Genomic DNA, 230,686 nt, shown 5'->3' with positions numbered 1-230,686 from the left:
AACCCATCACGGATGACTGCCTGCTTAAGCACAAAAGAGATAATGTCATCTTTTGACTCAACAGGAAGGAGTGTGAACATTTTTGCTACACCATCTCGTATGGAAATTCGTTGTCCTAAAATATCATCTTTAATAGATGTCCATTCTGGTGGAGCAAACTCTTTCATGATTGCCATAATGTTATCCTGATTGGTAATAGTTCCATCGAAGTCACAAAAAACTACAAGATTACTCATATTATCACCTCCATAATTCAAGTGCTGTGTTTAATTCACTCTGGGTTTTAGCTGCTTCTTCTAATGGAATACCTTCCAAAACAGCCGATACTGCCTGTCTAAAAGCCAAACCTCCTCCGGTTGCACCGGCCGGATGACCGTGTACTCCACCCCCGGCATTAATGATGCTGTCGATTCCATAGTCATTCATTAACAGTGGTACTAGACCAGGGTGAATGCCTGCAGAAGGCACCGGAAAGCTTTGTTTTACTTCACTAGGCTTTGTTAGTTCTTTCCCTAAAGAAAGAGCTACAGATTTTTCAAGTGCAACACTGCCATAAGGAGAAGGGAATAATGAAAAATCTGCTCCTGCATAGCGGGTAAGTTTACCAAGAACAAGTGCCGTGGAAACTCCATAAAATCCTGAGGACGTGAATGCTCCGCTATAAGCCGGATGAGCCATGAGTGGTAATTGAATCTCTTCGTCCTCTGCTAACTCCTGAAGAACGTCTAAACCGTATGCATGAACATTAAATAAGAGTGCATCTGCTCCAAGTTCCCGTGCTTTTTTGGCCTTGTCCTTTAGTTTGAATGTACGTCCCGACAAATTTACTGCGTATAGAGTACGATGACCAGTTTCTTCATAGACTTGTCTTAATACCTCTCGACCAGTAGTGATACGTGTTTCAAAAGAAGTGAGTGGATTGTCAAATAGGATTTCGTCATCTTTTACAAGGTCAACTCCACCAAGTGCTTGTTGCTTCAGTTGTTGCGCTAGGTACTCGATATCTCTTCCAATGACACCTTTGAAGATACTCATGATGAGTGGACGTTCATAAACTCCCAATCTTTCTCGGATACCTTGAATGCCGAAGCGAGGGCCAGGGAAATGGGATAATATATTTGTGTCAAATTCTAAATCCAATAATTTTACTTCTCCATCCAGAGATAGTTTGCCGAAAACGGTAGTTAAAATTGCTGGTATATCTGCTGAAAAATTTGCGGCAGGATAGAATACTTTAATTTCTCCTTTAATTCTTTCCGGATGAATGGGGTGAAGAATATTTTCAAATTCAGTAACCGATCGTACAGTTCCTTTATGTTTTTTTAGCTGTTCCTGTTCTAAAAAAGCTAAATTGGTCCAAGAACCAATAGTCAATCCAAGAGCAATATCATCCGCTTTTTTTTCAAAAGAACCAGACTTTCCGTATAGTTGATAGTGCGCAGTAATTCCACTCATTTTTTCACTCCTAATATTAGAAAAGCGTAAGTGTCTAGGCGCTAGAGCTAGACAGATAATATAAAAAACCTCTTCAAATAAGAAGAGGTTAATAGCTTAACAACTTCTTATCTCTCAGCCATTTGACTGCAAGAATTAGCACCGTGTTCATAATTGAATCGGTTGCCGGGTATCATAGGGCTTGTCCCTCCACCTGCTCTAAATAAGAAAAAATATTCAGTTTGTATTTAATAAATTATATTGATTATTCCATGCATTAAAAATTCTGTCAACAAGAAATTGAAAAATTATCATTATTCAAAATTGTATTGACATAGCTTTTTCTAATATGCTAGGATTCTAAACAAACATCATAGTTGTACCGCACTCTTATCAAGAGCAGGCAGAGGGATAATGGCCCGATGACGCCCAGCAACCGACCGTAATACCGTTGTGAGACGGGGCGCTTTATGCGCCGGAATGTAAAATTCCGTAAGGCACGGTGCTAATTCCATCAGAAAGTTTACTTTCTGAGAGATAAGAGGTTCAGAATCTCTTATTCTAAGCCTCTTTCTTTTGGAAAGAGGTTTTTTATTTTGTAAATGAGAGGACGATCATAATGGCGGTAGTAGCAATGAAAGAATATGAATCATTAACTAAAGAAACGGTAATTTCACTGGTGATAGAGTTATCATTATTTTCTAGCGAAGCTCCATTAGTTTGCGAAGAGATTGGTGATGGAAATCTAAATTATGTATTCCGTGTAACAGATGGATCCGGTGAGAAAGGCATTATTATTAAACAGGCCTTACCCTATGCAAAGGTCATCGGGGAGAGCTGGCCACTTACTTTGAAAAGGGCAAAGATCGAAGCTAGTGCATTACAAAAACATGGAGAATACGCAGTTGGATTAGTCCCAAAAGTCTATGCAACTGATGAAAGCTTAGCAATCACAATCATGGAAGATCTGTCTCATCTTGAAATAGTTCGTGAGGGCTTGATAAAAGGAAAGTCCTATCCTAAATTATCAACCGATATTGGCGAATATCTAGCCTTAACACTTTTCAATACTTCTGACTTTGTACTCCACCCCTTTGAAAAAAAGTCACTTGTTGTAGAATTTTCTAACCCCGAGCTATGTAAGATCACAGAAGACTTAATCTTTACAGATCCTTTTTTTGATCATGAAACAAATGACTTTGAACCAGCATTACAAGCAGAAGTGGAAGCTATTTGGAATAACAACTTGTTGAAATTGGAAGTAGCCAAGCTAAAAAGAAGTTTTTTGACGGAAGCCGAAGCTTTGTTACATGGGGATCTTCATACCGGAAGTATATTTGCGAGTGAAGCGGAAACGAAAGTAATTGACCCGGAATTTGCATTTTACGGCCCAATTGGATTTGATATTGGCTTATTTTTGGGGAACTTAATAGTTCAATCCTTTACGCGTCAAGATGACCAACGGGATGCTATACATACCCATATACAGAATACATGGAACACATTTTGCGCTAAATTTTCAGAGTGTTGGAAAAAAGGAGAGTCCGATTTATATAAAAGTATAGAAGGCTATGAGGCATTTGTGCTAGAAAAAATATTCCATGATTCCGTAGGGTTTGCAGGCTGTGAGCTAATTCGTAGAACGATTGGACTAGCACATGTGAAAGACTTAGATAGTATTGAAAACCATGAGCAACGAATTTTAACCAAAAAACAAACGCTTAAAGCTGGAGAAAGACTAATAGTGAGTCGTCATGAAATAAACTCAATAGATGCTGTAATTGAGCTGTTAGGAGAAATTCAATAATGAATGTTCCATTATCGATTAAGTGGGAAGGTAAGCGGTTAATAATTCTAGATCAACAGAAACTTCCCCATGAAATTATCTATATAACACTAGAAAATATGAAAGAAGTTCACGATGCAATTATTACTCTGAAAGTTCGTGGAGCTCCAGCCATTGGAATTACGGCAGCGTATGGATTAGCTATTGAGGCGCAGAGTTATCAAACAAATTCAATGATAGATTTTCTAGAATACTTAAAAAGAGATGCAGCATACTTGGGTGAATCTCGACCTACTGCTGTCAACTTGGTTTGGGCACTTGACCGTTTGATGAAAGCAGCGAGTCCAATAGATAGTGTTTCGGATGCAAAGCAGATTCTAATTGAAGAAGCAAAAATAATTCACAAGGAAGATGAGGAGTCCTGTCAAAGTATCGGCGAGTTTGCACTCTCTCTACTTGAAGATAAAACGAAGGTAATGACGATTTGTAATGCTGGTTCTATAGCCACCGCTAAGTATGGTACTGCTTTAGCTCCTTTTCATCTAGGGAAGGAACGTGGAAAAGAATTTGAAGTGTTTGCATGTGAAACTCGACCTGTCTTTCAGGGCGCCCGTCTAACAGCATGGGAACTGCAACAATCAGGTGTCGATGTGACGCTCATAACAGATAGTATGGCTGCACATACGATAGGCGCAAAGGGAATTGAAGCAATTATCGTTGGAGCAGATCGGATAGCAAAAAATGGAGACACAGCAAACAAAATAGGAACCCTAAACTTAGCAATTCTTGCATCTGTATTTGGAATTCCATTTTATGTGGCTGCACCGTCCTCTACATTCGATTTGTCCATAAATAATGGAGAAGAAATTCCAATAGAGGAAAGGAAAGTAGAGGAAATTATTAATATTAACGGCAAAGCTATTACCCCATTAAACACAAAAGTATTTAACCCTGCTTTTGATGTGACACCAGCTAAATATATCACTGCCATAATTACAGAAATAGGTATTATTTATCCAAACTATCTTAAAAATATTTCAACTCAAATAGTCGATTCAATTGAAAAGGAGAAGGATTATGAAAACAAATAAGTACTGGTTAATATTTACGATTTTAGTAATAGCGGTTTTACTCGCTGCATGTCAGCCAAAAGCTGAAGGAGAAACAACTAAGTCATCTAGCTCTAACGGTGATGCCAAGGCTAAAGAAAATCCGTTAGCCGGCAAGAAAGTTGCATTAGTTATGCAACAAAATTTAGGGACATTTTCAGCTCAATATATTGAAGGGGTAAAGGAGCAAGTAGAGAATTTTGGTGGAACAGTAACGGTGTTTACTTCTGAAGGAGATTTATCTAAAATGGCGTCCAATTTGGATGCCGCTGTGAATCAAGGAGTTGACGGTATTTTAATAGATCATGGCACAAAAGAATCACTGAACCAAGGAGTTGAGAATGCGGTTGCAAAGGGAATTCCGGTTGTCGCATTTGATGCGGGAGTAGAAGTTGAGGGAGTAACCTCTTTAGAACAAGGCGATGAAAAAATGGCTCAAATGACGCTAGAAAAACTAGCGGAAGATTCAAATGGGAAAGCCAATATCGTGAAAATATGGGTAGCGGGTTTTGCTCCAATGGAAAGACGACAAGTAGCATATGAGGATTTTCTAGGAGAGAATCCAGGGATAAAAGAAATTGCCACATTCGGTGCAGCAACGCAAAATACAGCTTTAGATACCCAGTCACAAATGGAAGCGGTATTAAAGCAGTATCCCAACAAAGGTGAAATCACCGCTGTTTGGGCTGCTTGGGACGAGTTTGCCAAAGGTGCAGTTCGGGCGATAGAGCAAGCGGGACGTACAGATATTAAGGTATATAGTATCGATATGAGTGATGAAGATTTACAGATGATTCAAAATGAGAATAGTCCCTGGGTTGCCTCGGCAGCAGTGGATCCTAAGGATATCGGCCGTATTCAAGTTCGTTATTTATATCAAAAAATAAGCGGAGGCAATGTAGAAGAAAAAGTAGTATTAGAACCAGTTTTTGTAGAAGCATCTAAATTGCCGAAAGAAACTGTAACAACTAATGAACTCAGTGATCATATTGAAGGTTGGGGAGCAAGTGATCAAGGTTACACAGATGAATTAAAAGGATTAGAGGAAAACAGATAACTTAAAAGAATTTAAGCTGTCCTGTTTAATGGGACAGCTTTTTTCAGAAAGGAGCAATCGATGCTGAATCCTTTTCTTTCCATGAAGGCTATAGATAAATCATTTGGAAATGTAAATGCTCTGAAAAATGCTGAATTTGAACTTAAAAAAGGCGAGGTTCACGCTTTACTTGGGGTAAATGGCGCAGGGAAAAGCACGCTTATGAAAGTACTCTCTGGTGTGTATGAGCAAGATGTGGGAGAAATTTTGTTAGAAGGAGAAAGAATACGTATACGTTCGCCTAAAGTCGCAAAGGATTTTGGAATTTATTGTGTATATCAAGAGGTAGATACTGCCATCGTTGCGGAACTCTCGGTTGCAGAGAATATATTGCTGGATAAGATTGTTGCTGGTTCTAATATGTTCATCTCCAAAAAGAAACTGAATAGGGAAGCACGGAATGCCCTGAAGCAGTTACAGGTAGTCAATATTTCAGTAGAAATACCTGCATTTATGCTCTCTCTAGCAGAAAAACAGTTGGTATTGATAGCGCGAGCACTTGTAAGTTCTGCAAAGGTTATTATCTTCGATGAACCGACGGCACCTCTATCCCTAAATGAATCTACCAAGTTATTTTCAGTCATTAAAAAGCTAAAAGCGACAGGAGTAGGGTGCATATTCATATCACATCGACTACCAGAAGTATTTGAGATTTGCGATCGGATGACCGTTATGGCAGAAGGTACGTTAGTTGGGACCTATAATACTTCTGAGACTAACCAAGAAGAGATTGTTGAAGCTATGCTAGGAACTTCTTATAGCAAAGATTTTCCTGCTCGTAAACATGTATTAGGAAATACATTACTTCGTGTTAAAAATATATCAAGAGGAGAAAAGGTAAGGGATATTTCTTTTCAAGTGTCTGAAGGAGAAATTGTTGGGATTGTCGGTCTTGTAGGGGCGGGGAAAACAGAGTTAGCTAAAACGTTATTCGGATATTCTCCATATACAGAAGGAAGTATGGAAATCCTAGGAAACACCTTAAAAATAAAGCATCCCAAAGACGCGATAAAAGCCGGTCTAGTTCTTATTCCAGAAGAAAGACGAAAAGAAGGGCTATTTGTTCAAGAATCATTACGAACCAATGCGTCTTTTCCTAATTTACAAAATTTTTCTCGTCTCTTATTTATGGATAAAAAGAAAGAAAAGTCCTTTGCAAAAGAGATTATTAAACGATTACAAATTAAAACAAGTAGTACTGAGACACCACTTTTGTATTTGAGCGGAGGAAATCAGCAAAAGGTTGCTATCGGCAAATGGACTTCGCTTGATTCCTCTCTTTATTTGTTCGACGAGCCAACAAAAGGCGTCGATATTGGTGCAAAAACTGATATTTATAGAATGATTCGTGAGTTTGCTGAAAAAGGGAAGGGTTGTCTTTACTTTTCAAGTGAGATTCATGAAGTTCTAGGAATTTCTGATCGCATTTTAGTTATGTATGATGGTCATATCGTGAAGGAACTATCACGGAAAGAAGCGACCCAGGAAAGGATTTTGCTTTATGCAAGCGGCGGTAAAGAGGAATAAGTTGCAAGAACGAGGTACAAATTTTTTGTTTAAGTTTGGAGCTATTGCGTTACTTATTTGTATTATTATTTATTTTAGTTCAATAAGCGATGCCTTTTTTACATATACAAATTTCACAGATATTCTGCGATCTATTTCAATCGTTACCCTATTAGCATTGGGAGTGACCTTCACACTTGTAGTAGGAGGTTTTGATTTAAGTGTAGGTTCAACTATGTCGCTATCTACAGTTGTGACAGCCTCTCTGATGGTTTGGTACGAGATGCCTCTATGGCTTGTATTGATTGTACCTATTGTAGTTGGAGTATTAGTGGGTTTGTTGAATAGTTTCCTTATTGTAATTATAGGTATACCTGATTTGCTAGCAACATTAAGTACGATGTATATCGTTGCGGGCTTCCATCGAACTTATACAGAAGGTTATTCTATTTACAATAATATGCCCCTTACTTCGGGTGGAACTGCTCCAGGGCAATTCTCAGAGGCATTTCTTTGGATTGGTCAAGGTAGATTACTTGGTTTACCTGTACCTGTTTGGATTATGTTAATACTCGTTGTAGTAGCTTATATTGTTCTCAATCATACACGGTGGGGTCGTATTTTATATATGACAGGTGGTAATGAGGAAGCGGCAATATTGTCAGGAGTGAACACACGCAAAGTGAAGTTCATTGCGTACATTATTTCTGGTATTTTTGCTTCATTGGCTGGAGTGTTATTTACTGCAAGGGTCGGGTCGGGTCAAATTGATGCTGGTACCCCACTTTTAATGGAGGCGGTTGCTGCAGTTTTCGTGGGCTATTCTGTATTAGGAATTGGGAAGCCTAATGCGTTAGGCACTTTTTTTGGAGCAGCGGTAATTGGCATCCTACTTAACGGGCTAACAATTTTGAATTTGCCTTACTATGCATTTGATATTATTAAAGGAACAGTATTAGTTTTGGCGCTAGCAGCAACTTACGTTTATGCGAAGAAACGTTTTTCACGGGCTTAGCAAGAAGAAGATCTTCCTAACCAAATAAAGTTTTTTCAAAAAAATTAAAATAAAATGGAATCATCGTTGAAATTTAAGATAATCTACTTCATTATGAAAGGTAGAGAATCTCTAATGTTCTGACTAAGAGATAATACACTAGATGAAGGAAGTAGTTTATGTCCGAGGATAATATTACACGTTTATATGTCAACGATAAAGAAATTATATTAATCGGTACAGCACATGTATCAAGACAGAGTGCGGAACAGGTAAAGGAAGTTATCGATAGAGAACAACCAGATTCTGTTTGTATTGAATTGGATGAGCAAAGATACCAATCTATTATAGATAATAATAAGTGGAGGCAGACGGATATCTTTAAGGTTATTAAGGATAAGAAAGCTACTCTATTATTAATGAACTTGGCGATTTCATCATTCCAAAATCGGATGGCTAAACAGTTTGATATTAAACCTGGCCAAGAAATGATACAAGGTATTGCAAGTGCAAATGAGAACGGGGCTGAGATAGTATTAGCGGACCGTAATATTCAAACTACTTTTTCACGTATATGGCATAATCTTGGTTGGACTGGAAAATCTCAATTACTTACTTCGGTTTTCTTTAGTATTTTCAGTAAGGATACAATATCGGAAGAAGAAATGGAGAATATGAAATCAAAGGATACGTTAAATGCTGTACTAGCTGAGTTTACGGAAACCTTTCCAAAGTTAAAAACACCTTTAATCGATGAGCGTGATCAGTACTTGGCTCAAAAAATTAAGGAAGCACCAGGCAAGAAAATTATAGCCGTTTTAGGGGCTGCACATGTCCCAGGTATTACAAAGGAAATTCATAAGGAGCAAGATTTAGCAAAGCTTTCGGCTATTCCGCCTAAGTCAATTGTTCCTAAAATAATCGGTTGGGCTATTCCAATTCTAATTGTGGCGCTAATAGTGATTACATTCTTTACAAATCCTTCTGCTGGTTTTGACCAAGCACTCAGTTGGATTCTATGGACGGGTTCTATGGCTGCAGTAGGAGCAGCGGTAGCATTAGGACACCCATTGGCAATTCTAGCTGCATTTGTCACAGCACCAGTTACAGCGCTTCATCCTATCTTAGCGTCAGGCTGGTTTTCTGGGCTTGCCCAAGCGTATATCAAACGTCCAACAATTGCCGATTTTGAAAAGTTATCAGAAGATGTCTTTACGATCAAAGGGTTTTGGAGAAACAAAGTTACGAGGGTATTACTTGTTGTTGTATTAACTAACTTATTTGGATCGCTTGGAACCTTTATAGGTGGGGCAGATGTTATACGAGTATTTTTCAAAAATTTCTAAGTAGCTTATCCCTTGTGAAGCAAAGTGCTGAACAGGGGATTTTTTAAGATTCTAAGCTATTAGAACATAAAAGGAGTGTAAAATTTGGAGTGTAATAATTGCCAAGTAAATGAGTTGAAAATTGAGTTCAAGGTAGAAGGAGATTCAAACATTCCCCTACTAGCTGGTGTATTAGAGCATTTGAAACGCCGGGACATTTTAGTAGATGCAAAAGGGAATACGTTTATTGTTAAAGAATCAGATGTGAGAGATTTTATAGACTTCAGCCACGATCATATGGACGCCTCTCAAATTACATACAGAATTTCAAAACAGCCATGGGAGCCTATGGAAAAAATAGATGAAGTATTAGACGTTAAATGGATTGATGAAGTTATCAAAAAACAACTTATGATTTGTCATTATCAACCAATCGTAGATATAGAGGAGCAAGTATTTGCTTATGAATTACTAGCTAGATTTCCAAAGGAAGATGGTTCTATGATTTATCCAAATGAAATATTTTCCGCTGCTAAGATAAGAGGAAGACTATATTCTTTAGATCGAGCATGTCGAATGACCGCAGTAAAACATGCAACAAGTCTTAAAGGAAAGAAAGCATTTATTAACTTTATACCTACCTCAATTTATTCACCTGAATTTTGTTTGAAATCTACGACTGCATTAGCAGAAGAATTAGGTATAGATCCAGTTCAACTAGTATTTGAAGTGGTAGAAACGGAAAAAGTAGAAGACATAGAGCATTTAAAAAAAATTCTTGCATTTTATAAAGAAAAAGGTTTTGAATATGCACTAGATGATGTAGGAGAAGGATATAGTACGATGGAAATGCTGGCAGATATAAAACCAAATTATATGAAGTTAGATATGAAATATGTGCAAGGAATTTCCAATGATCTAAATAAACAAGCAGTTGCACAAAAGTTCTTAGAAAAGGCAGTAGAAGTGGGATCGATTCCTCTAGCAGAAGGTATAGAGGAGAGAGAAGATTTTGAATGGCTGAAAGAAACGGGCTATAAGTTATTTCAAGGTTATTATTTTGGAAAACCCGTTGCAGCTCCTATTTAAATACAACTTGATAAAATCAAAAAAACCAACTATTCGAAAGAATAGTTGGTTTTTTCTATAGACACTTATGCTTTCTTTTTAGTGTCCGTATCTTTGTCATCTAACTTAAACTCTTGTGTTACATCATCCACGATGTCTTTTGTGGAATTTTTAAATTCTTTTAATGTTTGACCGACTGCTTTACCTAATTGAGGCAATTTTGATGGTCCGAAGACGATTAAAGCAATTATTAAAATGATGATTAATCCTGGTACTCCAATGTTTGGCATGGAAGTTCCTCCTCTATTATGATGATGTACAAATTTTCAATGGCTAGTGTGTCTCAAACTATTTGTCTAAAATTTGATCCTCAAGCGCTTGTCTCGCAAGTTGTTTTTTATAAGACCAGCTGGAAACAAGGATACTAACTTCAAATAGCAGCAGCAATGGAATAACAATGATGAAATCTGAGATGAAGTCTGGTGGAGTAATGGAAACTCCTACAACAACTAGTACAAAATAAGATATCTTTCTCATTTTTCTCAGTCGATCTGGAGTTATTATACCCAATTTGGTTAAAAAAAGTATAATAACCGGTAATTCAAATACTATGCCTACGGGAATCACTAAGTTAAACATAAAAGTGAAATATTGTTTCATTCCGTATGTCTCTAAAGCACCAATGGAATCATTAATATTCGACATGAAATTCAGCATTAAAGGGAAAAGAATGTAATAACTGAAACTAATCCCGAGTAAAAAAAGAAGGAATGACACAGGGATAAAATAGCCTGTCCCTTTTGCCTCGTTCTCATTTAAGCCTGGTCTTACGAATAACCATATCTGATGTAATGCAATTGGTAGAGTAATTAAGATGGCTAGTATTAGTGCGCATTTTACGTAGATCATTAAGCCATCTGTATAACCGAAGACATTCCACTCCACATTCATAGCAGTTGGTTGCTGTTTTAAAAACGTAAGCGTTTTTGGAGCTAACCAAAACCCTAAGGCAAGTGAGAGGATAAATGTCGATGTAACAATGATAAGTCTTTTTCTAAGTTCTGTTAAATGTTCAACAAGCGTCAGTTGTTGTTCTTGGTTCATTTCTGATACCACCCCATTTTCTCAAATAAAGTGAAGCTTGTTAATATACTACTCGCAGCACCTGTCTGCAATCCATTATACCCAGTAAGTGTTCTTTTGTACCATCCCACATTATACTCTTTCAGATCAAATTGTAAATAAAAGACCACTTATTGTCACTAATAAAACAAGTATTAAGAAATTAATTACCTTTTTTCAAAAACTAGTTAGTTAGAATCAGATTGCTAATGAAAGGAGAATATAAATAACTGAAGTACAATAGAGAAGAATTAATGTTGTTAAACCAAATGCTCTTTGCAAATGGTGGCCAATTTTGGACTGTTCCTCCATTATATACTTTTCACTGGTTGGCATTGTTAGGTTCTGGAGTTGGTTTAAGTATTATTGTTTTATGTTTGTCAGAGACAAAGTATATTCACTTCATCATAGCATAACTAATCCTCCATCTTGTCTACTGTTGTATATAACAACAAGGTGGAGGATTAGTTAAATATATTCATTAATCATTACGAGGCTACTTTTTTAAATGTAGCCTCGTTTTTGTGATTACACTGTTATCCCATATGTAAATAGAAAAAAGTATGAGTAGCTATACTCATAACTTCTTTTCTATGTTTTTTAGTAAGTCAATTATTTGTTTTGCAGAGGTACCATCCCCATAAGGATTGGGAATTTTCGCTATTTCTGCGTGTTCACTTGGAGATTCAAGTAGCTTTCTTGTTGTGGCTAGAATTTTTTCCTTGTCTGTCCCAACTAATTGTAAGGTTCCGGCTTCGATACCCTCTATTCGTTCTGTACTTTCTCTAACTACTAGCACTGGAACATTAAGTGCAGGTGCTTCTTCTTGTATGCCTCCGGAATCTGTAATTACAAGGTGGGAAAGCTTCATAAGATGAGAAAAGCATTCATAGTCTAAGGGCTCAATCAGGTGTATACGGGAGTTTATATTATTTGTTAACAAATGATCTTGGACCTGTTTTTTGACATTCGGATTTGGGTGAACTGGGAAAATGATATCAATATCCTCAAATTCCACTAATAGCTGTTTGAAGGCCAGGTAGATTCCCTCGAGTTTTATGAAATTTTCGCGTCGATGGGTCGTAACTAAAATAATACGTCTCTTGTTATCTATTATTTTTTGTATATTTGATGGGAAGATATATGGTCTACTTGAAACATCTAGAAGTGCGTCTATAACGGGGTTACCTACTACAAAAATACTGTTCTCTGGAATTCCCTCTTGTAAAAGGTTTGTTTTACTCTTTTCCGTAGGGGCAAAATGATAGCTACTAAGACTCGTTACAAGTTTTCGGTACATTTCTTCTGGGAAAGGAGAATACATATTAAATGTACGCAATCCTGCCTCAACATGGCCAACAGGAATGCGATGTAAGAATGCTGTATAGGCACCTGTAAAAGTAGTTACAGTATCACCAAGTACCAACACTAAATCAGGGCTTTCCTTTTCATATACTTCTCCAATTTTTTTGATCATTTCAGCTGTTATTTCTTCCAGTGTTTGATTTGGTTTCATAAGGTTTAGTTGGTAATGCGGTCTAATTGAGAATAATGATAATACTTGATCGAGTATTTCACGATGTTGTCCTGTATTTACTAAGATGCAATCCATTTCTTTCGAGCTCACCAGTTCCTGTATAATTGGAGCAAATTTTATCCCCTCTGGTCGAGTACCAAAAATAATTAATACCTTCACCGTTGAGTCATCTCTTTTCCTGTAGGAACAAGCATGATTTTCGTTATTGTTCCGTCAATTACTTCAAAATTTGCCTCGTACACATTCCCCCAGCGAAGTAATGATTCTTGAGCAATCATACGGAATTGGTTATTTAATATTTCTTTTTCTTTTATAGTTATATTGGTACTATGTCTGCGTTGATGATATAAGTTTTTGTCAACCCAGTGAAGTTCGAAGTCCTCAGCAATACGAAGGAACATTGCAAAATCATCTGCTAACAAAGGCTCTCCTTGGATTGTTGTTATCCACCCATTCAATTCTTTAAGTGTGGAAGAACGATACAATCTTGGACAATGCGTTTGAAATTTTTCCAACACTTCATATTTGTCCTTATAAGAAATCCCTTTATAAATTGGTCCTTCAAGTAATCCGCCGTTCTCTTCAAACCAAACTTGTCTATTTGCATAGACTAAACCTACATTCGGTGGAAGTGAGAGCATTTCACCTACCATAATCTCTAACGAAGATGGATCAAGCCAATCATCGCCATCTAGCTCTAGTACATATTCACCAAGAACATATTGTAATCCGATATTGAGAGCTTCCGCCTTGGTTCTTTTACTAATGTGAATAGGGATGATTCGAGAATCGTGAATAGAGTATATTTCACTTAGAGTCGGATCGGTAGAACCAACGTCTATAGCAACAACCTGGAAGCTTGAAAAGGTTTGATTTAGTACACTTTGTATACAATTTTTTATATAATTCCCATGGTTACAGGCCGTAATAATAACAGTAACTTTCGGGATATCACCGTTTTTTCTTCTATGGTCTATACTTGCAGACATACTTTGGAGAAATAGCTCCTCAGAGGCTGTTATTGTTGTTAATGAATATTTCCCGTTTAAACGATAATCCATAAGAGGTTCTGACAAAAATAGAAATTCACCAAGAGGCATTAATCTTATCCAAAACTCATAGTCAGAAACTAGTCCATATTTAGGATCATAACCATCGGCTTGTTCATATGCTTCTCTAGTGAAAAGAAAGGATGCACCAATAAAACAAGTTAACATTATTTCTTCTTTTGGTCGTTTCATCATTTCAGTAAGTGCAGGATACCAAGTATTATTTATATCTCGAGATACTCGTTTTTCATCGATAGGATGATAAAGTGAGTATACTAAAACTGTATCGGGAGTAGCATTCTTCATCGTCGCTACTAACTTTTCAAGAAAGTTTGGCCATTGTATATTATCACTAGATATCCAAGTAAGTAGGGCACAATCTAATAGTCTTTCAAAGCCCTCATTTAAGGAGTGTGCGATCCCTTTATTGAAGATGCGGTGAATGATAGTGTATTTACACGTTAGAAGCTTCGATGCTTCATATACTGCTTTTACTGTTTGGGCGTTTGCGCCATCGATAACAATTACTAACTCAAAGTTGCGGTATTTTTGGTTTTCGATAGCCTGTACACATTCAAACAAGTACTCTCTTTCTTGGTTGTATACAGGAAGCACAACGCCTACTTTATCGTTAGATTTTGAGCTATTTGAACCTTTCTTTCGTACTCTTAAGTGGCGATCTTTATTAGGTAGCCACTTGTACCATTTGCTATTTTCTGCGTTCATTTCTACCTTCCTTTACAGTTTTCAGCTACAAATATATATATTAAAGTGGCTGTCTTGTATACTATGAAAGGGCTGAGAATAGAAAGCGGCTAATATCCTAATAAATATATATAAAGATTTTTCGGTATAAGTAACGATATTGTAGAGAATGATTAAGGTGGAGGTGGTATATATTAAAACTATAGTAGCTTTTCTAGTCATTCTTATTTCTATCTTGCTATATTTTAATCTACAAATAGAGAAACCTATTCATTTTAATGAAGAGTTCCACGGGAAACAATTTTCGACATTTTATATGGAATATGAGGAAGAAAAAATAGAAATCGGGATGGTTGGTGATGTATTACTCCATTTACCTCTTTACAATTATACAAACTTTGCTCCTTCCTTTTCTCCTGTACAGCAGGAATTAGAATCCATAGATTTGTTAATAGCAAATCAAGAATCCTTACCGGCCGGAAGAACATTTGGAGTATCTGGATACCCAAACTTTTCTAGTCCGCCTCATATTATAGGTGATTTAAAAGATATTGGTGTAGACGTGTTATCGATAGCTAATAATCATTCACTTGACCAAGGCGAAGAGGGACTCTTAGAAGCAATTCAACAGATGGAAAAGGTTGAAATGCCATATATCGGTGCTTTTAAATCAGAAGTAGACCAACAGACAGATCGGATATTCAAAGTGGAAAATATATCATTTGGACTTCTAAATTATACCTACGGAACTAATAGTCATGAAACTCCAGTTGGTAAGGACTATTTAGTGAACCGAATAGAGGAAACTCGAATTATAAAAGAAATAAAGGAATTAAAAGCAAAGGTAGACTTTGTTGTAGTTAGCATCCATTGGGGAGCGGAGTACAATTTAGAGGCAAATGATACACAGAAAAGGCTAGCCAGGACTATTTCAGACGCCGGTGCAAATATTATATTCGGTCACCATCCCCACGTTATCCAACCATATGAACAAATTTTGTCGGAAAATGGTCATCAAACACATGTGTTTTATTCATTAGGAAACTTTTTTTCTGGTCAAAAAGACGAGTATACTAATATTGGTGGAATTGCTAAGATAGAAGTTTTAAAGAAAAATGTGAATGGTAAACAAATTATGACTTTAGAAAATCCTAGCTTTATATCTACGGCTGTTTTAAAAGGTGAGCCCTATACGGTTAACTTTTTAAAAGATGTTGAAAGTGAAATAGGAAAAACAAATGCATGGGTGCAGCAGCATGTATTTGGAGGAGAGTGAGTTAGGGGGGGACGTGTGAAAGAACAAGATCATGACAGATTACTACGTATTAAGACAGAAGGTGTAAGAGAATGGCAGCACCAATCGTCTCATTATAATCGATATGAAGCGACCCCATATTCCGCATTGGAGATTCTTTTTGACGAATATGACGAGTGGAAGTCAACAGATCGCTTTGTAGATTTTGGATGTGGCAAGGGGAGGTTCCCATTTTACGTTTATCACCATTTGCATGCTTCAGCGGTTGGGGTAGAAATGAATGGCCAACTCTATCAGGAGGCAATGGAGAACTTAGCTAAATATATGGAGCGTGCTAAAAGTTCAAGAGCTTCGATTCAGTTTGAACATATATTTGCAGAAGGGTATGACATAGAAAAGGAAGATAATCGATTTTACTTTTTTAATCCGTTTTCTTTGCAAATTTTTCAAAAAGTTATAGATAATATCCTACGTTCAGTTGAAGACCATGCCCGCTCTGTGGATGTCATTCTCTACTATCCAACCTCAGAATATAGTCACTTTCTCGAAATTCAAACAGTATTCGAATTATGGAGGGAGATTCGCCTTCCTGGTTTGTATGAAGAAAATAATAATGAACGGTTTTTAGTTTTCCGATTAGATTAAAATAAAACACTCCGCTTATAGTGGAGTGTTTTTGTATCTTCAAACCATTGTTTCAGTTTCTCGTTATCTGCTAGTATGCCCCATACTGTTTCTACCTATCTTCGAACTGTTTTTTTGTATCGTGCAGTATAATTCCTATTTTCTTTTTGTAGTTATCATGAATTATTCCTTCTTAAGATTATAGGCAATGCATAGCTGCTTCCGCCTCATGCCAGTAGACAGGATATCCTTTTCCTTTAGCGCAGAAAATAGATGTAGATGTATACTCAGGGTCTGCTTCTTTGTTATAACCAAGTGTATCAATTATCTCCTCAGTATTATGACAGCGATCGTAACCTCCATAAACTAAGCTAAGAGTTCCCTTGCCATGGGTAAAAGAAGCGAATGTCGTACTGTAATTCATAAAGGTCGCTACGGGTACTCTTCCTTTTATGAAAACATTATCTCCACTATTTTCTGGAGGTTCAAAGGTTCCTGCTGCTTGTTGGATATCTGAGAGTATTCGACCGATTAAGTCCATATTTACTTTAATTGTAAAATCATAAAATGGCTCTAAAAGTATATTTTCCGCTTTTTCCAGTCCTTGCCTAAGTGCACGGTAGGTTGCTTCTCGAAAGTCTCCACCGTGTGTATGTTCATTATGTCCGCGTCCTGTGAGTAAAGTAATTTTCACATCAGTTAAGGTGGAGCCTGTTAGTAAACCGTGATGATCTCTTTCGAAAAGGTGATGCTTCACTAAGTTTTGATTGCCTGTTGATAGATCATTCGCATGACATATATTTGCAAAGGTAATTCCACTATTTCTTGCAGCAGACTCGATTAGTAAATGCACTTCTGCATAGTGTCTTAAAGGTTCAAAATGACCATATCCATGCACGGAGTTACCAATAGTTTCTTTGTATAGAATTTTAGGCTCTCCAAAAGATACGTGGAAACCAAAACGCTCCAAAACAATTTGTTCGAGTACTTCTAGTTGAATAACGCCCATTACATGGACGTGTATTTCTTGAAAGTACTCATCCCAAAAAATACGTAAAGAAGGGTCTTCTGCATCTAATAATTTAAAGCAACGTAATACTTCCTTTACATGTACAGAAGCATCAAAGAGTACTTTAGATTTTAACGTTGGAATCATATCAAATTTAGTTTTCTGGGCGAATACACCGAGCCCATCCCCAATGGAGGCATTTGTTAAGCCAGTAACAGCTACTAGTTCACCTGCTATAGCCTGATCTGTAGTTTTAAATTTATTGCCGCTATATTGGCGGATTTGCGTTATTTTTTCAGTTTGTTCATTGTAAGTCACACTGTCGCGTACTTTCAATGTCCCATTCACTAACTTCAAATAGGTAACACGATTCCCACTTTCATCGTGTCTTATCTTATACACCTGTGCTGCAAATACATCGTCTGATTTATAGGAAGTAGTGGTTAACGAATCTAGTTTTTCTAGAAATTCGACAATACCTATATCTTTCAATGCTGAACCACTAGCACAAGGAAAGATTTTGTTTTCTTTCACCATTTGTTTAAGCGTTTGTGTCCATAAGTCTTTATCGAATCCACTGTCCATATAAGTTTCTAAGAGAACTTCATCTCGCTCTGCAAGAAATTCAATTAGCTCTTCGTCAAAAGATGTCGTTATATCACACACATTTTCTGATAAGGTGGAGCGAATTTCAGCAAGAACGCTTGTTGGATCCGTGCCTTCATAATCGGTTTTATTAATAAAGAAAAAGGTAGGGACATGGTGTTTTCGCAGTAATTGCCAAACAGTTTCCGTATGTCCTTCAATGCCGTCTACAGCACTAATAATAATGATGGCATAGTCCATCACTTGGATAGCACGTTCCATTTCTGGAGAAAAATCGACGTGTCCCGGAGTATCGATAATATAGTAGGTAGAATTGTTGTAGGTAAAGATTCCTTGATCGGCAAATATAGTAATTCCTCTATTTTTCTCTATAGTATGACTATCAAGAAACGAGTCTTGGTGGTCCACTCGTCCTCTATGTCTAATGGTATTTGTATGGTAAAGCAGTTGCTCTGAAAAAGTAGTTTTTCCAGCATCTACATGTGCAAGAATTCCAATAGTTTTGTGCATGTACTCACCTCTGAACTTAATTATAGCAAATTAGGGCGAAAACACCTGTATCAGTGCTATACTAGATAGACTAACAACGTAGAAAGAAGGTACAATTCATGCAATATTCGAAATCGAAAATGGAAGAACTAGTGAAATATAGCCCAGAGTTAAGCAAACGTTTAAAAGAGGTTATGAAGGAGCATGATTTAGAGAAAAGCTTTGCTTTAAAAGCTCTTTATCACTCTGAAGTAAAAGACGGCGGTAAATTTCAAAGAGACTATCAAGACCTATAAAAAAGTGAACCGATTCAAAATCGGTTCGCTTTTTTTTTATTTAATCTTCTTTCATTCCTGAAATCTCACCTTTAATTTGTTTATATGCTTTTTGTAAATTGAGTACATATTTAGTTTTGTCTTGTTCGTGTATTTCTGAGATAGTATCAATTTCTTTTCCAAAGGCTTCAAATATCAAATCCAGTGAAATGGATGAGCTTCCAATATTATTAGTCATTAATACATTTTTAAATCTATTTATATAATCTTCTTTCGTGCCGATAGTCATTTCAACATTCCTTTCTTCAACATAAAAAAGCATCCTCTTTTAAAAGAAGATGCTAGTTGGATATGATTGGTTGTTGTCGAGACGTTTGAAACGTAACAAAATACACACCGAAAAGAGTCAATATCTCCAGTGTTTTCATTGCGCTTTTTCGTACGACAGCAATTTCAAGCATTTGCTTGTTCATAGCTGCACTTAACACCCCCTATCCGCGTAGGTTTTTGGTGTGTACTTGAAATAGGCAGGTCTCCTGGCTCATGTTCATCGCTTTTCTATCCTTCCCATAATGACATACAGTGGATATAGTAGAATTGCTCCCATTTACAGTTGCGGGACAGCGTCGGTTTTTCACCGACTTCCCTTTTAAGTTCATTTACTTTTGTAAACGAACACCTAAGTCTACACATTATTCAATTGTTCTTTTACTATAACATAAAAAATTTAATATTCAGTTGATAGAAAGTTAAAACCGAGCTTTATTGTAAATCTATAAATCTATTTGCTTTTTATAGTTTATAATTAATGTAATATTCAAACAATTGTTAGTCTATAATAAAATAAATAGATTTTCTATAGGGGGGAAGAATTGTGGAAGAGCTTGTGAGCAAGGTACAAAAACTCGTAGAACAGTCAAAAGGCACTTGGGGAATCGTCTTAGAGGACTTAAATTCAGGGGAGAAATGGGAACATAATGAACAGGAGCTTTTTTATGCGGCAAGTGTCATTAAGGTACCAATCATGGCCTCAGTTTATAGAGCAGTGGACCGAGGAGACTTGTCTTTAATGGACTTAATCATCCTCAATGAAAAAGAGTATGTGGGAGGTTCTGGTGTATTGCAACATTTTACTCCAGGATTATCTCTTCCCCTTCAAGACATCATAATGCTGATGATTATTCAAAGTGATAATACGGCAACTAATCTACTAATCGACCTTGTAGGAGTTGACGATATCCAAAATTCTATGAAGGAAGCAGGAATGATATATAGTACTTTTTATAACAAGCTCATGTTGAGTAAGTCTAATCCCAAAGGTGCTAATCGGATAGCAGCAGTGGATATAGCTATACTTTTACATAAGATGGCTATGGGAGATTTAGTGAGTGGTAAAGCAAGCCGTCAAATGGTAGAAGTGATGAAGAAACAACAGGTACGTGATTGTTTACCTGAAAGGTTACCGTCTCCATACTCTAATTTTGATTATGGGATGACGCCATGGGAGTTAGCCAATAAGACTGGATGGATTCCTGGAACACGTCACGACGCTGGAATCTTTTACGTAGGGAACCGAAAGTTAATTGCAACGGTTTTATCAAAGGATGAAGATGATTTACTTTCGAAACGTATTCTTGCTCAAATTGGAGAAGAAATATACAAATACTTACGGTAAATTGGTTAAAGACGACATGGATATACAACGCATGTCGTCCGTAACTATTTCAGATTAGGAAACTTCAGTAATCGAGTTAAGTTTGATTTAGGCTACGAACCAAGGCCCTGCCTGCTTCTCTTCCTGTAAAGATACACCCACCTAAAAATGTCCCTTCTAAAGAGCGATACCCATGAACTCCTCCTCCACCAAAGCCAGTTACTTCACCGGCTGCATAAAGCCCAGGGACGGCAAGTCCTTTATCATTTAGTACACGGCCGTCGAGATCAGTTTGCAATCCACCAAGTGTTTTCCTAGTCACAATATTTAACCGAACAGCAATTAAAGGACCGTTTTTAGGATCTAATAATTTATGGGGAGATGCTACACGTATTAATTTATCACCTATATAGTTTCGAGCTCCTCGAAGAGCCGTTATTTGAAGATCTTTTGTAAATTTATTATCCATTTCACGGTCTCTAGCTAGTAGTTGGTTCTCAATATGTTCTAAGTTTAAGAGATTATCGCCAGTAATTTTATTCATCCCATCTACTAGGTCGGATAAATTGTTAGATACTATGAAATCTTCTCCATTTTCCATGAAGGCCTTCACTGGAGCAGTGGGTCCTGGTAAAATTCGCTTCAAAACCTGTTTGATACTTTTCCCCGTTAAATCTGGATTTTGCTCAGATCCTGAAAGGGCAAATTCTTTTTCAATAATTTTCTCGGTAAGTATAAACCAAGAGTAGTCATACCCAGTTCTTTGGATAGCCTCTAGCGTTCCTAAAGTATCAAAACCAGGGAAGTTTGGAGCAGAGAATCGTTGTCCTGTGGCATCTAACCAGATCGAGGATGGGCCTGGCAATATACGTATTCCATGAAGTGGCCAGATTGGATTCCAGTTTTTAATACCTTCTGTATAATGCCACATGCGATCCTTATTTACTAAGCGACCACCAGCTTTCTCTGTAATGGCAAGCATTCGTCCATCCACGTGTTCTGGCACTCCAGAAATCATACGTTTGGGAGGTTCCCCAAGCCGTGAAGGCCAGTTTTCTCTTACCAGTTCGTGGTTAGCGCCAATTCCACCACTCGTTACCATTACGTATTTAGCTACATATTGAAAATGGCCAACCACATCTCTTGGGCTTGGTTCTCCACGACCAGCAGAACTAGGAGTCAATAATGAACCACTCACACCAATGACCTTTCCGTTGTCCATGACCAGTTCGTCTACTTGGTGTCGAGGTTTATATTCTACATTTCCTTTGGACATGGCAGCTCGAACACGAGTTTCAAAAGGTTTCACAATACCAGGTCCGGTACCCCATACGATATGAAACCTTGGTACTGAATTTCCATGTCCATCTGCAAGATAGCCTCCTCGTTCCGCCCAACCTACTACGGGGAAGAATCGAACACCTTGTGCGTGAAGCCAATCACGTTTTTCCTCGGTTGCAAACCGAACATAAGCTTCCGCCCATTTCAACGCCCAGTAATCTTGATCCTCTTCCCGATCGAACCCAGCTGTTCCAAGCCAATCCTGCCATGCGAGTTCATATGAGTCCTGAATACCTAATCTTTTTTGTTCTGGGGAATCTACTAAAAATAATCCTCCAAATGACCACCAGGCTTGACCTCCAAATGATGCTTCAGGCTCTTGATCCAGTAGTAAAACTTTCTTTCCTGCATCCGCAAGTTCAGCGGTAGCAACAAGCCCTGCTAGTCCAGCACCGACTACTATGACATCCCATTCCATCCATATCCCTCATTTTCCAATAATTCTGAAACTTATTTTTATTATATTCTATAAAATTATGAATTACTATTCACTGTTGTAAAAATGATTTGAACGGTGACACATGATATAATAGAGGCACTATTGGAGGGAATATATTGATGAACAACAGCCGACAACCGGCATTTATATATACATATGCTTATAACGAGGCCGAACGCTCTCTGTGTCATTTAGAGATGCGCTCTTTTTTTGACAAAGACACCGAAACAAAAATTTTAAAGAGTTTCATAAAAATTGATCCTAGTAGAAGTCCTTTTATGAAAGGAAGACTAGAGGTTTTAGCTGAAGGGGACAAAGTGGAGGAAATTATCTCCCAAGCACCCAATTTTGGTTCAGAAAAAGAAACGAATAAAGTAATATTTTTAAAGATAAATGACCGCCAAGGAAAAGATAAGGTGGAGAATGCGGAGAGGCTTCGTATTGAAAGAGCCATTGGAAGTGATATGCAAGGTAACTTTGATCTACAAAATCCGGATCAGTTATTCGCTGTAGTGCCATTTGAAGGTCGTTGGTATTTCGGGTTATACACGAAAAGCGAACCTATTTGGTTTAATCATATGAAGAAACCGCGAGAGTATTCTACTGCACTAAGCACAAGAGTTGCCAGAGCAGTAGCGAATATTGCAGTTCCACATCCGAAAGGTATTCAAGCTATTGATCCTTGCTGCGGTATTGGTACAGTACTAGTAGAAGCATTATCCATGGGGATTGATATTGTAGGAAGAGATATTAACCCGCTTGTATGTGAAGGTTCTAGGGAAAATATAGCATACTTTGGACTGACTGGAGATGTTCGAAAGAGTGCAATTGAAGACATCGAAGAGATGTATGATGTCGCAATAATAGATTTACCTTATAATTTATATACAAATGCATCTTGGGAAGACCAGTTTACTATTTTAAAACACGCTCGTAGAATTGCCAAAAAAGTAGTTATCGTTACAATTGAGTCTATGGATGATCGACTAAATACTGTAGGTTTGCATATCACAGACCGGTGTATAACGAAAAAACAACAATTTACACGTGAAATAGTCGTTTGTCAGTAGATTAACTAAAAAAGGGGATGGAAGGATGAAGGATTTATCCATAGTTGCCTTATTAAATGTAATTGGTGAACTATTTTCAGATGAAGTGTCTATTGCTGTTACTGATACAGAAAAATATATTTATTATCGCCCTAGTAAACGTATCGATTTAAAGATTCTTCCTGGAGATTTGTTAAAGGAGGAAACTTTAGCTTATAAAGCATTGCAAAGTGGTCAGAAGGTATCGGAATTTATCAATCGTGAGGTTTTTGGTGTCCCATATCATGGAATGGCCGTTCCTTTCTTACATAAAGGGGAACTAGAAGGTTGTGTGCTAGCTATTTACCCGGCATTTACAGAGGGGAAATCTGTCATAACTATCAAAACACAAGACGGTTGGATTCCAACTCCTTTTTCCGATGTAATTTACTTGGAGGCAAAAGATCGTAAAACTCATATTGTAACTACATCTTTCAAAGGAAATCATACTAATTCACTTCAAGAATTTGAGTATAAATTGCCAAGAGAAATGTTCATACGTTGTCATCGTTCTTTTATCGTTAATGTACATCAAATTAAAGAGATTTTTCCGGATACACATTCAACTTTTGTACTAGCTATGGCAAATGGAGAAAAAATTTCTGTTAGTCAATCTTATGCAAGTTATTTCCGGAAATTGTTGGGATTTTAATAGAAAGCGCTTGAATAAGGGGTAATTACTCTGACATTCAAGCGTTTTTTTTATTAATTCCTATAAAAAGCGCTTAAATATCACTGTCTAGGGAAATTTGTTCTGTTCTGGTATGAGTATATTCTGTTTAGGACAAATAAAATGTGTCTTCGACAAGTTTCAACAAAATTGTGACAAAAGGGGGTAAAATAATTTAAATGCACTTTTTGAGGGGGATACTTTATGTTTAACAATTTGGATCGTGTTAAAGATATTAGTTTACATAATTTAGTAGTAGGAGCAGAAGAAGCTGCTTCATGGATTCAACATGGGATGACATTAGGGTTAAGTGGATTTACACGTGCGGGAGATGCGAAAGCGGTTCCATTTGCACTAGTAGAGAGAGCGGCCAATGAATCATTTAAAGTGAATATATTTACAGGTGCTTCTTTAGGATCTGATATTGATAAATTACTATCCGAAGCAGGAATTGTGCATAAACGCTTACCTTTTCAAGCGGATGCAACGATGCGCAAACATATTAATACAGGAGATCATTTGTTTGTGGATCAGCACTTATCTCACACAGCGGAGTTAATACGTTCGGGTGTATTGCCAATTATTGACTTTGCAATTGTGGAAGCGGTTTCAATTACTGCAGATGGAATGATTATTCCAACCACATCTGTAGGTAACTCTACAACTTTTGTCTCGCAAGCAAAAAATATAATTATAGAAATTAATGTAGCACAATCGGAAATGTTAGAAGGCCTTCATGATATATACGAACCTGCAGATCCAGGAAGTAGATTACCAATTCCTTTATCAAAAGTAGAGGATCGTATTGGTCAAATAGGAATTCCTTTTGATGCATCTAAAGTAAGAGGAATCGTGTTTACTAACAATTTGGATTCACCATCTCCTATTGTCCCACCCGATGAAGAAACAGAGGAAATGGCCCAGCATTTAATCGGTTTTTTGCGTCAAGAAGTGAGCAATGGTAGATTAACTAATAAGTTAGCTCCAATTCAAGCGGGTATAGGTTCTGTTGCCAATGCTGTGCTTGGAGGCATGATTAACTCGGAATTTGAAGATCTACAAGTATATTCGGAAGTTCTTCAAGACTCCGTATTTGAGTTAATCGATGCTGGCAAAGTTAATTTTGCTTCTGCATGTTCAATAACACTTTCACAAGAAATGATGGATAAAGTGTATGGTAACTTGGAAGAATATCGAGATAAATTAGTGTTACGACCACAAGAAATTACAAACCATCCGGAAATCATTCGTCGTTTAGGGCTTATTTCTATTAATACTGCTTTAGAGTTTGATATTTACGGAAATGTTAACTCTACACATGTATCTGGTACTAGAATGATGAATGGAATTGGTGGTTCAGGCGATTTCGCTCGTAACTCTAGAATAGCTATTTTTGTAACTAAATCTATTGCCAAAGGCGGTAACATATCCAGTATTGTACCTTTCGTGGCTCATGTCGATCACACTGAACATGATGTAGATGTAGTCGTAACAGAGCAGGGCTATGCAGATCTTCGGGGTTTAGCTCCAAGAGAACGTGCAGAGTTAATCATTAATAACTGTGTACATCCGATGTACAAAAGACAGTTACAAGATTACTATGAAGAAGCATTAACTAGAGGCGGTCAAACTCCGCATGTCCTAGAAAAAGCATTTTCATTCCACACAGAACTGGCGAAAAATGGAACGATGCTCAGTAAAGAAAAAGCTTTAATATAGAAAAAAGCCGACTCATTTGAGTCGGCTTTTTCTTCAGCTACAGCATAAAGCTTGTAGTAGGTGAACTTGTTGGAGGCTTACAGTCTAATGAATATCTTTCTTTTTAAAGCGGCCTCCTCGAACTTCAGCAATATTACCAACAGCTAAAAAGGCATGGCTGTCTATTTCTTCCACAATGGATTTTAGTTTTGCTTCCTCTAATCGAGTGATTACGGTGAAAATGACTTTTTTATTATCCCCAGTATATGCTCCTTCACCGTGTAAATAAGTTAATCCACGACCCAACCGGTCCATAATCGCATCACCAATATCTTCTATATTTTCACTAATGATATAGACGGATTTTGACTCATCTAATCCTTGAATCACAATATCAATCGTTTTAAAAGCAATAAAATATGCTAAAAACGAATACATAGCCTGTTCCCAAGTAAAAACAAAACCAGCAATTGCAAAGATGGCAAGATTTATAATCATGATGATTTCTCCAACTGAAAATGGAGTAGCCTTGTTAAATAAAATAGCAAGTATTTCGGAACCGTCAAGGGAGCCACCATAACGAATAACTAGCCCAACACCTGTTCCTAGAACGATACCTCCAAATACAGTAGCAAGTAGTAAATCAGGTGTAATAGCATCAATATTATGGAGGAAAGAAGTACAAATCGATAGAATGGTTATGCCAAATAATGTGGATAAAGCAAAGGTTTTTCCTATTTGTTTATATCCGAGGAAAAAGAATGGGATGTTCAGGATGAATATAAAAATACCTAAACGAACTCCAGTTAGGTGGGAAATAATGATGGATACCCCTACAACACCACCGTCTAATATTTGGTTAGGGACTAAAAATAGTTCTAATCCAATAGACATTAAGATAGCACCTATTGCTATCATTAATAAGCGAACAAATACGACTTTCTTAGGGGTACTTCGGTGGGGAGTTTTGACAGGTTTGATTTCAAATGTTAAATCACTCAACGTTAATCTCCTCTTTCCTGAAAGTAATCATATATTTATTTTATAGAAAAAACCTATAGATAGGAAGGAAGAATTACTGACCTTACTAAAAGAAGTGAGAATAGTAATATTGAAAGTTCTATTTCTAAATGGGACATTATAGTCAATTGTAATATTTAATGAAACCGTTATTATTGTAATATTCCATATAGTCTGTCAAAATGATGGTAAGACTATTTTTTTATTTTAATAGTTTTGAAAGCGCATACATAGATTGCGTCTTACATAATATATGGAATGTGCTAAATAGATATGAAGGGGAGGAAATAGAAAATGGTTTATGCATTTCCGAATACAGAAGGCTCGAAGGTATCGTTTAAGGACAAGTATGAAAACTATATTAATGGCGAGTGGACACCCCCGGTTAAAGGACAATACTTTGAAAATGTTACACCAATTACAGGTAAAGTATTTACACAAGTTGCCCGCTCTACTTCAGAAGATATTGAGTTAGCATTGGATGCAGCACATGGTGCTAAAGATGCGTGGGGCTCCACTTCAGTTGCGGAAAGAGCAAATATCTTAAATAAAATTGCGAATAGAATAGAAGAAAACCTTGAATTGCTAGCAGTAGCTGAAACTTGGGATAATGGGAAAGCAGTTAGAGAAACGTTGAATGCGGATATCCCACTAGCTATTGACCATTTTCGCTATTTTGCTGGTGCCATTCGTGCACAAGAGGGTGGTTTAAGTCAAATTGATAATGATACCGTTGCTTATCATTTCCATGAACCATTAGGAGTGGTAGGACAAATTATTCCTTGGAATTTTCCTATTCTAATGGCTGTATGGAAGCTAGCTCCAGCACTTGCTGCCGGGAACTGTGTGGTCTTGAAACCAGCAGAACAAACACCAGCATCTATCCTAGTGTTGATGGAACTAATTGGAGATCTTTTGCCTCCTGGAGTAGTAAATATTGTCAATGGGTTTGGATTAGAAGCTGGAAAGCCTTTAGCATCAAGTCCACGAATTAGTAAGATTGCATTTACTGGGGAAACTACGACTGGACGTTTAATTATGCAATATGCATCGCAAAATTTAATACCAGTAACGTTAGAGCTTGGTGGGAAATCACCAAACATATTCTTCGAAGATATTATGGACGAAGATGATGCATTTTTGGATAAAGCGGTAGAAGGGTTTGTTATGTTCGCCTTGAACCAAGGAGAGGTATGTACTTGTCCTTCACGTGTTCTAATACAAGAATCTATTTATGATAAATTCATTGAACGCGTCATAGCGCGCGTGGAAGCTATCAAAATAGGAAATCCACTAGATCCATCTGTCATGATGGGAGCACAAGCTTCAACAGAACAAATGGAGAAAATCCTTTCTTACTTAGATATTGGAAAGCAAGAAGGAGCAGAATGTTTAATCGGTGGAGAACAAAACAAATTAGACGGAGAACTAGCAGAAGGCTACTATATAAAACCGACAGTCTTCAAAGGAAATAATAAAATGCGTATATTCCAAGAAGAGATTTTTGGACCTGTTGTTTCGGTAACGACATTTAAAACAAAAGAAGAGGCACTAGAAATAGCTAATGATACATTATACGGTTTAGGGTCTGGTATTTGGACACGTGATATGAACACTGCATATCGTTTTGGACGTAAAATTCAAGCAGGTCGTGTATGGACAAATTGTTATCATCAGTATCCTGCACATGCAGCATTTGGTGGATACAAAATGTCTGGTATTGGTAGAGAAAATCATCTAATGATGCTTAATCACTATCAACAAACGAAAAACCTTCTTGTAAGTTATAGTGAAAACAAGCAAGGCTTCTTCTGATGCTGTAGAAAGGGTGAGTGTAGATGGTTGAACGCGTAATTGCTACTGACGCTGCACTAGAACTCATTGATCTATTGAAAGGTAAGCATGGACCTTTGATGTTTCATCAATCTGGTGGTTGTTGTGATGGTTCTTCTCCTATGTGTTATCCGGAAGGTGATCTAATCATAGGTGACCAAGATGTAATTCTTGGAAAAATAGGGGATGTTTCATTTTATATGCACAAAAGTCAGTTTGACTATTGGAAGCATACGCAGCTAATCATAGATGTAGTGGTAGGTCGTGGTGGAATGTTCTCCTTGGAAGGTGTAGAGGGAAAACGATTTTTAACAAGATCTCGAGCATTTACACAAGAAGAAAACAACCAATTACAAGTATGAATGAAGCGAAGTAAAGAGTTTATAACTCTCTACTTCGCTATTTTCGGTTATACTAAAAGTAATTTTATGATGAAAGAGGGTTCTTACTTTGGTTCAAGAATTATTAAGAAAGCATTCGTCTGTCAGAAAGTATAAAGATTATACATTAACAAAAGAGGAAGTATCCGAACTTGTGGAGACTGCTCAGCATGCTGCTAGTTCACATTTCGTGCAAGCATATAGTGTTATCTGGGTAAGTGATGAACAGAAAAAAGCAGAACTAGGTAGATTATCTAAAAATCCCATGCAATTTGAAACTGCTGGAGCGGCATTATTATTATGTGCTGATTTTCATCGTTTACAGGTGGCAGGTAAATTACAGCAAACAGATATTGTTATAGATACAACTGAGAATGTGTTAGTAGGAGCAGTTGATGTTACTCTTTTTGCGCAAAATTTAGTCATTGCAGCAGAAGCAAAAGGTTTTGGTATTTGTTATATAGGAGGAGTACGTAACGAACCAACAGCAATTAGTCAATTGTTTGAATTGCCAACGGGAGTATTCCCTCTATTTGCTATAACTCTTGGTATTCCAGATCAGCAAAATGAGGTCAAACCTCGTTTGCCAGTAACTGCAGTATTACATGAAAATAACTATAATAGTGCAAAATATGAAGTGTTATTACCTGAGTATGATCAAACAATGGAAGACTATTATAAAAGTCGTGGCTCCAATCAGAAAACAGCAAATTGGACTAAGTCGATGGCTGAATTCCTGGAGACTCCTAGAAGACCTCACATGGCAGAATTTTTGGCGAGTAAAGGATTTACTCTCAAGTGAAAAAAGAGTGGACAATAGAGCAAGTTAAAGGTTATATGGAGCCTAAACGAAATGATGAAATTGCACTACCCATGGCCAAGTATATGAAAAATCATTTCCCCTTTCTTGGGATTAAAACACCAGAACGTCGACTGCTTTTTAAAGCGATGACTAATGAAATGGAACTTCCATCGTATGAAGATATGGAAAAGGAAGTATGGGCCTTGTTCCAGTTAGAAGAACGAGAATATCATTACATAGCAATTGAATTATTATCCAATTATAAAAAACAGTTAGCTGTAAATGATCTACTGTTTTGTCAAAAACTCATTGAGATGAAGTCTTGGTGGGATAGTGTAGATTCTATCGCTCCTAAAATAGTAGGGGATATTGTCCTGGCAAACAGAATGGAAGGAGAAGCCGTGATGGTCGAGTGGGCCAAGTCCTCGAATAGGTGGACGAATAGAGCATCTATTTTACATCAGTTAAAATACAAGGACAAAACAAATGAAGAGTTATTATTTGCGACCATTCAACGTCATGCAGAATCAAAAGATTTCTTTCTTCAAAAATCCATTGGCTGGGTATTGAGGGAATATGCTAAAACATCCCCTCAAGTAGTGCAAGAATTTGTTGGAAGTCATACACTTGCTCCCTTAAGTAAGAGAGAAGCGTTAAAACATTTTAAATGATAAACAAAAAGAGGTTGTCCCTAAAAATCAGTGAACACTGACTTAGAGACAACCTCTTAGTTTGTGAAAAAGTTTTCTGTGTAGTAAGGAGTCGATTTTTTATCAAAAGCGGTGCCGACACCAAGATTTTCATAATGAACACTTAAAATGTTTTTCCGATGTCCCAATGAATTCATCAATCCCTCATGAGCAAAAATACTACTAGTTTGTCCATATGCTAGATTTTCTCCAGCATAAGAGAAACTCAGTCCATCTTCCTCCAATCTATTAAATGGAGATTTTCCCTCTAGATTTTCATGACTAAAATAGTTATGAATTGCCATATCCTCACTATGTTTTCGAGCGGTGTTGCTCACACTCTCATCGTAAGATAGAACAGAAAGGCCATGAACTACTCGAGCAGCATTCGTAAGATCAAAAAGCTGAAATTCAAATCCTTTTTTCAGTTCGTTCGATGGTACCCCAAAAGTAGATTTATGATTTTTTTCTACAGATTTTTCGACTACTTGAATGGCTGTTATTGTATTGTCTTCATGGAGATCATAGAAAAAAGTTACATAGTTATTATCAATTAAGAACAAATCATATTCACCTGCATCAGGTAGGAGGTAGATGATATTCCCTTTTTTCAGTTTCTTAATAGGCTCATCCAATTGTGAGAGTACTTCTTCCCTAGTACTATTCATTTGTAGACCTAGAAAAGAAGATTCAGAAGGCTGATTGGTAAACATGGCATTTACCCGGTTGTTACTATCATAGGAAACCATCATAAAATTTTGATAGTTTTCATGATAGGTATGCCATACTAAACTATATTCATTTAGACTAACTCGTTTAGCATTACCATGAATTTTCTCAATCTCACTTTTTTTCATCCCTATTTTTATTTCGTCTAACTCAATTCCAGTACCTGGTAAAGTTTTTTGATCTGATGCTGCAATATGAAAGGCTGGTTCATCTTTTGCCTGCATCCAGTATGCTTTTACTTCATCCAAATATTGTTCTACTTCCAGTGAATCAATCCAGTCGTCCACGGGGTTTAGGAATGCCAGATCAACGTATTCTACTGTGTACTCTTCCCATAAAGGTCTAGTAAAGAATAGCGCTATAACAAAAAGTAGTAACCAGCCTATTTTTCTCATGTTAAACCTCCAAACTACTTGCTAATTTCCCCGCATACAATTCTTCCACCAGAATTTCCGGAAGGATCCGTTTTATAATCATCCGCATTTTCATGAATAACAAGGGCACTTCCATCCGCATCTAATAATGAGTTACTTTTTCCTGCAGTCAAAACAACCGCCGGAGATACAGTTTCTAACTCTACTGTACCATCTTCTCCAACTTCAATGTTTGGTAAGTCTCCTAAATGATAGCCTTTTGCATTTTCAAACCCGTGCTCTTTTCCAGTTGGATTAAAGTGAGCACCCGCGGATTCAAAAGTAGGTTTTTCGCAGCTTGCCTTTTCATGGAAATGAATTGCTTTAATGCCAGGAGTAAGACCCTCTGCTTTTAATAATATATGCACTCCTTTGGAATGCTCGGACAAAGTGGCTTTCCCTACTTCTTTACCTTCTGTATTCAATAATGAAACCTGCACTGCATCTTTTAGGTCAGCGTCTGCAGAAGGGAAATTACACCCTCCTAGTGCCGTGACTGCTATTAATAATGGAATTACGATTTGCTTTCTCATGTATTGTCCTCCTTGAAATACTTTAATGGTTCCAGTATTACCAAAATAAGGGCTTTTATATACATAGATTAAAAACTAACTAATAAAGGGTACACCCTCTATGCTATACAGGACGTTGTACTTTTTTTACTCTTACAATAAACAGAACCAGTGCAATAATGAGAGAAATAATAGAGAAGAGATATAAATTTTGATAACCAAGTCGAGTGGCGATAAGTCCTAAAATGTAAGAACCTATAGCTAGACCAGTATCAAAAAGCGTGAAAAATGTTGCCGTAGCGTATCCACTACGTTCATGCTTCGTGGACTGAATTGCAAGTGTTTGAAAACTCGGAACTACAGCACCATAACCTAGGCCGATAAATGCACCAGAGAGTAAGAAAAGGAATGGGGAGTTCATAAAAGCAAGTAAGGCAAGTCCGATCATGAACGAGACAAGCCCTGGAATAACAATATATTTTGGTCCCTTTTCATCGAAGATTCGACCTGTAAATGGTCGTGTCGCTAACATCACGATAGCAAAGACAGCAAAAAAGCTACTAGTTAAGTGAAGTACACCTTTTTCTTGGGAGTAAATAGATAGGTAAGAAAGTACACTAGCATAAGAAAAAGCAACTAAACTGGCTATTAAAGCAACAGGTAATGCCTTTTTTTCAAAAAGATCATTCCACGTTAACTTCGATCTAGGGGAAGTAGCTTCCACTTTTTTACCCTCAGGTATTAGTAATGCTGCGATGGAGCCAATTAGAAGCAAAATCGTTAAAGATAAAAACATAACATCATAGGAGAAAGATTGTATAAGGGTCAAAGCTATTAACGGCCCGATTACAACTGCTAAATTCGTAGACATCGTAAAATAGCCTAGTCCAGCACCACGTCTAGAAATAGGAATATTATCTGCAGCCATCGAACCACTAGCGGTAGTAGCAATACTAAAGAAAATACCTTGTACAAATCGTAGTGCTAACAAGCCTTCAAAAGGTTCAATAAAATAATAAAGGCCTGTACATACTAAGTATAGGAACAGAGTAAGCCATAATACCTTGCGCTTTCCAATTAGGTCTAATATTTTCCCAGAAAAAGGACGAGTAACAATTGCAGAAACTAAAAAGATAGTCATTAATAGACCTGCATCCTCGTCTGAGCGCGATAATACATCTGTAGCGTAAAGTGGAAGTGCCGATACAAGTCCATAAAAAATTATAAAAATAGAAAAGTTTGTAGTAAACAAACTTATAAATGCTTTCGTCCATATAGGCTCTTTAGTTTTTAACATAATAATCCTCCTGTATATCTCGTATTTATGGTCTGACCAAAGGGAGTCCAGTAATCCTACATTGGCGTCCATACCATCATAAGAGTTCAGAGATATACTAACCCATCAAAGCACGAAGTAGAACCTAGAAGATGCCACATGTGGCTTCGTCTAGGTCAATCGCTTCCTTCTAACTTTAATTTATCTCTTTATTTTACCTTTTGTAGCAGTTCAAACAATAGAAGTTCTTCTTCTTTGGACAAGCCATTGAGAACTCGTTCCTCAAATTCCTTCATCGCTTCGTTGATAACTGGAAACTGTTGTAGCGCATGTTCAGACAGTTTTACAATTTTTTCTCGTCTATCTTTACCAGAAGAGATTTCAATCCAACCAAGCTCAGCTAACCTATTAACCGTTCTTGTAATAGTGGGTGCTTCTACGTTTAAGTATTTCCAAATCTGTGTCAATGTCATTTCATTATGCTTTTGGATACAGTAAAGAACTGACCACTGCGAAGCGAATAAATTAAATTCTTTTAAAGTATGATTAACTTCCTGTTTTAAAAAACGATATTTTTGAAAAAGCTCGTGAATAAGTGGATTCATTGAGTGAAACTCTCCTTTTATGTAAATCCAAATTACTTAGCTAACTAAATATATGTTACGGCGAAAAATAATATTTGTAAAGAGTACATAGTTATGCTATTTAAGTGAAATAAAAAAACCGAGCAATATGCTCGGTACATTTACTAGGTTAAAAACATTGAAAAGAGGAAATTCTCTCCAAATCGGTTCCGTAGTAAGTCCACATGAATCCGTTCCATCTAAATCCTGATACAGATCTTCTGCCGACAAACGTAGGATAAAGCCAAAAAGAATTGCCGTTATTCAGCCATACATACGTATTGCGGAATAGACAACCTCGGATGGAACCAGGATCTACAGCAAATACCCCGACACTTTGTCTTTGTGGAACAAAAGAAGGTGGTGGGCTAGTCGGAGCTCCTTGTTGACCACCGCCTTGTTGACCCCCTGGTGGTCTCCCTGGTGGAAAGCTAGGAGGGAATGATGGCCCTTGTTGTTGACCAAACGGAGGGAAGATGTTCCCAGGAAATTGTTGATTTCCAAATGGTGGCATCATACTTCCAGGAAACTGTGGATTTCTAAATTGTTGTCCTTCAATAGGTGGAAATCCTTGGGGACCGCCTGGACCTTGTGGAAAAGGAAATTGATTGTTCATTGCTTAATCCTCCTTTCATAGAGTAATCAACTTAGTATATGTCAGGAGGACATTTGTGGAACGGTGCTTAATGGATATATGATTTAGCTATTTCGATTAATTGTTCACTTGTTATTATTTTATCTCCACCACCTTGAGCCATGTTCTCGTTGCCCCCGCCTTTGCCATGGATAAAAGGCAAAATATGTGTAATGAGGTCTTTCATACTTTGAACTACATTACTTCCTTTCGCAACGACAATTTGTAGCTTGTCATCATTGTGAGAGACTAAAATACACATAGATTGTGGGGTGTCTTGGATGACTAATTTAGCTAGTTTTTGAAGCTCTTGCATCGATCTATTTTCGAGTATACAAGTAATCGTAGTTCCATCTGAGTTTTCTCTTAACTCTCTTGCTTTATATGTTAAAAGAGAATTGGATAGATCTTTTATTTCCTTTTCTAATGCGGAATTTTGTGCTAAAAGATTTTTGGCAGCATTAATAATTTTGTCTTCGGGAGTGCTTAATGTACTAACTAAATTTACAAGTACCTGGTGTTTTCTATGTAAATGTGTAAGAATTCTTTCCCCACATATGAACTCCACTCGTACAAGTTTCTTTTGTTTTTCTGTCTGAAGAATTTTAATAGCTCTTACTTGCCCAGTAGAGGATGGATGCGTTCCCCCGCATGCATTGTAATCGTAGTCAGGAATGATGACGAGTCGAATATTTTCTTTTACTGATGTTGCTTTTCGTAAATGGAAGTTTGATAATTCCTCTTCGGTTATCCACTTTGTTTCAATAGGATGATTTTCTAGAATTACTTGATTTGCACGTAGCTCTACTTCTATTAACTGTGCTTCTGTTACTTCGGCTGCATTTAAGTCAATCGTCACTGTATCTTTTCCTAAATGGAAGCTAACCGTTTGGAATCCAAATAATTGTTCAAAGGCTGCCGATAGGATATGTTGACCAGCATGTTGTTGCATATGATCAAAACGTCTCTTCCAGTCAAGCTGTCCCTTTACCTCCAAAGTATTTTCAGGTAAAGGATTATTAATGAAATGTCTAATTTCACCATCAACTATTTCTACATTTGTCACTTCAACGTCGTTTAACAGCCCAAGATCATGCGGCTGACCACCACCGGTAGGGTAAAAGGCAGTCTTGGAAAGAACAACATAATCTTGCTGCTGTTCAATTACTTTTGCATGAAAGGATTGGATGTTGGGATTTTCATAATAGAGTTTATTAGTCATTTAAATGGCTCCTTTGGATTGGAAAGTTTTGAGCATGCTTTTAAAGCAAAATGCTTATAACAAATATACAAGAATTATAAACAAGTTGGAGTGCTAATGTTAACCATATGTAAGGTAAGAATAAATCTACCTTTGCAATAGTAATTACAGACGTAGTTTAATATACTGAATTTAAAGAAAAAATAAATTGAATGAGGTTTTCATGATGAATGCATTAGCTAAAAAGTATTGGGATACGTATTTTGTTGGAAAAGAAAAGCCGCTTTCAGTCACTGCATGGCAGTTTGGTGGTATTCCAGATGAATTGGCTCAGCTAGTAAAGGATGGAGTAAAATCTGCTACCTGCTCATTGCATTTACATTATGAGTTAGAGAATGAGCCACTTCCTATGGTAAATGATTATAGTATTGTACTTAATAGTAAGGATGAACCAGTTTGTATAATTCGGACATCGGACGTGAAAATAATGCCGATGAAAGAGGTACCTTTGGATTTTGCTTATGCAGAAGGAGAAGGGGATCTTAGCTATGAACATTGGCATAAGGTACATATCGAATTTTTCACAAACGAGTTAAAAGAATTAGATAGGGAGTTTTCAGAAGAGATGTTACTAGTTTGCGAGCGTTTTGAACTTATAGACGTTAAGTAATGGAGGAGAGACTATGTTTAAGACAGTAACGCTATATACAAATCAATTAAAACAATTACGAGGCTTCTATGGGAATGTTTTAGAGCTTCCTATAGAACAATCTACAGACGAATATTTCCAACTATCAATTGGAACTTCGACGCTCATTTTTCGACATTCCGATTTACAGACTTCCTATCATTTTGCCATTAATATACCAGGTAACCAATTCACCCTTGCAAAACATTGGGCAAAAGAGAGAGTGTTGCTAAATAGAGAAGCATCTGTAGATGAAATCCATTATGCTCGGTTTGAAGCAGATGCTTTTTACTTTGAAGATCCAACGGGTAATGTGATTGAGTTAATAGCAAGGAGAAACGTAGACAAATGGAGTGATTTCAGCATCGAGTCATTTTTAAATCTAAGTGAGGTAAGTATTACTACTCCCTTTGTAGTGGAAACAGGAGAAAAGCTGCAAAGTATTGGTATTCCTATTTCCGGGCATGTCCAAATTGAACCGGATGAATTAAACTTTCTAGGAAAAAAAGATACGTTTATTTTATTAGTTCCTCCACAGAGAAAATGGTATTTTTCTAAAAATATGAGTAAAACTTCTCCATTAGAAATAGTTCTGGAGACTGGAAAAGAAGTTCTAGTTAATAGAGAAGGAAAAATAACGATTCAATAAAAGAGAGCGACTAATTATCCACAGTGGAATAATTGTCGCTTTTCTTTTGGAAAGTTATTAACATGTGGGTAACTCTTTGGAAATTTGTGTACTGTGGATACACTGTGAATAACTTAAGAATTAGCCTTCAAAGCGTACATTAATGTGGAGTATGACTGCATATCTGCAAAGTTAATACCTAGTGAAACTGCCGTTTGAGCAAGTTCAGGTCGAATTCCAGAGAAAATAGCATGCACACCAATAAGTTTTAGTGCAGAATGCAGCTGATACAATTGTTGGGCAACCATCGTGTCTAATACTGGTACTGCCGATAAATCTATAAAAAGGGTACTAAGCTTTTTAGCAGAACTCTGTTCCAAGGTGGTTTCTAAAATAATGGATGCACGTTCGGTATCAATATTTCCTACTAAAGGTAAAACTCCTATCCCTTCTTTAATAGGAATAACAGGACTACTTAACTCTGTAATCAGAGCTTGTTGGGTAGCGAGAAGATTTGCTGTATATATATGATGATACTTTGCAAAGTTTTCAATGATGTGGTCAAATGCAGTATTCATCAAATTAGACCATTCCGCAACCTGTTTACCAGTTACAGGAGTTGTAGACTGTTGGATAAATTTTTGAACGAAAGCCCAATAGGCAATCCGGACATTACGAAAACTTCGGATGCTTTCATACAAAGGGAATTTTTCTTTTGCTCTCTTTTCTGCGACTACTGCAGAACGGGTGTTGATATATTCAAGATATTCAAATTGATCACGGATATAGACAGAAGAGATAGCTTCTATTAAAGCTCCATTTTCATCTCTCAAGTATGTATTGTTTTGTGGTAGGGAGTAGCTTGGATTATCTTTTGACTGTTGAGTTAACCATGCATCTGTTATTTCCGATTTATTGGTCATGATAAAATCAAATAATTCTTTGTTTAGATGACTCATTTCATCTATCTCCTTCAATCTTTCTAATATTAATATTATTGTAAGGGTACTGAACAAATTATTCCACTTAGGTGGAACAAAAAATTATAAATATCGTAATTTGAAATTACTGGAAAGGAAAGATGAAACAGAGATGATATGGTATAAAAAATCTAAAGAAGAAGTGTTCCAGGAACTTCATGTTAAAAACGACAAAGGGATCACGGAGCTAGAAGCACAAAAACGATTGCAGCAATACGGCCACAATCGATTAGCTACTAATCGCAAGAAAACTTGGGTAGAGAGAATATTTTCACAGATTAACAATGTTCTAATCTATGTTTTGATAGTTGCTGCTGTCGTTTCTGCTTTTGTTGGCGAAATTGCAGATGCACTTATTATAGGACTGGTCGTAATAATTAATGCTGTTGTGGGAGTTATTCAAGAATCCAAAGCAGAGGATGCACTGGAAGCACTAAAAAATATGGCTACCCCAAAAGCGATTGTGCAAAGAGATGGAGAAATGAAAGAAATAGACTCAGCAGAGGTTGTGCCTGGAGATATTGTGGTGGTAGGGGCAGGTTCTTATATCCCATGTGATATTCGTCTAATAGAGTCTGCTAATTTGAAGGTAGAAGAAGCAACACTCACGGGAGAGTCAGTTCCTGTTGATAAAGATGCATTTGCTCTGTTAGAAAAGGACGAACAGGATATTCCACTTGGAGATCAGCTAAACATGCTATTTATGTCTACGCTTGTAACAGTCGGACGAGGAACAGGAATAGCTGTAGCTACAGGGATGGATACTGAAATTGGTAAAATAGCCGGTATGTTAAATACTACTGTAGATGAGCAAACACCATTACAAAAAAGCCTGGCACAAGTAGGGAAATACCTAGGTATAGGGGCTTTAATTATTTCACTGGTCATGTTTCTAATAGGAATTTTACAGGGGCGAGATTTTCTAGAAATGTTCATGATTGCTGTAAGTTTGGCGGTTGCTGCTATTCCTGAAGGAATGCCTGCCATTGTATCTATTGTTCTTGCAATCGGTGTACAGAGGATGATTAAACAACATGTCATTATTAGAAAATTACCAGCTGTCGAAGCATTGGGTTCAGTAAATGTTATTTGCTCCGACAAAACAGGAACACTCACCCAGAACAAAATGACAGTAACGAAATTCTATGCCGACGGTCAAATACATGCCCTAAAAGATTTTCAGTTAGAAAACGATATACAAAATCTATTGATGAAAATCTTTGTATTATGTAATGATGCTACATATACAAAAGATGCAGAAACTGGTGATCCCACTGAAATAGCATTAGTGGCAGCAGCAGTTCAAAATAATCTAGATAAAGATTTACTAGAAAAAGAGTACCCACGTATTCATGAAATTCCATTCGACTCGAACCGGAAGTTAATGACTACAGTGCATATACATGAAAATGAATATTACCGCATGACAAAGGGTGCAATAGATAGATTATTAAATCATTGTAATCAAATAATGACTGAAGAAGGTGTCATGCCCTTAACCGAGAAAATAAAGGCAGAAATTATCTCTGCTTCACATACCATGTCACAGTCTGCACTTCGTGTATTAGCTGCGGCCTACCAAGTGGAGGGACATAAAGGACTAGTAGGGTCTGAAGAGGATTTAATATTTGTAGGTTTTGTGGGAATGATGGACCCACCCAGATTAGAAGTGAAGGAATCTATTGAAGTGTGTAAAAAAGCTGGTATTCGAACAGTGATGATAACTGGAGACCATAGAGATACTGCTTTTGCCATTGCTCGTGAGTTAGGTATTGCCAAGCAAGAATCAGAAGTAATGGAAGGTATTGAGCTGGATAGCATAACAGACGAAGAAATAAAGACTGCATGTAATAAAACAAACGTTTTTGCAAGAGTATCACCTGAACATAAGGTGAAAATTGTGCAAGCGTTAAAGTCTGCCGGTCATACTGTTTCAATGACAGGAGATGGTGTGAATGATGCGCCGTCCCTTAAAGAAGCAGACATTGGAGTTGCAATGGGAATAACAGGAACTGATGTAGCAAAAGGTGCGTCAGATATGATATTGACCGATGATAACTTTGCCTCTATCGTGAAAGCGGTAGAGGAAGGTAGAAATATATATAAAAATATAAAAAAATCGGTTATCTTTTTAATTTCCTGTAATTTAGGTGAAATTATTGCGCTGTTTTTTGCTATTGTGGCTGGATGGCCAACCCCACTCCGTTCCATTCATATTCTTTGGGTGAACTTAGTGACAGACACATTCCCAGCATTGGCACTTGGTGTAGATCCAGAGGAACCAGGTGTCATGAAGGAAAAACCGAGGAGACAAAAAGAGGGACTTTTTCATGGAATGCTACCATTTTTAATATTGAACGGATTGTTAATCGGTATAATTACCCTTGTAGCTTTTATGATTGGTTTAAATGGCGTAACATCGGGTGTTCCCGAGAATGTATTAATGCATGCACAGACAATGGCATTTATTACACTTAGTTTTTCACAGTTAATCCATTCGCTGAACTTTAGATCTATGAACCAATCTGTATTTAAAGTAGGTATATTCAAAAATAAGTTCTTGTTAGCTTCTATTCTAGTTGGCGTAATTATTCAAGTCCTGATAGTTTCGGTTGGACCATTAGCTAAATTGTTTAGCGTTCAATCATTGGGTTCGATGGATTGGCTAATTGTCATTGCACTTAGCTTGCTGCCATTAATCATTAATGAGTTGGTTAAATTGTTTAAAAAGTAGAGGGGGGAAAATAATTGCAAAAGACAATAGGGCTTGTAGTCGGAATCGCTTTAGTACTATTAATAGGAGTATTTTATGTACTTAGTAATAATCAGAAACAAGTCGAAAAGGAAGATGTGAAACAACTGTCTGTAGAAACTCATAATTTCAATAAAGTACTTGCATATGAAAATGATTATATGGGCAATAACTCTAACATTACAAATCTATTTAATAAACTTCCACTTTCTAATTATAAGTACACGGTAGAGTTGGAGCCAGATACATTCACAGCCGCTATAAATTACAACACGAGTAGCGACGAAAAAGCAGTTATATATAATACAACAGCTGCTTTTGTATTGATAAAAAATTTAGAAGTAATAGATATGCGTTTTTCAGACCGATCCTATGTGATTACCAGAGAGAATGTGGAGCAATGGTTTGGAGATGATTTTGAGAGTTTAATAGATCCGAGCATATTTAAAGATAAAGTTCAAAACGCTCTAATGGAAAGTACAACAACCAATTGGATTGATCAATATACAAAGTAGGGGTGTTTTATTATGGGAATTCTAACAGAACAATTAAAAAAGAGACAAACAGAAAACCAATTTTCAGGATCTATTGTTGTAAAACAAGGTGATTTGTTACAGCTTCAAGAAAGTTTTGGCTATGCAAATCGTACAGATGCAGTACTAAATGAGAAGCATACACGTTTTGGGATTGCTTCGGGTTGTAAATTATTTACTGCAGTTGCGATTGCTCAGCTTGTAGAAGCTGGAAAACTAAGATTTGATAGCCTTTTAAAAGAAATCTTAGATACTTCTTTTCCACATTTTCATGAAGGCATAACAGTCCATCATCTTTTAACGCATACTTCGGGTATTCCAGACTATTTTGATGAGGAAATAATGGATGACTTTGAAGAGTTATGGATAAGTACTCCGATGTATCATATCCGCCGTTTGCATGATTTTTTACCCTTTTTTCAAAGCGAGAAGCAAAGATTTATACCCGGTGAAAAGTTCTATTATAATAATGCGGGATATATAGTACTTGGTTTAATAGTAGAAAAATTGACTGGAATGCTTTTCATAGACTATGTTCAACGAAATATTATGGACAAAGTAGGGATGTGCAATTCGGGTTATTTTGCCTTAGATGCATTACCTACTAAAACAGCGATTGGTTATATAGATCACGAAGACGGCACATGGAAAACGAATATGTATTCTATTCCGATACAAGGAGGATCAGATGGTGGAGGATTTGTCACTGCTGATGATATGGTGTTATTTTGGGAAGCACTAATACAAGATAAATTATTGAATGATAAGGCAATATTAATGACCCCACATATTCAAGAGGAATCTAATAGTTATTATGGGTATGGTATTTGGATAGAAAAAAAAGAAAATCAAATCTATAAGTATCATGTAATGGGATATGATCCAGGAGTGAGTTTTCACTCGGCTTATTACCCACATAATAACGTTATTATAGCTATATGCTCCAACAAATCTAAAGGAGCATATGCAATGATGCTAGAATTAGAAAAATCGTTCTAAAATAATATTGGATTTACTTCTTTTTTCGACTTTGTTGTTTTTTAAAAAGTTTATAAGCCAAGTAAAGCATGCTAATTCCCAAGACAAAAGACAATATAGAATACAGCACTTCATTTATATTTCTACCGAATATTAATAGTAAAAGATATAAAGGAACTAAAATATAAATAAATTTTTCTGGATTTAGACGCATTTTTTCACTCCTAAACTTGGTAGTTGCTAAGCATTATTATATCAATAATAATGAAAATGGATTATTATCTAGAAAAAATGATAAACTATAAGTACGGAGGTGGACTTTTTGAAAATAACATCCTACGAAGTTGATAAGTTAAACGATCCAACAGGAATTATAACAGGCGATCGTTATGAATTCTTACTTGGATTAGAAGTACCTGAAGACGATGAACTTTTTGATGAAAATAATTCATTAGACTTACGTGTTATTCTAGTCGTAGAAGAAACAGAAGCGCGTATTGTACAATACCATTTCTTAAATCGAAGTAACGGTAAAGTATTAGATTTTGGTTTAGAAGACGAAGAAGAAGCAGTCGTTCTTGCTTTTTGTAAAGAACATTATAACAGTAAATAAAAACCGAGAAGCGAATTAAATCGCTTCTTGGTTTTTATTTTTAGCCTGTTTTCTCAAAGTTTGTTGTTTAAACTGGTAGGAAAAACCAATCGTAAATGGTGATATTTTTATTTAAGAAAGGAGAGGTACACTTGAAGAAAAACAACTACAAATCATGATCACAATAGTTGGAAGTCTAGCTATACTAACGATTGGCGGTTTAGTGTTTAATCAAATTCATAAAAATTATCAAGCAAATGAACTTATTATAGAAAAGTGTTTTAGAACTTTGATAAAGTAGAAGCAGTAATGGTGGAGAAGGACGGCTTTTGGGCTACAGTTACTTGTGAAAAAAATAGCATTTTTAGACCTTGGTCTTCTATATGTACTCCTTATTATGTCAACCAACATTCAATTCGATTTATGACATGCTGAATACTTTTCCCTCGACTTAACCCCCATTATTTCTAAGTTCTAATAGTAGAGTCCAGAAATGACTACACGAAAACAACTTACTATTAAATAGACTGGAATAAATATTCTCATTCCTTTGCTCCACGTTAACAGAGTATGTAACTAATTCTTAATCAGAATCACCTGTTTAAATAGAATTCTACTAATAATAGTTGTATGAGTTTAATTCTTATCGAAATTGAGGTAAACTGATGGAGAAGATTTACTATAAAAGGTGGCTGTTTGATGGAGATTACAAATTTATTGAAGCATATACCTGTTTTAGAAACTAAAAATGCTGGACCAATAAAAGTAACAGGACTTGCTTATAATTCACGCAAAGTGGAAAAAGGACAAGTATTTGTATGTATAAAAGGATTCAAAGTAGATGGACATCAATTTGCAGGACAAGCTGTTGAGAATGGTGCCGTTGCTCTAGTAGTAGAGGACTTTATCGATGGAATTGAGTTACCGCAATATAAAGTGGAAAATGGGCGTGTGGCTCTAGCTACTCTTGCAGATGCTTTCTATAATCACCCGACACGGAAGTTGAAGACTATAGGGATTACAGCGACTAATGGGAAGACTTCTACTTCGTTTATGACGAATGCCATATTAGAAAACCATGGCTTTAAAACAGGGCTAATGGGGACAGTTGTAGTAAAAATTGGGGACTATGCCGAGCCTTCTGAATTAACAACGCCAGAATCTCTTGATTTACAACGTTTTTATGCACAAATGGTGGAGGAGAATGTCAGTCATGCAACAATGGAAGTTTCCTCTTCTGCATTGGAATTAAATCGTGTAGGCTGTGTAGACTTTGATATTGTTACATTGAATAATATTAGTCGTGAGCATATCGACTTGCATTCTTCGTTTGAAAACTATTTTCATCATAAGTCTAGTCTCATTCGAAATGCTGGTGCTGATAAAGTAGCTATTTTAAACTTGGATGATTCTTATTCTGCTTCACTTATGAACAAAACGAAAGCAAAAGTTATTACCATTGGTGTTGAAGATCAATCTGCAGATGTTATCTGTACCAATTTAGACCTATCAACAGGAAGAGCCAAATTCACGGTGGAAATTCAACAAGATCTAGTAACGCAGGATCTTGTAATACCTCAGCAAAAATTTACAATTGAACTTTCAACTCCAGGTTTTCACTCTGTATATAATTCAATGGTCAGTATTGTGATTGCACTATTATGTGAAGTGCCAGTAGCTACTATCCAAAAAAGTTTGGCAGAGTTTGTAGGCGTAGAGCGTCGTTTTGAAATTATTTTTGAAGATGATTTTAAAATTATTGATGACCACTTTGCAAACAGTGGAAACATTGACATCACGCTTGGAACTTTAGAAAAAATGGACTTTGAACGTATTAAGCTTGTTTATGCTATTCGTGGAGATCGTGGAGTGACAGTGAATAGAGAGAATGCAGAGACTATTGCTAAATGGGCACCTAAACTTGGTATACATGAAGTGATTGCGACATTAAGTCGTTCCCATGTGACTCAAAAGGATGTAGTTTCGGAGAGTGAGCTTGAAGTATTCCTCGAAGTTATGGAAGAAGCGGGTATCAAAGTACAACTTTACGCAGAGTTGCCTGAAGCTATTAAACATGGTCTTTACGATGTTACGGATGGGGACTTACTGTTATTAGCAGGTTGCCAAGGAATGGATTATGGAGCAAAACTTGCACTTGAACAACTAGAAGTCATTCGTCCGAATGTCGATAAAAAGAAATTATTCCAACCGCTCGAAAAACGTGTAGCGGGAAACACATAATATGAAAAAAGCAGTTCCATTTTGTTTGCAGTGACCTAAAAAAATGAGACAAATAAAAACACCTTTCGTTGAAAAGCGGGTATACATTACCTAACTTATCAATACGGAGGTGTTTTTTCTATGGGAACAAGAATCAGTTATCCAGTGGAAGTAAAAATGAAGGCCATTGAAATGCGATTGGCTGGGGTGCCGGTAAAAGAAGTAATGGAAGAGTTAAACATTCGGAACAAAACACAATTGGAAACATGGTTGCGGTGGCATCGAAATGGAGAAACCCACCGTCTCCATCAACCAGTCGGTAAACAATATACCTTCGGTAAAGGACCGGAATATGGTAGTGAAACTGCCAAACTACAAGCAGAGAATCGTTTTTTGAAACAGCAGATTGAAGTTTTAAAAAAGTACAAGGAATTGGAAAGGAAGTGGCGCCAGCAGTAGTAATTCAATTAGTGGAAGGCTTAAAGGATATCATGCCAGTTGGTGAAATCTGTCGCCACCTTGGTGTAGGTCGCTCGTCTTACTATCGATGGAGAAAGCAGGCGGGTCAACTCACACAAAAGGAGATTCGAGATCTGCAGATCGGAGACATGTGCAAAAAACATAAGTTCCGATATGGTTATCGAAAGATAACTGCTTTGTATCCAGGTATTGGGGAAAAAACCGTGCAGCGTATTATGCAAAAATATGGATGGCAATGTAAGGTCAAAGTCAAGAGACGTAAGAAAACTGGTCAACCTGCCTATATCGCTGATAACTTATTGGCTCGTGACTTCACGGCAACTAAGCCACTGGAAAGGCTTGTAACAGATATCACCTACTTGCCTTTTGGTCAGACGATGTTGTATCTTTCCAGTATTAAAGATCTCTTTAACGGTGAAATTATCGCCTATACGATTGGCTTGAATCAAGATACAACCCTTGTATTAGATACACTTCACCAGTTACCCGAAGTACCAAAAGGATGTATTCTGCATAGCGACCAAGGATCCGTTTATACGTCGTATGCTTATCAAAAAGCAGTCAAAGGAAAAGGAATTACCATGAGCATGTCCCGCAAAGGCACGCCAGCTGATAATTCCCCCATCGAAACGTTCCATTCCACGCTAAAGTCTGAAACGTTTTACCTTGAAGATATTTACCACACGACTAATGCGCGTGTGATAAATATAGTCAAAGAATACATTATTTATTATAACAATATCCGTATTCAAACGAAACTAAACAGCCAATCACCGGTTCAATACCGTCAATTGGCTGCATAATTAGGTGTTTTATTCTTGTCTCATAAAAGGTAGTCAGTGCCGTTGGAGCTGCTTTTTTCATGAGTATAAATTTATCATTCTATATGCCATGTTAACCCTCTGCTGCTGCACTATTACCGTTTTGGTGAATAGTTAAGCGTCTGAAAGAGCTCTGTTTTTTCAGTAGGTGTTAGTTCTCTCCATTCTCCTATAGGAAGACCTTCAATAGATATGTTCATGATTCGTATTCGTTGTAATCTTTTCACTGAAAACCCTAATGCGGAACACATTCTACGAATTTGACGATTTAAGCCTTGGGTCAAGATAATGTTAAAGGTTTTTGGTCCAATTTTCTTTACTTTACATGGCAATGTTGTTGTTCCTAGAATATTTACACCGGCAGCCATTTTTTCTATAAATGTGTCGGTGATTTTTTCATTGACTGTCACAATATACTCTTTATCGTGGCTGTTTTCTGCACGAAGAATTTCATTTACAATATCACCGTCATTTGTCAGAAGTATTAAACCGTCGGAATCTTTATCTAATCGCCCAATATGGAAAATACGAAGTGGATGATTAACGAAGTCGACAATATTACCTTTTATATGAGTTTCTGTAGTGCTAGTAATACCTACAGGTTTATTTAATACTAGATAAACGAGTGGTTGCTCCACAACAATTTGTTTGCCATCAACTCGAACATCATCGCCCGCTTCAACCTTACTACCGAGTTCTGCAGTTTTTCCGTTAATCACTACTCTTCCATCAGTAATCCACTTGTCGGCACCGCGTCTAGAAGTAATCCCTGCCTCACTTAGAAATTTATTAATTCGCATTATAGACACCTACTTTTCTTGATGCATTAATTATAACAAAAGTTGAAACTAAATTAGAGTAATAGCGTAAATTAGAAAAGGAGTGATTGGTATGACAGTTGAACAAAGATTAGAGCAAACATTTAATGCACTGAAAAAAACATTAGGTTGGTCTGTAGATAAACGTATAACTTTGTCACTTGCAGGGTATTATGTAACTTTAGAAAAAGAATTTGATGAAAATAGATATAAAGAAGTGTCTAGTCATTTGAAAAAAAGAGCTGGAATCTTTTCTGCTTTACGCTCACATTTACATCCTCTTTTTGTAGCAACTCTAGATGTATCAGGAGCAGATCCGGAACAAGCAGTAAATCTGTATATGGAAAAAGCAGATGCTTTAAAACAGTTTGGTATTAAAATGAATAGCTATACTTATTTAGCTGCACTTATGATGTCAGATCAAAAAGAGCAGTGGCCATTTGAATTGAAGATGGCACAAAAGTTAATGGATGATATGAAGACGTATCATCGTTTTTTAACCTCTACAGATGACTACCCTTATGCAATGTTTCTAGGGAAGATGGAAGGTGATACTGCAGTTCGAGCGGAAACGATGAATCGCTATTATAAAGAACTAAAGCAACATAAATTTTACACAGGGAATGAACTACAATGGATGTCACAGGTTCTCACGTACTCTAACCCTGAATATGAAGAAAATATGGTGAATAGGGCAGTTATTATCCGCAATGGTTTGAAAAGCGTCAAAATAAAAACATCCGCAGCACAATATCCGATTATTGGATTTATGGCAGCTTTAAAATTAGATGAAGAACAACTGAACGAGGTTGTTACAACCTATGAATCCATTGCAAGTACGAAATTATTTTCATGGTACAAAGACTCGGCTCTTCCCATTGCTTTCGGATTATCTTTAAGATCCTCTAAAGAAGCTTATGCAAGTGCCGCAATTTCCATGGCAACTTCTCTAGAGCTTATTTTACAAGCACAGCAAGCAATTATGATTTCGACTATGGCAGCAACAAGCGCTGCAGCAGCAAATTCTGGCTCAAATTGATGAACATGCTATACTAAACATATACTATTTAGATTAGAGGAGTTAGGAATAATGAACACGAATCCAATGAGTCAATCAAGAACTATTCAAACACATTTAATATTGCCACCAGATACAAATCACCACGAAACAATTTTTGGAGGAAGAGTACTTGCTTTTATCGACGAAATTGCAGCGATATGTTCTATGAAACATGCACAAGGGGCTGTAGTGACAGCTTCTATAGATTCTGTTGACTTCCTTTCATCTGCTAAAGTAGGGGATGTATTAGAGCTAGAAGCAGTTGTTTCTTCTACAGGTCGTTCTTCCATGGAAGTTTATGTTCAAGTAACGTCCATGAACCTACTTACAGGGGAAGAAAAACTAACAACAGAGTCTTACGTAACAATGGTTGCGGTTGACGACAATGGGAAACCTGTACCTGTTAAGGGCATACATCCAGAAACAGAAGAGGAAAAACGTCTATTTGAAACGGGACCTGCTAGACGCGCTCATCGTAAGCAACGCCTAGAAATGAAATACTAAAAGAGTAGGAAGTGGCTCAAGTGCTAAAAGAAATTGATGACCTTTACAAATATTTGATGGTTATATTGCTTGTCATATATTTGATCAATTCAATTTATCTTCAAGAAGTTACTATCACTTTCACAGCAATTATACTCGTAATCCTCTTGGAATTTAGTAAGCATCGGCATCATATTAAACAACTAACTTATTCGCAACTATCTATTATCGGTATCGTATTACTAGCAGGTATTGCAAGTATCATTTATCTGTTAGTAACGATACAAATATTCTTAGAGCCCATAGGTCTTCCGGAAAAAATGGAGAGTGCTCTGTTCTTTGTATGTATAGTAATTGGGATATATATTTTATGGTATTTTATCGGTAAGCTATTTGGAAGAGCGTTGGAAAAACAATGAAAAACTGTAAGTGCATTGCTTAAAGCAGTGTGTTTACAGTTTTTTTGTTCGGTATTTTGATGGAACTATTTTGATAATTCTTCGTAAAGACTATTAGAGGTGAGAAACTTGAAACATATTTATGAAAAATCTGCTCAATATACAAAATTCGCATCAATAAGCTTAGTAGGAATATACATAGTTTTGCTTATAGTTTTCAAAGATGTTATGTGGCAAGACTTTGAAACTCATTTTGCTGTTGGCTTTACATTACTTGTTTTATATAGCTCTTCTTTTTTGTTTCAACATGCTGCAGAAAAATTGCCTAAAGAGAAAAAAGTGGATAGCAATTATTACTCAGCTAGTTTTCCGATTCAGGAACTTAATTTCCAACGAGACGTTTCGTTAATTCCTCAGACTTATTTAGTCTCCGGTACAGGCGAACGGTTATATAAAATAAGTCCTACTGAAGAACAGCCCTTTCGAAGGAAACTATCCACATTTAGTATTTTCAAAATGGGAATGTTCTTCCCAGTCACTTATCAATTATTAACAATGGATGAGAAGGTAGTGTCTACGTTCACCATTTACAATAAGCTTAGATTTATGAAAATAAAGGTGCTAGATCATAGTCGTCTACACATAACTACTATTGTTATGCCACTAATTTCTTTAAAAAATAGAGCTATAATATTTGATGCAAATAACGAAAAACTACTTCAAATGGAAGCGAAAAGTGTATATGGAGACATTGACGTTGATGATTTAGGTGGTCAAAGATTAGCAACATATCGGTTTGGAATTTTTCCATATGCTACGCATCCTGCATTTGAAGTCCAAGCAATGAATGTCCATGTCTCTCTTGCGCATAATTTAACGCACACAGAAAAACTAACTTTTACTGCATTGTTTTACTATTGGACAGCCAATCAATAAAAACGAGCAAATTCATCTAGAATTTACTCGTTTTTTTAAAAGAAAATAGATGCTCTATACTCAATATGTGCCCAGGAAGTATATAAAAATGTAACGTGAACAATGAGTTAGGGTGACTTAAAAGAATGAATAATACTGCTGATTTCCGTTTCAGGTGGCCGCTTTCCGCGGGCATTGCCTTAGCCTCCTCGTTACGCTGCGAGGTCTTCACCTAACGCTTTTTCCGCTGGAGTCGCCAAAATGTGTAGTACTTAACTTTAAGATATTGCAGCCTTTCGCTTAGATGATATGAGTCGCCCAAGCTAATATAGTGATAAAATTGTCTGTTGAATTAGGGATACTACTCTGTAATACTTTTCTCTAAACTTACTTACCTAGTTCTAAGAGTTGCAGAAGGGCGACGGGCAGATAAAGCCATAAGATTACTGAAAAAAAGTGATATTGGTTGTGACCAAATCACAACCAATATCACTAAAAATTCAATCGGTAATCATATAGCAAGACATTTGTCCAAAGTCCCTCGAAAACGAAAGAAACAGTTTTGACCTTCAAGGGATGGGCGCCTTTATACCTGGATTCTCTTATATTAATCTTTAAACAGATTAAACCACCCTTTGTATTTGAACCAACTAAGCATAGAGAAAGCGATGAGGACCATAGCACCTAGTACTACGAAATAACTATATTTCCACTCAAGTTCAGGCATGTTTGCAAAGTTCATACCATATACTCCAACAATGAACGTTAAGGGTATAAAAACAGTTGATACAATCGTTAAGATCATCATGATACGGTTCATCCTACTAGAGTTTATCGACATATGACTATCACGTATATCAGCTGTCAGCTCTCGATTAGATTCAATCATTTCCGTCAGTCTTATTAAATGATCATAAATATCTGCAAAGTAGGTGTGTTCCGTTTGCTGTAAATTCATTCGTTCTGAATTTAATATTCTATAAAGTAAATCTCGCATAGGAATAACTGTACGTCTTAAACGTAACAAATCTCCTCGTAGATCAAACACTGAATCCATAGAAAAATGGCGCATATCATAAGATAACTTGTCCTCTACAGCATTTAAATAGCCTTCAATTTTATAGACAATCGGAAAATAGGCATCCACTACTTTATCGATGATATTATAAGTTGCATGGATAGCACCTCTATCCCAGCCCTGTGAATTTTGTCTAATACGCTCCCGTGCTTGCTCCATTTCATGCATCGGATGGAAATGAAATGACACTACATAGTCTTGACCAACAAATATGTCTAACTCTTCCGCTTCTAAGGTTTCCTCATTGAAAGAATGTAAAACAAAGAAGTTATAACCATCATAATAGTCCACTTTAGGACGCTGTAGCCTTTGTAAGCAATCCTCAATTGCCAGTGGATGAAAACGAAAGAAAGAACTAAGCAAATGTTCTTCTTCTTTAGTTGGCTCGGCAATGTCAATCCAGTACCATTCAAACTTTCTCCGTTTTATATCTTCTATAGGAAAGTCATTTACTATTTCATGATCGGTCGTTATGCCAATCGTATGGATCATACATACCCCTCTTTTCATCACTATCTCTTTTCATATTATCTCATAGTCTTCATATTATTAATGTACCTAAAAAACAGAGGAAATGAAAAGAAAATTATGATGCTTCCACCATTAAAAAAAGTATATTCTAAATAAAAAGAAAATAATGGTTGACTTAGGTAATTTCTATTTGTATACTAGGTATTAATCAAATAAAACAAATTTCTTATCAAGAGAGGTGGAGGGACTTGGCCCTATGATACCTCAGCAACAGGCAAAAATTTGTACTGTGCTAATTCCAGAAGCGTTATGCTTGAAGATAAGAAGAGACTAATTCACCGATGACGTGTAAACCTCTTCTTGTTTCTAAGAAGGGGTTTTATTTGATTTTAACTATAAAAAATAGGGGGAGAAATCAATATGTCATCGGAATTACTAAAAGCATTCAACACATTGAAGGAAAAGCAGTGGGTAGATTTAACACACACATTTGGAGCTAATTCACCACATTTCGCCGCTTTTAAAGCAGCTGAAATCGACACATTGTTTAATCATGATGATGGATTCTTTGCACAAAGCTTTCAATTTGCAGGACAGTACGGCACACATATAGATGCACCTATACATTTTGTAAGGGATACGCGTTACTTAGAAGAACTCGAATTGAAAGAATTGGTATTACCATTAGTCGTCATTGATCAGTCAAAGGAAGCGGCTGAAGATAATGATTTTACTTTATCGGTGGATGACATTTTCACATTTGAAAAAGCTCACGGAAAAATCGAAGAAGGCTCATTTGTCGCTCTTAGAACCGATTGGAGTAAACGTTGGCCAGACGAAAAGGAATTTAACAATAAGGATGCAGCGGGTAATAATCACGCGCCGGGTTGGGGATTAGAAGCTTTAAAGTTTTTATTTCAAGAACGAAAGATTAAAGCTATAGGACACGAAACATTCGACACGGATTCAAGTGCGGACTATCTAAAAAACGGCGGATTACACGGAGAATATTATGTGCTTGAACAAGACACTTACCAAATAGAATTATTGACGAACTTAGATAAGCTCCCTGCAACAGGAGCCATTATTTTCAATATCGTCCCGAAGCCAGAAAAAGCCTCTGGATTCCCAGTTCGATCATTTGCAATCTTACCATAAAAGGAGCGAGATAAATGGACAGTTCAAACAGCTATTCAAGCACCATTTCGAGAGGGCCATGTAGGAAGTTTGTTAAGACCAGAAAGTTTACTGGCGGGCTTTAGACTTCTTTGAACACAGAAGCAACTCAATATGTTCTACTTGAGCAGTTGAGTATTAGTCCGCATTGCAGATTTGCTTCTACACATCATGGTAATAAGCTGACAGAAGAACAGCGTTATAAAAAGTTAAAATACATTGTTGATATTTCTAGAGAAGTTTGGAGATAATCCGTGTAAGATCTCGACTACTTTCCATACTCATTTGTAGAATACTGTAGCTGAGTAAAAATATAACTTTCTTTTTCGGATCTCATTTGATAATGAGAAAGAAAGTAAAGGTTTAAACATAAATGAAATGCCAAGGGAATAAACCCTTGGCATTTCATTTGTTTTCATTATTTTCTTTCTGCTTTTAAAGCCTTAAACAGTGAAATAATCATAAGCAACATTATGAATGAAAATGGTAAGGCGGCAATAATAATTGTATTTTGTAATGCCGCTAATCCATTAACGGATAACAAAATAATAGCGATTACGGATAATGTGATTCCCCAAGCGAGCTTCACTCTGTTCGGTGGAGTCAGTGACCCGTTGGTCGACTGCATACCAAGAACGAAAGTGGCCGAATCTGCCGAAGTAATGAAAAAGGAAGCAATTAATAACACCGCAAAAACAGAAATACCTGTAGAGAAAGGCATCACATGGAACATTTCAAAAATAGTCAATTCAGTAGATGCTTGTGCTAAATCAGCAATGCCTCTCTTCTGAAAGTCAATGGCTGTTGTACCAAAAGCTGAAAACCAAAATGTTCCCAGTAAAGTAGGTGCTACAAGAACACCTGTAACAAACTCCCGTATTGTGCGACCTTTAGATACTCGAGCAATGAACATACTAACGAATGGTGCCCATGAGATCCACCAAGCCCAATAGAAGATAGTCCAATTGTCTAGCCACTCTCGATTATGACCATTCAATGGGGATGTACGAAAACTCATTTGTACAATATTCCCTAAATAACCTCCGAAAGAATCTGTAAACATATCTAAAATCAGTAAAGTAGGTCCCATAATAATGATAAAACCAAGTAAAGCAAGAGCTAATAGTAAATTCATATTGGACAAATATTTTATCCCTTTACTTAATCCTGACCAAGCAGATGCTACAAAGAGGACGGTGACAATCGCTATAATGATAATTTGAGACGTAATGCCAATTTTGAAGCCAAATAAGTAATTTAAGCCGGCATTAATTTGAACAGCACCGAATCCAAGAGAAGTAGCAACGCCAAATGCTGTGGCAAAGACAGCGAGCACATCTACGAGAGTACCCCATGGGCCTTCCATTCTTTTGCCGAAAATTGGTTTCAAAGTGGAAGAGATTAAGCCTGGTTCCCCCTTACGGAATTGGAAGAATGCAAGAGATAATGCAACAACTCCATACATAGCCCAAACATGGAATCCCCAATGGAAGTAGGTTTGACGAAGGGATTCTTTAAAAGCTGCACTCGTACCTGGTTCAGCTGTAGCAGGATCGATGGCAAAATGGGACAAGGGTTCAGCTGCCCCATAAAAGACAAGCCCAATTCCCATACCAGCAGAAAATAACATAGAAATCCAAGTAATAGTTGAAAATTGTGGACGATCTGAATCTTTTCCCAGTCGGATTTTTCCATAGGGACTAAAGATGAAGAAGATGCTTAATATTAACATTAGCGTCATAAGTAACATATAGTACCAACCAAATGATGAAGCAACGAAAGTTTTAATAGTACTAGTAATAGCTTCAAAACTTTCCGGGGCTAAAGCACCGTATCCAACAGCTAAAACTATTAAACCAATCGTTATATAAAATACCTTTGATAATTTTTTCATGTTTTCCCTCTCTCGCGTTTTTAGCTTAAACGCTTAACTATACTAATAAAATATTATAGAATCAACCAAAATACTTATATTTATTCCTTATAGTATTTCCATTTTAGCTGAGATTGAAACTTCTTCTTTCGCAATAAAGCCTATCAAGCTGTTTTTATTTTTACTTAATGGGGATGTTTGTCTAGTTAGTTTCTTCTCCTCTTGCATTTACTAATAGTAGTGCAAGAAGGAGGTGAATTAACAATGAATCAACATCGACAACCCTGTTCCTGTAATTCCTGTCACCAAACGCAGTGGCACCAACCAGCTGCGCAACCAGTTGTTTGTCCCCCGCAATACCGAGTACGCGATTCGTTCTTACCAAGAATGCAACCAGTTATCCATCCAATAGTAAATGTGAATAGAGAGCATATTGTAAACGTCCCTCAGCACTTTTACACAGTTACTAACCAAAATGTAATGGCACCCGGCAGCCAACAGGCATTTCCTATGCAACAACAAGGACAGTTCCAACAACAACCTTTTGGTCAACCATATGGACAACAGTTTGGGCAACAACAATCAGGACAACAACAGTTTTTCCCAGGTCAGAATAGATAATTCATCTATATTCTAGTTTTCGTATGTTTTTTAGAAAACAGGAGCAAATGCCTTTAGTAAAAGTGCATTTGCTTTTTTTAATTAGAATTATAAAAAATCATGGTATTAATATCTATGTATTTAGATGTATTGTAATATTCAGTATATTTTGATAAAGTTTATAATTATTTCGGTTTCTAAAAGAAAGAGAAAAGTAGAAAGATATGGGGGAATAATATGAAGCTATTTTTATCGGTCGATATGGAAGGAATAACAGGTTTGCCAGATTACACGTTTGTAGAGTCCAACAAGCATAATTACGAACGGGCGAGACGTATAATGACTCAAGAAGCAAATGCCATTGTGGAAGGTGCTTTATCAAAAGGTATAAAAGAAGTACTAGTCAATGACAGTCACTCTAAAATGAATAATCTCCTGGTAGAAGAATTACATCCAGATGCTTCCTTAATCACAGGGGATTTTAAGCCTTATTCAATGGTGCATGCACTAGATGAAACGTATTTAGGAGCTGTTTTTGCAGGTTATCATTCACGGGCTGGACAACCCGGTGTAATGAGTCACTCGATGATATTTGGGGTTCGTAATATGTACATAAATGAAGTAGTAGTTGGAGAACTTGGATTAAATGCATTTGTAGCAGGATATTATGGTGTGCCAGTTATTATGGTGGCAGGAGATGACGGTGCGTGTAGTGAAGCGGAGGACCTTCTACCTGGCGTAGTGACTGCAGTGGTGAAGGAGTCTATTTCTCGTTCAGCTGTTAAGACGTTACATCCTTTAAAATCACAGGCCTTGCTTAGAGAGAAAGTAGTGGAGGCTATAGAAAAACGAGATCAAATTAAGCCTCTAACTCCTCCCGAAAAACCAGTATTAAGAATTGAATTTGTAAACTATGGTCAAGCGGAGTGGGCAGCTTTAATGCCAGGTTGTGAAATTATAAAAGGTACTACAGTGGTGGAGTTTAAAGCGAAAGATATTTTAGAAGCATATCGAGCAATGCTTGTTATGGTGGAATTAGCGTTACAAGCTAAATTCTGTTAAGGGGGCTTTTGAATGGGAAAATATATTGTTAAGCGTTTTATCATGATGATTGCGACAATTCTCATCATTGCTACATTAACCTTCGTATTGATGCACTTAATACCCGGTTCTCCATTTGAGGGAGAGCGGACGACTAATCCTACCATTCAAGCAAACTTAGAAAAATTTTATAAACTAGACGAACCCCTTCATATTCAATATTTAAGTTATTTAAAATCCATTGTCACATTTGACTTTGGGCCCTCTATTAAAAAGCCGAATGAATCCGTAAATGAATTGTTAGCGCGGGGATTCCCGATTTCCTTTGAACTTGGGATGGCTACTATTTTAGTAGCTTTGCTTTCAGGGATCATACTGGGTACGATTGCTGCACTTCGACATAATGGCCTGGTAGACTACTTCGCCATGACATTTGCAGTAGTTGGTATATCTGTACCTAACTTCGTACTTGCAACATTACTTATTCAACAACTTGCTGTGACCTGGGACTTGCTACCGGCAGCAACCTGGTCTAGTCCGTTACATATGATATTGCCTATAATAGCCCTTGCAACGGGACCCACCGCTATTATTGCTCGCTTAACTAGATCTAGTATGTTAGAGGTGCTTACACAAGATTATATTAAAATGGCCCGTGCTAAAGGATTATCTCCCGTACGGATAATTGTTCGCCATGCATTAAGAAATGCACTTATGCCAGTTGTAACAATTTTAGGGACGATGCTTGCTGGAATACTAACAGGTACTTTTGTAATCGAGCGTATTTTTGCCATTCCAGGTATGGGGAAATATTTCGTGGAGAGTATTAATAATCGAGATTACCCCGTAATCATGGGTACAACTGTGTTTTATAGCGCATTTCTAGTGTTCATGCTATTCATTGTAGATATTGTCTACGGATTACTGGACCCACGTATAAAATTACATCGAAAAGAAGGGGATGCCTAATGACAAATTCACAAGAAGTAGTGTCCCCACAGCATGTAAAAGATGAGTGGTTTCAACCTCTACCAAAGAAGCATGGAGGAGCAGAAACGGTTGTAAGACCCTCATTATCCTACTGGAAAGATGCTTGGCGTCGATTACGAAAAAATAAATTGGCAATGGGTGGATTAATTTTTCTCATTTTATTGATGCTTTTCGCTATATTTGGTCCTATCTTTTCTCCATATTCGGTTACCGCTACTGATTACCCTAACCAAAACCAACCTCCATCCGCTGCTCATTGGTTTGGTACCGACGAAGCAGGAAGAGATGTGTTTACAAGAACCTGGTATGGCGCCCGTATTTCTATATTTGTAGGAGTAATGGCTGCGCTTATCGATTTCTTTATTGGCATTATTTACGGTGGTATTAGTGGTTATAAAGGTGGACGTACGGATTCCATTATGATGCGAATAGTAGAAGTACTTTATGGATTACCCCATTTGTTAGTTGTTATTTTGTTAATGGTTATCATGGGGGCAAGTTTAACGACAATCATAGTAGCTCTTACTGTTACAGGATGGGTAGGAATGGCGCGTATTGTTCGAGGACAGGTACTACAAATAAAAAACTATGAGTTTGTAACAGCCTCCAAATCGTTTGGTGCTAAGAGCTCTAGAATTATCCGGAAAAATTTATTGCCGAATACAATGGGTCCTATTATAGTTCAAATGACTCTTACAGTTCCAAGTGCAATCTTTGCGGAAGCTTTTCTAAGTTTTTTAGGCTTAGGGATAGCAGCTCCATTTGCAAGTTGGGGTGTTATGGCAAATGATGCACTTCCTGTTATATTATCTGGTCATTGGTGGCGCTTATTCTTCCCAGCATTGTTTATTTCTTTAACGATGTTCGCCTTTAATGTGCTAGGGGACGGACTTCAGGATGCGCTAGATCCGAAGCTTAGGAGGTAGATTGGATGAATGAACAACAGTTAGATATTGCGAAGGAACACGTAAAACAGCGAGTTAATGAAGTAGATAAATCACTTCCAGTAGGTACCTCTGAAACGCAAAGGAATAGAAAGAAAACAAAGAAGGTAAGGTCAGATGTAAAAGTACTTCAGGTAAATAATCTCCAAGTTTCTTTTCGAACGTATGGTGGAGAGGTAGAAGCTGTTAGGGGGGTTAGTTTCGATCTTCATCAAGGGGAGACACTGGCTATAGTAGGGGAATCAGGATGTGGAAAAAGTGTTACTTCTAATGCCATTATGGGGTTAATACCGGAGCCTGCCGGGATTATTAAGAATGGTAGTGTTCTTTTTAAAGGGAAAGAGTTGACGGGGATGTCGAAGCCACAACTGCGGAAAATTCAAGGGGTAGACATATCGATGATTTTCCAAGATCCTATGACAGCACTAAACCCAACGCTCACGATTGGGGAGCAATTAACAGAAGGGCTTCGAACGCATAAAAAAGTAAGTAAACAAGAGGCGAAACAAAAAGCGATAGAAATGTTGGAACTGGTGGGAATTCCCAATCCTAAAGAGCGCTTAAAGCAATTTCCTCATCAATTTTCAGGAGGAATGCGACAAAGAATTGTGATTGCTATTGCGCTCATATGTGAGCCGGAGCTCCTAATTGCGGATGAACCAACTACCGCACTAGATGTAACGATCCAAGCACAAATATTAGAACTCTTTGAAGAGATTCAACAGAAAACGAATATTTCCATTATATTAATTACTCATGACCTAGGAGTCGTTGCGAAAATAGCTGATCGAATTGCCGTAATGTATGCCGGAAAAGTAGTAGAAATTGGGGATAAACGTGCAATATTTTACACACCGGAGCATCCATATACAAAAGGGCTTTTAAATTCAGTTCCTCGTCTGGACTTGGTTGAGGAAGAATTACAACCAATTGAAGGGACGCCACCAGATTTATTTTCACCACCTAAAGGATGTCCTTTCACGGCAAGATGTCCGTATGCAATGGAAGTATGTGATCATGTTTATCCTTTTACGACAACGATATCTGAATCACATGCGGTTGATTGTTGGCTTCAGGACGAACGTGCAAAAGTATTACAAGAGTTATCTTAAAATAGGATGAGCGCGCTTAAGTGCATTCACATATATATTACAAAGGGGGAACTAAGATGAAGAAATGGTTAATGTTATTTGTAGTAGCATTATTTGTCCTTGTGTTAAGTGCTTGTACAGCCACGAAAGATGCGGGTGAAAAAAAGGAAACTAATACAGGAAACGAAGGAGAAGAGAAGGAAACTGCAGTAGAAACTGAAACAGAAAAAATACTCAAATTAAATAATGGAAATGAACCAACATCATTTGATCCATCTGTAGGATTTGATGCGGTTTCTTGGAATGCATTGAATAATCTAATGGAAGGACTTGTACGGCTATCAAAGGACCATGTAGCAGAACCTGCAACAGCTGAAAAAATTGATGTTACAGAAGATGGTCTAACCTATACATTTACAATTCGCGACGATGCGAAATGGTCTAATGGTGAGCCTGTATTAGCAAGTGATTTCGTTTATGGTTGGTTGCATATGTTAAATCCGGAAACAGCTTCCCCAGCAGCATTTTTAGCGTATTTCATTGATGGAGCAGAAGCCTATAATAGTGGGGAGGGCGCAGCTGAGGACGTTGCTATTAAAGCGGTAGAGGAAAAAGTATTTGAAGTGAAATTAAATGCTCCAACAGAAGCATTCTTAAACATCATTACTAACCCAAGTTTCTTCCCAGTAAATGAAAAAGTGGCTACTGAGAATGCAACCTGGTATACAGAAGCAGATACATTCGTAGGAAATGGCCCGTTCAAGTTAACAGCATGGGTGCATGATGTAAGCTTTACATTTGCAAAAAATGAAAATTATTGGGATGCCGATACTGTAAAGCTGGATAAAGTGGAATGGGCTATGGTTGATGATTCCAATACCGAATACCAAATGTATGAAACAGAGGAATTAGATGTATCTGGTGTACCAGCAGAATTGGCAGATCAGTTATTGGATTCTCCTGAATTGAAAAATGAAGATCAAGCAGGGTTATATTTCTACCGTTTCAACGTATCACAAGAACCTTTTACAAATAAAAAAATCCGTCAAGCTTTTGGTTTAGCGGTTGATCAACAAGAAATCGTAGAGTTTGTAACGAAAAATGGCGAAAAACCAGCAGAGGGCTTTGTTCCTTATGGATTTGTAGGGCCTGATGGTAAGGAGTTCAGAGAAACAGCTGGTAAACTGGTAGGCTTTGATGCAGAAAAAGCAAAATCACTTTTAGCTGAAGGTATGAAAGAAGAGGGTTACACAGAGTTACCTGAAGTAACGTTAACTTATTCTACAAGTGATACTCATAAGAAAATAGCGGAAGCACTGCAAAGTAAATTTAAAGAAGTTTTAGGAGTAGATGTAGTATTACAAAATGTAGAAGCAAGTGTGTTTGCGACTGAGCAAAAAGAGTTTAAATACCAATTGTCTCGCTCTTCCTTCTTATTTGACTATGCAGATCCAGTGAATGCTTTAGAAAGCTTCATCACAGGTTCCTCTATGAATCGTACTACTTGGTCAGATGCAAAATTTGATAAACTAATCGCTGATATAAAAAATGAAACAGACGAAGCAAAACGTTGGGAAATGCTTATTCAAGCAGACGCGTTATTAATGGACGAAATGCCAATTTTCCCAGTACATTATTACAACCAAGTAACACTTGAAAAACCAACAATCTCAGGAATCGTAAGACATCCAGTTGGATATATGGACTTAAAGTGGGCTGACAAAGAATAGTTGCCAGAAAAGCCCTAGCAACCATGAGAAAGCTGCGGTGCCTCATTTGGTACCGCCCTTTTCTTTCCTATTAGATATGTTAAAATTTGCAGTGAGTTGGTTTATTAAGGCTTCATTATAAAGGAGAAATTACATATGAAAATCCGTCCAAAACGATTGCAAAAAGGAGATACTATCGGTATTATTGCTCCTTCAAGTCCACCGAATCTAGAGAACTTAAAGGGCTCTTTTGCTTTTTTAGAGGAGCTTGGCTTATCTTATCAATTAGGAAAAAGTCTAGAAAATGTACATGGCTACTTAGCTGGCACTGATGAGGAACGTTTAGAAGATTTACATGAGATGTTCGCTAACCCAAATATTGCAGGCATTATTTGTGCGGGTGGAGGCTATGGTTCTGCACGTTACACAGATCAAATCGATTTTCAATTGATGCATGAGAATCCAAAGGTTTTTTGGGGTTACTCTGATATAACTTTTCTACATACAGGTATGAATCTATATTCGGATATCGTCACCTTCCATGGACCAATGTTAGCTTCAGATGTGGGAAAAGATACGTTCTCCGAGCTATCCCGAAAAATGTTTCAGCAGTTGTTTAATCCAATGGAGCTATTTTATACTGAAGCAATCTCTCCATTGACACAAGTTTCTCCAGGTATCGTAAGAGGGGAACTTACAGGAGGAAATTTATCATTACTTGCTAATGGTGTAGGTACAAAATATGAGGTAGATACAAAAGGAAAACTTCTCCTGATAGAAGATGTAGGGGAAGAGCCTTACAAAGTAGATGGTATGCTAAACCAACTACGCCAAGCTGGTATTTTAGATGCGGCAGCTGGGTTTGTCATTGGGGATTTTAGTGTTGCAGAACCTAAAAAAAGGCCGGTTACTTTGTCTTTAGACGAAGTGTTTGATCACTACATTGGAAAATTAGGTAAGCCTGCAGTGAAAGGATTTAAAATAGGACATTGCGAGCCTCATTTTGCCGTCCCACTTGGAATGGAAGCAGAATTGGATGCGAATAACTTATCTCTAACTATATTACCTGGAGTTGAATAAGGAGGAGACGAGATTGTATATAAAATCAATTGAAACCTTTGATGTGGCAGTCCCTCTAACTAAACCATTTAAAACTGCTCTACGAACTGTGACGACGGCTTACTCAGTGTATGTAACTATTACGACGAGTGATGGCATAGTAGGTCATGGAGAGGCTCCACCGACACATGTAATTACAGGCGAGTCGATGGACAGTATTCGATACGCTATTAACGAGATAATTGCACCTCAATTGATTGGTATGAACATTTTACAAAGTGAGCAGATATTCCAGAAACTAAACACAACCTTAGTCAGAAATACAAGTGCTAAAGCGGCATTAGACATGGCCATATATGACATACTTGCTAAGCATGCAGGTCTTCCTTTATATCAATTTCTTGGAGGTTATCGGAAAAGACTAGAAACCGATTTTACAGTTAGTGTGAATGACCCTAGCGAGATGGCAGATGATGCAGAACAGTATATAAAGGATGGATTTAAAGTTCTAAAGGTCAAGGTAGGTACTGGTGAGATAAAAGATGATATCCAACGCATTCGTGCTATTCGAGATCGTGTGGGAATGACGCCAAAGTTAAGGCTCGATGCTAACCAGGGATGGAATGCTAAAGAGGCCGTAAAAGCAATTAGCTTAATGGAGGATACAGGACTATCAATTGAATTTGTAGAACAGCCAGTTCCTGCTTGGGATCTCGAAGGGCTAAAGTATGTTACCGATCACACATATACTCCAATTATGGCGGATGAAAGTGTTTTTTCTGTGCAGGATGCTAAACAAGTTCTAAAAATGCGAGCTGCTGATTTGATAAATATAAAACTGATGAAATCGGGTGGTATTTATCACGCCCAAAAAATAAATACACTTGCAGAGGCAAGTGGGGTGAAATGTATGGTAGGCAGCATGATTGAAACGAAATTGGGAATCACAGCGGCTGCTCATTTTGCAGCTAGCCAGCCGAATATTCGATATTTTGACTTTGACGCACCGTTAATGCTAAAAAAAGATTTAATAGTCGGTGGCGTTATCTATGATAAGAGTGATATGACCTTCTCCAACGAACCAGGATTAGGGATTGTTCATGTGAATTTGGATTAGGAGGCAAAAAGATGCCAGTTGAAAAGAAAGAATGGGTTTGTGCTGTAAAGGTGGGAACTATTTGGACTGAACCAAACTCTGCCAGGGAGATAGATATTCCCGCGATCTCAAATCCTGTGTTATTGGTGGAATGGCTTGAGGCACTACCGTATAAAGAAAGGTTAGCTTTATGTGATGAAAATCGTGTGCAAACGCAGCTACTTTACGGAGAACCAGTGCTTGTGGAGGAGATAGTAGGGGAATGGGCAAAAGTTGTTGCCATTTGGCAGCCCTCTAAAAAAGATAGTCGTGGTTATCCAGGTTGGATCCCGCTTTCGCAAATACAACCTACAAAGCAAGTGGATGCCAAGGGTTCCGCCAGAGTTTCTTCTGCAAAAGTACAGCTCTGGGATTTACAACATAATCCGCTACTCGTTTTAGCCTTTAATACTATTCTACCGATAATCTCAGAGGATGAAGTATTTTATACCGTTCTTACGCCACACGGCAAAGCGTTATTATCGAAAGTACATGCCCAATTTGCATCTTCAGTGGATCAGATTCCGAAGAGGTCTGCAGAGGAAGCGGTGGCTTTAGGGGAAAATTATTTAGATTTACCATATCTATGGGGGGGCATGTCTCCATATGGCTATGATTGTTCGGGTTTTTCGTACAATATGTTGAAGGCTTGTGGTTATATAATTCCTCGAGATGCAAGTGACCAGGCTAAATCGGGAGAAGAAATTTCTATACAAGACCCTTTGCTTTGGAAAAAAGGGGATTTACTATTTTTTGCGAATGATGAAGGGACGGGAACGGTAAGGCATGTTGGGTTCTATTATGGGAATGGCCAACTATTGCATTCGCATTCAACGGGGAAAACAGTAGAAATTTTAAGGCTAGCAGGATCTGTGTTAGAAAAGGAGATTTGTGCAGTTAGAAGATATGCCGTTTAGGGGGGATTTAAATGACGGAAAAAGTTCTATTGTCTGTTCAAGATTTGAAGCGCCATTTTGACATTGGACATGGGGAGACGTTGAAGGCTGTTGATGGGATAAGTTTTGATATCGTCAAAGGGGAGACATTTGGTCTAGTGGGTGAATCTGGTTGTGGTAAATCCACAGCAGGCCGAACTATTTTAGGATTGTACAATAGAACAGAGGGAAAAGTTCTGTTTGAAAATGAAAATGTGCATGAGATGACTGACAAAGAAAGAAGAGGTTACTTGAAAAAGATGCAAATGATCTTTCAGGATCCGTATGCATCTTTAAATCCACGTTCCACTGTGTTTGAAATTATTGCTGAACCGATGGAAATACATAAACTATACAAAAAGGAAGAGTTAAAGTCTAGAGTGTATGAATTACTAGAGGATGTGGGCTTGAACAGAGACCACGCTAATCGATATCCTCATGAATTTTCAGGAGGTCAGCGTCAACGTATTGGCATAGCTCGAGCGCTTGCATTAGATCCTGAGTTTATCATTGCGGATGAGCCTATTTCAGCTTTGGATGTGTCAGTTCAAGCTCAAGTAGTGAAGCTGCTCCAACGACTACAAAAGGAAAAAAATCTAACCTATTTGTTTATCGCACATGATTTATCGATGGTCAAGTACATCTCTGACCGAATAGGGGTTATGTACCTAGGGCATATGGTAGAAATGACCACTAGTAGCCAGTTGTATGAAAATCCACTACACCCGTATACACAGGCTTTGTTATCTGCGATTCCCATTCCAGATCCTGACATAGAGGAGTCACGAGAACGTATTCTTTTGCATGGAGAGCTTCCGAGCCCGATTAATCCACCTTCAGGTTGTGTGTTCCGTACGAGATGTGCACATGCTATGTCCATTTGTACGGAAAAAAAGCCAGCCTGGAAGGAACAGGAACCAGGTCATTTTGTAGGATGTCATCTTTATAATTAATAATGATACCCATATTACAAATATGTATCTTGCATAATTTATATTGACAAAATGCTAATACTTGTAGTATTCTGAAAATAACGAAAAGAAAGGAGTGAGGCATCATGGCAAATGAATATACGTATCCACGAATCTGTAAGTTTATGATGTCCCACTCCGTATGTCTCTAACCAGATATATGCTTCTTTACTAATGACCGGGGAACCATGGCTGCAGATTCGTGCAGTCATGGTTTTTTTATTGTTTAGCTTATAGCTCTATTAATGTGGCTTGGGCATTATTCATACGGAAATTAGGGGGAAATTGAATTGAATTTAATCGAACAATATGGTTGGAATAATAATTGGGAAGAAAAAATGACAGGTAGTGGAACTGCAGGTCGCGTACTACTGGAACATAAAAATTTATATAGAGTTATGACCAATGAAGGAGAGCTACTATGCTCACTTTCTGGGAAATTTAAATTTGGGAATGATAGAGAAGCATTTCCGGCAGTTGGAGACTGGGTAGTGCTCGATCGGATGCCTGGTGAGGAAAAGGGGATAATCCATGAAGTACTTCCTCGCAGTTCACAGTTTTCTAGGAAAATGGCTGGATTGACGACGGAAATTCAACTAATTGCGGTAAACGTTGATTTTGTATTTCTAGTGATGTCGCTTAATCATGACTTCAATGTTCGTAGATTAGAGAGATATCTATTGGCAGCATGGGATTCAGGGGCGACCCCCATCGTGGTATTAACGAAAAAAGATGCTTGTGAAGACCTAGAATATTATATGAAAGAAGTAGAGGCTATTGCATTTGGTGTGGATATATTTGCAGTGAGTAGTGTGACCGGCGAAGGTATTGATCGATTAGGAAGTCTATTAGCCTCTCATAAAACAGGTGCACTTTTAGGTTCTTCCGGAGTTGGGAAATCATCCTTGATAAACGCCTTGTCAGGTGTAGAAGTAATGACTGTCAATCATATAAGAGAAGATGATAGTAAAGGGCGCCATACAACCACTCATAGAGAGTTGACGCTGTTACCTGAAGGTGGCTTACTAATTGATACACCTGGTATGAGAGAGTTTCAACTTTGGGATACAAGTGATGGGGTGAGTGCTAGTTTTCAGGATATCGAAGACCTAGCATTAGATTGCCGTTTCCGTGATTGTCAGCATGTAAAAGAGCCTGGTTGTGCAATTCGGGAGGCTATTGACAATGGTACTCTTAAACAAGAACGATACAAGAGTTATGTAAAACTGATGCGAGAGCTTGCGCATATCGACCGCAAAAGCGATGCTGCAGCCAAAAAAGCAGAAACGAATAAATGGAAGCAAGTTACGAAGTCTCAACGAAATAATTATAAAAAGAAAATTTAATTTAGCTGTAGCTATAGAAGGTTCAATTAGTCATTCAAGAAAGATAAAAAAGATTTATTGAATAGGAATAGTCATAATAATATATCCTAAACTACAAACAATGGTTTGTAGTTTTTTCTTGTTTTTAAGTGCAAATCGTATCAATTGCACATACAAAAAATTCTCGTTATAATATAGTCAAAGTTAGTCAAAGTCAGTTTGTGAGAAGAGGTGAGAAGATGAAAAATATATCTGACATAATTGAAGGGTATTTGAAGGCTATTATAGAAGAAGGAAGTAAGGAACAAATCGAAATTAAGCGAAGTGAAATCGCGGAGAAGTTTCAGTGTGTTCCATCTCAAATAAATTATGTAATCAATACACGATTTACCCAAGATCGCGGATACTTAGTAGAAAGTAAACGAGGTGGAGGGGGATATATTCGAATCCTCCGCGTTCGAGCTCATACAAAAGCTGATCTAATAGAGCATATTATACAAACACTAGAAAATGGGGCTTCAGAATCGGTCACGGAAGATATCGTTTTTCGATTGATCGATGAAGATGTTATTACTAAACGTGAAGCAAAACTCATTTTAGCAGCTTTAAATAGAACGACTCTGGTGATTCCGTTACCTGCCAGAGATGAACTAAGGTCTCGTATTTTATGCGCCATGTTATTAACGTTAAAATATGAAAAAAGTGAAAAATGAACGGGGTGTGTTAAAGGTGATTTGTGAAAATTGTAAGCAAAGACCGGCGAAAGTAACGGTTACCCAAGTGCATAATGGTGAACATCTTGAAAGACATTATTGTGAAGTCTGTGCAAATAGCCTCCACCCGTTTTACGTTGAGTACAAACAAGATCCATTATCTTTACATCAACTATTATCGAACTGGTTTAGTCAAACAGAACAACAACCAATGCAACAAAAACAACAAAAAAATATAATTGTATGCGATGAATGTGGTTGGTCGATCCAGCGTTTTTTAGATGAAGGAAAATTTGGTTGTGCGAATTGTTATAACAGTTTTCGCCCTCAGTTACCGAATGTATTTAAGCGACTTCATAATGGAAACACGAAGCATACCGGGAAGGCTCCAGGTGCACTAGGAGAGAAGATTGCTTTAAAGAAACGTATAGAAGCAATTCGCTCTCAAATGAAAGATGCTATTGCCACGGAAAGTTTTGAGGAAGCCGCAAAGTTGAGAGATGAAGCCAGAGATTTGGAAAGTCAACTTTCAACAGGAGGAGGTGACCAAACGAATGTCAATTGAACACTTTTTAGATAACTCCATTTCTAGTTGGATGGCTGGTGTTGGACAGCATTCAGATATCGTGATGAGTACAAGAATACGCTTAGCTAGAAATCTGAATGGCTACCGTTTTCCTTTAGCATTTACAGAAGACGAGGCGCATAAAATTGACCAATCTGTATCTGCCACTTTGTTAGATGCAAGTGACGAATTAGATATGCAATTTTCTTCCATTCATATAAAGGATGTATCGGAACTAAGTCGCCAAGTGTTAGTAGAGAAACATTTAATCAGTCCAAAGCTCGCTAACTCGCCTATGACTGGCTCCGTTCTATTATCAAATGATGAATCGGTTAGTGTAATGGTCAATGAAGAGGATCATATTCGTATACAATGTCTTTTTCCAGGGCTTCAAATTCAAGAAGCCTATGCACAAGCAGATGTGCTAGATCGTGTATTAGATAAAGAATTACCATATGCGTTTGACGAGCAGTTTGGTTATTTGACAAGTTGTCCTACAAATACAGGTACTGGCTTGCGTGCATCTGTCATGATGCATTTACCGGCATTAACGATGACCAAACAAATGAACAGAATTGTTACGATCATTTCAAGACTTGGAATGGTTGTTAGAGGAATTTACGGAGAAGGTAGTGAAGCGCTCGGTAATGTATATCAAGTGTCCAACCAAACCACACTTGGTAAGTCAGAAGAAGACATACTTGCTGATCTTCAGAGTATTACCGAACAAATTATTCAAAAAGAAAGAGAAGCACGAGATGCACTTCTAAAGCATTCGGCCAATACACTAGAAGACCGACTATATCGATCTCTAGGAACTTTATCATTTGCCCGTATCATGGCAACGGATGAAGCAGCGAGATGCCTATCGGATGTACGATTAGGAATAGATATGGGACTCATAGAAGATGTTGATGTATCTATCTTGAATGAATGTATGGTGTTTATGCAACCAGGATTTCTACAAAAATATGCAGGAACTTCATTGAATACTTCTGAGCGGGATATGTTTCGCGCGAAGCTGTTAAGGGAAAGATTGCAAAAAGAAGAAAAACAGAAAACAAAGGGAGAGGAATCTGAATGATGTTTAATCGTTTTACACAAAGATCTCAAAAAGTATTACAACTAGCTCAAGAAGAGGCTATACGCTTGAAGCATGAATCTATTGGAACAGAACATATATTACTTGGTCTTATCCGAGAAGGTAGTGGAATTGCTGCAAAAGCATTAGAGGCAATAGAAGTAGATTTAAAAGTAATTGAAGCAGGGATTGAGGAACTAGTAGGAGCAGGCAAAGAAGAAGTTGGCCCAATTGTTAACTACACTCCTCGTGCTAAAAAAGTGATTGAGCTTTCCGTAGATGAATCTCGAAAACTTGGGCATTCATACATTGGAACAGAACACCTATTGCTTGCATTAATCCGTGAAGGAGAAGGCGTAGCTGCTCGTGTACTAAATAATGCAGGAGTAAGTTTAAACAAAGCTCGTCAACAAGTACTTCAATTATTAGGTAGTACAGAGCAAGCGCACGGCAATGGTAACAATGGAACAGCTCCAGCTAGTACACCGACACTAGATGGTCTAGCTCGTGACTTAACACAAATTGCAAGAGAAGGTACATTAGATCCTGTAATTGGTCGTAGTAAAGAAATTACAAGAGTAATTGAAATCTTGGCTCGTCGTACAAAAAACAATCCAGTTCTAATTGGAGAACCAGGTGTTGGTAAAACGGCTATTGCTGAAGGGCTTGCACAGCAAATCGTCCAAAATGAAGTGCCAGAAATCCTACGCGATAAACGTGTAATGACACTAGATATGGGTACAGTTGTTGCTGGCACAAAATATCGTGGGGAATTTGAAGATCGTTTGAAAAAAGTGATGGATGAAATTCGCCAAGCAGGTAATGTTATCCTATTCATTGATGAACTTCATACATTAATTGGTGCTGGAGGAGCAGAGGGTGCTATTGATGCTTCGAATATTTTGAAGCCTGCTCTTGCTCGTGGAGAAATTCAATGTATTGGTGCAACAACATTGGATGAGTATAGAAAATATATCGAAAAAGATGCCGCGCTTGAACGTCGTTTCCAACCAATTCAAGTAGATGAGCCTTCAGTAGATGAAGCGATTCAAATTATTTACGGTTTACGTGATCGTTATGAAGCTCATCATCGTGTGAAGATTACGGATGCAGCGGTTGAAGCAGCCGTGAAAATGTCTGATCGTTATATTTCTGATCGTTTCTTGCCAGATAAAGCAATTGACTTAATAGATGAAGCGGGTTCTAAGGTACGCTTACGTTCATATACAACACCTCCTAATCTAAAAGAATTAGAAGCTAAACTAGAAGCGATCCGATCTGAAAAAAATGCATCAGTTCAAAGTCAGGAATTCGAAAAAGCTGCATCATTCCGTGATAAAGAGCAGAAGCTCAAAGATGAACTAGAGAAAATGAAAAACAATTGGAAAGAAAAACAAGGAAAAGAAGAATCTGAAGTAACAGTAGAAGATATCGCAGCAGTCGTTTCTATGTGGACTGGGGTACCAGTGTCTAGATTAGCACAAACGGAATCTGAAAAATTATTAAAACTAGAAGATAAATTGCATGAAAGAGTAATTGGTCAAAGTGAAGCAGTGGATGCAATTTCAAGAGCTATTCGTCGTGCTCGCGCGGGATTGAAGGATCCGAAACGTCCTATTGGTTCGTTTATCTTCTTGGGACCTACTGGTGTAGGTAAAACGGAGCTTGCTCGCGCTTTAGCAGAAGTGATGTTCGGAGACGAAGATGCAATGATTCGAGTAGATATGTCTGAGTACATGGAAAAACATTCAACTTCTCGTCTAGTTGGATCTCCTCCAGGATATGTAGGTTTTGACGATGGTGGGCAATTGACAGAAAAAGTACGTCGTAAACCATACTCTGTTATCCTGTTAGATGAAATTGAAAAAGCACATCCAGATGTCTTTAATATTCTTCTTCAAGTGTTAGAGGATGGACGATTAACAGACTCTAAAGGTCGCACAGTAGATTTCCGTAATACAGTAGTAATCATGACATCAAACGTTGGTGCGGATGCACTTAGATTCAATAAATACGTTGGATTTAACTTAACAGAAGGTGGCAAAACGGATTATAAAGATATGAAAGGCAAAATGCTAGAAGAATTGAAAAAAGCATTCCGTCCAGAATTCTTAAACCGTTTAGATGAAATGATTGTGTTCCATTCGCTTGAAAAAGAGCATTTAAAACAAATTGTTTCACTTATGACAGAGCAATTATCTAAACGTTTGAAAGAACAAGGTATTGAATTAGAAATTACAGAAGCAGCACAAGACAAAATTACAACTGAAGGATATGAACCAGAATACGGTGCACGTCCTCTACGCCGTGCAATTCAAAAACATGTAGAAGATCGTCTATCCGAAGAACTTCTTAAAGGAGAAGTATTAGACGGGCAACATGTAATATTTGATGTAGAAGACAATGAATTTGTGGTTCGCAGCACTAAATCGTTAGTTACAGAAGGTTAATATAGCGGGCATTCCGAAAAATATTTCCGGAATGCCCTTTTTAACTTTTAGCTCTGGAAGCAGCAGTTCGATCGCTGCAGACTGCTCAATAAAGACAGAGGTAGGCATTATTGCAATTCTTTCAGAGGCGCTTGTGCTTTTCATAGTAGGAGGTATTATGGCTAAAAAGAAAACGAAGTTTATGTGTAATTCATGTGGATATGAGTCCGCAAAATGGATGGGAAGATGTCCTGGATGCGGTGAATGGAACACAATGGTAGAAGAAACGGAAATAGTATCCAAAGGCCCGAAACGCTCTTTTCAGCATTCAGATGGCACAGCACAGAAGGCGACCCCAATAATCTCAGTAGTAACAGCTGATGAACCACGAGTGACAACTGACTTTGCTGAACTGAATCGTGTGCTGGGCGGTGGTATTGTCCCTGGGTCGTTAATATTAATAGGTGGAGATCCGGGTATTGGTAAGTCGACCCTTCTTTTGCAGGTATCTGCATTACTTGCGAATAAAGGGGAAAGAGTACTGTATATTTCGGGAGAGGAATCCATCCGTCAGACGAAGCTTCGGGCAGAACGGTTAGGGGTAACATCAGCAGAGCTTTATATCTATGCTGAAACCAACTTGGAGTTAATCAATGAAACTATTGAGAGTGTAGAGCCAAAATTTGTTATTGTCGATTCTATTCAAACTGTTCATCATCCCGATGTAACAAGTGCACCGGGAAGTGTATCACAAGTTCGAGAGTGTACAGCAGAGCTAATGAGGATTGCCAAAACTAAAAATGTAGCAATCTTTTTAGTGGGACATGTAACAAAAGAGGGACAAATTGCAGGACCTCGTATATTGGAACATATGGTAGATACCGTTTTGTACTTTGAAGGAGAACGTCACCATACGTATCGTATTTTAAGATCTCAGAAGAACAGATTTGGCTCTACGAATGAAATCGCCATTTTTGAAATGGTCCAATCCGGATTAAAAGAAGTACTTAATCCTTCTGAATTATTTCTGCAGGAGCGGTCTCATGGAGCAGCTGGATCTGCAATTGTTGCCTCGATGGAAGGTACCAGACCTATTTTAGTAGAAATTCAAGCATTAGTGACTCAATCTAGTTTTAATTATCCGAAACGTATGGCTACTGGTATTGATCAAAACCGTGTTTCCTTACTAATGGCAGTACTGGAAAAACGAATGGGATTACTACTCCAAACGCAAGATGCTTATATAAAAGTGGCGGGAGGAGTAAAATTAGATGAACCTGCGATCGATTTAGCCGTCCTAGTAAGTATCGTCTCAAGTTTCCGAGATACAGGGGTTACGCCAACGGACTGCTTTATCGGAGAGATTGGTTTAACTGGAGAAGTGAGAAGGGTGTCTAGAATTGAACAGCGTGTTCAAGAGGCTGCAAAGCTTGGCTTTAAAAGAGCGATTGTACCGGCCTCAAACCTCGGAGGATGGGATTACCCTCCAGGCATTCAAATTATAGGAATCGAAACAGTTAACGAAGCGATGAAAGAAGCATTTTCATAATAATAAGGCATTCTATATGTCTAGCTCTGGTGTCCAGCCGATCGAGTCGTTTCAAAATGCCGGATAAAGGCAAAAGAAGCCTTTATCCAGCATTCTTCCATTATTTTTGGGAATAGAGTGGGCAACTGCACTTGTCTGATTAGACTTATTGGGAAAGATGCAAGTATAATGAAATTAATGGAGGTGGCATGCTTGTTAAAATGGATTATCCAAATTGCTTTTGTTTTAATTGGTGGAACATTGGGGTTACTATTCTTACCGCACTTATATGAGCTTTTTAATTTATCTAACAACCCTTGGATTCACAATCCGTATGTATCTGTTTTAGTAGGAGCAATTTTGTTGTACGTGGCTGCATTGTTTATGACCGACTACTTGATTAATTTTATCAAATGGATGGAAGAACGGTTATTAAAAGCGCCAATTGGAGATTTGTTATTCGGAACGCTCGGTCTAGTTATTGGTTTAATTGTAGCCTTTTTCCTAGGTTCTGCCCTTAATAATATTGCTATACCAGGAATTGGATCAGTAGTACCCGTGCTGTTATCGATTGTGTTAGGTTACTTAGGTTTCCAAGTCGGTTTTAAAAAGCGCGATGAACTTCTTCAAGTCTTCACTCCTTCTAAGCAAAGTACTAGCAAGAAGAAAACTATGGACGACGATACCCAAGAATTGAGTTTAGGAACTTATAAGTTGCTAGATACTAGTGTTATTATTGACGGTCGCATTGCAGATATATCGGTAACTGGATTTATCGAAGGTGTTCTAGTCGTTCCTCAATTTGTTTTGACGGAGTTACAGCATATTGCGGATTCTTCGGATACGCTTAAACGAACTAGAGGTCGTCGTGGTTTAGATGTATTAAAAAAACTTCAAACAGAACGATCTTCTGCTGTATTAATCGTGGAAGAGGATTTTGAAGATATACAAGAGGTAGATTTGAAATTAGTTCGTCTAGCTAAAAAGATGAATGGAATTGTTGTAACGAATGATTTCAATTTAAATAAGGTTTGTGACCTGCATCAAGTACGAGTTTTAAATATTAATGACTTGGCAAATGCAGTGAAACCTGTTGTTATTCCCGGGGAAATAATGCATGTTGTCGTTATTAAAGATGGAAAAGAACACAATCAGGGCGTCGCATACCTAGATGATGGAACGATGATTGTTGTAGAAGGCGGTAAAGCATACATTGGACAGGCTATAAATGTAGAAGTGACAAGTGTGCTTCAAACGTCGGCTGGTCGAATGATATTTGCAAAACCACAAGACTCGAAATAACGAAGAAGGGTTGTTTCCTTTGCAAAAGGAATACGCCCTTTTTCTATGTAACGGAGGTCCAATAATATGAAATATACTGTTTTATTGCCAGCTGCGGGTAGTGGGAAGCGAATGGGTGCTGGTCAAAATAAATTGTTTTTAGAGCTACGCAATATTCCTATTTTGATACATACTTTACACGTTTTTGAAAAAGATCTTAATTGTGAGCGAATAGTATTAGCCGTAAAGAAAGAGGAAAAGACTTTTATTGAACAGCTTCTAAAAGAGCATTGTATTACAAAGGTTTCCGACATCGCAGAAGGTGGAGAAGAGCGCCAGCATAGTGTATACGCTGCATTAAAAGTTAGCTCATCTAAAGGAATCATCCTTGTTCATGATGCGGCAAGACCATTTATTCATCAGCAAGTGATACAACAATTAGTGGAAAAGGCAAACACGTCTGGAGCAGCAGTTGCAGCTGTTCGGGCAAAAGATACGATGAAAAAAGTAGAAAATGGTATAATTCAAGAAACGGTAGATCGAGAGAGCTTATGGATTATTCAAACGCCTCAAGCTTTTCGGTATACAATATTAGAAAAAGCGGAAAGATTAGCTGAGAAGGATAATTTTCTTGGGACGGATGAAGCAATGCTCGTAGAAAGATTAGGAGAGCGTGTTCATATTGTTGAAAGTACCTATGATAATGTCAAGATGACAACGAGTGAAGATCTTCTATACGGAGAAGCAATATTAAATAAGCGAGAGCAGGAGGAATATTAATATGATGAGAATTGGACAAGGATTCGATGTACATGAATTTGCGGATAATCGTCCGTTAATAATAGGAGGAATTGATATTCCTTATGAGCGAGGACTAATTGGTCACTCAGATGCAGACGTATTACTACATACAATTACTGATGCTGCTTTAGGTGCAATAGGAGAAGGAGATATCGGCAAACATTTTCCGGATACAGATCCAGACTTTAAAGACGCAGATTCAGCCAAGCTACTAGAACATATTTGGAAACTAGTAGACGCTCGTGGATATAAGTTAGGAAATATCGATTGTACAATAATTGCACAAAAGCCAAAAATGGCACCACATATCGAAACAATTCGTGCGCGTGTAGCGGAGTTGCTTCAAGCAGATGTTTCTCAAGTAAATGTGAAAGCTACAACAACCGAGAAACTTGGGTTTACAGGACGTGAAGAAGGAATAGCATCGATGGCAACAATATTACTTCTGAAAAAGGACTAACTTTAATAAACGTATAACCAGTGGTAGAATGGATTAAGTTAAAGCCATTGCTAGTTGCCTTATATTAAATAAGTGCAACTGCACCAAGGCTAATTTGATGGAAAGAAAACTAGGAGGATACACTTATGACACAAGAAGTTCGCGTACGTTACGCACCCAGTCCAACAGGATTTTTACATATAGGAGGAGCGCGTACAGCATTATTTAACTATCTATATGCACGTCACCATAACGGGAAATTCATCGTTCGTATAGAAGACACGGATATTGAGCGTAATGTAGAGGGTGGCGAGTTATCTCAACTTGAAAACTTAAAATGGTTAGGAATCGAATATGACGAATCCATAGATATTGGTGGACCTTATGCACCTTACCGCCAAATGGAGCGTTTAGATATATATAAAAAGCATGCAGAAGAAATGTTAGAAAAAGGCCATGCGTATAAATGTTTCTGTTCATCAGAGGAACTAGAAGCAGAACGTGAAATGCAAAAAGAAAAAAGTATTGCAGCTCCAATGTACAATGGTAAATGCCGTCATTTATCAGCAGAAGAAGTGCAAGCAAAAGAAGAAGCAGGACAAGCGTACACGATTCGTATGCGTGTACCGGGAAATGTAACTTATACCTTTGAAGATTTAGTTCGTGGAGAGGTTACTTTTGAATCTAAAGATGTTGGTGACTGGGTATTAGTGAAAGCGAACGGAATTCCAACTTATAACTATGCTGTAGTATTAGATGATCACTTTATGGAAATCTCTCATGTATTCCGCGGGGAAGAACATTTATCGAACACACCAAAACAATTGATGGTTTTTGATGCGTTCGGATGGGCATATCCTAAGTATGGTCATATGACGTTAATCATCAATGAAAACCGTAAAAAGCTTTCAAAACGTGACGAGTCAATCATCCAATTTGTTACACAGTACAAAGATCTAGGGTATTTACCAGAAGCAATGTTTAACTTCTTTGCCCTATTGGGATGGTCTCCTGAAGGGGAGGATGAAATCTTCACTAAAGAAGAATTCATTAAAAACTTTGATGTATCACGTCTTTCTAAATCACCATCAATGTTCGACAAACAAAAACTTACTTGGATGAACAACCAATATATTAAACAGTTGCCATTAGAAAAAGTAGTTGAGTTAGCATTGCCGCATTTACAAAAAGCAGAATTGCTACCAACTGAATTATCAGAAGAAAAACTTACGTGGGCAACAAAACTTATTGCACTTTACCATGATCAAATGAGTTTTGGAGCGGAGATTGTTGAATTATCATCACTATTCTTTGATCACGACATTGCATATACTGAAGAAGCGACGGAAGTATTGGCCGGAGAACAGGTTCCTGAAGTAATGGCTGCATTTAAAGTACAGCTAGAGGGCTTAGAGACATTTGAACCAGCGGAGATTAAAGCTGCTATTAAAGCGGTACAAAAGGAAACTGGACATAAAGGGAAAAATCTTTTCATGCCAATTCGTGTAGTAACAACTGGTCAAATGCACGGTCCTGAACTAGCTGATGCAATCAGTCTAATTGGTAAAGAAATAGTAATCGCTCGTGTTGCCAAATTTGCAAAACAATAAGATTGACTTTCCTCTACCAAGGTGTGAAAATGGTGTTACAAATTCGAAAGCAAAATGAATAGCAAGCGAAGACGAGGAGAAGTAAGTAACGCACGTTCTTTAGAGAGGACCATCACCGGCTGAAAGTGGTCTGAGCTTATGAGTTACTGAAATGCACCTTAGAGCGTCATGCCGAATTTTTAAGTAGGCTGAACGTATCATCTGCGTTAAAGATGCTAAGTGGGAAAATTTTTTCTGTTTTCCAATCAGAGTGGAACCACGCTATTGCGTCTCTGTCTATATTTATAGACAGGGACTTTTTTTATGGAGTAAATGAAAGGAGGTAATCATGTGTTCAAACGAATGAAAGAAGATATTGCGGTAGTATTTGAACAGGATCCAGCAGCGCATAGCAAGTTAGAAGTTATTTTAACTTATGCAGGTCTACATGCAATTTGGAGTCACCGAGTTGCACATGCCTTATTTAAAAAGAAATTCTTTTTCTTGGCACGTGCCATATCACAAATTAGTAGATTTTTTACAGGAATCGAAATTCACCCTGGAGCGACAATTGGGCGACGCTTTTTTATAGATCACGGCTCGGGAGTGGTCATTGGAGAAACCTGTGAAATTGGAGATGATTGCACGATCTACCAAGGTGTCACACTAGGTGGTACCGGAAAAGAAAAGGGAAAGAGACATCCTACTCTTCATAATAATGTGCTAGTCGCTACTGGAGCAAAAGTATTAGGATCTATTATCATTGGTGAAAATAGTAAAGTCGGGGCAGGTTCTGTTGTATTAAAAGATGTACCTACTAACTCTACTGTTGTTGGGATCCCGGGTGTAGTCGTAATTCAAGATGGTATAAAAGTGAAGCGAAATTTAGATCATCAGGACCTACCAGATCCATTTACGGACCATTGTAAACAAATGGAAAACAAAATAGAGAAGCTCCAAAAAGAAATTGACCAATTGACGAAAGAGAAGAGGGAAAATAGTCATGACAATCCAAATTTTTAATACGTTAAAACGTGAAAAAGAACCGTTTATACCGCTTGAAGAAGGCAAAGTTAAGATGTATGTATGTGGACCAACTGTTTACAATTATATTCATATTGGGAATGCGCGACCTGTAATCGTCTATGATACGGTAAGGAAGTATTTACAATACCGTGGATATGAAGTGACATATGTTTCAAACTTCACAGATGTAGATGATAAAATTATTAAAGCGGCCAATGAACTGGGAGAAGAAGTCTCAGAGCTCACGGAACGTTTTATCGACGCTTATTTTGCGGATGTTGAGGCACTGGGCTGTAATCGAGCAGATTCACATCCACGAGTTACAGATCATATGGATCAAATTATTGAATTTATTAAAGTATTAGAGGAAAAAGACTATGCATATGAATCGCATGGAGATGTCTATTATCGTACGAGAAAATTTGATGGATACGGTAAACTTTCTCATCAATCGGTAGACGATTTAAAAGTCGGAGCTAGAATTGAAACGGGTGTCAAAAAAGAGGATGCACTAGATTTCGCACTTTGGAAAGCAGCAAAACCAGGAGAAATCTATTGGGAAAGTCCTTGGGGGAAAGGTCGTCCAGGATGGCATATAGAATGCTCTGTCATGGCCCGAGAAATACTGGGAGATACGATTGATATTCATGCGGGCGGGCAAGACTTAACTTTTCCACATCATGAAAATGAAATTGCACAGTCCGAGGCGAGAACCGGTAAGACATTTGCGAGATTTTGGATGCATAATGGGTATATAAATATAGACAATGAAAAAATGTCGAAATCACTCGGCAACTTTGTATTGGTAAATGATATTCGTCAACAAATAGATCCACAAGTATTACGTCTTTTCATGCTGAGTGTTCACTATCGAAATCCCATTAATTATTCAAAAGAATTAGTGGAGCAAGCGGAGGCAGGTTTGGATCGTATACGGACTGCTTATGATAACTTAGTTCACAGATTAAGTACCACTGCAAATTTAGGGGATCATGATGACATTTGGTTACAAAAAATTGCAGATGTAAAAGTACAGTTTGAAACAGCTATGGATGATGACTTTAATACAGCGAATGGTATTGCGGCTATTTTCGAATTGTCGAAACTTGCGAATACGTATTTACTAGAAAAACAAACATCTGAAATTGTATTAAAACAATTTATCTTAGTTATGGATGATTTGAATGCTGTTCTGGGATTAACGTTTGCGAAAGAAAAGGAAGTACTGGATGAAGAAATTGATGCATTGATTGAAGAACGCAATCAAGCTAGGAAAGACCGTAACTTTGCTCGTGCCGATGAAATTAGAGATCAATTAAAAGAGTTAAATATTATTTTGGAAGATACTGCACAGGGTATCCGATGGAAAAGAGGATAAACTGGTGGAAAATTTAAAACCATCCGATGTAAAACAACTAAATTCCTTAGCACTTGCCTATATGGGTGATGCTGTTTTCGAACAAGTCGTTCGAGAACACCTCATCCTTTCTGGACGAGTCAGACCGAATATCTTGCACAAAGAAGCTACTAGATATGTGTCAGCTAAAGCGCAAGCAACGTTAGTAAGAGAAATGATGGAAAAGGACTTTTTATCGGAAGATGAACAAGCTGTCCTACGAAGAGGTCGTAATGCAAAGTCTGGTTCAGTTCCTAAAAATACAGATGTTATTACTTATCATCACAGTACAGCGTTTGAAGCAGTAATCGGTAGTCTATACTTGAGTGGACAAACAGAACGTTTGCAAGAAGTACTGGATTTCTCTATTAACTTTATAGATGAACAGAAAGGGGCGAAAAAATAAATGACAGAGATAAACGATCAAAGTGAACAAACTGGAGAACTTATTGCAGGGAAAAATCCTGTAGTAGAAGCACTACGAGCAGGTAGAGATATGAACAAAGTTTGGCTTGCAGAAGGCATTCAAAAAAGTGGGGTAACAGAAATTATTCAATTAGCAAGAGATGCTGGAATAATTGTACAGTTCGTTCCTAAAAAAAAGCTGGATAACTTAACAGATGCAAATCACCAGGGAATAGTTGCTTCAGTTGCCGCATACCGTTATGCGGAATTAGATGATTTGTTTGACCTAGCAGCTAGCAAACAAGAGGATCCTCTTTTTATTATTTTAGATGAAATTGAAGATCCTCATAATCTTGGTTCTATCATGCGGACGGCAGATGCTGTTGGAGCCCACGGAATTATTATTCCGAAAAGAAGAGCGGTTGGACTTACAGCGGTAGTTGCAAAAGCGTCTACAGGAGCTATTGAGCATATTCCAGTTTACCGAGCGGTTAATTTGGCACAAACGGTAGATGAACTAAAAGAGCGTGGGGTTTGGATTGCGGGCACTGATGCGGCAAAGTCTACTGATTATCGAAATATGGATGCGACCCTACCCTTGGCACTCATTATTGGTAGTGAAGGTAAAGGTATGAGTCGACTGTTAAAAGAAAAGTGCGATTTTCTTTACTATTTGCCAATGGTCGGTCATGTGACGAGTCTTAATGCTTCGGTAGCGACCTCTGTGTTGTTATATGAAATATGGCGCGTCAGAAATCCCTTAAAAGGCTAACAAGATGCAAATTTTACTTGTCGATGGATATAATATCATCGGCGCATGGAGCGAGTTAAGAAAGTTAAAAGAAGTGAAATTACTAGAAGCTAGAGACCGCTTGATTGAGCTAATGGCAGAATACAAAGCATATACAGGTACCCGAGTCATTGTAGTTTTCGACGCACACTTGGTGCCTGGTATTGAAAATAAAAAGAAGCAATATAACGTAGAAGTTATTTATACGAGAAAAAACGAAATTGCAGATGAGCGTATTGAAAAGTTAACGAAAGAATTGAGTGGTAGAAGAGTCCAGATTTACGTAGCTACATCTGATCTGACTGAGCAAAGGGTCATATTTGGCCAAGGGGCCCTTAGAAAGTCAGCTAGAGAATTAGAAATTGAGATGTTGTCGATTTCCTCCAAAATAACAAAAAAAGTGAAAACTATTCAGGATGACAAACCCGCTTCTAATATCCCATTAACAGCAGAAGTTGCGGAAATTTTCGAAAAATGGCGAAGAGGAATGAAATGATTCATTGACGCTATAAATTTCCTTCCTGTATACTTGGAATAATATTCTTGTTAGCTGAGGTGACTTCATTGGAAAAGACAGAGCAGAATCTACAATTAGATAGTTTACTAGATGAAGAGCTTGTAGAGATGGTACATCAAGGAAACACTGAAGCGCTAGACTTTTTAATAACAAAATATCGTTCCTTCGTCCGCATGAAGGGAAGGTCATACTTTTTAATAGGGGCTGATAAAGAAGATATCCTCCAGGAAGGTATGATTGGGTTGTATAAGGCAATCCGAGATTTTAAAGAGGAGAAACTTGCTTCTTTTCGGGCATTTGCCGAACTATGTATCACCCGACAAATAATAACTGCTATTAAGACAGCCACTCGACAAAAACATATTCCGCTAAATTCTTATGTATCATTGGATAAGCCTATTTATGATGAGGAATCTGATCGAACATTGATGGATATGATTGCTGGTTCAGTTGTAGATGATCCGGAGGAATTAATCATTAATCGAGAAGACTTCGATTATATGGAAGGCAAGATGGCAGAAATACTTAGTGAATTAGAACAACAAGTACTTACTTTATACTTGGACGGTCAATCTTATCAAGAAATTTCTGAAGAATTGAATCGTCATGTTAAGTCGATTGACAATGCATTACAACGAGTGAAGCGTAAACTAGAACGTTATATGGAGATTGATAGTAATTACGCTTAATTGGTATTTTGTTGACATGGTATGTGTAAGATGATAATCTTGAAAAAGACTTATATGCTTAAAAAAGGTGATAATATGGCAAAAAAGACTGTCTTAAGCTGTGTCCAATGTGGCAATCGTAATTATACGATTCCTTTATCTAAAGAAAATGTAATCCGAGTTGAACGGAAAAAGTATTGTGCACATTGCAATGCGCATACGCTTCACAAACAAACGTTATGAATAGAAAATAAGATAGATTTTTTGTGTGGGGGTTTAGCTAAATGGCTAATGTTGGTGGGTTTTTCAAAAATGTAATGAGTGAAATGAGAAAAGTAAGTTGGCCTAAACGTAAAGAGCTTTCTAAATACACTGTTATTGTGCTTGCTACTGTAGTAGCGGCGGCTGTATTTTTTGCTGTGGTAGACTTAGGTATCTCTGAATTGTTCCGTTGGTATTTAGCGTTATAATAACTAGTATGTAAATATTTGAAAATAGCCCGTCTACTAAACGAACGGGTTTTTTCATTTGTCTTGAGAAAAGGAGGGGACGGACGATCAGTCCTGACACTATGGAAAAAAATTGGTATGTGGTTCATACGTACTCTGGTTATGAAAACAAAGTAAAAGCGAACTTAGAAAAACGAGTAGAAACAATGGGTATGTCGGATAAGATATTCCGAGTATATATCCCGGAACAAGAAGAAACAGACTTTAAAGATGGTAAAAAGCGTGTAGTTGTAAGAAAAACTTTTCCTGGATATGTTTTTGTAGAACTTATAATGACAGATGATGCTTGGTATGTAGTTAGAAATACGCCGGGTGTAACTGGGTTCCTTGGTTCATCAGGTGGCGGAACAAAACCAACACCTTTAGCTCCTGAAGAAGTTCAATCTATGTTGAAACAAATGGGTGACGCTGATCGCGTAGTAGAAGTAGACTTCACGGTTGGAGAATTGGTAGAAGTATTAGAAGGACCGTTTGCGCACTTCCAAGGCAAGGTAGAAGTGATTGATCTAGATAAAGGCAAAGTAACTGTGTCTGTAGACATGTTTGGTCGCGAAACTAATATGGAACTAGACTTCGAACAAGTTATTAAAATATAATTTCCGTTTCCACTTGCTAAAGGTGGAAAAGAATGATATCATTTCAAAGGTCAGACTGAAAATAAGTCTGTATTAATTTTTCTAATGTTATCAGCGCAGAGCTGAGAGACAGATATTTGAGTGGGAGGGGCAACCCAATTACCACATCACGGACTTAAGGAGGTGTGTCTCGTGGCTAAAAAAGTGATTAAAGTTGTTAAATTACAAATTCCTGCTGGTAAAGCAAATCCAGCACCGCCGGTTGGTCCAGCATTGGGTCAAGCAGGTGTTAACATCATGGGATTCTGTAAGGAGTTCAACGCACGTACTGCTGATCAAGCAGGTCTAATCATTCCGGTTGAAATTTCTGTATTTGAAGATCGTTCATTTACTTTCATTACAAAAACTCCGCCGGCAGCAGTGTTACTTAAAGTAGCAGCAGGTATTCAATCTGGATCAGGTGAACCAAACCGCGTAAAAGTGGCGACAGTGAAACGTGAAAAAGTTCGCGAAATTGCAGAACAAAAAATGCCAGATTTAAACGCAGCATCTGTTGAAGCAGCTATGTTAATGGTTGAAGGTACTGCACGTAGCATGGGTATTACGATCGAAGACTAATACTTGATGTGCATTTTGATATGACGCATTGTTTTTTGGGAGGTTGTAGTTGTTCATAAAGGATAACTACAACCTTTACACGTGGGAGGTTTATTCCGCTAAAACCACTATCAAGGAGGACATTTATAATGGCTAACAAAGGTAAAAAATTACAAGAAGCAGTTAAATTAGTAGAAGCTTCAAAATTATATTCAGCTAAAGAAGCTGTTGAGCTTGCGAAAAAAACAAGCACAGTTAACTTTGATGCAACTGTAGAAGTTGCTTTTCGTTTAGGAATCGATACTCGTAAAAATGACCAACAAATCCGTGGAGCAGTAGTACTTCCAAACGGAACTGGTAAAACTCAACGTGTATTAGTATTCGCTAAAGGCGAAAAGCTTAAAGAAGCAGAAGCTGCTGGAGCAGACTATGTAGGCGATACTGAGTATATTAACAAAATCCAACAAGGATGGTTTGACTTCGATGTAATCGTTGCTACACCTGACATGATGGGTGAAGTTGGTAAAATCGGTCGTGTACTTGGACCAAAAGGTTTAATGCCAAACCCTAAAACTGGTACAGTTACATTTGATGTAACTAAAGCTATCGAAGAGATTAAAGCTGGTAAAGTAGAATACCGTGCTGACAAAGCAGGGATTATTCACGCTCCTATCGGTAAAGTTTCTTTTGAAGACGATAAATTAGTAGAAAACTTCTTAGCTGTATTTGAAGTAGTTCAAAAAGCTAAGCCAGCAGCATCTAAAGGTGTTTATATGAAGTCTGTGAATATCACGACTACTATGGGACCAGCTGTAAAAGTTGACGCTCAATCAATCAAATAATAGTTGACGTTCAAAAGATTATCTGTTAAGATGACTTTTGTTGTTAAATATACGTTTGTACCGAAGACAGTAGGGGCGATAGATCGCTTAATTGCCTACCGAGGACAAGTAAATTCAGATTCTTTTTAGATGATGACTTTCTGCCTCTGTGTCTATTCGTAGAACAGAGGCTTTTCTTTTGTCGGTATAAATGGCCAATTCTTATAGGAGGTGCCAAGATGAACAAAGCAATCGAAACGAAAAAAGTAAAAGTTCAAGAAATTGCAGAGAAGTTTAAAGCTGCTGCTTCCGTAGTAGTTGTTGACTATCGCGGTTTGAACGTGTCACAAGTAACAGAATTACGTAAACAACTTCGTGAAGCAGGTGTGGAATTCAAAGTTTACAAAAACTCACTTACACGCCGTGCAACTGAAATTGCTGGAGTTGATGGGATTAACGGAAGTCTTGTTGGTCCAAACGCAGTAGCATTTTCTAACGATGACGTAATTGCACCAGCTAAAATCATTAATGATTTTGCTAAAAAGAATGAACAACTTGAAATTAAAGTTGGGATTATCGAAGGAACTGTAGCATCTGCTGAAGATGTGAAAGCATTAGCGGAACTTCCATCACGCGAAGGACTACTTTCTATGCTTCTTTCAGTACTTCAAGCTCCAATGCGCAACTTTGCGCTTGCAACAAAAGCTGTTGCAGAACAAAAAGAAGAACAAGGCGCATAATTTATTACGCGGCTTAATAACTACAAAAGGGCTTATAGCCTAAAATTACCTATAATAGGAGGAAAATAAAATGAATAACGAACAAATCTTAGAAGCTATCAAATCAATGACAGTTCTTGAATTAAACGACTTAGTAAAAGCAATTGAAGAAGAATTCGGTGTTACTGCTGCTGCTCCAATGGCAATGGCTGCTGGTGGCGGAGCTGCTGCTGCTGAAGAAAAAACTGAGTTTGATGTACTTCTTACATCTGCTGGAGATCAAAAAATTAAAGTAATCAAAGTGGTTCGTGAAATCACTGGTTTAGGATTAAAAGAAGCTAAAGAATTAGTTGACAATGCTCCTAAAGCACTTAAAGAAGGCGTTTCTAAAGACGAAGCAGAAGCTTTCAAAGCACAACTTGAAGAAGTTGGCGCAGGCGTAGAAGTTAAGTAATTTTTGTACAGTTCGAAGAAAAAAGCTCGTCTGCAAACGACGGGCTTTTCTTCGTATGTATTATGGAGGGTGATTTGGTGTCTGATCATTATTACTCTAGGAAACCTCAAACGGAAAGCAAACCACGCCATTGGAATTTCACATTGCTTGGGCATAATTTTCGATTTGAAACAGATGCAGGTGTATTTAGTAAGAGCGAAGTAGATTTTGGCTCCCGTGTATTAATCGATGCTTTTGAAGCTCCAGATCTAGAAGGTCCAATTTTAGATATAGGTTGTGGATATGGCCCGATAGGTCTTTCTATTGCAAAAGCAAATGAGAGAAGAACAGTTCATTTGGTAGATGTTAACACACGTGCAATCCAACTTGCAGAAAAAAATGCTGCTGCTAACGGGATACAAAATGTACGAATCTATGAAAGTGATGGATTGTCAGCGGTTGACACTGCGAACTTTGCGGCTATTATAACTAATCCACCGATTCGCGCTGGGAAAGAAACTATTTTTCGTTTCTATAATGAATCTTATGAAAAGTTAGTTTCAAAGGGAGAATTGTGGATTGTGATTCAAAAGAAACAAGGGGCACCATCAACTTTTAGTTATTTAGAAGAGATTTTTGGTCAAGTAGACCTTGTTGATAAGGCTAGAGGTTATTGGATTATCAAAGCTACAAAGATTGACTTGACAAAATCGCTATGATATTATAAGAAAATGCAAAATTATTATTTTGAGGACGTATGCCCTTTTGGCCCTTTTGAATGAGAAGTCATACAAATGGGTATACTGGCCGAGAAAAAGTTTGGTTAATCGAAAATGAGCTCTTGTTAAGAACTCGTTTTCTTTTTGTCTTTCGATATCATACACCAAAATGTTCATATCGAAAAGACCTAATATCGCTTTAATTGAGGGGTGAATGAGTTGACAGGTCAACTAGTTCAATACGGACAACACCGCCAGCGCAGAAGTTTTGCGCGTATTAGTGAGGTGCTAGAACTTCCGAATCTAATTGAAATTCAGACGGCATCTTATGAATGGTTCCTTGAGGAAGGTTTACGTGAAATGTTTAAGGATATTTCACCAATCGAGGACTTTACAGGCAATCTATCACTTGAATTTGTCGACTATAGTTTAAATGAACCGAAGTATTCGGTCGACGAATCCAAAGAACGTGACGCAACATACGCAGCACCACTTCGCGTAAAAGTACGTCTCCACAACAAAGAAACGGACGAAGTGAAGGAACAAGATGTCTTTATGGGTGATTTCCCACTAATGACTGAAACTGGAACTTTCGTTATTAACGGAGCTGAGCGCGTAATCGTATCTCAGTTAGTCCGCTCACCAAGTGTTTACTTCCATGATAAAACAGACAAAAATGGTAAAAAAGGTTTTGGATCAACAGTAATACCTAACCGTGGTGCTTGGTTAGAATACGAAATTGATGCAAAAGATGTAGTATACGTTCGTATTGATCGTACACGTAAATTACCAGTTACTGTTTTACTTCGCGCTTTAGGCTTTGGAACAGATCAAGAGATTATCGATTTAATTGGTGACAACGAATATTTACGTAACACGCTAGAAAAAGATAATACAGAAACGCCTGAAAAAGCGTTATTGGAAATCTATGAGCGTCTACGTCCTGGTGAACCACCAACTGTGGAAAGTGCAAAGAGCTTATTATACTCTCGCTTCTTTGACCCAAAACGCTATGATTTAGCGAACGTTGGTCGTTACAAAATGAATAAAAAATTGCATATTAAAAATCGTTTGTTTAACCAAACAATAGCGGAAACGCTAGTGGATCCGGAAACAGGAGAGATTTTAGTAGAAGCGGGTACATTAATTGATCGTCGTGTACTAGATCGCCTAATTCCTCATCTTGAAAATGGTATTGGCTTTAAAACATTATCTCAAGTAGGTGGTGTCTTAGAGGATGATATTACAATCCAATCGATTAAAATTTATGCACCGAATGATGAAGAACAAAAAGAAGTTAACGTAATAAGTAACGCTTATGTAGAAACAGAAGTGAAAAATATTACGCCAGCTGACATTGTTTCATCAATTGGTTACTTCTTTAACCTGTTATTTAACGTTGGGAACACGGATGATATTGATCATCTAGGTAACCGTCGTTTACGTTCTGTAGGTGAGTTACTACAAAATCAGTTCCGTATTGGTCTTTCACGTATGGAACGTGTAGTACGTGAGCGTATGTCTATTAACGACACACAATCTATCGTCCCACAACAACTAATCAATATACGTCCAGTTATTGCATCTATTAAAGAATTCTTTGGTAGCTCGCAATTATCTCAGTTTATGGATCAAACAAACCCACTAGCTGAGTTGACACATAAACGTCGTCTATCGGCGCTTGGACCCGGTGGTTTAACACGTGAGCGTGCAGGATTTGAAGTACGTGACGTACATTACTCTCACTATGGTCGTATGTGTCCAATTGAAACGCCTGAGGGACCAAACATTGGACTTATAAACTCACTTTCCAGTTTTGCGAAAGTAAATAAATTTGGATTTATAGAAACACCATATCGCCGTGTTGATCCTGAGACCGGCTTAGTTACATCACGAATTGACTATTTAACTGCGGATGAAGAGGATAACTATGTGGTAGCACAAGCGAACTCTCCATTATCTGAAGAAGGAGCATTCCTTAAAGAAGAAGTAGTAGGTCGTTTCCGTGGAGATAACACCGTATTTAGAAAAGAACAAATTGACTACATGGACGTTTCGCCGAAACAAGTTGTTTCTGCTGCGACAGCATGTATTCCGTTCTTGGAAAACGATGACTCCAACCGTGCTCTTATGGGAGCGAACATGCAGCGTCAAGCTGTTCCATTATTAAACCCAGAAGCTCCATTTGTTGGAACTGGTATGGAACATGTAAACGCTCGTGACTCAGGTGCTGCAGTTATTGCAAAATTCGATGGTATTGTTGAACACGTAGAAGCAAAAGAAATTCGTGTTAGACGTATCGAAGAAGTGGATGGCAAAGAAGTTAAAGGTGATTTAACATCTTATAAAGTTCATAAATTTGAGCGTTCAAATCACGGGACATCTATAAACCAACGTCCAATTGTAAAAATTGGTGATCGTGTTAAACCTCTGGATATTCTTGCAGATGGTCCTTCTATGGAACAAGGAGAGCTTGCTTTAGGACGTAATGTTCTAGTAGCTTTCATGACGTGGGATGGATACAACTATGAAGATGCCGTAATTATGAGTGAACGTCTAGTGAAAGATGATGTATATACTTCAGTGCATATTGAAGAGTATGAATCAGAATCACGTGATACAAAGCTTGGGCCAGAAGAAATTACGAGAGATATTCCAAATGTCGGTGAAGACGCATTGCGTAACTTGGACGACCGTGGAATTATCCGTATTGGTGCAGAAGTTCGTGACGGAGACATTCTTGTTGGGAAAGTAACGCCTAAAGGTGTTACAGAACTAACAGCTGAAGAACGTTTACTACACGCAATTTTTGGTGAAAAGGCTCGTGAAGTTAGAGATACATCCCTACGTGTTCCACATGGTGCTGGCGGGATTGTATTAGATGTAAAAGTATTTAATCGTGAAGATGGCGATGAGTTATCTCCAGGTGTTAACCAATTAGTTCGTGCTTATATCGTTCAAAAACGTAAAATTTCCGTTGGGGATAAAATGGCCGGACGTCATGGTAACAAAGGTGTTATCTCGCGTATTCTTCCTGAAGAAGATATGCCATTCCTTCCAGACGGCACACCAGTAGATATCATGTTAAATCCACTTGGGGTACCTTCTCGTATGAACATCGGGCAAGTACTAGAACTCCATTTAGGTATGGCTTCTAAATTACTTGGCGTTCATATGGCATCACCAGTATTTGATGGTGCTAACGAAGAAGACGTTTGGAACACAATGGAAGAAGCTGGACTTAATCGTGACGGTAAAACTATCCTGTATGACGGGCGCTCGGGTGAACCATTTGATAACCGCGTATCTGTTGGGGTTATGTATATGATTAAACTTGCCCACATGGTAGATGATAAGTTACATGCACGTTCTACTGGACCTTATTCACTTGTTACGCAACAACCTCTAGGAGGAAAAGCGCAATTTGGTGGACAACGTTTCGGTGAAATGGAAGTATGGGCACTAGAAGCTTATGGTGCCGCTTATACGTTACAAGAAATTTTAACAGTTAAATCCGATGACGTTGTTGGACGTGTGAAAACATATGAAGCAATCGTTAAAGGGGAGAGTGTACCAGAACCAGGAGTTCCTGAATCATTCAAAGTATTGATAAAAGAGCTACAAAGTCTAGGTATGGATGTTAAAATGCTTACAATTGACGAAGAAGAAATTGAGCTTCGCGATTTAGATGAAGATGATGACATTCCAGCAGCTGATGCACTTGGTATACTACCGATTGCAACAGAAGAGGAACCAGTTAGTACAGTAGAATAAAAAAGCGTAATTGCGCATAGATAGCATAATAAAAACCGGACAGGTGATGCCTGTCCGTGTTTCCGTATAAAATTGCATAATGCAGAGCTACTTGGAAAAGTCTTTTAAAAGACACAAGACTAAAGGGAGGTAGGCTCCTTGATAGACGTTAATAATTTTGAGTATATGAAAATTGGTTTAGCTTCACCTGATAAAATCCGTTCATGGTCTTATGGAGAAGTAAAAAAACCTGAAACAATTAACTATCGTACATTAAAACCTGAAAAAGACGGTTTGTTCTGTGAACGTATTTTTGGTCCTACAAAAGACTGGGAATGTCATTGCGGAAAATATAAACGCGTTCGTTATAAAGGTGTTGTATGTGATCGTTGTGGAGTAGAAGTAACACGTTCAAAAGTACGTCGTGAGCGTATGGGTCACATCGAACTAGCTGCTCCTGTGTCACATATTTGGTATTTCAAAGGGATTCCAAGTCGTATGGGTCTACTTTTGGATATGTCTCCAAGATCACTAGAAGAAGTAATTTACTTTGCTTCTTACGTAGTAATAGAACCAGCAGACACGCCTCTTGAAAAGAAACAATTGCTTTCAGAAAAAGAGTACCGTGCATATCGCGATAAGTTTGGTACTAAATTCCAAGCTGCAATGGGTGCTGAAGCTATCAAGCGTTTACTTACTGAAATTGATTTAGAAAGTGAAACAGAGCATTTAAAAGAAGAGTTGAAAACAGCTCAAGGTCAACGTCGTACACGTGCGATTAAACGTTTAGAAGTTGTAGAATCTTTCCGTAACTCAGGAAACAAACCTGACTGGATGATTTTAGATGTTCTACCAGTAATTCCTCCAGAATTACGTCCGATGGTTCAATTAGATGGTGGACGCTTTGCTACATCAGATTTAAATGATTTATATCGTCGTGTTATTAACCGTAATAACCGTTTAAAACGTCTATTAGATCTTGGCGCTCCTAATATTATTGTTCAAAATGAGAAGCGTATGTTACAAGAAGCTGTAGATGCATTGATTGATAATGGTCGTCGTGGCCGTCCGGTAACTGGACCAGGTAACCGTCCATTAAAATCACTTTCACATATGTTAAAAGGGAAGCAAGGTCGTTTCCGTCAAAATCTACTAGGTAAACGTGTTGACTACTCTGGTCGTTCGGTTATCGTAGTAGGACCAAACTTGAAAATGTATCAATGTGGACTTCCAAAAGAAATGGCGATTGAATTATTCAAACCATTTGTGATGAAAGAACTTGTTGAACGTGGTTTAGCCCACAACATTAAGAGTGCAAAACGTAAAATTGAACGTATGCATGCTGAAGTATGGGATGTATTAGAAGATGTTATTAGAGAGCATCCGGTGCTACTTAACCGTGCCCCTACTCTTCACCGTCTTGGTATTCAAGCTTTTGAACCAACATTAGTAGAAGGACGCGCAATTCGCCTTCATCCTCTAGTATGTACAGCATATAATGCTGACTTTGATGGTGACCAAATGGCTGTTCACGTACCTTTATCTGCTGAAGCGCAAGCTGAAGCTCGTTTACTAATGCTAGCAGCACAAAACATTTTGAACCCGAAAGATGGTAAACCAGTTGTTACACCATCTCAAGATATGGTTTTAGGAAACTATTACTTAACACTTGAGCGTAAAGGTGCAATGGGCCAAGGTACAACGTTCTACGGGCCAGAAGAAGTGCTTATTGCTTATAATACTGGTCATGTGCATTTGCATACACGTATTGCAATATCAGCAGCATCTGTAAAAAATCAAACATTTACAGAAGAACAAAACAAGATGCTATTGTTAACGACTGTAGGTAAAGTAATTTTCAATGAAATACTTCCAGCAACGTTCCCATACATTAATGAACCGACAGATTTCAATCTACAAATTGAAACTCCGGAGAAATATTTTGTTCCAACAATTACAGATGTTAAAAAGCATATCGAGTCTATGGAACTTGTAGAGCCATTCAAGAAGAAAATTCTTGGAAATATCATCGCAGAAGTATTTAAACGTTTCCATATTACAGAAACGTCGAAAATGCTTGATCGCATGAAAGCCCTAGGATTTAAATACTCTACTAAAGCTGGTATTACAATTGGTATTTCTGATATCGTAGTACTTCCAGACAAAGGTGAAATTCTTGAAGAAGCACAAAGTAAAGTAGATAAAGTTATCAAGCAATTCCGTCGTGGTCTAATCACGGAAGAAGAGCGTTATGCAAGTGTTATTGGACATTGGAGTAAAGCAAAAGAAGTTATTCAAGATAGACTGATGAAAACACTAGATCATATGAACCCAATCTACATGATGAGTGACTCAGGTGCCCGTGGTAATGCATCTAACTTTACTCAACTTGCAGGTATGCGTGGACTTATGGCCAATCCGGCCGGTCGTATTATTGAACTTCCGATCAAGTCATCATTCCGTGAAGGTTTAACAGTACTTGAATACTTCATCTCTACACATGGTGCTCGTAAAGGTCTTGCCGATACAGCTCTTAAAACTGCCGATTCAGGTTACTTAACTCGTCGTCTAGTAGACGTTGCACAAGATGTTATTGTACGTGAAGAAGATTGTGGAACGGACCGTGGATTATTAATTGGTTCACTTATGGAAGGTACGGAAGTTATTGAAGAGTTTGGCGAACGTATTGTCGGTCGTCATACGAAGAAAACAATTTTCCATCCAACTACAAATGAACTGATCCTAGAAAAAGACGGGTTAATTACACAAGACGTCGCTCGTGTTATTGAAGAAGCAGGTATTAATGAGTTAACAATTCGCTCAGCATTTACTTGTAATACAAAACATGGTGTTTGTAAAAAATGTTACGGCTTAAACTTAGCTACAGGTGACACAGTTGAAGTAGGAGAAGCAGTTGGTATTATAGCAGCTCAATCAATTGGTGAACCAGGTACTCAGTTAACAATGCGTACATTCCATACAGGTGGGGTTGCAGGAGACGATATTACTCAAGGTCTTCCGCGTATCCAAGAAATTTTTGAAGCACGTAATCCTAAAGGGCAAGCTGTTATATCTGAAATCTCAGGAACTGTTACTGAAATTGATGAAATTAGAGAAGGCCAAAAAGAAATTACAATACAAGGGAATGTAGAAACTCGTAAATATTTGGCACCATACAATGCTCGTTTAAAAGTACAACTAAACGATACAATGCATCGTGGTCAAGTTTTAACAGAAGGTTCTATAGATCCTAAAGAATTGTTGAGAGTTAAAGATGTTTCAACTGTTCAAGAGTACTTATTAAAAGAAGTACAAAAAGTTTACCGTATGCAAGGGGTAGAAATCGGGGATAAACACATCGAAGTTATGGTACGCCAAATGCTTCGTAAAGTACGTGTGATTGAAGCTGGGGAAACAGACCTACTTCCAGGATCACTACTAGATATCCATCAATTTGCTGAAGCGAACAAAGAAGCAGTTTTACAAGGTAAAATCCCTGCAACTTGTCGTCCAGTTATCCTTGGTATTACTAAAGCTTCACTTGAAACAGAATCATTCTTATCTGCAGCATCGTTCCAAGAAACGACTCGTGTCTTAACAGACGCAGCGATTAAAGGGAAACGTGATGAATTATTAGGCTTGAAAGAAAACGTAATTATCGGTAAACTAGTTCCAGCTGGTACAGGTATGCAACGTTATCGCCAAATTAAAATCACGGACAACGAAGCAGATTCTGGAAAAGAGTTAGTTAACGCAGAGTAAAACAATTGAATGTTAGGGAGAAGAAGTTTTATTTCTCCCTAATATTTTATAATTACTGTTGACACATTTTTCAATGAGTGATAATATATTTAAGGTTGATAGTTATTTGACTTGTACCCTTTGGAGGATATGCAAATGTCTTATGAAAAAGTGAAACAAGCGAAAGAAACAATCATAGGTACAAAGCAAGCAGTAAAAGCAATGAAAAAAGGGCTTGTCAAAGAAGTTTATATTGCACTAGATATAGAAGAGAGAATCATTGAACTAGCACGAACAACAGCACAAGAAAACAATGTTTCAATTAACTATGTTGAGTCTAAAGTAGATCTTGGTAAGGCTTGTGGACTGCGCTTAGCGGCGTCAGTAGTAGCTATTACTGTGTAACAGTTTTTGTGTAAATCACAAAGACTTTGTTTTTACCCAAAAAATGAACCACCTGGATGTGTGGTATTAACAAGAACAAATGAAGGGAGGAATAATCGATGCCTACAATTAACCAATTAGTACGTAAGCCTCGTCAATCCAAAATCACGAAATCAAAGTCGCCTGCACTAGGGAAAGGTTATAACAGCTTCAAAAAGGCTGGTACTAACTTAAACTCTCCACAAAAACGTGGGGTTTGTACTCGTGTTGGTACTATGACGCCGAAAAAACCTAACTCAGCACTTCGTAAATATGCGCGTGTACGTTTAACTAATACGTTAGAGGTTACTGCTTATATTCCAGGAGAAGGACACAACCTACAAGAACATAGTGTTGTACTTATCCGCGGAGGAAAAGTAAAAGATTTACCAGGAGTACGTTACCATATCGTACGTGGTGCTCTTGATACAGCTGGTGTTACTGGTCGTATGCAAAGTCGTTCACTTTATGGCGCTAAACGCCCTAAAGCAGCAAAAAAATAATATAATTAATAATTTGACATTCGTCGAAAGGAGGAAAACACATGCCTCGTAAAGGTCCTGTTTCCAAACGTGACGTGTTACCAGATCCAATTTACAATTCAAAACTAGTAACTCGTTTAATCAATAAATTGATGGTTGATGGTAAAAGAGGTACTTCTCAAAAAATTCTATACGGAGCGTTTGAACTTGTAAAAGAACGTTCTGGTAAAGATCCATTAGAAGTATTTGAAGCTGCCCTAAACAATGTAATGCCAGTTCTAGAAGTTCGTGCTCGCCGTGTTGGTGGTGCTAACTATCAAGTACCAGTTGAAGTACGTCCTGATCGTCGTTCAACACTAGGTCTTCGTTACTTAGTAAACTATTCACGTCTTCGTGGAGAAAAAACGATGGAAGAACGTTTAGCTAACGAAATTCTTGATGCATCTAACAATACTGGTTCATCAGTTAAAAAACGTGAAGATATACACAAAATGGCTGAAGCTAACAAAGCATTCGCTCACTACCGTTGGTAGAATCTTTTTTAATATTATTATAAAACTATACTCTAATCCGACTATGGAAGGAGAAATACAATATGGCTAGAGAGTTCTCCTTAGAAAAAACACGTAATATCGGTATCATGGCTCACATCGATGCTGGTAAAACTACTACTACGGAGCGTATTCTATACTACACTGGTAAAATCCACAAAATCGGGGAAACTCATGAAGGTGCATCACAGATGGACTGGATGGAGCAAGAACAAGAACGTGGAATTACGATTACTTCTGCTGCAACAACAGCTGCTTGGGATAATCACCGTGTAAATATCATCGATACACCTGGACACGTAGACTTCACTGTTGAAGTTGAACGTTCACTTCGTGTACTTGATGGTGCGGTTACAGTACTAGATGCTCAATCTGGTGTTGAACCACAAACTGAAACAGTATGGCGTCAAGCTACAACTTATGGCGTACCACGTATTGTTTTCATCAACAAAATGGATAAAATGGGTGCGGACTTCCTTTATTCTGTAGGAACGCTTCATGATCGTTTACAAGCTAACGCTCATCCAATTCAATTACCTATCGGTGCAGAAGATGAATTCAACGGAATTATTGACTTAATTACGATGACAGCAACTATGTATCCTAATGACTTAGGAACTGATATGGAAGAAATAGAAATTCCAGAAGAGTACAAAGCTCAAGCGCAAGAATACCGTGAAAAACTAGTTGAAGCGGTTTCTGAACTTGACGAAGACTTAATGGATAAATATTTAAATGGTGAAGAAATCACGAACGAAGAATTAGTTAACGGTATTCGTAAAGGTACCCTAAACGTAGAGTTCTATCCAGTAGTGTGTGGTACTGCATTCAAAAACAAAGGTGTTCGTAAAGTTCTAGACGCAGTTGTTGCATACCTTCCATCACCACTTGATATTGCTGCTATGGTTGGTACAGACCCAGATAGCGAAGATGAAATTTTACGTCATTCGGATGACTCAGAACCTTTCTCTGCATTAGCATTTAAAGTTATGACGGATCCTTATGTTGGTAAACTAACATTCTTCCGTGTATATTCTGGTACGTTACAAGCCGGATCATATGTTCAAAACTCAACAAAAGGTAAGCGTGAGCGTGTAGGACGTATTCTACAAATGCATGCGAACTCTCGTTCAGAGATTTCAGAAGTACATGCTGGAGATATCGCTGCAGCAGTAGGTCTAAAAGATACTACTACTGGAGATACACTTTGTGATGAAAAAGCTTTAGTAATTCTAGAGTCTATGGTATTCCCAGAGCCAGTTATTTCGTTATCAGTTGAGCCAAAATCTAAAGCTGACCAAGATAAAATGGGTGCTGCTCTTGTTAAATTAGCAGAAGAAGATCCTACATTCCGCGTTCATACAGACCAAGAAACTGGTCAAGTTATTATCGCTGGTATGGGTGAACTTCACCTTGATATCTTAGTTGACCGTATGCGTCGTGAATTTAAAGTAGAAGCTAACGTAGGTGCTCCTCAAGTATCTTACCGTGAGACTTTCCGCTCTTCAGCAAAAGTTGAAGGTAAATTCGTACGTCAATCAGGTGGACGTGGTCAATTCGGACACGTTTGGATCGAATTCTCTCCAAACGAAGAAGGAAAAGGCTTTGAGTTTGAAAATGCTGTTGTCGGTGGGGTAGTTCCACGTGAATACATTCCAGCTGTTGAGGCAGGTCTTCGTGACTCACTTAACAATGGTGTACTTGCTGGATATCCATTAATCGATATTAAAGCAAAATTATACGACGGATCATATCATGACGTTGACTCCAATGAGATGGCCTTCAAAGTTGCTGCTTCTATGGCATTGAAAAATGCTGTATCTAAAGTAAACCCAGTAATTCTTGAGCCTATCATGAAAGTTGAAGTTGTTATTCCTGAAGAATATTTAGGAGACATCATGGGTGATATCACTTCTCGTCGTGGACGCGTTGAAGGTATGGACGCTCGCGGAAATGCACAAGTAGTGCGTTCAATGGTTCCGCTTGCTGAAATGTTCGGATATGCAACGTCTTTACGTTCTAATACGCAAGGACGCGGAGTCTTCTCAATGACATTCGATCACTATGAAGATGTTCCGAAATCAATTTCTGAAGAAATTATCAAAAAAAATAAAGGTGAATAATTGAATTATCACCAAATTTAAAGTATAACTAATTTGTAGTCTATGAAAGTTAAGGGGCGTTTAGTCCCTTACTTTTATAATAAAAAATCATACAATTACTGAGGAGGACTTCTCTAATGGCTAAAGAAAAATTTGACCGCTCCAAAACACATGCTAACGTTGGTACTATCGGACACGTTGACCATGGTAAAACAACTCTAACTGCTGCTATCGCAACAGTTCTTTCTAAAAAAATGGGTGGAACAGCTAAGTCTTACGCTGATATCGATAATGCACCTGAAGAAAAAGAACGCGGTATCACTATCAATACTTCACATGTTGAGTATGAAACTGAAACTCGTCACTACGCACACGTTGACTGCCCAGGACATGCTGACTATGTTAAAAACATGATCACAGGTGCAGCACAAATGGATGGTGGGATCTTAGTAGTATCTGCTGCTGATGGCCCAATGCCACAAACTCGTGAGCACATTCTTTTATCTAAACAAGTAGGTGTTCCATACCTAGTTGTATTCATGAACAAATGTGATATGGTAGACGACGAAGAATTACTAGAATTAGTTGAAATGGAAGTTCGTGATCTTCTTTCTGAATACGATTTCCCAGGCGACGACATTCCAGTAATCAAAGGTTCTGCTCTTAAAGCTCTTGAAGGCGAAGCAGAATGGGAAGAAAAAATCGTTGAATTAATGGACGCTGTAGATAGCTATATCCCAACACCAGAACGTCAAACTGACAAACCATTCATGATGCCAGTTGAGGATGTATTCTCAATCACTGGTCGTGGTACAGTTGCAACAGGACGTGTTGAACGTGGACAAGTTAAAATCGGTGACGTTGTAGACATTATCGGTATTACAGAAGAAGCTAAATCAACTACTGTAACTGGTGTTGAAATGTTCCGTAAACTTCTTGACTATGCAGAAGCTGGAGACAACATCGGAGCTCTTCTTCGTGGGGTAGCTCGTGAAGATATCCAACGTGGTCAAGTTTTAGCTAAACCAGGTACAATTACTCCACACACAGACTTCAAAGCTGAAGTTTATGTTCTTTCTAAAGAAGAGGGTGGACGTCATACTCCATTCTTCTCAAACTACCGTCCTCAGTTCTACTTCCGTACAACTGATGTAACTGGTGTTTGTAACTTACCAGAAGGCGTAGAAATGGTTATGCCTGGAGACAACATCGAAATGACAGTATCTCTAATTTCACCAATCGCTATCGAAGAAGGTACTAAATTCTCTATCCGTGAGGGTGGACGTACTGTAGGCGCTGGTGTAGTTGCTACTATCACTAAGTAATCTATAATTCTTTTATAAAAACCATCTCGTGACGACGAGATGGTTTTTTTTATGCCTAAAATTGTGTACACTGAGTAAAGGGGTGTATAAAATGCAAAAAATTTTGTTAATAGAAGATGATATTTCTATATTCAGTTTGATAAAAGATCATTTTCTTCATTGGTCATTTGAAGTAATCGGTCCAATTAATTTCCAGCAAATACTTCCTACTTTTTTAGAAGAGAAACCACAGTTGGTTATTATAGATATTCAACTTCCAGCATATGATGGTTTTCATTGGTGCCGAGAAATTCGTCGACACTCGAAAGTTCCTATTATCTTTCTTTCATCTAGAGATCATCCAATGGACATGATTATGGCAATGCAAATGGGTGCAGATGATTTTGTACAAAAACCTTTTAATATGGAAGTGTTGTTGGCGAAAATCCAAGCAATACTTCGAAGAACTTATGATTATGGGGATGAGCAATTAGATATTGTCCATTGGAATGATGCTATCATTGATTATTCTAGAAGCGCTATTTCCAGAGAAGATCAAGAGGTTGAACTTACTAAAAATGAGTTGTTTATCCTAAGAGTGTTAGTTCAGTCTTTAGATAAAATTGTTTCAAGAGATGAGCTTATGAGAAGATTATGGGATGACGAAAAGTTTGTGAATGACAATACACTTTCTGTAAACGTTAATAGATTGCGCTTAAAACTAGAGCAAATTGGGTTGGAAGAAGTCATCGTGACCAAAAAGGGATTAGGTTATATAGCAATAACAAAGGAGGGGCTATGAGGCTGTTTCTATTATATATAAAAGAACGATTTTCTTGGATTTTATTTTTTAGTTTTCTACAGCTATGGTTAAATATTCTCCTTACATTAGACGTGAACTTTACTAATACTTCTATTCTATATATGAATAGTACTAATCTACTTTTATTTTTAGTATTCTTTTTATGGAGGTATTTTAGGGAAACAAAGTTTATTAAAAATGTATTAAAGGTCAATCGGGGTGATTCGACGTTCGATCAGCTTATAGCTAGACTACCTGACGGACAATCCCTTTTTGATAAGATGATGATGGATGAGATACAAGAGATTATTCAATCAGGAAAACATGAGCTCAATGGTTCCCATATACTTTTTCTAGAAGAAAAGGACCAGACCCTTTCTTGGATACATGAGATGAAAACACCGCTTACGAGTATGAAGCTAATGATAGATAATGTAGAAGATTCGATCCTTAAGAAACAACTAGAAGTAGAATGGCTTAGAATGCATATGTTATTAGACCAACAACTTCATAAAACACGACTACCATTTATTGAGAAAGATAACGTTATAGAAAAAGTAAATCTGCAAAAAGTTATATTCCGGGAAATTAAAGAATTGAAGCCGTGGTGTATGCAACGGAATATTGGATTTGAAACAGAAGGGTTAGATAAAACAACACTTACTGATCACAAGTGGCTAGCATTTATTGTAAGACAGATCGTATCAAATGCTGTGAAATATAGCAAAGAGCACAAAGAAATTCATATAAGTACTACAATAGACAATTTGGGTCATCTAGTCCTTTCTATAAAAGACGAAGGGGTAGGAATATCGCAAGCGGATTTGCCTAGAATTTTTGAAAAGTCCTTTACCGGTAGGGTTGGAAGAGAAAGTGCCGCCTCAACTGGAATGGGGCTATACTTAGCTAAGAATTCCGCGGAAAAACTGGGTATTAATATAAACGTTACTTCGGAGATAGGTGTTGGTTCTACCTTTTCCTTACAATTCCCCATACAAAATGAGATGCAAGAAATACTAGGTAGGTGACGAAAATGTCATCTACTTTCTTTGTTTGTCACCTAAAACGAACGATTAATCTTGAAATAATGGGTAAAATGAAGTTAATAAAAGGTAGGAGGTAGACCATGGTTATTTTACGAGGTCGAAAGATTAAAAAAGTATTTGGTAAAAAATCCAATACTCAGGAAGTATTAAAGGATATTGACATAGAAGTACGAGAAGGGGAATTTGTTGGGATTATGGGACCTTCGGGCTCAGGGAAAACAACCCTATTAAATGTCTTAGCTTCAATTGATAAAGTTACATCTGGAATAATTGAGATTAACAATAATAATCTTCAAAAAATGAAAGAACAGAAGCTTTCCAAATTCAGAAGAGAACAGCTTGGTTTTATCTTTCAGGATTATAATTTGTTGGATACGCTAACAGTTAAAGAAAATATTTATCTTCCATTATCTGTAGGTAAGACCTCTAAGAGCGAGGGGGAGGACAAGATAAATGAGATTACAGTTCTTTTAGGAATTGAAGATATATTAAACAAATATCCTAATGAGATATCTGGTGGACAAAAGCAAAGAACATCAGCGGCAAGGGCACTAGTCGGTAATCCTTCTATTGTATTTGCAGATGAGCCAACTGGAGCTCTAGATTCCAAATCTGCTACTGCATTGTTAAGTAATTTGGAAAAAATCAACAAAGAAAAGAAAGTCACGATTATGATGGTAACACATGACTCTGTAGCGGCAAGCTTTTGCTCACGTGTTCTATTTTTAAAGGACGGACAGATATATTCTGAGTTGTATAAGGGTGACAAGGATCGCAAACAATTTTTCCAAGAGATCATGAATACCCAAGGTGTATTGAGTGGTGATGGCTATGACGCTTAATCAATTGGTTTTAAGAAGTATGAGGAAAAATATAAAGAGTTATTATCTCTATGTTTTTGCTTTAGTATTCAGTGTTTCATTATATTATTCTTTTGTCACTTTACAGTACAATCCAGCAATCGTTAATGAAATCGGTACTGGTAGATCTTCAGCTGCATTAAAAGCAGCTTCCTATTTATTATTATTTATCGTAACTTTCTTTGTACTCTATGCTAATAAGCTCTTCATGAATAGACGGAGCAAGGAAATTGGTTTATACCAGCTAGTCGGCATGTCCAAAAGCTTAGTGGCTAGACTAATAGCAATTGAGAATATTATTCTTTGGTTCAGTGCTATTGTCATTGGTGTATTAGTAGGTTTACTTACCTCAAGAATATTTGTAATGATACTATTAAAAATAGTAGAAAAGGATGTATTTGTAGAGCTCTCATTTTCTATGGAAGCGTTAATGGTTACTGTAGTTGTTTTCTCGGTACTTTTATTGATAGTAATTTTGCAAACCGCAATAAGAATTAAAAGAGTAACTCTACTAGCTCTAATTACAACAACCGCAGTCGCAGATGAAAGGGTCAAAAAGTTTAATGCCTTTCAGATGTTTTTAGGATTTGTAGGGTTGATTTCTATAGGGTATGGCTACTATCTATCGACGACACTATTAGACTTGGATAACTTACCTTCTGCCAATATACTGTTATTCAAAATGGTATCTATACTTGCTTTAACGGTTGGTGGAACCTATTTTGTATTTCGATTTTCGGTAGCGTTAATCCTAAACCTTATAAGAAAAAGTAAAAAAGGTTTGCTATCTATTCAAGATGTATTATCGTTATCAACAATCATGCATCGAATGAAAGCCAATGCGATGTCTCTGACTACTATTACAGTATTGTCCGCGACTACGCTAGCAATATTAACATTAACCTACATCTCCTACTATTCAACGGACTCAGTGGCGAATCAAGCAGTACCTTATGATTTTATAATGTATGAGGATACTGGTTTTGAAATGGTTGGAGAATTTGATAAAGAAGGAATTCAATATACTAGGTATGATATTGACATACTAGCGGTTCCATCAGATGTCCGTACTTTATTGATCAAGAAAGCTGCGTTAGATAAAACTTTATCCACCGAGTTAGGTGTACAAGTTGTTAGCCTAAAGGCAATTCAAAAAAAGCTTCCTAATCTTCAATTACAAGAAGAGGAAGGTTATATAATAGGTTACGATAGTTTGAGCGCAGAAAACATAAGAATAGAAGGACAAAAACCTATACAGTTTAATACTTCTACAGGTAAAGATGAAATATTTATTAAGGAAGTTATAGAGGATCGACTAATACCTGATTATCACTATTTTGGTTTTTTTACAGTCGTAGTGTCAGACACATATTTTCAAAAGCTACTTAACGATCCTCTTACTAAGAACCAAAAAATAGTTGGTATGGATTTGAAGGAAGAAAATCAATTAATAAAGGCGCAAGAAGTATTTGAAGCAAATAAAGTGTCAGTGGAAATGCCAATTCCAGGTAATGATCGAGCAACAAACACAGTCAGTGTACAATCACAGGAAGATTATCGCATAAATATGTTAGATTCACTTGGAATGACCATTTTTATAAGTGGATTTTTAGGCTTAGCGTTTTTAATAGCTACAGGTAGTATTCTGTACTTTAAACAAATGTCTGAGGCGGATGAAGAAAAAGGAACCTATAAAATTTTACGCAAAATGGGCTTTACTACTAATGAGATTATGAGAGGGATCCGACGTAAGCAGTTGTTTAACTTCGGTTTTCCATTAATAATAGGCTTAGCACATAGTTATTTTGCAGTAAAATCGGGTTGGATTTTATTTGGCACCGAGTTGGTTGCTCCCTTATTAATCACAATGGGTATATATATTGTTCTTTACTCCATCTTTGCGATTCTTTCAGCAGGTTATTATCGAAAGGTAGTAGAAGCAGCCTTATAATACAAAAGCTTGATTTCCATTTGGAGGTCAGGCTTTTGTTTTTGCATAGAGTTTTTCATAGATATTGAATGAGTAATATTTTATTAGTACAGGTTTGTGCTCAGGAGATAGACTTGTTCATTCCGACAAGGTTAGTTTTAAAAGTGATTTAGATTATTATATAATCTATTGACATTTTCATTAAAAAAATATAAACTTCTACCTATTAGTAATCTAGTGCGTGAAAGTGAGTGGTGAAGTTGAATGCTGTCTTAATAGCGGTAATAGTCATGTTAGTATTGAGTTTACTTCGTATCAACGTAGTATTCTCCTTAATTATAGGGGCCCTTGTAGGAGGCCTTACAGCCGGTTTATCCGTTGCGGAAACCATTGATGCATTTACAGGTGGGTTAGGAGCTGGGGCGACCATAGCACTTAGCTATGCGTTACTAGGAGGCTTTGCCATCGCTATCTCCAAGACTGGTATACCTGAGTTATTAGTGTTAGCCATCTTGAAGTTAGTAAAGAGTAAAGGAGACTCCAATAAAGTAGGGCTAGTGAAAGCTTTAGTATTCTTGTTGTTACTTATGATGGCTGTATTCTCGCAGAACTTAATTCCGATTCATATTGCCTTCATCCCATTACTGGTACCACCCATCTTAAAAGTGTTAAATATGTTGCAAGTGGATCGAAGATTGATAGCTTGTATTTTAGCTTTCGGTTTAATTACTCCGTATATGTTTTTGCCATACGGGTTTGGTGCAATTTATCAAGACATCGTTGCTACACAGATGGGGTTATCAGGATTAGAAATAGCTTTAAGCGATATTCCTAAGGCGATGGCAGTTCCAGCTCTAGGAATGGTATTTGGACTTGTAATGGCATTTGTCTTGTTTCGGAAACCCAGAAGTTATAAGCAGCAAGAAGTAGAAGTGAATGATCTAGAAGTAGATGTAAAGAAAAGTAGTATAGTTTTTACTATTATTTCTTTGGTTGCGGCTTTGACAGTTCAAGTTGAAACCGATTCTATGATTGCCGGAGCACTTGCTGGTATCGTTGTCCTTTATGTCAGTGGTGCATTAAAAAGGAAAGAAGCGGATGTACTTCTCACTGAAGGCATGCGTATGATGGCCTTTGTAGGATTCGTTATGATCACAGCAAATGGATTTGCAGCGGTTATTAATGCTACGGGGCATGTAGAAAGTCTTGTAGAAGCATCTTCGGGATTATTACAGGGTAATGTGAGTATAGCAGTGCTGATTATGTTAATAGTAGGTTTGGTTGTAACGATGGGGATCGGTTCATCATTTGCTACTATCCCTATAATAGCTGCCATCTTTGTACCGCTTGCAATGGAACTTGGATTAAGTCCATTAGCAACAATTGCATTAATAGGCACAGCAGGTGCTTTAGGTGATGCCGGGTCACCTGCTTCTGACTCAACGCTTGGCCCAACTGCAGGATTGAATGTAGATGGACAACATAACCATATATGGGATACTTGTGTTCCCACGTTTGTTGCTTATAATATTCCGCTCGTGCTTTTCGGATGGATTGCAGTTGTGTTTGTTCTATAGTAATAACTAGAAAGGGATATCTCTATAGAAGAGATATCCCTTTCTAGTTATAGTAACTTTAAAGAGCTTGCAGAAGAGTATGCGTGTTGCGTATATATTATTATTGTTATCAGTTGCTATTTTCACTAGAATTTTATATACTAGAAAACGGCTTAGAAAAACATAAGTATTATAGAAAAGTAATGCGGTTATAACTTTAAAAATAATTTCGTAAAAAACACTTGCGAAATATTTTTTTAATGTGTATAATGTTGAATGTTGGTCTTTGACTGCGATGAAGCGAGAGGTTACCGACACACCCGGCCGCTTTGCCATGGCGAGTGTACGGAAAATTTTCGTGGAGAATGTCTAGAAAATAGGCGAAAAGGAGGGAAAGTAATGGCAAAACAAAAAATTCGTATCCGTTTAAAAGCGTATGATCATAGAATTCTGGATCAATCTGCTGAGAAAATTGTGGAAACTGCTAAACGTTCAGGTGCAAGTGTATCGGGTCCGATTCCACTTCCGACTGAAAGATCTGTTTATACGATTCTTCGTGCTGTTCATAAGTATAAAGATTCTCGTGAGCAATTCGAAATGCGTACGCATAAACGTCTTATCGATATCGTTAACCCAACACCACAAACTGTTGATGCGTTAATGAAGCTTGATTTACCATCTGGCGTTGATATTGAAATCAAACTTTAATGGTAAAAAATAAAAAACACAAATTATTATAGGAGGTGTGACGGATGACCAAAGGAATCTTAGGTAGAAAAATCGGTATGACGCAAGTATTTGCTGAGAACGGTGACTTAATCCCTGTAACTGTTATTGAAGCTACTCCAAACGTAGTACTTCAAAAGAAAACAGTTGAAACAGACGGTTACGAAGCTATTCAGTTAGGTTTTGAAGACAAGCGCGAAAAGCTTTCTAACAAACCTGCGAAAGGGCACGTAGCTAAAGCAAGCACTGCTCCTAAGCGCTTCATCCGCGAATTCAGCGGATTGGATACAGCTAATTACGAAGTTGGTCAAGAAGTCAAGGTAGAAAGTTTTACAGAAGGCGATGTAATTGATGTAACAGGTACTACTAAAGGTAAAGGTTTCCAAGGTGTTATTAAACGCCACGGACAATCTCGTGGACCAATGGCCCATGGATCTCGTTACCACCGTCGTCCAGGTTCAATGGGGCCAGTTGCTCCGAACCGTGTATTCAAACAAAAGAAATTACCTGGTCAAATGGGTGGACATACAGTAACAATCCAAAACTTAGAAATCGTAAGAGTGGATGCTGAACGTAACCTATTATTAGTAAAAGGTAATGTTCCTGGTTCTCGTAAATCATTAGTAGTAGTTAAAGCTGCTATTAAATCGAAATAATTCTCTAAAGAAAGGAGGAAACAGGAATGGCAAAAGTATCATTATTCAATCAAGCAGGAACTTCAGTTGGCGAAATCGAATTGAACGATAAAATTTTCGGTATCGAACCAAATGAATCTGTCTTATTTGACGCTATCATTTCTCAACGCGCTTCACTTCGTCAAGGTAATCACAAAGTGAAAAACCGTTCTGAAGTTGCTGGTGGTGGACGTAAACCATGGAAACAAAAAGGAACTGGACGTGCTCGCCAAGGTTCTATCCGCTCTCCACAATGGCGTGGTGGTGGTGTTGTTTTCGGACCAACTCCACGTAGTTACAGCTTCAAATTACCTAGAAAAGTACGTCGTTTAGCACTTCTTTCAGCGCTTTCAACAAAAGCTCGTGAAGAAAGCATCGTAGTACTTGAAGGTTTAGCATTTGATGCACCAAAAACAAAAGACTTCGTGAAAGTGTTATCTAACCTTTCAATCGATAAAAAAGCGTTATTCGTAACTGCTGATTTAGATGAAACAGTAGCATTAGCTGCTCGTAACATCCCTGGAATCACAGTAGTGTCTGCAACAGGCATTAACGTTTTAGATTTAATCGGTCATAACAAAGTTGTAATGACTAAAGCAGCAGTAGAAAAAGTAGAGGAGGTGCTTGGATAATGGAAGCACGTGATATTATTAAACGTCCGGTCATTACCGAGCGTTCTTCTGAAGTAATGGCAGATAAAAAGTACACTTTCGAAGTGGACACTCGTGCCAATAAAACTCAAGTTAAATACGCAATTGAAGAAATTTTCGGAGTAGATGTTGAGAAAGTTAACATCATGAACTACAAAGGAAAATACAAACGCGTAGGTAAATTTGGTGGGTATACGAACAAGCGTCGTAAAGCTATTGTTACGTTAACTCTAGAAAGCAAAGAAATCGAGTTATTCGAAATCTAATCCTTATAAAAAGGAATTAATAATCAAGAAGGAGGGAATAACATGGCGATTAGAAAGTATAAACCAACGACAAACGGACGTCGTAACATGACTTCATTAGATTACGCTGAAATCACAACTGACAAGCCAGAGAAATCTCTACTTGCTCCTGTGAAACGTAAAGGCGGCCGTAACAATCAAGGTAAAATTACTGTTCGTCATCATGGTGGTGGACATAAGCGTCAATACCGTATCATTGATTTCAAACGAAATAAAGATGGTATACCAGGACGCGTTGCTACTATTGAATATGATCCAAACCGTACTGCGAATATCGCATTAATTAATTATGCGGATGGGGAAAAACGTTACATCCTAGCTCCTAAAGGCTTAGAAGTGGGAATGACAATCGTGTCAGGACCAGAAGCTGATATCAAAGCAGGAAACGCTCTTCCATTACAAAACATCCCAATGGGTACTACTATCCATAACATTGAAATGAAACCTGGTAAAGGTGGTCAGTTAGTTCGTTCTGCTGGTACATCTGCTCAATTACTTGGTAAAGAAGGTAAGTACGTAATCGTACGTTTACAATCTGGTGAAGTTCGTTTAATCCTAGGTGTTTGCCGTGCAACTATCGGTGAAGTAGGAAACGAACAACACGAACTTGTGAACATTGGTAAAGCTGGTCGTAATCGTTGGTTAGGTAAACGCCCAACTGTACGTGGATCAGTAATGAACCCGAACGATCACCCACATGGTGGTGGTGAAGGTAAAACTCCAATCGGTCGTAAGTCACCAATGTCTCCATGGGGTAAACCAACTCTTGGATACAAAACTCGTAACAAGAAAAACAAATCCGACAAACTTATCATTCGTCGTCGTAAAAAATAAAGTGGTCTTACTACGGTTCGCAGATAGAACCGTGGTGTCATCACGGAGGGAGGTTTCAGCATGGGTCGTAGCTTGAAAAAAGGACCTTTCGCAGACGATCATCTAATTAAGAAGGTCGATGCACAAAAGGACTCTGAGAAAAAACAAGTGATTAAGACTTGGTCTCGCCGTTCTACAATTTTCCCTACTTTTATCGGGTTAACAATCGCTGTATATGACGGACGCAAACATGTTCCTGTATACGTAACTGAAGATATGGTAGGTCATAAACTTGGCGAGTTTGCACCAACACGCGCTATAGGTAGTCATGGTTCTGATGATAAGAAAACAAGACGCTAATTTGAGAGGAGGTCATTAAAATGTCACAAGCAAAAGCTATTGCTAAAACAGTGCGCATTGCCCCTCGTAAAGTAAGATTAGTCGTTGATTTAATCAGAGGTAAGCAAATCGGTGAAGCAGTTGCAATTTTAAAACTTACTCCAAAAGCAGCATCGCCTGTAGTTGAAAAGGTATTAAAATCCGCAGTTGCCAACGCTGAGCACAATTATGATTTAGATGTAAATAACCTAGTTGTTTCTGAAGTCTTTGTTGATGAAGGTCCAACATTAAAACGTTTCCGCCCACGTGCTATGGGACGTGCAAGTGCTATTAACAAACGTACTAGCCACATCACAATCGTGGTATCAGAGAAGAAGGAGGGATAATTCGTGGGTCAAAAAGTACATCCTATAGGATTACGAGTAGGCATCATTCGTGACTGGGAGTCAAAATGGTACGCTGGTAAAGACTATGCAACTCTACTACACGAAGACTTGAAAATCCGTAAGTACATCGAAACTCGTTTGAAAGAAGCTTCTGTTTCTACTGTAGAAATCGAACGCGCTGCAAAACGTGTTAATGTTTCAATTCACACAGCTAAACCAGGTATGGTAATCGGTAAAGGTGGTACGGAAGTGGAAGCACTTCGCAAGCACTTGAACGATTTAACTGGTAAACGTGTACACATAAATATTGTTGAAATAAAACGAGCTGACTTAGATGCTAAATTAGTAGCAGAAAGTATTGCACGCCAACTAGAAGGGCGCGTATCTTTCCGTCGTGCTCAAAAACAAGCAATTCAACGCACAATGCGTTCTGGCGCTAAAGGTATTAAAACTCAAGTATCTGGACGCTTAGGCGGCGCTGACATTGCTCGTGCTGAACATTACAGCGAAGGAACTGTACCACTTCATACATTACGTGCTGACATTGATTATGCACATGCTGAAGCTGACACAACTTATGGTAAGCTTGGCGTTAAAGTATGGATCTATCGTGGTGAAGTCCTTCCAGTTAAGAAGAACTCTGAGGAAGGAGGCAAATAATATGTTAATGCCTAAACGCGTTAAATATCGTCGTGAACACCGTGGGAAAATGCGTGGTGAAGCAAAAGGCGGCAAAGAAATAGCATTTGGTGAGTTTGGTTTACAAGCAACTGAAGCAAGCTGGATCACAAGTCGTCAAATTGAAGCAGCCCGTATTGCAATGACACGTTACATGAAACGTGGCGGTAAAGTATGGATTAAAATATTCCCTCACAAACCTTATACGAAAAAGCCTCTTGAGGTACGTATGGGTTCAGGTAAAGGTGCTCCTGAAGGATGGGTAGCAGTTGTAAAACCTGGAAAAATTATGTTTGAAATAGCTGGCGTTTCTGAAGAAGTTGCTCGTGAAGCATTGCGATTAGCATCACATAAGCTTCCGATTAAATGTAAAATAATCAAACGTCAAGAAATTGGTGGTGAATCTAATGAAAGCTAATGACATCCGTGACCTTACTACTGCAGAAATAGAACAAAAGGTAAAATCACTGAAAGAAGAGCTTTTCAACCTACGCTTCCAATTGGCGACTGGTCAATTAGAAAACACAGCTCGCATTCGCGAAGTTCGTAAAGCGATCGCGCGTATGAAAACTGTGGTTCGTGAAAGAGAAATCAGTGCAAACAACTGATAAAGGAGGTTTTCTGGCATGACTGAGCGTAATCAACGCAAAGTATACACTGGCCGTGTGGTATCAGATAAAATGGATAAAACAATTTCTGTTTTAATTGAAACTCATAAAAAACACAAGTTATACGGTAAACGTGTTAAGTATTCTAAGAAATTTAAAGCTCATGATGAGCAGAACGAAGCCCAAATCGGAGATATCGTCCGTATCATGGAAACTCGTCCGCTATCAGCTACTAAACGTTTCCGCCTATTGGAAGTTGTAGAAAAAGCGGTTATTATCTAATAATAAGTTCGGAACTAATATATTCCGAAGGGAGGTTACCTAAGTGATCCAACAAGAAACTCGTATGAAAGTTGCTGACAACTCAGGTGCACGCGAAGTTTTAACTATTAAAGTACTTGGTGGTACTGGACGTAAGACTGCTAATATCGGCGATATCGTCGTATGTACAGTTAAGAAAGCAACACCAGGTGGCGTTGTCAAGAAGGGTGACGTCGTTAAAGCTGTAATCGTTCGCACTAAAAGCGGCGTACGCCGTAAAGACGGAACTTATATCAAATTTGATGAAAATGCTTGCGTTATTATCAAAGATGATAAAGGCCCGCGTGGAACTCGTATCTTCGGACCAGTTGCTCGTGAATTACGCGACAGCAACTTTATGAAAATCGTTTCATTAGCTCCAGAAGTTCTTTAATTTACATGAAAGTGCCAATCAAGGAGGTGCGACAAGAATGCATGTTAAAAAAGGCGACAAAGTAATGGTAATCTCAGGTAAAGACAAAGGTAAAACAGGTGTTGTTCTTACTGCTTTTCCTAAGAAAGACCGTGTGTTAGTTGAAGGTGTAAACATCATCAAAAAACATATGAAGCCAAACCAAGCTAATCCGCAAGGAGGAATTGTAAGCCACGAGGCTGCAATCCACGTATCGAATGTTATGTTAATTGACCCTAAAACCGGCGAGCCGACTCGCGTAGGTTCTAAAGTGGAAGATGGCAAAAAAGTTCGTGTTGCGAAAAAATCCGGTGAAATTATTAAATAAGTAAAGAGAAGGGAGGTACACACATGAACCGCCTAAAAGAAAAGTATCTTAAGGAAGTTTCTCCTGCTCTAATGAGCAAATTTGAATATAAATCAGTAATGCAAGTACCTAAAGTTGATAAAATTGTTATCAATATGGGTGTTGGTGATGCTGTTTCTAATACAAAAGCGCTTGACGCAGCTGTTGAGGAATTACAAATTATTTCAGGACAAAAACCTGTAGTTACGAAAGCTAAAAAATCGATCGCTACATTCCGTCTACGTGAAGGTATGCCAATCGGTACAAAAGTCACTCTACGTGGAGAACGTATGTATGACTTCTTGGATAAATTAATCGCTATTTCTCTTCCGCGTGTACGTGACTTCCGTGGTGTTTCTAAAAAAGCATTCGACGGTCGCGGTAACTACACTCTAGGAATCAAAGAGCAATTGATCTTCCCTGAAATCGATTATGATAAAGTTTCGAAAGTACGCGGTATGGACATCGTAATTGTAACAACTGCGAATTCTGACGAAGAAGCTCGCGAGTTATTAACACAATTCGGTATGCCATTCCAAAAGTAAATTAAGGGAGGCGAAAACGTGGCTAAAAAATCAATGATCGTTAAACAACAACGTACGCCAAAGTTCCAAGTGCAAGCATACACACGCTGTGAGCGTTGTGGACGTCCGCACTCTGTATATCGTAAATTCAAGCTTTGCCGTATTTGTTTCCGTGAACTTGCATACAAGGGACAAATTCCTGGCGTTAAAAAAGCAAGCTGGTAATCCCCTATAACTGGGAAGGAGGTAAATGTAATGACAATGTCAGATCCAATTGCAGATATGCTTACACGCATTCGTAATGCTAACATGGTTCGTCACGAGAAATTAGAAGTTCCTGCTTCAAACCTGAAAAAGGAAATCGCGGAGATTTTAAAACGCGAAGGTTTCATCCGTGATGTTGAATATGTAGAAGATAGCAAACAAGGTATCATCCGTATCTTCTTAAAATATGGTCAAAATGACGAGCGCGTTATTACTGGTTTGAAACGTATTTCAAAACCTGGTCTACGCGTTTACGCTAAAACAAACGAAGTACCTAAAGTATTGAACGGTTTAGGAATCGCTTTAGTTTCTACTTCAAATGGTTTATTAACAGATAAAGAAGCTCGCGCTAAACAAGTTGGCGGAGAAATCGTAGCTTACGTTTGGTAATAATCAACAAACGAATGGAGGTGCAACAAAATGTCTCGAGTAGGTAAAAAACCAATAGAGGTTCCTGCAGAAGTTACTGTAACAGTTAGCGCTGAAAACACAGTAGTTGTAAAAGGACCAAAAGGTGAATTAACAAAATCTTTTAACCAAGATATTAAAATTGAGCAAGAAGGTACTGTAATAACTTTAGTACGCCCTTCGGATTCAAAAGAGCACCGTACAATTCATGGTACAACTCGCGCTTTGCTAGCTAACATGATCACGGGTGTTTCTCAAGGATTTGAACGTGCACTTGAATTAGTTGGGGTAGGTTATCGTGCACAATTACAAGGAACTAAACTTGTACTTAATGTAGGGTACTCACATCCAGTTGAGTTCACTCCTGAAGACGGACTAGTAGTTGAAGTTCCTGCAAATACAAAAATTATCATTCGCGGTATTGATAAAGAACGTGTTGGTGCTTTAGCATCTAACATTCGTCAAGTTCGTCCACCAGAGCCGTATAAAGGTAAAGGTATTCGTTATGAAGGCGAAGTTGTACGCCGTAAAGAAGGTAAAACAGGTAAATAATGCTTTTCGCATTAGAAAGGAGTGACCACTGTGATTACGAAACAAGACAAAAATCAAGTTCGTAAGAGACGTCATGTACGTGTTCGTACAAAAATCACGGGTACTACTGAACGTCCTCGTTTAAATGTATTCCGTTCTAATAAACATTTATACGCACAACTGATTGATGATACTCAAGGTGTTACAATCGCAAGTGCATCCACTATGGATAAAGATTTCAATGGAACAGCTGGAAATGTAGAAGCTGCTAAATTGATCGGTGAAACAATCGCAAAACGCGCTACAGAAAAAAACATCAAATCTGTTGTATTTGACCGTGGCGGTTACTTATATCATGGACGTGTTAAAGCGTTAGCTGAAGCTGCACGTGAAAACGGCTTAGAATTTTAAGAAGAAGGAGGGACATATTTCATGCGTGGTATTGACCCAAACAAACTTGAACTTGAAGAACGCGTAGTAACGATCAACCGTGTTGCTAAAGTTGTAAAAGGTGGACGTCGTTTCCGTTTTACTGCATTAGTAGTTGTCGGTGACAAAGATGGACATGTAGGATTTGGTACTGGTAAAGCACAAGAAGTTCCAGATGCTATCCGTAAAGCTGTTGAAGACGCGAAGAAAAACTTAATAGAAGTACCAAGAGTTAAAGGGACTACTCCTCATTTAGTTGTAGGACATTTTGGTGCCGGTTCTATTCTAGTTAAACCTGCAGCGCCTGGTACAGGAGTTATTGCTGGTGGACCAGTTCGTGCAGTACTTGAATTAGCTGGTATTACAGATATTCTTTCTAAATCACTTGGTTCTAATACACCAATTAACATGGTACGTGCTACAGTACAAGGTTTAACTCAGTTAAAACGTGCTGAAGACGTTGCTAAATTGCGTGGTAAATCAGTAGAAGAACTGTTAGGATAAGGGGGGGAAATTACAATGGCAACTAAACTAGAAATTACCCTGACTAGAAGCTTGATTGGTACTAAACCAACTCAACGCAAAACAGTAGAAGCTCTTGGATTACGTAAAATGCATCAAACAGTTGAGCATCAAGACAATGTCGCTATTCGTGGCATGGTTAAAAAAGTAGCTCATCTAGTAACAACTAAAGAAATATAAGTTTTATTTTAAGAATAAGGAGGTGCCACCATATGAAACTTCATGAGTTAAAGCCATCAGAAGGTTCTCGTTCTTCGCGCAAGCGTATCGGACGTGGAATCGGGTCTGGAACTGGTAAAACATCAGGTAAAGGTCATAAAGGTCAAAACGCTCGTTCAGGCGGAGGCGTTCGTCCAGGATTTGAGGGCGGTCAAAACCCGTTATTCCGTCGTTTACCAAAACGTGGATTTACGAACATTAATCGTAAAGAATTCGCAATTGTGAACCTTGACACATTAAATCGTTTCGAAGACGGCACAGAAGTTACACCTGCTCTATTAATAGAAACAGGTGTTGTGAGCAGTGAGAAATCTGGTATCAAGATTCTAGGTAATGGAACTCTTGGTAAAAAGTTAACTGTAAGAGCTCATAAATTCTCTGCATCAGCAAAAGAAGCAATTGAGAACGCTGGCGGATCAACAGAGGTGGTTTAATGTTTCAGACAATCTCCAACTTTATGCGTGTTAGAGATATAAGAAATAAAATCATTTTTACTTTATTGATGTTAATCGTCTTCCGTATTGGGACATTTGTTCCAGTACCTTACGTTGATGCTGATGTATTAAAACAAACAGACCAAATGGGTTTGATTGGTTTCCTTAATACATTCGGTGGCGGAGCCCTTGCTAACTTTTCTATTTTAGCAATGGGTATCATGCCTTACATCACTGCATCCATCATAGTACAATTACTACAAATGGATGTTGTTCCGAAGTTTACTGAGTGGGCAAAACAAGGGGAAGTCGGAAGACGGAAACTTGCACAATTCACTCGATACTTCACAATTGTGTTAGCTTTTGTTCAAGCAATTGCTATGTCTTACGGTTTTAACCGTATGTATAGTGGTTCTTTAATAAAAGATGACGGTATATTGACATACTTAGTTATTGCACTTGTTTTGACAGCCGGAACTGCATTTTTAATGTGGTTAGGAGAGCAAATTACCGCTAAAGGTGTTGGTAATGGTATATCTATTATTATCTTCGCTGGTATTGCTGCTGCCATTCCAAACGCAGTTAACCAAGTGTATGCGCAACAAATTGAAGGTGCAGGAGATGCACTGTTTATCAATATAGTAATCATCATTTTACTTTTATTGGCGATTATCGCAGTAACAGTTGGAGTAATTTACGTTCAACAAGCGTTGCGTAAAATTCCAATTCAATATGCGAAACGTGTTTCTGGTGCTGCTCAAACAGGCGGTCAACAGACTCACTTACCTTTAAAAGTTAATGCTGCGGGAGTAATTCCGGTAATCTTTGCATCAGCGTTTCTTATGGCGCCTCAGTCAATCGTTTTATTCTTCGGTCAGAATAACACTACCGATGCTATTACGAGAGCATTAGATTATACACAACCTATTGGTATGACAATTTATATTGCTTTGATCATTGCTTTTACTTACTTCTATGCGTTCATTCAAGTGAACCCAGAAAATGTAGCAGACAATTTGAAAAAGCAAGGTGCGTATATTCCTGGAATTCGTCCAGGGATCAATACACAAAACTATTTAACTAGCGTCTTGTATCGTTTAACATTTGTTGGAGCTATATTCTTAGCTATTATTTCAATCATGCCGATGCTATTTGTGAAGTATGCGGATTTACCGCAATCAGCACAAATTGGCGGAACAAGTTTGTTAATCGTAGTTGGGGTTGCACTCGAAACGATGAAACAGCTAGAATCCCAACTAGTTAAACGTCATTATAAAGGCTTTATGAAATAAGGTGGGTTTTTAGGGACGTTAATGTTCCTAAAAATCAACTATATAGTCCTGGGGGGCATTTTCGTATGAATATCGTTTTAATGGGTTTACCTGGTGCCGGAAAAGGTACTCAGGCAGATAAAATTGTTGAGAAGTACGCAATCCCTCATATTTCTACAGGCGATATGTTTCGTGCAGCTATTAAAGATGGTACGGAACTAGGTTTAAAAGCAAAATCGTTTATGGATCAAGGTGCCTTGGTACCTGATGAAGTAACGATTGGTATTGTCCGCGAAAGATTAAGTAAACCAGACTGTGAAAAAGGATTCCTACTTGATGGATTTCCTCGTACAGTTCCACAAGCAGATGCACTAGATGCTTTGCTTTCGGATATCGATAAATCTATTGAGCATGTGCTTAATATTCAAGTAGAACAAGAAGAATTAATCAAACGTCTAACAGGTCGCCGCATTTGTAAAGAATGTGGAACTGCTTATCATTTAGTCTTTAATCCACCTGCTAAAGATGGGGTATGTGACAAAGATGGTGGAGAGCTTTATCAACGTGCTGATGATAATCCGGAAACGGTAACTAACCGTCTGGAAGTAAATATGAAGCAAACACAACCTTTGCTTGATTTTTATGAAGACAAAGGTGTTTTATCTAATATAGATGGACAGCAGGATATTAAACTAGTATTCGCTGATCTTGATGCTCTGTTACAGGGCAACCGCATATAATTGCCCGGTGCCTGTCGCAGACGACTGAATACCCGGGTAGTATGCAAAGAACGAAAATGTTTTTTTCGAGAGCTGCAAAAGCATATTGCGCCCGGTATACGTTCGGAGGAAAAGGAATGCATCAAAAGCGCGGACTCCCTTGTCCACGTGCATTTAAAATACTTACGATGTATAATGGGTTTCGTGGAAGCATCTGTGTAACGAACGGGTACTATGGAACTCATCCAACACATTCGTACGAACATGTTGACATGAGGGAGACGGTCTACTCCGTGGATTGCTATAAGCGAAACCTTACGAGTGTCTTTCGAACATCTCTCATGATTTCCAAACATATGCTTGAACGAATAGTTTCGTTCCTATTGAGGCTATACTAACAGCAAATTACGTTTGAGCATTGATGAGAACCTGATTTGTATATAGAAGGGAGACAGGGTTGATGGCGAAAGATGATGTAATTGAAGTCGAAGGAACAGTTGTTGAGACTTTGCCAAACGCGATGTTTAAGGTAGAATTAGAAAACGGTCATACGATTCTTGCGCATGTATCGGGTAAAATTCGTATGCATTTCATCCGTATTTTACCTGGAGATAAAGTCACAATTGAACTTTCTCCTTACGATTTAACTCGCGGTCGTATTACGTACCGTTTTAAATAATAATCTTTTGCACTCCGGACTACTAAGGAGGTTAGGTTAGATGAAAGTGAGACCATCTGTGAAACCGATCTGCGAAAAATGTAAGGTAATTCGCCGACGCGGTAAAGTAATGGTAATCTGTGAAAATCCTAAACACAAACAAAGACAAGGATAATAAGAAGGAGGTGCACGACACATATGGCACGTATTGCTGGTGTTGACATTCCACGCGACAAACGCGTTGTTATTGCATTAACATACATTTTCGGTATTGGTAAAACGACTTCTCAAAAAGTATTAGCGGGAGCTGGTATTTCTGAAGAAACACGTGTACGTGATCTTACAGAAGACGAACTAAACAAAATCCGTGAACAAATCGGTGTATATAAAGTAGAAGGTGACCTTCGTCGCGAAGTATCACTAAACATTAAACGATTGATGGAAATCGGTTCATTCCGTGGTATCCGTCATCGTAGAGGCTTACCAGTACGCGGACAAAATACGAAGAACAATGCACGTACTCGTAAAGGTCCACGTAAAACAGTAGCTAACAAGAAAAAATAATCGGTAAAGGAGGTTTCTTCTTAACATGGCACGTAAACAACAAACACGTAAGCGTCGTGTGAAAAAGAATATCGAATCCGGTATTGCTCACATTCGCTCAACATTTAACAACACAATTGTGACTATCACAGACATGCAAGGAAATGCACTTTCTTGGTCAAGTGCTGGAGCTCTTGGATTTAGAGGTTCTCGTAAATCTACTCCATTCGCTGCACAAATGGCTGCAGAAGCTGCTGCAAAGACTTCAATGGAACATGGTATTAAAACTTTAGAAGTAACAGTTAAAGGACCAGGAGCTGGTCGTGAAGCGGCAATTCGCGCACTTCAAGCTGCAGGTCTAGAAGTTACAGCAATTAAAGACGTAACACCAGTACCACATAATGGTTGCCGTCCACCAAAACGTCGTCGCGTTTAATAGGTGATACTCAACTTGTTTGAGAACATCATTTATTGTACAGACTGAGGTTGTATTAACAGCAATCAGTTAACGATCGAATTCATGATGGAAAGAACCTATACATTCGATGTTTTGAGGGAGGGTAAATTGGAATGATCGAAATCGAAAAACCAAAGATTGAAAGTGTAGAAATCAGCGAAAATACCAAGTTTGGTAAATTTGTTGTAGAACCGCTTGAACGTGGCTATGGAAATACTTTGGGAAATTCTTTACGACGCATCCTTCTGTCGTCTTTACCAGGAGCTGCAGTTACTTCTATTCAAATTGATGGCGTTTTACACGAGTTTTCAACTATTGAAGGCGTAGTGGAAGATGTAGCATCTATTATTATGAATGTGAAAAAGCTAGCTTTAAAAATCTACTCTGACGAGGAAAAAGTCATTGAGATTGATGTTAAAGGTGAGGGAATGATTACTGCCGCTGACATTACACATGACAGTGACGTAGAAATTTTAAACCCGGAACTCTATATTGCTACAATCAGCAAAAATGGTCATTTCCGTATGCGTATGTACGCAGGTCGAGGCCGTGGCTACACTCCTGCTGTTCAAAACAAACGTGAGGATCTTCCTATCGGCGTAATCCCGATCGACTCTATTTATACTCCAGTTTCACGCGTGAATTTCCAAGTGGAAAATACTCGTGTTGGGCAAATGTCCAACTTCGATAAGCTTACACTTGATGTGTGGACAGATGGCAGCACAGGTCCTAAAGAGGCGATTTCTCTTGGAGCGAAAATTTTAACAGAGCACTTAAATATTTTTGTAGGGATGACAGACGAGGCACAAACTGCTGAAATCATGGTCGAAAAAGAAGAAGATCAAAAAGAAAAAGTTTTAGAGATGACTATTGAAGAACTTGATCTTTCTGTTCGTTCTTATAATTGCTTAAAACGCGCTGGTATTAATACAGTACTTGAGCTTGCAAGCAAGTCAGAAGACGATATGATGAAAGTAAGAAACCTTGGACGTAAATCTTTAGAAGAAGTAAGAGCGAAGTTAGATGAGCTTGGTTTAGGATTACGTAAAGAAGACTAAACGGGTTTTGATATAGCAAGACTTGAATTATTCACCAAAGGAGGGAAACATCCATGGGTTACAGAAAACTTGGACGTACAAGTTCTCAACGTAAAGCGATGTTACGTGACTTAACAACGGACCTAATTATTAATGAGCGTATTCAAACTACTGAAGCACGTGCAAAAGAATTACGTTCTGTTGTTGAAAAAATGATCACTTTAGGTAAACGCGGAGATTTACACGCTCGTCGTCAAGCTGCGGCTTACATTCGTCGTGAGGTCGTTACTTCTACTGATGAAGAAGGAAACGAATCAACAATCTATGCTTTACAAAAATTGTTTGATGATGTAGCACCACGCTATGCTGATCGTCAAGGCGGTTACACTCGTATTATGAAAGCTGGACCTCGTCGCGGAGACGGAGCACCAGTAGTAGTAATTGAGTTAGTTTAATTTAATTTTCAGACGTTTATTCGTCTGCCAAATTGAAGAGGGTATTTGGTGGGTTTCTACCGCCCTCTTTTTTTCAAACAGATTTATACGACAATATAAAAGCAGAGTGTTACGATGAGCGGGCTTATGAAATTCTTTGAATTTTAAGAAGTGGCGTCTCGTCTAGCTCTACGCACCTCATTTTCTGGTTGGTCTTGAGCAACCAATCAAGAAATAAGTTATAGAAGAGCGCATTTCTCAAAATGAGGTGCGCGCTTTTTTAATTTATCGTAAAATGTTGTAAACTATTAGCACAGCTGAGTTGAGCAGAGGAGGTAAAGGATGAAACGCGAAATTATTTCTTTACAGGAAGTTACTTTTACATATGCAGAGGAAGATATCGGTATACGCCCAGCTATACAGAATGTCTCTTATACTATTAATGAAGGTGAATGGGTGGCGATTGTTGGCCATAATGGTTCTGGCAAATCGACATTAGCACGATTAATGAATGGTCTTCTATTTCCTCAGACGGGAACAGTACGGATATTTGGAGAACCATTAAACGAACATAATTTATGGGACACACGCTCTAAAATGGGAATGGTATTTCAAAATCCAGATAACCAGTTTGTTGGAGCAACAGTTCAAGATGATGTTGCATTTGCGTTAGAAAATAACGGCATCCCCTTTGAGGAAATGGTGGAACGAGTACATGCTTCATTAGCAAAAGTGAAAATGAGTGACTTTATGAATAGTGAGCCGCACCATCTCTCTGGTGGACAGAAGCAAAGAGTTGCCATTGCGGGAGCTATCGCGCTTCAACCAAGTATTTTGCTGTTAGACGAGGCAACTTCTATGTTAGATCCTCAGGGGAGAGAAGAGGTACTTCAGACAGTGCACGAGTTAAGGAAAGAAACAGATCTAACAGTAATCTCTATCACACACGATTTAGAAGAAGCACTTCTCGCTGATCGTGTAATTGTTATGAACCAGGGAGAGAAATACGCAACAGGTTCACCACATGAGGTATTTGAAAGAGGGCAGGAGCTAATCGATTTAGGATTGGATCTTCCTTTTGCAATGAATATGTCTAGGCTACTGCGAGCGCAAGGTGTGCAACTTGTAGCAGACCATATGTCAGAAGAAGAGTTGGTGAATGATTTATGGACATCTCACTTCAACAAGTAAGTTATGCGTATGCCAAAGATACACCATTTGAAAAAAGAGCTTTATACGATGTAGATTTACTTATTCCCTCAGGTTCTTATCAAGCTATCATTGGTCATACAGGCTCAGGGAAGTCTACAGTGCTACAGCATTTAAATGCTTTGCTGAAGCCTACAGAAGGTGTTATTCGTATCGGTGGCACGGAAGTTGTGGCAGGTAAAAAGAACAAAAAACTAAGAGAAATTAGACAAAAGGTAGGGATAGTCTTTCAATTTCCCGAGCATCAATTATTTGATGAAACAGTTTTAAAGGATATTATGTTTGGACCTATGAACTTTGGGGTGCCAGAAGAGGAAGCAAGACAACGTGCTATTGAATTAGTGAGGTTACTTGGGTTGCCTGAAGAGGTAATGGAAAAGTCACCCTTTGACCTCTCTGGTGGGCAAATGCGAAGAGTTGCTATTGCGGGAGTCCTTGCGATGAATCCGGAAGTATTAGTATTAGATGAACCGACAGCTGGGCTTGATCCAAGAGGTCGGAAAGAAATTATGGACCTGTTTTATAAACTCCATATAGAAAAAGGCTTAACGACTATTCTTGTAACGCATAGCATGGAAGATGCGGCAAGATATGCAGATCGAATTGCAATTATGCATAATGGTCGATGTGTGCTGCAAGGAATACCAAAAGAGATATTCTCTGATGAGGATCGTTTAATGGATTATCGTTTAGAATTACCTCAATCTATTAAGTTTCAAAAGAAACTAGAAGAGATGATGAACAAAAAACTGCCAAGTCTTTGTTTAACGGAAGAGGCCTTAGCAGAGGAACTTGCACGCCTGTTGAAAAAGGAGCGTGAAATCTAATGCTAGAGAAAATGATATTTGGTCGCTATATTCCGGGAGATTCTTTTATACACCGTTTAGACGCTCGTGCAAAGTTAATATTTGTATTTTTCTTTATTATGGTTGTCTTCATTGCAAATAACTGGATTACCTACGGGATCTTATTGGTGTTTACTTTTCTTATCATTAAACTATCGAAAATTAGACTATATTTTTTGATTAATGGGTTAAAACCGGTCGTTTTTTTAATTATATTTACGTTTTTATTGCATTTGTTTTTCACTCGAGAAGGTCCAATTATATTGGATTGGAAGTTTATCAAAATTTATGAGGAAGGCTTGAAGCAAGGGATATTCATCTCAATTCGCTTTACCGTACTCGTTATTTTAACATCAATTCTCACATTAACTACTACACCTATTTCGATAACAGATGCATTAGAAATCTTGTTGAATCCATTAAAAAAATGGAAATTACCTGTACATGAATTGGCACTTATGATGTCTATTTCGTTAAGATTTATCCCAACTTTAATGGATGAGACGGATAAGATTATGAAAGCACAAATGGCTAGAGGATCTGATATGACAACGGGGAATATGAAGGAAAGAATGAATGCGATTGTACCACTTCTTATCCCGTTGTTTGTTAGTGCTTTTAAGCGAGCAGAAGACTTAGCAACAGCGATGGAAGTAAGAGGGTATAGAGGGGGAGAAGGTCGCACGAGATACCGGAAGCTAGAATGGGCACTCAGAGACACGCTAACCCTCCTTACGCTCGTCGTACTAGCTGTAATACTGGTTTACTTTAGAAACTGATGAGGAGGGGGTAGGATGAGACTTCGAGCGATTATTAGTTATGATGGAAGTCAGTTTTCTGGTTATCAAATTCAACCAGGGAAACGGACTGTTCAATTAGAAATAGAGCGTGTCTTAGAAACGATTCATAAAGGCACAGTTGTGAAAATAGTTGCGAGTGGAAGAACAGATGCTGGTGTTCATGCAACAGGACAAGTTATTCACTTTGATAGTCCACTAACATTTCCGGTAGATCGTTGGAGCACTGCTTTGAATGTTCAACTTCCTAGAGATATTCGTATTTTGTCGATTGAGCAAGTATCGGATGATTTTCATGCCAGATACCATGCTGTTGGAAAAACGTATCGTTATATTTGGTCACTTAGTGAAATACATAGTCCTTTTGAGCGTGATTTTTCCGTCCATGCAGATCGTTACAAACCAGATATTGCATTGATGCAGGAAGCAGCTCAACATTTACTGGGAACCCATGATTTTTCAAGTTTTTGTGCAGCGAAGACGAATGTAAATGACTTTGTGAGAACTATTTACTCTATTAACTTTGAAGTGAAAAAAGAAACTCAACAACTTCAAATGGTCATTAGTGGAAGTGGGTTTTTATATAATATGGTGCGTATAATTGCGGGTACATTATGGGAAGTTGGCATTCAAAAAAAAAGTGTGGAGAGTATTTCCAAGATCCTCTCATCGTGTGACAGAAAGGAAGCAGGGAAAACCGCGCCAGCACACGGTTTATACCTTGAAAAAGTAGCGTATGGTGGATGAAACAACATCACCAGGTGTTTTACGAAAAACGCTTGACTAATTGTTGTTTCCGGGGTATGATGATGTATGGTATTTCTTAACCCCACAATATAAGCCCCGAAACTTATTGGTATGAGGATATAGAAAATTTTAGATCGATTATGATTGAATTAGGAGGACAAAATACATGCGTACAACATTCATGGCTAAGGGTCACGAAGTAGAACGTAAATGGTTAGTAGTAGACGCTGAAGGCCAAACACTTGGTCGTCTAGCTTCAGAAGTTGCAGCTATTTTACGTGGAAAAAACAAACCAACATTCACACCGAATGTTGACACAGGTGATCATGTGATCATTCTTAATGCAGAAAAAATTCATTTAACTGGGAACAAGCTAAATGACAAAATTTACTACCGTCACACTCAATTCTCTGGTGGACTTAAACAACGTACAGCTTTAGAAATGCGTACTAAGTACCCAACAAAAATGCTTGAGCTAGCTATTAAAGGAATGCTTCCTAAAAACTCTTTAGGTCGTCAAACGTTCAGCAAGCTTCATGTATACACTGGAGCAGAACACCCACATGCAGCACAAAAACCAGAAGCATACGAGCTTCGCGGATAATAATTAAGAGGAGGACATTCACTTGGCACAAGTTCAATATATCGGCACTGGTCGCCGTAAAAGTTCAGTAGCACGTGTACGTTTAGTACCGGGCGAAGGAAATATCGTTATCAACAAACGTGACGTAGAAGACTACGTACCATACGAAACTTTACGTGAAATTATTAAACAACCATTAGTAACTACTCAAACTTTAGGTAGCTACGATGTACACGTAAACGTTAACGGTGGTGGATTCACAGGACAAGCAGGAGCAATCCGTCATGGTATTGCACGTGCACTACTTACAGTAGATCCTGATTTCCGTCCAGCATTGAAATCAGCAGGATTCTTAACACGTGATCCACGTATGAAAGAACGTAAAAAACCAGGACTTAAAGGCGCTCGTCGTGCACCTCAGTTCTCAAAACGTTAATATTATATTATCAGTTCAAAGCACTTCTCGAGTTTTCTCGGGGAGTGCTTTTTTTTATTAGTCTTTAGGGAAAATAGACGATTGTCCAATTGTTTAAAAAGTGATTGTGTGTATATTTTGAGAGGTGTATATTTAAAAACAATAATACCTATAAAGGAGAGGAGTATATGGAGTTTACCTCACAAAGATTAATTTTTCGTCTATATGAGCAAGGGGACATGGACTTTTTATATTCGATGTTAAGCGATTCCCAGATGATGAAGTATATAGGGAATGGCAATACGCGGAATAGAGAAGAATCACATGCCTTTTTAGAAAGAATTCAGAGTCACTACAAGAAGAATGGAGAGTATGGCTTAAAGCTGCTAATTCGTAAAAAAGATGGAGTTCCAGTGGGACATGCGGGAATAATACCACAACAAATTGATGGAGAAGATGAACTAGAAATTGGCTATTGGATCGCTAAAGAATTTTGGGGAAATGGTTACGCAATAGAAGCAGCAAGTGCCCTACTTAACAGAGGAGTTGAACAGTTAGGTTTAACGCGTCTAATCTCTCTTATTCAGAAGGAAAACACCAGGTCTATCCGTATAGCCAACAAAAATGGAATGCATTTAGAGAAAGAAGTAATCTTAAAGGGTAAAGAAGTTAGTGTGTATACATATCAAAAAAAGTAATGATATAGAAAGAAAAAGAGGAAATGTATGAGAAGCAAATTTAATATTGTCACGAGCACAATTCTTGTTAGTATTTTTATTGCTCGTTTTGGAACGTTTTTAGTGTTGCCTTATTTAACGCTTTTTCTGCTCGACGAATTCCACTACTCGGGCATGCAAATTGGAACGATTATATCAACTTTGGCTCTATCCAATTTGGTAATGAGTTTTTTTGTAGGACCATATATTGATAAGTATCCGAAAAACAAAGTCATTATTATTGGGCTCATTGGATATTTAATCTGTTATTTTTATTTCCCTTTTATCGAGCATTATTCAGGGTTTATCGCATTTGCTGCTTTGCTTGGAGTAAGTCAAGCAGTGGTGGAGCCTACTTATCGAGTATTACTGAGTTTATATACAGAGCCGGAAAATCGACGGTTAATATTTAATATCCGTTACTTTTTGATTAATATATCTGCGGCAATTGCACCGCTTACTTCTGTATACTTTCAACAGTATGGAATGGCGAACTTATTTTTTATTGTAGGTTTTATTTTCTTACTTAATATATTGATCTTCATCATTATATTTAAAAGGTACCCGTTGAAACTGAATCCGATCAGCACAACGAACCCGTCAATATTTCATTCGTTTCATGTCTTTAAAAAGGATACTAGTTTTTTAATTTTTGTGTTGGCATTGATATTTATTAGCTTTGGATATAGTCAGTTTGACTCCACTTTTAGTCAATACTTAGGGAAGTCCTTTCACCATGAACTAGCGATACAATATTTTGCTTGGCTCATAACTACAAATGCTATTACTGTATTAGTCATTCAGTACTTCGTTTACAAGCTTGGAGAATTGATAAGCACCACTACTTCCTTAATGATTGGAAGTGGGTTATTGTCTATGGGATTATTTTTCTTTGGGCAAAGTGATTCAATTATATGGTTGATAGCCGCGATGGTTATTTTTACTGCTGGCGAAGTATTAGTATTTACCATGGTCGATATCCATTTGGATGGAATGTGTGAGGATCAGGAGAAGGGGACTTACTTCGCTCTTTCCGGTGTAAAGTCTGTCGGTCGAATAGTGGGTCCGAGCCTAGGTGGAGTACTGTTAGATACGATGAGCAGCGGTGCTTTAGTCTTTTTCATCATTTCAGTAGTTACTTTACTGGCAATCCCATCGTTCTATTATAGTTCAAAAATACGTGGACAATTCTAATCATACTATTTGTCCTTTGTACGTATAATGAGTGAAAAAGGAGCGATGAACCTGAAAAAATGGCTAATTATCTTGGTTTTGTTTTTGATATCCCTTCTTGCAGTTGTGTATGGAACAAAAGCGAGTGATATTGGTTTCTTCTTGCCTGAACCTATGAGTGGAGTAAGAATTGTCATTGATCCAGGGCATGGGGGAATTGATGGTGGGGCTAGTAACGGGGATACAGTTGAGCGAGATATAACACTCGCTATGTCATTGAAGCTAGAGAAAAAGTTAAAGTCACAGGGTGCAACAGTAATTATGACGCGCAGCAAAGAAGGTGATGCTATAGCTGAGCACAAGCCGGATGAAGATTTTCCGACTACGAGAGCTAGAAAGGTTGCCGACCTTTTGTTACGTGAAGAAATTATGAATAACTCAGAGGCGGACATAGTCATAAGTTTGCACGTGAACGCAGTTCCAGAGGAAAGATGGAGAGGTGCACAAGTCTTTTATCATGCGGAAGGGCACGCGGGTGGCGAATTATTAGCTAAATCTATCCAAGGTTCTATTAGAGAAAAGATTGGAAACACAGAACGAGAAGCACTAGCGATTAAGCAGGTATATATTTTGAAGAAAGCAAATGCACCAGCAGTATTAGTAGAGACTGGTTTTTTAAGTAATAACGAAGAGCGGGAATTACTAAAATCTGAAAAGTATCAAAAGCAAATGGTGGAAGCTATATCTGAAGGTGTAGTTCAATTTGTTGAGGATAATATTTACTAAGACAAAGTAGCGTATTGTAGACACTCTATTATGGTATACTATGAGGCGAATAGTTAAACTTAAGGGGAGTGTCTACAGATGATTAATGAGCAACAAGTTCGTACATTGCTAGGAGCATTAAACGACCCGTTTTTACATAGAACATTAGAAGAAACAAACGGGATATCCGAAGTGTCAATTAAAGAAGAAAAAAATCATGTAAGTGTAAAGTTAGCTATAGCTAAAATAAATTCTGCTGAACAAATGCAACTACAAGGAAAAGTTGTGGAAGTTTTAAAAGAAGCTGGAGCAGCAACAGTAGGTATTCGTTTTGAGGAATTACCTAAAGAGGTACTGGAACAATTCCGAGGGAAAACAAAAGAAAGTGATAATGAAAACATTCTTTCTCCAAACAGCAAAGTTAAAATTATTTCTATAGCTTCTGGTAAAGGTGGCGTAGGTAAATCTACCGTATCCGTTAACTTAGCTGTGGCACTTGCTCGATTAGGTAAAAAAGTAGGGCTTGTAGACGCGGATATTTATGGATTCAGTGTACCAGATATGATGGGCGTAAAAGATATCCCGCAAATCATTGAAGATCGGATCATTCCGGTAGAACGCAAAGGCGTTAAAGTAATCTCTATGGGCTTCTTTGTAGAGAATAATACACCAGTAGTATGGAGAGGGCCTATGCTTGGAAAAGTACTGGACCAGTTCTTCAAAGATGTTGAATGGGGAGAGTTAGACTTTCTTCTACTAGACTTACCACCAGGTACTGGAGATGTGGCTTTAGATATTCACCAAATGCTACCTACATCAAAAGAGATCGTCGTAACTACACCACATCCGACAGCTGCATTCGTTGCTGCTAGAGCAGGGGCAATGGCTCTTCAAACAGACCATGAAATTCTCGGTGTAATAGAGAATATGTCATGGTATGAGTCTAAATCTACAGGGGAAAAAGAATTTGTGTTTGGTAAAGGTGGAGGTCCAAAGCTTGCCGATGAGCTTCGTACTGAATTACTTGGGCAACTACCTTTAGGTCAACCGGACTGGAACGACATTGATTTTGCTCCATCCGTTTATGATGAAACACATAATACAGGGAAAATCTATCTGGAAATTGCACAAAAAGTTATTGAAAAAGCATAAAAAAGAGGCCGTTTCCTTAGTGGAGCGGCCTTATTTTTCTTCTTCTTTTTTCTTATCTTCTTCAGAGGACCCTGATTCTCCTCCTCCTCCTTCAGCTCCGCCTTTTTCAGATTTACCTCCAGCTTCCTCGACTAGTTTTTGCCATTTAGCCTGTAGCAATGGGCTTTGAATAGTCTCTTCCACTACTTTTTGTATTTCTTTTCTCATATCGCTGGATTCCATTACTTTTCCTAATTCTTTTTTCATCTCTGCTGAACCAAAAAAGCTTTCTAAGTCCTTTAAATAAGTAGGGTCCTTCATTAAGGCTTTCATCAATTCCTCTTGTTGCTTAACCATACTCTTAGCCATTGTTTCTGAAAATTTGGGGTCCGAATAAACTTCCTTCCAAAAGTCCTCTGCTTCTTTTGAAAGCATCGTTTCTTCCACCGAAGTTTTCACTTGTTCGCTGTCCAATACAAGTAGTTCCTTAAATTGAGGATCTGATAATAATGTGCGAATCGCTTTTTTACCATCCTCTGTCTGTAGAGCATCGATGAACATTTTTTTGTTTTCTTCATAAGAAGGCTGAGCAGCGGGAGAACTACAACTAGCAAGAAATCCAATACTCATTAATAATAGTGCGAAGTATTTCATATATCCGTTCACCATCCTTTCGATTATTGTTCACATTTGGTTTGGAAATATGTATAGTCAGTAGGAAGAAATAGATTTTTCCTAAAAGGCTTGTTACACTTTATAAAGGAAATAGAAAAGATGGAGGAAATATTGCAGTGACTATTAGAAATTGGTTCAAATTCTTTCTAAATGCCTTGTTAATTGGTGGTTTAATCACAGGTATTTTTGGTTTATTTATACGTTGGGATGATGCTTTTTCCGTATATTTTGAAGCGGGACAATGGAGTGAATTCTTTGCTGCCTTTGCCTTTATGGTAGTAATGGGCTTTACAATAAGTGTAATTGCTCAAATGGGTTTCTTTGCCTATCTAACCGTTCACCAAATGGGAGTAAATATTTTTAGAACTCTTACTTTGTGGAATTGGGTACAGTTATTAATTATTGCATTCGTTATTTTTGATTTGATCATGTTCCGTTTTAGACCTAATGCAGAAACTACTGCTCAAATATGGCTATACGTTATCTTACTTGCGGTCTTAATCATTACATCAGTAGTAGTAGCAGTCGTTAAAGCAAATCTAACGAAAAAGCATGCACTCATCTCTGCTTTGTTTTTTATGATTGTCATTTCTACTTTGGAGTGGCTACCGGTTTTAATGGTACGAGCAGATAATGTCGATAGTTGGGTTACACTTTTATTATTCCCAATTCTTGCTGTGAATGCATACCAATTACTGGCTTTGCCAAAATATAATGCGCAGTCAGAAGTGGATCGGTTGAAATTAGAAGAACGAAGAAAGAAAAGAAGAGAAGCAGCATCTGCTAAGAACTAACTAATAAAAGTTGCTCCGACTGATTGTCGGAGCAACTTTTATATTACTTTTTTTCTTTGTGCTAATTAATTTTTAATTTGGAAAGGTTTTAGTTTTTACTTTTAAGCCAAATATATTTTGTTCAATGGTAATCATTTCTGTAGATTGAACGATCTTTGTTAATTGTTGAATATCAATTCGTTCGTTTTGGTGTAGAGGAATAGATAGAATGTCTCCCTTTTCAAAACTTGGAACTTTGTTGGACCAGTACTTACTAGAACTAAGCAAATTTACTTCCTGTCCCCACGCGTCCTTTTGTAATTCAATAGGAAACTCATAATCGATTGTTCTAAACCACAGTGGTTTTTCCCCAATTACTTGTTCGAATTGTTTAACCTCTTTTTTAAACAAAGTGGGATTTTCTATATAAGTTGATCCATTTTTACCTAAGAGGCTGATAGGTATATTTTTATCTTTCATTACTTCTATAATTTCCTCAGATCGTTCTATCCATTCGATACTTATAAAAAAATGTGGATAAGGAGCTTGTAATTCGGTTACAAACTTTTCTACGTCATCCCTTCCAAAAGTTAAATCTATTGTAATTGTATTGCCGTACGAACCTTTTGAAATAACAGCAGGTTTTTCTGTGAGCTGAAAAACAGGGAGCAGCGATGGCATTTGTTTTGGTACATTAAATAAAACCAATCCTAAAACTATTACTAAACCAACTAATACAGCTAATTTTTTCAAGGGACACACACCTTTTCAAATCGTTTTAATTAATTTTATGATTTAGTGTTGACATTAATGTTAAAAAGATGTTAAGATACAAAGGTCGCTGAAACAAGACGACACTTAAACAACATGAACATTGAAAACTGAACATGCAAAACGTTAAGAAACATAGCTTTCAACTAACTTGTTAGGATGATAGCAAAACAATTTTGGACATCATTTAATGATGATGCCAGCAAAACAAAATGAGCTTTTAAACTAGTTCTAATTTGTTTGCTTTCAATATGCTCTGCATACTGGAAGTGAACTATTATGGAGAGTTTGATCCTGGCTCAGGACGAACGCTGGCGGCATGCCTAATACATGCAAGTCGAGCGAATGACGAAGAAGCTTGCTTCTTCTGATTTAGCGGCGGACGGGTGAGTAACACGTGGGCAACCTGCCCTGTAGATTGGGATAACTCCGGGAAACCGGGGCTAATACCGAATAATCCATTTCCTCACATGGGGAGATGTTAAAAGACGGCATCTCGCTGTCACTACAGGATGGGCCCGCGGCGCATTAGCTAGTTGGTGAGGTAACGGCTCACCAAGGCGACGATGCGTAGCCGACCTGAGAGGGTGATCGGCCACACTGGGACTGAGACACGGCCCAGACTCCTACGGGAGGCAGCAGTAGGGAATCTTCCACAATGGACGAAAGTCTGATGGAGCAATGCCGCGTGAGTGAAGAAGGTTTTCGGATCGTAAAACTCTGTTGTGAGGGAAGAACAAGTATGAGAGTAACTGCTCGTACCTTGACGGTACCTCATTAGAAAGCCACGGCTAACTACGTGCCAGCAGCCGCGGTAATACGTAGGTGGCAAGCGTTGTCCGGAATTATTGGGCGTAAAGCGCGCGCAGGCGGTCCTTTAAGTCTGATGTGAAATCCCACGGCTCAACCGTGGAAGGTCATTGGAAACTGGGGGACTTGAGTACAGAAGAGGAAAGCGGAATTCCAAGTGTAGCGGTGAAATGCGTAGAGATTTGGAGGAACACCAGTGGCGAAGGCGGCTTTCTGGTCTGTAACTGACGCTGAGGCGCGAAAGCGTGGGGAGCAAACAGGATTAGATACCCTGGTAGTCCACGCCGTAAACGATGAGTGCTAAGTGTTAGGGGGTTTCCGCCCCTTAGTGCTGCAGCTAACGCATTAAGCACTCCGCCTGGGGAGTACGGTCGCAAGACTGAAACTCAAAGGAATTGACGGGGGCCCGCACAAGCGGTGGAGCATGTGGTTTAATTCGAAGCAACGCGAAGAACCTTACCAGGTCTTGACATCCCGCTGACCGGCCTAGAGATAGGCTTTTCCCTTCGGGGACAGCGGTGACAGGTGGTGCATGGTTGTCGTCAGCTCGTGTCGTGAGATGTTGGGTTAAGTCCCGCAACGAGCGCAACCCTTGATCTTAGTTGCCAGCATTTAGTTGGGCACTCTAAGGTGACTGCCGGTGATAAACCGGAGGAAGGTGGGGATGACGTCAAATCATCATGCCCCTTATGACCTGGGCTACACACGTGCTACAATGGACGGTACAGAGGGTCGCAACCCCGCGAGGGTGAGCAAATCCCATAAAACCGTTCTCAGTTCGGATTGTAGGCTGCAACTCGCCTACATGAAGCCGGAATCGCTAGTAATCGTGGATCAGCATGCCACGGTGAATACGTTCCCGGGCCTTGTACACACCGCCCGTCACACCACGAGAGTTTGTAACACCCGAAGTCGGTGGGGTAACCCTTACGGGAGCCAGCCGCCGAAGGTGGGACAGATGATTGGGGTGAAGTCGTAACAAGGTAGCCGTATCGGAAGGTGCGGCTGGATCACCTCCTTTCTAAGGATAATATCGGAATACGAATCTTTATTCGTATCTTAACGTTTTGCAGTTCAGTTTTGAATGTTCATTTTATATGAAGATTCAACTCTTGTTCTTTGAAAACTGGATAAAACGACATTGAAACAATAAACAACAAGAAATTCTGTTGTGATTATTTACGTAATCATGACGTGTAAGACTTTTTAACTTTTAGGTTAAGTTAATAAGGGCGCACGGTGAATGCCTTGGCACTAGGAGTCGACGAAGGACGGCACTAACACCGATATGCTTCGGGGAGCTGTAAGTGAGCTTTGATCCGGAGATTTCCGAATGGGGAAACCCACTGTTCGTAATGGAGCAGTACATTTGCGTGAATACATAGCGCATCTGAGACACACCCAGGGAACTGAAACATCTAAGTACCTGGAGGAAGAGAAAGAAAATTCGATTCCCTGAGTAGCGGCGAGCGAAACGGGAATAGCCCAAACCAAAAGGCTTGCCTTTTGGGGTTGTAGGACACTCTACATAGAGTTACAAAGGAATGAGTTAGACGAAGCGATCTGGAAAGGTCCGCAGGATAGGGTAAAAGCCCCGTAGTCTAAAATTCATTCTCTCTTGAGTGTATCCTGAGTACGGCGGAACACGTGAAATTCCGTCGGAATCTGGGAGGACCATCTCCCAAGGCTAAATACTACCTAGTGACCGATAGTGAACCAGTACCGTGAGGGAAAGGTGAAAAGCACCCCGGAAGGGGAGTGAAATAGATCCTGAAACCGTGTGCCTACAAGTAGTTAGAGCCCGTTAATGGGTGATAGCGTGCCTTTTGTAGAATGAACCGGCGAGTTACGATCCCATGCAAGGTTAAGTCGAGAAGACGGAGCCGCAGCGAAAGCGAGTCTGAATAGGGCGAATGAGTATGTGGTCGTAGACCCGAAACCAGGTGATCTACCCATGTCCAGGATGAAGGTAAGGTAACACTTACTGGAGGTCCGAACCCACGCACGTTGAAAAGTGCGGGGATGAGGTGTGGGTAGCGGAGAAATTCCAATCGAACCTGGAGATAGCTGGTTCTCTCCGAAATAGCTTTAGGGCTAGCCTCAAACGTTAGAATCTTGGAGGTAGAGCACTGTTTGGACTAGGGGCCCATCCCGGGTTACCGAATTCAGACAAACTCCGAATGCCAATGATTTATGTTTGGGAGTCAGACTGCGAGTGATAAGATCCGTAGTCAAGAGGGAAACAGCCCAGACCACCAGCTAAGGTCCCAAAGTATTTGTTAAGTGGAAAAGGATGTGGCGTTGCTTAGACAACCAGGATGTTGGCTTAGAAGCAGCCATCATTTAAAGAGTGCGTAATAGCTCACTGGTCGAGTGACGCTGCGCCGAAAATGTATCGGGGCTAAACAAATCACCGAAGCTGTGGATTGATACCTTTGGTATCAGTGGTAGGAGAGCGTTCTAAGGGCGTTGAAGTCAGACCGGAAGGACTGGTGGAGCGCTTAGAAGTGAGAATGCCGGTATGAGTAGCGAAAGACGGGTGAGAATCCCGTCCACCGTATGACTAAGGTTTCCTGAGGAAGGCTCGTCCGCTCAGGGTTAGTCGGGACCTAAGCCGAGGCCGATAGGCGTAGGCGATGGATAACAGGTTGATATTCCTGTACCACCAAACCACCGTTTGAGTAATGGGGGGACGCAGAAGGATAGGGTAAGCATGCTGTTGGTTATGCATGTCCAAGCAGTAAGGTGTGAATGTAGGCAAATCCGCATTCTTTAACATTGAGCTGTGATGGCGAGGACGTATGTCTAGAGTTCCTGATTTCACACTGCCAAGAAAAGCCTCTAGCGAGGTGAAAGGTGCCCGTACCGCAAACCGACACAGGTAGTCGAGGAGAGAATCCTAAGGTGAGCGAGAGAACTCTCGTTAAGGAACTCGGCAAAATGACCCCGTAACTTCGGGAGAAGGGGTGCTCTTTTGGGTTCATAGCCTAGAAGAGCCGCAGTGAATAGGCCCAGGCGACTGTTTAGCAAAAACACAGGTCTATGCAAAACCGTAAGGTGAAGTATATGGGCTGACGCCTGCCCGGTGCTGGAAGGTTAAGAGGAGTGCTTAGCGCAAGCGAAGGTGCGAATTGAAGCCCCAGTAAACGGCGGCCGTAACTATAACGGTCCTAAGGTAGCGAAATTCCTTGTCGGGTAAGTTCCGACCCGCACGAAAGGCGTAACGATCTGGGCACTGTCTCAACGAGAGACTCGGTGAAATTATAGTACCTGTGAAGATGCAGGTTACCCGCGACAGGACGGAAAGACCCCGTGGAGCTTTACTATAGCTTGATATTGAATTTTGGTGCAACTTGTACAGGATAGGCAGGAGCCTTAGAGCCCGGAGCGCCAGCTTCGGAGGAGGCGTCGGTGGGATACTGCCCTGGTTGTATTGAAATTCTAACCCATACCCGTAACCCGGGTAGGAGACAGTGTCAGGCGGGTAGTTTGACTGGGGCGGTCGCCTCCTAAAGTGTAACGGAGGCGCCCAAAGGTTCCCTCAGAATGGTTGGAAATCATTCGAAGAGTGTAAAGGCAGAAGGGAGCTTGACTGCGAGACCTACAAGTCGAGCAGGGTCGAAAGACGGGCTTAGTGATCCGGTGGTTCCGCATGGAAGGGCCATCGCTCAACGGATAAAAGCTACCCCGGGGATAACAGGCTTATCTCCCCCAAGAGTCCACATCGACGGGGAGGTTTGGCACCTCGATGTCGGCTCATCGCATCCTGGGGCTGTAGTCGGTCCCAAGGGTTGGGCTGTTCGCCCATTAAAGCGGTACGCGAGCTGGGTTCAGAACGTCGTGAGACAGTTCGGTCCCTATCCGTCGTGGGCGTAGGAAATTTGAGAGGAGCTGTCCTTAGTACGAGAGGACCGGGATGGACACACCGCTGGTGTACCAGTTGTTCTGCCAAGAGCATCGCTGGGTAGCTATGTGTGGACGGGATAAGTGCTGAAAGCATCTAAGCACGAAGCCCCCCTCAAGATGAGATTTCCCATTACGCAAGTAAGTAAGATCCCTCAAAGACGATGAGGTAGATAGGTTCGGGGTGGAAGCGTGGCGACACGTGCAGCTGACGAATACTAATCGATCGAGGACTTAACCAAATTTTGTTTAACGTAACAATGTCGTTTATCCAGTTTTGAGTGAACAAGCACTCTATTTTACATGAGGGTTTCAAGACACGAGTAATTCGAGGAAACAATTGAGAGAGGAAAGGAACATACTACCGTATGTGACTGACCGAACGAATGAAGTTGACGAAGAAGTACGATGTGTATTGGAAGCCGAAAGAGTCTAGTGATGATGGCGAAGAGGTCACACCCGTTCCCATACCGAACACGGAAGTTAAGCTCTTCAGCGCCGATGGTAGTTGGGGGTCTCCCCCTGTGAGAGTAGGACGTCGCTGGGCATAAAAAAGAAGTCGTTACCGAGTTATATCGGTAACGACTTCTTTGTGTTTACAGAATTAAATAAGCTGCAGGCAGTTATTGAGAAAATAGAGAGGGCTAGAGGTGTAGGTATACGTGAGAAGCGAGCGAGTGTCGCTTACGAAGACTTTAATGCGTGCAAAAAAACGTTATTGGTAGAGTCGGCAACGACTTTTCGTGTTTTTCTTAAGTAGCTATTAGTAAATACAAACGATTAAAATTTATAAATTCCTGTTTTATTAACATAAAAAAAATCTAAATATATGCTAGTCAAAGATATATTTTAGAGCAACATAAGTTGTTGAAATATACTTTTAATACAGGCTTGAAATTTTAAATAGAGTTGCTATAATTATACTTGTACTTTAAAATAATTAAACGTTCCGAAGTAGCTCAGTGGTAGAGCAATCGACTGTTAATCGATTGGTCGTAGGTTCGAGTCCTACCTTCGGAGCCATTTTTTTGTTTTGCTTCCATAGCTCAGTAGGTAGAGTGCTTCCATGGTAAGGAAGAGGTCACCGGTTCAAATCCGGTTGGAAGCTTTCTAATAAACGTTGATATGATGCGATTCTTCACAGTTGTGGAGGGTTGCTTTTTTTATTTTTATCTCTATGAAGTGACCGATGTGTGACCAATTTCGAGAAAACACTAATTTTCATCGTTTTTAGGGTCATTAAATAGCTTATCAAAAGTATTGCTTGCATCCTTATCATCATCTTCATTTATGTGGCTATACATATTCAAAGTCGTCTTAATATCTTTATGGCCAAGTCGCTTCTGAATGACTTTCATATTGACTCCTTCACTCAATAAATAGGATGCTGATGAATGTCGCAAACCATGAAAAGAAACTGCTTTAATTTTTCCTCTCTTAATAAACCGGTCCCAGAACTGAGTCACACTGTCAGGACGATAAGGCTTGCCGTATTCGTTAGAAAATAGAAGGAGTACATCTTTATCCTTCTCATCCTTAAAACCCTCCCATAGGTTCCCCATTTCACTTTTTAGGAGTAGTTGGCCTTCGTAGAACTGTTTTAATCTATCCATTAATGATTTAGGATAAGTAACATAGCGATCATCATCCGTTTTTGTCGATTTTAAACGTAAACCAAGTTTCTTTGAATTTTGCAATGACCGTTTAACGTGTATTTGATTAGTCTCCCAGTTGATAACCTCTGGAGTAAGTGCAAGGACTTCACCTCGTCGCAACCCACCTAATAATGCAAGAGCTGCAATTAGATATTGATGTTCCAAAAGGTTCTCCATCGATTTGAAAAGAGCTGGTATCTCGTTCTTATCAAAGAATTGGTTTGTTTCTACTTTCATTCGCTTATTTTTTGGCTTTTGCACACCATACATAGGATTGTTTCGCTCATCAATTATTTTCCATAGAACAGCATGCTTGAATACAGATTTAAGTAGATTGTATTTTTTCTCTAGATTACTGTTTCCTACTTTTTCCTTCGTAAAGTAGCGAACAATTTGAAAGGTTGTAATTTCTTTCATCCGACTATTGCCAAAATGGTTCATTAAGCTTTTCATTGGATATGAGTAATTTTCACTTGTAGTTGCCTCTAACTCATTATCAGCATAATTCTTTTCCCATCTATATGAAAACTCCTTAAAAGTAGGATTGTCATTATCTAAATGCAAGTTCTCTTTTACTTCATTCTCAAATTCCCTTAGTAATTCGGCTGCCTTCCGCTTACCCGAGCATTCCACGATTTTTGTTTTGCGTATTCTAGTTCCAGAAGCATCGTAACCTAATTCTACATATAAGCGGTATTTTTTATTTGGTACTAATTCTTTAAAAGAGGACATAGGCTCAATCCTTTCTATTTAAGCATAAGCACGAAGTCTGTATATTGATAGATACTAAGAGATACTTCGTTTGTTTCGTAGGTACTGTTCGAACCTTTTTTTTGCGAAGTCATGCTCAACATTAAATATCTTTTGTATCATCCATATTGCTTTTGATTCGGTGTCAGGTAATTTTAATCTTTCTAGCATAAAAGTTGGTATGCACGCATGTAATGCAAAACTCTCCGATTTCCATTCTTGATACTCTTTAAATGGTTTAGGTATTTTGAGTTGATTGCTCGGATGAAATAATGAATGATTTAATTCGTGACAAAAATCTTGCCATTGTTTAGCGTCCGACAAACGTTCGTCTACCATAATTATACTTCCGGTAGTTGCCGAATCATATGGCATATACAAAACAGTCAATCCGAGTCTAGATGCTAAAATTTCAGAATTTAACTGCCTAGGGTGGAAAACTCCGATATTAGTATACAAATTAAAAATATAGTCTTCTAAGTGTGTATAAATGGTTTTCATAGAATCCCTCTTCTCAAACATACGTTCCATTTTTAGTATAAAAGAAAACCTGTCCTAATGAAAGGATAGGTTAAAAATTAAATTATTCTTCACGCACTACTCCTAGAGTTGTTTCTAAGGTAGTTAAAGCAACTACAGCTAACAACATATCAGAATCAGAATAACTAACGTCTGTCTTAACTTCATCTAAACGAGCTGGACTGAAATCTCCATCATTAATAATTTCTTTAGCTTTAGATGCAGCTTCTTCACGCCACATTGCAGCAGATTTCATTTTGGATTTAAACTCAGTTAATTGTTTCTTGTTTTCTTTTGATAATCCTTCATCAGGAATAGATGGAAAAGAAGCTTGAAGAGTTTCATATCTTTGCTCTAGTGTTTTCATATTTTCATAAGCTTTAAAAACATCTACAGATCCATCACCAATACCTTCGAAAGTAGGTACCCAGATTGTAGACCAAGCTTCATCATACATACCCATTTGAGTATCTATTTTAGTTTTAACTTCTTTTAGATAATACTCTTTGTCATCTGCAAGCTTTTTCTCAGCTTTAGCCTTTTTTTCAGCCTCTTCTTTAGCTTTCTTATCAGCTTCTTCTATAGCTTTAGCTTCATCCTCAGCCTTTTTCTCTTCTGGAGTTTGTGTATCTTCAGCAACTTCAGTAGGCTTCGGATCTTCTTCGGTTGTTTCTTCAACAGTTGGGGAAAGAGCTCCACCAATTATCATTAATACAAATGCAGAAACTGTTATGATAATGGCTTTTTTCTTAGGTTTCTTTCTTTTATAAGCAATAAATAACATTATAACTCCGGTCCAGAAAGCAAAAAAACTTAAAGTTATTAAAAATGCACCCATTACAAACCTCCTATATTATAGTAGTTCAAATATATCACGAAAAGCTTTATAATTCTCAGTTATATAAAAAGAGTATTATTTTTTCTTCTTATCTTGTTGCTTCTTCCAAACTTCATAGAATACTTCAAATTGCTCTAAAGCATCCAATATATTTTCTGGTTGATTCTTAAAAGAAAGTTGTTCTCTAGTAACAAAGAAATCTATTACTTCTTTTTGGTAAGTAGATAAATTATTATAATCATTACTCGATATACCTGCTTGTTTATATAAAGGTTCTTTATAATCGGTAATGCCGTGAAGATAGTCGGTCGATACTTCATATTCAATAGCAAATTTAGCAATCAAATCTGGGTCAGGATTAGAAGTGTCTGATTCATACCTAGATAATTGGAAATTAGTAATGCCAAATTTTTTTGCGGCCTCTTTTTGTGACCATCCTAATTTCTCGCGGAGTTTTTTTAATCTGTAACCTAGTGTTTCCAACGTTTTATCCTCCTCATTTACATCCTCATTCTACCATGTTTGCAAAAATAGCAAACATTAATTGCGAAAAACGCTACTAATCTATTGACATTGCAAAAAACGCAATGTATTATATGTTTAAGAGTTGCAAAAAACGCAACGAAAGGCGGTGATGAAATGCAAAAATTAAACTTAGCGAGAATCAAAGAGTTACGAAAAAAACGCAAGTATTCACAGGCAGACATGGCTGAGGTATTGGGTTTAAGTAGTATGTGGATCTATCATAGGAAAGAGCGAGGAGATCAATCATTCACTGCTGAAGAGTTAAATGCTCTTATGAAATTCTTTGAAAAAGATCATGAATATTTTTTTGAAAATGTGGTTGCATAAAATGCAATTACTAATATAAAAGGAGGAAATAACATGAATCAATTAGTAATCATGCAAGATCACCAAGCAGTTACAACTTCTTTGCAAGTTGCAGAGATATTTACAAAAAATCACCAACACGTTTTGAGAGATTTAGATTCTCTTAAAGAGGGTGTCCAAAATTGGACAGACCTATTTTGGGAAGATTCTTATGTACATCCTCAAAATAAACAAACTTACAGAATGATTTACATGAATCGTGATGGATTCACTTTGTTAGCAATGGGATTCACAGGTAAAGAAGCGATTCAGTTCAAACTCAAGTATATTGATGCGTTTAACAAGATGGAAAAAGTAATTCATCAACCAAGAGTGCTCACAGAAAAAGAGCAACTACGAGCTTCGATGAAATTGTCGCTAGATACATCTGAGGAAGTAGAGGTCCTCAAGATAGAAGTAAATGACTTAAAAGAAAAAGTAGAGAACCAAATCACCATTGACCATGGTGAACAACGTAGATTACAAAAAGCAGTTGCTATAAAAGTTTACGAGATTGAAAGTATTGCAGAATTTAGACCAAAAATGTTCGGTGAAATCTACCGAGAGATTAAAGATAGATTCGGAGTTGCTTCATACAAAGACGTTAAGAGGAAGGATTTACAAGCGGCAATTAGATATGTAGAAGCTTGGATTCCAAAACGTGCAGCGTGAATGAGGGGGCTGTCAAAAGACAGCCGAAAGGAGGAGCTAGCTTGAGAAAAGTACGAGGAGTCAAAGCCTTGTCGGAGTATCTAAAGTCAATCAACTGTGATATGTCGGAAACAACTATTTATCGTTTGCTTAAAACAAAAAGTGTTCCTTGTAGACGACTATCACCAGGTATTTTAATTTTCGATTTAGATGTAATTGATCGTTGGCTTTTAATTGATGACAATGAACAATCTGTTTCGTTCTAACCTAATTTCATTCTAAATCATGTGACCGTATCAAAAAAGAGCCAGTCAGATACAAAAAAAGGGAGAAGTGAGAGAAATGATTAAAAGTGCCGCAAATATGGGACAAGCCATTACGAGATTAATGGAAACGGAAGAGTTGAATGGAGACCAACTAGCATTTGATTTGAATATTAGTAGACAACTAGGAAGTCATATGAAGAATGACAGACGGAAGATGCAGCAAGAGATTGCTCTATCAGCAATGGAAACTTACGACAATCCAGAATTTATTGCTGACGTCCTTCATGAATTTAGTGAAGGTTATACATCTCCTGTTTTTAGAGGGTCAAATATTGAACAACATCGGTTATCAATTGAATCACATACTCTAAGAGAGCTCAAAGAAGCTATTCAAAAGATTGAAGAGGTTTGTTTAGCAAAGCCACCTGGTGCCATTACCAAAGAGGAACGGCAAGAAATCAAATGTTTAATGGAAGAGTTACTAGATGGTAAAGCATTTATAAATAATCTACTTATCCAACTGCAAAAAGATTACCGGATATCTATAAAGGATTGTATCAGAGGTTTATTACCGCGATGGACAGCGAAAGGATGGTTAGCATGAACCAAAATTTATTCAAAAAAGAAGATTACCACGCAGCAGTTAGAGAACACGCTAGCATTTTAGATTGCGGAAAAGCTATCGAAGATTGTGTTAAAACAGGTGATTTGAAAGAAGCTCTAATGTTTGTTCAGGACATTAATAATTCGCTAGAAACATTAAAGAGATTAGCAGAAAAGAAGATTGCTGAAGACAATATAAAAACTTTGTTAGAACAGTTAGTTGCAGCAGGAGTTAATGTAATGGCGGTGAGACGACATGTTTAGTAGTCCAGAAGGTGTAATGGTGTATGTGGTTACGATAGCAGCATCGATTTATGTAGGAGTGCTTTGGAGAGAGTTTACAGGCACAAAAAAAGCTGACTAACTCGGACAAGTTAATCAGCAGTAGATCTTATATCTAATGTGATTATATCACATTGTTAATTAAAAAACATTGAATATAAGTTGCAATAAAATGACGAAAGGAAGTGTGAGAATGAAGCCGTTAATTTCAGCTCAAGAGTTATTCGAAATGGAACAGCGAACAAAAACATTGAAAGCCATTATACCTAATGCAATTGAAGAGTATGCAGTTCAAGCGAGGCTGAAGCGCGAAAAATTTAACGCATTAACTTATGAAGGATTTACACAAGAACAAGCTATGCAAATTATTGTTGCAAACAAGGAAAAGATCACTTTATAAAAAAAACGACGGAGCTTATGGCTCCTGTCAAGAAGTCTAGGATTTCCCCCTTTGCTTTCCTAGACTTCTTGATGGGATTCAACCCACAGGAAGAGGTGAGATGTTTGAAAGAAGCTAAATCCAATTATTGTGGCGAGTGTCACAGGGATTTTAAGCCTGGTGAAATTGTCCACTACGCTTGGATTGAAAATCGTTCGTTTTGTGGTAAATGCCAATTGAAATTACAGGTTGTAATTAGAGATTGGGAGCCAAGGCAAGTGCCTATTAAGGAGGTGGAGACATGTTAGAAAATCCAATGGTATCTAATTATGGATTCGAAGAGCTAAGAGCTCCTAGAAAGGTTGGGTGCTGCAACTATCGACATTGCAAAGAAGATATCTACGAAGGTGAAGGATTTGAATGGGATGGTTACTTGTATTGTTCAACAGAGCATATGGGTGAACACATTGTAGAAGAAAACTTAGCAGTGGATTTAAGTGCATAAAAAAATCCGCTATGTGGAGTAGCGGATCAAGGTTTCACGAATTACTATGTACACACATTATATCGTGAGACCTTGAAAATATCAAGAGGAGGGCTAAATGTGGAAATCGATTTAAAGTCACAGTTCTTTAGTTTGAGTCGTTTTGCAAGAAAAAATAACATGAGCAAAGTGGATTTAGACATTCTCAATATCGCATTAGCAGTAGAGTGCCAACGTTTAGTAATTACTAATGAAATTGACCGCTTGCCATCCTTAATGGAACAGTACCAGGACATTGAAAACCAAATACAAAATGAAAATGGAGTGAAAATAGCATGAGCGAATTATCAATGCAATTTCAACAAAATCAACAAGGTGGGGTAGTTGGACAAGCTACAGCATCTCGTGAAATGGAAGAGGTAAAGGGAGCTATTTTCCTTGCTAAACAATTCCCTAGAAATATCTTTCAAGCGGAACAAAGAATACTAGATTCGTGTAAACGGGCATCACTAGCCGAAGTTGCTATGTACCAATATCCAAGAGGAGGAACAAAGGTTAGTGGTCCTTCAATTCGATTAGCAGAAGTATTAGCACAAAACTGGGGAAATCTTTCGTTTGGAGTAAAGGAACTTGAACAACGTGAAGGTGAATCGGTAGCGATGGCTTATGCATGGGACCTTGAAACGAATGTAAGGCAAGAAAAAGTATTTACGGTGAAGCATAGCAGACAGGCAAGAGGTGGTTTGCAGCAACTTACGGATCCTAGAGATATTTACGAAATGGTTGCAAGTAGTGGTGCTCGTCGTGTTCGTGCTTGTGTACTAGGAATTATACCTGGGGACATCGTAGATAAAGCCGTAGCTGAATGTGAGCAAACACTTAAAGGAAACAACAAAGGACCTCTAAAGGACCGTATCTCCAATGCTTTAAAGGCATTCAAGGAACAGCATAGAGTTACTCAGGAAATGGTAGAAGCTAAATTTGGATATAACGCTGAATCATTTACAGAATACGACTATTTAGAGCTAATTAAGATTTTCAACTCTGTTAAAGATGGCATGAGCAAAGTAGAGGATTGGTTCGACAAAGATGCTGGGAAGAAGAAGTCTAGTGATCTTGGCGAAGCATTCACAAAGGAAAGTAGTAAGGAGGCTGCAGTAGATGGTAGCACAACCGAAGCAGGAGAAACTACAACTGAACAGTCAGAACTACCACAGTAATGAAGCTAACAAAGAGTACTTTTCAGTTTCACAGTTCAAAAACATGTTGGACTGTGAAGCAAGAGCAATAGCTGAGGTGAAGGGCGAATATATTCGTCCTCCTTCTACAGCATTAGTAGTCGGTTCTTATACACATGCAGCATTTGAGAGTGACGAAGAATTTATAAAGTTCCAAGAAGAGAGTCATGATTCAATATTCAAAAGTCGTGGTGGTAAGTACGCTGAATTTGTTCAAGCAGACATGATGATTGAAACGATTAAGAATGATCCATTTGCAATGTTTGCTATGGAAGGTGAGAAAGAGCAAATTTTCACTGCAGATCTGTTCGGAGCTACATGGAAAATCAAAGTGGATTCCATCAATTATCAACGTAAAACATTTAGCGATTTAAAGACTACTCAGAGCCTTGCTAATCGTTACTGGTCGGATAAGTACCATAAGTATGTTTCGTTCGTACAAGCCTATGATTATGTACTACAAATGGCTATCTATCGTGAAGTAATAGCAAAACACACAGGAGAGCATTTCAATCCATATATTGTGGCAGTAACAAAAGAAACACCTCCAGATAAAGCGGTATTACATTTTGATGCTTCTCGATTTGACTTTGAATTAGAATACACAGCAAATATGATGGAGCGTTTCGTTCGTGTAAAAAGTGGTGCTGAAAAGCCTATAAGATGTGACAAATGCGCTTATTGCAGACAGACAAAGCAATTAAATAACACGTTTGAGATTGAATACTTACTAGATTAGCAGTATGGAGGGGTTCTCCCCTCTAATTACAACAGAAATGAGGTATCCAAATGGCAAAGTACAGACAGGTACACACAACATTTTGGGATGACGGCTTTGTATTGGATCTAACACCGGAAGAAAAATATTTCTATCTATATTTAATGACTAATGGCAATACAACGCAATGTGGAATCTATGAACTACCTTATAGAGTGATAGAAATGCATACAGGTTACAACAGAGAAACAGTCCTTAAATTACTTCAACGGTTTGTCGAATACAAAAAAATCACATATAACGAAGCAACTAAAGAAATCATGATACACAATTGGTCACGTTATAACTACATTAATTCACCGAAAGTAAAAAAATGTATTGAAAAAGAGCTTGAATCGGTGAAATACAAGACTTTTGTTAAAGAATATGCTGATTCATTAATACGGTATGGATACGGTATCGAAGGGCTATCCATAGACCTGGGGGAAGAAGAAGAACAAGAAGAAGAACAAGAAGAAGAAAGAGAAGAAGAACAAGAAGAGAAAGTTGGTCAGTCTGTCAGTTCTACTTCTGATTTTGCTAGATTAGTAAATTTCACGAATAACAACATTCAACCAGTTGCTCAAGCAATCGGTGAAAGACTCGGAATGTTATTAGACGATTACAAAGATGCTGATCTAATCATTGAAGCACTGAGAGAAGCAATCATGAAGCCAGATGTTAAAAACAAATATAACTATGCAGAAGGTATCTTGCGCAACTGGAAAAACGAAATGATCACTAACCTTGAACAACTAAATGCGAAACGCACAAGGGAGGCTACTCAACATGGAAGCAATGGCAGCAGTCATGCAAAAACTTCAGGAACGAGTATCGATGATGTCTACAAGCAGCTCGAACGAGACAAGCGAGCATGGGGAGACTAAGTGTCCGAAGTGCAGCGGGACAGAAGTGGTGTTCAGCCATAAGAAAAAGGTTGTCACAGGCGATTATGAGCTTGAATACGACATTCATAAGCCTTGCGATTGCAGAGAACTAAAGACATGGGGCAGACGTTTCAAGAATGCTCTGATTCCAGAAGAATTTGTACATGCGAATCTAGAAAACTATGAGATTAATAATAAGAACCAGCGTGAAATGTTTGATCTAACAGCTAAGTATTTAGAAAGTTTCCCAGTTGATCGTGAAGAGCTGAAAGAAAAAGGTGCTAAGAACCTTGGTTTTACCGCAACTATTGGTGAACAAAGGATTCGAGCTCTAAGACCTGAAGATCGTTCAGAAATTAAACATAAGCACAATAACTTTGGGATTGGGAAAACACATCTCCAAATTGCCATAGCAAAACAGTTAATCAAACAAGGATTCAACGTATTCATCGTGTCAGATGTAACATTCATGGACGAGATGATGAATGCCAAACGAATGAATGATGATGGAGAGACCTATAACAAGATGCTCAGTAGCGTGCTAAAGGCTGATGTTTTGGTTTGGGATGACATTGGTAAAGCAAAGCATACAGAGGCAAAAGAGGGTCTCTATTACACGATTGTAAATGAACGTTATAAACGTAAGCAGCCAATCATCTTTAACACGAATGAGGATAAAAGCACCCTTGCAGATCGTATAGGTTATGCAGCCAATAGTAGATTACTAGAACGTGGCCAAGGTGAGTATTACGTGATTGAAACAGAAGGAATTGACTGGAGGCTGAAAAAGTAATGAGAGAGATTAAATTTCGTGCTTGGTTTGCTAAAGAAAAAGCAATGGTTCAAGTTGACAATTTAGAACTGCTTGGAAGATCAGGGCATGCAGAGGTATCAGCAAAACACGATTTTGAAAAAGGTGGATGGTATTCACCTTTAAAAGAATCTACAAATAGAAAGACCGTAGTAGACGGCTCAAAAAACCAGGTTCCACGTGTTGTTTTAATGCAATATACAGGGCTAAAGGACGAAAATGGAACAGAAATATATGAGGGCGATATTGTACACTTTGTAGATTTCGATAATACTGGTGGACTTCGTGGTGATAGAGAGCACACAGGAATCGTCAAATATCAAAGTGGAATTTATGAGATATGGAAAAATAACGATTCGGAGTATTACGGTTCGGATGGTGCATTTATTCTAAATCATGCTTGGTTGCAAGATGATGAATTTGAGGTTATCGGAAACATCTACGAAAACCCTGAGCTACTGGAGGTTGAAGCCAATGCCTAAATGGATACCAGGACAAGGCTTCCACCTTGTCCAACCAACTGGACCTATCGACCATGAAGCGAATCGAAAACGAATGGATCTCCTTGAGGAACGTTTGCAAGCTGCAGAGATACGTTTCGGGATGAGAGAGGGGAAATCGGCGTGAGAAGAGAGGTTAAGTTTCGAGGCAGAAGAATAAATGGTGACGAATGGGTATACGGTTTTCCTCATGTAATTGATACCGTCGGTGAAGGATATACAGGTCGAGGTATTCAAACTCAATCTAATAATAACAGACCATTTTCATATCAAATTGACAAAGAAACATTAAGTGAGTTCACAGGCTTAAAAGACAAAAACGGCATGGAAATTTATGAGGGGGATATTTTAGCTTTTGAAGAAGATAAATTTCTTTGGTTAGTCGAATATGATTTATGCTGTTTTGTTGCAAATGGCGGTGAATTCAATCAAAAAGAGGAATTGATTGAGTTTTACGACTGGAAAAATGAAAAGCTTGATATTGTCATTGTCGGCAACATATACGAGCATCCTCACTTGCTGGAGGTGTCTTCATGAAACCAGTTGCAGCATGCGAAAACAACCAATGTGAAAAGGCTATTCATAAAGGCGACCAGGTATGGCATAAGGGCTCTGAAATGTATTGCTCAGAAATATGTCTATTTCAATCGTTCGGACACGTTAAACAAACGATTTTGCGTGAAAAACATATTGTTGGAGGTGCGAGATGAATCTAGCGAAGTTATTTGAGACTCAAAGATTACTTGATGAACACATCTTAGACGAACACCCTGAGTTGAAAGGTCAGAATAATCTGGATTGGAAAATCCTCGCTTTGCAAGTAGAACTAGGCGAGTGTGCGAATCAGTGGAGAGGTTTTAAGAAGTGGAGTAATGACCAAGAGTCACGAACTTCTGTAAGATGTCCAAGATGTAGTGGTGAAGGGACATATGCAGCTCATTACATTGGTGGTTATAACCAAGTGGACTGTAGTATTTGTAACGCTACAGGTTCTGTGAGAAATCCACTACTTGAAGAATACGTAGACTGCTTACATTTCATCTTGTCGATTGGATTGGAATGTGACTTTGATAAACGAGAGTTAAATCACATCCACGAACATAACTTCTCAGTTTACAAGGAACGAACAATTCTAATTCAATTTGAATGGATATTCTTAACTATTTCTGACTTTACCTCTGAGAATGATTTATCAAGTTACGAGGAACTGTTTTTATATTTCGTGGGTTTAGGTATTCATTTAGGATTTGAAATTGAACAAATTGAACAAGCCTATTACGAAAAGAACAAAATTAATCATAAACGACAAGAGAGTGGATATTGATGAGAAATATCCTTTTCGAAATACCTGGCGAGCCAGTAGCACAAGGGAGACCAAGAGCAGGGAAATCATGGGGCGGTAAAACCGTCCTTTATGATCCTACCAAATCTCGAGACTTTAAACAGTATGTGAGATTAGTAGGCAGTCAACACGCTCCAAGAGAGCTCATAACAGGTCCGATTGACTTAGCGGTAGATATTTATAGGGCAACTCCTAAGAAGTATCAGACGAAGCCAAAACAGGCTCTTATTGAGAAGGGTGAGCTTCGTCCGACTACTAAACCCGATATCGATAATTACGTTAAAGGTGTGAAGGATGGATTGAACAAGGTTATCTGGCAGGACGATAGCCAAGTTGTTAATTTGACCGTTCGTAAGTTTTATAGCATGCAACCGAGGGTTGTTGTGAGGGTGGCTTATTGATAAGTCGCAGTAGACTCATAATGCGTAGTAAGGAGTTGAGAAAATGAAGGCTTGGCATGTGCAAGATATTAATGGTGACAATCAAGAAATTATCTTTGCAGAAAAGAGAAGTTTAGCTATTTCTAAGAGTGAAGCAAGAGGTTGGAATGATTACATTGACGTTAGAGCAAAACGAGCAAAGTATTGTGACGACTTAGAAAAAGAGCCTAATGAAATTATTCAAGCACAACTTGATAATGGTTGGTGGATGGAGTGTCATGATGATAGATGTGCTAAACAAATAACAATTGATGATGAACACACCATAGTTGATGGAAAGATTTACTGTGAAATATGTAGCAAAAATTAATGTGACAGTACGACCAATAGGTGAAGGAGAGATTATAAATGAAGGTCAGAAAAGAATACCGAGTATGCGATAGATGCGAAGATAAAATAAATGAACGTTGGTACAGATTAGCTAACATAACAAGGTTTAAAAGAAGGTTGGTTGTAGAAGGCCATGTACTCGATAGAGAGTTTGACTTATGTGGGAAATGTACTGAAAAGTTCGACCGCTTCATGAAAGTCTCTCTTGACGATAACAAACCAACAGAATACGAAGAGTATCTTCAAAAGTAGGACAACATAGTTCGACCAAAAAGCGACGTAGGAAAGGAGCACAAGCATGAGGAAAATACGCGAGAGTTCATTGTTTAGTGTAGAGGAACAAAAAATCATGCGTAAACATGGCATTACTTTAGAAATGGCTAGAGTACGTCACAAAAAGCTAGGCTATCCCAAAGAATTAGCGATTACAAAGCCTGTTAGAAAGTGGGTGGAGAGAGTATGACGATGACTGATGATTTCACAAGTAAACAAGAATCTCAGTTTTTGAAAATGATCACATCTAATTTGGTCCCAGTGGAAATTATCAAAGAAAAGAAGGGTGTTGCGACACTGATTAAGTGTAATGGACAGCAATATGTTGTGCAGCACCCATCACATATGAGAAACGATCAGAATTTGAAACGGAAAGCGAAGTGAAAGAATGATAAACCGCGTCGTATTAGTTGGGAGATTAACAAAGGATCCTGAGCTTCGTTATACTCCTTCAGGTGTAGCGATGGCTCGTTTTACTTTAGCAGTTAACAGAACATTCAAAGATGCAAGTGGTGAGCAACAAGCCGATTTTATAAATATCATCGTCTGGAGAAAGCAAGCCGAGAATACGGCAAACTTCTTGAAAAAAGGAAGTTTAGCAGGAGTAGAAGGTCGTATTCAGACAGGGAGCTATGAAGGGCAAGATGGAAAACGTGTATATACGACAGACGTTGTTGCAGATAGCGTTCAATTCCTTGAACCGAAGAATGGACAGGCTAACCAAAACAATGGGACTACAGGGCTACCTAACAACCATCAGAGAAGCCGTTCAGAATATCAGCAATCACAAACAGATCCATTTACTAATAACGATGGACCAATAGAAGTGCAAGATGATGATCTTCCCTTCTAAGTGAGGTGACAACATGAATTACTTTTTATTTGAAGACGAAAAGCACAAGGTGAACATGGTTTTTGAAGAAAGAGAATAAGAAGCTTTCGTGTGGTATTGGAAAGAAGGATATGGGATTGAGCGTATTTCCGAGGAAATGAAGAGAAAACCAGTAGAAATTGCTCTCCTAGTATTAGACAGAGCCGAGATAGGAAAAATCAAGCCACGGGAAAAAGGGATATTCGGGTAGGGGGTTTGGTGAAAATGGAAGATTTGAATATAAACCCTAGTACAATGAAACTAGAAGTTGATATAATGGAACTACCTACAAGTTGTGTAATTGTTATCTGCGATGGTAAAGCAAAACTCAGAGAACTTCCGACACATGGGGAATATAAGATTGTGACGCATCAAGGGAAAGTGAAGAGGATGCGTATCGAGCAAGGGGAAGAGTTTTGAAGTGAAATACAACTTTTATTTCTATTTTAGTATTTTCTCAATGTTATTCATTTTTATATTAATCTTCTTTTTTTATGAAATGGAATATGAAATGACAAATTTCATGGATATTAAAACAATACTTACCGTATTGGGAACAGTTTTTGGTGCATACTTTGGCGCAAAAACTGCAGGTAAGTTTGCAATTGCTTCAGTTGAAAAACAGATTGAAAGTAATAATGCTATGGAGATGGAGAAAAGGGTTAAAACGGTTAGAATCATTAGGTCTGAATTATATGTTTTTAAAACATATTTAGAAAGGTTTCTTAAGTTGAAAAAAGAAGACACCTCTCTAAGTACATTGTTTTATCTTTCTCAAAACGTTTTGAAACCACGTGGAATTAAGCTTGAAAATACGTTAGAAAAAGTTGATTGGATGTATATTCCTGAAAAAGAATTTATGCTGATGATAATTACAAAAGAATTAGTTGATAACATTTTGTACGATTTAAATAATATAAATTTAAAGACACAATTAGAAAATAAAGAAGAAACTTTTTTAGAGTTATGGAAAACAAGTGAAAGATGGTATTCAGAACTAGAAGAATTCAATAAAATCTATTTACAATTAGAGTTATATAATTAGTCCACCCAGCCAACTGGAGGACAACACATGAACGGCATTATGCTGATTCATTTGTTGTCCTCTTTTTTATTTTATCTAAAGGAGATGCTTACGTGGAAATTAATCAAGAAACACAGGACAAATTACAAGCAATAGCAAAGTCACTTGCAAAAGTCTTTAATGAAATATTTGAATACGTGAAACAGTTTGCTGAATGGATCAAAAACAATTGGAGTTGGCTTAAAGAAAAGTGTGTAGAGCTTTATCAGCTAGAAGAGAAGAAGCAAAAGGCAACAAAGAATCAACATCATTTGAATTTTTCTCGGAAGAAAATAACGCACCAAGTAATAGATCGTAGACCAAAACAAATGATTCGCAAGATTATTCACTGAGGGGTGAAGGGAATGAGAACGATTCAAACAGAGTTTATCGAAAAAGGGCTAAAACAAGTCGATAGAGACGTTTTGAAGAATGAACGAGCAAATATAAGCAACAACCAAAAAGAAACGTTCTCTCGTAGAGAATTGGAAGATTTGATGGGTTGTAATCGTCCGACATACCGACGTGTTGGTGGAGCTGTTAGAAATAAACGATAGGAGTGGTGAAAATGTTCAAAACCGGGACTTCAATAGCATCAATTATTGCAGATTATCAAATGATGAAAACAGAGATAGCTAGATTAGAACAGATTTTGTACGGATTTAAAATTCCTATGGATAACTGGGGAGTCGCTCAATATGGTTTAGATGCAGCAATGCCAAAAGGATCTTCAGGTAAAAGTGAATCTGAATTAAAAAAGATGGATGTTAGAGAACGAAAGCAATTAGAGCGACTTTCTTACATGAGATTCTGCGTACACATTTTAGAAAGCTTCACGAATACATTTTCAGATTTAAGAACAAACATTATTTATGATCACATACTAGATGGATGGACTTATCGACAAATAGCAAGTGAGTTAGGTGTAGGAGTTACCTACGTAAAAGAGCGCAAGCATCAAATCATTGATATCATTGTTAGCGCACGAAACGCACAGAACGCACAAAACGACCACTATTTGCCAAAAGAAAAATCTGCGGTGTAAACTGGAAGGAGGGCCGGCTAGGTAGGTCCCCCGGGCGAAAAATAGTTTTCGTTTAACATCTTACGATGCTTTGTAGGAGGATTTTCACTCTCTTTGACGAATATTGTCAGTGGGAGGTGATAAAATGAATTATAAAGTAGCAATAACTGTTGGTGAAACAGGAACTTCAACACAAGAGGTTTCAGATGTTTCAAATATACAGTTTTATGAGGAAGCATACTATTTCTACAATGAAGCAAATGACATACTTTTCATTGCTCCTAAAAAGTCAGTAGCGTTTATTAAAAAAACATAATTTCTACATAAAGTCACATCCATTGGGGTGTGACTTTTTCTATGTCCAAAAAGCAAATAGCATGAATGAGGTGATGATATGAAAGTAGAACTGGATGAGTTTAAGGCAAAGAAAAACGGAATTACTACTCCGAAAGCTCTTGTAAACAATTTATTGAATCACATATGTACATCTCAAGACATTGATGTAGTCATTTACATTACTCGCAACAACGATGGAGAGATTGAAATTGGTTACAGTGAAGGACAACAATCTGAAATAGTCGGGTTGTTAGAAACCGGAAAAACTTTAACTATTAACGATATTTTAGACCAATAAATAAAGCGATTAGCATAATGGGGTGATGCCATTGATTGAACAGAAATTAACGATTAAGCAACAATCGTTTGCAGATAACTATATTAAATACGGGAATGCTACTGAAGCTTACTTGAAGGCGTATACCAACGTTAAAAAAGAAGCTACGGCAAGAGCGGCAGGAAGTAGAATGTTAGCAAATGTTAACGTATCTGAGTATATAGCCCAACGAATGGAAGAATTAAAGACTGAACGTGTTGCTGATCAACAAGAAATACTAGAAACATTAACTGCTGTATTACGTGGTGAAGTGAATGGGGCTACCTTAATCGGTATGGGTATGGGAGAGCAAGATATATCTGAGGATATGAAGCCTTCTGTAGCTGAAAAGATTAAAGCAGCTGAACTACTAGGTAAACGTTATGCGATGTGGACGGATAAACAACAAATAGATGGCTTAGTTCCAGTAACGATTGTGAATGATTTAGATGACTAACGTAAGCTTAAAGAAGGTTGTTGGTGGAGGATACAAAGATTACTGGAATTACAAAGGACGCTACCGAGTGGTCAAAGGTGGACGTGGTTCTAAAAAATCTACAACTACTGCATTAAACTTTATAACTCGCTTGATGGAACATCCTACGGCGAATCTATTAGTTGTACGTAAGGTATTCAAAGATCATAAAGATTCTACCTACGCTCAGTTAAAGTGGGCGATTAATCAGTTAGAAGTCACTCATCTATGGGATGCTAAGCTAAGCCCATTAGAAATCATCTACAAACCGACTGGACAGAAGATAATGTTTCGTGGTTTGGATAGTCCAATGAGTGTTACGTCCATCGTAGTTGAAAAAGGTTACTTAGCGTGGGCGTGGTTTGAAGAAGCATTCCAAGTAGTAAATGAAGATGATTTCAACAAAATAGATATGTCTATCCGTGGTAACACTGGTGGACTATTCAAACAAATAACGCTAACTTTTAACCCGTGGTCAGATAAACATTGGTTGAAGAAGCGTTTTTTTGATGTTGAAAATCCGAACGTACTAGCAAAAACCACTAATTATCTATGCAATGAATTCCTAGATCAATCGGATATCGAATTATTCGAATGGATGAAGAAACATTCTCCTAGACGGTACAAAATTGAGGGTCTTGGTGAGTGGGGTATTGCAGAAGGTGGAATTTTCGAGAACTGGAGAGAATTTGCTTTTGATAAATCAGAAATCGCTAAACGTGAAGGGATTAAAGCAGTATTTGGAATGGACTTTGGATATACAAATGACCCTTCTACTTTGTCTTGTGCACTTGTAGATGTTAAAAATCGAGAACTGTTTTTGTTTGATGAGATGTATGAGAAAGCATTGCTGAATGATGAGATAGCGAAGAAGGTTATCGGCAAAGGATATGCAAAAGAATTAATCATTGCTGATTCATCTGAGCCTAAGTCAATTGTTGATTTAAGGAGATATGGGTTACGAAGGGTTAAAGCAGCTGATAAAGGTCCAGATAGCATAAAAGTTGGTATTCAATTCATTCAACAATTCACTATCTATGTTCATCCTAGCTGTTCGAATTTCAGTATAGAGCTAGCCAACTATGTTTGGGATAAAAACAAAGAAGGCAAGCCGATTAATAAACCAATTGATGAATATAACCATTTACTTGATGCACTTAGATATAGCTTAGAGCCAATTAGAAAACGAACTAGAAAAGCAGGATAAACAGGAGGTGAAGATAATGAATCTTTACAAATACTTAAGTGCATTCCGTGAGAAGGGTGCAGATCCATTATTGTTACAAAAGGTAATTGAAGAGAATAAAAACGACAGAGACAAGCGATTGAAATTTTATGAACGGTACAAAGCATCAATTGGAGGAGTACCGGTTTTAACGCGTGAGGCCGTTGATTATGAAGACTTTGAAACTGGATCTATTAAACGTATAGATAACATGGTGAATAATCGTCTTAATAACTCATTTGATGCTGAAATAGTAGACACGAAAGTGGGCTATATGTTTGGTCATCCGATTGGATATGATGTAGATGAAAAGGTAAAAGACAAATTGATAAGGTTAAAAGATGAAATAGAATCTTTTAGGCTACGTAATAACATCGAGGATAAGGATAGTGAGTGGGGTAAAAAATCAGCAATATGCGGTTACAGTGCTCGCTTAGCTTACATCGACCTAGATGGGAAAGAACGCATTATCAATATTGATCCTTGGGAAACCATTATTATTTCACCGAGCGATTACACGGAACCAGAATTTGCAATTAGATACATTTCGATAGACGAGAACAAACTGCGCGTAGAGTTTTATAACGACACAAATTATTATGTCTTCGAAACCAAAGAAAATGCTCTTGTATTAATCGAAGGAAAGCTTCACCGATTTGATTATTGTCCGCTATTTGGTTTACCTAACAATGAAGAGCTAATGGCTGATGCTGAGAAAGTACTTTCTTTAATTGATGCGTATGACCGCACTATTTCTGATGCTTCAAATGAAATTGAACAATATAGGTTGGCGTATCTGATACTTAAAGGCCTTGGTGCTGACGATGACACTCTAGCAGACTTAAAGAAGTCAGGTGTTATTGAGTTATTCGGTGAGAACGATGATGTGAAATATCTTACTAAAGACATTAACGACACAATGATTGAGAACCATTTAAATCGCTTAGAGGAAAACATTCTTAGATTTGCAAAATCAGTGAACTTCTCAGACGAATCGTTTGGCGGAACCATTACAGGTGTAGCTATGAAGTATAAGCTCATGTCATTAGAAAATAAATGTATCACAATGGAGCGAAAGTTCGTTGCAGCATTACGCTACCAGTTCAAGGTATTGTGCAGTGCATGGTCCAAACGAGGTATCTGTAATAATGATGACTACCTAAAGGTTTGGTTTAGCTTCAAACGAAACATTCCAGTCAACTTATTAGAAGAAGCGCAATCGGCTGTTATGTTGAAAACAGTGACATCTGAGAAGACTGCGCTTTCTACATTATCTATTGTGGATGATGTAGATTATGAGTTAGAGCAACGCGAATTAGAGCGTGACAGTATCCCACCTTTGATGGGCGGTGAAGAGAATGGATCTGGAGAAGTATAGTGAAAAGCTAGAGAAATGGGCGGATAAGGAACTTTCAAAGATAGAAGGTTCTATTCGTCTTTTTTATCGCAAGTTAGTCAACACCGCATTATCAGAACTAGGTAAAATCTATGCAGATTATGAGGAAGATGGAGTATTAACCTATGCAAGCCTTATTAAATACGATCGTTTAAAGAAATTTATTGATTCTTTAACAGAGCATGTAGATACAATGAGCGTTGCTACTCGCGAAACCATAAATAATCATTTAGCTGAATCATATGTATATTCATATTCTTGGATGGGCTGGGCAATTGAGAGCGAGGCTCGTAAGAATTTACAATATGGGACATTAAAAGCAGAACAAATTAAATCCGCTATTGATAACCCAGTAAAAGGTTTGACGTTATCACAGACGTTGGAAAGAAACAGACGGGACATAATTTATAAGATTCAACAAGAAGTCACACAGAGTCTTGTGAGAGGTTCTACGTATAAGGAAATGGCTACAACTCTAAAAGATACGTTTGATGGTGACTATAAAAAGGCTATTCGTGTAACACGCACTGAAACACATAGAGTACGTGAGCAAGGGACTTTAGATAGTACCAAGCGAGCTAATTCTAAAGGCGTAATCATGATGAAGAAGTGGCGCAACATGAAAGACCGTAGGGTCCGTAAAACGAGCAAAGCAAACCATGTGAAAATGGACCATGTAAAGATTCCTGTTGATGATCTATTTGATTTGGGAAATGGCGAGCAAGGAACTGCACCTGGAAACACTGGTTATGCTCACCATGATATTAATTGTCGATGCATTTTAGTTTATGAAATTGATAGTATCAAGGGGCAGACCAATGAAGAGTTAGCTCAACAGACATTCGAAAGTTTTAGAGAAGCAATGAATGGATAAGTCGTCTTTAGACGGCTTTTTATTATGCCTAAAAAAGGTGGTGGTGACTCTTGTGTTTTGTTAAGTCAAATTCGAGAAAGGCATGGTGATTCAACATCTCGTAGCTATGCGTTAAATAGTACTTATCCTTGCACTTACTGGTGTGTGTAGAAACTGTAAGGGCGAATGAGAGGGTGTTATAAATGCCGACTGAAATCACAGTCAAAACTAATCCAGATGGTTATATAAGTATTGAAGCAAAGGGACATACAAAGTCTGTTGTATGTGCTGCTGTTTCTACTCTATTACAATCATCTGTCCGTTATTTGCAAGATTTAGAGGAACAATTTCCGCAAGATTTATCCGTAAAAATAATCGAAATGGACAAGTAGGCCCGAACTACTTGGCATAGGAGGAAACCACATGTTAGAGATCAAGAAAAAAGAGCGTTTATCTGTAAGAATTAATCAGTTTGATGGTGAGGCGGTTACTTTTGATCAAGTTAAAGCGTTTTTAGATTCAAACAAAGATAATGCTGAAGTAAAGGAGTACTACAATTCGAATGTATTGACCGCTGATAACGTTAAAACGTTTTTAGAAACTAACGAAGCAAAGAAAATACTGCAACCTAAACTAGATGCACATTTTACAAAATCATTAGAGACTTGGAAAACGAATAACCTTGATTCGTTAGTGGACGAAGAAATGAAAAAACGCAATCCAGATGAAACACCAGAACAAAAACGCATTCGTGAACTTGAAGAAAAGCTACAAAAACAAGAAAAAGAAAACAAACTTTCAAAATTAAAAGAGACGGCATTAAAACATGCGACAAAACAAGGTTTAGATAGCGCATTTGCAAGTAAATATATTGAAAGATTCATAGGTGATGATGAAACTGCTACAACAACATTACTCGATGAATTAAAAACAGATCTTGATGGACTTGTTAATACTCAGGTAGATGCAAAGTTCAAAGAAAGTGGCAGACATATCGAACAAGGTGGCGGTGCTACCGATTTAGGTTCAATAGATATTAATACATTAGCAGCAGAAGCAAGCATTAGAAACTAGGAGGAAAACATACATGAAAAAACATATTTTAAAGGTAAACATTAAACAATTCGATTTCAATCCAGCAAATGTCTTATTACAAGATGCTGTAAATGGTTCTATTCCAAAGGAACAAGGAACACTTGTATTAAAAGATTTTATGACACAATCTGCAGTCACTAGACTAGCAAAATATGAGGAAATGACGAAGCCGGAAAAAGAATTTACCTACTTGGCGTCAGGACCAGGAGCTTACTGGGTTGGGGAAGGTGAGAAAATCCAAACATCTAAAGCTACTTGGTTAAAAGCAACGATGAAATCTAAAAAACTTGGAGTTATTATCCCTGTTTCCAAAGAGTTTTTACGTTATTCGGTTACAGATTTCTTTACACAAATGCGTCCAGCGATTGCAGAAGCATTTGCGATTAAATTTGATCAAGCTGCATTATTTGGTGTTGATTCACCATTCGGAACTGGGGTATCTGTATTCGAGAAAGCAACTACAGCAGGTAATATTCTAACTCATGATGATGCAGGGAACTTATATGATGAACTTAATGGATTAATGGCTCTTGTGGAAGATGGGGACAAAGATGTGGATGGTTTTACTACTACTCGTCGATTCCGTCAAAAACTACGTGGTACAAAAGACAATCAAGGACTTCCGATTTTCAATGATGCAACTGGCGGAGCTACTCAACAAGCTCTAGGCTTACCAATCGGTTATGTTGATTCAAAATCATGGGATTATGCAAAAGCACTATTAATAGCGGCTGATTGGGATTACACTCGCTACGGAATTCCTCAAGGGATGGAGTACAAAATTTCAGAGGATGCTACGTTGTCTACTATTGTAGATGAAAATGGAGATCCTATTAATTTATTCGAACGTGATCTATTTGCATTGCGTGTAACTCAACAAGTAGGATTCATGACATTGACAGACGATGCATTTGCAGCATTAACACCAGATGTAACACCTTAATAAAAGGCGACTTAATGTCGCCTATATCATTATTTTGAGAGGAGAAAGTTAAATGGCTGAAAAAGTATTAATTAAAAAAGGAAACAAAGAGATCGAGGTTACAGAAAAGGCTTTTCGAGTGGTCTATTCCGGACAAGGCTACAAATTAACTGAAGAAAAGGAAGACGTAGATTACTTTGGCCTATCACGTGAACAGTTAGAAAAAATAAAGAATGATGATCTAAAAGCATTTTTAAATAAAGAAGCGATTGAATTCCCTTCAGATGGCAAAAAGGATGAATTGATCGATTTAATCCTAGGAGAGTAGGTAGAGGAAATGAATATCAATGAATTAAAAGAGTTACTGCAAATTCATGATGATTCAAGAGATCCGTTCCTTACACTTAAGCTCGCTGAAGCTATTGATTTCGTTCAGGGTTCCTGTAATCAAAACTTTATCAAAGAAGACGTACTAACATTACCGGCAACAGCTAAAGGTGTTATCGCAACATATGTGCAATACGAACTCAATGGTAATACTGGCGTGAAAAGTGAGTCGATGGCAGGTATGTCACAAAGCTTCGAATCTAGCGAAGAGCGAGATAATGCTTTGATTAAGCGTTTGAGCGTTGCAGGGCTTCGTAAGATTAAATTCATTCCAATCGGAAGGCGGAGAGTATTATGAGTCCAGTTCGAATAACGGTGAGTGATAATAATCGAATTCCTCAAGTGTTATCCGACCTCTCAAAGGCTAAACAAAAGAAGGCAAAAGTTGGTTACATGCAAGATACTGAGCTTTCCATGATCGCTAGTGTTCATGAATTTGGTGCACGGATTCAAGTAACGGATAAGATGCGAGGTTATTTAGCGTCTCAAGGTCTACATTTGAAAGCTACAACAACTCATATAGTTATACCTGAGAGGTCCTTTCTGCGAACTGGTACTGATGCTAACATTGATGCTATTCAAGCAAAAGCACAGGAACTTATAACAGATGTAGTCAATGGGAATGTATCAGTAGAGACGTTTTTCGAGATGTTGGGTCTTGAGTTGAAAGGGAAGATTCAGGAATACGCAATTGATCTAGATAATCCAGTCAACCATCCGTTTACTGTTGAGCGTAAAGGTTCAAGTAATCCTTTGGTGGATAACGGAGGGCTTATTCAATCGATGGAGGTTGAAGTTGAGTGAGTATGTATAACTTCAGTCGCTTAATTAATAAGTACAGCCGGGCAACAATTTTGCATGGTGAGGCTACAGAGGGTACATGGGTTAACGGTAAATGGGTAGATGGTGTACCATCACAAGAAACTATCTCACTTGCAGTTATTCCTTTTGACATTAAAACTATTGCTCAATTAGGTGGCACCGTGACTGCTGCAGATGCGCAAATTTATAGCCTTAATGCTTTGAAACATGGCGATAAAATCGAACAAGATGGAGCTAAGTATACAGTCGATACAAGTGCTAATTTCAAGCCTTTTGGAGACTTTTACCGCTATATCGCTAAAGGGGTGAGTTCGTTTGATTAATTATGATGACATCTGGCTTCCAATATGGAACGGCCTTACTAATTACACTGGCAAAACAGTCATACAAGCTGAATCAAGCGGAAAACAACCCACATATCCTTTCATAGCAATTAAGAAAACATTGATTGGTGAAGGCATTGGACAACCTGTCACTGCTTTAGAAGATGTTATCCAAACATTGGAGCAAGACATTGAACTAGTTTTGTCTATAACCACTCATGCTTCAACTATTGAAGAATCAGAAACATTATCTCTTAAAGCAAGAGCTTATTTCTTAGGAAAAGGAACAATAGAATTATCAGATCATTACATCACAGTCGTGGATGCACTAGCTATCACGAATCGTGATGTTTTTTTGAATATTGATTACGAACGAAGAAGTGGTTTTGATGTGAGATTACGTGTTCGTGGTCAAGAATCATATGAAATAGATGTAATAGGAAAAGTAACAATTAATTAGGAGGGACAACATGCCATTAAAAGACGTTACAGTCATTATTGACATTAAAAAACCATCTGCATTAGAGGGTTTAGGTACACCTTTAATCTTAGCAGATAAGACAGGCGCTCAGTCGTTTAAAATCTATGGGGATATTGAAGGTGTAGAAAAAGATTTCCCTACGACAACAGATGCTTATAAAGCGGCGAAAGTAGCCTTTAAACAAGGAGATACAAGTACAGCGAAAGTAGCAATTGCAACATACGATTCGAGCGCAACAACGCCAATAACTGCTGCAGAAACACTTGCTGAATATTACGGTGAGGATTGGTACTTTGTTTCACTGGCAACAGGTTCAGTATCTGATTTCATTGCTATTTCAGATGTGGTAGAAGGTGAAGGGTTTAAGATTGCGGCACATACTGTTGATAATCTAACAGATTTAGAGACTATTTCAGCTAAAAAATATGATCGCACTTTTGTAATAATGCATGACAAACTAGCGCAATATCCACATTTAGCATTAATTGGTGGTCATGGTTCTAAAACGGTTGGTTCCATTACTTATAAGTTTAAAAAGCTTATTGGGATAGATCCAGCACCTTATGACAAAACCACATTACTTGCTATTCATGCGTTAAACGGTTTTGCCTATGTATCTAAAGGCGGTGTCTATCAAACCTCAGAGGGTACTATGCTGAGCGGTGAGTACATTGACGTTATTCACGGTAAAGACTGGGTGAAAGTGAACATGGAACAAGCGATTTCAACGCTTTTCACAAATAACGACAAAATTTCATTTGATGATGTGGGAATTCCACAAATAGAAGGAGAAGCACGTACAATCTTAGAAATCGCAGGGCAACAAGGCATTATTGCTCTTGATGAAGCGGAGCAACCACTTTACACTCTTACAGCGAAAAACCGCGCACAAACAAACGCTGCTGATCGTGTAGAACGTCACTATAAAGGATTATCATTTAGCCTAGAACTTGCAGGTGCTATTCATGAAGCAACTGTTTTAGGCGAAATGGTTTATTAAGGAGGGGTAATCAATGACAGGACATATTGGAACATATGATGCCCGTAAAGTTGTAACGACTGTTGGAGGTATGTTTATTACCGGATATGGTGATGGAACGATGGTAAAGGCATCAAAGGACAACGATAACTTTGAAGCTTCATCTTCAGCACAAGGTGATGCAGTCGTTTCCATTAACGGAGACGGCATGGGGACAATAGAAATCACATTAAATCAAACATCCCCATCCATTTCTTTACTGGATGGCTTCGCAAATGCAAGAACGCTTATTCCAGTCTGGGTAAACTCGAATAATGAAATAAAAGAAGTGGTAGGCGGTACTAAAGCGATGGTAACTAAACCCTCAGATAAAGAGTTTGGTAAGTCCGCTACTAGTCGCGTATACACACTTAAAGTATTTGACTATACAGTTAAATAATAAAAGAAAGGGGAGTGGGCTTATGCTCACTCTTTTTAATTTGCTATGAAAAAAACACACATTACCAATCATTTAAAACGAAAAGAATGGGAGCGAAAACAAATGGCTAAAAAAGGTGAACAAAAAACATTTGAATCAAAAAAGAACGGTAATAAATACTTATTTCAACATCCTGGGTTACGCGAATCGATTAAGATGCGTGATAAATCTAAGAATGAACATGGTGTACAACAATCTGAAACGCTCTATGAAGATATGATGGAACATGTAATTTTCTTAGAAGGCGGCGAAAAGGTAGACTTCGATCATTTCGAGGAAGTAGGAGGATTTTCAGAAGTAATGTCCGCGGCTATTAAATTTACCTTTCAAGAGGGCTAAACCTAAAGAACTTCATCGGCAGACAGTTGATGAGAATTGGGTTTTTTGGCGACCTATCATGGAAGGAAAACTAAGCTACGAACGAGCTGAAACTATGACTCTAGATGAGTTGTTAGAAGTTAATGCAGCTATGGATAGTTATATACAAAGGTTGAATGAAGCGAGGGGAGGTTAAATGAATGTCGTCCTTACGTGATGTAAACGTTGCAATAGGCATGGATATAGCAGACGGTCCCCTTGCTCAACTCGATAGAAGAATCGATGAAGTATTAAGAAGTTTGGCTGGAATTGACGTATCTGCTATTGATAATGCAATAGACGACGTAGGAGATCTAGCAGATGAATTTGGTGATTTAGAGGATACTATTAATGGTGCTGCAGATGAGGTTGGTAATTTAGATGATACTGATTTAAATAATCTAGATAACGAAGTGAAAAAAGCTGATAAAGGCATGGGGGTACTAAAAAAAGCAGTACTGGGTGTCGGTTCTGCCTTACTTGCCCTTGGAATTGGTGCAGCACTTAAAGATTTTACGACAGGTGCTATTGAGGCAGCAGCTAGTACGCAAGCAATGACAGCTCAATTTAGTGCTGTATTTGGAGAGCTCGAAGAAGAATCAAGTACTAGCTTAGATAAAATCTCAAAAGATACCGGAATGCTGGCTAGCAGGCTCAAAGGTAGTTTTACTCAAATGGCGGCATTCGCAAAAACTACTGGAGCAACTACAGCAGAATCACTAACATTGACAGAGCGAGCTACATTAGCGGCAGCTGATAGTGCTGCATTTTATGATAGATCCATAGAAGAAGTTGCAGAAACTATGCAGTCGTTTTTAAAAGGGAACTTTGAGAACGATGCTGCATTAGGGATTTCTGCAACTGAAACAACAAGAAACGCTAAAGCTAATGAATTGTATGGAAAATCTTTTACTAAGTTATCAGAATCTCAAAAGCAACTATCTTTACTGGCAATGGTTGAGGATGGAAATAAACTAGCAGGAGCTTTAGGGCAAGCAGCTCGGGAATCCCAATCCTATGAAAACCAAATGGGTAACTTAAAGCAATCATGGGAAGATTTCATGGCAAAGGCAGGAGCTCCTATTCTGGAGCAAGCTGTAGGGGTTCTTTCTAAATTAAGTGAAGTAATTTCGGGTATGGATCCTGGTCCTTTTATGGAAATTGTTTCAAATGGGTTCGATAAGTTGAAGGAAATAAAAGATATAGAAATTCCTCCGGAAATTGCTGATGCTATATCTGAAGTAGGCAACGCTTATATTGACACTTATAAAGCACTCTTTTCAGGAAACGTTAGTGGTGTGGCTGAAATTTGGGAAAGTCTTGGAGTACCTCCTGAAATTGCAGAAGGAATTCAAGGTTTAACTGAAGTGTATATAGCTGGGTTTAATGGTGCAAAGGATGTCGTGATTGAATTTGTGGACAACGTTATTGTGCCTTTAATGCCAGTTGCTCAAGAATTTATTGGAACAGCGATGGGATTCATTGGCAGCGTTGTTGGCGGAGTAATGAATATCTTCGACACGTTAAAAGTTGTTATTGCAGGATTGGTGGAAAATGTAATCGTTCCATTAATGCCAGTTGTTAGTTCGATAATTGAAACGGCATTTGCTATAATCTCGCCAATTTTAAGGATTGCAGGTGATTTGTTTGTAGCCATTTCTGCTGCAGCTAATTTTATGGTGACAGAGATAATTGTTCCATTATTACCTTTAGCAGTAGCAGCATTAGAAGGTGCTTGGGTTGTCATGAAGCCGATCCTAGACGGCATTGCTTGGGCTTTTGACGGAATTGCTGATTCAATTGAATGGGTTATTAAAAAACTAGGTAGCGTTGCCTCATCAATGAAAAACTTCGATGTAGGAGATAAAATCGGCGGTGCAGTTTCGTGGGTAACTGATAAAGTACCTGGTTTAAGTGTCGGTCTTGGTCGTGTTCCTTACGATGAAATGCCTGCTTACCTTCACAAAGATGAGGCAGTATTACCGAAAGATGAAGCTGATGCTTTGCGTAATGCAGGTATCTTAAAAGGCGACGGTACTGGTCCTACACTTGATTTTGACGGAGCTAGTTATAATAATGCAGCACCTATTTCTAGTGGAACTAATACGTCTACTGTAAATGCGCCAATTCAAATCATTGTACAGGGGTCAGATAAACCACAAGAAACTGCTAGAAGTATTAGAGAAGAATTAGAAGGATGGTATAGCGATCTAGGAGCTATATTTCCAGTTGTAATGGAGGGATAGAGATGGCAAAAATTAACGCAATAAAGATCGATGTATTAAAAGAAGAGTTACAAAATGACGTTGAACTGCCATCTCATCCAGTCGAGAAGGGCATAAACTTAACTGATCATGTCGAAAAAAAACCGGTAGTTTTGAAGATTAGTGGAAAATTAATAAGACCTGATAAAACATCATTAGAAACGCTTTTAGGACGACTATCTACAATAGAAACTAAGGGAACTTTGGTCGTTTACGAAGGACGCAGAATATATCATAACCTTATGATTGCGTCCTTTTCTCATGATGCTGATTCAAAAATAATGAACGGTTTTAATTTTAGTATGACACTAAAAGAAGTCCGATTTGCTCAACCTTCTTATATATCTTTACCAAAGAAAACTAAAGCAGCTGTTGCAGGTGTATCTAGCGTCGGACGAAAGCAAACGGTGAATAAAAAGCAATCTCCTATTTATCATGTAGCAAAAAAAGGAGATACCTATTACGGAATTGCACAGGAATACGGTGAAAAGTGGCAAAAAGTTCAAAGAAATAATAAATACCCAGCAACTCAAATACCGATTGGGGCAAAAATAAAAGTGGGGTGATAAGGAATGAACTTTGAATACATTGAAATAGAAAAAGAGCTCATTCCTTATCGCTTTGAAATTGAGCTCGGTGTTGAACTGTTTGAGATGGAGATAAATTATAATCTAGGACATGATTTTTTTACTATCGATTTATACAAAGATGAAGAAGTTTTAGTGTTAGGAGAAAAAATAACCTATGGAGTACATTTATTCGAAGAGGTGTTTGACTCTCGTTTCCCTGGACCTACCATCATTCCGATAGATGAATCAGGTATAGAGCAACGTGTTACGTATGAAAATCTTAATGAGACTGTCTTTTTGAAGTTGGTGAATGATTTATGAGTACTATTCAATTTGGAAGAGTCACTGAGATTATAACGAGTGATTTGAAGATATCTAGTGAAACGTTAGAGATTGAATTTAATATTCCGTTCGATGATGATCCTGATCCAAATATAAGCGATATTGTTGTATATAATCTATCAGATACTACACTGAGCAAGCTCAAAAAAGGTGTAAAAATAACCATGAATGCAGGTTATAAGAATGATAAAGGTGTTATCCTATCGGGCTACATCTCAAAAGTTTCATCTGAGAAGGGTGGAGCTGACAGAGCTACAAAAATTTCAGTAGTAGACGGCCAACCGATTAATGACAAAAAAACAATTAAAAAAGCATTCAAAAAGGGAATTAAAGGTGATCAAATTTTAAAAGAACTTGCTAAAGCAATTAGTTTAAAAATAGCTGTCATCAAGTTACCTAAGAATGTTGTTTATAAAAAGGGATTCTCTGTGAATGGCTCTATACTCGATGCAATGAAAAAGATTGCGAAAGACTGTGAAGCTAATTTCTATATAAGTCGTTCAAATGTATATATCCGTTCGATAAAAGAGGGAGATAACACTAAATTCATTCTTAACTCTGATACTGGTCTAATTGGTTCTCCAGAGTATTTCGAAGAAGAAAAAAACGGAAAATTGGTTAAGGGGTACAAAGTAAAATCCTTGCTTCAATATAGAATGAACACGGCTTCTATCATCGAATTGCAATCAGTATTTGTTAAAGGTAAATTTCGAGTGCGAAAAGGTAAGCATTACAGAAAAGGTGATTCATTTTATTCAGAAGTAGAGGTGATTGCTTGAGTAATTCTACTGAGTTTTATTCAAATTTTAAAAATCAAATACTTCTATCTATAAATACCTGCATGCCCTGTAAAGTTCTTTCGTACAACGAAGGCTCTCGAACAGCTAAAATTCAACCTTTGTTCATGGTAAAAGAAATGAATAGAGCTCCTGAGAAGTTATCGGTCGTTAATGATGTTCCTGTAATGTTTGAAAGAGTAAAGCTAAAAAACAATACGGCCATCTCAGTATCTATACCGAACAGTGATCATACTCAAATTACATTTAACGAGCCTGTAGAGTTAGAACCATCTATTAATGCGGGAGATACTGTCTTAGTTGTTTTCGCTCAAAGGAGTATTGATGATGCAGTTGAAGGGAATCTTGTTTATCCTGGTGCTTCCCGTTTATTTGATGTCCATGATGCAATAATTGTAGGTCTATTGTGAGGTGAAGTAATGAAAACTATTGAGCTAACAGGTGATGGAGATTTACTGTTTGAAAATGGTGATTTTATGCTGATTGAGGGAACGCAAGAGGTTGAACAAGTATTAACTATCTCTCTGTCAACTAATCTAAAAGAATGGTTCCTAAACCCTGATATAGGATTAGATTTTATGAAGTTACTTGAAAAGCCTTCTGACGAAGAAATAAGGTCCGAAATCATTCGTGTATTAGGGCAAGAGGGACGGGTAGAAATTATTAACGACGTTGAAATAATACAGGACCGTAAATTAAGAAAACTAAATGTGAGATATGAAGTTCAATTAATCGATGGCCAAACATTAAGCGAGGAGGTGGTCTTAGGTGGCGCTTGATAGCAATGGCTATAAACGAAAAACTTATGATGATTTATTAAATGATATGTCAGCAAAAGCAAAAGAAAAGTTTGGAGAGAATGCGAACGTTACAGAGCGGTCAGTATTAGGTATCTTGCTCCGAATAATGGCATGGTTTTTATCTTTGGCATGGCAAGATAACGAAAATGTTTACTATTCAGCTTATCGAAAAACAGCAGAAGGTACCCAGTTGGATATGCTCTTACCATATGCAGGTATAACACGAAATTTAGAACAATATGCTTTTGGAGCATTAGAAATAACCGGCACACCTAATCACTTGGTGAGTGCTGGTTTTTTAGTATCTAAATCTAACTCAGATATATTCTTCGAAACAACTGAAGATATTGTTCTTGATACTTTGGGAAAAGGTATTGTCGAAATAAAAGCAGTTGAATTAGGTAGCGAAGGAAATGTTGGAGCAAATACAATCGTTGAGATAGTTAATCCAGATGCAGATGTAACTAGTGTTACAAATATATCTAAAACATCAGGAGGCAGAGAAAAAGAAACGGATTTAGAAGCTCGTGAAAGAGCGTCTGTCACTGTTGAGGGTATGGGGTCTGCAACAACCAATGCCATTAGAACGAATATATTGAAACTACCTTCTGTTCGTGCAGCTACAGTTATTGAGAATTACGGAGATGTGCCAGATGCTTATGGAACTCCTATGAGAGCGGTGCAGGCATTTGTTTTAGGAGGAACAGACGAGGATATAGCGAGAGCTGTTTTCGAGAAGAAAGCAGGAGGAATTCAACCTTACGGGACAACTTATGTATCTGTCATTGACGATAGTAAAAACCCTCAACATATAGGGTTTACTAGAGCAGTTGAAGTACCTGTATATTTAAAAGTTGCCATAAATACAAACACTTCATTCCCTACAGAAGGAATTGAACAAGTTAAGTCTGTGCTTATTAGATATATAGGTGGTACTGACATTGATTCATCTGTCTATGCAGGTTTAAATATGGGGGAAGATGTTATTGAATCCAGATTAATTGCTCGTACTTATCAAGTTCCAGGTATTGAAGACGTTTCAATCCAATTGTCCCTAGATGGTATCAGTTTTGATGAATCAAATTTAGCAATTGGTTTACAAGAGGTAGCTCAGTTAGATGCTTCTAATATAGAGGTGACAGTCAATGTTTAGTACAAAGACTATCATGAGTCGTTTTGCTGATTATTTTGCTAAGCATCCTAATTCAAACTTATCAAAACTAATCAGTATTTTTTCGGATGAATTGGTGGTATTGCAAAATACAAATCAAATCATCATGTCATGGAGAGGTATTGATAATGCAAAGGGCAAATCATTAGATTTAATTGGAGAAAACGTTAATCAGTCACGAGGCGTGGCGACAGATGAAGTTTATCGTATCTTACTAAAGTCAAAGATTGCTAGAAACCTTAGTGATGGAGCTATAAATACCATTATTCAAGTAATTTCAATTGCGTTATCCACAGATCCATCCACAATTAAAATCGTGGAAAAATGGAATGATGTTGATGATCCAGAGCCTGCAGCAATTAAACTAATTGAAATGCCACTAAACAAAATAAATGAAGCTGGATTAGATCCCATAAATTTCATAAGGATTGTTCAAAGGACAGTAGCAGCAGGTGTAAAAGTTGGAGTAATTGAGCTTTCTGGGACCTTCGAATTTGGAGATGAAAATAATGCTATTGATAATTTAAAAGGTTTTGGAGATATAAATGATGTTTCTATTGGTGGTTATCTCGGAGCTGTGTACACACCTGCAACCGATCAAGAATTACCGATTTAAAGGAGAGTGATATAAATGGTACAACAATTACCTACTTGGCAAGATCCTGGAGTTGAACCTCCAGAGTTATTGAAAACTAATGGATGGCAACCAGGTATGAAGCCAAGTGCTCAGCACATGAACTGGCTGTTTAACCGAATTTATAAGTGCTTAGAAGAAATTCAAGCAGGTGGAGGAACGGAAGAATTAGAGCAAGAATTAGCAGCTTTACAACAAGCACTTGCGACGCATTCGGCCGATAATATTAAACATGTAACTCCGACAGACCGAACAAACTGGAATGGAAAAGCACCTGCAGTTCACACTCATACAATTGATCAAGTAACAGGATTGCAAACCGAATTAGACAAAAAAGTTAATGAATCCATGCGAAATGCACCAAATGGATTCCCGGGGCTTGATGCGAATGGAAACTTACCACCAAATTTAGTGCCTGGTGTATTGAAGAAAATAAGTGAACTAGACCTAGCTGTCTTACAATCAAGTAGAGTATCCTTTTCGGCATTGTCAGCTTATCGAGTGCTTGAGTTTAGATTTATAGACCTTAAACATGACTACACAGGCGGCAATAGAGAGTTATTTATGGAAATCAATGATATTACTAATACAACTGGACCTTATGTATTCGGAGGTTCCCACATAACAGGTACATCAATTTCTCAAACGGCTAATAATCAAGCTAATATAGCTTCATTAGCGATGTATACAGGCACGGTAGGAAATGACGGATATATAAAAATGATTAAAAATGGAGATTTTATATCTTTCATAGGACAAGCTATAACATCGGCTCCAAATAATTCGCTCAAAACCTCATCGATTGGCGTAAATAAAATCCTTGCCCCTAATGTTGATAAAGTATCTTTTAACCTACAAGCTAGTAAGCTAGTAGGCGGAAAAATTGAATTGTGGGGGTCGATGTAATGGAATGGGTAACTACAGAAGATGAATACGGCATCTATAAAACTCGTACAAATGAGTTAGGTATTACGGAAACCGTAACCGAGTACAAACAAAAGTATTGGGACGAAAACCCGCCGCAAGAACCCGAACCCAAGCCTCCGTCCGAAACGGACATACTGGCAGAAGAATTAGTGAAAATGAAATTCGAGAATATGCAAAAAGACAATGTAATCAGTACATTTGGCGAGGAAATTACAAAACTGAAATTAGAAATGATGATACTTAAAGGAGGAGCTTAATATGGCATTTTGGAAATTAGCTTATGATATGGGATGGATTGATCGTGACAAGGAGGCAGCAGCAATTAAATTGCGTTTAGCGGTCAAAACAGAAAGTAACCCGTTTGGAGAAATTACTTCAGAAGAGTATAAAACAATTACAAATAAAGAGTTCTAAGAAACTCAGCAGCTAGTTATTAATAAATTATTACATTGCCCTTTATAGTATAATTTGTCAGAATAGTATAAGGGGGGATTTCATGAGCAACATTACTGAGACAAACATTTATGAAGAAGTTGAACAGTTAGCTATAGAAAAAGGTTATGAATTAGTATTATTAGTTGGTGAAATTAAGGAACAGGCAGCTGGATCTCATGAAGTTGATGAAGAAAACAAAAAAATCAAAATTACCATCAATAATGAGTATAAAGATGATTTATCTGTGGGGGTTCATGAGTTACTTCACGCTAAATTATTTTTGACTGGCTTTCCTAAAACAAGAACGTATTACCATGCTAGTCAGACCAGTTTAAATTCAGTTGGACGCAGAGCTTTAGTAGAAATAGAGAATATTGCTCAACATACAATAATATATCCTGAAATAATTAATCTTGGATATAGTCAAAGAAAATTAGACCTTGTCTATTTTGAAGGCGTCAAAAATGAAATAGACACAGTTTTTAGTGGTCTAAATAAACTTGGTAGAGCATTTAGACTACTAGAATGCTACTATCGACTTCCCGAAGAATTTGCAACGATAGAAAAAGATATCAATGAAAAGCAAAATGCGGAATATGGTTTATTTAGAAAAATGAAAAGACTCTTAAGTAAAACTGGCACACCAAAAGAGATGAGAAAAGCTATGGGAAGTATGATAAAGCTAGTTGAAGAAGTAGTAAAAAAAGAAACTGGCAGCCAACTTTATTTAAGGTATTTTACAACTCTTAATCCCTATTTTAATGAGTACCAATTAAAACAAAAAGCATCTAAAATAGTATCCGCAATAAAGTTTAATGAATACCCAGACATTTTTTTAATAAATAAAGAAGACGATATATGTGTTACTTTTATTAGAGGAGACTCGATCTCATATGATCGTTATAAAAATTTACTTGAAGAAAAAACTTTAAAAGAAATATTATCTATGTAACATTTGGAACATATAGTGCCATAACAAATATTTAATTCTTTAGAAGGATTCCTTACCTCTTTTGTTGTATTCTAAATAAAAGAGGTGAATTCTAATGAGTTATCCAGTAAATCGAAGAGTTGTTTCGTTTAAAGGGGATACATTTATCGTGGATTTGTGGTTAGTTGATAATAAATACAACGCATTTGCACAACAAATATATGTGGACGATTACAGAGTAGGACATTCAGAAGGTTTACCAACTGAATCTATTGCAGAGTTCACAGTAATAAGTGAAATTCAGAAAAAATACAAATGAGAGCATCCACTTGGGTGCTCTTTTATTTTGCAATAAAGTAGGGGGTATGGGGATGACGGAGGGAGCTAGACCGTCTATGTACGAGAAAGTGAGAGATCTTGAAGAACAAAATAATAATCAAGATAAGAAAATAGATAATCATGAAGAACGAATTATCGCATTAGAAAAAGTTGATGAAAAGCACGAAGAACGTTTAAAAAACCTTGAAGAACAGTCTATCAAACTAGAAAATACCATTCTTAAAACAAGTACAGAAACACGAGAAGTTATGCGTGAACAGACTGAAACACAAACGAAGGAATTATACAGTCTTTTGAAGACAGCCATGGGTATTCAAAGTACAAGAACTACACAAAATCATGAATTCAAAATGCTTAAATGGAACACGATATCTACAATTGGAATGAAGGTAAGCGGTGCTTTACTTGGGCTACTTTCCTCTGGTGGATTGGTTTATTACTATGTAACACAAATTTTATTTAAATAGGAGGAAATATAATGAAAATCAACTGGAAAGCACGTTTTAAACACAAACAGTTTTGGATAGCACTTATTGCATTACTAGTGGTATTAGCAAATCAAGTCGCAGCTATATTCTCGATGGATATTACAGTTATTAGTGAACAACTAACAAACATTGGAGAAACTATATTGATGATTTTGGCTTTGATGGGTATTATCATTGATCCATTGACCGATGGATTAAGCGATAGTAAGCAAGGTTTAAAATATGACGAACCAAGGAAGTGGTAATAATGGTAGTTTCATTAGAAACATTAACAACACGGTCCATTAATCGCCTAGGCGCTGTTCATCCTACTTTGAAGGAATATACAATAGAATTGATAAAGCGTTGCTACCATGAGGGTATTTTAGTACAAATATCATCTGGTTTCCGTTCCAATGAGGATCAAGCCTATATTTATGGCCAAGGTAGACCGAGTTATATATGGAAGGGTAAAGTATACGGTTCAAAAGGGAGTATCGTATCTAACGCTCCCCCTGGAACATCCATTCACAATTATGGACTAGCTATCGATTATTTTTTAGTGAGTGATGATGGGAATAAATCATTGTGGACGGTCAATGAGAAATGGAAACGTGTTGCAGCAATTGCTAAATCCATGGGCTTTGAATGGGGTGGGGATTGGAAAAGCTTTAAAGATTATCCTCATTTGCAATACAACAAAGGTTTAACTATAGCTCAATTGAAGGCTGGACATAGACCTGTTTTTACACCACTTAAAGCAGTTGAAAGTGTTAGCAATGATAAAATCATGTGGGGTAAGACAGAATTAAAGCCTGGTCAAATAGGCAAGGTTACTATTTTAAAACGCATTAACCTATGGCAAGATGGATCAAATGGGAAACTTCAAATGGTTCGTGTTCTGAATCCTGGCGAAGAATATCGGGTGTATCGTTACCGAGACGACAATGATGGTCAATATAATGTTGGTGGCGGTATGTGGGTTACTAAAATGAATGGTTATATTAAGTATGAAACACCTTCTAAAGAGATGCTTGCTAAATTAAATACTAAATGATATCAAGCCCTGCTCATTAAATTGAGTGGGGCTTTTTTATTTTTTTAATAATAAGTCTATAGACATCACTATTTCCAATATGTACTATTAAAGTAATCGGAAAGGAGAAAATACATATGTGTTCAAAGTTTATTAAAGGCACAATAATTACAACCCTTACCATGGGTTTACTTACATTCCAGGTGAATACGGTGGAGGCAGCGTCTAAAGTAATGTGGGGTAAAACAGAATTGAAGGCAGGTCAGACCGGAAAAGTTACAATACTAAAAGCAACACCTTTAGTAAAGATAAATTCAAAAGGTGGGTTAACCACTGTACGTATGCTGAAAAAAGGTGAAGAGTATCGTACATACCAGTACAAAGCTCAAAACGGCGGTTTATACGGAGTAGGTTCTGCAGGGTTTGTACAGAAAAATCCAAGTGCTGTCAAATATGCAACACCGTCTAAAGAGAAGTTAGCACAAGTTAACAAGGGTAAAGTAACTGCACCTGTTGTAAAACCAGAAGTCACTGGAACTCAACAGTTTAAAAACTTAGACGACTTAAAGAAGATCGCAAAAGACTTATATAACAACCCACAGTTCCAACCTAAAGAAGTTGTAGTTTACACAAAAACAGACTTGAAAGATCAGTTTACAGACTACAGTTTCCTCTCAAGTGATATTAGTCAAAACATTCAAGGATACACTTTCTTCGGAAGAAGTGTAGAAATAAGAACTGATAAAATTTCAAATGGTGTTTACAAAAATAGAATGTTAGTAGTTAACGATTATTATGAAGATGATGAGATTTTACGTAAGGAAAAAATGGATGCTGCTGAAAAATATATTGTAGAAAATTATAAGCTAGAAACAGATTATGATGTTGTTGCTGCTATAAATGATTTTGTTGTTGGGCAACTTGAGTATGGTGGAGACATTGAAGATGAGCATCAGTATTTAATATGGTGGATGAACAATACTGTATGTACTGGATATACTGATTTGATGTCTATATTGTTGGATAGATTTGGTATTGAATCTAGATTGCTAACAGGAGATGCTCATGCTTGGAACGCTGTAAAAGTTGGTGGTAACTGGTACTATACAGATGCAACTTACACTGACAACATCACTAGAAAAGATGATAGATTTATATTATTTACACAGTCCCAAAGAGACAAAGATATCTTTAACATTGAAACAGATTTCAAAGCTACAAATGTTGAGTTTGACCAAAGCATGGCTAAAGCTTATAATTACAAAGAAGTAAAGAAAGCTCAAGTAGCGAAGAAATAACATATACTAATTTACTTGATATAAAAGGGTTAATTTTCGTGGATTAGTATACAGTTAGTTAAAAGAAAATATATGAAAAAAGCATCTCTCATGAGGTGTTTTTTTATTTGTCCAAATAATACTAGTTGTAAAATAGAACTATTGTTCGTATAATAAATAAAAAAGAAGATGAGGTGTTTATTATGCCGGACATTCGACCAGAGGAATTAATATACTTCGAAAATCAACTATATTTGCCAATGCTGATAAAAGTGTTAGAAAAAGACATCAATCAAATAAATAATTTACCGTTAAAATTAAAAAGACCGTACTTACAAATAGTAGAGACTGCAGCTGAAAAGGTACAAAAAGATTTAAAGGCATCGGAAATGTATTTACTCCGTAATGATATGAAAGTCTTTAAATGGGGAACTGATAACGACTCAACGACATACATTTTCCAATCAAGAGGGATAGAGGACCACAAGAAACTTTTAAACGTAGAGATAAAGAATAAATGCGAAGAATTACTGGGAGCTTATTTAATACAATAAAATAAAAATCACCAACCATATTATTACTTCATAATAGAAGGACTTTCCTTACTCCTCTCGAATAGATACTTAAAGGGGGGAGTTAAATGAAAAAATATGAAGTCAAAATTACTTTTTATAGCGGACAAAAATTTGAATTTGAAACTAATTCAGATGTACGGAGTTTAAATCCCATTGAAATAAACGGAGCACGAATGATTATGACAGAAGAAGAAATTGGGATCAATATTATTCATATTAAAGACATGAAAGTAATTGAACGAACTTAATATAGTAGAAAACCACCTTCTATTAATCAACGGAAGGTGGTTTTCTATTTAAATAGTAGAAACTCAAAGCGTCCAAAGTGACCGATGTGTGACCAAACACTAAAAAAGTGTGACCAAAGAAGATAAAAATAGATGGTTAATGAAAATTTATACCTTAAAAACTATTGTCAAATAAGACATTTGAAAGTAGAATAAATAATGTGAAATACAGGAAGTCTACTATGGTAAGGAAGAGGTCACCGGTTCAAATCCGGTTGGAAGCTTCTCATTAATTTATTTTAAGGAAAAAACTTGTCCTAATGTCAGATATATGATATTATAGTTCTTGTCTGGTTTTCATTTAAATAAGAAAATACTTTCAACAGAATGTATAATAGTTTTTCCAGATGGAATGCTATAACGTACTAGATTTTATAAAACCCAGGAGGATTAGCTCAGCTGGGAGAGCATCTGCCTTACAAGCAGAGGGTCGGCGGTTCGAGCCCGTCATCCTCCACCATAATATTTAAATTTAGCTTTGGAGGGGTAGCGAAGTGGCTAAACGCGGCGGACTGTAAATCCGCTCCTTAGGGTTCGGCGGTTCGAATCCGTCCCCCTCCACCAGTTTAATGGGGTATAGCCAAGCGGTAAGGCAATGGATTTTGATTCCATCATGCCCTGGTTCGAATCCAGGTACCCCAGCCAACTTTTTCAAATAGTATTGGGGCCTTAGCTCAGCTGGGAGAGCGCCTGCCTTGCACGCAGGAGGTCAGCGGTTCGATCCCGCTAGGCTCCATAAATATAGTAAAACTCTTTCAACCTAAAGTTGAGAGAGTTTTTTTGTGGGTGAAAATACTTTTCAATATAGTGCATTTTCCTTTATGATGAAATAAAAAGCGAGGTGTACAATTTGACTGAGACACTAACCTATGGGGATGTAACCTTACGTCCATTACTAACTTCAGATAGTGGAGCATTGTGGGAACTGTATGAACCCAAAATTTTTGAATTTATGTTAAATAAAATAGAAAACAAGCAACAGCTAGAAAAGTGGTTGGCAGTTGGCATTCACCAAATGAATGTAGAGGGAACTGCTCTTGCATTTGTAGTAGAAAATACAGAAACAAAAGAAATTATGGGTACCACTCGTATTTATGGAATAGACCAGACAAATTATAGTTGCGAGATAGGCTCTACTTACTATGGGAAACAGTATCAGCGTACACACGTAAATACGACGTGTAAATATTTATTGTTAAAGTATTGCTTTGAGCAAATGGGGACAATTCGTGTTCAGTTTAAAACAGATGAGTTAAATGTATCTTCTCAAAGGGCAATTGAACGAATTGGCGGTGTAAAAGAGGGTATACTGCGAAATGAACGGATACGATCTAACGGTTTTGTTCGAAATGCGGTTGTCTACTCTATTATAGATAGCGAATGGTCGGAAGTGAAATACAAGCTAGTTCAATTAATGAATAAATATTCGTAATTATGCTTGGTTGAGCCAAACACCCTCTAGCATTTACAATAGATGTAAGAACTAAAGGGGGCATAAAATTATGAATAAATTAAATATATCAATTATCGGGGTCCCAATGGATCTAGGGCAAAATAGACGAGGTGTCGATATGGGACCGAGTGCTATACGATATGCTGGGGTAGTGGAGAGACTTCAAGAGCTTGGTCACTCTGTAGATGATGTAGGGGACATTGCAATAGGTAGAAGAGAGACATCTCAAAATACGAAATTACGTAATCTAGAAGAAGTGGTTGCAGCTAATACAATACTTGCTAACCGAGTTCACGATATTATTGGGGAAGGCAATTTTCCAATAGTCCTTGGCGGGGATCATAGTATTGCTATAGGAACACTTGCTGGATTGGCAGATCGCTATGAAAACTTGGGAGTTATTTGGTATGATGCACATGCCGATTTAAATACTGCTGAAACATCGCCGACTGGTAATATTCATGGGATGCCACTTGCAGTAAGTATTGGATTAGGACATGAGGAGCTAGTGAATATTCGAGATTTTGCACCGAAGATTAAACCAGAGAATGTTGTTATTATAGGTGCTCGTTCGGTAGATCCAGGAGAACGTGAACTGATCAAAGAAAAAGGTATTAAAGTATTTTCTATGCATGAAATTGACAAGCTTGGAATGTCTGAAGTAATGACACAAGCCATTCAGTATTTTGTGGATCGTAAGGTTGATGGAGTGCATCTTTCACTCGATTTAGATGGTCTAGATCCACTATATACACCCGGCGTAGGAACTCCCGTGGCTGGTGGGATCTCATATCGAGAAAGTCATTTAGCAATGGAAATGCTCTATGCTTCAAATATGATCACTTCTGCTGAATTCGTAGAAGTAAACCCAATTTTGGATGAAAAAAATAAAACAGCTGATGTAGCAGTAGGACTAATGGGGTCACTATTAGGAGAAAGCCTTATTTAAGAAGGGTATATAGGGACCAACATTATTCATAGATAAGTTAAATAGCTGAAAAGAAAAAGCGGACATATTGTCTGCTTTTTCTTTTTGATAATCCAGACAAAGTTGGAAAAGTTTGATAATATTAAGATATTATAAATAAATGAAACCTGTGGATACCTTCATACGTAAAGGTAAGACAGCCGCATGGGGCGGAGGCGAGATATCACGATGGATGCGTTAGTGAATAAACGAATAAAACAAGTATTAAAGGGTGATAAAGACGCATTCGCGGAGATTGTCGACCTGTATCAGCATAGACTATTTCAAGTGTGCTTTAGGATGCTTGGGAACCGTCATGAAGCAGAAGATATAGCTCAAGAGGCGTTTGTCCGTGCTTTCATCAATATTCATACGTTCGATCAAAAAAGAAAATTTTCAACTTGGCTGTATAGAATTGCTACTAATTTATGTATTGATCGTATTCGTAAAAAAAAGCCGGATTACTATTTAGATGCAGAAGTAAGAGGTACAGAAGGCCTTGATATGTATTCTCAAATCGCAGCCTCTGATGAACTTCCAGAAGAAGAACTCATGAAACTGGAACTACAGGAGCGTATACAGTATGAAATTAGTAGACTTCCCGATAAATATAGATCGGCTATTGTATTAAAGTATATGGAAGAATTATCTTTGCAAGAAATAAGCGAGATATTAGATTTGCCACTTGGAACAGTTAAAACAAGGATTCATAGAGGACGAGAAGCGCTTAGAAAACAGTTAAGCAGACAGCCTCATATATAATATAGGAGGGAATCAAGATGAATGCGTGTCCAGAACGAATTGTTCACTTTATGCACGAATATTTAGATGGTGAAATCAGCCGTGAACATGAGCTGGAACTTAAATCTCATTTGCAATCATGCGAAGCTTGCCAGGCTCATATGCATGAGTTAAGCGATGTTGTTGCTTTCGTCAAAGGAGCTGCTCACATAGAGGCACCAAATGATTTCAATCATTCGGTTATAGCTAGATTGCCGAAAGAAAAATCTTCTGCAGGGGTTAGTAAATGGTTGCGACGTCATCCAGTTCTTGCAGCCGCTGCAATGTTCTTATTATTGATGAGTAGTGCACTTTTTACGAACTTTAATGATGAGCAACAATTCTCCTTTACTAAGCAAGAAAACGTTCTTGTAGAAGGAGAAACAGTTATTATACCTGAAGGACAAGTCGTTAAGGGAGATCTGGTTGTTCGAAACGGGGATGTTCAGATTGACGGAGAATTAGATGGAAACTTAACGATTATCAATGGAACTGCATATATGGCTTCTACTGCGAATGTTACCGGAACTAGTGAAGAAATCAATGAAGTATTTGACTGGCTATGGTTCCACATTAAAGACGGTGCGAAGAATGTTGTGTCATTCTTTGAAAAAGAGGACAAATAGAAATGAAAGTCTATCCATAAATATTATTGGATAGACTTTTTGTGTTCCAAAAGCGAGGGATTATCGTAATTATGTTATACTTATTTAGAATGGATTAGTGAGGAAAAGTGGGGGATGCCACATGTCGTTTATGGAGCAATTTACAGACCTTATGCCAGTAAACGTTATTGTAAATATTTTGGATGTTTTATTTGTATGGTTTGTTATTTATAAGGTTATTACCTTGATTAAAGGAACTAAAGCAGTTCAATTGTTAAAAGGAATTTTTGTGATTGTTATTGCAAGAGTTGTAACGGACTTTTTCGGCTTAAATACGCTTGACTGGTTATTGGATCGAGTAATTGAGTTTGGGTTCTTAGCTATTATTATTATTTTCCAACCGGAAATAAGAAGAGCACTTGAACAGATCGGTAGAGGGAAGTTATTCTCTAGAAGCACCATGCAGCTGGAAGAAGAGCAAGGTCGACTCATAACAGCCATGACGAAATCGATTAGTTATATGGCAAAGAGAAGAATTGGTGCCCTCATCTCCATAGAGAGAGAAACCGGTTTGACCGATTATATAGAAACGGGTATTCCGTTAAACTCTTATATCACATCAGAGCTTCTTATTAATATATTCATTCCAAATACGCCACTTCATGATGGGGCCGTTATTATAAAAAAAGATAAAATTGCTTCAGCAGCATCCTATTTGCCTTTGTCTGAAAGTCCTTTCATATCGAAAGAATTAGGTACGAGGCATCGAGCTGCAATTGGTTTAAGTGAAGTGACAGATGCGATAACGATTGTTGTTTCAGAAGAAACTGGGGCGATTAGTTTAACCTCCAATGGAGATTTACGAAGAGATTTATCGTTAGAGGAATTTGAGACCCATTTAACTCGCCTTTGGTTTCCAGTGGAAGAGCAAGTAACTTCTTCTAAATGGTTATGGAGGGGGAAACAAAATGGATAAAATGATGAATAATCCATGGTTCTTGCGGATAACTGCACTAATATTAGCAATCGCACTTTTTATAAGTGTGAGAAGTGAATTAGAAAGCGATAATAAGAATGCAAGTGGTAATGACGTTGATGTCATTCGTGATATCCCTCTAGAAGTTTATTATGACCATGAAAACCTGGTTGTAACTGGTCCACCAAAGACCGTCAACGTAAATGTTGAAGGTCCTAAAAATTTAGTATTATCGGCTAAGTTGATGAAAGATTTTAAGGTTTTTGTAGATCTTCGGGAACTAACTATAGGTACTCATCGAGTTCCGGTTTCAACTGAAAACTTCATAGAAAAGTTAAATGTGCGAACAGATCCTCAATATGTAGATGTAGTGATTGAAGAGCGTATTTCTCGAGAGTTTAATGTTGAAACAGATATGAATGAAGGACTGTTGGCTGAAAACTATGTAGTGAAGTCCTACGAAGTAAAACCACAAAAAGTAACCATTACTGGAGCAAAAAGTGTTATCAATAGCATAGGTTATGTAAAAGCAACTGTCGCAGGAGATCAAGGCATGAATAAGTCCTTTGAACAGGATACAACAGTCAAAGTACTCGATCTTGACTTAAATAAGTTAGACGTTATCGTTGAACCAAGCTCTGTTCACGTAAGTGTGAAAATAGAAGAGTATAGTAAAGTGGTACCGTTAGCTCTAGTAAAACAAGGTAATCCCAAAGAAGGGGTCACCATAAATGAGCTCACTACAAAGACAGATTCAATTCGATTATATGGACCAAAAGCAGTCCTTGATAAAATAGATGAACTAAATGTTGATGTAGATCTAAGTAAAATAGAGAAGTCTGGTAGCTTTGATATGAAATTAGCTTTACCAGAAGGGGTTACAAAACTGTCAAAAGAGGTAATAGAGATTACTGGCGATGTTACGGTTGTGAATGACCCTGATTCAGAAGAAACGGTGGAACAGGAAGAACCTGTTTCTACTATTTCAGAAAAGTCATTTGAGCAAGTACCTATAACCGTAAGAGGCTTACCTGAGCAACTGATAAGTTTTTTTGAAAAACCTACGGATGGCATCGTGACAGTCGTTGCTAAAGGGACAACAGAGGCCTTAAATAAGCTTCAATTAAATAATCTATCTGTATATGTAGAAGCAACTAATTCCGAAGTCGGAGAAAGTACTCTCCCTATACAAGTAGAGGGTTCTTCTGATGTAGAATGGCAAACTTCTGAACAAGAAGCAGTCCTAACAGTTAAAGAATCTTTATAGATAGTACAACAGGATTTTAAGGAGAGAGTATAAATGGGAAAATATTTTGGTACAGATGGAGTTAGAGGAGTAGCAAACTCAGAGCTAACACCAGAACTTGCATTTAAATTAGGTAGAGTTGGTGGTTATATACTAACGAAAGATGTAACAGATCGTCCAAAAGTGTTAATTGGTCGAGATACTCGTATATCTGGTCATATGCTAGAGGGAGCACTAGTTGCTGGTCTATTATCTGTTGGGGTTGAAGTAATGCGTCTAGGTGTTGTTAGTACACCAGCTGTAGCTTATTTAACGAGAGCTATGAGTGCAAGTGCCGGAGTAATGATCTCTGCATCTCATAATCCTATGGCAGATAATGGTATAAAATTCTTTGGTTCGGATGGATTTAAATTATCTGATGGACAAGAGGAAGAAATTGAGCAGCTTTTAGACCAAGATATAGATGAATTACCACGTCCAACTGGGGCAGATGTTGGTTCTGTATCTGATTACTTCGAGGGTGGTCAAAAGTATATTCATTACTTGAAACAATCAATAGATGAGGAATTTGTAGGAATTCATGTAGCTCTTGACTGTGCAAATGGTTCAACATCGTCTCTTGGAACACATGTATTTGCTGATTTAGATGCTGATCTATCTACAATGGGTTCTTCACCAAATGGGTTGAATATTAATGATGGTGTTGGTTCTACGCATCCAGAAAACTTAGCGAAGTTTGTTCTAGAAAAAGGAGCAGATGTAGGGCTTGCTTTTGATGGGGATGGAGATCGTCTGATTGCAGTAGATGAAAAAGGACAAATTGTAGATGGTGACCAAATTATGTATATTTGTGCCAAACATCTTCATGCAAATGGACGTTTAAATAACGGGACAGTTGTTTCCACAGTGATGAGTAATATGGGCTTCTATAAAGCATTAGAAACACATGATATGACTAGTGTAAAAACAGCGGTTGGAGATAGATATGTAGTAGAAGAAATGAAAAAGAATGGCTATAACCTAGGTGGGGAGCAGTCAGGACATATCGTTTTCCTTGACTACAATACTACAGGTGACGGTTTGTTGACTGGGTTACAGCTCGTGAATATTATGAAGGTAACAGGGAAAAAACTTTCAGAGCTTGCTGCTGAAATGACAATCTATCCACAAAAACTTATAAATGTTCGAGTGACAGATAAGCATGCTGTAACAGAAAATGAAAAAGTAGCAGCTATTATTAGTGAAGTAGAAAGTGAAATGGCTGGAAATGGTCGTGTCCTTGTACGTCCATCGGGTACGGAGCCATTGGTTCGCATAATGGTAGAAGCAGCAACTGAACAGGAATGCGAAACCTACGTAAACCGCATCGTAGAAGTTGTAAAAGCTGAAATGGGACTTGAAGAATAAGTGTAAAGAATCACATTTCAACCTCTGCAGCTTTATAAATTACTAATATCGATCCCTTTCTCTTTTCGAAGAGTTAGGGATTTTATGATATTATGAATAAAAGCGAGTGAGTTCCTAAAGATCATAGACAAATAAAGGAGGTACCTATGTATATTCCTAAACGATTTAAGGTAGATGACGAGAAAGAAATTTGGTCCTTTCTTAAGCAACACACGTTAGCAACATTGGTTACAACAGATAAAGGAAGACCAGTAGCGACTCATATTCCTGTAATGGTTAAACGCGAAGGAGAAGAAATTGTGGTAAGTGGGCATTTGGCATATGGTAACCGACAGTGGCGCACGCTTAATGAGGAGCAGGAATCCTTGATAATTTTTCAGGGACCTCATTCCTACATTTCTTCTTCGTGGTATGAAGAGCAGCAAGTCCCGACATGGAACTATCAGTCCGTTCATGTGTATGGGAATGTTAGTCTCCAAACGCAAGAGGAACTAATAGACGATTTGAAGACGCTTCTACACGTATATGAGCATCATCGACAACATCCGGTATTGTGGGAGACACTATCACCTGAGCTTCTTGAACGGGAATTGAAAGGTATAGTTGGATTCAAACTTACCGTTACAGACATTCAAGCAGCCTATAAAATGAGCCAGAATCGAAATGACAGAGATTATGCCAACATCATAACGCAGCTTCATCAAGAAACTTCACCTGAAGCCCATCAAGTGGCTCAGGAAATGAAAAAGTTACGCTAAAAAATTTTATGTTTATCAGGTAAAGTTTAGTGGAATAGTAAGAGTGTACAAACAATTAAGGAGTGAGGAAATGGCTAAAGTAGCAACATTAATCACAAATATGTTTGAGGACGTAGAATACACAGGTCCAGCACAAGCACTAAACGATGCAGGACATGAGGTATTTGCAATTGAAAAAGAAGCAGGTAAAGAGGTAACAGGGAAAAACGGCGAAGCTACGGTGAAAATCGATTATGGCATTGACGAAGTAAAACCTGAAGACTTTGACGCATTATTTATTCCTGGAGGATTTTCACCAGATATTTTACGAGCAGATGATCGTTTTGTTCAATTTGCGAAGTATTTTATGGATGAGAAAAAACCAGTGTTTGCAATTTGTCATGGTCCACAATTACTCATCACTGCGAAGACGTTAGATGGTAGAGATGCGACAGGATATAAGTCGATCAAAGTGGACTTAGAAAATGCCGGTGTAAAATTCCATGACGAAGAAGTATTCGTTTGTCAAAATCAATTGGTGACAAGCCGTACACCAGACGATATTCCAGCGTTTAATAGAGAAATCGTTAAGCTGTTAGGTTAATTAGTAATCTAAACTATATAAAATTATTAAGAGCATCTTCTTTTATTGGAAGATGCTCTTTTAATTGATAGAATATTCTTATTTATTTTAGGTGTTTCTTTCATTATACTTAAGGAATTAAATCATATCGGTATAAAGGTATGAGGGGGAGTTCATATGGATTATTTACATCACCCGTTTCAAGGAAAGCGTCATACGGTATTTGCTAAAAAGGGGATGGTAGCAACTTCACAGCCTTTAGCTGCTCAGGCAGGATTAGATATCTTAAAAAAAGGTGGTAATGCAATTGATGCGGCAATTGCTACGGCAGCAGCACTTACCGTTGTAGAACCGACCTCTAACGGAATTGGCGGAGACGCTTTTGCATTAGTATGGACAAAAGATAAGCTCTACGGTTTAAACGCATCTGGTCCTGCACCGCAGTCGATATCCCCAGAAGCGATAAGAGAAAAAGGGTATGATGAAATGCCTGTTCACGGTGTGATTCCTGTGACCGTCCCAGGAGTTCCTGCTGCTTGGGCCGCCTTATCAGAAAGATTTGGTAAACTCTCGCTCCAAGAAGTTTTAGAACCTGCTATTCAATACGCAGAAGAAGGATACCCGTTAACTCCAATCCTAGGAAAATACTGGAAAATAGCCTATGATAAATATAAAACTACATTTACTTCAGAGGAATTTAATGCTTGGTTTGAAACCTTTGCACCAAATGGACGAGCTCCAGAAATAGGCGAGATGTGGAACTCTCCTAATCACGCACGTTCTCTTCGAGCGATAGGAGAAACGAATGCCCGTGACTTTTATGAGGGGGAAACTGCCGACAAAATTGATACGTTTATGAAAAAACATGGAGGCTATTTATCGAAAGAAGATCTTCGTACATACAAGGTGGAGTGGGTAGAGCCTATTTCGGTAAACTATAAGGGTTATGATGTTTGGGAAATCCCGCCAAATGGACAAGGAATGGTTGCATTAATGGCACTGAATATATACAAGCACTTAGGGGAACCGAGATGGCAAAGTAAGGAAAATCTCCACCATCAAATAGAAGCGATGAAGTTAGCTTTCACAGATGGGTTAGCTTTTATAACGGAGTCTGCGGAAATGCCGATAAGCGTAGAGCAATTATTATCAGAGGAATACGCGAATAAAAGATCCAACGTAATAAACGAAGAAGCTGGCAATCCAGAAATTTATGACATCCCCAAAGGTGGGACGGTATATTTAGCGACAGCAGATGAAGAAGGTAATATGGTTTCTTACATCCAAAGTAACTATATGGGATTTGGATCAGGGATTGTTATTCCAGAAACAGGAATTGCCTTGCAAAATAGAGGGCATGACTTCTCTTTAGATGTCGCGCACCCAAATATACTAAAGCCCGGGAAAAGAACATTACATACTATTATTCCAGGCTTCTTAAGCAAAAATGGGAAGGCGGTAGGACCTTTCGGAGTAATGGGTGGATATATGCAGCCACAAGGGCATTTCCAGGTTGTGACGAATACAGTAGACTATATGCTAAACCCACAGGCTACATTAGATATGCCTCGTTGGCAGTGGATAAAAGGGAAAGTAATTCATGTAGAACCAGAATTCCCTAGCTATCTTGTACAAAGTCTAATAGGAAAAGGGCATCAAGTACAGATTGCTTCGGACGGTGGGACATTCGGCAGAGGTCAGATTATTTGGCGTAATGCTGAAACTGGGGTTCTACAAGGAGGAACAGAGTCTCGTACGGATGGTTCAATTGCAGCATGGTAAGAGATTATCTTGTGTTAAAAGAGCCATTACCATAGTAATGGCTCTTTTATTCGGTTAAAGTCCCCTACACCCATTAAATTGACGAGCATACTATGAACATATATAATGTAGAAGTTGCTAATCTATTATTAGTAACCGCGTAGAAGTGGAGGACAGGTAACGCGTAAAACATAGAAAACAATTATAGCGCCAGAGCTGAAGAAATTGGACGGAAAATCATCTTCAGCAGACGAGGTGGAGGTTATCGAAATTTCGGCGGATGCCTCCCGACCGTATTTGCCCGGTTGTTATTCTTTTTCATAAAACATTCGAGTGATCGAATGACAGGTGGAATAGAAGGCATTCTTAGCTTAATTTGCTACTACACGCCTTGTGTAGGGAGCTTATTTTGACATGAATGTAAACGGAGGAATTTAAATTATGTGTGGAATTGTTGGGTATATTGGAGAAATAGATGCAAAAGAAATTTTATTAAAAGGGTTAGAGAAGTTAGAATACCGCGGTTATGATTCAGCAGGTATTGCTGTGCTTAACGAAGATGGAGTTATGGTATTTAAAGAAAAAGGTCGAATTGCGGATTTACGTGGCGTAGTAGATACAGAAGTAGCGGCAACTATTGGAATTGGTCATACTCGCTGGGCAACTCACGGAGTACCAAACCATGAAAATGCACATCCTCATCAAAGTACAACTAAACGCTTCACATTAGTGCATAATGGAGTAATTGAAAACTATCATTTGATGAAAAAAGCTTATTTATCGGACGTGGAAATGGCTTCTGAGACAGATACAGAAGTAATTGTACAACTTATAGAGCGTTTTTCTAAAGACGGATTATCTACAGTTGATGCACTTCGCAAAACATTGCATTTAATACATGGTTCGTACGCACTTGCTTTACTGGATAATGAAGACGAAGATACTATTTATGTAGCAAAAAACAAATCACCATTACTAGTTGGTGTTGGAGAAGGATTCAATGTTGTAGCTTCGGATGCAATGGCGATGCTTCAAGTAACTGAGCAATATGTGGAACTTCATGATCAAGAAATCGTAATCGTACGCAAAGATTCTGTAGAAATTCAAACATTGGAAGGCACAAAAGTTGAACGTGCACCGTATAAAGCAGAACTAGATATGAGCGATATTGAAAAAGGAACATATCCTCACTATATGTTAAAAGAAATCGATGAGCAGCCAGCTGTTATTCGTAAAATTATTCAAGCTTATCAAAATGAGCAAGGGGAACTTGAAATTGATCCTGCTATTTTAAAAGCACTGCAAGACGCTGACCGCCTATACATTATTGCGGCAGGAACGAGCTATCATGGTGGGTTAATCGGAAAAGAATACTTTGAAAAAATTGCAGGTATACCAGTAGAGGTTCATATTTCTAGTGAATTCGGTTATAATATGCCACTACTTTCTGAAAAACCAATCTTCATGTTCCTAACACAATCAGGAGAAACTGCGGATAGCAGACAAGTTCTTGTAAAGATTAAAAAATTAGGTTACCCAACAATCACGATGACTAACGTACCAGGTTCTACTCTTTCCCGTGAAGCAGATCACACACTTTTACTTCATGCTGGTCCGGAGATTGCTGTGGCTTCCACTAAAGCATATGTTGCACAGGTTGCTGTTTTAATGGTAACGGCTTCTGTATACGCACTTGCTCAAGGGAAAACATTAGACTATGATGCTGTAAAAGAATTAGGAATTGTAGCCAATGCTGTTCAAGCAATTGTAGATTCTAAAGAAGAAATGGAAGAAATCGCGAAAGAGTTTTTAGCTACTACTAGAAATGCATTTTTCATTGGTCGTAACGTAGATTTCTACGTAAGCCAAGAAGGTGCATTAAAACTTAAAGAAATTTCATATATCCAAGCAGAAGGATTTGCTGGAGGAGAGCTAAAACATGGTACTATCGCTCTTATTGAAGACGGTACACCAATCATTGCTCTAGCTACACAAAAAGCAGTAAGCCTTAATATTCGTGGTAATGTGAAAGAAGTAGTTGCACGTGGCGCTAACCCGTGTATTATTGCAATGGAAGGCCATGAGGAAGAAGGAGATCGTTTCGTACTGCCAAAAGTAAACGAGCTCTTCGCTCCACTAGTAGCCGTAATTCCATTACAACTTATTAGCTATTATGCAGCATTGCACAGAGACTGCGACGTAGATAAACCTAGAAATCTAGCTAAATCAGTAACAGTTGAATAGAGTTAAAGCTAAAATACTTTGATGTCCAGTGACATTATAGTAGGTTACCGAAATTTATAAAAGAATGCTAAAACACCTCTCTAGTTTAACAGAGAGGTGATTTTTTGTTGAATACCTATGTCTTTTTACAAATACGCTAGAAATGGATGCCTGTAAGGAATCTTTTCTCTATTATCCATAAGTCAACATTCCCAGATTTTTAGAATGAACAGTATGAAACAATTATAGGAGAGTCCCAAATGAAAAAGAAAATGAGCTATATAATCTTACTTTTAACAACCTTCTTAATGATTGGTTGTACCAACTTAGAAGATGCATCCGTTACAGATGTAGAAACAGACCTACAAGAAGCAACCACAGTTGAGACAAATATAAATAGTGAAAAAGAAGAAACTAACTCTACGGTTATTGATGAACCAGTAGTAAAGGAGACACCAGCTCAATCAAATAATGATATTTTTTCAGGATACAAACTTATTGAAGTTGATGGTGGTGATTTGTCTGGACATCGTGAACCTAAAGTCGTTGTTGATATTGGTTATGGGGACCGTAAATATTGGGCATTTACTAATGAGTACGGACAACTAGTACGTGTCATTGCGGACGAAATCATTTTACAAGATGACAGTAAAGAACCTGTATTATCGTCTGGCAGATACTATCGTGATGAGGCAAAGGTTCCTGGCGTCGAAAGTGACGTTTTAGATGAAGGACATATAATTGCTGATTCTCTCGGAGGGGTATCGAATGCCTATAATATTACACCACAAGATAGTACGCTCAACCGACATGGTGATCAAGCTTATATGGAAGACGTGATCCGTAGAGCAGCTGGAGCTACTAATTTCGAAGCAATTATCACATATCCGAATACGGAAACGCAAATTCCTTCCAGTTATCAGTATACCTATACTGTAAAGGGTAACGAAATCGTTGATACATTTGACAATGTAAACCCTGATGAGGTAAATTCCTCACTCGGTCTAACTGGTAGTGAACCTGCTGAGTCAACTAGTTCAACTACAAGCGGCGATATTTCTAGTGTTGATACAAACGGTAATGGACAGGTGACGATTAAAGAAGCAAAAGCAGCAGGTTTTAGTATGCCAATAACGAGTGATCATTGGGTATATCCATATATGCACGATGCTGATAAGGACGGTATGGTTGGTGAGTGAGACCCTAGAACTTTGAGAAAAGATATAGGTTACCAACTTAATGGTAATTGGCAGTTCTCAAATACTCTGTCGTGACGTAAAACTGGTTAGGTTACCCTAACCAGTTTTTTTATTGGTGTTTAGAAAGGCAACCCTTTGATATTCATTACTAAAGAAAAATTTTTACCTATCTTCTAAAAGGTCAACCCTGCCTTCTAATATATTGAATCGTATTAAAATAAGGTTAACCAGTAAAATCTGGTTAACCTTACGAAGCAATTAAGTTTTATCAGACCATAGGCGATATTAGCAATTGCATCTGATTAGCGTAAATTAATTTTTAAAGGTATCAACAAGTTGCTTAGCATCTACCATGGACATGCCTCTATGTTCCCTTAGATACTTCACGGTTTTAACAACACCAAGAGTTTCTAATTTTTCGCGAACCAACGCGATTAATTCATCATTGTTTTCTTTGGGGCGCAGTTTCTGATTCTCTACCTTCAAATCGTTGATCTTCTTAGATTGACCAAAAATTATAAGTGATAATCCCAAGATTAATAAAATGAAAGATGTAATTAATACCCACTCAATATTCATAAAATAACCTCCATAACTTAGGTGTATTTCCATATTAACACGTTCAGCATATCTTTCCCAACTAGCTATCTGCTCACAAATTATGGTAACTAATACGTTGCAATTAAATTAATTGAAGTTTTTTCCCCATAGTTCGTGTGGAAGACTATCAATGTCGCATAGAAATAGGGTGTCAATCAGATAGCGTTTGGTGTCCTTATTTTTAATGGTTAATAAAGGTCATGAACAATGAAATGATGTGTTTCTTTTTTAATGTTATATAAAAACAGTTGAAATTCATACATAAGCAAACTATTATATAAGGAGATGCTTATATAATAGTCATTGACTGATCTAAGGAGGTACCTCATGGAGTTATGGACAATTGAAATAGAGAAAGCTGCAATGATATTAAAATTGTTAGGAGATAAAACAAGGTTAACAATGCTCAAAATGTTAGAGGCACATGATTATTGTGTTTGTGAATTTGTTGAAATATTTAAAGTGAGTCAACCCGCTATTAGCCAGCACGTAAAGAAGTTAAAAGAAGCTGGATTAGTGTGTGAAACCAGAAGGAGTCAATGGATTATTTATTCTTTAAATAGGGATAGTGATATTCTTCCATTTGTTCAGAGCTTGATGGACCACCTACCAAACCAAGATTTTAAACTACAACAATTAGAAAAACAGGGATTACGCATCTCATGTGAATAAGGGAGGTTTGTATTTTGTCACCAGTTATTTTAGCATCATTAATTTTTATAATAACGCTTATCTTCGTAATCTGGCAGCCAAGAGGTTTGAATATTGGATGGTCAGCCTGTGGAGGAGCCATTATAGCGTTATTAGTGGGAGTTGTTGGTTTTAGTGATGTCCTAGAAGTAGTAGACATTACTTGGAACGCTACTCTATCGTTTATTGCAATTATACTTATTTCCTTAATATTAGATGAGATCGGCTTATTTGAATGGGCTGCATTACATATGGCGAGGGTTGCAAAAGGCAATGGGTTTAAGATGTTCATCTATGTAAGTGTGTTGGGTGCTTTAGTTGCTGCCTTTTTTGCGAATGATGGAGCAGCGTTAATATTAACTCCAATTGTTTTGGCAATGGTTCGTAACTTGAATTTCAACGAAAAAATGATTTTCCCATTTATTATGGCGAGTGGGTTTATAGCAGATACGACTTCGTTACCCTTTGTTGTTAGTAACCTTGTTAATATTGTTTCAGCAGATTTCTTTCATATCGGTTTTGTTGAATATGCAACAAGAATGATTATTCCTAATATATTCTCACTGATTGCTACTATAAGTGTATTACTATTTTATTTTAGAAAAAGCATTCCTAGATCATATAATTTATCCAAACTTAGAGAACCAAAAGAGGCTATTAAAGACATTAAAATGTTCCATCTTTCATGGTTTGTACTGGCTTTATTAGTTATTGGTTATTTTAGTAGTGAGTTTATCCAAGTTCCAGTTTCCATAGTTGCTGGAATAGTAGCGATTTTCTTCATCTTAATGGCTAGAAGAAGTAATGCGGTTAATACAAGAACTGTTATTAAAGGAGCGCCATGGAATATTGTGTTTTTCTCAATAGGCATGTATGTGGTCGTTTACGGTCTAGGGAATGCTGGACTGACTGGTGTGTTAGCAAGTGTGATTGAGGTAGCTGCAGAACAAGGTCTATTCGCAGCAACGATGTCAATGGGCTTCATTGCAGCCTTCCTGTCATCGCTGATGAATAATTTGCCAACCGTGATGATCGATGCATTAGCGATTGCTGAAACGAATACTTCTGGTACCATTCGCGAAGCACTTATTTATGCTAACGTGATTGGTTCTGATTTAGGGCCTAAAATAACACCGATTGGTTCTCTTGCAACTTTAGTTTGGCTTCATGTTTTATCTCAAAAGGGTGTGAAGATATCATGGGGCACTTACTTTAAAACAGGTATTGTCTTAACGATTCCAATTTTATTCATTACCTTATTAGGTCTTTACATTTCGTTAAAATCGTTCTAACTAAAGGAGAGTACTTAATTTATGTCTAAAAAAACAATTTACTTTTTATGTACTGGAAATTCGTGCAGAAGCCAAATGGCAGAAGGCTGGGGAAAAAGATATTTAGGTGACGAGTGGGAAGTTCTAAGTGCGGGCATTGAAGCACATGGTTTAAACCCGAAAGCTGTTAAAGCAATGAATGAGATCGGAATTGATATTACTACCCAGACCTCAGATATGATAAATATGGAAACACTCAATAATGCAGATTTTGTGGTGACCCTTTGTGGCGACGCTGCAGATAAATGTCCAATGACACCACCACATGTAAAACGTGATCACTGGGGCTTTGAAGACCCTGGAAAAGCAGAAGGAACGGATGAAGAGAAGTGGACAACCTTCCAACGAGTTCGTGATGAAGTTGGTGAAAGAATTAAGCGTTTTGCTGAAACTGGGAAATGATATAATGTATGGTAAGTACAAGAGTTAAAAAAGAACTTGAACCTTCAAGTTCTTTTTATTTACCCTTACAGAAGTAAATATTAATTTTAGAGATCTTCATAAATACCTTAGAAAACCCATATAAAGTAAAAACAAATCATAAGGATGGTTAAGTGTCTTTCATCTGGGTTATTGGTTATTTGTGTACTGCGATGGGCTTTAGTATAGGTGGGTATATAGCTTGGAGCACGAAGGGTTTCCAGCACAAAACAGATTTTGTTTACAGTGTTTGTGCGGGGCTAACTCTTGGCATATTGAGTTTTGAAATTGCACCAGAAGCAATAGAGCTAGGAAATTGGATTACTTTCATATTTGGTTTTGTTGTGGGAATCCTATTATTTGAAGCAGCACATATTATTTTGACAATCTTACTTGGAAAAACAGCGGATCAGCGTAAGGGTCTTCCTCCGAAGGTAGGAATCCTCTTATTACTCAGTATTTCATTCCACAATTTGCCGATTGGGATTGTTTTGGGTTCTACACATGATACAGCAGTAGAATTTTCAATGCTTCAAGCCATTCTCCTCCATAATATACCGGAAGGCATAATTGTATTTACTCTTTTGTTTGTACCCGGTCAGAAGATTTGGTCCTGGTTCATATTTTCCTTACTTGTTGCAGCTCCTGTAGGATTGGGAGCTTATTTTGGCAGTACATTAGGAAACAATAATCCTTTTTTATGGTCGTTTTCAATTAGTTTGGCTGCTGGTACAATCTATATGATTATTGTGAAAGAAGTTATTATGGAAGCGATTAAGGATACTTCCAATGTATTACTAATTTCTACTATTAGCTTTGGATGTATAGGATTGTATTTTTACTTTATATAACGTTCTTCTTTAGTAAAAAATAATACAGTAAGATCTAGCTGGAGAGATTACATTATTAATGTTTTGCATGGTCAATTGCTTGATGCAACAGATTCATAATGTGATCGTCAGCACTTGAATAATATAAGGTTGTGCCTTCACGTCGAAATTTTACTAAACGTAGATTTTTCAAAAACCGAAGTTGATGGGATACCGTAGACTGCCCTAAGTTTAGTTCCTCTGCAATATCATTTACTGAATACTCTTTGCAGCAAAGTAAATTTAATATCCGAATACGTGTTGGATCACCTAAAGCTTTAAATGTCTGGGATACGACAAACAGCGTTTCTTCATCCAAATCATGTGGGTTCGTTTGTACTTCTTCTCGCATACCTTTTCATACCTCCGTTTATTCCTTATATTAGTGGTGGTGATGTGCGTGTGGATCAGGTCCTTCTGCTTTAGCAGTACATAAAATGGAATTATCACAGTTGTGAGAAGCTGTTTCAAACTGAATCGTCACATGCTGAATATTTTTATGTCCTAAATCATGCTCAATTTTCTGTAGCATCTTTTCGCCTTCTACAATCATCAATTGATCTTCGACTACGACATGGCAGGAAAGAGCATTTAAACCACTTGTAATAGACCAAATGTGTAAATCATGAACGCTTATGATTCCGTTTGTCTGTTCAATTGTCTTAACGACGTCATTTACACTAACATTTCTCGGTGTACCCTCCATCAGTACATGTAAAGAAGCTTTCGTCACATAGTAACCACTGCGTAAAACTAGTGCTGCAACGATGACACTTGCTAATGGATCCGCCCAACCCCAACCAAGGAACATGATTAATAAGGCTGCAATAATTGCACCGACAGAGCCTAACATATCACTAATCACGTGAAGAAATGCCCCGCGCATATTTAAATTATCTTTCGTATCACTGCCACGCATCATAATCCACGCAACAAGAATATTGACAGCTAACCCGATGCTACTAATAACAAGCATTCCCGTAGTTGCGACTACTGGTGGATTAGTAAAGCGTTCAAATGCTTCATAAAATATAAATAGTGCAATTAATATCAACGTTACACCGTTGAATACTGCTGCTAGAATTTCAAACCGTTTAAAGCCGTAAGTATTATTAGCATCTGCTGCTTTTTCGCTAAATGTAAATGCCAATAGGGCAATACCTAGTGAGACAGAATCACTTAACATATGTCCAGCATCTGATAGTAGGGCTAGACTATTTGTCATATATCCGCCTATAGCTTCTACAACCATATAGGTGGTAATAATAAAAAATGAGATCAATAATACTTTCTTATTTGCCCCATGTGCATGGTTATGAGTATCCGCCATATAAATCCCTCCGTTATTTTTACATTTCTATTAAACGTTATATGATAATATATTCATATATACAGATTATGTTCATTTAAGTACTTTGTCAATCAATATACTCACCGTTATTGCTGGGATTCTTCTGACACTTAGGATTTTTACATTTACGCTAAATTCATAAAACGTAATACTTTACATACCCCCTATAGGTACTATACAATGTGAATAAGAAGTATAGGAGGTTGATGAGTTGGATAGTGTAATGGAAGAAAATACAATCACTTCTGATAATTCTTGTAGAAAAAGTCATCATCCTGAACATATAAAAAAAGATTTAACGAATCGGTTAAATCGTATTGAGGGTCAGATCCGAGGGATAAAAGGCATGGTAGACAAAGACGTCTATTGTGATGATATTATTACTCAACTTTCTGCAACTCAGTCCGCGCTAAATAGTGTTGCAAAAGTACTTTTACAAGGGCATTTAAAAGGCTGCGTAGTCGACAGGCTAGCAGAAGGCGATGATGAAGTACTCGATGAATTATTAGTTACCATACAAAAATTAATGAAAAAATAAGAGGAGGAATTTTAAATGGTTAACCAAGTAACATTAAACGTACAAGGAATGTCATGTGGTCACTGTGTTAGTTCTGTTGAAAACAGTGTAGGGAAGTTAGATGGAGTAAATGAAGTGAAAGTTCACTTAGAGTCAGGAAAAGTAGACATTTCATTTGAAGAAGATAAAGTGTCACTAGAGGTAATTAAAGAAACAATTGATGATCAAGGCTACGATATAGTGTAAGGACAGTAGAGTGCTAAATAGCACTCTCTTTCTTTCAAATAATTATACCCCCAGGTGGTATAAAGGAGAGGTTACAATGAGTAGTGAAACAAAAGAAACTAGTTTACAAATCACTGGAATGACCTGTGCTGCCTGTGCGACTAGAATCGAAAAAGGGCTAAATAAAATGGACGGTGTAGAAGTAGCCAATGTAAACTTGGCACTGGAGAAGTCATTGATTAAATACAATCCTGAAAAATTGAGTAATAAAGACTTTGAACAGAAAATACAAGACTTAGGGTATGGTGTTGTCAAGGAAAACAAAGAGTTTGTCATTACGGGAATGACCTGTGCTGCATGTTCTACAAGAATTGAGAAAGGACTTAACAAGCTAGAGGGAGTAACCTTGGCGAACGTTAATCTGGCACTAGAAAATGCAACGGTAGAATATAACCCTGCTCAGATTTCAGTTGCAGATATTATAGGGCGAGTAGAGAAATTAGGGTATGGGGCCATCAATAAAGAGGACGAAAAACAGGCTGTTGACTACCGAGAACAAGCCATTCAAAAACAAAAGAAAAAGTTTATTATCTCTGCGATTTTGTCTCTCCCATTATTGTGGACGATGGTCGGTCATTTTTCGTTCACATCATTTATATATATGCCTGAATTCCTTATGAATCCATGGGTGCAGATGGCTTTGGCAACACCTGTCCAATTTATCATTGGGAGACAGTTTTATGTAAGTGCATATAAAGCATTAAGAAACGGTAGTGCCAACATGGATGTCTTAGTAGTAATGGGTACTTCCGCTGCTTATTTTTATAGTGTTTATCAAGCCATTATTACTACAGGTGAACACCATACAGCAAATCTATATTTTGAAACGAGTGCGGTGCTAATCACCCTTATTATATTAGGGAAATTGTTTGAAGCAAAAGCAAAAGGGCGGTCCTCTGAAGCTATTAAAAAACTCATGGGACTTCAAGCTAAGACTGCCTTAGTAATTAGAAATGAAACTGAAATAGAAATACCTCTAGCGGAAGTTGTAACGGGAGATACTATATTAGTAAAGCCTGGTGAAAAGATACCAGTTGATGGCGAAGTTGTAGAAGGAAATACTGCTATCGATGAATCTATGCTAACTGGCGAAAGTATTCCAGTGGACAAAGCTATTGGTGATGCATTATTTGGTTCAACTATTAATAAGAATGGCTTTCTAAAGATGAAAGCTACAAAAATTGGTAGAGATACTGCGCTTGCTCAAATTATTAAAGTAGTAGAGGATGCGCAAGGATCGAAAGCTCCGATTCAAAGGCTTGCTGACAAAATCTCTGGTGTGTTCGTGCCAATTGTAATTGGTATTGCGATTCTCACTTTTTTAGTATGGATAATATGGGTGAATCCAGGTGAAGTCACGCCTGCCCTGGAAGCTCTGATTGCTGTTCTTGTCATTGCATGCCCATGTGCGTTAGGACTTGCTACCCCTACATCTATTATGGCTGGGTCAGGTCGTGCAGCGGAGTTCGGGATTTTGTTTAAAGGCGGAGAGCATTTAGAAACTACTCATCATATCGATACAGTCATTGTAGATAAAACAGGAACTGTTACAAATGGTAAACCAGAACTAACGGATATAGTTGTAGCAAGTGGCATAGCGGAAGAAGAGTTTCTTTCTTTAATCGGTGCCGCTGAAAAACAATCGGAACATCCACTCGCAGAAGCAATTGTAAAAGGTATCCAAGACAGAGGGATATTACTTAAGGGAGTTCAGAGCTTTGAAGCAATTCCAGGATATGGAGTGAAAACAGTTGTTGATAACAAAGAAATACTTGTAGGTACTCGAAAACTCATGAATAGTTACCATGTTGATATTTTGAATATATTACCTGTGATGGAGGAGCTTGAGGCTAATGGGAAAACAGCAATGCTTGCAAGTATTGAGGGACAGTATGCAGGTCTAGTAGCTGTTGCCGATACCGTTAAAGAGACTTCAAAGAAAGCTATCAAGCGTTTACGTGATATGAATATTGAAGTAATTATGATGACAGGTGACAACCAACGTACAGCAACAGCAATTGGTCGAGAGGTCGGTATAGATCATGTTATTGCCGAGGTACTTCCGGAAGGAAAAGCGGAAGAAGTAAAAAAACTTCAGGCTGCTGGTAAGAAGGTAGCGATGGTTGGAGATGGTATTAATGATGCGCCAGCGTTAGCAGTTGCGGATATAGGTATGGCTATTGGAACAGGAACCGACGTTGCAATGGAGGCTGCAGATATCACATTGATCCGGGGGGACTTAAATAGCATAGCCGATGCTATCATCATGAGCCATAAGACAATGAGGAATATTAAACAAAATCTATTCTGGGCGTTTGGATATAACGTATTAGGTATACCAATTGCAGCGGTAGGCTTACTTGCACCCTGGGTAGCAGGAGCAGCAATGGCATTTAGTTCTGTATCAGTTGTCTTGAATGCATTGCGTCTTCAAAAAGTGAAACTAGAAAAGAATAGACCTAGCGGATAAGAACGAATTTCATGGTAGGAGGATAATGATGAAAAAAATAGTAATTGGAATTGTCTCATTAGCAACTGCATTTACGTTGTCGGCGTGTGCCAGTGATGACAAGGAAGCAAGTAAACATGAAAACATCGAGATGGATCATTCAGGCATGAATCACTCTAGTACAGGTGAAGTCCCAGAAAGCGTGAAAGTAGCTGATAATCCGACCTATGAAGTTGGAAGTCAAGCCATTCTTAAAACAGATCATATGGAGGGAATGAAAGGTGCAGAGGCAACTATCATTGGTGCATATGATACGACTGCCTATATAATTTCCTACACACCAATATCTGGCGGAGAAAGAGTAGAAAATCATAAGTGGGTCATTCAAGAAGAGTTGAAAGATGCTGGAGATAAAATTTTAGAGCCGGGGACAAAGGTTACGATTGAAGCTGACCACATGGCTGGAATGAAAGGTGCTGCAGCAGATATTGATTCAGCAGAACTAACAACTGTATATATGGTCGATTACACACCAACTTCAGGTGGAGAAATAATGAAAAATCACAAATGGGTTACGGAAAGTGAATTATCTACAAAATAAACAATAATTAAATAAGATTTAAGAATTGAAAGAGCCTATTCCTTTATAGAATAAGCTCTTTCAACATATTTACTTGTATAAGTAGAAAGCTTGGAAACACTACTTTTCCACATAGTATATATTAAAAGATTGCAATTAATTTATCCAGTAAGCCAGTTACATCAAGGAATACAATAATAATTACTAATGGAATGACGAACTTCATTATGAAAAACCATATATTAAATGCAGTAGCACCTAAGCGAGAATGCTGTAATAGTTCTTCTCGTAAAGTACTTTTCTCAATCTTATGTGAGATGAAAATAGAGATTAAAAGTACTCCTAATGGCATTAAAATATTACTAACTAAATAATCGGCGGAATCAAATAGACTTTTCGAGAAAATGAGAATATCAGCAAAAACGCTATAAGATAATGCGGATGGGATTCCTACTATGAATATTAATAGTCCAATGATATACGCATACTTTGTTCGCTTCTCTTGTTTTCCTTTGACTAAAGACGCTACGATTATTTCTAACATAGAAAAGGCCGAGGTTAATGTAGCAAATAAAAATAATGCCAAAAATCCTATTAAGAAGACTTCTCCAAAAACAATTTGATCAAAAACAGCAGGTAATACAACAAATAGCAAACCAGGACCTTCAGCTGGTTCTAAGCCTAGTGAAAAAACAGCGGGGAAAATAGCTAACCCTGCCAATAATGCAATCAACAAGTTCATTGAAACGATTGAAATAGCTGGTTGTATAAGGCTTTCTTTTTTAGAGAGATAAGAACTATAAGTAACCATTACTGACACGCCGACACTTAGTGAGAAGAAAGCTTGTCCCATCGCAAATAGCACACTTTGGGATGTGATATTCGAGAAATCAGGGGCTAGAAAGAATTTCACGCCTTCCATAGCGCCATCTAGTGTAAGGGAGCGAATGATGAGAACGATAAATAGTCCAAACAAAGCGGGCATCAAAATTTTATTTGCTTTTTCAATACCATTTTGTATCCCATTAGCAACCACGACAACTGTAATAGCCAAGAATACAAATTGAGCAATAATAACTATGAGAGGATCTCCAATGGTCGTGTTAAACACGGACCCATAATCTGCACCCTCACTAATTACTCCACCAAACATCCCTTTAGCAAAATAGATTAGAATCCAACCACCAATTACACTATAAAAAGACAATAGAAGAAAGCTGGTGAATACTCCTAACTTTCCGATCCAATGCCAATTAGTATTAGGAGCAAGACTACGATATGCACTAATCGCTTCTTTTTGCGTGCTTCTCCCAATGACAAACTCAGCTAATAATAACGGAAATCCCATAAACAAAGTAAATAATATAAAAAGAAGGAAGAATGCCCCTCCTCCGCTAATGCCTGTTACGTAAGGGAGCTTCCATATTGCCCCTACTCCGATAGCCGATCCTGCAGCTGATAGGATAAAACCAATCTTTGATGACCATTGCTCTGATGTTTGCAAACGAACCATTCCAATCTATTTTTATTATGTCTTTTCTATATGAAAAGACAAAAAAGCCACGTCTCTATCTTTTACGATAGGGACGTGGCTATTCACGCGGTACCACCCTAATTGGAAACAAATCTATGTTTCCCACTTGGTTAAAATAACGGTTTAATCCGTTCTTATACTACGTCGTTTTTTTGATGTAGTATAAAAAAAGCTCCAAGAATGAAATTCACCTAATCTTTGTATCAGTTTTCACCAACCACTGATTCTCTACCAACAGGGAGACCGGCTTAATATAGTTCTTTTCGTCGCTCGTTTAATATAAATAATATTAAACGAAATTATAGTATGATACCACCTATTGGTCAACCTTTTTATTTTGAAGTAAATATTTTAACACAAGGGGTCTTGCTACTTTCAATCCCTAATAACTGTTCTTTCATGGCTAAACCACCCCTGTATCCGGTCAATTTTCCGCTTTTTCCGATGACCCGGTGACAAGGAACGGTGATTAATAAAGGGTTTGCACCAATAGCAGTGCCAACAGCACGAACTGCATTAGGTTTCTGTATCTGGTGAGCGATATCCGTGTACGAAACTGTTTGGCCATACGGGATTTCCTGCAACACTTTCCAAACAGCTTGTTGAAACGCTGTACCATGAAGAGCCATTGGCACTGTGAATTCTGTACGTCGGCTCTCCAGATAGTCCGTCAGTTCCGTTTCATAGGATTTCAGTACATCCTCATTTTCCGAAAGTATATAACTAGGGAGTCGTTTCTTTACCCATTTAACAAGTTCTTCAAATGGCGCATGCTGTGAACCAACATAACAAAGACCTTCTGTAGTAGCGGCAATATACATCTCCCATGGTCCGCAATTTAAGAATGTCCAGTACACAATCTGTTCCTTATTTCCCTCCATTCCTGCACCTCCATTGATAGTTTCTTTATTTATAACATAGATATGATATAGAATGTTTTTTCTATCTTTGGAGAACGGCGATTAGTTTTATATTAGTCTGTGGGATGGTACCTTTCGAGCTAAAAAATATATTTACAAGTTCAATACTTCGGAGTATTATTACCTTCAAATTCTCTTCAAGAAATAGGTTTTTCAAATCTGGTTCTAGGAAGTGCTCGTATGCAAACTCTTAAAAGGAAAAGAAGGACTATGTCGCCACCTGTTATTATTGCAGGAAGTTTTTTGTTTTTAATATTCGTTGGAACCCTTTTGTTAAAATTGCCTATTGCAACAACCACCCATATATCTTGGATAGACGCATTATTCGTAGTTACGTCGGCGACTACTGTGACAGGGCTTAGTGTGTTTGACCCTGGGAGTACATTGACTATATTTGGAGAAGTTGTATTAATGGTACTTATTCAATGTGGTGGCATTGGTTTAATGACATTTGCAGTAGCTATACTAATACTGTTAAAGAAGAAAATAGGCTTCCAAAACCGTATTTATATACAAGAATCATTCAATCAAAACTCAGTTGGAGGCATTATAAAGCTAGTGAAGCTGATTTTAACATTCGTTCTATCGGTTCAACTTTTCGCCACATTGGTTTTGACTATACACTGGATACCGACTTTCGGATTTAAGGAGGCTTTATATTTAAGTGTCTTTCATGTAATCTCGGCATTTAATAATGCTGGGTTTGCCTTATTTCCTGATAACCTCATTGGCTTTGCGCATGACCCTATTGTGAATATCGTTTTATCATTATTATTTATAATCGGCGGAATCGGGTTTACTGTAGTAGTGGATATTCAACAGAAAAAGTCATTTAAGCAATGGTCCCTTCATACGAAAATGATGGTTGTAGGAACCATCATTATCAATGTTATAGCTATCGCTTTTGTTTTCCTGTTGGAATATAATAATCCGGCAACAATTGGCTCTATGCCATTACAGGATAAACTAATGGTATCCTACTTCCAAGGTGTAAGTCCTCGTACAGCAGGATTTAATACATTAAATTACGGTGATATGGAAGATCCGACTATACTCGTCACGATGGTTTTAATGTTTATAGGAGCAGGTAGTGCATCGACAGCGTCTGGTATTAAGCTAACAACATTTATCGTAATCGTATTAGCAACATTTTCTTTTTTACGTAAACGTAGTGAGCCAGAATTATTTGGAAGGTCTATTCGTTTGGAGACAGTTATAAGATCTCTAGCGATTTCAACGATAAGTTTATTTATAGTCTGTTTTTTTTTATTTCTATTAACTGTTACCGAAAAGATCTCCTTCTTACCTCTAGCATTTGAAGTTGTATCGGCTTTTGGAACAGTTGGACTATCAATGGGGATAACCTCACAAATTAGTGATATAGGTGAAGTGCTTTTATGTATGGTAATGTTTATCGGGAGAATTGGTCCTCTAACTTTGTTTTTCATACTTATGAAGCCAAAGAAAGTTCATTATCGATACCCGTATGATCAGGTTTTCACAGGATAATTTCAAACAAAGAGTCGTCTACTTTAAAATAGACGACTCTTCTTTTTTTGCGTAAAAATGCAATGTTGCAAAAATGTAATGCTAACGTCATCTAAAGCGAATGCTCGAAATAACGATTTCTCCTATACTAAAGTCAGTAGCAAGGAAGGTTTAAGAAAATAGAAAAGGAGCTAATAAAATGAAAAAATTACTTATGGTATGTCTAACTGCCTTTTTAATATCAACAGTGTTAACAGGGTGCGGTATGTTCGAAAAAGCAAATGGAGTAATTCTATATGGGGAAGAACAACAAATCATCGATTCTTTAGAGCGAGAGAAGGATGAATTAGTAAAGGAAGATCAGTACAAGATTAAAATTGTGGAAAATGATGGGCAACGTATCCTTGTCTTAAAAGACGAAACTGCTCAATCACTTGTAAAGAAAAAATTAATAAGAGAAATAACAAATCAAGAAAAAGCTAAAACAGCAGTAATTTCATCTCTTCCGAAAGTAGCGGTGGGTGAGGGAATACTTTTTGCTAAGAAAGAGCCAGCAGCACTTAACTTAGAGGGCATGGAGTTAAACGTAAAATATGAGGGGAACAATGTCATTGGAAGAGGAAGAGCATATGCGGACATGTTTCTAATCGTAAATGATGCTGATTGGGCTTCGATTAAAGGAACAGAAAAAATGATGGCTTTACTAGAGTATGACAAAGATCCTAGTGCAGACGGATTAAGTGATTATGGTGTAGAAGAAAGAACACTTGTGAGATTTAATGATTAGTTAAGTAGGGGCTGTCCATATCCATGGGCAGTCTTTTTTTGGATAGATGTAAAAAAGGAAATAACTACCTACATGTAGTATATATATTAATGACATGAGGGGGCAGTATGGAATGTATCACTATTTTGAAGGGCTCGTTATTAGAGAAGGAACAAAGGGAATTCCTGCCGAATATGTAGAGGAACTCTTTAAAGATGCGGGTTGGAGTAAGCATACACCAGACTGGCAGAAAGAGAAGTTCACCTTAATATTTGAAAATTCTACCTGGGCATATACCGTTTGGGAGGATGAAAGAATGATTGGAATGGTCAGAGTTATTTCCGATCAAATAATGGCAGCAAATATTATGGATTTAGCAGTGCATTCGGAATATCGAGGAAAAGGAATTGGTCAAAAGCTTGTACAATTATGTGTGCAAAAGCTTCCGCACGGCGATTGGTTCGCTCATACATCTGCTAATAATTTTAGTTTTTATGAGAAATGTGGCTTTGAAGTAAAGGATTTAAACCAACATGGAACATGTACTTATTATGGGTACATACAAGCGAGAAAAGATGGGCATAGATGAAATGAAGTCATTTACTGGGGGAGTGGTAATAATTGGGTGAGCGATGGGAGAATAAGAAAGAAGTTAGAAAGGAACGTAGAAAGTATAGTGAACATTATACTTTTGGTGACTTTGTATTTGATGTTTTCTTTTGGATACCAGAGTTACTTCTCCTGCCTTTCCGAATGGGTTTCTGGTTAGTTAGAGGCGTAGGAAGAGTTATCGGTAATCTCATTGATGGTATATAATAGGATTTATCGTAAGGAGTGGTGGGTATGTGGAATTATATGGCATTTGAAGAGTTGAGTGCATTGGAATTACAACGAATTTATAAAGTAAGAGTGGCGGTTTTTGTAGTGGAGCAGAATTGTCCTTATCCGGAAGTAGACGATGTAGATCTTATTAGTACACATATTTTTAAAGAAGAAAATAATGAACTAAGTGCATACATGCGTGTGTTCCCGAAAGAAGATATGATCCATATTGGTAGAGTTTTAGTAGACCAAGAACATAGAAAATCTGGTTTAGGTAGAGAGCTTGTAGCTAGGGGGATGGAATATATCGAAACTATTTATCCGGGAATGGCTATCTATGCTCAGGCTCAAGCTCATTTGGAGGATTTCTATAAGTCCTTTGGTTTTGAAACAGTGTCAGAGGTATATTTGGAGGATAATATTCCTCATATTGATATGGTAATGCCAGCTGGAGAAATGAACTAGTTATTGTACATAAAAAATCGGCTCCTTCTTTTAGGGGCCGATTTTTATGGCATTTAGTTGAAATATCATGAGAATCAATCGCAAGTCAACCTGTTTGTTGTTGTACTTTTTTTGTTTTATGAAGAGTATGTGCAGTTCCCCATTCATGCATAGCCATCAAAATGGGTTCTAAGCTTCTTCCATACTCACTCATGGAATATTCCACTTTCGGTGGGACCTGAGCGTAGACATTACGGGTAATAATATCTTCCTCTTCTAACTCTCGAAGCTGTTTTGTTAGCATTTTTTGAGTAATGCCAGGTACACTACGTTTTAAATCGCTGAATCTTTTTGTACCTTCTTGTAATAGGATTAATAAAATAATCGGTTTCCATTTTCCCACTAGAATACCTAAAGCGTCGTCTACTTTGCAAAGCTCTGGTTGCATTTCTATCCCCATAATGCGATCTCCTCTCATTAGTATCATTTAGTATACTATACCACTTTTTTGTGCGTACTTATGTATTTTGACTTTCAATATTATACTACTCGTAGAGGTAATAGTTATTAACACCGAAAATGGAGAAAAGTATTTAATTAGAAGGGTGAGGTAAATGGAAAAATATCGTATTGATCAAAGCAAAGGATTGGAATTTGGGTTATATACATTAGGGGATCATATGCCGAATCCACATACAGGAGAACGTATTTCTGCAGCGCAGCGCATACATGAAATTATAGAGTTGGCAAAGTTAGCAGAGCAGGCGGGAATTGACTTTTTCAGTGTTGGAGAAAGTCACCAGGAATATTTTGCAACACAGGCTCACACAGTTGTTTTGGCAGCAATTGCACAAGCAACTAATAAGATTAAGATTGCGAGTTCATCCTCAATCATCAGTACGTCAGATCCAGTTCGAGTCTATGAAGACTTTGCCACAATAGATTTGCTATCCAAAGGACGTGCAGAAATTGTAGCTGGACGTGCATCTAGAATAGGTCTATTCGAATTGTTAGGGTATGATGTTCGATATTATGAGGAATTATACGAAGAAAAGTTTGAGCTATTATTGAAGATAAACCAAGAGAATGTCATCAATTGGAGTGGACAATTCCGAGCACCATTGAAAGATGCAAGTGTTATCCCACGCCCGCAAGACGGTTCACTGCCTATTTGGCGTGCAGTCGGTGGACATCCTGCAAGTGCGATTAAGGCAGGGCATGCTGGTGTCCCAATGTTTTTAGCTACTTTAGGAGGACCAGCGTCTTCTTTTAAACGCTCCATTGATGCATATCGCGATGCAGCTAAAAGTAGTGGCTATAATCCTGCTGAACTTCCAGTAGCAACTGCAGGCTTCTTCTATGCAGCAGAAACGACACAACAAGCACAAAACGAATACTACCCTTATATCAATGAAGGAATGAAATTATCGAATGGCGGTGGTTACCCTAGGGATGCATTTGCTTTAGGTGCTGACCCACACAATGTCATGAATATTGGAAGTCCGCAGCAAATCATCGAAAAAATTCTATACCAGCATGAAGTATTTGGCCATCAAAGATATATCGGACAAATGGATTTTGGCGGCGTACCTTTCGAGAAACTTATGAAGAATATTGAACTTATTGGCACTGAGATTCTGCCTGCTATTAAAAAATATACAGCTAAGTAGTATTAAATCAATAGTAATAATAGATACACCTTGGGGCGATTAGAAATTCGTTACAAGGTGTTTTTTGTAATAGTGCTTCCTCTAGAAAGCTGTCTTAAAAAGATATCATAACGTTTTCAGATTTAACTAATCAATAGGATTTATGGAAGTCTACTCATTTTGACGCTATGTTTTATTTGATTTCGTCGGCTAACGCCTGAAGCTTTTCTCTATCTAATATTTTGTAACTCATTTTTATTTTTTCTATCATACCTGCTTCTGATAATTGAGCAAATGTATGCAGTAAATGTCGGTAGGATACGCCGAAGTAATCGCTGATTTCCGTATGCTTTTCCCTGTATATATCTTCGTGTGAGGATAAAAGTATAAACTCTGCTAGCTTATTTTCTAGCGGATACGCTTGATGCTTTGTATACTTGGTAGAATGAGCAGTAGATTTATTACTTAAAAATATACATAAATATTTCAGGAAGTGAGCATCCGCTAGTAGTTTTTCTTTGCATTTTTTAATTGCGATTCCTAAACAAATGCATTTTGAGCTAGTTTGTATACTTTTGGAATACTTTTCTTCGTTTAATAGCTCGATTTCTCCCATGAATATTGGTGGGGTTAAAAAGTTGATCAATGAAACTTTGCCATTTTTGTGGGACACGTAGAGTTTTGCCTTACCTTCTACCATATAAAAGAGATACTCAGGTGCTGATCCTTCTTGAATGATAAAATCGCCCTTTTCAAATTGAAAAACCTGTACAAAGGGAGAAATGTCAAAAGAAAAAAGTGATTGAATTGTATATTTTTCTATGTAATATGCCTTTTCTAACCCCTTTAGTAAATTCATGGTATGTCATCCACCCTTCAAATATATGAGATATCTCCTATTATTATAATTTGACTCATGCTAACATTCAATCTAGCGAATGGAGGTTTTGTAAAATGATAAACAATCAGCGTTGGCTTTCGCAGAGCTTTTTTGTCTTCTTTTTTACATGGGGAATCTTTTTGCCATACTGGACTGGTTGGTTAGTTGAAGGGAAGGATTTAACTGTAGCTAATGCAAGTATGATTATGGCATTTGGTTTAGTTGCACGTGCAGCAGCAACAATGTTTTTATTTCCTTTTATGTCTAAATTTATGAGTAGCAAAAAAATAATTATTACCTTTACTATACTGGCTTTATTTGCAACTGTTCTCTATATACCGGCAACTTCTAGCATGTCTTTGCTACTGATCACATTATTATTTAGTTTAGTGTATCCGACGTTAATGCCAGCCATTGAAAGTGGGGCTTCTTCACTTGTACGACAAGGAAAGGTGCACTACGGAAAAAGTCGGTCGTATGGATCCATTGGGTTTGTCGTTGCAGTACTTATTATAAGTATGTTAACAGGGGTTTGGGGAGAGCAAGCGATTCTTTGGAGTATGATCATAGGATTATTATTTTTATTGATCAAGCAGTTCATGCCGACTCCGCTAGTCTTACTTGTAACTCCCTCTCCACAAGATAGGAAAGGAAAGCTATCGATGAAGGAGCTTTGGAAAGTAAAAACATTTCCGATTGTACTCGTCGTTGTTTTTTTACTTCAAGGTGCACATGCTGCCTATTACAATTATGGATATATTTATTTGCAGGGTTTAAATGTAAATCCTTTCTATATCGGTATGATTATTAATATTGCGGTTATTTTTGAAGTTTTGTATTTCATGAAGGCGGATAACTTTTTGTCTAAGTGGAGACCTTCCTCCTTATTGTTGTTAGCAGGGATTGGTTCTACCATCCGCTGGGGTATGATTTACTTATTCCCTAGCGTTGGAATGTTTATCATTTCTCAAGCGCTACATGCGCTGTCTTTCGGAATGGCGCATATTGCTTTTATTCGCTACTTGAATTTATCTTTACCAAAACAACAAATTGCCAATGCGCAAGGTATTTATTCCGGATTAGCACTTAGCCTAAGCACAGCTATTTTAACATTTGTTGGTGGCTATCTATATGAAATTGAACCAGGTTTATCTTTTTTAGGTATGATTTTATGTACAATTCCAGCAATGATTATTATTCTGGTAACACGTAGAAGATTTAGCTACTAAGCTAAGGAATTGTGAAAAATTAGTGACGACAAAAAAGTAGTTATATTCGTTTTGAATTCAAAGTAATTGAAAGTAGTATAATAAGTTGTTATGATTACCAAGGTAATAAAACATTGGAGGAAATAATTAATGAATATTTTAGTAGTAAAAGCAAATAACCGTCCTTCTGCAGAAGCTATTTCTGGCAGAATGTATGATACATTTATGGCAAATCTAGAAGGCGCAAACGTAACAACTTATGATGTATTTGCAGAAGACATGCCTTTTATCGGACAAGATCTTTTTAATGCATTTGGTAAATTATCAGAGGGATTAGAGTTAACAGAATTAGAAGCTCGTTTAATAGCGGCTAAACAAAAAGCAATGGATGCTATAACTGCTGCTGATGTAGTAGTATTCGCATTCCCACTTTGGAACTTAACAATTCCAGCACCATTACAAGTGTTTATTGACTATATTTACCAAGCTGGCTTCTCGTTCAAATATGACGAAAATGGTCAAGCAGTGCAATTGTTAACGGACAAGAAAGCAGTTATCTTAAATGCTCGTGGTGGTATTTACTCTGCACCAGAAGCAGCACCAATGGAAATGGCTGTTAACTACATGAAAAATGTATTAGGTGGCGTTTTCGGTATGCAAATTGTGGACGAAGTAATTATTGAAGGCCATAATGCTATGCCTGCACAAGCAGATGCAATCGTTGCAGAAGGCTTAGAAAAAGTAAAAGCAGCTGCTACAAAACTTTCAAAACAATTAGTATAAAATTATCAATAAGCGTTCATGAAGTCTATTACTAGACTTTATGGACGCTTTTTTTGTTGCGACCGATTCTATATAATTTAAAAAAGTTTATTTCATAAGGATTAAGGGCACCTTTTAAATATAGGAGAATATAAAGGAGTGGTTAGTCTATGAGAAAAACAGTTGCAGAAGTGATATTGGATCAGCTATCTTACTACGGCGTTAAGCGTATTTATGGAGTCACAGGGGATACAATTATTGGATTATTAGATGCATTAGCTAAACAGGATCAGATTGAATTTATAGCAGTGAAACATGAATCGGTTGCAGCATTTATGGCTTCTGCAGAAGCGAAGCTTACCGGAAACCTTGCAGTTTGTACATCTACAATGGGACCAGGTGCAACAAATCTGCTAAATGGATTGGGAGATGCATATGCAGATAGAGCCCCAGTACTAGCTATCACAGGTCAAGCACCATTAAATAAAATTGGTACCAATTTTCAACAATATGTAGACCAACAAGAGCTGTTTAAACCATTTGCTACCTACTCGGCAAATTTAGCTAGTGAAGATGCAATTGTTGAGTTACTACAGAAAGCTACTCAAATCTCATTGCAACAACGAGCGGTTACCCATCTTTCTATTCCAAAGGATTTATTTGAGAAAGAGACCGAGGTAGAGGCACGACCACTTCCTCAAGTAATTGAAGGAGCAGAGACATTCCAAAGGGATGATTTGGAAAAAGTAGCGAGCCTGATGAAAACAGCAAAGAAACCGATGATATTAGCTGGAGCAGGTGCCTGGAAAGCCACTGAAGCGATTGAAGGTTTAGCTAAACTATGGGGAGCAGGCATTATTACAAGCTTCGGTGGAAAAGGACTTTTTGAGGAGACAATTCCATATCTTCTCCAAGGGATTGGAGAAGGAGGAAACCCTCATGCCCCGAAAGTTTTTAAAGACGCTGATGTTGTACTTCTTGCTGGTGTTTCCTGGTGGCCAGAAGGTTATGTTCCGGAAAAGGCGAGAATTATTCAAATTGATACACATATAGAAAGTGCTACAAGTGGTATTCCAGTGGAACTTGCTATTAAAGGTAAAACGGAGCAAGTTGTTCCACTTCTTCATGAGACCATCGCAGGACATGAGCCGAATACCGACTGGCTTAATCGTATTGAGCAGATTAAAACTAAATGGGCTATTGAGAACGAACAAGAAGGGAGAGCCACGGATTACCCGTTACACCCTTCACGTATAGTACGAGGCATAGAGAAATCAGTTGCAAAAAACGCAATCCTAACAATTGATACTGGAGATGTAACAGTATGGATGAATCGTAATTTTAGGCAAAGTAATCAGAACATATTTTTTTCGGGTTATTGGCGTTCCATGGGCTTTGGATTGCCTGCAGCAATCGCAGCGAAAATGGAGAAACCAGAGGAACAAGTTGTTGCTATTGTAGGTGATGGAGGCCTCGAGATGGTGCTAGCAGACCTTTTGACCGCTACTCGGTATAATTTAGATATTACCGTTATTGTATTCAATAATGGTTCGTTACAAATGGAAAGTGACAAAATTCAAGCAGCAGGTTTAAAAGAAATAGGAACTAAGCTAACTAACCCAGACTTTGTTAAGATAGCGGAAGCATGTGGGTGGAAAGCCTTTCGAGTCCATGATGAGGACAAGCTAGAGTCTGTCATTCAGAGTGCAATCGCGTCTGCGGGGCCAAGTTTAGTAGATATTCCGACTGCTCAAGCTTTCTTTCCGGAAACAGAATAAGAAAAGCGATATCTCCATTGGAATACGAATGGGGATATCGCTTTTCAATTTTGTCTAGTTCTAGCGCCTAGCCTCTTGAGTCACTTCAGGATTTTAGTAAAGACAAGGTACGCCTTTACTAAAATCCTTTATCGGGGCTTACATAGGCGCTTCACATTTCGAATTAAAACATCGGGAATACATAGGAGATTAAGAACCAAAGAACACCAAAGAATATGATTAAATATGCTGCATATTTGATAAAAGTAGCTCCAACCATTCCTGAGTCAGTTCTTTCCTCGCGATGCACCTCTACACGTTTTTCTTCTTCCATATTAGCTCACTCCTAATGTTATAGTCTTAAAGATTGAGTACCCATCGGAAGAATGTGGTAAACATCTAGACATTAAAGAATAAGTATGTGGTTGAATGCAGTGAAGCAATACTTTAGAATGGAGACTAATAAGTGAATGGGGGAAAATAATATGGCAGCTTTACCAAATTGCCCAAAATGTAATTCTGAATATACATACGAAGACGGAAATATGTTTGTTTGTCCGGAATGTGCTCACGAATGGTCTCAACAGGTGGATAGTGAGAATAATGAGGAACAACAAATTGTAAAAGACTCAAATGGAAATATCTTAACGGATGGGGATGCGGTAACGGTTATTAAAGACTTAAAGGTAAAAGGCAGTTCTTCTACGTTAAAACAAGGTACAAAGGTAAAAAGTATCCGAATAGTAGAAGGAGATCATAATATTGACTGTAAAATTGATGGGTTCGGTGCGATGAAGCTAAAATCCGAATTTGTGAAGAAGATATAAATATAGAAATGTAGGTATAAACGTATGATGAAAAACACACTTGGAAAATTAAGAATTGCAGGTATTTTAGACGGGATATCCTTGGTAGTCCTTCTGTTTATTGCGATGCCCTTAAAGTATTGGATGGATATACCAATGGCAGTTACGATAGTTGGATCTGTACATGGTTTTATCTTTGTTTCGTATGTACTTGTTATTTTATATGTACAAATTCGATTAAAGTGGAATATTATCTGGTCTATGTTAGCTTTGGCAGTAGCATTTATTCCTTTTGGTAATTTTATTTATGACTGGCAATTAAAGAAGATGGCAGTTCGTTTTCATAACTAATAATCAAGTAAATTTAAAAGACTTAAGTCCGATTACATATGGACTTAAGTCTTTTAATTTTTCTTTAAGGTTTAATACCTAGTCAAATTCAAAAGAAAAAGTAATTTAGATGAAATGATTCTAAAGGCTTGGTTCTATATTATCGAAAAAAGTGTAATAAGTAATGTATATATAAATAAATTATGATACATATGATCTTATTGTGATGCTTATTATTATTTTTGCTAAAATGTAGCTTTATTTTAATAATTTTCCATATATCATTTTTAGAGTATTCATTGTATTTTCTTTAGATTGATTCTTCAAATTATAAAATTATTTAGGAGGTAATGTTTTTGAAAAAAGTATTGTCAATTGCGACAGCAGCAGCTATGGCTATTAACATTGCAAGTGTTCCATTTAATGTGTTAGCCCAAGAGCTACCAGTTCAAAGTGTGGTGAATACAACAATAGAAGGGAAGGTTAATGCAACAGCAAAAGTATCAAAATTAACAGCATATGGAACAGAGTTTGAAGCGGCATATGATAATAATTACAGAATGCCTAATTCGAATGTAAAAGAGATTACTACAAATGCAGGAAGCTATTCAGGGACGAAGCTAGAATACATATTAGATAATCAGCCGAACACACATTGGGAAACCGATAAAAACAATAGTGATACGTTTACAAATGAGCTGATATTTGAATTAGAGGAAGCCGATGTACTAGATAGAATAGGTTTTTTAGCAAGATCAGTAAATCAAAAAGGCTTTCCAGAAGAATTTGAGATTTATGCATCTGAGACAAGTGATGGCGAAACATTCCAACTAGTTGCTAGTGGAACGGCAGTAAAAACTAGTGATTTTGTAGAATTTAAATTCGAACCAACAAGTTTTAAAAGAATAAAGTTTAAGTTTAAAAAAGCTAATATAGATAGACCATTTGCAGCAGAATTTAGATTCTATAAAGAAGATGTTCTAGCAGATCAAATGGCAAGATTATTTACGGATAGCAGTAAAAACCAAGTATCCGCAGATTTCGATACGGTAGAAAAGTTAAATCAGTTCGAAGACGATGTCAAATCTCATCCTTTATATGAACAGTTTAAAGAAGATATAGAAAATGCTAAATATGTATTAAGCACACAAAAGATAGAAGCAACTACAGCGGTAACGAAAACATTTGGTCATTATGCGAATACAAAGTATGCTGAACTATTTCGTATGGACTATGATAATATCGAAAGTATTAACAACAATGCGGGTCACTATAGCAACGCTGTAATCGGAAAAGCTGTTGATGGCAATTTAGATACGTATTGGGAAACGAATAAAGGTAATACATCCACTTTCTCTAATGAAGTAGAAGTCACATTCAAAGACCTAGTTACATTAGATAGAGTTATGTACGGAGCGAGAAAATCTGATCGTAAAGGGTTTGCAGAGGAATTCGAAATATATGCTTCTCAAACCTCACAAGGAGATACATATCAGCTGTTGGCAACTGGTCAACACATAATGGAAGCAGGCTTAATAGAAGCTAAATTTGCACCTACCACATTTAAGCGTATTAAGTTTAAGTTCAAAAAATCAAATCAAAACTGGGCAACATTATCTGAATTAGCATTTTATAAAGAAGATGTGATCCAAAATAAGGTGCAAAGTATTTTCACTGATAATACAATGAGCGCGGTTACGGACGAATACCGTACGTTAAATCAAGTCATTGCGCTAGAAGAAGAAGCAAAGTCACATCCTTTATATGAAACTTACAGAGAAGGCTTTGAACTAGCCAAAAGAATTGTAAAAGGCGAGCTGGTCACTGAAGGAAGAATTATTGAAGCTGAACAGCACGGTGATATGGTCAGTCATGCTCAACAGAATTTGAAAATGCCATATGGAACAAATAACCAGCCAACAGGAATCGCAGTTAAAGCTGGGGAAAAGATTACTGTATATGTCGATGCAGATGCTAGTGGCCAATTACCGCAACTAGTCTTCACCCAACAGGAAGGTAGTTGGAATGCGTGGGCAAGGTCTGTCAATTTAAAACCAGGTAAAAATGAATTTACCGTTCCAACCATATACACAGGAAATGTTACGCAGGGAGGGCCTCTCTATATCGTAAATCCTTACACGCCTGAACAACAAAAGAAAGCTCCTGTCATAAGAATTGAAGGGGGAGAAAGATTCCCGATTTTCACAAAGACGACAAATCCAGAAGAATTTAAAACGTTTTTAACTGACTACAATAGTCGGTTAAATGCGGACGTAGCAGCACATCCAGATGTAAAAGAACGCGATTTAATTGATGTAGTAGAAATCGTGAGTGATCGCATTATCTTTACGGGTACAGCTTCAGCGGCATATAAACAATATATTAACGGAAATCATGACCCGTTGAAAACAGTAACTGGTTATGATGTCTGGATTAGTAAGGTATTTGACTTCTCTGGATTGGATGAAAGCAGTGAAGTTCATGATCCAAAATATATTAGAGAAAACATACGGTTGATGCAACCATATGGCGCAATGTATGCAGCAGGGAATCATACAGGTATACAAAGAGGTACTGTTCCGTTCATGTTCAGTGATTTTAGTACAACGTATCCAGGCTGGGGATTAACACACGAGATTGGCCATCGAATGGCTGTTGGTGTCAGGGAATATGGCGAAGTAACAAATAACATGGTATCCATGGCTATGTCAGTATCCTATAATTCTATCGATAACCGAATTCCCTTTGAAAAAATGTATAACTATTTAGTGGAAGAAAACAAATCGGTTATGAGTAATCTATCTTTACAAGAAAGACTTGGAGCGTTCTGGCAACTTGAAATAGCTCATCCAGGCTATTGGGTAGAATTAAATAAATACTATCGTGAAAGATCCGTATCCCTCCCGAATGGTGATCATTCCAAACAACAATACTTAATTCAATTTTCTTCGGAAGTGTTAAATATGGATTTAAGTAGTTATTTTGCTAGACATGGATTTACGGTTAGTGATGAAACGAAAGAAGAAGTAAGTCAATATCCTGCTCCTAAAAAAATATGGTATTTAAATAATAGTGTAGTAGGCTATGAAGGGACTGGCTTTACTGCAGATGCTTCGGTCAATGTGAACATCGCTCGTAACGAAGCGAATCAAACAAATACGCTAATGCTTGGAATAGAAACAACGAATAAAAATCATTTACTAGGATATGAAATTATTCGAAATGGTACATTGATAGGCTTTACTTCCAATGCAACGTTTGTCGATCAAAACGTTGATGTGAAAGAAAATTATACCTATGAAGTCGTTGCGTATGATAAAAAGCTAAATAGCTTAAAACGTGTTGAAGTAAAATCATTCAAACCTACTATCTCCATCGAAAATCAGTTGACACTTAAAATAAACCAACAATTTGATCCAATAGATTATGTACAAGTAGTTGACTATCAAGGAAATAATATTACAGAAGATGTTACGATTACATCAAATGTGGATATAACCAAAAAAGGGAACTATGAGATTGTTTATACAGTGAACAGTAACGGCGTTACTGAAACAAAGACGACCCAAGTTACAGTAACAAGTGATTTCGAGTATGCTTCGGATATAATTCCGGTTTCAATGAACATAGCTTGGGGTGGTTATAAGAAAGACAAATCACCATCTGGGGGAGCAATCGGACTAGTTAGACAGGGACTAGAAATAACGTATCCTAAAGGAATCGGCGCACATGCTAAGTCAGAAGTGGTATATAATATCGATGGTAAAGGCTTTGATTTCTTTGAAAGTTATATTGGCATCGATCAAGCGGTTAGGGGACAAGGTTCATCTGCGAGATTTGAAATATGGGTTGATGGAAAAAAACAATATGTGAGTGACGTGGTTGGATCAAATACAGGAAGTGAATTTGTGAAAATTCCATTAACCGGTGGAAAAGAAGTAAAACTTATCACAACTGATGCCGGAACTAATGGTAATACGGCCGATCATACAGTGTGGGCTGATGCTAAGTTTATAAAAAACTCTAGCTCACCAGTGCTTATCGTTCGATCTGAAGCAACCAAAGTTGGACAACCAATCGATATTAAAGGGGAATATTCAGCTACTGATGCAGAAGATGGCGATTTGACTTCTAAAGTAGAAGTAACAGGTATTGATAGTGTGAACTTTAATAAAGCTGGTAAATACGAGCTTTTCTATACTGTAACAGATAGTGAAGGGAATGCAGTAACAGAAAAAAGAATAATCTCAGTAGTAAATATGGAAGATTACGAATACCTATCAGATGATGATTGGAAGTCGACTCAAAACAGCTATGCAACACCTCTAAAAGATAAAGCTACCAGTGGTAATAGTTTAAGATTAACAAACGAAGGCGGCAGTGAAGTAGTCTATGAAAAAGGAATTGGAGCACATTCTAATTCAACAATTGTGTACGATTTAACCGTTAAAGATGCATCTTACTTTACCTCATTTGTCGGGGTAGATCATCAAATGTATAACAGTGTAGGTTCTGTTGTGTTCCAAGTATATGTTGATGGTGCAAAGCAATTCGACAGTGGGTTAATGACATCTAAAGTTCCTCAAAAATTCGTTGAAGTGAATCTTGCGGGAGCAAAGGAATTAAAATTAGTCGTAACGGATGGCGGTAATGGAGATGGTTCTGACCATGCAACATGGGGAAATGCTAAATTACATTATGTAAATGCTGATAAAGTATATACAGGTGATCTAGTATCTCTAATAGATGTTGCTGAGGCAATAGAAACCGATGGATATACTGAGGCTAGTGTGAAAGCTCTACAAACTGCTATAGCAAAAGCAAAAACAGTATTAGCCAATAAAAACGCTATACAAATTGAAGTAGATGAAGTATTAGGAGTATTAGAAGTAGCAAAAGCAGGGTTAGTAAAAGTGGATTTAACTCAAGTGATAACAATTAAAGAAAACTATTTAAGTAATACCATTAAAAGTACATTACAGTTAAAGGGTGATATTACGCTTGGTGATATGTATAAACTCACCAACCTAACAATTGAATCCTCTGGAGCACGTTCACTAGAAGGATTAGAATATGCGGAAAATCTAGAGAAACTTGTCATAAAAGGAAATGAAATAACTGATTTCTCTCCATTAAATGGATTGAGTAAATTAACTACATTGATTGTTGATACTCAATTTGTTGAAATGGGAGAAATAAAAGGTCCAGTAATTGAAGTGGAGAATATTGTGATAGGGCTAGATGGTAAGAAGGTTAAACCTGATTTAGTTGCATTTAGCCACACGATTAACCGTGAAACAAAAGAGTTAGATGTAAATGCAATGGATGATAATCCAGAAAATTTCACAGTAGACCTTACAAATGAAGAAAAAGGACTTTATTGGTTAGGTGTTACTTATAAGATTGAAGGAAATACGGATACGGTTATATTACGTTACCTAATCAATAATAAATAAAAGTATTTGATAAAATTCCACAAGCCCAGCTGCCATTTCGTTTAACGGGAGCTGGGCTTTATTGGTAGATAAATTTGTTCATAATAAATGTTTTTTAGCTCCAGAGGTCTTCTGATTTAATAACTAATTCTGCTAAATACTCCCCAGCCACTAGCATTCTGGAGCCATACCAAAACATCTCACCATCCACTAATATTATTTCTGTATGGGGAAGAAATGATTGGAACTCAGTTAAATGTTTCTGTTGAAATGGAAATGGTTCTGAAGCTAGGAAAAGTTTATCAAGTTGAGCATTAGCTAACTGCCCTTTTGTTACAACAGGATATCTAGAGCCTTCGTTAGTAAAAGGATTTTGATAGCCCATTTGATGTAGCACGTCATTTATATAAGTGTTGCCACCAACGACCATATAAGGTTTCCGCCAAATAACATATGCGGCTTTACCATTTTCTTTACCTACTACGGATTGAAACGATCTTTGGCAGGAAGTTAAAAGGAGGTTTGCAGTCTCTGTAGTCTTTGTAGCTTCACCAAGTGTAGTGATGAGCCTATATGCATCCAGTATAGATTTTACCTCTAGCACGAAAACTGGTGCTATTTTTTCAAGTTCCAATACCATTTCTTTCGTGTTTTCCTCTTTTTCAGCAAATATAAGATCGGGCTGAAGCGCTTTAACTTTTTCAAAATCAACTTCTTTTGTTCCTCCTACAATCGGGACTTGGTCAACTGTCCCTTTAGGAAAGATACAATATTTAGTGCGACCAATTACTTCTTTTTCTAAGCCTAAAGAGAAAAGTGTTTCTGTAATGGCGGGGCATATAGAAATAATGCGTTTAGGTGAATGAGGAAGAATCACATTTCTACCAAGGTGATCTATAACTTCATGCATCTTTATGGTCCTCCTTTAATTATTCAGCTAAGTAATAAGTTCGTGGTAAGAGAAGAGTTCTCCTTTACGTTTTGATAAATTAAAACAATTAAAAGAAAAAAACCAAGGAGCTCCATTGAACGTCCTTGGTTTTGATACTCATATAGTTATTTTTTCTTCCTATACTCATTAAGCTTCTTTTTACCCTCTGCTTTTCTTTCTTCTAATGCTTTTGTATTAATCATTGTTTTTCCCAAAGTAAGTAGTGTGATAAACATGACCCCTGTACCTACAACCAAGTATAGCATGGTGAATATTTTACCTAAATTGGTTACAGGTGTTAAGTTTGTATTTACACCAGTTGGGATTAGACTTACAACGCAGAAGTATATGGCATCTACGACACCCCAACCTTCTTTATTTGTATAGAAGAGTGTGCCAGAAAGAATGATAAGAAATAACGTGGTAAAGAGAGATAAGAACATCGGAGTTTTAAAAGCTTTCACTAAAGCTTCAATAAATCTTTTAACGGTTAAAATAAAGGACAACATACTGATTCCACCTACATATTAGATTGTTATTTAAGTAGTATATCAATAAATGTCCCACTCTACTTAGAAAAAGTGTGTAGATTCTTTATTATATTGCTCTGCCTGACACAATTTAGATTAATTGTTGGCTGTTGAGTTATCCCATTCTTCTCGTAAAATCCCCATTCGAATGGAATCGTAGTAATATCCGTCATAGTACCGTACTTTTCGAATGCGGGCCTCCATTGTCATGCCTAGTTTTTCGCCGACTCGAATCATTCGCTCGTTACCTGACCAAGTGGTATAACCAACTCGAACAAGTGGTAGTGTAGTGAATAGATGATTCATCCAAAGTCTTAAAGCGCGTGTTCCTAGTCCTTTTCCCCAATTACCGGCTTCATGAAGTCCAATACCCATCTCCAACCATTTTGAAGGTTCATGCTCCCAGTAGTAAGAAACAATCCCTCTTAATATCCCATCTACTTCTATCCCCCAAAAGTCGTCTCTATTTATATATGAATCAGCTTTCTCCATGAATTTGTCATACGGTACCGATTTATATTCATAATAGGGGGCATCCCATTTTTTCCACTCTGGCTTTTCGTCCTTGCACGTTAGTTCCCAAAGTCTCGTTAAATCTCCACGCTTAATAGGTCTAATAACTAATTCATTGTCTTGGTACAAAATTATTCCTCTTTTCATCCTGTAATAGTGTATAGGTTTGTTGGGTTGGAAAGAGAAAGTGTAATACTTTACTTCTCAATCACCTGTAGAACGTTTTCCATCTTAATCACTCCTCAATAGTTAGTTAAATTAAGTATATATAATAGTTCTGAAAATTTATATATTTAACAGGAATAAAAGTAGAGGTAGCGAATTTAATGTAGAGGGGTGATTAGATGGTAGGAAAGAAAATTTATTTAATCAGACATTGTGAGGCAACGGGGCAAGAGCCATCTGCGGAGTTAACGAATGAAGGGAAAGAAAAAGCCATACAGTTAGTTCCTTTGTTAGAGAAATTACAGATCGATTATATTATTTCAAGTCCCTACAAAAGAACACTCCAAACTATTGAACCGTTTTCCGAAAGCAATAAAATTCCTGTCCTTATAGATGAAAATTTACAAGAACGCAGGTTGAGTGCAGAACCTATGGAGGACTGGTTAGAACAACTAGAGAGAACGTTTATAGAAAGAGATTTAATATTTTTAGGTGGGGAGTCTAGTAATCATGCACTTTCCCGTATACGAAAAGTATTAGAGGAGGTGTTTGAACACAAACAAAAGCATTGCGTAGGAATTGTTACTCACGGAAATATTTTGTCGCTACTCATTAATCACTATGATCCAACCTTTGGGTTTGCTCATTGGCAACAGATGAAAAACCCAGATATTTTTTTATTGGAGCAAGTTAATGGCGTTATATACATAAACAAAATAGAACAATAAAAAAATCCTGTGTAAAAATAACGACAGGATTTAAACTTTTATTAAGACTCTTTAGAACTCGATGGGATTCGGTTGCTGCTCATTTGTCGTTCCTGTTCTTGTTCCGCAATGATGTCGTTGTCCTCAGCATTATCTCGAGTAACTTTTTGTGTAAGAATGGCTCCAACTGCAACCAAAATCATTACTGCGATATAATATCCTTTTTCATTAAGCTGCAGATTGTCTGCGTTATAAAGCCCGATGCAGAACATAACAACACCTGCAAATAACGTAAAGTAAGCAAGTACTGTAAATGCCATCGTATTACGCCTGCGATACCGTTTTTGATTCATGTCATACTCCCCTTTAGATTCGTTCTAATAGTTATTGTATGAATTATATTCTAGTAAAGATGATTGATAATATGAAATATTAAGAAGTATAAGATAATTACAAGAAAGTGGGTAGCTATGTTTTTTCATCCCCAAAAATGTTTTGTTATCTTATATTACTTATCTCACGTTTACTCGTTTCATGTAGTAAGCAAAATCTACTGATCACCGATGAGTTGAAGTAACCATCCAGTGTGTGGAATCAGATGAATCACTAAGAAATGGGATTTCTAGAAGGTCACGATGTTGAACTGATAACTGTATCATGGGAAACGTATGGTGTGTCACTGTTTAATAATGGCAAAATATTAATGGAGGGATATTATATCCATGCCGATCTTCCGAATTTTTGTGACAAGTAAGCGAGAGCGCTATGATTCATAAATATGACGTGACTATTAGAATTATGAGAGAAAGCGACTTTCCTTACATGGCAAAATGGCTAAATGATGATTTGGTCATAGAGTATTATGGTCCGAGGCTGACATTAGAACAAGTAATTGCAAAGTACGGTCCGAGAATTAATGATGAGCATTACGTGATGCCTTGCATTGTGGAATATAAAGAAGAATCGATAGGCTATATTCAATATTATAAAGTTTCTAAAGAGCAGTTAAAAATATACGGCTATCCTTGGAAAGAACCTATCTATGGAATTGATCAATTTATAGGAAGATCTGATTTATGGGGTAAAGGGATAGGGACTCGGATGATTAGTGCTTTGTTAGAGTATTTATATTTCAGAATAGGCATCAATACAGTGGTACTGGATGTCAAAAGCACTAACTTGCAAGCTATAAAGTGTTATCAAAAATGCGGGTTTCGAGTTGTGAAAGAATTAGAAGATAGTAGTCTTTTAATGGAATGGGAGCTTCATTCGTCCAGGAATTGAAAAAATAAAAAGAGGTGTGGTTATGAAACAAGCATTATTAATCATCGATGCGCAACAGGAGTTAATAGAAGGAAATGACCAAGAGGTTAGTGTATTTCAAAAAGAAAAGCTAATTGAAAATATCAATTTAGTAATAAAGAAAGCCACTGAATCAGACGCTTTGATCATTTTTGTGAGAGATACAGATGTGGCAGAAGGAAAAGGTGAAGGGTTTCAAGTACACAGAGATATTAATCTACCAACAGACTCGAAGACATTCGATAAAGCTGCAACGAACTCATTTTATGGAACTGGATTAAAGGAATATCTTGATAAACACGAGATTAAACACGTAGTAATTATGGGATGTCAGACTGAGCATTGCATCGATACAGCGGTACGTACTGCAACCGTTTCACAATTAGACGTTACATTAGTTGGAGATGGACATTCAACAACTGGGTCATCTGTTCTTTCAGCGGAGCAGATTATTAATCACCACAATAAAATACTGCATGGACATTATAATGTAGATAACTTTTCTATGGTTAGAAATGCTGAAGAAGATTTGTTTCAGCCACAACATGATATGCATCGCTAGGAGTAAGTAAAAAGTGTTTTTGTGGCATTATTAATCAAATCGCATAACAATATAAACTCCTCACCTTAAAATTAGTGAGGAGTTTTTTTGACCTTTAGCTGTTCATACTACAGCATTGCCATTAAGACTAGGTAGGAATGTGTACCTATAAACACAAAGGAACTTGGTAATTTACCAGCTAGCACCCCCACTTTACACTAATCCATTTATATAGAAGTCCTCGATAGAAAATCTCCGCAACATATCCAACACTACATTTGCTAATGAAGAACTAACAGATAAGTTATGGGAGTTTATTAAATCGAAAAAAGATTCGGAAGTGTTAAGTCTTTATCCGGTTAGTCAGAAAATACTTCAATTTATAGAAGAAGCATTGGATGCAACGTAAGGAATCAATATATTTTATTTAGACATCACTAAAAGATGAATTCATCATAGAGGGATTTGGTTATAAGGTGAAGAAATGAATCAAATATAGGTAAAAAGAAATGCGTAAAATTAATTTTATGCATTTTTTTATTTGGTGATAAGTAATTGGGCTTGTTTTTAGGGGGTTTTTGAAGAAGGGAGGAGTCTTTTTGTAACTTTATACCCCTACAATAAGTCGCAACTGCAGAAGTTATGACTTTGTTTGTAGAAAAAGTAGAAGTTATGAAGAAGATGTTGTTCGCAAATTTAGCAAAAGTATAATTATGTTAATCTTCTGTCACTAAATAATCAGATGTGGAAAAGAAGTGAAAGAAAAAATAAACTAAAGACCTAATAGGGGGTTGTTATTCGAAATTATTTAGGTATAAAAATGCGGGTATATAGTCATTTTTTTGACGGTAGTGCAAAAGGGGTTGTAAACAATGAAAAAAGTTGTAGGAATTATTTTAGTATTTTGTATTCTGCTAGGATCCAGTAGCATTTACGCCAGCGGCTTGCCGCGAACCTCCCTTTCTAAATGGTATGGTCAAACATTACAAGATGAAAGTGGGGCAGTAGGAATTGCAACAACAACGAATATTAAAGAGGTCCTTGTAGAAATAAAATTACTTCTCTTGGAATCAAAAGACAAATTTAATTCTGAAGTTTCAAGTTTTCTCGGTACTCAGATAACAGAAACAACCTCCAATTTAGGAGATTTTTCTAATGATACGAAAAATAGTCTTGCAGAATCAATAAGCAATTTAGAAAAGGTTAGCTTTGACGAGTATATGAACGATGAGCTTCTAGAAGAAGAAATTGGACAAGAGATTGAAAGTCTATTGGCAGATGTATTAAGTAATTAAGTAGTTATTTCATGTTTTTTATAAGGAAACTAAGACTGTAGTTCAAGGGAGGTATTTCATTGAAAAAAATAATTAAACGTAAAGTAATTGCAGGTGCAGTAATAGTCGGACTAATATCAACAACAGGGGTAGCGTTTGGCGCAACAGATGCAGGAATAGGCTTAAAAGGTTGGTATGACAAGCAATTTAAAAAGGCAAATACGGAAGTAGCAAGTGAATCAACAAAACACTCTGCCCAAAAGTTGTTGGAATTTAACAATGCAACAAAAGAATTAAAAAAAGGTGCTACTGAAAGTATTACTGGGACAAGAAATACTGAAACAGAAGCTGCTAAAAGTTCAATTCACAAAGAAAGTAGAGATTATATAAACTCAGTAAATACCAAAAAAGCTGAAATTCAAAGTAATATTGACAATCAATTTAAGAAAATTGAAGATGATGCGAATAAGGCGATATTAGCTGCTAGCAAAATTACTTATGGTTTAGCAGAACTAGATTTAAAGGGGCACACTAATAAGCAAGGTACAGATGCCTTAACTTATTTAAATACGGAAATAGAAAAGGAAACCAATAAAGCAATTAGTGATTTGGAATGGGAGATTCGTACAACAAAAGGTTTCTTACAAGATCTTCTTAACAAAAAGAGTACTGCATCAATCGAGTCCATTAACAAAACAGTAGATACTGAGATTGCTAGGCTCCTTGATTTAATTACGAAGAAAACAGGAGAATTAGTAACCTCTCAACAGACTGCAATCTCATCAAAAGCAGCAGAACTAGAAGTAGCTGCTAAATTAAAGTTAGAAGAACGAGTAAATGCATTAATTAATGAAAAGTAAAAGAAAAATTAATATATTTGATAATTGCAAGATGTACTTTATAAAATATAAATTCAAAGGGAGATATTCATTATGATGAAAACAGTTAAAGGTAAAGTAATTGCAGGCACAGTAGCAGTAACATTATTTGCGGGAGTAGGAGCAGCATTTGGTGCATCTGACGCTGGGCTAAATCTAAAGAATTGGTATAAAACTCAATTTACTAGTTCATCAGGTGAAGTAAATAAACAAGTAGCTGATTATGCAGGAAGCAAAGTAGATGGGTTAACAAAAGAATATAACACCATTAAAACTGGTGCTGGGGCTAGTATTAATGAAAAAGGTGGATTTGTCACAGAGGTAGCAAGTGGTAATATCGATGACCGTAGTCGTGAGCATATCGATTCTATTAAAGAAGAAAAAGCTCATATTGAAACATACCTTGCAGGTCAATTTGATTCTCTTTCAACGTATACCCAAGGCTTAATAAACGAGGCGGGTAAAGAAGCATTAAAGTATGCAAATAATGACTTAGCTCAATATACAGATAAGGCTGGAAAAGCAGCTGTTGAAAAAGTAAACACAGATGTTAAAGCAGCGACGGCATTAGCGGTAAAAGATTTAAAGGATACAATCTATTGGGCAAAGTCTGATCTTCAAACTAAACTTGATAAAGAAAGAGATTTAACAGTAGTAGAAATAAAGGGTATGATTGATGCTAAAATTGTTGAACTACGAGGGGAGATTACAAAGAAAACAACTGCATTAGTTAAAGAGCAAGAAAAAATAATTACAATGACAGCTAAAGGTTTACAAATAGCGGGACTAAAAGAATTAGATGATTTAGTAAGTGGCATGAATAATTAATTAAAATCAATAAGAACCTCTTTCCATAGAGGTTCTTATTCTTCTAATTGGAGGTATGTAAATGCTGAGTAGAATTGACAAGTACAAAAAGAAAAGGAAATTTAAAAGAACAACAATTACTATTGGAATAATTGTAATTTTGGGATTTTCAGGTGGGATGAAAACTGCTCTAGCTGATTTAGATATTCAAGGCTTACTGACTAATTGGTTTAACAACAAAAAAGTGGAATCCGTTCAAGAAATTGAAGGCGCCGTCTCTTTAGAAAGAGATCGTTTAATGCAGAACCTAGAGGTGGAACTTCAAAGAGAAATCCAAGCTGCTGAAAATCAGCTGAATAGCTTTACAGCAACTCAAAAACAAACACGTATTGCAGCTTTACAAGAATATGCTAATAACATAAAAGCAGGAATGACTATTGATAGTAGTGAGCAACAAGCTACAGTTATGAAAAATATAGATATTATTTTAGAAAATGCAAAAGCACAATTAGATGGTCAAGCGGCGCAGTTAAAGTTGGTAACCGTTCCAATGCCCGCAACAGCACCTGTTCCTGCATCGGCTCCGGATCTAGTAGTGGTCCCTGAAACAAAACCTGCCCCTGCAGTAGAAACGTCACCAACGCCAAAACCTGAGACAGAAGTAATTCCCGAAACAGAAAAAGCTCCTGAAAAAGAAGTTAAAGCCTCATCGTCTCCTGTGCAAAAAGAACCTGTTGTGTCTCCTCCTGTCGAGGTTGATATTTATGCTGTTACGGATTGGTTTGTTAAGCCGAACACTTCTAACGTACAAATAGAAGAACTGGCAGTTACAGATGACGTATTCTCTATTGATACCTCTTTCTCGGATATTCTGATGAACTCGCAAGCTCGAGGAATTTTGAATAGTATTTTACCGGGTCTAGAAAAACATCAGCACTTTCATCTAATACAATATAAAACAATCGAAGAGATGTCACGAGTTGCTCCAGGGCATTTTACTGAATCTGTTTTATATTTATTAAACCAAAAGTTAAGTGCAGTTAAAAAATAAAAAATACCAGGGAAATTAACAACTAACATTGTTGATTTCCCTGGTATTTATTTTTTAGGCGAGAATAAGTCTTAGTTTTTTATACTGAGAGTAAAAATAATGGGTAGATAGTGATTCTTGAAAACTTATACACATATTTAAAGATAGGGTTTAAATTAACGATAATTTTTATGGACTAAAACACAATGGGATATACTTTGAAAGAGAGGCTCTTCCTAGGTTAGGCGAGCTATGTATAGATGGAAATAAATTTTATAGTTGTCAGAAATTTCTGTGGATATATTGTTAATAACAGTTTCATTCTTACAAAAATATCTCTGTTTCGCTTAACATTAGACACGAATTATTGGTGAAAAGTTTAATTCCTTAAAGAAAAGGAAAAGCTAGTCTAAAAAGGGGTTTTAAAATGACCAATTCAATAAGCGCTTCCTCTGATTTTAGACAAAATCCGAACAAAAAAGCATATGCCAAACAGAATATGTGGACAGGCATTTTATTTGGACTTGGGATTGTGGCATTTATAGATGAAGTAGTTTTTCATCAACTTCTTCATTGGCACCATTTTTATGATAAATCTACTACCGATATTGGATTAGTGTCGGACGGTCTCTTTCATGCGTTTAGTTTTATAGCTACGATAGGAGCATCGTTTCTACTAGCAGACCTTCATAGGCGTCATGCATTTTGGTTGAAGAGATGGATTGGTGGAATTCTTTTAGGTGCAGGTGTATTTCAACTGTATGACGGTATTATTCAGCATAAATGGATGGGTTTACACCAGATTCGCTATGGCGTAGATATACTACCCTATGATTTGGTATGGAATATTTTAGCTGCCTTAATGATTTTGACCGGAGCTATTTTAATACAACAGACAAATCATAAAAAGGAGGGCTGACCTTAGGTGCATACTCATGAACAGTATCCAGCTGCTGCTCTCCAAATTTTTTTAGCAATTCCATTTATCCTGTTTTTTGTTATATATATATTGGCAGTAGTTCTGTCTAATCGAAAGAAAAAAACATGGCCAGGGTACCGGATAGTAGCGTGGAGCTTTGGTATATTATGTGCGCTGCTTTCACTAGTTGGTCCCATCGCAGATTTATCGCACGCAGACTTTTCTGCTCATATGATTGGGCATGTATTACTGGGGATGCTGGCACCACTTTTGATGGCTTTAGGGACTCCAGTGACGCTACTCCTCCGTACGATTAGTATCCCAACAGCAAGGAAACTAACTAAAATTTTACGCAACAGCCGTCCTTTACATTTTGTTCAGCATCCAGTTGTTGCTTCTATATTAAATATTGGTGGCTTGTGGATGCTTTACACAACCGATTTATTTCTTATGATGCACGAAAATATGCTCCTATATGTAATTATTCATACACATATTTTCTTAGCTGGGTATGTATTTACAATTTCCATCATTTATGTGGATGTGACAGCCTTTAGAAAAAGTTACTTATACCGAACTTTTGTTTTTGTATTGGCTTTAGCAGGTCATTCCGTTCTCTCCAAATATATTTATGCGAATCCTCCAACGGGAGTGCCAAGTGATCAAGCGGAATTAGGTAGCATGATTATGTACTATGGAGGGGACACTGTGGAGGTAGGGCTACTTATAATCTTGTTTTATCAATGGTACAAAAAAAGTCGACCTACATTTAATAATGGAAAGGAAGGGTTTGCTATAAGTAATAATAAAAAATTTACAGTTGCAGGGACAGACATTGAGGAAGTAAAAAGGTTAAATGCAAATGCGGGAATGAGTTATCGTGAAATAAATGAATGGTTTGCAAAGCAACAGTCTAAGGCCGATCCATTTACTAAAAAAAGGTAAAGCGTTTGGAAGGTGGGTTTAAAAAATGTATATGAAAGCATTATTAATGAAGTTTGTCATGATAACTGCGGTGCTATGGATTGTTTTAGGCATTTTTTATGACGTTTCTTTTACGAATATACTCATTACTAGTGTGGTTCTAACTGCTGTAGGATATGTAGGAGATGTCTTTATATTACCTAGAATAGGAAATACTTGGGCGGGGATAAGTGACTTTGTCATTGCCTATGCCGTCATTTACTTGTTGGGATCATATTTTTATGAGCAACCAATTGCTCTAGGGACAGCTTCTTTTATATCTGGACTGTTGTTAATGATAGGAGAATTCTTGTTGCATCGATATATGGACACAAATATCTTTGAACCAAAGAAAGCTAATCCTGATGAGAAGGTTGGATACTATAATCGAACGAATCTCCAAACGGAGTTTGCTGAGGAATTCAATACTGATTCGATAGCACAAGAAAAAAGCACTGATAAAAAGTTTAAAAAGTAAGTATATAATTCACTATTTGGACCAATCTAATACAGTCAGGGAGGTGAGCAGTCATGGGAAACAATAATAACCGAAATAACAATAACAACAATAATAATAACAACAACAATCGCAATAACAATAACCAAAACAATCCAGCTGAGTTCGGTGAAGATTTCAACTTTGACAATCTAAACGAGCAAAACCAAAACGAACAAAACAGAAACAACAACAACCAAAACCAACGTAACAATAACCGCAACAATAACAACAACAACAACAATCTTTAGTAAAATTAGTTAAGCTAATACAGTCATTCCTAAAGTAAACTTTAGGAATGACTGTATTTTGGTTTATAGATGAATGTACGGTGGTAAAGAATAATAATGACAAACAAGGGAGAGAACTTAAATGGATAAAATAGAAATCCAACCCTTGAATATTACTGATGCATATATGACGTATTTTTTTCCGTTTTCTTTTCGAGAGAAAGAGCGGAAAGAGCTAATGGCACAACTTGAAAAGAATCATTATACGTTTTTTACTTTAGATAATGAAGAGCTACAAGATAAGTACTATGGAGAAAATATTAACATTTCGAATGAGGAATTGGATCAATTTTTTCTGCCATTTATTGAAGATAAGCTCTTCCCTCCTTCGATTAAAAATAGGGGGTTTTTGCGTTACTCCAAAGTAATTAAAGATACGTTTGTATACGAAGTACATGACAATACATTAAATTTTATCATTAATAGTATGGATATTGTCTTGTGTCCATTCGGTATCGGTATCATTACGATCCGCGTAGCAATGGATCAAGAGCGGGAAACATTGACGAATTTATTGGATTGTATTGATCATTTTTGTGTGCTTGAACCCAAGCTTCCCAAGGATAAAGGTGCTAAAATCCACCATGATGGTAAAGTGTTCAATAATACAAATGAACTTGTTTTTGACTATATTTGTTTACCGTTAAAGCCGTATATCATCCATAATGACAAATTAGCGGGTTATTACGGGAGTCTTCCTTATTTTGAGGATGAGCGAATGTATACTTCTGTTTTCTTGATAGCGGATGATAAAACTGAAATAACAAAAGATCAGCTGTTCCGCTTGGCGCATTTAGATGGTAAGGATATAGACGGAAATGCATTTATCTCTAGTTCCAACCCAGAATATGTAAACCGCTATGTTGATGAGCGTATTCATGATCGTTGGGCGCCGCATACATATACAATTTCTTCTGAACATACTCAGGTCACTATCTCTAATAAGAAAAAAGAACAGTTAAAACAAAGTGTTTCTCAATTTATGAGTGTGCATTATTATAATTTAATGTTGCATTACTATTATAAAATTATATTGTTAAAAGTTTCTTATGAACATAGTGAAGTCAGTTGGGCAAAGGATAAAAGATATGTAGAGGAGTTAATAGAACTCATATCAAAATTCTATTCACGCTATTATTTTGAAGAGGTTTCGGCTAGAACAGAAGGAAAAGAGCTTACCCAGAAGTTGCGGGAAGTATTTCGTTTACAAGATCTTTTTGCTGAGGTAAGACAAACTGTAGATGATCTATATAAGGCTCAAAACAATCAAGCAAGCAAACGACGTAACTCATTGCTGTTTATGTTAACTATATTCACAGTAGTTTCGGGTATCTATGGGATGAATCTTGTTATTGAGGATTGGAAGGGAAAAACAGATTGGTCAAAGGTTCCGGGATATTCCTTTTTTGAGTGGATATCACTTATTACAGCATTAACAGGAATTGGTCTTGCGATCGCTATAATAGGTTACACTACTTGTAAAGGTATTTATGATAGATACAGAAAGTGGAAAAGAGATAAGTCCTAAAACTTCTTATTGTAAAATGAGAAGTTTTTTGTATTTCTTATTTTAATTTTATCCAGTATATTAAGATTAGTTTATAAGCAAAGAAAATTAATAGAACGGGGTAAGTTAGTGAATCAAGCAAATGCATCCAAATCAATTGTATTACCATTAATCATTTCCATAATAGCAATTTCGTTTGCTGCTATTTTCGTCAAGTGGTCTCATGCGCCCGCAACTATATTAAGTATGTATCGAATGATTTTAGCGACCCTGCTATTACTGCCAGTTGTATGGATTAAAAGGGCAGAGTTTAAAAAACTAACAAACAGAGAATGGCTATTACTGTTTGTCGCAGGTATGTTCTTAGCTCTACATTTTGCACTATGGTTTGGTTCTTTAAAACTGACAACAGTTGCTAGCTCAACAATTATTTTGGCATTGCAGCCGATTATCGCGTTGGTTGGTGGTGTCATTTGGTTTAAAGAGAGAACTACGAAATCCGCACTTATGACCATGGGTATTGCTGTAATAGGAGCGGTGATGGTCGGATGGGGCGATTTTGGTCTAAGTAGAAATGCCATTCTTGGCGATATACTTTCTTTTCTAAGTGTGATTGCGGTTGTTGGATATTTATTGATCGGGCAAAAAGCAGTGAAAGTAGTTTCCCATTGGATTTATAGTTTCACTGTCTTTGGCTTTGCCGCTATTGCACTCATTGTCTATAACCTACTCGCAGGTGTTGCTATGGGAGGGTATGATTCAAGAGAGTGGGGAATTTTTGTGTTGTTAGCGGTAGTACCGACTATTTCTCATTTGATAAACAATTGGTTGATGAATTATGTAACAGCTACTACGATATCTATGAGTATTTTAGGAGAGCCGGTAGGAGCAACTATCCTTGCTGCTATTTTCCTAGGAGAACGATTAGTAGGCTGGCAAATTGTTGGTGGTATTCTAGTGCTAGTCGGGGTGTTTTTGTTTATCCTAC

General features: G+C 37.6%; 265 protein-coding genes, 6 tRNA genes, 3 rRNA genes, 1 pseudogene, 4 riboswitches and 3 other annotated features (2 of these 282 running past the window's edge). Of the genes and pseudogenes, 237 read left to right on the top strand and 38 right to left on the bottom strand.

All coding sequences use genetic code 11. The features are described from left to right. Positions 1-236 carry the 5' portion of a 2-hydroxy-3-keto-5-methylthiopentenyl-1-phosphate phosphatase gene (locus tag MKX53_RS18400; protein ID WP_340913112.1) on the bottom strand. The gene continues 430 nt to the left of window position 1, outside the view, so only the first 236 of its 666 coding nucleotides appear in the window; the start codon lies at positions 234-236; the stop codon falls past the left edge of the window. A 4-nt stretch (positions 237-240) separates the two neighbouring features. Next, positions 241-1,455: a 2,3-diketo-5-methylthiopentyl-1-phosphate enolase gene (gene mtnW, locus MKX53_RS18395; protein WP_340913110.1), complete on the bottom strand. Its 1,215-nt coding sequence runs from the start codon at positions 1,453-1,455 to the stop codon at positions 241-243. Between the two features lie 104 nt (positions 1,456-1,559). Next, a riboswitch (SAM riboswitch) is annotated at positions 1,560-1,664 on the bottom strand. A gap of 157 nt (positions 1,665-1,821) precedes the next feature. Further along, positions 1,822-1,978, top strand: a riboswitch (SAM riboswitch). A 75-nt stretch (positions 1,979-2,053) separates the two neighbouring features. Here mtnW and mtnK point away from each other — a divergent pair. The 7 genes from mtnK (at position 2,054) to MKX53_RS18360 (ending at position 10,339) form a co-directional block, all read left to right on the top strand. Further along, positions 2,054-3,241, top strand: coding sequence for an S-methyl-5-thioribose kinase (gene mtnK, locus MKX53_RS18390; RefSeq protein WP_340913108.1), 1,188 nt, complete (start codon positions 2,054-2,056; stop codon positions 3,239-3,241). Further along, positions 3,241-4,311, top strand: a complete 1,071-nt coding sequence (gene mtnA, locus MKX53_RS18385; protein ID WP_340913105.1) for an S-methyl-5-thioribose-1-phosphate isomerase — start codon at positions 3,241-3,243, stop codon at positions 4,309-4,311. Before mtnK ends, mtnA begins: the two co-directional genes overlap by 1 nt. Further along, positions 4,298-5,386, top strand: coding sequence for a sugar ABC transporter substrate-binding protein (locus tag MKX53_RS18380; RefSeq protein ID WP_340913103.1), 1,089 nt, complete (start codon positions 4,298-4,300; stop codon positions 5,384-5,386). Before mtnA ends, MKX53_RS18380 begins: the two co-directional genes overlap by 14 nt. A gap of 60 nt (positions 5,387-5,446) precedes the next feature. Then, entirely contained in the window at positions 5,447-6,952 is a 1,506-nt protein-coding gene (locus MKX53_RS18375) for a sugar ABC transporter ATP-binding protein (protein ID WP_340913101.1), read from the top strand. Beyond that, positions 6,927-7,946: an ABC transporter permease gene (locus MKX53_RS18370; protein WP_340913100.1), complete on the top strand. Its 1,020-nt coding sequence runs from the start codon at positions 6,927-6,929 to the stop codon at positions 7,944-7,946. The genes MKX53_RS18375 and MKX53_RS18370 overlap by 26 nt, the downstream gene beginning before the upstream one ends. Positions 7,947-8,104: 158 nt before the next feature. Beyond that, positions 8,105-9,271, top strand: a complete 1,167-nt coding sequence (locus tag MKX53_RS18365; protein WP_340764199.1) for a TraB/GumN family protein — start codon at positions 8,105-8,107, stop codon at positions 9,269-9,271. Positions 9,272-9,355: 84 nt separating this feature from the next. After that, positions 9,356-10,339, top strand: coding sequence for an EAL domain-containing protein (locus tag MKX53_RS18360; RefSeq protein ID WP_340913099.1), 984 nt, complete (start codon positions 9,356-9,358; stop codon positions 10,337-10,339). Between the two features lie 65 nt (positions 10,340-10,404). On the opposite strand, the gene tatA is transcribed toward MKX53_RS18360, so the two are convergent. After that, entirely contained in the window at positions 10,405-10,608 is a 204-nt protein-coding gene (tatA, locus tag MKX53_RS18355) for a twin-arginine translocase TatA/TatE family subunit (protein WP_093537949.1), read from the bottom strand. A gap of 58 nt (positions 10,609-10,666) precedes the next feature. Then, positions 10,667-11,422, bottom strand: a complete 756-nt coding sequence (gene tatC, locus MKX53_RS18350) for a twin-arginine translocase subunit TatC (protein WP_340764195.1) — start codon at positions 11,420-11,422, stop codon at positions 10,667-10,669. 272 nt (positions 11,423-11,694) lie between these two features. Between tatC and MKX53_RS18345 the strand changes: the two genes are divergently transcribed. Next, positions 11,695-11,856, top strand: a complete 162-nt coding sequence (locus MKX53_RS18345) for a hypothetical protein (protein WP_340913096.1) — start codon at positions 11,695-11,697, stop codon at positions 11,854-11,856. 161 nt (positions 11,857-12,017) lie between these two features. On the opposite strand, the gene wecB is transcribed toward MKX53_RS18345, so the two are convergent. After that, positions 12,018-13,136 carry a non-hydrolyzing UDP-N-acetylglucosamine 2-epimerase gene (gene wecB, locus MKX53_RS18340; RefSeq protein WP_340913094.1) on the bottom strand — a complete coding sequence of 373 codons (1,119 nt, stop codon included), beginning with the start codon at positions 13,134-13,136 and terminating at the stop codon, positions 12,018-12,020. Then, on the bottom strand, positions 13,133-14,752 hold the full coding sequence (locus tag MKX53_RS18335) for a glycosyltransferase family 2 protein (protein WP_340913092.1): 1,620 nt from the start codon (positions 14,750-14,752) through the stop codon (positions 13,133-13,135). Before MKX53_RS18335 ends, wecB begins: the two co-directional genes overlap by 4 nt. Positions 14,753-14,915: 163 nt before the next feature. Between MKX53_RS18335 and MKX53_RS18330 the strand changes: the two genes are divergently transcribed. Together MKX53_RS18330 and MKX53_RS18325 are read left to right on the top strand one after the other, a co-directional pair. Next, entirely contained in the window at positions 14,916-16,007 is a 1,092-nt protein-coding gene (locus MKX53_RS18330; RefSeq protein ID WP_340913090.1) for a CapA family protein, read from the top strand. A gap of 15 nt (positions 16,008-16,022) precedes the next feature. Next, positions 16,023-16,631 (top strand): class I SAM-dependent methyltransferase, encoded by a 609-nt coding sequence (locus tag MKX53_RS18325; RefSeq protein WP_340913088.1) that lies wholly within the window; start codon positions 16,023-16,025, stop codon positions 16,629-16,631. A 178-nt stretch (positions 16,632-16,809) separates the two neighbouring features. On the opposite strand, the gene MKX53_RS18320 is transcribed toward MKX53_RS18325, so the two are convergent. Next, on the bottom strand, positions 16,810-18,735 hold the full coding sequence (locus tag MKX53_RS18320; protein ID WP_340913087.1) for a translation factor GTPase family protein: 1,926 nt from the start codon (positions 18,733-18,735) through the stop codon (positions 16,810-16,812). A gap of 98 nt (positions 18,736-18,833) precedes the next feature. Here MKX53_RS18320 and MKX53_RS18315 point away from each other — a divergent pair, with 98 nt between their 5' ends. Then, positions 18,834-19,010: a hypothetical protein gene (locus MKX53_RS18315; protein ID WP_093537944.1), complete on the top strand. Its 177-nt coding sequence runs from the start codon at positions 18,834-18,836 to the stop codon at positions 19,008-19,010. A 40-nt stretch (positions 19,011-19,050) separates the two neighbouring features. On the opposite strand, the gene MKX53_RS18310 is transcribed toward MKX53_RS18315, so the two are convergent. Continuing rightward, positions 19,051-19,278, bottom strand: a complete 228-nt coding sequence (locus MKX53_RS18310; RefSeq protein ID WP_340764182.1) for a hypothetical protein — start codon at positions 19,276-19,278, stop codon at positions 19,051-19,053. 220 nt (positions 19,279-19,498) lie between these two features. After that, a riboswitch (cobalamin riboswitch) is annotated at positions 19,499-19,687 on the bottom strand. A gap of 176 nt (positions 19,688-19,863) precedes the next feature. Between MKX53_RS18310 and MKX53_RS18305 the strand changes: the two genes are divergently transcribed. Further along, the gene (locus tag MKX53_RS18305) at positions 19,864-20,664 is read left to right on the top strand and encodes a serine hydrolase (protein WP_340771191.1); all 801 of its coding nucleotides are present in this window, start codon (positions 19,864-19,866) and stop codon (positions 20,662-20,664) included. A gap of 76 nt (positions 20,665-20,740) precedes the next feature. Here MKX53_RS18305 and MKX53_RS18300 read toward each other — a convergent pair whose 3' ends face one another. After that, a complete protein-coding gene (locus MKX53_RS18300; protein ID WP_340913086.1) occupies positions 20,741-22,402 on the bottom strand; it encodes an FAD-binding dehydrogenase in 1,662 nt (553 codons plus the stop codon). A 140-nt stretch (positions 22,403-22,542) separates the two neighbouring features. On the opposite strand from MKX53_RS18300, the gene MKX53_RS18295 reads away from it, so the two are divergent. The 3 genes from MKX53_RS18295 to MKX53_RS18285 all read left to right on the top strand — a co-directional run bounded on the left by MKX53_RS18295 (position 22,543) and on the right by MKX53_RS18285 (position 25,900). Beyond that, the gene (locus MKX53_RS18295) at positions 22,543-23,493 is read left to right on the top strand and encodes a TRM11 family SAM-dependent methyltransferase (protein ID WP_093537940.1); all 951 of its coding nucleotides are present in this window, start codon (positions 22,543-22,545) and stop codon (positions 23,491-23,493) included. 25 nt (positions 23,494-23,518) lie between these two features. Next, entirely contained in the window at positions 23,519-24,163 is a 645-nt protein-coding gene (locus MKX53_RS18290; RefSeq protein ID WP_340913085.1) for a LytTR family DNA-binding domain-containing protein, read from the top strand. A gap of 222 nt (positions 24,164-24,385) precedes the next feature. Beyond that, on the top strand, positions 24,386-25,900 hold the full coding sequence (locus tag MKX53_RS18285; RefSeq protein ID WP_340913083.1) for an acetyl-CoA hydrolase/transferase family protein: 1,515 nt from the start codon (positions 24,386-24,388) through the stop codon (positions 25,898-25,900). 84 nt (positions 25,901-25,984) lie between these two features. Here MKX53_RS18285 and MKX53_RS18280 read toward each other — a convergent pair whose 3' ends face one another. Continuing rightward, positions 25,985-26,797, bottom strand: a complete 813-nt coding sequence (locus MKX53_RS18280; protein ID WP_340913399.1) for a YitT family protein — start codon at positions 26,795-26,797, stop codon at positions 25,985-25,987. 396 nt (positions 26,798-27,193) lie between these two features. Here MKX53_RS18280 and adh point away from each other — a divergent pair, with 396 nt between their 5' ends. The 4 genes from adh (at position 27,194) to MKX53_RS18260 (ending at position 30,585) form a co-directional block, all read left to right on the top strand. Continuing rightward, positions 27,194-28,714, top strand: coding sequence for an aldehyde dehydrogenase (adh, locus tag MKX53_RS18275; protein ID WP_340913081.1), 1,521 nt, complete (start codon positions 27,194-27,196; stop codon positions 28,712-28,714). Positions 28,715-28,737: 23 nt separating this feature from the next. Continuing rightward, positions 28,738-29,094, top strand: coding sequence for a DUF779 domain-containing protein (locus tag MKX53_RS18270; RefSeq protein ID WP_340913078.1), 357 nt, complete (start codon positions 28,738-28,740; stop codon positions 29,092-29,094). A gap of 88 nt (positions 29,095-29,182) precedes the next feature. Beyond that, the gene (locus MKX53_RS18265; RefSeq protein ID WP_340913076.1) at positions 29,183-29,914 is read left to right on the top strand and encodes an NADPH-dependent oxidoreductase; all 732 of its coding nucleotides are present in this window, start codon (positions 29,183-29,185) and stop codon (positions 29,912-29,914) included. Continuing rightward, the gene (locus MKX53_RS18260; RefSeq protein ID WP_445678274.1) at positions 29,911-30,585 is read left to right on the top strand and encodes a DNA alkylation repair protein; all 675 of its coding nucleotides are present in this window, start codon (positions 29,911-29,913) and stop codon (positions 30,583-30,585) included. Before MKX53_RS18265 ends, MKX53_RS18260 begins: the two co-directional genes overlap by 4 nt. A gap of 56 nt (positions 30,586-30,641) precedes the next feature. Here the strand turns inward: MKX53_RS18260 and MKX53_RS18255 are convergent, their stop codons facing one another. The 6 genes from MKX53_RS18255 to MKX53_RS18230 all read right to left on the bottom strand — a co-directional run bounded on the left by MKX53_RS18255 (position 30,642) and on the right by MKX53_RS18230 (position 36,012). Continuing rightward, positions 30,642-31,727 carry a CAP domain-containing protein gene (locus MKX53_RS18255; RefSeq protein ID WP_340913072.1) on the bottom strand — a complete coding sequence of 362 codons (1,086 nt, stop codon included), beginning with the start codon at positions 31,725-31,727 and terminating at the stop codon, positions 30,642-30,644. A gap of 14 nt (positions 31,728-31,741) precedes the next feature. Beyond that, a complete protein-coding gene (locus MKX53_RS18250) occupies positions 31,742-32,278 on the bottom strand; it encodes a superoxide dismutase family protein (RefSeq protein ID WP_340764165.1) in 537 nt (178 codons plus the stop codon). Between the two features lie 103 nt (positions 32,279-32,381). Continuing rightward, entirely contained in the window at positions 32,382-33,554 is a 1,173-nt protein-coding gene (locus MKX53_RS18245; protein ID WP_340913069.1) for an MFS transporter, read from the bottom strand. Between the two features lie 188 nt (positions 33,555-33,742). Continuing rightward, complete coding sequence (locus MKX53_RS18240; RefSeq protein WP_093537931.1) at positions 33,743-34,138, bottom strand: MarR family winged helix-turn-helix transcriptional regulator; 396 nt, start codon at positions 34,136-34,138, stop codon at positions 33,743-33,745. A 148-nt stretch (positions 34,139-34,286) separates the two neighbouring features. After that, positions 34,287-34,772 carry a hypothetical protein gene (locus MKX53_RS18235; protein WP_340764162.1) on the bottom strand — a complete coding sequence of 162 codons (486 nt, stop codon included), beginning with the start codon at positions 34,770-34,772 and terminating at the stop codon, positions 34,287-34,289. Between the two features lie 67 nt (positions 34,773-34,839). After that, on the bottom strand, positions 34,840-36,012 hold the full coding sequence (locus MKX53_RS18230) for an alanyl-tRNA editing protein (RefSeq protein ID WP_340913067.1): 1,173 nt from the start codon (positions 36,010-36,012) through the stop codon (positions 34,840-34,842). A 205-nt stretch (positions 36,013-36,217) separates the two neighbouring features. On the opposite strand from MKX53_RS18230, the gene MKX53_RS18225 reads away from it, so the two are divergent. Beyond that, positions 36,218-36,661 (top strand): ASCH domain-containing protein, encoded by a 444-nt coding sequence (locus tag MKX53_RS18225; protein WP_340913394.1) that lies wholly within the window; start codon positions 36,218-36,220, stop codon positions 36,659-36,661. 13 nt (positions 36,662-36,674) lie between these two features. Then, a complete protein-coding gene (locus MKX53_RS18220) occupies positions 36,675-37,328 on the top strand; it encodes a hypothetical protein (protein WP_340913065.1) in 654 nt (217 codons plus the stop codon). A gap of 113 nt (positions 37,329-37,441) precedes the next feature. On the opposite strand, the gene MKX53_RS18215 is transcribed toward MKX53_RS18220, so the two are convergent. Next, positions 37,442-38,266, bottom strand: coding sequence for an STAS domain-containing protein (locus MKX53_RS18215; protein ID WP_340831884.1), 825 nt, complete (start codon positions 38,264-38,266; stop codon positions 37,442-37,444). A gap of 133 nt (positions 38,267-38,399) precedes the next feature. On the opposite strand from MKX53_RS18215, the gene MKX53_RS18210 reads away from it, so the two are divergent. From MKX53_RS18210 to MKX53_RS18185, 6 genes are all read left to right on the top strand, one after another. Beyond that, entirely contained in the window at positions 38,400-41,021 is a 2,622-nt protein-coding gene (locus MKX53_RS18210) for a cation-translocating P-type ATPase (RefSeq protein ID WP_340913063.1), read from the top strand. Positions 41,022-41,035: 14 nt separating this feature from the next. Beyond that, positions 41,036-41,554 carry a DUF4825 domain-containing protein gene (locus MKX53_RS18205; protein WP_340913061.1) on the top strand — a complete coding sequence of 173 codons (519 nt, stop codon included), beginning with the start codon at positions 41,036-41,038 and terminating at the stop codon, positions 41,552-41,554. A gap of 12 nt (positions 41,555-41,566) precedes the next feature. Beyond that, the gene (locus MKX53_RS18200; protein ID WP_340913060.1) at positions 41,567-42,571 is read left to right on the top strand and encodes a serine hydrolase domain-containing protein; all 1,005 of its coding nucleotides are present in this window, start codon (positions 41,567-41,569) and stop codon (positions 42,569-42,571) included. A gap of 292 nt (positions 42,572-42,863) precedes the next feature. Next, positions 42,864-43,163: a DUF6509 family protein gene (locus tag MKX53_RS18195; RefSeq protein ID WP_322788095.1), complete on the top strand. Its 300-nt coding sequence runs from the start codon at positions 42,864-42,866 to the stop codon at positions 43,161-43,163. Between the two features lie 678 nt (positions 43,164-43,841). Then, a complete protein-coding gene (locus MKX53_RS18190) occupies positions 43,842-45,383 on the top strand; it encodes a Mur ligase family protein (protein WP_093537920.1) in 1,542 nt (513 codons plus the stop codon). 120 nt (positions 45,384-45,503) lie between these two features. Beyond that, positions 45,504-46,645, top strand: a protein-coding gene (locus MKX53_RS18185; RefSeq protein WP_340913058.1) for an IS3 family transposase whose coding sequence is annotated in 2 segments (ribosomal slippage) — positions 45,504-45,777 and positions 45,777-46,645 — 1,143 coding nt in all. Because the reading frame shifts where the segments join, the coding sequence is not laid out codon by codon here. 113 nt (positions 46,646-46,758) lie between these two features. Here the strand turns inward: MKX53_RS18185 and rluF are convergent. Beyond that, positions 46,759-47,463 (bottom strand): 23S rRNA pseudouridine(2604) synthase RluF, encoded by a 705-nt coding sequence (gene rluF, locus MKX53_RS18180; RefSeq protein WP_093537919.1) that lies wholly within the window; start codon positions 47,461-47,463, stop codon positions 46,759-46,761. Between the two features lie 91 nt (positions 47,464-47,554). Here rluF and MKX53_RS18175 point away from each other — a divergent pair, with 91 nt between their 5' ends. The 4 genes from MKX53_RS18175 to MKX53_RS18160 all read left to right on the top strand — a co-directional run bounded on the left by MKX53_RS18175 (position 47,555) and on the right by MKX53_RS18160 (position 50,358). Further along, the gene (locus tag MKX53_RS18175) at positions 47,555-48,520 is read left to right on the top strand and encodes a DUF4003 family protein (protein WP_340913057.1); all 966 of its coding nucleotides are present in this window, start codon (positions 47,555-47,557) and stop codon (positions 48,518-48,520) included. Between the two features lie 51 nt (positions 48,521-48,571). Next, on the top strand, positions 48,572-49,045 hold the full coding sequence (locus MKX53_RS18170) for an acyl-CoA thioesterase (protein WP_093537917.1): 474 nt from the start codon (positions 48,572-48,574) through the stop codon (positions 49,043-49,045). 20 nt (positions 49,046-49,065) lie between these two features. After that, positions 49,066-49,443 carry a hypothetical protein gene (locus MKX53_RS18165; RefSeq protein ID WP_340913055.1) on the top strand — a complete coding sequence of 126 codons (378 nt, stop codon included), beginning with the start codon at positions 49,066-49,068 and terminating at the stop codon, positions 49,441-49,443. 108 nt (positions 49,444-49,551) lie between these two features. Next, complete coding sequence (locus MKX53_RS18160; protein ID WP_340913053.1) at positions 49,552-50,358, top strand: hypothetical protein; 807 nt, start codon at positions 49,552-49,554, stop codon at positions 50,356-50,358. A 586-nt stretch (positions 50,359-50,944) separates the two neighbouring features. Here the strand turns inward: MKX53_RS18160 and corA are convergent. Next, the gene (corA, locus tag MKX53_RS18155) at positions 50,945-51,907 is read right to left on the bottom strand and encodes a magnesium/cobalt transporter CorA (protein WP_340913050.1); all 963 of its coding nucleotides are present in this window, start codon (positions 51,905-51,907) and stop codon (positions 50,945-50,947) included. Positions 51,908-52,109: 202 nt separating this feature from the next. Further along, a riboswitch (SAM riboswitch) is annotated at positions 52,110-52,212 on the top strand. Between the two features lie 94 nt (positions 52,213-52,306). Between corA and MKX53_RS18150 the strand changes: the two genes are divergently transcribed. Continuing rightward, the gene (locus tag MKX53_RS18150) at positions 52,307-53,044 is read left to right on the top strand and encodes a cyclase family protein (protein ID WP_340913047.1); all 738 of its coding nucleotides are present in this window, start codon (positions 52,307-52,309) and stop codon (positions 53,042-53,044) included. Between the two features lie 119 nt (positions 53,045-53,163). Beyond that, positions 53,164-53,313: pseudogene (locus tag MKX53_RS18145) on the top strand (5-methyltetrahydropteroyltriglutamate--homocysteine S-methyltransferase); the annotation flags it as partial. A gap of 167 nt (positions 53,314-53,480) precedes the next feature. On the opposite strand, the gene MKX53_RS18140 reads toward MKX53_RS18145, so the two are convergent. Beyond that, a complete protein-coding gene (locus MKX53_RS18140) occupies positions 53,481-54,956 on the bottom strand; it encodes a BCCT family transporter (protein WP_340913046.1) in 1,476 nt (491 codons plus the stop codon). 243 nt (positions 54,957-55,199) lie between these two features. Between MKX53_RS18140 and MKX53_RS18135 the strand changes: the two genes are divergently transcribed. From MKX53_RS18135 to MKX53_RS17715, 85 genes are all read left to right on the top strand, one after another. Further along, a complete protein-coding gene (locus MKX53_RS18135) occupies positions 55,200-55,556 on the top strand; it encodes a hypothetical protein (protein WP_340913043.1) in 357 nt (118 codons plus the stop codon). A 216-nt stretch (positions 55,557-55,772) separates the two neighbouring features. Continuing rightward, entirely contained in the window at positions 55,773-56,597 is an 825-nt protein-coding gene (locus MKX53_RS18130) for a M55 family metallopeptidase (RefSeq protein WP_340913041.1), read from the top strand. A 12-nt stretch (positions 56,598-56,609) separates the two neighbouring features. Further along, entirely contained in the window at positions 56,610-57,545 is a 936-nt protein-coding gene (locus MKX53_RS18125; RefSeq protein ID WP_093537902.1) for an ABC transporter permease, read from the top strand. Beyond that, entirely contained in the window at positions 57,545-58,492 is a 948-nt protein-coding gene (locus MKX53_RS18120; RefSeq protein ID WP_340764130.1) for an ABC transporter permease, read from the top strand. Before MKX53_RS18125 ends, MKX53_RS18120 begins: the two co-directional genes overlap by 1 nt. A gap of 5 nt (positions 58,493-58,497) precedes the next feature. After that, positions 58,498-59,622, top strand: a complete 1,125-nt coding sequence (locus MKX53_RS18115; protein ID WP_340771118.1) for an ABC transporter ATP-binding protein — start codon at positions 58,498-58,500, stop codon at positions 59,620-59,622. Between the two features lie 56 nt (positions 59,623-59,678). Then, a complete protein-coding gene (locus MKX53_RS18110) occupies positions 59,679-61,331 on the top strand; it encodes a peptide ABC transporter substrate-binding protein (protein ID WP_340913038.1) in 1,653 nt (550 codons plus the stop codon). A 135-nt stretch (positions 61,332-61,466) separates the two neighbouring features. Beyond that, positions 61,467-62,390 (top strand): S66 peptidase family protein, encoded by a 924-nt coding sequence (locus tag MKX53_RS18105; RefSeq protein WP_340913036.1) that lies wholly within the window; start codon positions 61,467-61,469, stop codon positions 62,388-62,390. 13 nt (positions 62,391-62,403) lie between these two features. After that, positions 62,404-63,486, top strand: a complete 1,083-nt coding sequence (locus MKX53_RS18100) for a dipeptide epimerase (RefSeq protein WP_340913033.1) — start codon at positions 62,404-62,406, stop codon at positions 63,484-63,486. Positions 63,487-63,497: 11 nt separating this feature from the next. Then, positions 63,498-64,421 carry a C40 family peptidase gene (locus MKX53_RS18095; RefSeq protein WP_340913031.1) on the top strand — a complete coding sequence of 308 codons (924 nt, stop codon included), beginning with the start codon at positions 63,498-63,500 and terminating at the stop codon, positions 64,419-64,421. Positions 64,422-64,432: 11 nt separating this feature from the next. Next, positions 64,433-65,392: an ABC transporter ATP-binding protein gene (locus MKX53_RS18090; protein ID WP_093537895.1), complete on the top strand. Its 960-nt coding sequence runs from the start codon at positions 64,433-64,435 to the stop codon at positions 65,390-65,392. A 308-nt stretch (positions 65,393-65,700) separates the two neighbouring features. Next, complete coding sequence (gene rsgA, locus MKX53_RS18085) at positions 65,701-66,756, top strand: ribosome small subunit-dependent GTPase A (RefSeq protein ID WP_340913028.1); 1,056 nt, start codon at positions 65,701-65,703, stop codon at positions 66,754-66,756. 218 nt (positions 66,757-66,974) lie between these two features. Then, on the top strand, positions 66,975-67,448 hold the full coding sequence (locus MKX53_RS18080) for a CtsR family transcriptional regulator (protein ID WP_093537893.1): 474 nt from the start codon (positions 66,975-66,977) through the stop codon (positions 67,446-67,448). Positions 67,449-67,464: 16 nt separating this feature from the next. Then, on the top strand, positions 67,465-68,013 hold the full coding sequence (locus MKX53_RS18075) for a UvrB/UvrC motif-containing protein (protein ID WP_340764114.1): 549 nt from the start codon (positions 67,465-67,467) through the stop codon (positions 68,011-68,013). After that, positions 68,003-69,097: a protein arginine kinase gene (locus MKX53_RS18070; protein WP_093537891.1), complete on the top strand. Its 1,095-nt coding sequence runs from the start codon at positions 68,003-68,005 to the stop codon at positions 69,095-69,097. Before MKX53_RS18075 ends, MKX53_RS18070 begins: the two co-directional genes overlap by 11 nt. After that, a complete protein-coding gene (locus tag MKX53_RS18065) occupies positions 69,094-71,544 on the top strand; it encodes an ATP-dependent Clp protease ATP-binding subunit (protein WP_093537890.1) in 2,451 nt (816 codons plus the stop codon). The genes MKX53_RS18070 and MKX53_RS18065 overlap by 4 nt, the downstream gene beginning before the upstream one ends. A gap of 157 nt (positions 71,545-71,701) precedes the next feature. Then, the gene (gene radA / locus MKX53_RS18060) at positions 71,702-73,072 is read left to right on the top strand and encodes a DNA repair protein RadA (protein ID WP_093537889.1); all 1,371 of its coding nucleotides are present in this window, start codon (positions 71,702-71,704) and stop codon (positions 73,070-73,072) included. A gap of 192 nt (positions 73,073-73,264) precedes the next feature. Next, positions 73,265-74,353: a PIN/TRAM domain-containing protein gene (locus MKX53_RS18055; protein ID WP_093537888.1), complete on the top strand. Its 1,089-nt coding sequence runs from the start codon at positions 73,265-73,267 to the stop codon at positions 74,351-74,353. Positions 74,354-74,419: 66 nt separating this feature from the next. Continuing rightward, complete coding sequence (gene ispD, locus MKX53_RS18050) at positions 74,420-75,112, top strand: 2-C-methyl-D-erythritol 4-phosphate cytidylyltransferase (protein ID WP_340913026.1); 693 nt, start codon at positions 74,420-74,422, stop codon at positions 75,110-75,112. 1 nt (position 75,113) lies between these two features. Continuing rightward, the gene (gene ispF, locus MKX53_RS18045; RefSeq protein ID WP_093537886.1) at positions 75,114-75,593 is read left to right on the top strand and encodes a 2-C-methyl-D-erythritol 2,4-cyclodiphosphate synthase; all 480 of its coding nucleotides are present in this window, start codon (positions 75,114-75,116) and stop codon (positions 75,591-75,593) included. Between the two features lie 125 nt (positions 75,594-75,718). Next, positions 75,719-77,182, top strand: a complete 1,464-nt coding sequence (gene gltX, locus MKX53_RS18040; protein WP_340913024.1) for a glutamate--tRNA ligase — start codon at positions 75,719-75,721, stop codon at positions 77,180-77,182. A gap of 59 nt (positions 77,183-77,241) precedes the next feature. Then, positions 77,242-77,459: a binding site (T-box leader), on the top strand. Positions 77,460-77,512: 53 nt separating this feature from the next. Next, the gene (gene cysE / locus MKX53_RS18035) at positions 77,513-78,184 is read left to right on the top strand and encodes a serine O-acetyltransferase (RefSeq protein WP_340764105.1); all 672 of its coding nucleotides are present in this window, start codon (positions 77,513-77,515) and stop codon (positions 78,182-78,184) included. Further along, a complete protein-coding gene (gene cysS, locus MKX53_RS18030) occupies positions 78,165-79,565 on the top strand; it encodes a cysteine--tRNA ligase (RefSeq protein WP_340913022.1) in 1,401 nt (466 codons plus the stop codon). The genes cysE and cysS overlap by 20 nt, the downstream gene beginning before the upstream one ends. Positions 79,566-79,569: 4 nt before the next feature. After that, the gene (locus MKX53_RS18025) at positions 79,570-79,989 is read left to right on the top strand and encodes a Mini-ribonuclease 3 (RefSeq protein WP_093537882.1); all 420 of its coding nucleotides are present in this window, start codon (positions 79,570-79,572) and stop codon (positions 79,987-79,989) included. After that, the gene (gene rlmB, locus MKX53_RS18020; protein WP_093537881.1) at positions 79,990-80,760 is read left to right on the top strand and encodes a 23S rRNA (guanosine(2251)-2'-O)-methyltransferase RlmB; all 771 of its coding nucleotides are present in this window, start codon (positions 79,990-79,992) and stop codon (positions 80,758-80,760) included. 4 nt (positions 80,761-80,764) lie between these two features. Next, on the top strand, positions 80,765-81,274 hold the full coding sequence (locus MKX53_RS18015; protein WP_093537880.1) for an NYN domain-containing protein: 510 nt from the start codon (positions 80,765-80,767) through the stop codon (positions 81,272-81,274). Between the two features lie 68 nt (positions 81,275-81,342). Next, positions 81,343-81,984 (top strand): RNA polymerase sporulation sigma factor SigH, encoded by a 642-nt coding sequence (gene sigH / locus MKX53_RS18010; protein WP_407691716.1) that lies wholly within the window; start codon positions 81,343-81,345, stop codon positions 81,982-81,984. Between the two features lie 21 nt (positions 81,985-82,005). Continuing rightward, on the top strand, positions 82,006-82,206 hold the full coding sequence (gene rpmG / locus MKX53_RS18005; protein ID WP_407691715.1) for a 50S ribosomal protein L33: 201 nt from the start codon (positions 82,006-82,008) through the stop codon (positions 82,204-82,206). Between the two features lie 41 nt (positions 82,207-82,247). Next, a complete protein-coding gene (secE, locus tag MKX53_RS18000) occupies positions 82,248-82,433 on the top strand; it encodes a preprotein translocase subunit SecE (protein WP_093537879.1) in 186 nt (61 codons plus the stop codon). A 101-nt stretch (positions 82,434-82,534) separates the two neighbouring features. Beyond that, complete coding sequence (gene nusG / locus MKX53_RS17995; protein WP_093537878.1) at positions 82,535-83,068, top strand: transcription termination/antitermination protein NusG; 534 nt, start codon at positions 82,535-82,537, stop codon at positions 83,066-83,068. A gap of 171 nt (positions 83,069-83,239) precedes the next feature. Further along, on the top strand, positions 83,240-83,665 hold the full coding sequence (gene rplK, locus MKX53_RS17990) for a 50S ribosomal protein L11 (protein ID WP_139176005.1): 426 nt from the start codon (positions 83,240-83,242) through the stop codon (positions 83,663-83,665). 128 nt (positions 83,666-83,793) lie between these two features. After that, complete coding sequence (gene rplA, locus MKX53_RS17985; RefSeq protein ID WP_093537877.1) at positions 83,794-84,486, top strand: 50S ribosomal protein L1; 693 nt, start codon at positions 83,794-83,796, stop codon at positions 84,484-84,486. A gap of 42 nt (positions 84,487-84,528) precedes the next feature. After that, positions 84,529-84,672, top strand: a sequence feature (ribosomal protein L10 leader region). Positions 84,673-84,704: 32 nt separating this feature from the next. Beyond that, positions 84,705-85,205, top strand: a complete 501-nt coding sequence (gene rplJ / locus MKX53_RS17980) for a 50S ribosomal protein L10 (RefSeq protein ID WP_340913019.1) — start codon at positions 84,705-84,707, stop codon at positions 85,203-85,205. Between the two features lie 70 nt (positions 85,206-85,275). After that, positions 85,276-85,638: a 50S ribosomal protein L7/L12 gene (gene rplL, locus MKX53_RS17975; RefSeq protein ID WP_213407401.1), complete on the top strand. Its 363-nt coding sequence runs from the start codon at positions 85,276-85,278 to the stop codon at positions 85,636-85,638. A gap of 77 nt (positions 85,639-85,715) precedes the next feature. Continuing rightward, complete coding sequence (locus tag MKX53_RS17970) at positions 85,716-86,336, top strand: class I SAM-dependent methyltransferase (protein ID WP_093537874.1); 621 nt, start codon at positions 85,716-85,718, stop codon at positions 86,334-86,336. A 219-nt stretch (positions 86,337-86,555) separates the two neighbouring features. Beyond that, positions 86,556-90,110 carry a DNA-directed RNA polymerase subunit beta gene (gene rpoB, locus MKX53_RS17965; protein ID WP_093537873.1) on the top strand — a complete coding sequence of 1,185 codons (3,555 nt, stop codon included), beginning with the start codon at positions 86,556-86,558 and terminating at the stop codon, positions 90,108-90,110. A 138-nt stretch (positions 90,111-90,248) separates the two neighbouring features. Beyond that, positions 90,249-93,851, top strand: coding sequence for a DNA-directed RNA polymerase subunit beta' (gene rpoC / locus MKX53_RS17960; RefSeq protein WP_340764091.1), 3,603 nt, complete (start codon positions 90,249-90,251; stop codon positions 93,849-93,851). Positions 93,852-93,986: 135 nt separating this feature from the next. Further along, the gene (locus MKX53_RS17955) at positions 93,987-94,235 is read left to right on the top strand and encodes a ribosomal L7Ae/L30e/S12e/Gadd45 family protein (protein ID WP_093537871.1); all 249 of its coding nucleotides are present in this window, start codon (positions 93,987-93,989) and stop codon (positions 94,233-94,235) included. Between the two features lie 98 nt (positions 94,236-94,333). Further along, complete coding sequence (rpsL, locus tag MKX53_RS17950; RefSeq protein ID WP_093537870.1) at positions 94,334-94,756, top strand: 30S ribosomal protein S12; 423 nt, start codon at positions 94,334-94,336, stop codon at positions 94,754-94,756. Between the two features lie 41 nt (positions 94,757-94,797). Next, positions 94,798-95,268 (top strand): 30S ribosomal protein S7, encoded by a 471-nt coding sequence (rpsG, locus tag MKX53_RS17945; RefSeq protein ID WP_093537869.1) that lies wholly within the window; start codon positions 94,798-94,800, stop codon positions 95,266-95,268. 62 nt (positions 95,269-95,330) lie between these two features. Beyond that, on the top strand, positions 95,331-97,409 hold the full coding sequence (gene fusA / locus MKX53_RS17940; protein ID WP_093537868.1) for an elongation factor G: 2,079 nt from the start codon (positions 95,331-95,333) through the stop codon (positions 97,407-97,409). 116 nt (positions 97,410-97,525) lie between these two features. After that, positions 97,526-98,713, top strand: a complete 1,188-nt coding sequence (gene tuf, locus MKX53_RS17935; RefSeq protein ID WP_093537867.1) for an elongation factor Tu — start codon at positions 97,526-97,528, stop codon at positions 98,711-98,713. A gap of 91 nt (positions 98,714-98,804) precedes the next feature. Beyond that, a complete protein-coding gene (locus MKX53_RS17930; protein WP_340913013.1) occupies positions 98,805-99,494 on the top strand; it encodes a response regulator transcription factor in 690 nt (229 codons plus the stop codon). Then, complete coding sequence (locus MKX53_RS17925; RefSeq protein ID WP_340913011.1) at positions 99,491-100,522, top strand: sensor histidine kinase; 1,032 nt, start codon at positions 99,491-99,493, stop codon at positions 100,520-100,522. Before MKX53_RS17930 ends, MKX53_RS17925 begins: the two co-directional genes overlap by 4 nt. A 98-nt stretch (positions 100,523-100,620) precedes the next feature. Beyond that, on the top strand, positions 100,621-101,382 hold the full coding sequence (locus MKX53_RS17920; RefSeq protein ID WP_340913009.1) for an ABC transporter ATP-binding protein: 762 nt from the start codon (positions 100,621-100,623) through the stop codon (positions 101,380-101,382). Next, positions 101,372-103,351, top strand: coding sequence for an FtsX-like permease family protein (locus MKX53_RS17915; protein WP_340913006.1), 1,980 nt, complete (start codon positions 101,372-101,374; stop codon positions 103,349-103,351). Before MKX53_RS17920 ends, MKX53_RS17915 begins: the two co-directional genes overlap by 11 nt. 239 nt (positions 103,352-103,590) lie before the next feature. Further along, positions 103,591-104,907, top strand: coding sequence for a Na+/H+ antiporter family protein (locus tag MKX53_RS17910; RefSeq protein ID WP_340771089.1), 1,317 nt, complete (start codon positions 103,591-103,593; stop codon positions 104,905-104,907). A gap of 378 nt (positions 104,908-105,285) precedes the next feature. Next, positions 105,286-105,594: a 30S ribosomal protein S10 gene (gene rpsJ, locus MKX53_RS17905; protein WP_042478628.1), complete on the top strand. Its 309-nt coding sequence runs from the start codon at positions 105,286-105,288 to the stop codon at positions 105,592-105,594. Between the two features lie 44 nt (positions 105,595-105,638). Beyond that, on the top strand, positions 105,639-106,268 hold the full coding sequence (gene rplC / locus MKX53_RS17900) for a 50S ribosomal protein L3 (RefSeq protein WP_093537862.1): 630 nt from the start codon (positions 105,639-105,641) through the stop codon (positions 106,266-106,268). A 26-nt stretch (positions 106,269-106,294) separates the two neighbouring features. Then, the gene (rplD, locus tag MKX53_RS17895; protein ID WP_093537861.1) at positions 106,295-106,918 is read left to right on the top strand and encodes a 50S ribosomal protein L4; all 624 of its coding nucleotides are present in this window, start codon (positions 106,295-106,297) and stop codon (positions 106,916-106,918) included. Further along, positions 106,918-107,202, top strand: coding sequence for a 50S ribosomal protein L23 (gene rplW / locus MKX53_RS17890; RefSeq protein ID WP_093537860.1), 285 nt, complete (start codon positions 106,918-106,920; stop codon positions 107,200-107,202). Before rplD ends, rplW begins: the two co-directional genes overlap by 1 nt. 42 nt (positions 107,203-107,244) lie before the next feature. Then, positions 107,245-108,075, top strand: coding sequence for a 50S ribosomal protein L2 (rplB, locus tag MKX53_RS17885; protein ID WP_093537859.1), 831 nt, complete (start codon positions 107,245-107,247; stop codon positions 108,073-108,075). Positions 108,076-108,135: 60 nt separating this feature from the next. Continuing rightward, on the top strand, positions 108,136-108,414 hold the full coding sequence (rpsS, locus tag MKX53_RS17880; RefSeq protein WP_093537858.1) for a 30S ribosomal protein S19: 279 nt from the start codon (positions 108,136-108,138) through the stop codon (positions 108,412-108,414). A 20-nt stretch (positions 108,415-108,434) separates the two neighbouring features. After that, positions 108,435-108,779 carry a 50S ribosomal protein L22 gene (gene rplV, locus MKX53_RS17875; protein WP_093537857.1) on the top strand — a complete coding sequence of 115 codons (345 nt, stop codon included), beginning with the start codon at positions 108,435-108,437 and terminating at the stop codon, positions 108,777-108,779. A gap of 3 nt (positions 108,780-108,782) precedes the next feature. Then, positions 108,783-109,439 (top strand): 30S ribosomal protein S3, encoded by a 657-nt coding sequence (rpsC, locus tag MKX53_RS17870; protein WP_093537856.1) that lies wholly within the window; start codon positions 108,783-108,785, stop codon positions 109,437-109,439. Between the two features lies 1 nt (position 109,440). Then, positions 109,441-109,875 (top strand): 50S ribosomal protein L16, encoded by a 435-nt coding sequence (gene rplP / locus MKX53_RS17865; protein ID WP_093537855.1) that lies wholly within the window; start codon positions 109,441-109,443, stop codon positions 109,873-109,875. Further along, the gene (gene rpmC, locus MKX53_RS17860) at positions 109,865-110,065 is read left to right on the top strand and encodes a 50S ribosomal protein L29 (RefSeq protein ID WP_093537854.1); all 201 of its coding nucleotides are present in this window, start codon (positions 109,865-109,867) and stop codon (positions 110,063-110,065) included. The genes rplP and rpmC overlap by 11 nt, the downstream gene beginning before the upstream one ends. Positions 110,066-110,083: 18 nt before the next feature. Beyond that, on the top strand, positions 110,084-110,347 hold the full coding sequence (gene rpsQ / locus MKX53_RS17855; protein WP_090567844.1) for a 30S ribosomal protein S17: 264 nt from the start codon (positions 110,084-110,086) through the stop codon (positions 110,345-110,347). A gap of 43 nt (positions 110,348-110,390) precedes the next feature. Further along, the gene (gene rplN, locus MKX53_RS17850) at positions 110,391-110,759 is read left to right on the top strand and encodes a 50S ribosomal protein L14 (RefSeq protein WP_053591327.1); all 369 of its coding nucleotides are present in this window, start codon (positions 110,391-110,393) and stop codon (positions 110,757-110,759) included. Between the two features lie 37 nt (positions 110,760-110,796). Continuing rightward, positions 110,797-111,105, top strand: a complete 309-nt coding sequence (rplX, locus tag MKX53_RS17845) for a 50S ribosomal protein L24 (RefSeq protein WP_090567845.1) — start codon at positions 110,797-110,799, stop codon at positions 111,103-111,105. Positions 111,106-111,128: 23 nt separating this feature from the next. Continuing rightward, positions 111,129-111,668 (top strand): 50S ribosomal protein L5, encoded by a 540-nt coding sequence (gene rplE / locus MKX53_RS17840; RefSeq protein WP_093537853.1) that lies wholly within the window; start codon positions 111,129-111,131, stop codon positions 111,666-111,668. 18 nt (positions 111,669-111,686) lie between these two features. Next, a complete protein-coding gene (locus tag MKX53_RS17835) occupies positions 111,687-111,872 on the top strand; it encodes a type Z 30S ribosomal protein S14 (protein WP_093537852.1) in 186 nt (61 codons plus the stop codon). A 30-nt stretch (positions 111,873-111,902) separates the two neighbouring features. Beyond that, positions 111,903-112,301, top strand: a complete 399-nt coding sequence (gene rpsH, locus MKX53_RS17830; RefSeq protein ID WP_090567854.1) for a 30S ribosomal protein S8 — start codon at positions 111,903-111,905, stop codon at positions 112,299-112,301. A 30-nt stretch (positions 112,302-112,331) separates the two neighbouring features. Beyond that, positions 112,332-112,871: a 50S ribosomal protein L6 gene (gene rplF / locus MKX53_RS17825; protein WP_093537851.1), complete on the top strand. Its 540-nt coding sequence runs from the start codon at positions 112,332-112,334 to the stop codon at positions 112,869-112,871. 30 nt (positions 112,872-112,901) lie between these two features. Further along, a complete protein-coding gene (gene rplR, locus MKX53_RS17820) occupies positions 112,902-113,261 on the top strand; it encodes a 50S ribosomal protein L18 (RefSeq protein WP_093537850.1) in 360 nt (119 codons plus the stop codon). 21 nt (positions 113,262-113,282) lie between these two features. After that, positions 113,283-113,783: a 30S ribosomal protein S5 gene (gene rpsE / locus MKX53_RS17815; protein WP_093537849.1), complete on the top strand. Its 501-nt coding sequence runs from the start codon at positions 113,283-113,285 to the stop codon at positions 113,781-113,783. A 15-nt stretch (positions 113,784-113,798) separates the two neighbouring features. After that, positions 113,799-113,981, top strand: a complete 183-nt coding sequence (rpmD, locus tag MKX53_RS17810) for a 50S ribosomal protein L30 (RefSeq protein ID WP_093537848.1) — start codon at positions 113,799-113,801, stop codon at positions 113,979-113,981. Between the two features lie 32 nt (positions 113,982-114,013). Further along, positions 114,014-114,454 (top strand): 50S ribosomal protein L15, encoded by a 441-nt coding sequence (rplO, locus tag MKX53_RS17805; RefSeq protein WP_093537847.1) that lies wholly within the window; start codon positions 114,014-114,016, stop codon positions 114,452-114,454. Then, positions 114,454-115,746 carry a preprotein translocase subunit SecY gene (gene secY, locus MKX53_RS17800; RefSeq protein WP_093537846.1) on the top strand — a complete coding sequence of 431 codons (1,293 nt, stop codon included), beginning with the start codon at positions 114,454-114,456 and terminating at the stop codon, positions 115,744-115,746. Before rplO ends, secY begins: the two co-directional genes overlap by 1 nt. A 65-nt stretch (positions 115,747-115,811) precedes the next feature. Beyond that, positions 115,812-116,465, top strand: coding sequence for an adenylate kinase (locus tag MKX53_RS17795; RefSeq protein WP_093537845.1), 654 nt, complete (start codon positions 115,812-115,814; stop codon positions 116,463-116,465). 439 nt (positions 116,466-116,904) lie between these two features. Further along, on the top strand, positions 116,905-117,123 hold the full coding sequence (infA, locus tag MKX53_RS17790; RefSeq protein ID WP_016429904.1) for a translation initiation factor IF-1: 219 nt from the start codon (positions 116,905-116,907) through the stop codon (positions 117,121-117,123). Positions 117,124-117,163: 40 nt separating this feature from the next. After that, positions 117,164-117,277, top strand: a complete 114-nt coding sequence (gene rpmJ / locus MKX53_RS17785; RefSeq protein WP_003247619.1) for a 50S ribosomal protein L36 — start codon at positions 117,164-117,166, stop codon at positions 117,275-117,277. A gap of 23 nt (positions 117,278-117,300) precedes the next feature. Next, positions 117,301-117,666 (top strand): 30S ribosomal protein S13, encoded by a 366-nt coding sequence (gene rpsM, locus MKX53_RS17780; protein ID WP_093537844.1) that lies wholly within the window; start codon positions 117,301-117,303, stop codon positions 117,664-117,666. A gap of 25 nt (positions 117,667-117,691) precedes the next feature. Next, positions 117,692-118,081, top strand: coding sequence for a 30S ribosomal protein S11 (gene rpsK, locus MKX53_RS17775; protein ID WP_093537843.1), 390 nt, complete (start codon positions 117,692-117,694; stop codon positions 118,079-118,081). Between the two features lie 134 nt (positions 118,082-118,215). Beyond that, the gene (locus tag MKX53_RS17770; RefSeq protein ID WP_093537842.1) at positions 118,216-119,160 is read left to right on the top strand and encodes a DNA-directed RNA polymerase subunit alpha; all 945 of its coding nucleotides are present in this window, start codon (positions 118,216-118,218) and stop codon (positions 119,158-119,160) included. A gap of 53 nt (positions 119,161-119,213) precedes the next feature. Then, positions 119,214-119,594 (top strand): 50S ribosomal protein L17, encoded by a 381-nt coding sequence (gene rplQ, locus MKX53_RS17765; RefSeq protein ID WP_093537841.1) that lies wholly within the window; start codon positions 119,214-119,216, stop codon positions 119,592-119,594. A 321-nt stretch (positions 119,595-119,915) separates the two neighbouring features. Next, entirely contained in the window at positions 119,916-120,764 is an 849-nt protein-coding gene (locus MKX53_RS17760; RefSeq protein ID WP_093537840.1) for an energy-coupling factor ABC transporter ATP-binding protein, read from the top strand. Beyond that, positions 120,740-121,609, top strand: coding sequence for an energy-coupling factor ABC transporter ATP-binding protein (locus tag MKX53_RS17755; RefSeq protein WP_340764021.1), 870 nt, complete (start codon positions 120,740-120,742; stop codon positions 121,607-121,609). The genes MKX53_RS17760 and MKX53_RS17755 overlap by 25 nt, the downstream gene beginning before the upstream one ends. Next, on the top strand, positions 121,609-122,406 hold the full coding sequence (locus MKX53_RS17750; RefSeq protein ID WP_340764019.1) for an energy-coupling factor transporter transmembrane component T family protein: 798 nt from the start codon (positions 121,609-121,611) through the stop codon (positions 122,404-122,406). The genes MKX53_RS17755 and MKX53_RS17750 overlap by 1 nt, the downstream gene beginning before the upstream one ends. Before the next feature lie 15 nt (positions 122,407-122,421). After that, on the top strand, positions 122,422-123,171 hold the full coding sequence (truA, locus tag MKX53_RS17745) for a tRNA pseudouridine(38-40) synthase TruA (RefSeq protein ID WP_093537837.1): 750 nt from the start codon (positions 122,422-122,424) through the stop codon (positions 123,169-123,171). A gap of 166 nt (positions 123,172-123,337) precedes the next feature. Then, positions 123,338-123,775: a 50S ribosomal protein L13 gene (gene rplM / locus MKX53_RS17740; RefSeq protein WP_093537836.1), complete on the top strand. Its 438-nt coding sequence runs from the start codon at positions 123,338-123,340 to the stop codon at positions 123,773-123,775. Between the two features lie 22 nt (positions 123,776-123,797). Then, a complete protein-coding gene (gene rpsI, locus MKX53_RS17735) occupies positions 123,798-124,190 on the top strand; it encodes a 30S ribosomal protein S9 (protein WP_093537835.1) in 393 nt (130 codons plus the stop codon). A 167-nt stretch (positions 124,191-124,357) separates the two neighbouring features. Next, positions 124,358-124,867 carry a GNAT family N-acetyltransferase gene (locus MKX53_RS17730; protein ID WP_340913003.1) on the top strand — a complete coding sequence of 170 codons (510 nt, stop codon included), beginning with the start codon at positions 124,358-124,360 and terminating at the stop codon, positions 124,865-124,867. A 27-nt stretch (positions 124,868-124,894) separates the two neighbouring features. Further along, complete coding sequence (locus MKX53_RS17725) at positions 124,895-126,079, top strand: MFS transporter (protein WP_340764012.1); 1,185 nt, start codon at positions 124,895-124,897, stop codon at positions 126,077-126,079. 51 nt (positions 126,080-126,130) lie between these two features. Continuing rightward, complete coding sequence (locus MKX53_RS17720) at positions 126,131-126,844, top strand: N-acetylmuramoyl-L-alanine amidase (RefSeq protein WP_093538023.1); 714 nt, start codon at positions 126,131-126,133, stop codon at positions 126,842-126,844. A 78-nt stretch (positions 126,845-126,922) separates the two neighbouring features. Continuing rightward, entirely contained in the window at positions 126,923-127,975 is a 1,053-nt protein-coding gene (locus MKX53_RS17715) for an Mrp/NBP35 family ATP-binding protein (RefSeq protein ID WP_093537832.1), read from the top strand. 30 nt (positions 127,976-128,005) lie between these two features. Here the strand turns inward: MKX53_RS17715 and gerD are convergent, their stop codons facing one another. Continuing rightward, positions 128,006-128,608, bottom strand: a complete 603-nt coding sequence (gene gerD / locus MKX53_RS17710; RefSeq protein ID WP_340913000.1) for a spore germination lipoprotein GerD — start codon at positions 128,606-128,608, stop codon at positions 128,006-128,008. 137 nt (positions 128,609-128,745) lie between these two features. On the opposite strand from gerD, the gene MKX53_RS17705 reads away from it, so the two are divergent. Further along, entirely contained in the window at positions 128,746-129,423 is a 678-nt protein-coding gene (locus MKX53_RS17705; protein ID WP_093537830.1) for a KinB-signaling pathway activation protein, read from the top strand. Positions 129,424-129,495: 72 nt separating this feature from the next. Here the strand turns inward: MKX53_RS17705 and MKX53_RS17700 are convergent, their stop codons facing one another. After that, complete coding sequence (locus MKX53_RS17700) at positions 129,496-130,155, bottom strand: hypothetical protein (protein ID WP_093537829.1); 660 nt, start codon at positions 130,153-130,155, stop codon at positions 129,496-129,498. 294 nt (positions 130,156-130,449) lie between these two features. On the opposite strand from MKX53_RS17700, the gene MKX53_RS17695 reads away from it, so the two are divergent. The 5 genes from MKX53_RS17695 (at position 130,450) to MKX53_RS17675 (ending at position 135,994) form a co-directional block, all read left to right on the top strand. Beyond that, a 16S ribosomal RNA gene (locus tag MKX53_RS17695) occupies positions 130,450-132,004 on the top strand. A gap of 195 nt (positions 132,005-132,199) precedes the next feature. Continuing rightward, positions 132,200-135,128, top strand: a 23S ribosomal RNA gene (locus MKX53_RS17690). Between the two features lie 189 nt (positions 135,129-135,317). Then, positions 135,318-135,433: ribosomal RNA gene (gene rrf, locus MKX53_RS17685) — 5S ribosomal RNA — on the top strand. The 16S, 23S and 5S rRNA genes sit together here with 2 tRNA genes alongside, the layout of an rRNA operon. A 401-nt stretch (positions 135,434-135,834) precedes the next feature. After that, a tRNA-Asn gene (locus MKX53_RS17680) sits at positions 135,835-135,909 on the top strand. 12 nt (positions 135,910-135,921) lie between these two features. Next, positions 135,922-135,994: transfer RNA gene (locus tag MKX53_RS17675), tRNA-Thr, on the top strand. A gap of 106 nt (positions 135,995-136,100) precedes the next feature. Here the strand turns inward: MKX53_RS17675 and MKX53_RS17670 are convergent. The 4 genes from MKX53_RS17670 to MKX53_RS17655 form a co-directional block, all read right to left on the bottom strand. After that, the gene (locus tag MKX53_RS17670) at positions 136,101-137,273 is read right to left on the bottom strand and encodes a tyrosine-type recombinase/integrase (protein WP_340912998.1); all 1,173 of its coding nucleotides are present in this window, start codon (positions 137,271-137,273) and stop codon (positions 136,101-136,103) included. Between the two features lie 54 nt (positions 137,274-137,327). Then, positions 137,328-137,792: an ImmA/IrrE family metallo-endopeptidase gene (locus tag MKX53_RS17665; protein ID WP_340912995.1), complete on the bottom strand. Its 465-nt coding sequence runs from the start codon at positions 137,790-137,792 to the stop codon at positions 137,328-137,330. An 82-nt stretch (positions 137,793-137,874) separates the two neighbouring features. Further along, positions 137,875-138,648: a hypothetical protein gene (locus tag MKX53_RS17660; protein ID WP_340912993.1), complete on the bottom strand. Its 774-nt coding sequence runs from the start codon at positions 138,646-138,648 to the stop codon at positions 137,875-137,877. A 75-nt stretch (positions 138,649-138,723) separates the two neighbouring features. Continuing rightward, positions 138,724-139,131, bottom strand: a complete 408-nt coding sequence (locus MKX53_RS17655; protein ID WP_340912991.1) for a helix-turn-helix domain-containing protein — start codon at positions 139,129-139,131, stop codon at positions 138,724-138,726. Positions 139,132-139,287: 156 nt separating this feature from the next. Here MKX53_RS17655 and MKX53_RS17650 point away from each other — a divergent pair, with 156 nt between their 5' ends. From MKX53_RS17650 to MKX53_RS17255, 80 genes are all read left to right on the top strand, one after another. Beyond that, positions 139,288-139,500 (top strand): helix-turn-helix transcriptional regulator, encoded by a 213-nt coding sequence (locus MKX53_RS17650; protein WP_340912989.1) that lies wholly within the window; start codon positions 139,288-139,290, stop codon positions 139,498-139,500. A gap of 33 nt (positions 139,501-139,533) precedes the next feature. Continuing rightward, complete coding sequence (locus tag MKX53_RS17645) at positions 139,534-140,190, top strand: Rha family transcriptional regulator (protein ID WP_340912986.1); 657 nt, start codon at positions 139,534-139,536, stop codon at positions 140,188-140,190. Between the two features lie 41 nt (positions 140,191-140,231). Then, positions 140,232-140,435, top strand: a complete 204-nt coding sequence (locus MKX53_RS17640; RefSeq protein WP_340912984.1) for a hypothetical protein — start codon at positions 140,232-140,234, stop codon at positions 140,433-140,435. A gap of 76 nt (positions 140,436-140,511) precedes the next feature. After that, a complete protein-coding gene (locus MKX53_RS17635) occupies positions 140,512-141,039 on the top strand; it encodes an XRE family transcriptional regulator (RefSeq protein WP_340912982.1) in 528 nt (175 codons plus the stop codon). Beyond that, positions 141,036-141,302, top strand: a complete 267-nt coding sequence (locus MKX53_RS17630; protein WP_340912980.1) for a hypothetical protein — start codon at positions 141,036-141,038, stop codon at positions 141,300-141,302. The genes MKX53_RS17635 and MKX53_RS17630 overlap by 4 nt, the downstream gene beginning before the upstream one ends. A 211-nt stretch (positions 141,303-141,513) precedes the next feature. Further along, complete coding sequence (locus MKX53_RS17625; RefSeq protein ID WP_340912979.1) at positions 141,514-141,720, top strand: hypothetical protein; 207 nt, start codon at positions 141,514-141,516, stop codon at positions 141,718-141,720. A gap of 280 nt (positions 141,721-142,000) precedes the next feature. Next, positions 142,001-142,204 (top strand): hypothetical protein, encoded by a 204-nt coding sequence (locus MKX53_RS17620; protein WP_340912977.1) that lies wholly within the window; start codon positions 142,001-142,003, stop codon positions 142,202-142,204. A gap of 99 nt (positions 142,205-142,303) precedes the next feature. Then, entirely contained in the window at positions 142,304-142,522 is a 219-nt protein-coding gene (locus tag MKX53_RS17615; protein WP_340912975.1) for a hypothetical protein, read from the top strand. After that, positions 142,519-143,403: a hypothetical protein gene (locus MKX53_RS17610; protein WP_340912971.1), complete on the top strand. Its 885-nt coding sequence runs from the start codon at positions 142,519-142,521 to the stop codon at positions 143,401-143,403. The genes MKX53_RS17615 and MKX53_RS17610 overlap by 4 nt, the downstream gene beginning before the upstream one ends. Beyond that, on the top strand, positions 143,345-144,160 hold the full coding sequence (locus MKX53_RS17605; RefSeq protein ID WP_340912969.1) for a PD-(D/E)XK nuclease-like domain-containing protein: 816 nt from the start codon (positions 143,345-143,347) through the stop codon (positions 144,158-144,160). Before MKX53_RS17610 ends, MKX53_RS17605 begins: the two co-directional genes overlap by 59 nt. Positions 144,161-144,210: 50 nt before the next feature. Further along, entirely contained in the window at positions 144,211-145,065 is an 855-nt protein-coding gene (locus MKX53_RS17600; protein ID WP_340912967.1) for a DnaD domain protein, read from the top strand. Then, entirely contained in the window at positions 144,968-145,858 is an 891-nt protein-coding gene (locus tag MKX53_RS17595) for an ATP-binding protein (protein ID WP_340912964.1), read from the top strand. Before MKX53_RS17600 ends, MKX53_RS17595 begins: the two co-directional genes overlap by 98 nt. Beyond that, positions 145,858-146,358 carry a YopX family protein gene (locus tag MKX53_RS17590; protein WP_340912962.1) on the top strand — a complete coding sequence of 167 codons (501 nt, stop codon included), beginning with the start codon at positions 145,858-145,860 and terminating at the stop codon, positions 146,356-146,358. The genes MKX53_RS17595 and MKX53_RS17590 overlap by 1 nt, the downstream gene beginning before the upstream one ends. After that, positions 146,351-146,503 (top strand): hypothetical protein, encoded by a 153-nt coding sequence (locus tag MKX53_RS17585; protein WP_340912959.1) that lies wholly within the window; start codon positions 146,351-146,353, stop codon positions 146,501-146,503. The genes MKX53_RS17590 and MKX53_RS17585 overlap by 8 nt, the downstream gene beginning before the upstream one ends. Continuing rightward, complete coding sequence (locus MKX53_RS17580; RefSeq protein ID WP_340912957.1) at positions 146,500-146,913, top strand: YopX family protein; 414 nt, start codon at positions 146,500-146,502, stop codon at positions 146,911-146,913. Before MKX53_RS17585 ends, MKX53_RS17580 begins: the two co-directional genes overlap by 4 nt. Next, entirely contained in the window at positions 146,910-147,086 is a 177-nt protein-coding gene (locus MKX53_RS17575; RefSeq protein WP_340912955.1) for a hypothetical protein, read from the top strand. Before MKX53_RS17580 ends, MKX53_RS17575 begins: the two co-directional genes overlap by 4 nt. Further along, positions 147,083-147,700: a dUTP diphosphatase gene (locus MKX53_RS17570; protein ID WP_340912953.1), complete on the top strand. Its 618-nt coding sequence runs from the start codon at positions 147,083-147,085 to the stop codon at positions 147,698-147,700. The genes MKX53_RS17575 and MKX53_RS17570 overlap by 4 nt, the downstream gene beginning before the upstream one ends. After that, positions 147,700-148,119: a RusA family crossover junction endodeoxyribonuclease gene (locus tag MKX53_RS17565; RefSeq protein WP_340913393.1), complete on the top strand. Its 420-nt coding sequence runs from the start codon at positions 147,700-147,702 to the stop codon at positions 148,117-148,119. Before MKX53_RS17570 ends, MKX53_RS17565 begins: the two co-directional genes overlap by 1 nt. Before the next feature lie 43 nt (positions 148,120-148,162). Continuing rightward, on the top strand, positions 148,163-148,468 hold the full coding sequence (locus MKX53_RS17560; RefSeq protein WP_340912950.1) for a hypothetical protein: 306 nt from the start codon (positions 148,163-148,165) through the stop codon (positions 148,466-148,468). Positions 148,469-148,506: 38 nt separating this feature from the next. Continuing rightward, the gene (locus MKX53_RS17555) at positions 148,507-148,740 is read left to right on the top strand and encodes a hypothetical protein (protein WP_340912949.1); all 234 of its coding nucleotides are present in this window, start codon (positions 148,507-148,509) and stop codon (positions 148,738-148,740) included. Positions 148,741-148,786: 46 nt separating this feature from the next. Beyond that, positions 148,787-148,951 carry a hypothetical protein gene (locus tag MKX53_RS17550; protein WP_340912947.1) on the top strand — a complete coding sequence of 55 codons (165 nt, stop codon included), beginning with the start codon at positions 148,787-148,789 and terminating at the stop codon, positions 148,949-148,951. Further along, positions 148,948-149,145: a hypothetical protein gene (locus tag MKX53_RS17545; protein WP_340912945.1), complete on the top strand. Its 198-nt coding sequence runs from the start codon at positions 148,948-148,950 to the stop codon at positions 149,143-149,145. The genes MKX53_RS17550 and MKX53_RS17545 overlap by 4 nt, the downstream gene beginning before the upstream one ends. A 4-nt stretch (positions 149,146-149,149) precedes the next feature. Further along, positions 149,150-149,614 carry a single-stranded DNA-binding protein gene (ssb, locus tag MKX53_RS17540; protein WP_340912944.1) on the top strand — a complete coding sequence of 155 codons (465 nt, stop codon included), beginning with the start codon at positions 149,150-149,152 and terminating at the stop codon, positions 149,612-149,614. A 243-nt stretch (positions 149,615-149,857) separates the two neighbouring features. After that, the gene (locus tag MKX53_RS17535) at positions 149,858-150,052 is read left to right on the top strand and encodes an XtrA/YqaO family protein (protein ID WP_445678273.1); all 195 of its coding nucleotides are present in this window, start codon (positions 149,858-149,860) and stop codon (positions 150,050-150,052) included. A 91-nt stretch (positions 150,053-150,143) separates the two neighbouring features. Then, entirely contained in the window at positions 150,144-150,677 is a 534-nt protein-coding gene (locus tag MKX53_RS17530) for a hypothetical protein (protein ID WP_340912942.1), read from the top strand. A gap of 92 nt (positions 150,678-150,769) precedes the next feature. Then, the gene (locus MKX53_RS17525; protein ID WP_340912940.1) at positions 150,770-151,048 is read left to right on the top strand and encodes a hypothetical protein; all 279 of its coding nucleotides are present in this window, start codon (positions 150,770-150,772) and stop codon (positions 151,046-151,048) included. A 12-nt stretch (positions 151,049-151,060) separates the two neighbouring features. Then, entirely contained in the window at positions 151,061-151,252 is a 192-nt protein-coding gene (locus MKX53_RS17520) for a hypothetical protein (RefSeq protein WP_340912939.1), read from the top strand. Positions 151,253-151,263: 11 nt separating this feature from the next. Next, complete coding sequence (locus MKX53_RS17515) at positions 151,264-151,740, top strand: sigma-70 family RNA polymerase sigma factor (protein ID WP_340912937.1); 477 nt, start codon at positions 151,264-151,266, stop codon at positions 151,738-151,740. A gap of 124 nt (positions 151,741-151,864) precedes the next feature. Further along, complete coding sequence (locus MKX53_RS17510; protein ID WP_340912936.1) at positions 151,865-152,035, top strand: hypothetical protein; 171 nt, start codon at positions 151,865-151,867, stop codon at positions 152,033-152,035. Positions 152,036-152,113: 78 nt separating this feature from the next. Continuing rightward, positions 152,114-152,353, top strand: a complete 240-nt coding sequence (locus MKX53_RS17505) for a hypothetical protein (protein WP_340912934.1) — start codon at positions 152,114-152,116, stop codon at positions 152,351-152,353. Positions 152,354-152,378: 25 nt separating this feature from the next. Then, positions 152,379-152,828, top strand: a complete 450-nt coding sequence (locus MKX53_RS17500) for a terminase small subunit (protein ID WP_445678272.1) — start codon at positions 152,379-152,381, stop codon at positions 152,826-152,828. Further along, positions 152,821-154,053 carry a PBSX family phage terminase large subunit gene (locus MKX53_RS17495; RefSeq protein WP_340912932.1) on the top strand — a complete coding sequence of 411 codons (1,233 nt, stop codon included), beginning with the start codon at positions 152,821-152,823 and terminating at the stop codon, positions 154,051-154,053. The genes MKX53_RS17500 and MKX53_RS17495 overlap by 8 nt, the downstream gene beginning before the upstream one ends. Positions 154,054-154,069: 16 nt before the next feature. Continuing rightward, positions 154,070-155,449, top strand: a complete 1,380-nt coding sequence (locus tag MKX53_RS17490; RefSeq protein ID WP_340912930.1) for a phage portal protein — start codon at positions 154,070-154,072, stop codon at positions 155,447-155,449. After that, positions 155,430-156,341 carry a phage minor head protein gene (locus MKX53_RS17485; protein WP_340912929.1) on the top strand — a complete coding sequence of 304 codons (912 nt, stop codon included), beginning with the start codon at positions 155,430-155,432 and terminating at the stop codon, positions 156,339-156,341. Before MKX53_RS17490 ends, MKX53_RS17485 begins: the two co-directional genes overlap by 20 nt. Positions 156,342-156,523: 182 nt before the next feature. Then, entirely contained in the window at positions 156,524-156,712 is a 189-nt protein-coding gene (locus MKX53_RS17480; RefSeq protein WP_340912927.1) for a ribosomal-processing cysteine protease Prp, read from the top strand. Between the two features lie 31 nt (positions 156,713-156,743). Continuing rightward, on the top strand, positions 156,744-157,394 hold the full coding sequence (locus MKX53_RS17475) for a capsid assembly scaffolding protein Gp46 family protein (RefSeq protein WP_340912925.1): 651 nt from the start codon (positions 156,744-156,746) through the stop codon (positions 157,392-157,394). 13 nt (positions 157,395-157,407) lie between these two features. Continuing rightward, positions 157,408-158,358, top strand: coding sequence for a phage major capsid protein (locus MKX53_RS17470; RefSeq protein WP_340912922.1), 951 nt, complete (start codon positions 157,408-157,410; stop codon positions 158,356-158,358). A gap of 52 nt (positions 158,359-158,410) precedes the next feature. Then, positions 158,411-158,665, top strand: coding sequence for a hypothetical protein (locus tag MKX53_RS17465; RefSeq protein ID WP_340912920.1), 255 nt, complete (start codon positions 158,411-158,413; stop codon positions 158,663-158,665). 9 nt (positions 158,666-158,674) lie between these two features. Further along, positions 158,675-159,022 carry a phage head-tail connector protein gene (locus tag MKX53_RS17460; protein ID WP_340912918.1) on the top strand — a complete coding sequence of 116 codons (348 nt, stop codon included), beginning with the start codon at positions 158,675-158,677 and terminating at the stop codon, positions 159,020-159,022. After that, on the top strand, positions 159,019-159,528 hold the full coding sequence (locus MKX53_RS17455) for a hypothetical protein (RefSeq protein ID WP_340912915.1): 510 nt from the start codon (positions 159,019-159,021) through the stop codon (positions 159,526-159,528). Before MKX53_RS17460 ends, MKX53_RS17455 begins: the two co-directional genes overlap by 4 nt. Before the next feature lie 2 nt (positions 159,529-159,530). Further along, on the top strand, positions 159,531-159,869 hold the full coding sequence (locus MKX53_RS17450) for a hypothetical protein (RefSeq protein WP_340912912.1): 339 nt from the start codon (positions 159,531-159,533) through the stop codon (positions 159,867-159,869). Beyond that, positions 159,862-160,329: a phage neck terminator protein gene (locus MKX53_RS17445; protein ID WP_340912911.1), complete on the top strand. Its 468-nt coding sequence runs from the start codon at positions 159,862-159,864 to the stop codon at positions 160,327-160,329. Before MKX53_RS17450 ends, MKX53_RS17445 begins: the two co-directional genes overlap by 8 nt. A gap of 10 nt (positions 160,330-160,339) precedes the next feature. Next, a complete protein-coding gene (locus MKX53_RS17440; protein WP_340912908.1) occupies positions 160,340-161,350 on the top strand; it encodes a DUF3383 family protein in 1,011 nt (336 codons plus the stop codon). Positions 161,351-161,363: 13 nt separating this feature from the next. Continuing rightward, positions 161,364-161,768, top strand: a complete 405-nt coding sequence (locus MKX53_RS17435; protein WP_340912905.1) for a phage structural protein — start codon at positions 161,364-161,366, stop codon at positions 161,766-161,768. A 102-nt stretch (positions 161,769-161,870) separates the two neighbouring features. Continuing rightward, the gene (locus MKX53_RS17430; protein WP_340912902.1) at positions 161,871-162,146 is read left to right on the top strand and encodes a hypothetical protein; all 276 of its coding nucleotides are present in this window, start codon (positions 161,871-161,873) and stop codon (positions 162,144-162,146) included. A 179-nt stretch (positions 162,147-162,325) separates the two neighbouring features. After that, positions 162,326-164,410, top strand: coding sequence for a phage tail protein (locus tag MKX53_RS17425; RefSeq protein ID WP_340912900.1), 2,085 nt, complete (start codon positions 162,326-162,328; stop codon positions 164,408-164,410). 2 nt (positions 164,411-164,412) lie between these two features. Next, positions 164,413-164,994 (top strand): LysM peptidoglycan-binding domain-containing protein, encoded by a 582-nt coding sequence (locus tag MKX53_RS17420; protein WP_340912898.1) that lies wholly within the window; start codon positions 164,413-164,415, stop codon positions 164,992-164,994. A gap of 6 nt (positions 164,995-165,000) precedes the next feature. Then, a complete protein-coding gene (locus MKX53_RS17415; protein ID WP_340912896.1) occupies positions 165,001-165,318 on the top strand; it encodes a phage baseplate plug family protein in 318 nt (105 codons plus the stop codon). Beyond that, complete coding sequence (locus MKX53_RS17410; protein WP_340912894.1) at positions 165,315-166,118, top strand: phage protein; 804 nt, start codon at positions 165,315-165,317, stop codon at positions 166,116-166,118. Before MKX53_RS17415 ends, MKX53_RS17410 begins: the two co-directional genes overlap by 4 nt. After that, positions 166,115-166,546 (top strand): Gp138 family membrane-puncturing spike protein, encoded by a 432-nt coding sequence (locus MKX53_RS17405; protein ID WP_340912890.1) that lies wholly within the window; start codon positions 166,115-166,117, stop codon positions 166,544-166,546. Before MKX53_RS17410 ends, MKX53_RS17405 begins: the two co-directional genes overlap by 4 nt. A 9-nt stretch (positions 166,547-166,555) precedes the next feature. Beyond that, the gene (locus tag MKX53_RS17400) at positions 166,556-166,915 is read left to right on the top strand and encodes a DUF2634 domain-containing protein (RefSeq protein WP_340912888.1); all 360 of its coding nucleotides are present in this window, start codon (positions 166,556-166,558) and stop codon (positions 166,913-166,915) included. Beyond that, positions 166,905-168,089: a baseplate J/gp47 family protein gene (locus MKX53_RS17395; RefSeq protein WP_340912886.1), complete on the top strand. Its 1,185-nt coding sequence runs from the start codon at positions 166,905-166,907 to the stop codon at positions 168,087-168,089. Before MKX53_RS17400 ends, MKX53_RS17395 begins: the two co-directional genes overlap by 11 nt. After that, on the top strand, positions 168,082-168,723 hold the full coding sequence (locus MKX53_RS17390; protein WP_340912882.1) for a hypothetical protein: 642 nt from the start codon (positions 168,082-168,084) through the stop codon (positions 168,721-168,723). Before MKX53_RS17395 ends, MKX53_RS17390 begins: the two co-directional genes overlap by 8 nt. Positions 168,724-168,738: 15 nt before the next feature. Continuing rightward, complete coding sequence (locus MKX53_RS17385) at positions 168,739-169,647, top strand: hypothetical protein (RefSeq protein WP_340912879.1); 909 nt, start codon at positions 168,739-168,741, stop codon at positions 169,645-169,647. Continuing rightward, positions 169,647-169,925 (top strand): XkdW family protein, encoded by a 279-nt coding sequence (locus MKX53_RS17380; protein ID WP_340912877.1) that lies wholly within the window; start codon positions 169,647-169,649, stop codon positions 169,923-169,925. Before MKX53_RS17385 ends, MKX53_RS17380 begins: the two co-directional genes overlap by 1 nt. 1 nt (position 169,926) lies before the next feature. Continuing rightward, positions 169,927-170,082, top strand: a complete 156-nt coding sequence (locus MKX53_RS17375) for an XkdX family protein (RefSeq protein ID WP_340912876.1) — start codon at positions 169,927-169,929, stop codon at positions 170,080-170,082. Between the two features lie 82 nt (positions 170,083-170,164). After that, complete coding sequence (locus MKX53_RS17370; protein WP_340912874.1) at positions 170,165-171,055, top strand: hypothetical protein; 891 nt, start codon at positions 170,165-170,167, stop codon at positions 171,053-171,055. A gap of 94 nt (positions 171,056-171,149) precedes the next feature. Next, positions 171,150-171,353 carry a hypothetical protein gene (locus MKX53_RS17365; protein WP_340912872.1) on the top strand — a complete coding sequence of 68 codons (204 nt, stop codon included), beginning with the start codon at positions 171,150-171,152 and terminating at the stop codon, positions 171,351-171,353. Between the two features lie 52 nt (positions 171,354-171,405). Further along, on the top strand, positions 171,406-171,840 hold the full coding sequence (locus MKX53_RS17360) for a hypothetical protein (protein WP_340912871.1): 435 nt from the start codon (positions 171,406-171,408) through the stop codon (positions 171,838-171,840). Positions 171,841-171,851: 11 nt separating this feature from the next. Next, positions 171,852-172,106, top strand: a complete 255-nt coding sequence (locus MKX53_RS17355; RefSeq protein WP_340912869.1) for a phage holin — start codon at positions 171,852-171,854, stop codon at positions 172,104-172,106. A 2-nt stretch (positions 172,107-172,108) separates the two neighbouring features. Further along, positions 172,109-172,897: a M15 family metallopeptidase gene (locus tag MKX53_RS17350; RefSeq protein WP_340912868.1), complete on the top strand. Its 789-nt coding sequence runs from the start codon at positions 172,109-172,111 to the stop codon at positions 172,895-172,897. Between the two features lie 116 nt (positions 172,898-173,013). Further along, positions 173,014-174,174: a transglutaminase-like domain-containing protein gene (locus MKX53_RS17345; RefSeq protein WP_340912866.1), complete on the top strand. Its 1,161-nt coding sequence runs from the start codon at positions 173,014-173,016 to the stop codon at positions 174,172-174,174. 182 nt (positions 174,175-174,356) lie between these two features. Continuing rightward, positions 174,357-174,707 carry a hypothetical protein gene (locus MKX53_RS17340; protein ID WP_340912864.1) on the top strand — a complete coding sequence of 117 codons (351 nt, stop codon included), beginning with the start codon at positions 174,357-174,359 and terminating at the stop codon, positions 174,705-174,707. 86 nt (positions 174,708-174,793) lie between these two features. After that, complete coding sequence (locus MKX53_RS17335; protein ID WP_340912862.1) at positions 174,794-174,976, top strand: hypothetical protein; 183 nt, start codon at positions 174,794-174,796, stop codon at positions 174,974-174,976. 423 nt (positions 174,977-175,399) lie between these two features. After that, a tRNA-Val gene (locus tag MKX53_RS17330) sits at positions 175,400-175,475 on the top strand. 20 nt (positions 175,476-175,495) lie between these two features. Further along, a tRNA-Tyr gene (locus MKX53_RS17325) sits at positions 175,496-175,579 on the top strand. A gap of 6 nt (positions 175,580-175,585) precedes the next feature. Next, a tRNA-Gln gene (locus MKX53_RS17320) sits at positions 175,586-175,660 on the top strand. 18 nt (positions 175,661-175,678) lie between these two features. Continuing rightward, positions 175,679-175,751 (top strand) — tRNA-Ala (locus MKX53_RS17315). A 105-nt stretch (positions 175,752-175,856) separates the two neighbouring features. Next, entirely contained in the window at positions 175,857-176,447 is a 591-nt protein-coding gene (locus tag MKX53_RS17310) for a GNAT family N-acetyltransferase (RefSeq protein ID WP_245762702.1), read from the top strand. A 70-nt stretch (positions 176,448-176,517) separates the two neighbouring features. Further along, entirely contained in the window at positions 176,518-177,417 is a 900-nt protein-coding gene (rocF, locus tag MKX53_RS17305; protein WP_093537353.1) for an arginase, read from the top strand. Between the two features lie 207 nt (positions 177,418-177,624). Then, the gene (gene sigW, locus MKX53_RS17300) at positions 177,625-178,197 is read left to right on the top strand and encodes an RNA polymerase sigma factor SigW (RefSeq protein ID WP_093537354.1); all 573 of its coding nucleotides are present in this window, start codon (positions 177,625-177,627) and stop codon (positions 178,195-178,197) included. Positions 178,198-178,214: 17 nt separating this feature from the next. Then, on the top strand, positions 178,215-178,841 hold the full coding sequence (locus tag MKX53_RS17295) for a zf-HC2 domain-containing protein (RefSeq protein WP_093537355.1): 627 nt from the start codon (positions 178,215-178,217) through the stop codon (positions 178,839-178,841). Positions 178,842-178,962: 121 nt separating this feature from the next. After that, the gene (cdaA, locus tag MKX53_RS17290; RefSeq protein ID WP_093537356.1) at positions 178,963-179,796 is read left to right on the top strand and encodes a diadenylate cyclase CdaA; all 834 of its coding nucleotides are present in this window, start codon (positions 178,963-178,965) and stop codon (positions 179,794-179,796) included. Continuing rightward, positions 179,789-181,063: a CdaR family protein gene (locus tag MKX53_RS17285; RefSeq protein ID WP_340912861.1), complete on the top strand. Its 1,275-nt coding sequence runs from the start codon at positions 179,789-179,791 to the stop codon at positions 181,061-181,063. Before cdaA ends, MKX53_RS17285 begins: the two co-directional genes overlap by 8 nt. Before the next feature lie 33 nt (positions 181,064-181,096). After that, entirely contained in the window at positions 181,097-182,449 is a 1,353-nt protein-coding gene (gene glmM, locus MKX53_RS17280) for a phosphoglucosamine mutase (RefSeq protein WP_340912858.1), read from the top strand. 146 nt (positions 182,450-182,595) lie between these two features. Beyond that, complete coding sequence (locus tag MKX53_RS17275; RefSeq protein ID WP_340912856.1) at positions 182,596-183,207, top strand: FMN-binding negative transcriptional regulator; 612 nt, start codon at positions 182,596-182,598, stop codon at positions 183,205-183,207. Positions 183,208-183,277: 70 nt separating this feature from the next. After that, positions 183,278-183,790 carry a type 1 glutamine amidotransferase domain-containing protein gene (locus tag MKX53_RS17270; protein WP_093537360.1) on the top strand — a complete coding sequence of 171 codons (513 nt, stop codon included), beginning with the start codon at positions 183,278-183,280 and terminating at the stop codon, positions 183,788-183,790. A gap of 156 nt (positions 183,791-183,946) precedes the next feature. Next, entirely contained in the window at positions 183,947-185,551 is a 1,605-nt protein-coding gene (locus tag MKX53_RS17265) for a gamma-glutamyltransferase family protein (RefSeq protein WP_340912854.1), read from the top strand. Positions 185,552-185,971: 420 nt separating this feature from the next. After that, positions 185,972-187,774 (top strand): glutamine--fructose-6-phosphate transaminase (isomerizing), encoded by a 1,803-nt coding sequence (gene glmS, locus MKX53_RS17260; RefSeq protein ID WP_340912852.1) that lies wholly within the window; start codon positions 185,972-185,974, stop codon positions 187,772-187,774. A 239-nt stretch (positions 187,775-188,013) separates the two neighbouring features. Next, positions 188,014-188,952, top strand: coding sequence for a DNA/RNA non-specific endonuclease (locus MKX53_RS17255; protein ID WP_340912850.1), 939 nt, complete (start codon positions 188,014-188,016; stop codon positions 188,950-188,952). A gap of 312 nt (positions 188,953-189,264) precedes the next feature. On the opposite strand, the gene MKX53_RS17250 is transcribed toward MKX53_RS17255, so the two are convergent. Then, positions 189,265-189,531, bottom strand: a complete 267-nt coding sequence (locus MKX53_RS17250; protein ID WP_340912848.1) for a hypothetical protein — start codon at positions 189,529-189,531, stop codon at positions 189,265-189,267. A gap of 348 nt (positions 189,532-189,879) precedes the next feature. Here MKX53_RS17250 and MKX53_RS17245 point away from each other — a divergent pair, with 348 nt between their 5' ends. The 4 genes from MKX53_RS17245 to MKX53_RS17230 all read left to right on the top strand — a co-directional run bounded on the left by MKX53_RS17245 (position 189,880) and on the right by MKX53_RS17230 (position 192,844). Then, a complete protein-coding gene (locus tag MKX53_RS17245; RefSeq protein ID WP_093537365.1) occupies positions 189,880-190,224 on the top strand; it encodes an ArsR/SmtB family transcription factor in 345 nt (114 codons plus the stop codon). 14 nt (positions 190,225-190,238) lie between these two features. After that, positions 190,239-191,534, top strand: coding sequence for an arsenic transporter (locus MKX53_RS17240; RefSeq protein WP_340912845.1), 1,296 nt, complete (start codon positions 190,239-190,241; stop codon positions 191,532-191,534). A 21-nt stretch (positions 191,535-191,555) separates the two neighbouring features. After that, on the top strand, positions 191,556-191,975 hold the full coding sequence (gene arsC / locus MKX53_RS17235) for an arsenate reductase (thioredoxin) (protein ID WP_340912844.1): 420 nt from the start codon (positions 191,556-191,558) through the stop codon (positions 191,973-191,975). A 152-nt stretch (positions 191,976-192,127) separates the two neighbouring features. After that, positions 192,128-192,844, top strand: coding sequence for a ZIP family metal transporter (locus tag MKX53_RS17230; RefSeq protein WP_340912842.1), 717 nt, complete (start codon positions 192,128-192,130; stop codon positions 192,842-192,844). Between the two features lie 55 nt (positions 192,845-192,899). On the opposite strand, the gene MKX53_RS17225 is transcribed toward MKX53_RS17230, so the two are convergent. Beyond that, a complete protein-coding gene (locus MKX53_RS17225) occupies positions 192,900-193,214 on the bottom strand; it encodes an ArsR/SmtB family transcription factor (RefSeq protein WP_093537369.1) in 315 nt (104 codons plus the stop codon). Positions 193,215-193,244: 30 nt separating this feature from the next. Continuing rightward, positions 193,245-194,192, bottom strand: coding sequence for a cation diffusion facilitator family transporter (locus MKX53_RS17220; RefSeq protein WP_340912841.1), 948 nt, complete (start codon positions 194,190-194,192; stop codon positions 193,245-193,247). A 244-nt stretch (positions 194,193-194,436) separates the two neighbouring features. On the opposite strand from MKX53_RS17220, the gene MKX53_RS17215 reads away from it, so the two are divergent. From MKX53_RS17215 to MKX53_RS17200, 4 genes are all read left to right on the top strand, one after another. Next, positions 194,437-194,751 (top strand): metal-sensing transcriptional repressor, encoded by a 315-nt coding sequence (locus MKX53_RS17215; RefSeq protein ID WP_093537587.1) that lies wholly within the window; start codon positions 194,437-194,439, stop codon positions 194,749-194,751. 15 nt (positions 194,752-194,766) lie between these two features. After that, the gene (gene copZ / locus MKX53_RS17210) at positions 194,767-194,976 is read left to right on the top strand and encodes a copper chaperone CopZ (protein WP_093537371.1); all 210 of its coding nucleotides are present in this window, start codon (positions 194,767-194,769) and stop codon (positions 194,974-194,976) included. Positions 194,977-195,052: 76 nt separating this feature from the next. Then, positions 195,053-197,485, top strand: coding sequence for a heavy metal translocating P-type ATPase (locus tag MKX53_RS17205; protein ID WP_340912839.1), 2,433 nt, complete (start codon positions 195,053-195,055; stop codon positions 197,483-197,485). 28 nt (positions 197,486-197,513) lie between these two features. Next, a complete protein-coding gene (locus MKX53_RS17200; protein ID WP_340913391.1) occupies positions 197,514-198,065 on the top strand; it encodes a YdhK family protein in 552 nt (183 codons plus the stop codon). 121 nt (positions 198,066-198,186) lie between these two features. Here MKX53_RS17200 and MKX53_RS17195 read toward each other — a convergent pair whose 3' ends face one another. Both MKX53_RS17195 and MKX53_RS17190 read right to left on the bottom strand, forming a co-directional pair. After that, positions 198,187-199,548: a sodium-dependent transporter gene (locus MKX53_RS17195; RefSeq protein WP_093537374.1), complete on the bottom strand. Its 1,362-nt coding sequence runs from the start codon at positions 199,546-199,548 to the stop codon at positions 198,187-198,189. Between the two features lie 75 nt (positions 199,549-199,623). Further along, positions 199,624-199,854: a binding site (T-box leader), on the bottom strand. Between the two features lie 56 nt (positions 199,855-199,910). Further along, positions 199,911-200,459 carry a methylated-DNA--[protein]-cysteine S-methyltransferase gene (locus tag MKX53_RS17190; protein WP_340912836.1) on the bottom strand — a complete coding sequence of 183 codons (549 nt, stop codon included), beginning with the start codon at positions 200,457-200,459 and terminating at the stop codon, positions 199,911-199,913. A gap of 219 nt (positions 200,460-200,678) precedes the next feature. Between MKX53_RS17190 and MKX53_RS17185 the strand changes: the two genes are divergently transcribed. From MKX53_RS17185 to MKX53_RS17165, 5 genes are all read left to right on the top strand, one after another. After that, positions 200,679-202,007: a TrkH family potassium uptake protein gene (locus MKX53_RS17185; protein ID WP_340912834.1), complete on the top strand. Its 1,329-nt coding sequence runs from the start codon at positions 200,679-200,681 to the stop codon at positions 202,005-202,007. Positions 202,008-202,185: 178 nt separating this feature from the next. Beyond that, positions 202,186-202,773 (top strand): lipoprotein BA_5634 family protein, encoded by a 588-nt coding sequence (locus tag MKX53_RS17180; RefSeq protein ID WP_093537377.1) that lies wholly within the window; start codon positions 202,186-202,188, stop codon positions 202,771-202,773. A gap of 112 nt (positions 202,774-202,885) precedes the next feature. Further along, on the top strand, positions 202,886-203,341 hold the full coding sequence (locus MKX53_RS17175; RefSeq protein ID WP_093537378.1) for a GNAT family N-acetyltransferase: 456 nt from the start codon (positions 202,886-202,888) through the stop codon (positions 203,339-203,341). Positions 203,342-203,373: 32 nt separating this feature from the next. Continuing rightward, positions 203,374-203,568, top strand: a complete 195-nt coding sequence (locus MKX53_RS17170; protein ID WP_340831811.1) for a hypothetical protein — start codon at positions 203,374-203,376, stop codon at positions 203,566-203,568. 27 nt (positions 203,569-203,595) lie between these two features. Continuing rightward, positions 203,596-204,039, top strand: coding sequence for a GNAT family N-acetyltransferase (locus tag MKX53_RS17165; RefSeq protein ID WP_340912830.1), 444 nt, complete (start codon positions 203,596-203,598; stop codon positions 204,037-204,039). A gap of 85 nt (positions 204,040-204,124) precedes the next feature. Here the strand turns inward: MKX53_RS17165 and MKX53_RS17160 are convergent, their stop codons facing one another. Next, on the bottom strand, positions 204,125-204,472 hold the full coding sequence (locus MKX53_RS17160; protein WP_093537588.1) for a winged helix-turn-helix transcriptional regulator: 348 nt from the start codon (positions 204,470-204,472) through the stop codon (positions 204,125-204,127). Between the two features lie 160 nt (positions 204,473-204,632). On the opposite strand from MKX53_RS17160, the gene MKX53_RS17155 reads away from it, so the two are divergent. Continuing rightward, positions 204,633-205,688: an LLM class flavin-dependent oxidoreductase gene (locus MKX53_RS17155; protein ID WP_340912827.1), complete on the top strand. Its 1,056-nt coding sequence runs from the start codon at positions 204,633-204,635 to the stop codon at positions 205,686-205,688. Between the two features lie 172 nt (positions 205,689-205,860). Here the strand turns inward: MKX53_RS17155 and yeiL are convergent, their stop codons facing one another. Beyond that, on the bottom strand, positions 205,861-206,526 hold the full coding sequence (yeiL, locus tag MKX53_RS17150; RefSeq protein WP_340912825.1) for a transcriptional regulator YeiL: 666 nt from the start codon (positions 206,524-206,526) through the stop codon (positions 205,861-205,863). 98 nt (positions 206,527-206,624) lie between these two features. Here yeiL and MKX53_RS17145 point away from each other — a divergent pair, with 98 nt between their 5' ends. From MKX53_RS17145 to MKX53_RS17135, 3 genes are all read left to right on the top strand, one after another. Beyond that, positions 206,625-207,776, top strand: coding sequence for an MFS transporter (locus tag MKX53_RS17145; protein WP_340913390.1), 1,152 nt, complete (start codon positions 206,625-206,627; stop codon positions 207,774-207,776). A 129-nt stretch (positions 207,777-207,905) separates the two neighbouring features. Next, the gene (locus tag MKX53_RS17140) at positions 207,906-208,538 is read left to right on the top strand and encodes an FMN-dependent NADH-azoreductase (protein WP_340912821.1); all 633 of its coding nucleotides are present in this window, start codon (positions 207,906-207,908) and stop codon (positions 208,536-208,538) included. 149 nt (positions 208,539-208,687) lie between these two features. Then, complete coding sequence (locus MKX53_RS17135; protein ID WP_340912819.1) at positions 208,688-210,295, top strand: thiamine pyrophosphate-binding protein; 1,608 nt, start codon at positions 208,688-208,690, stop codon at positions 210,293-210,295. A 163-nt stretch (positions 210,296-210,458) separates the two neighbouring features. On the opposite strand, the gene MKX53_RS17130 is transcribed toward MKX53_RS17135, so the two are convergent. Beyond that, a complete protein-coding gene (locus MKX53_RS17130; RefSeq protein ID WP_175454042.1) occupies positions 210,459-210,608 on the bottom strand; it encodes a hypothetical protein in 150 nt (49 codons plus the stop codon). Positions 210,609-210,759: 151 nt separating this feature from the next. On the opposite strand from MKX53_RS17130, the gene MKX53_RS17125 reads away from it, so the two are divergent. The 3 genes from MKX53_RS17125 (at position 210,760) to MKX53_RS17115 (ending at position 216,866) form a co-directional block, all read left to right on the top strand. Then, a complete protein-coding gene (locus MKX53_RS17125) occupies positions 210,760-211,101 on the top strand; it encodes a zinc ribbon domain-containing protein YjdM (RefSeq protein ID WP_093537385.1) in 342 nt (113 codons plus the stop codon). Positions 211,102-211,125: 24 nt separating this feature from the next. Further along, positions 211,126-211,431: a DUF3817 domain-containing protein gene (locus MKX53_RS17120; RefSeq protein ID WP_340912816.1), complete on the top strand. Its 306-nt coding sequence runs from the start codon at positions 211,126-211,128 to the stop codon at positions 211,429-211,431. Between the two features lie 335 nt (positions 211,432-211,766). Then, complete coding sequence (locus MKX53_RS17115) at positions 211,767-216,866, top strand: NPCBM/NEW2 domain-containing protein (RefSeq protein WP_340912815.1); 5,100 nt, start codon at positions 211,767-211,769, stop codon at positions 216,864-216,866. A 94-nt stretch (positions 216,867-216,960) separates the two neighbouring features. Here the strand turns inward: MKX53_RS17115 and MKX53_RS17110 are convergent, their stop codons facing one another. The 3 genes from MKX53_RS17110 to MKX53_RS17100 all read right to left on the bottom strand — a co-directional run bounded on the left by MKX53_RS17110 (position 216,961) and on the right by MKX53_RS17100 (position 218,948). Next, complete coding sequence (locus MKX53_RS17110; RefSeq protein ID WP_340912809.1) at positions 216,961-217,755, bottom strand: ABC transporter substrate-binding protein; 795 nt, start codon at positions 217,753-217,755, stop codon at positions 216,961-216,963. Between the two features lie 146 nt (positions 217,756-217,901). Then, complete coding sequence (locus MKX53_RS17105) at positions 217,902-218,285, bottom strand: potassium channel family protein (protein ID WP_340912806.1); 384 nt, start codon at positions 218,283-218,285, stop codon at positions 217,902-217,904. A gap of 117 nt (positions 218,286-218,402) precedes the next feature. After that, positions 218,403-218,948, bottom strand: a complete 546-nt coding sequence (locus MKX53_RS17100) for a GNAT family N-acetyltransferase (protein WP_340912804.1) — start codon at positions 218,946-218,948, stop codon at positions 218,403-218,405. A gap of 215 nt (positions 218,949-219,163) precedes the next feature. On the opposite strand from MKX53_RS17100, the gene MKX53_RS17095 reads away from it, so the two are divergent. Further along, positions 219,164-219,712 carry a histidine phosphatase family protein gene (locus tag MKX53_RS17095; protein ID WP_340912803.1) on the top strand — a complete coding sequence of 183 codons (549 nt, stop codon included), beginning with the start codon at positions 219,164-219,166 and terminating at the stop codon, positions 219,710-219,712. A 41-nt stretch (positions 219,713-219,753) separates the two neighbouring features. Here MKX53_RS17095 and MKX53_RS17090 read toward each other — a convergent pair whose 3' ends face one another. Then, a complete protein-coding gene (locus MKX53_RS17090; RefSeq protein WP_340763945.1) occupies positions 219,754-220,044 on the bottom strand; it encodes a YiaA/YiaB family inner membrane protein in 291 nt (96 codons plus the stop codon). Between the two features lie 412 nt (positions 220,045-220,456). Between MKX53_RS17090 and MKX53_RS17085 the strand changes: the two genes are divergently transcribed. The 12 genes from MKX53_RS17085 to MKX53_RS17030 form a co-directional block, all read left to right on the top strand. Then, a complete protein-coding gene (locus MKX53_RS17085; RefSeq protein ID WP_340912801.1) occupies positions 220,457-220,975 on the top strand; it encodes a GNAT family N-acetyltransferase in 519 nt (172 codons plus the stop codon). A gap of 22 nt (positions 220,976-220,997) precedes the next feature. After that, positions 220,998-221,555: an isochorismatase family protein gene (locus tag MKX53_RS17080; RefSeq protein WP_340912798.1), complete on the top strand. Its 558-nt coding sequence runs from the start codon at positions 220,998-221,000 to the stop codon at positions 221,553-221,555. Between the two features lie 851 nt (positions 221,556-222,406). After that, positions 222,407-222,829 carry a hypothetical protein gene (locus tag MKX53_RS17075; RefSeq protein ID WP_340912796.1) on the top strand — a complete coding sequence of 141 codons (423 nt, stop codon included), beginning with the start codon at positions 222,407-222,409 and terminating at the stop codon, positions 222,827-222,829. 59 nt (positions 222,830-222,888) lie between these two features. Next, positions 222,889-223,668: a hypothetical protein gene (locus tag MKX53_RS17070; protein ID WP_340912794.1), complete on the top strand. Its 780-nt coding sequence runs from the start codon at positions 222,889-222,891 to the stop codon at positions 223,666-223,668. A gap of 72 nt (positions 223,669-223,740) precedes the next feature. Beyond that, positions 223,741-224,514, top strand: coding sequence for a hypothetical protein (locus tag MKX53_RS17065; protein WP_340912792.1), 774 nt, complete (start codon positions 223,741-223,743; stop codon positions 224,512-224,514). Positions 224,515-224,575: 61 nt separating this feature from the next. Next, complete coding sequence (locus MKX53_RS17060; protein ID WP_340912791.1) at positions 224,576-225,544, top strand: hypothetical protein; 969 nt, start codon at positions 224,576-224,578, stop codon at positions 225,542-225,544. Positions 225,545-226,022: 478 nt separating this feature from the next. Next, complete coding sequence (locus MKX53_RS17055; protein ID WP_340913388.1) at positions 226,023-226,442, top strand: DUF2243 domain-containing protein; 420 nt, start codon at positions 226,023-226,025, stop codon at positions 226,440-226,442. A gap of 6 nt (positions 226,443-226,448) precedes the next feature. Beyond that, on the top strand, positions 226,449-227,387 hold the full coding sequence (locus MKX53_RS17050; protein WP_340912788.1) for a cytochrome c oxidase assembly protein: 939 nt from the start codon (positions 226,449-226,451) through the stop codon (positions 227,385-227,387). 25 nt (positions 227,388-227,412) lie between these two features. Then, a complete protein-coding gene (locus tag MKX53_RS17045; protein ID WP_340912787.1) occupies positions 227,413-227,883 on the top strand; it encodes a YndM family protein in 471 nt (156 codons plus the stop codon). A gap of 53 nt (positions 227,884-227,936) precedes the next feature. Next, positions 227,937-228,152: a hypothetical protein gene (locus MKX53_RS17040; protein WP_340912786.1), complete on the top strand. Its 216-nt coding sequence runs from the start codon at positions 227,937-227,939 to the stop codon at positions 228,150-228,152. A gap of 121 nt (positions 228,153-228,273) precedes the next feature. Then, positions 228,274-229,719 (top strand): hypothetical protein, encoded by a 1,446-nt coding sequence (locus tag MKX53_RS17035; RefSeq protein WP_340912783.1) that lies wholly within the window; start codon positions 228,274-228,276, stop codon positions 229,717-229,719. Positions 229,720-229,827: 108 nt separating this feature from the next. Then, on the top strand, positions 229,828-230,686 hold the 5' portion of the coding sequence (locus tag MKX53_RS17030; protein ID WP_340912781.1) for a DMT family transporter. Its footprint extends 44 nt past the window's final position; the window shows 859 of its 903 coding nt (coding positions 1-859); its start codon is at positions 229,828-229,830; its stop codon lies beyond the right edge, outside the window.

This window comes from Psychrobacillus sp. FSL K6-4615 (assembly GCF_038008225.1).
Taxonomy (GTDB): Bacteria; Bacillota; Bacilli; order Bacillales_A; family Planococcaceae; genus Psychrobacillus; species Psychrobacillus psychrotolerans.
This window is presented reverse-complemented; position numbering and strand designations above follow the sequence as displayed.

Bases quoted from the DNA above. Each gene is read 5' to 3' on its own strand.
- MKX53_RS17470 (WP_340912922.1), top strand. From the start codon at position 157,408: ATGAAAAAACATATTTTAAAGGTAAACATTAAACAATTCGATTTCAAT.
- MKX53_RS18315 (WP_093537944.1), top strand. From the start codon at position 18,834: ATGCAATATTCGAAATCGAAAATGGAAGAACTAGTGAAATATAGCCCA.
- MKX53_RS17255 (WP_340912850.1), top strand. From the start codon at position 188,014: ATGAAAAAGAAAATGAGCTATATAATCTTACTTTTAACAACCTTCTTA.
- MKX53_RS18105 (WP_340913036.1), top strand. From the start codon at position 61,467: ATGAAAATCCGTCCAAAACGATTGCAAAAAGGAGATACTATCGGTATT.
- rpsL (WP_093537870.1), top strand. From the start codon at position 94,334: ATGCCTACAATTAACCAATTAGTACGTAAGCCTCGTCAATCCAAAATC.
- rpsK (WP_093537843.1), top strand. From the start codon at position 117,692: ATGGCACGTAAACAACAAACACGTAAGCGTCGTGTGAAAAAGAATATC.
- MKX53_RS18295 (WP_093537940.1), top strand. From the start codon at position 22,543: ATGAACAACAGCCGACAACCGGCATTTATATATACATATGCTTATAAC.
- mtnK (WP_340913108.1), top strand. From the start codon at position 2,054: ATGGCGGTAGTAGCAATGAAAGAATATGAATCATTAACTAAAGAAACG.
- rplL (WP_213407401.1), top strand. From the start codon at position 85,276: ATGAATAACGAACAAATCTTAGAAGCTATCAAATCAATGACAGTTCTT.
- rluF (WP_093537919.1), bottom strand. From the start codon at position 47,463: ATGCGAATTAATAAATTTCTAAGTGAGGCAGGGATTACTTCTAGACGC.
- MKX53_RS18110 (WP_340913038.1), top strand. From the start codon at position 59,679: ATGAAGAAATGGTTAATGTTATTTGTAGTAGCATTATTTGTCCTTGTG.
- MKX53_RS17635 (WP_340912982.1), top strand. From the start codon at position 140,512: ATGATTAAAAGTGCCGCAAATATGGGACAAGCCATTACGAGATTAATG.
- rplW (WP_093537860.1), top strand. From the start codon at position 106,918: ATGGAAGCACGTGATATTATTAAACGTCCGGTCATTACCGAGCGTTCT.
- MKX53_RS18115 (WP_340771118.1), top strand. From the start codon at position 58,498: ATGAATGAACAACAGTTAGATATTGCGAAGGAACACGTAAAACAGCGA.
- MKX53_RS17465 (WP_340912920.1), top strand. From the start codon at position 158,411: ATGGCTGAAAAAGTATTAATTAAAAAAGGAAACAAAGAGATCGAGGTT.
- MKX53_RS17380 (WP_340912877.1), top strand. From the start codon at position 169,647: ATGGAATGGGTAACTACAGAAGATGAATACGGCATCTATAAAACTCGT.
- MKX53_RS17120 (WP_340912816.1), top strand. From the start codon at position 211,126: ATGATGAAAAACACACTTGGAAAATTAAGAATTGCAGGTATTTTAGAC.
- MKX53_RS17530 (WP_340912942.1), top strand. From the start codon at position 150,144: ATGACAAATTTCATGGATATTAAAACAATACTTACCGTATTGGGAACA.
- MKX53_RS17365 (WP_340912872.1), top strand. From the start codon at position 171,150: ATGAGTTATCCAGTAAATCGAAGAGTTGTTTCGTTTAAAGGGGATACA.
- rpsJ (WP_042478628.1), top strand. From the start codon at position 105,286: ATGGCAAAACAAAAAATTCGTATCCGTTTAAAAGCGTATGATCATAGA.
- rplA (WP_093537877.1), top strand. From the start codon at position 83,794: ATGGCTAACAAAGGTAAAAAATTACAAGAAGCAGTTAAATTAGTAGAA.
- MKX53_RS17915 (WP_340913006.1), top strand. From the start codon at position 101,372: ATGACGCTTAATCAATTGGTTTTAAGAAGTATGAGGAAAAATATAAAG.
- MKX53_RS17270 (WP_093537360.1), top strand. From the start codon at position 183,278: ATGGCTAAAGTAGCAACATTAATCACAAATATGTTTGAGGACGTAGAA.
- MKX53_RS17485 (WP_340912929.1), top strand. From the start codon at position 155,430: ATGGATCTGGAGAAGTATAGTGAAAAGCTAGAGAAATGGGCGGATAAG.
- MKX53_RS17175 (WP_093537378.1), top strand. From the start codon at position 202,886: ATGTATCACTATTTTGAAGGGCTCGTTATTAGAGAAGGAACAAAGGGA.
- MKX53_RS17220 (WP_340912841.1), bottom strand. From the start codon at position 194,192: ATGGCGGATACTCATAACCATGCACATGGGGCAAATAAGAAAGTATTA.
- MKX53_RS17770 (WP_093537842.1), top strand. From the start codon at position 118,216: ATGATCGAAATCGAAAAACCAAAGATTGAAAGTGTAGAAATCAGCGAA.
- MKX53_RS17095 (WP_340912803.1), top strand. From the start codon at position 219,164: ATGGTAGGAAAGAAAATTTATTTAATCAGACATTGTGAGGCAACGGGG.
- MKX53_RS17125 (WP_093537385.1), top strand. From the start codon at position 210,760: ATGGCAGCTTTACCAAATTGCCCAAAATGTAATTCTGAATATACATAC.
- corA (WP_340913050.1), bottom strand. From the start codon at position 51,907: ATGATCCATACGATTGGCATAACGACCGATCATGAAATAGTAAATGAC.
- MKX53_RS17725 (WP_340764012.1), top strand. From the start codon at position 124,895: ATGAGAAGCAAATTTAATATTGTCACGAGCACAATTCTTGTTAGTATT.
- MKX53_RS17130 (WP_175454042.1), bottom strand. From the start codon at position 210,608: ATGGAAGAAGAAAAACGTGTAGAGGTGCATCGCGAGGAAAGAACTGAC.
- tatC (WP_340764195.1), bottom strand. From the start codon at position 11,422: ATGAACCAAGAACAACAACTGACGCTTGTTGAACATTTAACAGAACTT.
- MKX53_RS17275 (WP_340912856.1), top strand. From the start codon at position 182,596: ATGTATATTCCTAAACGATTTAAGGTAGATGACGAGAAAGAAATTTGG.
- MKX53_RS18320 (WP_340913087.1), bottom strand. From the start codon at position 18,735: ATGCACAAAACTATTGGAATTCTTGCACATGTAGATGCTGGAAAAACT.
- rplD (WP_093537861.1), top strand. From the start codon at position 106,295: ATGGCAAAAGTATCATTATTCAATCAAGCAGGAACTTCAGTTGGCGAA.
- MKX53_RS18120 (WP_340764130.1), top strand. From the start codon at position 57,545: ATGACAAATTCACAAGAAGTAGTGTCCCCACAGCATGTAAAAGATGAG.
- MKX53_RS18135 (WP_340913043.1), top strand. From the start codon at position 55,200: ATGAATCAACATCGACAACCCTGTTCCTGTAATTCCTGTCACCAAACG.
- MKX53_RS17420 (WP_340912898.1), top strand. From the start codon at position 164,413: ATGGCAAAAATTAACGCAATAAAGATCGATGTATTAAAAGAAGAGTTA.
- MKX53_RS17460 (WP_340912918.1), top strand. From the start codon at position 158,675: ATGAATATCAATGAATTAAAAGAGTTACTGCAAATTCATGATGATTCA.
- MKX53_RS17500 (WP_445678272.1), top strand. From the start codon at position 152,379: ATGCCATTGATTGAACAGAAATTAACGATTAAGCAACAATCGTTTGCA.
- rplQ (WP_093537841.1), top strand. From the start codon at position 119,214: ATGGGTTACAGAAAACTTGGACGTACAAGTTCTCAACGTAAAGCGATG.
- MKX53_RS18130 (WP_340913041.1), top strand. From the start codon at position 55,773: ATGAAGCTATTTTTATCGGTCGATATGGAAGGAATAACAGGTTTGCCA.
- MKX53_RS17065 (WP_340912792.1), top strand. From the start codon at position 223,741: ATGATGAAAACAGTTAAAGGTAAAGTAATTGCAGGCACAGTAGCAGTA.
- truA (WP_093537837.1), top strand. From the start codon at position 122,422: ATGAGACTTCGAGCGATTATTAGTTATGATGGAAGTCAGTTTTCTGGT.
- MKX53_RS17545 (WP_340912945.1), top strand. From the start codon at position 148,948: ATGACGATGACTGATGATTTCACAAGTAAACAAGAATCTCAGTTTTTG.
- MKX53_RS17520 (WP_340912939.1), top strand. From the start codon at position 151,061: ATGAGAACGATTCAAACAGAGTTTATCGAAAAAGGGCTAAAACAAGTC.
- MKX53_RS17660 (WP_340912993.1), bottom strand. From the start codon at position 138,648: ATGGGTGCATTTTTAATAACTTTAAGTTTTTTTGCTTTCTGGACCGGA.
- MKX53_RS18190 (WP_093537920.1), top strand. From the start codon at position 43,842: ATGGAGATTACAAATTTATTGAAGCATATACCTGTTTTAGAAACTAAA.
- MKX53_RS17265 (WP_340912854.1), top strand. From the start codon at position 183,947: ATGGATTATTTACATCACCCGTTTCAAGGAAAGCGTCATACGGTATTT.
- MKX53_RS17165 (WP_340912830.1), top strand. From the start codon at position 203,596: ATGTGGAATTATATGGCATTTGAAGAGTTGAGTGCATTGGAATTACAA.
- MKX53_RS17340 (WP_340912864.1), top strand. From the start codon at position 174,357: ATGCCGGACATTCGACCAGAGGAATTAATATACTTCGAAAATCAACTA.
- MKX53_RS17535 (WP_445678273.1), top strand. From the start codon at position 149,858: ATGGAAGATTTGAATATAAACCCTAGTACAATGAAACTAGAAGTTGAT.
- rpmJ (WP_003247619.1), top strand. From the start codon at position 117,164: ATGAAAGTGAGACCATCTGTGAAACCGATCTGCGAAAAATGTAAGGTA.
- MKX53_RS18235 (WP_340764162.1), bottom strand. From the start codon at position 34,772: ATGAACAATCAATTTCCTTTTCCACAAGGTCCAGGCGGTCCCCAAGGA.
- MKX53_RS17410 (WP_340912894.1), top strand. From the start codon at position 165,315: ATGAGTACTATTCAATTTGGAAGAGTCACTGAGATTATAACGAGTGAT.
- MKX53_RS17610 (WP_340912971.1), top strand. From the start codon at position 142,519: ATGAGCGAATTATCAATGCAATTTCAACAAAATCAACAAGGTGGGGTA.
- MKX53_RS17595 (WP_340912964.1), top strand. From the start codon at position 144,968: ATGGAAGCAATGGCAGCAGTCATGCAAAAACTTCAGGAACGAGTATCG.
- MKX53_RS18015 (WP_093537880.1), top strand. From the start codon at position 80,765: ATGCAAATTTTACTTGTCGATGGATATAATATCATCGGCGCATGGAGC.
- MKX53_RS17105 (WP_340912806.1), bottom strand. From the start codon at position 218,285: ATGTTGTCCTTTATTTTAACCGTTAAAAGATTTATTGAAGCTTTAGTG.
- ispD (WP_340913026.1), top strand. From the start codon at position 74,420: ATGAAATATACTGTTTTATTGCCAGCTGCGGGTAGTGGGAAGCGAATG.
- MKX53_RS18140 (WP_340913046.1), bottom strand. From the start codon at position 54,956: ATGAAAAAATTATCAAAGGTATTTTATATAACGATTGGTTTAATAGTT.
- MKX53_RS18300 (WP_340913086.1), bottom strand. From the start codon at position 22,402: ATGGAATGGGATGTCATAGTAGTCGGTGCTGGACTAGCAGGGCTTGTT.
- tuf (WP_093537867.1), top strand. From the start codon at position 97,526: ATGGCTAAAGAAAAATTTGACCGCTCCAAAACACATGCTAACGTTGGT.
- MKX53_RS17045 (WP_340912787.1), top strand. From the start codon at position 227,413: ATGTATATGAAAGCATTATTAATGAAGTTTGTCATGATAACTGCGGTG.
- MKX53_RS17355 (WP_340912869.1), top strand. From the start codon at position 171,852: ATGAAAATCAACTGGAAAGCACGTTTTAAACACAAACAGTTTTGGATA.
- MKX53_RS17650 (WP_340912989.1), top strand. From the start codon at position 139,288: ATGCAAAAATTAAACTTAGCGAGAATCAAAGAGTTACGAAAAAAACGC.
- MKX53_RS17575 (WP_340912955.1), top strand. From the start codon at position 146,910: ATGAAACCAGTTGCAGCATGCGAAAACAACCAATGTGAAAAGGCTATT.
- mtnW (WP_340913110.1), bottom strand. From the start codon at position 1,455: ATGAGTGGAATTACTGCGCACTATCAACTATACGGAAAGTCTGGTTCT.
- rplF (WP_093537851.1), top strand. From the start codon at position 112,332: ATGTCTCGAGTAGGTAAAAAACCAATAGAGGTTCCTGCAGAAGTTACT.
- MKX53_RS17620 (WP_340912977.1), top strand. From the start codon at position 142,001: ATGTTAGAAAATCCAATGGTATCTAATTATGGATTCGAAGAGCTAAGA.
- rplB (WP_093537859.1), top strand. From the start codon at position 107,245: ATGGCGATTAGAAAGTATAAACCAACGACAAACGGACGTCGTAACATG.
- MKX53_RS17180 (WP_093537377.1), top strand. From the start codon at position 202,186: ATGAAAAAATTACTTATGGTATGTCTAACTGCCTTTTTAATATCAACA.
- MKX53_RS17600 (WP_340912967.1), top strand. From the start codon at position 144,211: ATGGCAAAGTACAGACAGGTACACACAACATTTTGGGATGACGGCTTT.
- MKX53_RS18250 (WP_340764165.1), bottom strand. From the start codon at position 32,278: ATGAGAAAGCAAATCGTAATTCCATTATTAATAGCAGTCACGGCACTA.
- MKX53_RS17750 (WP_340764019.1), top strand. From the start codon at position 121,609: ATGCTAGAGAAAATGATATTTGGTCGCTATATTCCGGGAGATTCTTTT.
- MKX53_RS17630 (WP_340912980.1), top strand. From the start codon at position 141,036: ATGAACCAAAATTTATTCAAAAAAGAAGATTACCACGCAGCAGTTAGA.
- secY (WP_093537846.1), top strand. From the start codon at position 114,454: ATGTTTCAGACAATCTCCAACTTTATGCGTGTTAGAGATATAAGAAAT.
- MKX53_RS18225 (WP_340913394.1), top strand. From the start codon at position 36,218: ATGAATGCATTAGCTAAAAAGTATTGGGATACGTATTTTGTTGGAAAA.
- arsC (WP_340912844.1), top strand. From the start codon at position 191,556: ATGTCTAAAAAAACAATTTACTTTTTATGTACTGGAAATTCGTGCAGA.
- MKX53_RS17250 (WP_340912848.1), bottom strand. From the start codon at position 189,531: ATGAATATTGAGTGGGTATTAATTACATCTTTCATTTTATTAATCTTG.
- MKX53_RS17080 (WP_340912798.1), top strand. From the start codon at position 220,998: ATGAAACAAGCATTATTAATCATCGATGCGCAACAGGAGTTAATAGAA.
- rpsS (WP_093537858.1), top strand. From the start codon at position 108,136: ATGGGTCGTAGCTTGAAAAAAGGACCTTTCGCAGACGATCATCTAATT.
- rpmC (WP_093537854.1), top strand. From the start codon at position 109,865: ATGAAAGCTAATGACATCCGTGACCTTACTACTGCAGAAATAGAACAA.
- MKX53_RS17955 (WP_093537871.1), top strand. From the start codon at position 93,987: ATGTCTTATGAAAAAGTGAAACAAGCGAAAGAAACAATCATAGGTACA.
- secE (WP_093537879.1), top strand. From the start codon at position 82,248: ATGGCTAATGTTGGTGGGTTTTTCAAAAATGTAATGAGTGAAATGAGA.
- MKX53_RS18065 (WP_093537890.1), top strand. From the start codon at position 69,094: ATGATGTTTAATCGTTTTACACAAAGATCTCAAAAAGTATTACAACTA.
- MKX53_RS18370 (WP_340913100.1), top strand. From the start codon at position 6,927: ATGCAAGCGGCGGTAAAGAGGAATAAGTTGCAAGAACGAGGTACAAAT.
- MKX53_RS18220 (WP_340913065.1), top strand. From the start codon at position 36,675: ATGTTTAAGACAGTAACGCTATATACAAATCAATTAAAACAATTACGA.
- rpmD (WP_093537848.1), top strand. From the start codon at position 113,799: ATGGCAACTAAACTAGAAATTACCCTGACTAGAAGCTTGATTGGTACT.
- MKX53_RS17440 (WP_340912908.1), top strand. From the start codon at position 160,340: ATGCCATTAAAAGACGTTACAGTCATTATTGACATTAAAAAACCATCT.
- MKX53_RS17090 (WP_340763945.1), bottom strand. From the start codon at position 220,044: ATGAATCAAAAACGGTATCGCAGGCGTAATACGATGGCATTTACAGTA.
- MKX53_RS18070 (WP_093537891.1), top strand. From the start codon at position 68,003: ATGTCAATTGAACACTTTTTAGATAACTCCATTTCTAGTTGGATGGCT.
- MKX53_RS17390 (WP_340912882.1), top strand. From the start codon at position 168,082: ATGTTTAGTACAAAGACTATCATGAGTCGTTTTGCTGATTATTTTGCT.
- MKX53_RS18310 (WP_340764182.1), bottom strand. From the start codon at position 19,278: ATGACTATCGGCACGAAAGAAGATTATATAAATAGATTTAAAAATGTA.
- MKX53_RS18285 (WP_340913083.1), top strand. From the start codon at position 24,386: ATGTTTAACAATTTGGATCGTGTTAAAGATATTAGTTTACATAATTTA.
- MKX53_RS17140 (WP_340912821.1), top strand. From the start codon at position 207,906: ATGAATATTTTAGTAGTAAAAGCAAATAACCGTCCTTCTGCAGAAGCT.
- MKX53_RS17570 (WP_340912953.1), top strand. From the start codon at position 147,083: ATGAATCTAGCGAAGTTATTTGAGACTCAAAGATTACTTGATGAACAC.
- MKX53_RS18240 (WP_093537931.1), bottom strand. From the start codon at position 34,138: ATGAATCCACTTATTCACGAGCTTTTTCAAAAATATCGTTTTTTAAAA.
- MKX53_RS17480 (WP_340912927.1), top strand. From the start codon at position 156,524: ATGCCGACTGAAATCACAGTCAAAACTAATCCAGATGGTTATATAAGT.
- MKX53_RS17155 (WP_340912827.1), top strand. From the start codon at position 204,633: ATGGAAAAATATCGTATTGATCAAAGCAAAGGATTGGAATTTGGGTTA.
- rplM (WP_093537836.1), top strand. From the start codon at position 123,338: ATGCGTACAACATTCATGGCTAAGGGTCACGAAGTAGAACGTAAATGG.
- MKX53_RS18215 (WP_340831884.1), bottom strand. From the start codon at position 38,266: ATGAGTCATCTAAACAAAGAATTATTTGATTTTATCATGACCAATAAA.
- MKX53_RS17375 (WP_340912876.1), top strand. From the start codon at position 169,927: ATGGCATTTTGGAAATTAGCTTATGATATGGGATGGATTGATCGTGAC.
- MKX53_RS17605 (WP_340912969.1), top strand. From the start codon at position 143,345: ATGGTAGCACAACCGAAGCAGGAGAAACTACAACTGAACAGTCAGAAC.
- MKX53_RS18255 (WP_340913072.1), bottom strand. From the start codon at position 31,727: ATGAGAAAAATAGGCTGGTTACTACTTTTTGTTATAGCGCTATTCTTT.
- MKX53_RS17930 (WP_340913013.1), top strand. From the start codon at position 98,805: ATGCAAAAAATTTTGTTAATAGAAGATGATATTTCTATATTCAGTTTG.
- MKX53_RS18345 (WP_340913096.1), top strand. From the start codon at position 11,695: ATGTTGTTAAACCAAATGCTCTTTGCAAATGGTGGCCAATTTTGGACT.
- copZ (WP_093537371.1), top strand. From the start codon at position 194,767: ATGGTTAACCAAGTAACATTAAACGTACAAGGAATGTCATGTGGTCAC.
- tatA (WP_093537949.1), bottom strand. From the start codon at position 10,608: ATGCCAAACATTGGAGTACCAGGATTAATCATCATTTTAATAATTGCT.
- MKX53_RS17755 (WP_340764021.1), top strand. From the start codon at position 120,740: ATGGACATCTCACTTCAACAAGTAAGTTATGCGTATGCCAAAGATACA.
- MKX53_RS17060 (WP_340912791.1), top strand. From the start codon at position 224,576: ATGCTGAGTAGAATTGACAAGTACAAAAAGAAAAGGAAATTTAAAAGA.
- MKX53_RS17475 (WP_340912925.1), top strand. From the start codon at position 156,744: ATGTTAGAGATCAAGAAAAAAGAGCGTTTATCTGTAAGAATTAATCAG.
- MKX53_RS17110 (WP_340912809.1), bottom strand. From the start codon at position 217,755: ATGCATGAAGTTATAGATCACCTTGGTAGAAATGTGATTCTTCCTCAT.
- ssb (WP_340912944.1), top strand. From the start codon at position 149,150: ATGATAAACCGCGTCGTATTAGTTGGGAGATTAACAAAGGATCCTGAG.
- MKX53_RS17715 (WP_093537832.1), top strand. From the start codon at position 126,923: ATGATTAATGAGCAACAAGTTCGTACATTGCTAGGAGCATTAAACGAC.
- MKX53_RS17035 (WP_340912783.1), top strand. From the start codon at position 228,274: ATGGATAAAATAGAAATCCAACCCTTGAATATTACTGATGCATATATG.
- MKX53_RS17205 (WP_340912839.1), top strand. From the start codon at position 195,053: ATGAGTAGTGAAACAAAAGAAACTAGTTTACAAATCACTGGAATGACC.
- MKX53_RS17075 (WP_340912796.1), top strand. From the start codon at position 222,407: ATGAAAAAAGTTGTAGGAATTATTTTAGTATTTTGTATTCTGCTAGGA.
- MKX53_RS17430 (WP_340912902.1), top strand. From the start codon at position 161,871: ATGGCTAAAAAAGGTGAACAAAAAACATTTGAATCAAAAAAGAACGGT.
- MKX53_RS17370 (WP_340912874.1), top strand. From the start codon at position 170,165: ATGAGCAACATTACTGAGACAAACATTTATGAAGAAGTTGAACAGTTA.
- MKX53_RS17285 (WP_340912861.1), top strand. From the start codon at position 179,789: ATGGATAAAATGATGAATAATCCATGGTTCTTGCGGATAACTGCACTA.
- nusG (WP_093537878.1), top strand. From the start codon at position 82,535: ATGGAAAAAAATTGGTATGTGGTTCATACGTACTCTGGTTATGAAAAC.
- sigW (WP_093537354.1), top strand. From the start codon at position 177,625: ATGGATGCGTTAGTGAATAAACGAATAAAACAAGTATTAAAGGGTGAT.
- MKX53_RS18280 (WP_340913399.1), bottom strand. From the start codon at position 26,797: ATGATAGCAATAGGTGCTATCTTAATGTCTATTGGATTAGAACTATTT.
- rpmG (WP_407691715.1), top strand. From the start codon at position 82,006: ATGTGTAAGATGATAATCTTGAAAAAGACTTATATGCTTAAAAAAGGT.
- MKX53_RS17585 (WP_340912959.1), top strand. From the start codon at position 146,351: ATGCCTAAATGGATACCAGGACAAGGCTTCCACCTTGTCCAACCAACT.
- MKX53_RS17625 (WP_340912979.1), top strand. From the start codon at position 141,514: ATGAAGCCGTTAATTTCAGCTCAAGAGTTATTCGAAATGGAACAGCGA.
- MKX53_RS17415 (WP_340912896.1), top strand. From the start codon at position 165,001: ATGAACTTTGAATACATTGAAATAGAAAAAGAGCTCATTCCTTATCGC.
- rplV (WP_093537857.1), top strand. From the start codon at position 108,435: ATGTCACAAGCAAAAGCTATTGCTAAAACAGTGCGCATTGCCCCTCGT.
- MKX53_RS17505 (WP_340912934.1), top strand. From the start codon at position 152,114: ATGAAAGTAGAACTGGATGAGTTTAAGGCAAAGAAAAACGGAATTACT.
- MKX53_RS18170 (WP_093537917.1), top strand. From the start codon at position 48,572: ATGAACACGAATCCAATGAGTCAATCAAGAACTATTCAAACACATTTA.
- MKX53_RS17925 (WP_340913011.1), top strand. From the start codon at position 99,491: ATGAGGCTGTTTCTATTATATATAAAAGAACGATTTTCTTGGATTTTA.
- MKX53_RS18365 (WP_340764199.1), top strand. From the start codon at position 8,105: ATGTCCGAGGATAATATTACACGTTTATATGTCAACGATAAAGAAATT.
- MKX53_RS17335 (WP_340912862.1), top strand. From the start codon at position 174,794: ATGAAAAAATATGAAGTCAAAATTACTTTTTATAGCGGACAAAAATTT.
- MKX53_RS17135 (WP_340912819.1), top strand. From the start codon at position 208,688: ATGAGAAAAACAGTTGCAGAAGTGATATTGGATCAGCTATCTTACTAC.
- rocF (WP_093537353.1), top strand. From the start codon at position 176,518: ATGAATAAATTAAATATATCAATTATCGGGGTCCCAATGGATCTAGGG.
- MKX53_RS18150 (WP_340913047.1), top strand. From the start codon at position 52,307: ATGTCATCGGAATTACTAAAAGCATTCAACACATTGAAGGAAAAGCAG.
- MKX53_RS17565 (WP_340913393.1), top strand. From the start codon at position 147,700: ATGAGAAATATCCTTTTCGAAATACCTGGCGAGCCAGTAGCACAAGGG.
- MKX53_RS17670 (WP_340912998.1), bottom strand. From the start codon at position 137,273: ATGTCCTCTTTTAAAGAATTAGTACCAAATAAAAAATACCGCTTATAT.
- MKX53_RS17225 (WP_093537369.1), bottom strand. From the start codon at position 193,214: ATGCGAGAAGAAGTACAAACGAACCCACATGATTTGGATGAAGAAACG.
- MKX53_RS17550 (WP_340912947.1), top strand. From the start codon at position 148,787: ATGAGGAAAATACGCGAGAGTTCATTGTTTAGTGTAGAGGAACAAAAA.
- MKX53_RS18270 (WP_340913078.1), top strand. From the start codon at position 28,738: ATGGTTGAACGCGTAATTGCTACTGACGCTGCACTAGAACTCATTGAT.
- MKX53_RS17435 (WP_340912905.1), top strand. From the start codon at position 161,364: ATGACAGGACATATTGGAACATATGATGCCCGTAAAGTTGTAACGACT.
- MKX53_RS18175 (WP_340913057.1), top strand. From the start codon at position 47,555: ATGACAGTTGAACAAAGATTAGAGCAAACATTTAATGCACTGAAAAAA.
- MKX53_RS17360 (WP_340912871.1), top strand. From the start codon at position 171,406: ATGACGGAGGGAGCTAGACCGTCTATGTACGAGAAAGTGAGAGATCTT.
- rplE (WP_093537853.1), top strand. From the start codon at position 111,129: ATGAACCGCCTAAAAGAAAAGTATCTTAAGGAAGTTTCTCCTGCTCTA.
- MKX53_RS17425 (WP_340912900.1), top strand. From the start codon at position 162,326: ATGTCGTCCTTACGTGATGTAAACGTTGCAATAGGCATGGATATAGCA.
- MKX53_RS17560 (WP_340912950.1), top strand. From the start codon at position 148,163: ATGAAGGCTTGGCATGTGCAAGATATTAATGGTGACAATCAAGAAATT.
- MKX53_RS17490 (WP_340912930.1), top strand. From the start codon at position 154,070: ATGAATCTTTACAAATACTTAAGTGCATTCCGTGAGAAGGGTGCAGAT.
- MKX53_RS18335 (WP_340913092.1), bottom strand. From the start codon at position 14,752: ATGAACGCAGAAAATAGCAAATGGTACAAGTGGCTACCTAATAAAGAT.
- MKX53_RS18230 (WP_340913067.1), bottom strand. From the start codon at position 36,012: ATGACTAATAAACTCTATTATGAAAATCCCAACATCCAATCCTTTCAT.
- MKX53_RS17515 (WP_340912937.1), top strand. From the start codon at position 151,264: ATGTTCAAAACCGGGACTTCAATAGCATCAATTATTGCAGATTATCAA.
- MKX53_RS17085 (WP_340912801.1), top strand. From the start codon at position 220,457: ATGATTCATAAATATGACGTGACTATTAGAATTATGAGAGAAAGCGAC.
- cdaA (WP_093537356.1), top strand. From the start codon at position 178,963: ATGTCGTTTATGGAGCAATTTACAGACCTTATGCCAGTAAACGTTATT.
- glmS (WP_340912852.1), top strand. From the start codon at position 185,972: ATGTGTGGAATTGTTGGGTATATTGGAGAAATAGATGCAAAAGAAATT.
- MKX53_RS17495 (WP_340912932.1), top strand. From the start codon at position 152,821: ATGACTAACGTAAGCTTAAAGAAGGTTGTTGGTGGAGGATACAAAGAT.
- MKX53_RS17455 (WP_340912915.1), top strand. From the start codon at position 159,019: ATGAGTCCAGTTCGAATAACGGTGAGTGATAATAATCGAATTCCTCAA.
- radA (WP_093537889.1), top strand. From the start codon at position 71,702: ATGGCTAAAAAGAAAACGAAGTTTATGTGTAATTCATGTGGATATGAG.
- mtnA (WP_340913105.1), top strand. From the start codon at position 3,241: ATGAATGTTCCATTATCGATTAAGTGGGAAGGTAAGCGGTTAATAATT.
- MKX53_RS17795 (WP_093537845.1), top strand. From the start codon at position 115,812: ATGAATATCGTTTTAATGGGTTTACCTGGTGCCGGAAAAGGTACTCAG.
- MKX53_RS17185 (WP_340912834.1), top strand. From the start codon at position 200,679: ATGCAAACTCTTAAAAGGAAAAGAAGGACTATGTCGCCACCTGTTATT.
- MKX53_RS17730 (WP_340913003.1), top strand. From the start codon at position 124,358: ATGGAGTTTACCTCACAAAGATTAATTTTTCGTCTATATGAGCAAGGG.
- MKX53_RS17450 (WP_340912912.1), top strand. From the start codon at position 159,531: ATGTATAACTTCAGTCGCTTAATTAATAAGTACAGCCGGGCAACAATT.
- MKX53_RS18080 (WP_093537893.1), top strand. From the start codon at position 66,975: ATGAAAAATATATCTGACATAATTGAAGGGTATTTGAAGGCTATTATA.
- cysS (WP_340913022.1), top strand. From the start codon at position 78,165: ATGACAATCCAAATTTTTAATACGTTAAAACGTGAAAAAGAACCGTTT.
- MKX53_RS18290 (WP_340913085.1), top strand. From the start codon at position 23,519: ATGAAGGATTTATCCATAGTTGCCTTATTAAATGTAATTGGTGAACTA.
- MKX53_RS17555 (WP_340912949.1), top strand. From the start codon at position 148,507: ATGAAGGTCAGAAAAGAATACCGAGTATGCGATAGATGCGAAGATAAA.
- rpsG (WP_093537869.1), top strand. From the start codon at position 94,798: ATGCCTCGTAAAGGTCCTGTTTCCAAACGTGACGTGTTACCAGATCCA.
- MKX53_RS17200 (WP_340913391.1), top strand. From the start codon at position 197,514: ATGAAAAAAATAGTAATTGGAATTGTCTCATTAGCAACTGCATTTACG.
- MKX53_RS18090 (WP_093537895.1), top strand. From the start codon at position 64,433: ATGACGGAAAAAGTTCTATTGTCTGTTCAAGATTTGAAGCGCCATTTT.
- MKX53_RS17400 (WP_340912888.1), top strand. From the start codon at position 166,556: ATGAAAACTATTGAGCTAACAGGTGATGGAGATTTACTGTTTGAAAAT.
- rpsQ (WP_090567844.1), top strand. From the start codon at position 110,084: ATGACTGAGCGTAATCAACGCAAAGTATACACTGGCCGTGTGGTATCA.
- MKX53_RS18375 (WP_340913101.1), top strand. From the start codon at position 5,447: ATGCTGAATCCTTTTCTTTCCATGAAGGCTATAGATAAATCATTTGGA.
- rpsH (WP_090567854.1), top strand. From the start codon at position 111,903: ATGACAATGTCAGATCCAATTGCAGATATGCTTACACGCATTCGTAAT.
- rplX (WP_090567845.1), top strand. From the start codon at position 110,797: ATGCATGTTAAAAAAGGCGACAAAGTAATGGTAATCTCAGGTAAAGAC.
- MKX53_RS17590 (WP_340912962.1), top strand. From the start codon at position 145,858: ATGAGAGAGATTAAATTTCGTGCTTGGTTTGCTAAAGAAAAAGCAATG.
- MKX53_RS17345 (WP_340912866.1), top strand. From the start codon at position 173,014: ATGTGTTCAAAGTTTATTAAAGGCACAATAATTACAACCCTTACCATG.
- MKX53_RS17385 (WP_340912879.1), top strand. From the start codon at position 168,739: ATGGTACAACAATTACCTACTTGGCAAGATCCTGGAGTTGAACCTCCA.
- MKX53_RS17645 (WP_340912986.1), top strand. From the start codon at position 139,534: ATGAATCAATTAGTAATCATGCAAGATCACCAAGCAGTTACAACTTCT.
- MKX53_RS18380 (WP_340913103.1), top strand. From the start codon at position 4,298: ATGAAAACAAATAAGTACTGGTTAATATTTACGATTTTAGTAATAGCG.
- MKX53_RS18210 (WP_340913063.1), top strand. From the start codon at position 38,400: ATGATATGGTATAAAAAATCTAAAGAAGAAGTGTTCCAGGAACTTCAT.
- rplO (WP_093537847.1), top strand. From the start codon at position 114,014: ATGAAACTTCATGAGTTAAAGCCATCAGAAGGTTCTCGTTCTTCGCGC.
- gerD (WP_340913000.1), bottom strand. From the start codon at position 128,608: ATGAAATACTTCGCACTATTATTAATGAGTATTGGATTTCTTGCTAGT.
- MKX53_RS17510 (WP_340912936.1), top strand. From the start codon at position 151,865: ATGAATTATAAAGTAGCAATAACTGTTGGTGAAACAGGAACTTCAACA.
- infA (WP_016429904.1), top strand. From the start codon at position 116,905: ATGGCGAAAGATGATGTAATTGAAGTCGAAGGAACAGTTGTTGAGACT.
- MKX53_RS17295 (WP_093537355.1), top strand. From the start codon at position 178,215: ATGAATGCGTGTCCAGAACGAATTGTTCACTTTATGCACGAATATTTA.
- fusA (WP_093537868.1), top strand. From the start codon at position 95,331: ATGGCTAGAGAGTTCTCCTTAGAAAAAACACGTAATATCGGTATCATG.
- rpsE (WP_093537849.1), top strand. From the start codon at position 113,283: ATGCGTGGTATTGACCCAAACAAACTTGAACTTGAAGAACGCGTAGTA.
- ispF (WP_093537886.1), top strand. From the start codon at position 75,114: ATGATGAGAATTGGACAAGGATTCGATGTACATGAATTTGCGGATAAT.
- adh (WP_340913081.1), top strand. From the start codon at position 27,194: ATGGTTTATGCATTTCCGAATACAGAAGGCTCGAAGGTATCGTTTAAG.
- MKX53_RS17350 (WP_340912868.1), top strand. From the start codon at position 172,109: ATGGTAGTTTCATTAGAAACATTAACAACACGGTCCATTAATCGCCTA.
- rpsM (WP_093537844.1), top strand. From the start codon at position 117,301: ATGGCACGTATTGCTGGTGTTGACATTCCACGCGACAAACGCGTTGTT.
- MKX53_RS17920 (WP_340913009.1), top strand. From the start codon at position 100,621: ATGGTTATTTTACGAGGTCGAAAGATTAAAAAAGTATTTGGTAAAAAA.
- rplP (WP_093537855.1), top strand. From the start codon at position 109,441: ATGTTAATGCCTAAACGCGTTAAATATCGTCGTGAACACCGTGGGAAA.
- MKX53_RS17245 (WP_093537365.1), top strand. From the start codon at position 189,880: ATGGAGTTATGGACAATTGAAATAGAGAAAGCTGCAATGATATTAAAA.
- MKX53_RS18125 (WP_093537902.1), top strand. From the start codon at position 56,610: ATGGGAAAATATATTGTTAAGCGTTTTATCATGATGATTGCGACAATT.
- rlmB (WP_093537881.1), top strand. From the start codon at position 79,990: ATGACAGAGATAAACGATCAAAGTGAACAAACTGGAGAACTTATTGCA.
- MKX53_RS17215 (WP_093537587.1), top strand. From the start codon at position 194,437: ATGGAAGAAAATACAATCACTTCTGATAATTCTTGTAGAAAAAGTCAT.
- MKX53_RS18245 (WP_340913069.1), bottom strand. From the start codon at position 33,554: ATGTTAAAAACTAAAGAGCCTATATGGACGAAAGCATTTATAAGTTTG.
- MKX53_RS17760 (WP_093537840.1), top strand. From the start codon at position 119,916: ATGAAACGCGAAATTATTTCTTTACAGGAAGTTACTTTTACATATGCA.
- glmM (WP_340912858.1), top strand. From the start codon at position 181,097: ATGGGAAAATATTTTGGTACAGATGGAGTTAGAGGAGTAGCAAACTCA.
- MKX53_RS17055 (WP_340913388.1), top strand. From the start codon at position 226,023: ATGTGGACAGGCATTTTATTTGGACTTGGGATTGTGGCATTTATAGAT.
- rplJ (WP_340913019.1), top strand. From the start codon at position 84,705: ATGAACAAAGCAATCGAAACGAAAAAAGTAAAAGTTCAAGAAATTGCA.
- MKX53_RS18095 (WP_340913031.1), top strand. From the start codon at position 63,498: ATGCCAGTTGAAAAGAAAGAATGGGTTTGTGCTGTAAAGGTGGGAACT.
- MKX53_RS18200 (WP_340913060.1), top strand. From the start codon at position 41,567: ATGGGAATTCTAACAGAACAATTAAAAAAGAGACAAACAGAAAACCAA.
- gltX (WP_340913024.1), top strand. From the start codon at position 75,719: ATGACACAAGAAGTTCGCGTACGTTACGCACCCAGTCCAACAGGATTT.
- MKX53_RS17040 (WP_340912786.1), top strand. From the start codon at position 227,937: ATGGGAAACAATAATAACCGAAATAACAATAACAACAATAATAATAAC.
- rplC (WP_093537862.1), top strand. From the start codon at position 105,639: ATGACCAAAGGAATCTTAGGTAGAAAAATCGGTATGACGCAAGTATTT.
- yeiL (WP_340912825.1), bottom strand. From the start codon at position 206,526: ATGAATTTACTAAAGGGGTTAGAAAAGGCATATTACATAGAAAAATAT.
- MKX53_RS17190 (WP_340912836.1), bottom strand. From the start codon at position 200,459: ATGGAGGGAAATAAGGAACAGATTGTGTACTGGACATTCTTAAATTGC.
- MKX53_RS17665 (WP_340912995.1), bottom strand. From the start codon at position 137,792: ATGAAAACCATTTATACACACTTAGAAGACTATATTTTTAATTTGTAT.